The 223,032-nt window shown below is 63.3% G+C and carries 225 protein-coding genes, 1 tRNA gene and 1 pseudogene (2 of these 227 cut by a window edge); 106 read left to right on the top strand and 121 right to left on the bottom strand.

Features of this window, described 5'->3' with window-relative positions; all coding sequences use genetic code 11:
- A protein-coding gene (locus BCCGELA001_RS06375; protein ID WP_144441174.1) for a hypothetical protein crosses the window boundary here: on the bottom strand, positions 1–464 show its start. It extends 556 nt beyond the left edge of the window; the window shows 464 of its 1,020 coding nt (coding positions 1–464); its start codon is at positions 462–464; its stop codon lies beyond the left edge, outside the window.
- Positions 465–531: 67 nt separating this feature from the next.
- On the bottom strand, positions 532–924 hold the full coding sequence (locus BCCGELA001_RS39415; protein ID WP_063921092.1) for a transcriptional regulator: 393 nt from the start codon (positions 922–924) through the stop codon (positions 532–534).
- 252 nt (positions 925–1,176) lie between these two features.
- Between BCCGELA001_RS39415 and BCCGELA001_RS06365 the strand changes: the two genes are divergently transcribed.
- Positions 1,177–1,941, top strand: coding sequence for an IclR family transcriptional regulator (locus tag BCCGELA001_RS06365; protein WP_008544230.1), 765 nt, complete (start codon positions 1,177–1,179; stop codon positions 1,939–1,941).
- 175 nt (positions 1,942–2,116) lie between these two features.
- Complete coding sequence (locus BCCGELA001_RS06360) at positions 2,117–2,929, top strand: nickel-binding protein (protein WP_008544228.1); 813 nt, start codon at positions 2,117–2,119, stop codon at positions 2,927–2,929.
- Between the two features lie 116 nt (positions 2,930–3,045).
- On the opposite strand, the gene BCCGELA001_RS06355 is transcribed toward BCCGELA001_RS06360, so the two are convergent.
- The 3 genes from BCCGELA001_RS06355 to BCCGELA001_RS06345 all read right to left on the bottom strand — a co-directional run bounded on the left by BCCGELA001_RS06355 (position 3,046) and on the right by BCCGELA001_RS06345 (position 5,929).
- Positions 3,046–3,804 carry an SDR family NAD(P)-dependent oxidoreductase gene (locus tag BCCGELA001_RS06355; RefSeq protein WP_202815401.1) on the bottom strand — a complete coding sequence of 253 codons (759 nt, stop codon included), beginning with the start codon at positions 3,802–3,804 and terminating at the stop codon, positions 3,046–3,048.
- A complete protein-coding gene (locus BCCGELA001_RS06350; RefSeq protein ID WP_060737516.1) occupies positions 3,801–4,976 on the bottom strand; it encodes an ABC transporter substrate-binding protein in 1,176 nt (391 codons plus the stop codon). The genes BCCGELA001_RS06355 and BCCGELA001_RS06350 overlap by 4 nt, the downstream gene beginning before the upstream one ends.
- 149 nt (positions 4,977–5,125) lie before the next feature.
- A complete protein-coding gene (locus tag BCCGELA001_RS06345) occupies positions 5,126–5,929 on the bottom strand; it encodes an acetoacetate decarboxylase family protein (RefSeq protein WP_202815400.1) in 804 nt (267 codons plus the stop codon).
- A gap of 171 nt (positions 5,930–6,100) precedes the next feature.
- Here BCCGELA001_RS06345 and xseA point away from each other — a divergent pair, with 171 nt between their 5' ends.
- Complete coding sequence (gene xseA, locus BCCGELA001_RS06340; protein WP_060737514.1) at positions 6,101–7,723, top strand: exodeoxyribonuclease VII large subunit; 1,623 nt, start codon at positions 6,101–6,103, stop codon at positions 7,721–7,723.
- A gap of 247 nt (positions 7,724–7,970) precedes the next feature.
- Here xseA and BCCGELA001_RS38245 read toward each other — a convergent pair whose 3' ends face one another.
- Complete coding sequence (locus BCCGELA001_RS38245) at positions 7,971–8,120, bottom strand: hypothetical protein (RefSeq protein WP_008570117.1); 150 nt, start codon at positions 8,118–8,120, stop codon at positions 7,971–7,973.
- Between the two features lie 243 nt (positions 8,121–8,363).
- The gene (locus tag BCCGELA001_RS06335; RefSeq protein ID WP_060734861.1) at positions 8,364–9,152 is read right to left on the bottom strand and encodes a dienelactone hydrolase family protein; all 789 of its coding nucleotides are present in this window, start codon (positions 9,150–9,152) and stop codon (positions 8,364–8,366) included.
- A 172-nt stretch (positions 9,153–9,324) separates the two neighbouring features.
- On the opposite strand from BCCGELA001_RS06335, the gene BCCGELA001_RS06330 reads away from it, so the two are divergent.
- The gene (locus BCCGELA001_RS06330; protein ID WP_060734860.1) at positions 9,325–9,549 is read left to right on the top strand and encodes a DUF2093 domain-containing protein; all 225 of its coding nucleotides are present in this window, start codon (positions 9,325–9,327) and stop codon (positions 9,547–9,549) included.
- 646 nt (positions 9,550–10,195) lie between these two features.
- Positions 10,196–10,426 carry a hypothetical protein gene (locus BCCGELA001_RS35775; protein ID WP_162492947.1) on the top strand — a complete coding sequence of 77 codons (231 nt, stop codon included), beginning with the start codon at positions 10,196–10,198 and terminating at the stop codon, positions 10,424–10,426.
- 301 nt (positions 10,427–10,727) lie between these two features.
- On the opposite strand, the gene BCCGELA001_RS06325 is transcribed toward BCCGELA001_RS35775, so the two are convergent.
- The 7 genes from BCCGELA001_RS06325 to BCCGELA001_RS06295 all read right to left on the bottom strand — a co-directional run bounded on the left by BCCGELA001_RS06325 (position 10,728) and on the right by BCCGELA001_RS06295 (position 16,909).
- Positions 10,728–11,063, bottom strand: coding sequence for a GYD domain-containing protein (locus BCCGELA001_RS06325; protein ID WP_060734859.1), 336 nt, complete (start codon positions 11,061–11,063; stop codon positions 10,728–10,730).
- Positions 11,064–11,398: 335 nt separating this feature from the next.
- Positions 11,399–12,415 carry a tetraacyldisaccharide 4'-kinase gene (gene lpxK / locus BCCGELA001_RS06320; protein WP_008544201.1) on the bottom strand — a complete coding sequence of 339 codons (1,017 nt, stop codon included), beginning with the start codon at positions 12,413–12,415 and terminating at the stop codon, positions 11,399–11,401.
- Complete coding sequence (locus tag BCCGELA001_RS06315; RefSeq protein WP_060734858.1) at positions 12,408–13,742, bottom strand: 3-deoxy-D-manno-octulosonic acid transferase; 1,335 nt, start codon at positions 13,740–13,742, stop codon at positions 12,408–12,410. Before BCCGELA001_RS06315 ends, lpxK begins: the two co-directional genes overlap by 8 nt.
- Positions 13,705–14,418 (bottom strand): lysophospholipid acyltransferase family protein, encoded by a 714-nt coding sequence (locus BCCGELA001_RS06310; RefSeq protein ID WP_008544163.1) that lies wholly within the window; start codon positions 14,416–14,418, stop codon positions 13,705–13,707. The genes BCCGELA001_RS06315 and BCCGELA001_RS06310 overlap by 38 nt, the downstream gene beginning before the upstream one ends.
- Positions 14,415–14,657: a DUF4170 domain-containing protein gene (locus BCCGELA001_RS06305; RefSeq protein WP_008544162.1), complete on the bottom strand. Its 243-nt coding sequence runs from the start codon at positions 14,655–14,657 to the stop codon at positions 14,415–14,417. The genes BCCGELA001_RS06310 and BCCGELA001_RS06305 overlap by 4 nt, the downstream gene beginning before the upstream one ends.
- Positions 14,658–14,718: 61 nt before the next feature.
- The gene (locus BCCGELA001_RS06300) at positions 14,719–15,537 is read right to left on the bottom strand and encodes a 3'(2'),5'-bisphosphate nucleotidase CysQ (RefSeq protein ID WP_008544160.1); all 819 of its coding nucleotides are present in this window, start codon (positions 15,535–15,537) and stop codon (positions 14,719–14,721) included.
- Entirely contained in the window at positions 15,524–16,909 is a 1,386-nt protein-coding gene (locus tag BCCGELA001_RS06295; RefSeq protein ID WP_060734857.1) for a TldD/PmbA family protein, read from the bottom strand. Before BCCGELA001_RS06295 ends, BCCGELA001_RS06300 begins: the two co-directional genes overlap by 14 nt.
- 263 nt (positions 16,910–17,172) lie before the next feature.
- On the opposite strand from BCCGELA001_RS06295, the gene BCCGELA001_RS06290 reads away from it, so the two are divergent.
- On the top strand, positions 17,173–17,691 hold the full coding sequence (locus tag BCCGELA001_RS06290) for a DUF6101 family protein (RefSeq protein WP_060734856.1): 519 nt from the start codon (positions 17,173–17,175) through the stop codon (positions 17,689–17,691).
- Between the two features lie 80 nt (positions 17,692–17,771).
- On the opposite strand, the gene ubiA is transcribed toward BCCGELA001_RS06290, so the two are convergent.
- Both ubiA and BCCGELA001_RS06280 read right to left on the bottom strand, forming a co-directional pair.
- Complete coding sequence (ubiA, locus tag BCCGELA001_RS06285; RefSeq protein WP_060734855.1) at positions 17,772–18,701, bottom strand: 4-hydroxybenzoate octaprenyltransferase; 930 nt, start codon at positions 18,699–18,701, stop codon at positions 17,772–17,774.
- Positions 18,698–19,360, bottom strand: a complete 663-nt coding sequence (locus BCCGELA001_RS06280) for a hypothetical protein (protein WP_060734854.1) — start codon at positions 19,358–19,360, stop codon at positions 18,698–18,700. The genes ubiA and BCCGELA001_RS06280 overlap by 4 nt, the downstream gene beginning before the upstream one ends.
- A gap of 209 nt (positions 19,361–19,569) precedes the next feature.
- Between BCCGELA001_RS06280 and BCCGELA001_RS06275 the strand changes: the two genes are divergently transcribed.
- From BCCGELA001_RS06275 to BCCGELA001_RS06250, 6 genes are all read left to right on the top strand, one after another.
- A complete protein-coding gene (locus BCCGELA001_RS06275) occupies positions 19,570–20,322 on the top strand; it encodes a 16S rRNA (uracil(1498)-N(3))-methyltransferase (protein ID WP_008544141.1) in 753 nt (250 codons plus the stop codon).
- A 121-nt stretch (positions 20,323–20,443) separates the two neighbouring features.
- Positions 20,444–21,592 (top strand): ATP phosphoribosyltransferase regulatory subunit, encoded by a 1,149-nt coding sequence (locus BCCGELA001_RS06270; protein WP_060734853.1) that lies wholly within the window; start codon positions 20,444–20,446, stop codon positions 21,590–21,592.
- A gap of 3 nt (positions 21,593–21,595) precedes the next feature.
- Positions 21,596–22,573 (top strand): ATP phosphoribosyltransferase, encoded by a 978-nt coding sequence (gene hisG, locus BCCGELA001_RS06265; RefSeq protein ID WP_060734852.1) that lies wholly within the window; start codon positions 21,596–21,598, stop codon positions 22,571–22,573.
- Positions 22,574–22,658: 85 nt separating this feature from the next.
- Positions 22,659–23,705: a glycosyltransferase family 2 protein gene (locus BCCGELA001_RS06260; protein WP_008544129.1), complete on the top strand. Its 1,047-nt coding sequence runs from the start codon at positions 22,659–22,661 to the stop codon at positions 23,703–23,705.
- Positions 23,702–24,547, top strand: a complete 846-nt coding sequence (locus BCCGELA001_RS06255; protein ID WP_008544128.1) for a ChbG/HpnK family deacetylase — start codon at positions 23,702–23,704, stop codon at positions 24,545–24,547. Before BCCGELA001_RS06260 ends, BCCGELA001_RS06255 begins: the two co-directional genes overlap by 4 nt.
- A 126-nt stretch (positions 24,548–24,673) precedes the next feature.
- The gene (locus tag BCCGELA001_RS06250; RefSeq protein ID WP_008544127.1) at positions 24,674–25,492 is read left to right on the top strand and encodes a DUF2076 domain-containing protein; all 819 of its coding nucleotides are present in this window, start codon (positions 24,674–24,676) and stop codon (positions 25,490–25,492) included.
- A 630-nt stretch (positions 25,493–26,122) separates the two neighbouring features.
- On the opposite strand, the gene BCCGELA001_RS06245 is transcribed toward BCCGELA001_RS06250, so the two are convergent.
- Positions 26,123–26,935: a L,D-transpeptidase gene (locus tag BCCGELA001_RS06245; protein WP_008544126.1), complete on the bottom strand. Its 813-nt coding sequence runs from the start codon at positions 26,933–26,935 to the stop codon at positions 26,123–26,125.
- Between the two features lie 315 nt (positions 26,936–27,250).
- Here BCCGELA001_RS06245 and BCCGELA001_RS06240 point away from each other — a divergent pair, with 315 nt between their 5' ends.
- Positions 27,251–28,042 (top strand): protein phosphatase CheZ, encoded by a 792-nt coding sequence (locus BCCGELA001_RS06240; protein WP_060734851.1) that lies wholly within the window; start codon positions 27,251–27,253, stop codon positions 28,040–28,042.
- Between the two features lie 171 nt (positions 28,043–28,213).
- Here BCCGELA001_RS06240 and BCCGELA001_RS06235 read toward each other — a convergent pair whose 3' ends face one another.
- Positions 28,214–28,735 (bottom strand): hypothetical protein, encoded by a 522-nt coding sequence (locus BCCGELA001_RS06235; RefSeq protein ID WP_008544109.1) that lies wholly within the window; start codon positions 28,733–28,735, stop codon positions 28,214–28,216.
- A 315-nt stretch (positions 28,736–29,050) separates the two neighbouring features.
- Here BCCGELA001_RS06235 and BCCGELA001_RS06230 point away from each other — a divergent pair, with 315 nt between their 5' ends.
- The 3 genes from BCCGELA001_RS06230 to BCCGELA001_RS06220 all read left to right on the top strand — a co-directional run bounded on the left by BCCGELA001_RS06230 (position 29,051) and on the right by BCCGELA001_RS06220 (position 32,456).
- Positions 29,051–29,347: a co-chaperone GroES gene (locus BCCGELA001_RS06230; protein ID WP_008544107.1), complete on the top strand. Its 297-nt coding sequence runs from the start codon at positions 29,051–29,053 to the stop codon at positions 29,345–29,347.
- A 110-nt stretch (positions 29,348–29,457) separates the two neighbouring features.
- On the top strand, positions 29,458–31,089 hold the full coding sequence (groL, locus tag BCCGELA001_RS06225; protein ID WP_060734850.1) for a chaperonin GroEL: 1,632 nt from the start codon (positions 29,458–29,460) through the stop codon (positions 31,087–31,089).
- Between the two features lie 143 nt (positions 31,090–31,232).
- Positions 31,233–32,456: a hypothetical protein gene (locus BCCGELA001_RS06220; protein WP_060737513.1), complete on the top strand. Its 1,224-nt coding sequence runs from the start codon at positions 31,233–31,235 to the stop codon at positions 32,454–32,456.
- A gap of 149 nt (positions 32,457–32,605) precedes the next feature.
- On the opposite strand, the gene BCCGELA001_RS06215 is transcribed toward BCCGELA001_RS06220, so the two are convergent.
- Both BCCGELA001_RS06215 and BCCGELA001_RS06210 read right to left on the bottom strand, forming a co-directional pair.
- Complete coding sequence (locus BCCGELA001_RS06215; RefSeq protein WP_060734849.1) at positions 32,606–33,004, bottom strand: META domain-containing protein; 399 nt, start codon at positions 33,002–33,004, stop codon at positions 32,606–32,608.
- Positions 33,005–33,137: 133 nt separating this feature from the next.
- The gene (locus BCCGELA001_RS06210; protein WP_060734848.1) at positions 33,138–34,802 is read right to left on the bottom strand and encodes an L-lactate permease; all 1,665 of its coding nucleotides are present in this window, start codon (positions 34,800–34,802) and stop codon (positions 33,138–33,140) included.
- Between the two features lie 311 nt (positions 34,803–35,113).
- Between BCCGELA001_RS06210 and BCCGELA001_RS06205 the strand changes: the two genes are divergently transcribed.
- A complete protein-coding gene (locus BCCGELA001_RS06205) occupies positions 35,114–36,871 on the top strand; it encodes an ABC transporter ATP-binding protein/permease (RefSeq protein WP_060734847.1) in 1,758 nt (585 codons plus the stop codon).
- A gap of 253 nt (positions 36,872–37,124) precedes the next feature.
- On the opposite strand, the gene BCCGELA001_RS06200 is transcribed toward BCCGELA001_RS06205, so the two are convergent.
- The 5 genes from BCCGELA001_RS06200 to BCCGELA001_RS06180 form a co-directional block, all read right to left on the bottom strand.
- Positions 37,125–38,138, bottom strand: coding sequence for a TorF family putative porin (locus BCCGELA001_RS06200; protein WP_060737512.1), 1,014 nt, complete (start codon positions 38,136–38,138; stop codon positions 37,125–37,127).
- A 406-nt stretch (positions 38,139–38,544) separates the two neighbouring features.
- Positions 38,545–38,919 carry a hypothetical protein gene (locus tag BCCGELA001_RS06195; protein ID WP_060737511.1) on the bottom strand — a complete coding sequence of 125 codons (375 nt, stop codon included), beginning with the start codon at positions 38,917–38,919 and terminating at the stop codon, positions 38,545–38,547.
- 97 nt (positions 38,920–39,016) lie between these two features.
- Positions 39,017–40,339: a glycolate oxidase subunit GlcF gene (gene glcF / locus BCCGELA001_RS06190; RefSeq protein WP_060734846.1), complete on the bottom strand. Its 1,323-nt coding sequence runs from the start codon at positions 40,337–40,339 to the stop codon at positions 39,017–39,019.
- Positions 40,336–41,574, bottom strand: a complete 1,239-nt coding sequence (locus BCCGELA001_RS06185) for an FAD-binding protein (protein WP_060734845.1) — start codon at positions 41,572–41,574, stop codon at positions 40,336–40,338. Before BCCGELA001_RS06185 ends, glcF begins: the two co-directional genes overlap by 4 nt.
- A gap of 52 nt (positions 41,575–41,626) precedes the next feature.
- Positions 41,627–43,120, bottom strand: a complete 1,494-nt coding sequence (locus tag BCCGELA001_RS06180; protein WP_060734844.1) for an FAD-linked oxidase C-terminal domain-containing protein — start codon at positions 43,118–43,120, stop codon at positions 41,627–41,629.
- Between the two features lie 273 nt (positions 43,121–43,393).
- On the opposite strand from BCCGELA001_RS06180, the gene cycA reads away from it, so the two are divergent.
- The gene (gene cycA / locus BCCGELA001_RS06175) at positions 43,394–43,789 is read left to right on the top strand and encodes a cytochrome c-550 CycA (RefSeq protein WP_060734843.1); all 396 of its coding nucleotides are present in this window, start codon (positions 43,394–43,396) and stop codon (positions 43,787–43,789) included.
- 17 nt (positions 43,790–43,806) lie between these two features.
- Here cycA and BCCGELA001_RS06170 read toward each other — a convergent pair whose 3' ends face one another.
- On the bottom strand, positions 43,807–44,763 hold the full coding sequence (locus BCCGELA001_RS06170; RefSeq protein WP_060734842.1) for an alpha/beta fold hydrolase: 957 nt from the start codon (positions 44,761–44,763) through the stop codon (positions 43,807–43,809).
- 330 nt (positions 44,764–45,093) lie between these two features.
- On the opposite strand from BCCGELA001_RS06170, the gene BCCGELA001_RS06165 reads away from it, so the two are divergent.
- Positions 45,094–45,276: a hypothetical protein gene (locus BCCGELA001_RS06165; protein ID WP_008544046.1), complete on the top strand. Its 183-nt coding sequence runs from the start codon at positions 45,094–45,096 to the stop codon at positions 45,274–45,276.
- 12 nt (positions 45,277–45,288) lie between these two features.
- Here the strand turns inward: BCCGELA001_RS06165 and BCCGELA001_RS06160 are convergent, their stop codons facing one another.
- The 3 genes from BCCGELA001_RS06160 to ykgO all read right to left on the bottom strand — a co-directional run bounded on the left by BCCGELA001_RS06160 (position 45,289) and on the right by ykgO (position 46,549).
- Positions 45,289–45,549, bottom strand: a complete 261-nt coding sequence (locus tag BCCGELA001_RS06160) for a hypothetical protein (RefSeq protein WP_060737510.1) — start codon at positions 45,547–45,549, stop codon at positions 45,289–45,291.
- A gap of 127 nt (positions 45,550–45,676) precedes the next feature.
- Positions 45,677–46,318, bottom strand: coding sequence for a tetratricopeptide repeat protein (locus BCCGELA001_RS06155; protein WP_060734841.1), 642 nt, complete (start codon positions 46,316–46,318; stop codon positions 45,677–45,679).
- A 105-nt stretch (positions 46,319–46,423) separates the two neighbouring features.
- Complete coding sequence (ykgO, locus tag BCCGELA001_RS06150) at positions 46,424–46,549, bottom strand: type B 50S ribosomal protein L36 (protein ID WP_006611362.1); 126 nt, start codon at positions 46,547–46,549, stop codon at positions 46,424–46,426.
- 315 nt (positions 46,550–46,864) lie between these two features.
- Between ykgO and BCCGELA001_RS06145 the strand changes: the two genes are divergently transcribed.
- Positions 46,865–47,749: an amidohydrolase family protein gene (locus BCCGELA001_RS06145; protein WP_060734840.1), complete on the top strand. Its 885-nt coding sequence runs from the start codon at positions 46,865–46,867 to the stop codon at positions 47,747–47,749.
- Positions 47,750–47,823: 74 nt separating this feature from the next.
- On the opposite strand, the gene BCCGELA001_RS06140 is transcribed toward BCCGELA001_RS06145, so the two are convergent.
- Complete coding sequence (locus BCCGELA001_RS06140) at positions 47,824–48,558, bottom strand: SDR family NAD(P)-dependent oxidoreductase (protein ID WP_008544045.1); 735 nt, start codon at positions 48,556–48,558, stop codon at positions 47,824–47,826.
- Positions 48,559–48,642: 84 nt separating this feature from the next.
- Here BCCGELA001_RS06140 and BCCGELA001_RS06135 point away from each other — a divergent pair, with 84 nt between their 5' ends.
- A complete protein-coding gene (locus BCCGELA001_RS06135) occupies positions 48,643–49,089 on the top strand; it encodes a winged helix-turn-helix transcriptional regulator (RefSeq protein ID WP_236840821.1) in 447 nt (148 codons plus the stop codon).
- A gap of 131 nt (positions 49,090–49,220) precedes the next feature.
- Here BCCGELA001_RS06135 and BCCGELA001_RS06130 read toward each other — a convergent pair whose 3' ends face one another.
- Positions 49,221–49,886, bottom strand: coding sequence for a hypothetical protein (locus BCCGELA001_RS06130; protein WP_008544043.1), 666 nt, complete (start codon positions 49,884–49,886; stop codon positions 49,221–49,223).
- 112 nt (positions 49,887–49,998) lie between these two features.
- Positions 49,999–50,754, bottom strand: coding sequence for a DMT family transporter (locus BCCGELA001_RS06125; RefSeq protein WP_335339437.1), 756 nt, complete (start codon positions 50,752–50,754; stop codon positions 49,999–50,001).
- 95 nt (positions 50,755–50,849) lie between these two features.
- On the opposite strand from BCCGELA001_RS06125, the gene BCCGELA001_RS06120 reads away from it, so the two are divergent.
- From BCCGELA001_RS06120 to BCCGELA001_RS06105, 4 genes are all read left to right on the top strand, one after another.
- A complete protein-coding gene (locus BCCGELA001_RS06120; protein ID WP_144441166.1) occupies positions 50,850–51,449 on the top strand; it encodes an Lrp/AsnC family transcriptional regulator in 600 nt (199 codons plus the stop codon).
- 146 nt (positions 51,450–51,595) lie between these two features.
- Positions 51,596–52,327, top strand: coding sequence for a haloacid dehalogenase type II (locus tag BCCGELA001_RS06115; RefSeq protein ID WP_008544040.1), 732 nt, complete (start codon positions 51,596–51,598; stop codon positions 52,325–52,327).
- A 49-nt stretch (positions 52,328–52,376) separates the two neighbouring features.
- Positions 52,377–52,844 carry a YbaK/EbsC family protein gene (locus BCCGELA001_RS06110; RefSeq protein WP_008544039.1) on the top strand — a complete coding sequence of 156 codons (468 nt, stop codon included), beginning with the start codon at positions 52,377–52,379 and terminating at the stop codon, positions 52,842–52,844.
- A 55-nt stretch (positions 52,845–52,899) separates the two neighbouring features.
- Positions 52,900–53,733 (top strand): adenylate/guanylate cyclase domain-containing protein, encoded by an 834-nt coding sequence (locus BCCGELA001_RS06105; protein ID WP_008544038.1) that lies wholly within the window; start codon positions 52,900–52,902, stop codon positions 53,731–53,733.
- Positions 53,734–53,789: 56 nt separating this feature from the next.
- On the opposite strand, the gene BCCGELA001_RS06100 is transcribed toward BCCGELA001_RS06105, so the two are convergent.
- Positions 53,790–54,146, bottom strand: coding sequence for a hypothetical protein (locus BCCGELA001_RS06100; protein WP_008544037.1), 357 nt, complete (start codon positions 54,144–54,146; stop codon positions 53,790–53,792).
- A gap of 136 nt (positions 54,147–54,282) precedes the next feature.
- Positions 54,283–55,269, bottom strand: coding sequence for a tripartite tricarboxylate transporter substrate binding protein (locus BCCGELA001_RS06095; RefSeq protein ID WP_008544036.1), 987 nt, complete (start codon positions 55,267–55,269; stop codon positions 54,283–54,285).
- A gap of 149 nt (positions 55,270–55,418) precedes the next feature.
- Here BCCGELA001_RS06095 and BCCGELA001_RS06090 point away from each other — a divergent pair, with 149 nt between their 5' ends.
- Complete coding sequence (locus tag BCCGELA001_RS06090) at positions 55,419–55,676, top strand: hypothetical protein (RefSeq protein WP_060734837.1); 258 nt, start codon at positions 55,419–55,421, stop codon at positions 55,674–55,676.
- A gap of 69 nt (positions 55,677–55,745) precedes the next feature.
- Here the strand turns inward: BCCGELA001_RS06090 and BCCGELA001_RS06085 are convergent, their stop codons facing one another.
- Positions 55,746–56,681: a LysR family transcriptional regulator gene (locus BCCGELA001_RS06085; protein WP_060734836.1), complete on the bottom strand. Its 936-nt coding sequence runs from the start codon at positions 56,679–56,681 to the stop codon at positions 55,746–55,748.
- A 117-nt stretch (positions 56,682–56,798) separates the two neighbouring features.
- On the opposite strand from BCCGELA001_RS06085, the gene BCCGELA001_RS06080 reads away from it, so the two are divergent.
- From BCCGELA001_RS06080 to BCCGELA001_RS37850, 4 genes are all read left to right on the top strand, one after another.
- Positions 56,799–57,551 (top strand): SDR family NAD(P)-dependent oxidoreductase, encoded by a 753-nt coding sequence (locus tag BCCGELA001_RS06080; RefSeq protein WP_060737509.1) that lies wholly within the window; start codon positions 56,799–56,801, stop codon positions 57,549–57,551.
- 39 nt (positions 57,552–57,590) lie between these two features.
- A complete protein-coding gene (locus tag BCCGELA001_RS06075; protein WP_060734835.1) occupies positions 57,591–58,289 on the top strand; it encodes a pirin family protein in 699 nt (232 codons plus the stop codon).
- A 141-nt stretch (positions 58,290–58,430) separates the two neighbouring features.
- Entirely contained in the window at positions 58,431–59,030 is a 600-nt protein-coding gene (wrbA, locus tag BCCGELA001_RS06070) for an NAD(P)H:quinone oxidoreductase (protein WP_008544033.1), read from the top strand.
- Entirely contained in the window at positions 59,023–59,283 is a 261-nt protein-coding gene (locus tag BCCGELA001_RS37850; protein WP_158511607.1) for a hypothetical protein, read from the top strand. Before wrbA ends, BCCGELA001_RS37850 begins: the two co-directional genes overlap by 8 nt.
- Here BCCGELA001_RS37850 and BCCGELA001_RS06065 read toward each other — a convergent pair.
- Complete coding sequence (locus BCCGELA001_RS06065; protein WP_008544031.1) at positions 59,258–59,734, bottom strand: Lrp/AsnC family transcriptional regulator; 477 nt, start codon at positions 59,732–59,734, stop codon at positions 59,258–59,260. The two genes, BCCGELA001_RS37850 and BCCGELA001_RS06065, sit on opposite strands and share 26 nt — an antisense overlap.
- 120 nt (positions 59,735–59,854) lie before the next feature.
- Here BCCGELA001_RS06065 and BCCGELA001_RS06060 point away from each other — a divergent pair, with 120 nt between their 5' ends.
- Positions 59,855–60,394: an RBBP9/YdeN family alpha/beta hydrolase gene (locus BCCGELA001_RS06060; protein WP_060734834.1), complete on the top strand. Its 540-nt coding sequence runs from the start codon at positions 59,855–59,857 to the stop codon at positions 60,392–60,394.
- Positions 60,395–60,398: 4 nt separating this feature from the next.
- On the opposite strand, the gene BCCGELA001_RS38115 is transcribed toward BCCGELA001_RS06060, so the two are convergent.
- From BCCGELA001_RS38115 to BCCGELA001_RS38110, 3 genes are all read right to left on the bottom strand, one after another.
- A complete protein-coding gene (locus tag BCCGELA001_RS38115) occupies positions 60,399–61,541 on the bottom strand; it encodes a GNAT family N-acetyltransferase (RefSeq protein ID WP_060734833.1) in 1,143 nt (380 codons plus the stop codon).
- 121 nt (positions 61,542–61,662) lie between these two features.
- Positions 61,663–62,991: an O-antigen ligase family protein gene (locus tag BCCGELA001_RS06050; protein WP_060734832.1), complete on the bottom strand. Its 1,329-nt coding sequence runs from the start codon at positions 62,989–62,991 to the stop codon at positions 61,663–61,665.
- Between the two features lie 67 nt (positions 62,992–63,058).
- Positions 63,059–63,316 (bottom strand): hypothetical protein, encoded by a 258-nt coding sequence (locus BCCGELA001_RS38110; protein WP_008566312.1) that lies wholly within the window; start codon positions 63,314–63,316, stop codon positions 63,059–63,061.
- Between BCCGELA001_RS38110 and BCCGELA001_RS06040 the strand changes: the two genes are divergently transcribed.
- The gene (locus tag BCCGELA001_RS06040; RefSeq protein WP_060734831.1) at positions 63,309–64,295 is read left to right on the top strand and encodes a glycosyltransferase; all 987 of its coding nucleotides are present in this window, start codon (positions 63,309–63,311) and stop codon (positions 64,293–64,295) included. The two genes, BCCGELA001_RS38110 and BCCGELA001_RS06040, sit on opposite strands and share 8 nt — an antisense overlap.
- Before the next feature lie 15 nt (positions 64,296–64,310).
- Here BCCGELA001_RS06040 and BCCGELA001_RS06035 read toward each other — a convergent pair whose 3' ends face one another.
- Positions 64,311–65,339, bottom strand: coding sequence for a glycosyltransferase family 2 protein (locus BCCGELA001_RS06035; protein ID WP_060734830.1), 1,029 nt, complete (start codon positions 65,337–65,339; stop codon positions 64,311–64,313).
- A gap of 407 nt (positions 65,340–65,746) precedes the next feature.
- Between BCCGELA001_RS06035 and BCCGELA001_RS06030 the strand changes: the two genes are divergently transcribed.
- The 5 genes from BCCGELA001_RS06030 to BCCGELA001_RS06010 all read left to right on the top strand — a co-directional run bounded on the left by BCCGELA001_RS06030 (position 65,747) and on the right by BCCGELA001_RS06010 (position 71,570).
- The gene (locus BCCGELA001_RS06030) at positions 65,747–66,541 is read left to right on the top strand and encodes a class I SAM-dependent methyltransferase (RefSeq protein WP_008544024.1); all 795 of its coding nucleotides are present in this window, start codon (positions 65,747–65,749) and stop codon (positions 66,539–66,541) included.
- A 271-nt stretch (positions 66,542–66,812) separates the two neighbouring features.
- Positions 66,813–69,188, top strand: a complete 2,376-nt coding sequence (locus BCCGELA001_RS06025) for an exopolysaccharide transport family protein (RefSeq protein WP_060734829.1) — start codon at positions 66,813–66,815, stop codon at positions 69,186–69,188.
- Positions 69,181–69,984, top strand: coding sequence for a WecB/TagA/CpsF family glycosyltransferase (locus tag BCCGELA001_RS06020; protein WP_008544022.1), 804 nt, complete (start codon positions 69,181–69,183; stop codon positions 69,982–69,984). Before BCCGELA001_RS06025 ends, BCCGELA001_RS06020 begins: the two co-directional genes overlap by 8 nt.
- Before the next feature lie 19 nt (positions 69,985–70,003).
- A complete protein-coding gene (galE, locus tag BCCGELA001_RS06015; protein ID WP_060734828.1) occupies positions 70,004–70,996 on the top strand; it encodes a UDP-glucose 4-epimerase GalE in 993 nt (330 codons plus the stop codon).
- A gap of 229 nt (positions 70,997–71,225) precedes the next feature.
- Positions 71,226–71,570 (top strand): hypothetical protein, encoded by a 345-nt coding sequence (locus BCCGELA001_RS06010; protein ID WP_060734827.1) that lies wholly within the window; start codon positions 71,226–71,228, stop codon positions 71,568–71,570.
- Here the strand turns inward: BCCGELA001_RS06010 and BCCGELA001_RS06005 are convergent.
- Positions 71,541–75,656: a bifunctional diguanylate cyclase/phosphodiesterase gene (locus BCCGELA001_RS06005; RefSeq protein ID WP_060734826.1), complete on the bottom strand. Its 4,116-nt coding sequence runs from the start codon at positions 75,654–75,656 to the stop codon at positions 71,541–71,543. The two genes, BCCGELA001_RS06010 and BCCGELA001_RS06005, sit on opposite strands and share 30 nt — an antisense overlap.
- A gap of 405 nt (positions 75,657–76,061) precedes the next feature.
- On the opposite strand from BCCGELA001_RS06005, the gene BCCGELA001_RS06000 reads away from it, so the two are divergent.
- Positions 76,062–77,429, top strand: a complete 1,368-nt coding sequence (locus BCCGELA001_RS06000) for an LLM class flavin-dependent oxidoreductase (protein ID WP_060734825.1) — start codon at positions 76,062–76,064, stop codon at positions 77,427–77,429.
- Positions 77,430–77,484: 55 nt separating this feature from the next.
- Here the strand turns inward: BCCGELA001_RS06000 and BCCGELA001_RS05995 are convergent, their stop codons facing one another.
- Complete coding sequence (locus tag BCCGELA001_RS05995) at positions 77,485–77,940, bottom strand: Lrp/AsnC family transcriptional regulator (protein WP_008544017.1); 456 nt, start codon at positions 77,938–77,940, stop codon at positions 77,485–77,487.
- A 154-nt stretch (positions 77,941–78,094) separates the two neighbouring features.
- Here BCCGELA001_RS05995 and BCCGELA001_RS05990 point away from each other — a divergent pair, with 154 nt between their 5' ends.
- Positions 78,095–81,526 (top strand): indolepyruvate ferredoxin oxidoreductase family protein, encoded by a 3,432-nt coding sequence (locus BCCGELA001_RS05990; RefSeq protein ID WP_060734824.1) that lies wholly within the window; start codon positions 78,095–78,097, stop codon positions 81,524–81,526.
- A 12-nt stretch (positions 81,527–81,538) separates the two neighbouring features.
- Here BCCGELA001_RS05990 and BCCGELA001_RS05985 read toward each other — a convergent pair whose 3' ends face one another.
- Positions 81,539–82,450 carry a LysR family transcriptional regulator gene (locus tag BCCGELA001_RS05985; protein ID WP_060734823.1) on the bottom strand — a complete coding sequence of 304 codons (912 nt, stop codon included), beginning with the start codon at positions 82,448–82,450 and terminating at the stop codon, positions 81,539–81,541.
- Between the two features lie 143 nt (positions 82,451–82,593).
- On the opposite strand from BCCGELA001_RS05985, the gene BCCGELA001_RS05980 reads away from it, so the two are divergent.
- The 3 genes from BCCGELA001_RS05980 to BCCGELA001_RS05970 are packed head-to-tail and all read left to right on the top strand — an operon-like array spanning position 82,594 to position 85,860.
- Positions 82,594–83,745 carry an HlyD family secretion protein gene (locus BCCGELA001_RS05980; protein WP_060734822.1) on the top strand — a complete coding sequence of 384 codons (1,152 nt, stop codon included), beginning with the start codon at positions 82,594–82,596 and terminating at the stop codon, positions 83,743–83,745.
- A 16-nt stretch (positions 83,746–83,761) separates the two neighbouring features.
- Positions 83,762–85,372, top strand: a complete 1,611-nt coding sequence (locus tag BCCGELA001_RS05975; protein WP_060734821.1) for an MDR family MFS transporter — start codon at positions 83,762–83,764, stop codon at positions 85,370–85,372.
- A 26-nt stretch (positions 85,373–85,398) separates the two neighbouring features.
- The gene (locus BCCGELA001_RS05970) at positions 85,399–85,860 is read left to right on the top strand and encodes a carboxymuconolactone decarboxylase family protein (RefSeq protein WP_008544012.1); all 462 of its coding nucleotides are present in this window, start codon (positions 85,399–85,401) and stop codon (positions 85,858–85,860) included.
- 132 nt (positions 85,861–85,992) lie between these two features.
- On the opposite strand, the gene BCCGELA001_RS05965 is transcribed toward BCCGELA001_RS05970, so the two are convergent.
- The 6 genes from BCCGELA001_RS05965 to BCCGELA001_RS05940 all read right to left on the bottom strand — a co-directional run bounded on the left by BCCGELA001_RS05965 (position 85,993) and on the right by BCCGELA001_RS05940 (position 91,744).
- Positions 85,993–86,853, bottom strand: coding sequence for a D-amino-acid transaminase (locus BCCGELA001_RS05965; protein WP_008544011.1), 861 nt, complete (start codon positions 86,851–86,853; stop codon positions 85,993–85,995).
- Between the two features lie 179 nt (positions 86,854–87,032).
- Positions 87,033–87,764, bottom strand: coding sequence for an amino acid ABC transporter ATP-binding protein (locus BCCGELA001_RS05960; protein ID WP_060734820.1), 732 nt, complete (start codon positions 87,762–87,764; stop codon positions 87,033–87,035).
- A 12-nt stretch (positions 87,765–87,776) separates the two neighbouring features.
- Entirely contained in the window at positions 87,777–88,469 is a 693-nt protein-coding gene (locus BCCGELA001_RS05955; protein WP_008544008.1) for an amino acid ABC transporter permease, read from the bottom strand.
- Between the two features lies 1 nt (position 88,470).
- Complete coding sequence (locus BCCGELA001_RS05950) at positions 88,471–89,202, bottom strand: amino acid ABC transporter permease (protein WP_008544007.1); 732 nt, start codon at positions 89,200–89,202, stop codon at positions 88,471–88,473.
- A 145-nt stretch (positions 89,203–89,347) separates the two neighbouring features.
- The gene (locus tag BCCGELA001_RS05945; RefSeq protein ID WP_060737508.1) at positions 89,348–90,259 is read right to left on the bottom strand and encodes an amino acid ABC transporter substrate-binding protein; all 912 of its coding nucleotides are present in this window, start codon (positions 90,257–90,259) and stop codon (positions 89,348–89,350) included.
- An 87-nt stretch (positions 90,260–90,346) separates the two neighbouring features.
- On the bottom strand, positions 90,347–91,744 hold the full coding sequence (locus BCCGELA001_RS05940; protein ID WP_060734819.1) for a M20 family metallopeptidase: 1,398 nt from the start codon (positions 91,742–91,744) through the stop codon (positions 90,347–90,349).
- Positions 91,745–92,025: 281 nt separating this feature from the next.
- On the opposite strand from BCCGELA001_RS05940, the gene BCCGELA001_RS05935 reads away from it, so the two are divergent.
- Positions 92,026–93,414, top strand: coding sequence for an LLM class flavin-dependent oxidoreductase (locus BCCGELA001_RS05935; protein WP_008544002.1), 1,389 nt, complete (start codon positions 92,026–92,028; stop codon positions 93,412–93,414).
- A gap of 126 nt (positions 93,415–93,540) precedes the next feature.
- On the opposite strand, the gene BCCGELA001_RS05930 is transcribed toward BCCGELA001_RS05935, so the two are convergent.
- The 4 genes from BCCGELA001_RS05930 to BCCGELA001_RS05915 form a co-directional block, all read right to left on the bottom strand.
- Entirely contained in the window at positions 93,541–95,202 is a 1,662-nt protein-coding gene (locus BCCGELA001_RS05930; protein WP_060734818.1) for a thiamine pyrophosphate-binding protein, read from the bottom strand.
- A gap of 239 nt (positions 95,203–95,441) precedes the next feature.
- The gene (locus BCCGELA001_RS05925; RefSeq protein WP_008544000.1) at positions 95,442–95,945 is read right to left on the bottom strand and encodes a GFA family protein; all 504 of its coding nucleotides are present in this window, start codon (positions 95,943–95,945) and stop codon (positions 95,442–95,444) included.
- 173 nt (positions 95,946–96,118) lie between these two features.
- A complete protein-coding gene (locus tag BCCGELA001_RS05920) occupies positions 96,119–97,246 on the bottom strand; it encodes an alkene reductase (RefSeq protein WP_008543994.1) in 1,128 nt (375 codons plus the stop codon).
- Positions 97,247–97,361: 115 nt separating this feature from the next.
- On the bottom strand, positions 97,362–98,858 hold the full coding sequence (locus tag BCCGELA001_RS05915) for an aldehyde dehydrogenase family protein (protein WP_008543993.1): 1,497 nt from the start codon (positions 98,856–98,858) through the stop codon (positions 97,362–97,364).
- A 190-nt stretch (positions 98,859–99,048) separates the two neighbouring features.
- On the opposite strand from BCCGELA001_RS05915, the gene BCCGELA001_RS05910 reads away from it, so the two are divergent.
- Positions 99,049–99,894 (top strand): SDR family NAD(P)-dependent oxidoreductase, encoded by an 846-nt coding sequence (locus BCCGELA001_RS05910; RefSeq protein WP_008543991.1) that lies wholly within the window; start codon positions 99,049–99,051, stop codon positions 99,892–99,894.
- A gap of 41 nt (positions 99,895–99,935) precedes the next feature.
- Here BCCGELA001_RS05910 and BCCGELA001_RS05905 read toward each other — a convergent pair whose 3' ends face one another.
- The 3 genes from BCCGELA001_RS05905 to BCCGELA001_RS05895 form a co-directional block, all read right to left on the bottom strand.
- A complete protein-coding gene (locus tag BCCGELA001_RS05905; RefSeq protein ID WP_008543990.1) occupies positions 99,936–100,142 on the bottom strand; it encodes a hypothetical protein in 207 nt (68 codons plus the stop codon).
- A gap of 152 nt (positions 100,143–100,294) precedes the next feature.
- On the bottom strand, positions 100,295–100,570 hold the full coding sequence (locus tag BCCGELA001_RS05900; protein WP_008543988.1) for a YiaA/YiaB family inner membrane protein: 276 nt from the start codon (positions 100,568–100,570) through the stop codon (positions 100,295–100,297).
- A gap of 52 nt (positions 100,571–100,622) precedes the next feature.
- Positions 100,623–101,318 (bottom strand): PspA/IM30 family protein, encoded by a 696-nt coding sequence (locus tag BCCGELA001_RS05895; protein ID WP_060734817.1) that lies wholly within the window; start codon positions 101,316–101,318, stop codon positions 100,623–100,625.
- Between the two features lie 103 nt (positions 101,319–101,421).
- Between BCCGELA001_RS05895 and BCCGELA001_RS05890 the strand changes: the two genes are divergently transcribed.
- The 3 genes from BCCGELA001_RS05890 to BCCGELA001_RS05880 all read left to right on the top strand — a co-directional run bounded on the left by BCCGELA001_RS05890 (position 101,422) and on the right by BCCGELA001_RS05880 (position 104,986).
- Positions 101,422–102,030 (top strand): TetR/AcrR family transcriptional regulator, encoded by a 609-nt coding sequence (locus tag BCCGELA001_RS05890; RefSeq protein WP_083543496.1) that lies wholly within the window; start codon positions 101,422–101,424, stop codon positions 102,028–102,030.
- A gap of 113 nt (positions 102,031–102,143) precedes the next feature.
- Positions 102,144–103,598, top strand: a complete 1,455-nt coding sequence (gene hydA / locus BCCGELA001_RS05885) for a dihydropyrimidinase (protein ID WP_060734815.1) — start codon at positions 102,144–102,146, stop codon at positions 103,596–103,598.
- 116 nt (positions 103,599–103,714) lie between these two features.
- Complete coding sequence (locus BCCGELA001_RS05880) at positions 103,715–104,986, top strand: DUF892 family protein (RefSeq protein WP_008543974.1); 1,272 nt, start codon at positions 103,715–103,717, stop codon at positions 104,984–104,986.
- A 5-nt stretch (positions 104,987–104,991) separates the two neighbouring features.
- Here the strand turns inward: BCCGELA001_RS05880 and BCCGELA001_RS05875 are convergent, their stop codons facing one another.
- Complete coding sequence (locus BCCGELA001_RS05875) at positions 104,992–106,374, bottom strand: glycoside hydrolase family 3 N-terminal domain-containing protein (RefSeq protein ID WP_008543972.1); 1,383 nt, start codon at positions 106,372–106,374, stop codon at positions 104,992–104,994.
- A 188-nt stretch (positions 106,375–106,562) separates the two neighbouring features.
- Between BCCGELA001_RS05875 and BCCGELA001_RS05870 the strand changes: the two genes are divergently transcribed.
- From BCCGELA001_RS05870 to BCCGELA001_RS05860, 3 genes are read left to right on the top strand one after another with little or no spacing between them, the layout of a single operon-like run.
- Positions 106,563–108,071, top strand: a complete 1,509-nt coding sequence (locus tag BCCGELA001_RS05870; protein ID WP_060737507.1) for a DUF4153 domain-containing protein — start codon at positions 106,563–106,565, stop codon at positions 108,069–108,071.
- Positions 108,072–108,090: 19 nt separating this feature from the next.
- Positions 108,091–108,795 carry a response regulator transcription factor gene (locus BCCGELA001_RS05865; RefSeq protein WP_060734814.1) on the top strand — a complete coding sequence of 235 codons (705 nt, stop codon included), beginning with the start codon at positions 108,091–108,093 and terminating at the stop codon, positions 108,793–108,795.
- Complete coding sequence (locus BCCGELA001_RS05860; protein ID WP_060734813.1) at positions 108,792–110,378, top strand: ATP-binding protein; 1,587 nt, start codon at positions 108,792–108,794, stop codon at positions 110,376–110,378. The genes BCCGELA001_RS05865 and BCCGELA001_RS05860 overlap by 4 nt, the downstream gene beginning before the upstream one ends.
- Here BCCGELA001_RS05860 and BCCGELA001_RS38240 read toward each other — a convergent pair.
- Positions 110,375–110,515 carry a hypothetical protein gene (locus tag BCCGELA001_RS38240; RefSeq protein ID WP_008543962.1) on the bottom strand — a complete coding sequence of 47 codons (141 nt, stop codon included), beginning with the start codon at positions 110,513–110,515 and terminating at the stop codon, positions 110,375–110,377. The two genes, BCCGELA001_RS05860 and BCCGELA001_RS38240, sit on opposite strands and share 4 nt — an antisense overlap.
- A gap of 79 nt (positions 110,516–110,594) precedes the next feature.
- Here BCCGELA001_RS38240 and BCCGELA001_RS05855 point away from each other — a divergent pair, with 79 nt between their 5' ends.
- The 5 genes and pseudogenes from BCCGELA001_RS05855 to BCCGELA001_RS05835 all read left to right on the top strand — a co-directional run bounded on the left by BCCGELA001_RS05855 (position 110,595) and on the right by BCCGELA001_RS05835 (position 115,809).
- Entirely contained in the window at positions 110,595–111,167 is a 573-nt protein-coding gene (locus BCCGELA001_RS05855) for an alpha-ketoglutarate-dependent dioxygenase AlkB (RefSeq protein ID WP_008543961.1), read from the top strand.
- Positions 111,168–111,467: 300 nt separating this feature from the next.
- Positions 111,468–112,397, top strand: coding sequence for an alpha/beta hydrolase (locus tag BCCGELA001_RS05850; protein ID WP_060737506.1), 930 nt, complete (start codon positions 111,468–111,470; stop codon positions 112,395–112,397).
- Between the two features lie 152 nt (positions 112,398–112,549).
- A pseudogene (locus BCCGELA001_RS05845) lies at positions 112,550–113,772 on the top strand (ABC transporter substrate-binding protein).
- A 287-nt stretch (positions 113,773–114,059) separates the two neighbouring features.
- A complete protein-coding gene (locus BCCGELA001_RS05840; protein WP_060734812.1) occupies positions 114,060–114,686 on the top strand; it encodes a LysE family translocator in 627 nt (208 codons plus the stop codon).
- Positions 114,687–114,717: 31 nt separating this feature from the next.
- Positions 114,718–115,809 carry an enolase C-terminal domain-like protein gene (locus tag BCCGELA001_RS05835; RefSeq protein ID WP_060734811.1) on the top strand — a complete coding sequence of 364 codons (1,092 nt, stop codon included), beginning with the start codon at positions 114,718–114,720 and terminating at the stop codon, positions 115,807–115,809.
- A 146-nt stretch (positions 115,810–115,955) separates the two neighbouring features.
- Here the strand turns inward: BCCGELA001_RS05835 and BCCGELA001_RS05830 are convergent, their stop codons facing one another.
- The 3 genes from BCCGELA001_RS05830 to BCCGELA001_RS05820 form a co-directional block, all read right to left on the bottom strand.
- Positions 115,956–116,993 carry an ABC transporter substrate-binding protein gene (locus BCCGELA001_RS05830; protein ID WP_144441164.1) on the bottom strand — a complete coding sequence of 346 codons (1,038 nt, stop codon included), beginning with the start codon at positions 116,991–116,993 and terminating at the stop codon, positions 115,956–115,958.
- 466 nt (positions 116,994–117,459) lie between these two features.
- Positions 117,460–118,185, bottom strand: coding sequence for an outer membrane protein (locus tag BCCGELA001_RS05825; protein ID WP_008543891.1), 726 nt, complete (start codon positions 118,183–118,185; stop codon positions 117,460–117,462).
- Between the two features lie 500 nt (positions 118,186–118,685).
- Positions 118,686–119,348: a phytochelatin synthase family protein gene (locus BCCGELA001_RS05820; protein ID WP_060734810.1), complete on the bottom strand. Its 663-nt coding sequence runs from the start codon at positions 119,346–119,348 to the stop codon at positions 118,686–118,688.
- Between BCCGELA001_RS05820 and BCCGELA001_RS39245 the strand changes: the two genes are divergently transcribed.
- The 5 genes from BCCGELA001_RS39245 to BCCGELA001_RS05795 all read left to right on the top strand — a co-directional run bounded on the left by BCCGELA001_RS39245 (position 119,314) and on the right by BCCGELA001_RS05795 (position 121,852).
- Positions 119,314–119,448, top strand: coding sequence for a hypothetical protein (locus tag BCCGELA001_RS39245; protein WP_257721970.1), 135 nt, complete (start codon positions 119,314–119,316; stop codon positions 119,446–119,448). The genes BCCGELA001_RS05820 and BCCGELA001_RS39245 overlap by 35 nt on opposite strands.
- A 152-nt stretch (positions 119,449–119,600) precedes the next feature.
- Complete coding sequence (locus BCCGELA001_RS05815; RefSeq protein WP_008543887.1) at positions 119,601–119,816, top strand: dodecin family protein; 216 nt, start codon at positions 119,601–119,603, stop codon at positions 119,814–119,816.
- A 163-nt stretch (positions 119,817–119,979) separates the two neighbouring features.
- Positions 119,980–120,291: a hypothetical protein gene (locus tag BCCGELA001_RS05810; protein WP_008543886.1), complete on the top strand. Its 312-nt coding sequence runs from the start codon at positions 119,980–119,982 to the stop codon at positions 120,289–120,291.
- Positions 120,292–120,430: 139 nt separating this feature from the next.
- Positions 120,431–120,622: a hypothetical protein gene (locus tag BCCGELA001_RS38235; protein ID WP_060734809.1), complete on the top strand. Its 192-nt coding sequence runs from the start codon at positions 120,431–120,433 to the stop codon at positions 120,620–120,622.
- A gap of 930 nt (positions 120,623–121,552) precedes the next feature.
- Positions 121,553–121,852: a hypothetical protein gene (locus tag BCCGELA001_RS05795; RefSeq protein WP_008543880.1), complete on the top strand. Its 300-nt coding sequence runs from the start codon at positions 121,553–121,555 to the stop codon at positions 121,850–121,852.
- A 499-nt stretch (positions 121,853–122,351) separates the two neighbouring features.
- Here the strand turns inward: BCCGELA001_RS05795 and BCCGELA001_RS05790 are convergent, their stop codons facing one another.
- On the bottom strand, positions 122,352–122,540 hold the full coding sequence (locus BCCGELA001_RS05790; protein ID WP_008543878.1) for a hypothetical protein: 189 nt from the start codon (positions 122,538–122,540) through the stop codon (positions 122,352–122,354).
- 248 nt (positions 122,541–122,788) lie between these two features.
- Here BCCGELA001_RS05790 and BCCGELA001_RS05785 point away from each other — a divergent pair, with 248 nt between their 5' ends.
- Positions 122,789–123,259, top strand: coding sequence for an NUDIX hydrolase (locus BCCGELA001_RS05785; protein ID WP_008543876.1), 471 nt, complete (start codon positions 122,789–122,791; stop codon positions 123,257–123,259).
- A 62-nt stretch (positions 123,260–123,321) separates the two neighbouring features.
- Here BCCGELA001_RS05785 and BCCGELA001_RS05780 read toward each other — a convergent pair whose 3' ends face one another.
- The 3 genes from BCCGELA001_RS05780 to cpdR form a co-directional block, all read right to left on the bottom strand.
- Complete coding sequence (locus BCCGELA001_RS05780; protein WP_008543874.1) at positions 123,322–124,431, bottom strand: ABC transporter substrate-binding protein; 1,110 nt, start codon at positions 124,429–124,431, stop codon at positions 123,322–123,324.
- Between the two features lie 331 nt (positions 124,432–124,762).
- Positions 124,763–124,837 (bottom strand) — tRNA-Val (locus BCCGELA001_RS05775).
- A gap of 74 nt (positions 124,838–124,911) precedes the next feature.
- On the bottom strand, positions 124,912–125,271 hold the full coding sequence (gene cpdR, locus BCCGELA001_RS05770) for a cell cycle two-component system response regulator CpdR (RefSeq protein ID WP_007597092.1): 360 nt from the start codon (positions 125,269–125,271) through the stop codon (positions 124,912–124,914).
- 332 nt (positions 125,272–125,603) lie between these two features.
- Here cpdR and BCCGELA001_RS05765 point away from each other — a divergent pair, with 332 nt between their 5' ends.
- The 4 genes from BCCGELA001_RS05765 to BCCGELA001_RS05755 all read left to right on the top strand — a co-directional run bounded on the left by BCCGELA001_RS05765 (position 125,604) and on the right by BCCGELA001_RS05755 (position 128,825).
- Positions 125,604–126,494, top strand: a complete 891-nt coding sequence (locus BCCGELA001_RS05765; protein WP_008543866.1) for an N-formylglutamate amidohydrolase — start codon at positions 125,604–125,606, stop codon at positions 126,492–126,494.
- A 110-nt stretch (positions 126,495–126,604) separates the two neighbouring features.
- Positions 126,605–126,814: a hypothetical protein gene (locus BCCGELA001_RS36820; protein ID WP_144441163.1), complete on the top strand. Its 210-nt coding sequence runs from the start codon at positions 126,605–126,607 to the stop codon at positions 126,812–126,814.
- A gap of 226 nt (positions 126,815–127,040) precedes the next feature.
- Positions 127,041–127,823, top strand: a complete 783-nt coding sequence (gene hisN, locus BCCGELA001_RS05760; protein ID WP_060734807.1) for a histidinol-phosphatase — start codon at positions 127,041–127,043, stop codon at positions 127,821–127,823.
- A 21-nt stretch (positions 127,824–127,844) separates the two neighbouring features.
- Entirely contained in the window at positions 127,845–128,825 is a 981-nt protein-coding gene (locus tag BCCGELA001_RS05755; RefSeq protein WP_060734806.1) for a Bug family tripartite tricarboxylate transporter substrate binding protein, read from the top strand.
- Between the two features lie 18 nt (positions 128,826–128,843).
- Here the strand turns inward: BCCGELA001_RS05755 and BCCGELA001_RS05750 are convergent, their stop codons facing one another.
- Positions 128,844–130,040 carry an NADH-quinone oxidoreductase subunit D gene (locus BCCGELA001_RS05750; RefSeq protein WP_008543859.1) on the bottom strand — a complete coding sequence of 399 codons (1,197 nt, stop codon included), beginning with the start codon at positions 130,038–130,040 and terminating at the stop codon, positions 128,844–128,846.
- Between the two features lie 227 nt (positions 130,041–130,267).
- On the opposite strand from BCCGELA001_RS05750, the gene BCCGELA001_RS05745 reads away from it, so the two are divergent.
- Positions 130,268–131,278 carry a patatin-like phospholipase family protein gene (locus BCCGELA001_RS05745; RefSeq protein ID WP_008543858.1) on the top strand — a complete coding sequence of 337 codons (1,011 nt, stop codon included), beginning with the start codon at positions 130,268–130,270 and terminating at the stop codon, positions 131,276–131,278.
- On the opposite strand, the gene BCCGELA001_RS05740 is transcribed toward BCCGELA001_RS05745, so the two are convergent.
- From BCCGELA001_RS05740 to BCCGELA001_RS05725, 5 genes are all read right to left on the bottom strand, one after another.
- Positions 131,275–132,135, bottom strand: coding sequence for an SIR2 family NAD-dependent protein deacylase (locus BCCGELA001_RS05740; RefSeq protein ID WP_008543857.1), 861 nt, complete (start codon positions 132,133–132,135; stop codon positions 131,275–131,277). The two genes, BCCGELA001_RS05745 and BCCGELA001_RS05740, sit on opposite strands and share 4 nt — an antisense overlap.
- Positions 132,136–132,621 carry an NUDIX hydrolase gene (locus BCCGELA001_RS05735; protein ID WP_008543856.1) on the bottom strand — a complete coding sequence of 162 codons (486 nt, stop codon included), beginning with the start codon at positions 132,619–132,621 and terminating at the stop codon, positions 132,136–132,138.
- 67 nt (positions 132,622–132,688) lie between these two features.
- On the bottom strand, positions 132,689–133,474 hold the full coding sequence (locus BCCGELA001_RS05730) for a succinate dehydrogenase iron-sulfur subunit (RefSeq protein WP_008543855.1): 786 nt from the start codon (positions 133,472–133,474) through the stop codon (positions 132,689–132,691).
- Positions 133,475–133,485: 11 nt separating this feature from the next.
- Positions 133,486–133,650: a hypothetical protein gene (locus BCCGELA001_RS37845; protein ID WP_158511606.1), complete on the bottom strand. Its 165-nt coding sequence runs from the start codon at positions 133,648–133,650 to the stop codon at positions 133,486–133,488.
- The gene (locus tag BCCGELA001_RS05725; RefSeq protein WP_008543852.1) at positions 133,622–134,101 is read right to left on the bottom strand and encodes a DUF2243 domain-containing protein; all 480 of its coding nucleotides are present in this window, start codon (positions 134,099–134,101) and stop codon (positions 133,622–133,624) included. The genes BCCGELA001_RS37845 and BCCGELA001_RS05725 overlap by 29 nt, the downstream gene beginning before the upstream one ends.
- A 372-nt stretch (positions 134,102–134,473) precedes the next feature.
- Between BCCGELA001_RS05725 and BCCGELA001_RS05720 the strand changes: the two genes are divergently transcribed.
- Positions 134,474–134,695, top strand: coding sequence for a hypothetical protein (locus BCCGELA001_RS05720; RefSeq protein ID WP_008543850.1), 222 nt, complete (start codon positions 134,474–134,476; stop codon positions 134,693–134,695).
- 1 nt (position 134,696) lies between these two features.
- On the opposite strand, the gene BCCGELA001_RS36815 is transcribed toward BCCGELA001_RS05720, so the two are convergent.
- The 3 genes from BCCGELA001_RS36815 to BCCGELA001_RS05710 form a co-directional block, all read right to left on the bottom strand.
- Positions 134,697–135,074: a hypothetical protein gene (locus BCCGELA001_RS36815; RefSeq protein WP_063921135.1), complete on the bottom strand. Its 378-nt coding sequence runs from the start codon at positions 135,072–135,074 to the stop codon at positions 134,697–134,699.
- 29 nt (positions 135,075–135,103) lie between these two features.
- On the bottom strand, positions 135,104–135,277 hold the full coding sequence (locus tag BCCGELA001_RS38230) for a hypothetical protein (protein WP_193409764.1): 174 nt from the start codon (positions 135,275–135,277) through the stop codon (positions 135,104–135,106).
- Between the two features lie 151 nt (positions 135,278–135,428).
- Entirely contained in the window at positions 135,429–136,319 is an 891-nt protein-coding gene (locus BCCGELA001_RS05710; RefSeq protein WP_060734803.1) for a LysR substrate-binding domain-containing protein, read from the bottom strand.
- 146 nt (positions 136,320–136,465) lie between these two features.
- Here BCCGELA001_RS05710 and BCCGELA001_RS05705 point away from each other — a divergent pair, with 146 nt between their 5' ends.
- A complete protein-coding gene (locus BCCGELA001_RS05705; protein WP_008543835.1) occupies positions 136,466–137,218 on the top strand; it encodes a sulfite exporter TauE/SafE family protein in 753 nt (250 codons plus the stop codon).
- Positions 137,219–137,223: 5 nt separating this feature from the next.
- On the opposite strand, the gene BCCGELA001_RS05700 is transcribed toward BCCGELA001_RS05705, so the two are convergent.
- Positions 137,224–137,856 (bottom strand): LysE family translocator, encoded by a 633-nt coding sequence (locus tag BCCGELA001_RS05700; RefSeq protein ID WP_008543834.1) that lies wholly within the window; start codon positions 137,854–137,856, stop codon positions 137,224–137,226.
- A 212-nt stretch (positions 137,857–138,068) separates the two neighbouring features.
- On the opposite strand from BCCGELA001_RS05700, the gene BCCGELA001_RS05695 reads away from it, so the two are divergent.
- Positions 138,069–139,865 carry an adenylate/guanylate cyclase domain-containing protein gene (locus BCCGELA001_RS05695; RefSeq protein WP_060734802.1) on the top strand — a complete coding sequence of 599 codons (1,797 nt, stop codon included), beginning with the start codon at positions 138,069–138,071 and terminating at the stop codon, positions 139,863–139,865.
- Between the two features lie 183 nt (positions 139,866–140,048).
- Positions 140,049–142,820: a di-heme-cytochrome C peroxidase gene (locus BCCGELA001_RS05690; protein ID WP_060734801.1), complete on the top strand. Its 2,772-nt coding sequence runs from the start codon at positions 140,049–140,051 to the stop codon at positions 142,818–142,820.
- A 128-nt stretch (positions 142,821–142,948) separates the two neighbouring features.
- Here BCCGELA001_RS05690 and BCCGELA001_RS05685 read toward each other — a convergent pair whose 3' ends face one another.
- Positions 142,949–143,896, bottom strand: coding sequence for an alpha/beta hydrolase (locus BCCGELA001_RS05685; protein ID WP_008543819.1), 948 nt, complete (start codon positions 143,894–143,896; stop codon positions 142,949–142,951).
- Positions 143,897–144,114: 218 nt separating this feature from the next.
- On the opposite strand from BCCGELA001_RS05685, the gene BCCGELA001_RS05680 reads away from it, so the two are divergent.
- A complete protein-coding gene (locus BCCGELA001_RS05680) occupies positions 144,115–144,579 on the top strand; it encodes an Hsp20 family protein (RefSeq protein WP_008543818.1) in 465 nt (154 codons plus the stop codon).
- A 160-nt stretch (positions 144,580–144,739) separates the two neighbouring features.
- Complete coding sequence (locus BCCGELA001_RS05675) at positions 144,740–145,510, top strand: alpha/beta fold hydrolase (RefSeq protein ID WP_008543816.1); 771 nt, start codon at positions 144,740–144,742, stop codon at positions 145,508–145,510.
- Positions 145,511–145,584: 74 nt separating this feature from the next.
- Here the strand turns inward: BCCGELA001_RS05675 and BCCGELA001_RS05670 are convergent, their stop codons facing one another.
- A complete protein-coding gene (locus BCCGELA001_RS05670; RefSeq protein WP_060737504.1) occupies positions 145,585–146,352 on the bottom strand; it encodes a hypothetical protein in 768 nt (255 codons plus the stop codon).
- 492 nt (positions 146,353–146,844) lie between these two features.
- On the opposite strand from BCCGELA001_RS05670, the gene gltB reads away from it, so the two are divergent.
- Positions 146,845–151,590 (top strand): glutamate synthase large subunit, encoded by a 4,746-nt coding sequence (gltB, locus tag BCCGELA001_RS05665; RefSeq protein ID WP_060734800.1) that lies wholly within the window; start codon positions 146,845–146,847, stop codon positions 151,588–151,590.
- A gap of 153 nt (positions 151,591–151,743) precedes the next feature.
- Positions 151,744–153,195, top strand: coding sequence for a glutamate synthase subunit beta (locus BCCGELA001_RS05660; protein ID WP_008543791.1), 1,452 nt, complete (start codon positions 151,744–151,746; stop codon positions 153,193–153,195).
- Positions 153,196–153,394: 199 nt separating this feature from the next.
- On the opposite strand, the gene BCCGELA001_RS05655 is transcribed toward BCCGELA001_RS05660, so the two are convergent.
- Positions 153,395–155,149, bottom strand: a complete 1,755-nt coding sequence (locus BCCGELA001_RS05655) for an outer membrane beta-barrel protein (protein WP_060737503.1) — start codon at positions 155,147–155,149, stop codon at positions 153,395–153,397.
- Positions 155,150–155,338: 189 nt separating this feature from the next.
- Between BCCGELA001_RS05655 and BCCGELA001_RS05650 the strand changes: the two genes are divergently transcribed.
- Positions 155,339–156,346 carry a KpsF/GutQ family sugar-phosphate isomerase gene (locus tag BCCGELA001_RS05650; protein ID WP_060734799.1) on the top strand — a complete coding sequence of 336 codons (1,008 nt, stop codon included), beginning with the start codon at positions 155,339–155,341 and terminating at the stop codon, positions 156,344–156,346.
- Positions 156,347–156,456: 110 nt separating this feature from the next.
- Here BCCGELA001_RS05650 and BCCGELA001_RS05645 read toward each other — a convergent pair whose 3' ends face one another.
- A complete protein-coding gene (locus tag BCCGELA001_RS05645; RefSeq protein WP_008569398.1) occupies positions 156,457–157,008 on the bottom strand; it encodes a carboxymuconolactone decarboxylase family protein in 552 nt (183 codons plus the stop codon).
- Positions 157,009–157,080: 72 nt separating this feature from the next.
- Here BCCGELA001_RS05645 and BCCGELA001_RS05640 point away from each other — a divergent pair, with 72 nt between their 5' ends.
- The gene (locus tag BCCGELA001_RS05640; protein WP_060734798.1) at positions 157,081–157,407 is read left to right on the top strand and encodes a winged helix-turn-helix transcriptional regulator; all 327 of its coding nucleotides are present in this window, start codon (positions 157,081–157,083) and stop codon (positions 157,405–157,407) included.
- Between the two features lie 16 nt (positions 157,408–157,423).
- Here the strand turns inward: BCCGELA001_RS05640 and BCCGELA001_RS05635 are convergent, their stop codons facing one another.
- The 4 genes from BCCGELA001_RS05635 to hemH all read right to left on the bottom strand — a co-directional run bounded on the left by BCCGELA001_RS05635 (position 157,424) and on the right by hemH (position 161,169).
- Positions 157,424–157,867 (bottom strand): NfeD family protein, encoded by a 444-nt coding sequence (locus tag BCCGELA001_RS05635; RefSeq protein ID WP_060734797.1) that lies wholly within the window; start codon positions 157,865–157,867, stop codon positions 157,424–157,426.
- Between the two features lie 43 nt (positions 157,868–157,910).
- Positions 157,911–158,915: an SPFH domain-containing protein gene (locus BCCGELA001_RS05630; protein WP_060734796.1), complete on the bottom strand. Its 1,005-nt coding sequence runs from the start codon at positions 158,913–158,915 to the stop codon at positions 157,911–157,913.
- A 227-nt stretch (positions 158,916–159,142) separates the two neighbouring features.
- Complete coding sequence (locus tag BCCGELA001_RS05625) at positions 159,143–160,120, bottom strand: ABC transporter substrate-binding protein (protein ID WP_060734795.1); 978 nt, start codon at positions 160,118–160,120, stop codon at positions 159,143–159,145.
- A gap of 11 nt (positions 160,121–160,131) precedes the next feature.
- Positions 160,132–161,169, bottom strand: a complete 1,038-nt coding sequence (hemH, locus tag BCCGELA001_RS05620) for a ferrochelatase (protein ID WP_060734794.1) — start codon at positions 161,167–161,169, stop codon at positions 160,132–160,134.
- Between the two features lie 82 nt (positions 161,170–161,251).
- Between hemH and BCCGELA001_RS05615 the strand changes: the two genes are divergently transcribed.
- Entirely contained in the window at positions 161,252–161,650 is a 399-nt protein-coding gene (locus tag BCCGELA001_RS05615) for an MAPEG family protein (RefSeq protein ID WP_008543777.1), read from the top strand.
- Positions 161,651–161,655: 5 nt separating this feature from the next.
- On the opposite strand, the gene BCCGELA001_RS05610 is transcribed toward BCCGELA001_RS05615, so the two are convergent.
- The 4 genes from BCCGELA001_RS05610 to BCCGELA001_RS05595 all read right to left on the bottom strand — a co-directional run bounded on the left by BCCGELA001_RS05610 (position 161,656) and on the right by BCCGELA001_RS05595 (position 166,142).
- A complete protein-coding gene (locus BCCGELA001_RS05610) occupies positions 161,656–162,093 on the bottom strand; it encodes an acyl-CoA thioesterase (RefSeq protein WP_008543776.1) in 438 nt (145 codons plus the stop codon).
- 208 nt (positions 162,094–162,301) lie between these two features.
- Positions 162,302–163,426, bottom strand: coding sequence for a nickel/cobalt transporter (locus BCCGELA001_RS05605; RefSeq protein WP_193409763.1), 1,125 nt, complete (start codon positions 163,424–163,426; stop codon positions 162,302–162,304).
- A complete protein-coding gene (locus BCCGELA001_RS05600; protein ID WP_008543771.1) occupies positions 163,423–164,061 on the bottom strand; it encodes a DUF1007 family protein in 639 nt (212 codons plus the stop codon). The genes BCCGELA001_RS05605 and BCCGELA001_RS05600 overlap by 4 nt, the downstream gene beginning before the upstream one ends.
- On the bottom strand, positions 164,061–166,142 hold the full coding sequence (locus BCCGELA001_RS05595) for a M3 family metallopeptidase (RefSeq protein ID WP_060734792.1): 2,082 nt from the start codon (positions 166,140–166,142) through the stop codon (positions 164,061–164,063). Before BCCGELA001_RS05595 ends, BCCGELA001_RS05600 begins: the two co-directional genes overlap by 1 nt.
- Positions 166,143–166,279: 137 nt before the next feature.
- Between BCCGELA001_RS05595 and BCCGELA001_RS05590 the strand changes: the two genes are divergently transcribed.
- The 5 genes from BCCGELA001_RS05590 (at position 166,280) to BCCGELA001_RS05570 (ending at position 171,141) form a co-directional block, all read left to right on the top strand.
- Positions 166,280–166,534, top strand: a complete 255-nt coding sequence (locus BCCGELA001_RS05590) for a hypothetical protein (protein WP_008543757.1) — start codon at positions 166,280–166,282, stop codon at positions 166,532–166,534.
- Positions 166,535–167,219: 685 nt separating this feature from the next.
- Positions 167,220–168,362: a type III PLP-dependent enzyme gene (locus BCCGELA001_RS05585; protein WP_060734791.1), complete on the top strand. Its 1,143-nt coding sequence runs from the start codon at positions 167,220–167,222 to the stop codon at positions 168,360–168,362.
- A gap of 130 nt (positions 168,363–168,492) precedes the next feature.
- Complete coding sequence (locus BCCGELA001_RS05580) at positions 168,493–169,080, top strand: GNAT family N-acetyltransferase (protein ID WP_008566105.1); 588 nt, start codon at positions 168,493–168,495, stop codon at positions 169,078–169,080.
- A 145-nt stretch (positions 169,081–169,225) separates the two neighbouring features.
- On the top strand, positions 169,226–169,615 hold the full coding sequence (locus BCCGELA001_RS05575) for a RidA family protein (protein WP_060734790.1): 390 nt from the start codon (positions 169,226–169,228) through the stop codon (positions 169,613–169,615).
- A gap of 83 nt (positions 169,616–169,698) precedes the next feature.
- Positions 169,699–171,141 (top strand): homospermidine synthase, encoded by a 1,443-nt coding sequence (locus BCCGELA001_RS05570; protein ID WP_008543750.1) that lies wholly within the window; start codon positions 169,699–169,701, stop codon positions 171,139–171,141.
- 144 nt (positions 171,142–171,285) lie between these two features.
- Here BCCGELA001_RS05570 and BCCGELA001_RS38105 read toward each other — a convergent pair whose 3' ends face one another.
- The 11 genes from BCCGELA001_RS38105 to BCCGELA001_RS05515 form a co-directional block, all read right to left on the bottom strand.
- Positions 171,286–171,621 carry a hypothetical protein gene (locus tag BCCGELA001_RS38105; RefSeq protein ID WP_060737502.1) on the bottom strand — a complete coding sequence of 112 codons (336 nt, stop codon included), beginning with the start codon at positions 171,619–171,621 and terminating at the stop codon, positions 171,286–171,288.
- Positions 171,622–171,722: 101 nt separating this feature from the next.
- The gene (locus BCCGELA001_RS05560) at positions 171,723–172,439 is read right to left on the bottom strand and encodes an MgtC/SapB family protein (RefSeq protein WP_008543747.1); all 717 of its coding nucleotides are present in this window, start codon (positions 172,437–172,439) and stop codon (positions 171,723–171,725) included.
- A 30-nt stretch (positions 172,440–172,469) separates the two neighbouring features.
- Entirely contained in the window at positions 172,470–173,489 is a 1,020-nt protein-coding gene (locus tag BCCGELA001_RS05555; protein ID WP_008543746.1) for a WD40 repeat domain-containing protein, read from the bottom strand.
- On the bottom strand, positions 173,489–174,535 hold the full coding sequence (locus BCCGELA001_RS05550; protein WP_008543745.1) for a CobW family GTP-binding protein: 1,047 nt from the start codon (positions 174,533–174,535) through the stop codon (positions 173,489–173,491). Before BCCGELA001_RS05550 ends, BCCGELA001_RS05555 begins: the two co-directional genes overlap by 1 nt.
- A 52-nt stretch (positions 174,536–174,587) precedes the next feature.
- Positions 174,588–175,451, bottom strand: coding sequence for a metal ABC transporter solute-binding protein, Zn/Mn family (locus BCCGELA001_RS05545; protein ID WP_060737501.1), 864 nt, complete (start codon positions 175,449–175,451; stop codon positions 174,588–174,590).
- Between the two features lie 2 nt (positions 175,452–175,453).
- Positions 175,454–176,323 carry a metal ABC transporter permease gene (locus tag BCCGELA001_RS05540; protein WP_008543735.1) on the bottom strand — a complete coding sequence of 290 codons (870 nt, stop codon included), beginning with the start codon at positions 176,321–176,323 and terminating at the stop codon, positions 175,454–175,456.
- A 6-nt stretch (positions 176,324–176,329) separates the two neighbouring features.
- Positions 176,330–177,085 (bottom strand): metal ABC transporter ATP-binding protein, encoded by a 756-nt coding sequence (locus tag BCCGELA001_RS05535; RefSeq protein WP_008543734.1) that lies wholly within the window; start codon positions 177,083–177,085, stop codon positions 176,330–176,332.
- A gap of 2 nt (positions 177,086–177,087) precedes the next feature.
- Positions 177,088–177,318: a hypothetical protein gene (locus BCCGELA001_RS05530; protein ID WP_060734789.1), complete on the bottom strand. Its 231-nt coding sequence runs from the start codon at positions 177,316–177,318 to the stop codon at positions 177,088–177,090.
- Between the two features lie 45 nt (positions 177,319–177,363).
- Positions 177,364–177,864 (bottom strand): hypothetical protein, encoded by a 501-nt coding sequence (locus tag BCCGELA001_RS05525; RefSeq protein ID WP_060734788.1) that lies wholly within the window; start codon positions 177,862–177,864, stop codon positions 177,364–177,366.
- Positions 177,861–178,472 (bottom strand): permease, encoded by a 612-nt coding sequence (locus BCCGELA001_RS05520; RefSeq protein WP_008543723.1) that lies wholly within the window; start codon positions 178,470–178,472, stop codon positions 177,861–177,863. The genes BCCGELA001_RS05525 and BCCGELA001_RS05520 overlap by 4 nt, the downstream gene beginning before the upstream one ends.
- Before the next feature lie 260 nt (positions 178,473–178,732).
- Positions 178,733–179,329: a superoxide dismutase gene (locus tag BCCGELA001_RS05515; RefSeq protein WP_008543722.1), complete on the bottom strand. Its 597-nt coding sequence runs from the start codon at positions 179,327–179,329 to the stop codon at positions 178,733–178,735.
- A 245-nt stretch (positions 179,330–179,574) separates the two neighbouring features.
- On the opposite strand from BCCGELA001_RS05515, the gene BCCGELA001_RS05510 reads away from it, so the two are divergent.
- The 3 genes from BCCGELA001_RS05510 (at position 179,575) to BCCGELA001_RS05500 (ending at position 182,111) form a co-directional block, all read left to right on the top strand.
- A complete protein-coding gene (locus BCCGELA001_RS05510) occupies positions 179,575–180,102 on the top strand; it encodes a GNAT family N-acetyltransferase (protein WP_008543721.1) in 528 nt (175 codons plus the stop codon).
- Positions 180,103–180,183: 81 nt separating this feature from the next.
- Entirely contained in the window at positions 180,184–181,569 is a 1,386-nt protein-coding gene (locus BCCGELA001_RS05505; protein ID WP_060734787.1) for an MATE family efflux transporter, read from the top strand.
- A 107-nt stretch (positions 181,570–181,676) separates the two neighbouring features.
- A complete protein-coding gene (locus tag BCCGELA001_RS05500) occupies positions 181,677–182,111 on the top strand; it encodes a DUF2147 domain-containing protein (RefSeq protein WP_008543718.1) in 435 nt (144 codons plus the stop codon).
- A 130-nt stretch (positions 182,112–182,241) separates the two neighbouring features.
- Here BCCGELA001_RS05500 and BCCGELA001_RS05495 read toward each other — a convergent pair whose 3' ends face one another.
- From BCCGELA001_RS05495 to BCCGELA001_RS05455, 10 genes are all read right to left on the bottom strand, one after another.
- Entirely contained in the window at positions 182,242–183,387 is a 1,146-nt protein-coding gene (locus BCCGELA001_RS05495; protein ID WP_060734786.1) for a DUF3095 domain-containing protein, read from the bottom strand.
- Positions 183,388–183,589: 202 nt separating this feature from the next.
- Positions 183,590–183,805, bottom strand: coding sequence for a hypothetical protein (locus BCCGELA001_RS38705; protein ID WP_008543704.1), 216 nt, complete (start codon positions 183,803–183,805; stop codon positions 183,590–183,592).
- A 225-nt stretch (positions 183,806–184,030) separates the two neighbouring features.
- The gene (locus BCCGELA001_RS05485; protein ID WP_008543702.1) at positions 184,031–184,753 is read right to left on the bottom strand and encodes an SDR family NAD(P)-dependent oxidoreductase; all 723 of its coding nucleotides are present in this window, start codon (positions 184,751–184,753) and stop codon (positions 184,031–184,033) included.
- The gene (locus BCCGELA001_RS05480) at positions 184,746–186,128 is read right to left on the bottom strand and encodes a class I adenylate-forming enzyme family protein (protein WP_008543700.1); all 1,383 of its coding nucleotides are present in this window, start codon (positions 186,126–186,128) and stop codon (positions 184,746–184,748) included. The genes BCCGELA001_RS05485 and BCCGELA001_RS05480 overlap by 8 nt, the downstream gene beginning before the upstream one ends.
- Positions 186,115–186,360, bottom strand: coding sequence for an acyl carrier protein (locus BCCGELA001_RS05475; protein ID WP_008543699.1), 246 nt, complete (start codon positions 186,358–186,360; stop codon positions 186,115–186,117). The genes BCCGELA001_RS05480 and BCCGELA001_RS05475 overlap by 14 nt, the downstream gene beginning before the upstream one ends.
- 152 nt (positions 186,361–186,512) lie before the next feature.
- Positions 186,513–188,318, bottom strand: a complete 1,806-nt coding sequence (locus BCCGELA001_RS05470) for a long-chain-acyl-CoA synthetase (protein WP_008543698.1) — start codon at positions 188,316–188,318, stop codon at positions 186,513–186,515.
- 214 nt (positions 188,319–188,532) lie between these two features.
- On the bottom strand, positions 188,533–188,826 hold the full coding sequence (locus BCCGELA001_RS35760; RefSeq protein ID WP_008543697.1) for a DUF3551 domain-containing protein: 294 nt from the start codon (positions 188,824–188,826) through the stop codon (positions 188,533–188,535).
- 9 nt (positions 188,827–188,835) lie between these two features.
- Positions 188,836–189,117, bottom strand: a complete 282-nt coding sequence (locus tag BCCGELA001_RS05465; RefSeq protein ID WP_008543696.1) for a DUF3551 domain-containing protein — start codon at positions 189,115–189,117, stop codon at positions 188,836–188,838.
- 171 nt (positions 189,118–189,288) lie between these two features.
- A complete protein-coding gene (htpG, locus tag BCCGELA001_RS05460; RefSeq protein WP_060734785.1) occupies positions 189,289–191,166 on the bottom strand; it encodes a molecular chaperone HtpG in 1,878 nt (625 codons plus the stop codon).
- Positions 191,167–191,287: 121 nt separating this feature from the next.
- Entirely contained in the window at positions 191,288–191,716 is a 429-nt protein-coding gene (locus BCCGELA001_RS05455; RefSeq protein ID WP_008543686.1) for a hypothetical protein, read from the bottom strand.
- 530 nt (positions 191,717–192,246) lie between these two features.
- Between BCCGELA001_RS05455 and BCCGELA001_RS05450 the strand changes: the two genes are divergently transcribed.
- From BCCGELA001_RS05450 to BCCGELA001_RS05440, 3 genes are all read left to right on the top strand, one after another.
- Complete coding sequence (locus BCCGELA001_RS05450; protein ID WP_008543682.1) at positions 192,247–192,573, top strand: PadR family transcriptional regulator; 327 nt, start codon at positions 192,247–192,249, stop codon at positions 192,571–192,573.
- Positions 192,570–193,061: a permease prefix domain 2-containing transporter gene (locus BCCGELA001_RS05445; protein ID WP_008543680.1), complete on the top strand. Its 492-nt coding sequence runs from the start codon at positions 192,570–192,572 to the stop codon at positions 193,059–193,061. Before BCCGELA001_RS05450 ends, BCCGELA001_RS05445 begins: the two co-directional genes overlap by 4 nt.
- Before the next feature lie 541 nt (positions 193,062–193,602).
- Positions 193,603–193,905 (top strand): ATP-dependent DNA ligase, encoded by a 303-nt coding sequence (locus BCCGELA001_RS05440; protein ID WP_008543678.1) that lies wholly within the window; start codon positions 193,603–193,605, stop codon positions 193,903–193,905.
- On the opposite strand, the gene BCCGELA001_RS35755 is transcribed toward BCCGELA001_RS05440, so the two are convergent.
- Positions 193,874–194,098 carry a DUF3606 domain-containing protein gene (locus BCCGELA001_RS35755; RefSeq protein ID WP_083543495.1) on the bottom strand — a complete coding sequence of 75 codons (225 nt, stop codon included), beginning with the start codon at positions 194,096–194,098 and terminating at the stop codon, positions 193,874–193,876. The two genes, BCCGELA001_RS05440 and BCCGELA001_RS35755, sit on opposite strands and share 32 nt — an antisense overlap.
- A 99-nt stretch (positions 194,099–194,197) precedes the next feature.
- On the opposite strand from BCCGELA001_RS35755, the gene BCCGELA001_RS05435 reads away from it, so the two are divergent.
- Positions 194,198–194,992 (top strand): DUF4145 domain-containing protein, encoded by a 795-nt coding sequence (locus tag BCCGELA001_RS05435; RefSeq protein ID WP_008543676.1) that lies wholly within the window; start codon positions 194,198–194,200, stop codon positions 194,990–194,992.
- Between the two features lie 755 nt (positions 194,993–195,747).
- Here the strand turns inward: BCCGELA001_RS05435 and BCCGELA001_RS05430 are convergent.
- On the bottom strand, positions 195,748–196,626 hold the full coding sequence (locus tag BCCGELA001_RS05430; protein ID WP_008543671.1) for a hypothetical protein: 879 nt from the start codon (positions 196,624–196,626) through the stop codon (positions 195,748–195,750).
- 834 nt (positions 196,627–197,460) lie between these two features.
- On the opposite strand from BCCGELA001_RS05430, the gene BCCGELA001_RS37835 reads away from it, so the two are divergent.
- From BCCGELA001_RS37835 to BCCGELA001_RS05420, 3 genes are all read left to right on the top strand, one after another.
- Positions 197,461–197,625: a hypothetical protein gene (locus BCCGELA001_RS37835; RefSeq protein ID WP_158511604.1), complete on the top strand. Its 165-nt coding sequence runs from the start codon at positions 197,461–197,463 to the stop codon at positions 197,623–197,625.
- A gap of 581 nt (positions 197,626–198,206) precedes the next feature.
- Positions 198,207–198,524 carry a DUF6894 family protein gene (locus BCCGELA001_RS05425; protein ID WP_236840820.1) on the top strand — a complete coding sequence of 106 codons (318 nt, stop codon included), beginning with the start codon at positions 198,207–198,209 and terminating at the stop codon, positions 198,522–198,524.
- Positions 198,525–198,536: 12 nt separating this feature from the next.
- Entirely contained in the window at positions 198,537–198,812 is a 276-nt protein-coding gene (locus BCCGELA001_RS05420) for a DUF1488 family protein (protein ID WP_008543668.1), read from the top strand.
- A 127-nt stretch (positions 198,813–198,939) separates the two neighbouring features.
- Here BCCGELA001_RS05420 and BCCGELA001_RS36800 read toward each other — a convergent pair whose 3' ends face one another.
- The 4 genes from BCCGELA001_RS36800 to BCCGELA001_RS05400 all read right to left on the bottom strand — a co-directional run bounded on the left by BCCGELA001_RS36800 (position 198,940) and on the right by BCCGELA001_RS05400 (position 202,397).
- Positions 198,940–199,359 (bottom strand): hypothetical protein, encoded by a 420-nt coding sequence (locus BCCGELA001_RS36800; protein WP_144441155.1) that lies wholly within the window; start codon positions 199,357–199,359, stop codon positions 198,940–198,942.
- A gap of 154 nt (positions 199,360–199,513) precedes the next feature.
- Positions 199,514–199,840 (bottom strand): hypothetical protein, encoded by a 327-nt coding sequence (locus tag BCCGELA001_RS05415; protein WP_144441154.1) that lies wholly within the window; start codon positions 199,838–199,840, stop codon positions 199,514–199,516.
- Between the two features lie 1,499 nt (positions 199,841–201,339).
- Positions 201,340–201,627, bottom strand: coding sequence for a hypothetical protein (locus BCCGELA001_RS36795; RefSeq protein WP_144441153.1), 288 nt, complete (start codon positions 201,625–201,627; stop codon positions 201,340–201,342).
- Positions 201,628–202,079: 452 nt separating this feature from the next.
- Complete coding sequence (locus BCCGELA001_RS05400; RefSeq protein ID WP_008543659.1) at positions 202,080–202,397, bottom strand: DUF1648 domain-containing protein; 318 nt, start codon at positions 202,395–202,397, stop codon at positions 202,080–202,082.
- A 293-nt stretch (positions 202,398–202,690) separates the two neighbouring features.
- On the opposite strand from BCCGELA001_RS05400, the gene BCCGELA001_RS36790 reads away from it, so the two are divergent.
- Together BCCGELA001_RS36790 and BCCGELA001_RS05395 are read left to right on the top strand one after the other, a co-directional pair.
- Positions 202,691–203,110, top strand: a complete 420-nt coding sequence (locus BCCGELA001_RS36790; RefSeq protein ID WP_144441152.1) for a hypothetical protein — start codon at positions 202,691–202,693, stop codon at positions 203,108–203,110.
- A gap of 1,631 nt (positions 203,111–204,741) precedes the next feature.
- On the top strand, positions 204,742–205,707 hold the full coding sequence (locus tag BCCGELA001_RS05395; protein WP_008543658.1) for a TIGR03885 family FMN-dependent LLM class oxidoreductase: 966 nt from the start codon (positions 204,742–204,744) through the stop codon (positions 205,705–205,707).
- 53 nt (positions 205,708–205,760) lie between these two features.
- Here BCCGELA001_RS05395 and BCCGELA001_RS39410 read toward each other — a convergent pair whose 3' ends face one another.
- Complete coding sequence (locus BCCGELA001_RS39410; RefSeq protein WP_442855172.1) at positions 205,761–206,204, bottom strand: phosphatase PAP2 family protein; 444 nt, start codon at positions 206,202–206,204, stop codon at positions 205,761–205,763.
- Positions 206,205–206,863: 659 nt separating this feature from the next.
- On the opposite strand from BCCGELA001_RS39410, the gene BCCGELA001_RS05385 reads away from it, so the two are divergent.
- A complete protein-coding gene (locus BCCGELA001_RS05385) occupies positions 206,864–207,706 on the top strand; it encodes an N-formylglutamate amidohydrolase (RefSeq protein ID WP_158511603.1) in 843 nt (280 codons plus the stop codon).
- A gap of 16 nt (positions 207,707–207,722) precedes the next feature.
- Complete coding sequence (locus BCCGELA001_RS05380) at positions 207,723–208,913, top strand: carboxylate-amine ligase (RefSeq protein WP_008543654.1); 1,191 nt, start codon at positions 207,723–207,725, stop codon at positions 208,911–208,913.
- Positions 208,914–208,945: 32 nt separating this feature from the next.
- On the opposite strand, the gene BCCGELA001_RS05375 is transcribed toward BCCGELA001_RS05380, so the two are convergent.
- Both BCCGELA001_RS05375 and BCCGELA001_RS39405 read right to left on the bottom strand, forming a co-directional pair.
- The gene (locus tag BCCGELA001_RS05375) at positions 208,946–210,916 is read right to left on the bottom strand and encodes a hybrid sensor histidine kinase/response regulator (protein ID WP_144441151.1); all 1,971 of its coding nucleotides are present in this window, start codon (positions 210,914–210,916) and stop codon (positions 208,946–208,948) included.
- A 71-nt stretch (positions 210,917–210,987) separates the two neighbouring features.
- Entirely contained in the window at positions 210,988–211,227 is a 240-nt protein-coding gene (locus BCCGELA001_RS39405) for a DUF1488 family protein (protein WP_442855171.1), read from the bottom strand.
- A gap of 1,274 nt (positions 211,228–212,501) precedes the next feature.
- Here BCCGELA001_RS39405 and BCCGELA001_RS05365 point away from each other — a divergent pair.
- Positions 212,502–212,792 (top strand): hypothetical protein, encoded by a 291-nt coding sequence (locus BCCGELA001_RS05365; protein ID WP_008543650.1) that lies wholly within the window; start codon positions 212,502–212,504, stop codon positions 212,790–212,792.
- On the opposite strand, the gene BCCGELA001_RS05360 is transcribed toward BCCGELA001_RS05365, so the two are convergent.
- Entirely contained in the window at positions 212,763–213,020 is a 258-nt protein-coding gene (locus BCCGELA001_RS05360; RefSeq protein ID WP_008543649.1) for a DUF6894 family protein, read from the bottom strand. The genes BCCGELA001_RS05365 and BCCGELA001_RS05360 overlap by 30 nt on opposite strands.
- A gap of 878 nt (positions 213,021–213,898) precedes the next feature.
- Between BCCGELA001_RS05360 and BCCGELA001_RS35730 the strand changes: the two genes are divergently transcribed.
- The 6 genes from BCCGELA001_RS35730 to BCCGELA001_RS39360 all read left to right on the top strand — a co-directional run bounded on the left by BCCGELA001_RS35730 (position 213,899) and on the right by BCCGELA001_RS39360 (position 219,843).
- Complete coding sequence (locus tag BCCGELA001_RS35730; protein WP_008543647.1) at positions 213,899–214,108, top strand: cold-shock protein; 210 nt, start codon at positions 213,899–213,901, stop codon at positions 214,106–214,108.
- 848 nt (positions 214,109–214,956) lie between these two features.
- A complete protein-coding gene (locus BCCGELA001_RS05350; RefSeq protein WP_027558111.1) occupies positions 214,957–215,196 on the top strand; it encodes a hypothetical protein in 240 nt (79 codons plus the stop codon).
- A 315-nt stretch (positions 215,197–215,511) separates the two neighbouring features.
- Positions 215,512–215,739, top strand: coding sequence for a hypothetical protein (locus BCCGELA001_RS35720; protein ID WP_083543297.1), 228 nt, complete (start codon positions 215,512–215,514; stop codon positions 215,737–215,739).
- A gap of 1,051 nt (positions 215,740–216,790) precedes the next feature.
- Positions 216,791–217,780, top strand: coding sequence for a sensor histidine kinase (locus tag BCCGELA001_RS05335; RefSeq protein ID WP_008543635.1), 990 nt, complete (start codon positions 216,791–216,793; stop codon positions 217,778–217,780).
- Positions 217,781–217,795: 15 nt separating this feature from the next.
- Positions 217,796–218,161, top strand: coding sequence for a response regulator (locus BCCGELA001_RS05330; protein WP_008543634.1), 366 nt, complete (start codon positions 217,796–217,798; stop codon positions 218,159–218,161).
- Positions 218,162–219,705: 1,544 nt separating this feature from the next.
- Positions 219,706–219,843, top strand: coding sequence for a hypothetical protein (locus BCCGELA001_RS39360; protein ID WP_158511601.1), 138 nt, complete (start codon positions 219,706–219,708; stop codon positions 219,841–219,843).
- Positions 219,844–220,380: 537 nt separating this feature from the next.
- On the opposite strand, the gene BCCGELA001_RS36780 is transcribed toward BCCGELA001_RS39360, so the two are convergent.
- The 3 genes from BCCGELA001_RS36780 to BCCGELA001_RS35695 all read right to left on the bottom strand — a co-directional run bounded on the left by BCCGELA001_RS36780 (position 220,381) and on the right by BCCGELA001_RS35695 (position 221,126).
- The gene (locus BCCGELA001_RS36780; protein ID WP_144441150.1) at positions 220,381–220,599 is read right to left on the bottom strand and encodes a hypothetical protein; all 219 of its coding nucleotides are present in this window, start codon (positions 220,597–220,599) and stop codon (positions 220,381–220,383) included.
- A gap of 129 nt (positions 220,600–220,728) precedes the next feature.
- Positions 220,729–220,923: a hypothetical protein gene (locus BCCGELA001_RS38670; protein WP_083543492.1), complete on the bottom strand. Its 195-nt coding sequence runs from the start codon at positions 220,921–220,923 to the stop codon at positions 220,729–220,731.
- 14 nt (positions 220,924–220,937) lie between these two features.
- Positions 220,938–221,126, bottom strand: a complete 189-nt coding sequence (locus tag BCCGELA001_RS35695; RefSeq protein WP_008543631.1) for a hypothetical protein — start codon at positions 221,124–221,126, stop codon at positions 220,938–220,940.
- 401 nt (positions 221,127–221,527) lie between these two features.
- Here BCCGELA001_RS35695 and BCCGELA001_RS05325 point away from each other — a divergent pair, with 401 nt between their 5' ends.
- The 3 genes from BCCGELA001_RS05325 to BCCGELA001_RS05315 all read left to right on the top strand — a co-directional run.
- Complete coding sequence (locus BCCGELA001_RS05325; RefSeq protein ID WP_008543628.1) at positions 221,528–221,749, top strand: hypothetical protein; 222 nt, start codon at positions 221,528–221,530, stop codon at positions 221,747–221,749.
- Positions 221,750–221,754: 5 nt separating this feature from the next.
- Positions 221,755–222,213, top strand: a complete 459-nt coding sequence (locus BCCGELA001_RS38665) for a hypothetical protein (protein ID WP_060737497.1) — start codon at positions 221,755–221,757, stop codon at positions 222,211–222,213.
- 615 nt (positions 222,214–222,828) lie between these two features.
- Positions 222,829–223,032 carry the 5' portion of an MOSC domain-containing protein gene (locus BCCGELA001_RS05315; RefSeq protein WP_008543624.1) on the top strand. The gene runs 90 nt beyond the window's last position, so only the first 204 of its 294 coding nucleotides appear in the window; it begins with the start codon at positions 222,829–222,831; its stop codon lies off the right edge, out of view.

The raw sequence follows: 223,032 nt of genomic DNA, 5'->3' as shown, positions 1-223,032 counted from the left end.
AGCGCGGGATCGAAGTCCTCCGCAACAAGTATTATTCGCTGATCTTGATTGATCGCAGAGACGTCCGAGCCAACGTGTTCTTCAATGTCGGCCCGCGCATCGTCGTATGACTGCTTGTAGTTCGTTGCCAGAGTTTGAACAAATCGGTCAGACGGCCACTTAGATATCATTCCGGCGTAGCTTATGGCCTGGAGCAACTGAAGTTTATGCGTGCCGCGCTTAAGTTCGATGACGACAGTTGTTCCATCTTCGTCTGTTGCAAGAATATCAATCCTATCGGGTACGGCCTCAGACGGACGAACTTCTTGGCCAATCACCCAAAGATTTTCACCGATCTCTTCGCAGAAGCTGTCGGGGTCTGTGCAGATCATCGCCTGCAAGTCCCTTTCCCAGTGATCGGCGTCCACAAAAGTGGATTTCGTCAGTCGGACCAACTTTTTTCCGGCTCTATCGATACGAAGCACCGTATTTCTCCACGCCTACATTGACCCTCGCGCTATTATGGCAAGTTCTTGGAGGCCGCGGAAAGGGTCAACAGCGCACGGGAAACGCAGGGACCAAGATCATCCGGTCGCACGGGCAGCCCGCAAGCCACAGGGAGGTCGCCAAGCGATTTTCCGGCCCTAGCCAGACACCTGCCGAGACTTCCGGCGCATCAACTCCCTTCCTAAAGCGGCCCAGCGGATCAGGACACAACGCGGACACAGAGGGTAGTCCCCGCAGATTATGTCCGTCCCCTGGGATAGCAGCGGACCGCACAAGCATATCTTCGACGCTAGCGTAATGGCGGGATGAGATCAGACCTGCAGCGTCGCCACATGGCGCGAAGGCCCCGCGGCCGGCCGCCGTGGCGGTCACCGTGGTCTGCGACTTCTTGCTGACGAAGGCCTTGCCGACCGAGACATACCCCGCCTTGGCAAGCATCTCGATATGCGCGCCGGGATTGCCGTCAGTAGCGCCGATGTGCTTTTCAGGGGGGCGAATTCGAAGCCGGTGCCCTCCGGCAGCGCATGGAGCGCGGCTATGATCTTCAGCCGCAACGGCTAGGGGATGATGTCGTCCGGGCCGGCCAGGCGCTTGCTGGCATTCGACTTTTCGCCGCTCAAGCGATCGGCTACACGGAAATATGCATTTTCGCCGTGTGATCACGCGCTCCGATCCAACAAGGCCTAAGGGATGACTGACAAGCTGCAGCCGGGCGCGCCCGCCCTGGAAAAAGGGCTGGACCTTCTGGAGGCGCTGGCGGGCGCGGCGCGCGGGCTCAGCCAGAAGCAGCTCGCCGAGGCCGTCGGGCGCTCCGTCAGCGAGATCTTCCGGATGCTGGTGGCGCTGGAGCGGCGCGGTTATGTCGCGCGTGATCCCGCGACCGGCGAATACACGCTGACGCTGAAGCTGTTCCGGATCGCCTCGCAATTCCCGCCGACCGAGCGGCTGCTGAAGGCGGCGCTGCCGGTGATGGAGCAGCTCGCCTCCCGCGTACAATTGTCCTGCCACCTCACGGTGCTGCACGGCGAGCAGTTCATGGTGATCGCCCGGATCGAGCCGGAATGGTTGATGGGCTGGTCGGTCAAGGTCGGCGCGGTGTTTCCGCTCACCCAGCAATATGCGTCGGCGAAGGTTCTGGCGGCCTTCCAGCTCGAGGGCCGGCGCGAAGAGCTTGCGCAGGTCATCGCGAGCAACGATCGCATCAGCGTCAAGAAGGCGCTTGCCGCGCTCGACCGCATTTCCGCGGAGGGCGGAAACTTCTCCAACGACGACGGCTATACGCGCATCCTTGCCTATAGCTGCCCGATCATCGAGGCCTCCGGCCGCGCGGTGGCCGCGATGACCGTCCCGTTGGTGCGGCAGGATCAGATCCCCGCCAGCGAGGCCAGCACCATTGCGGCAGAGCTGCGGGGCGCGGCGAAGATCGTATCCGAGAAGATCGGCGGCATCGCCTAACAACGTGTACTCATAGACTCGGCTTGCATGCAAAGCGGAAGCTCCGACCTCGGGCGGGATCGGCGGCTCGTGACCCCGCGGCGGACATCAGGACGCGGGGATTGGCACTTTCGGGAACTCCAAGCTTGGTGCAGACTTCAGGCCATATTTCGAAGAATTGGATCGGGTGCTGCCAATGCCAATTTTCCTTGACCGACACGATCTCTCGGGGCTGACCGCTGCCGATATCGCCGAGGCGCATCGCAAAGATTTGGAAGTGCAAGATAGATACGGCGTTCGTTTTCTAACGTACTGGTTTGATGAATCGCGCGGTACGGGCTTCTGCCTCATTGACGCACCGGATATCCGAACGGCGATGAAGGTTCATGACGAAGCTCACGGCGACGTAGCGAAAGATGTCATCGAAGTGGACCTCTCGGCGGTCCAGGCGTTTCTGGGGAGAGTATCCGACCCGGCACCTAGCGGCGCGGCAGACGATGTAAAATTCGATTCGGCGCTGCGGGCTATCTTGTTCACCGACATCGTCGGCTCTACCAGCATGACGGAGCGTCTTGGCGATGCTCGTTCAGTGGAGATGGTTCGGGCTCATGACGCGCTGGTGCGCCGGGCCTTGAAGGACGAGGGCGGGCATGTGGTGAAGCACACCGGCGATGGTATCATGGCATCCTTTGCCGACGCCGCTGCTTCCGTGCAATGCGCCCGCGCCATCCAACGCGCATTTGAGGCCTTCAATCTGGCGAGCAAGGAGAAGCTTCAGGTGCGAATTGGCATCGATGTCGGCGAACCGATTGCTGACAGCAACGACCTTTTCGGTGCGACCGTTCAACTGGCCGCACGTTTGTGTCAGTTGGCCGAACCGAATGCTATTCTCGTGTCAAAGGCTGTACGGGATTGCATCCGGGATCGCGTGCAAGTGTCAAGTTTGGGTGCCCATCAGCTCAAGGGCTTTCAGCAGCCCATTGATGCATACGGAATCGAATGGCGTTAACTTTCGCGACTACCAGCGACGTCCGCTTCTGGACCCATCTGCGACCTCGGAAGCAATCTTGACGTTGACGCAAACCGGACATCAGCCGCCGGCCGCTCAATGAGTGCACGCTCTAGCTAGCCGGCGGTCATGCCCCCGTCGACGACCCAGGCCGCACCATTCACATGCGCGGCCTCGTCGGACGCGAGGAAGGCAACGATGTTCGCGACGTCCTGCGGCCGCCCATGGGCGGCCGGCGCACTTCGGCGCAATGCAATGTCGCTCTTGCGCGCCTGGCCTTCCAATTCCCGGATCATGCGCGACTCCACCGGGCCGGGGAGCACCGCGTTGACCCTGATCTTCGTCCCGGCGACATCGAGCGCTGCCGTCCGCGTCAGCCCGAGCACGGCGTGCTTGGAGGCGACGTAGCCGGCGAGTCCTGCACGCCCCCGGATCGCGGACGTCGACGCCGTGTTGACGATCGCACCGGTCCCACGCTGCATCATCCTTGCGATCACGTGCTTGAGGCCGAGGAACACCCCCTTCACGTTCACCTGCAGCAGTTGATCGAATGTCTCGTCCGGGTATTCGTGGAGAGGCGCGACGATGCCCTCGATGCCGGCATTGTTGGCGAAGATGCCGATCGGCCCCAGGCGAGCTTCGGTCGCCTCGACGAAGGCGACCGTATCCCGCGCGATCGAGACATCGGCGCGGATCGCGAGTGCCCTCGCCCCGGCCTGCTCGACCAGGCGCGCAGTGGCGTTGGCGGCCGCTTCGTCGCGGTCGACGATCGCGACCGCAGCGCTCATCCGCGCCAGTCTCAGCGCGATGGCGCGTCCGATGTCGCCGCCGCCGCCGGTGACGAGCGCGACCGGCGGCCGATTTTTGTCGATCACGACTTCAGGAATTCGCAGCCGCCATCCGCCAGGGGCCGCCAGGCTTCGGCCGGCGCGATGGTCTTGACCAGCTTGTAATAGTCCCAGGGCTGCTTCGATTCCTCGGGCTTTTTCACCTCGAACAGATACATGTTGTGCAGCTTGCGACCGTCGGCGCGCACGCTGCCCTTGCCGAACAGGGGATCGTCGGTCGGCAGCTTCTTCATCTGCTCGACCACGGCCTTGCCGTCGCTGGAGGCGCCGAGCGCATCGACGGCCTTGAGATAGTGCAGCGTCGTGGCGTAGGCGCCGGCATGCAGCGCGGTCGGATAGCGGCCGTTGTTGCGCGGCGCGAAGCGCTTGGTCCAGGCGCGCGTGTCCTCATTCAGATCCCAGTAGAAGGATTCGGTGAACTGCAGCCCCTGCGCGATCTTCAGGCCGAGCGAATGCACGTCGCTGAGATACAGCACCGTCGCAACCACGCGCTGTCCGCCTTGCGGGATGCCGAACTCGACCGCCTGCTTGATGGAATTGATGGTGTCGCCGCCGGCATTGATCAAGGCGATGATCTCCGCCTTCGACGACTGGGCCTGCAGCAGGAATGAGGAGAAGTCCTGCGTGTTGATCGGCGTGCGCACGCCGCCGAGAACCTTGCCGCCGGCTCTTTGCACGACAGTCTTGATGTCGCCTTCCATGGCATGGCCGAAGGCGTAGTCGGCGGTGAGCAGGAACCAGCTCTTGCCGCCGCTCTCGACCACGGCGCGCGCGACACCCGAGGAGAGCGCGTAGGTGTCGTAGGTCCAGTGCACGAGGTTCGGCGAGCAGGACTTGCCGGTGAGGTCGGACGAGGATGCGCCCGAGACCAGCAGCGTCTTGTTGTTCTGCTGCACGATGTTGCGGACCGCGAGCGCGACGGCTGAATTTGGCGCGTCGACGATCACGTCGACGCCCTGGCGGTCGATCCATTCGCGCGCGATGTTGGCGCCCACATCGGCCTTGTTCATGTGGTCGCCGCTGATGATCTCGATCGGCCGGGTCATCTTGGGCCCTGACGCCTGGAAATCCTCCACCGCCATTTTGGCCCCCAGCACCGAGCCTGGACCGGTGACATCGGCATAGAGGCTGGACATGTCCGTCAGCACGCCGATGCGGAGCGGCTTTGTCTCCTGCGCCCGTGCGCCGAGCCCCGTCATGCCCAGCGCCAATCCGCCGGCGCCGGCCAGCAGCCCGCGGCGGCTCACCCGATATCGTCCAGCCATGCTCAACCCTCCCTTGCCTTGTGCGTGTTTCGTCCCGGTATTTGCCGCCCGCAGGTACATCGCCTGCGGGCTGATCTTGTCGTTCAGGGCGTCAGTCGTTCGATGAGCCTGCGGTCCTCGACCTCGAATCCGCCGCCATAGACCTCCGACACCATGAAATGCGCGCCGAGAATTTCGGGCTCGAGCTCGGCGATCGGATCGTATTCGCTGGCGTGCAGCGTCATCGCCGCACGGCCCGGCATGGGCTTGGAGTATTTCAACGGCGTGCGGCGATAGGCGATGTCCGCATAGGCCACGCCGAGCCGTTCGGGATGCGGCAGACGGCGCACATGGATCTCGCCGGCCGGCAGCTCGTCGCCGTCGACGATGCGGACAACGGGTGCGGACGCATCCGGCGTGAAGGAGAAATCGGCCAGCGGAATTCCGCGGCGCCGGACCCAGCCGGTGATCGATCCGTCCGGATGCTCGTCGAAGGCGTAATGCGCGTCCTTCTTGGTGTAGCCGAAGACCTCGCGTCCGGCACAGATCCCCATGGGATCGCTGCAATACATGAAGATATGCGTCTCGGTGAACAGCCCCTTGTAGCGCACCGGCACCGAGATCATCAGATCGAACATCTCGCCCGCGTGCACGGCAAGGGAATGGCCCGGCGACCGCATGAAGCGGAAGGCGACGCGGTCGCTCGCGATCTCGAACGGCGTGTCGGCGAGGAGGCTCGCGACCTTGCCCGGCGCGACGCGCGTCATGATCTCGACGGTCCGCAAGGTGCAGCCCCACTCGACTGGATAGGCCGGCGAATAGGGCGGGTTGACCCCGCTGTTCGGCTTGAGCCGGTACGGCCCGAACATGCGTCCGCGTGGGTCGTCGGGATCGGTGACCACAGTCATCAGGAGCCGCTTCCTCGTTTTTATTTATGATTTTTAAATTTCATATATGAAAGCACGCACGAGTCAAGGGACGGCCCGTCGGACAGTTCCAAGGCCAACGGAATCGATTGGCGCTGCGGCGCGAAAATCCCTAACGTCGCCCTCGACCCCAAAATGCCGAATCGTTTGCCGATGCCGCCTGCGGAACAACTGCTCAACGCGCCCGAATTCACCGTTTCCGAGCTCTCGCTGTCCCTGAAACGGACCGTCGAGGACGCCTTCGGCCATGTCCGCGTCCGCGGCGAGATTTCCGGCTTTCGGGGGGCCCATTCCTCCGGCCATTGCTATTTCGCGCTCAAGGACGAGAGCGCCAAGATCGAGGCGGTGATCTGGAAGGGCGTGCACACCCGCATGCGCTTCAAGCCCCAGGAGGGGCTCGAGGTCATCGCCACCGGCAAGCTGACGACCTATCCGGGCTCCTCGAAATACCAGATCGTGATCGAGGCGCTGGAGCCGGCCGGCATCGGCGCGCTGATGGCGCTGATGGAGGAGCGCAAGAAGAAGCTCGCCGCCGAAGGCCTGTTCGACGAGGCGCGCAAGCAGCTGCTGCCCTGGCTGCCGGAGGTGATCGGCGTCGTGACCTCGCCGACCGGCGCGGTGATCCGCGACATCCTGCATCGGCTGGAGGACCGCTTTCCCCGCCGCGTGCTGGTGTGGCCGGTCAAGGTGCAGGGCGAAGGCTCGGCCGAGCAGGTCGCGGCCGCGATCCGCGGCTTCAACGCGCTGCCCGAGGGCGGCAGGATTCCGCGGCCCGACGTTCTCATCGTCGCGCGGGGCGGTGGCTCGCTGGAGGATCTCTGGTCGTTCAACGAGGAGATCGTGGTGCGCGCCGCAAGCGAGAGCATGATCCCGCTGATCTCCGCGGTGGGGCACGAGACCGACATCACGCTGATCGATTTCGTCGCCGACAAGCGCGCGCCGACGCCGACTGCGGCGGCGGAGATGGCGGTGCCGGTGCGCAGCGAATTGTTCGTCGAGGTCGCCGATCTCGGACGCCGCACCCGCGCCTATTGGCAACGCGCGCAGGAGAGCCGCCGCAGCGAGCTGCGCGCCGCCGCGCGCGCACTGCCGGCGGCGGGTGACCTGCTGGCGATCCCGCGGCAGCGGCTGGATTCGGCGGGAGCGTCCCTGCCCCGCTGCCTCAAGGCCAACACGCATGCGCATTTCCGCAGGTTCACCGCCGCCGGCGCCAAGCTGACGCTACGCGTGCTGCACGGCCAGATTTCGCAGGCCGATCACCGCCTCACCGTATGCGGCGAGCGGCTCGGTCTTTCCGCGCGCTCGCTGCTGCGGCGGCGGCGCGACCGCTTTGCCGGGCTCGAGGTCCGCCTGCGCGCCTCGAAGCTTTCGAATGCGCAGGCGCAGCGCAACGCGATCGCGCGCCAGCGCGAGCGCACGCATCGCCTGGCCGAGCGCGCCGGCCGCGCGCTGGTCACGCTGCTGCAGCGGCTCGATGCGCGCGTCGAGAACAGCGGCAAGCTGCTGTCCGCCTTGTCGTATCGCAGCGTGCTCGCGCGCGGCTTCGCGCTGGTGCGCGACGAGGCCGGCCATCCCGTGCATTCGGCCGACGCGATTGGTCCTGCCGCGCGTGTCGAGATCGAATTCGGCGATGGACGTGTCGGCGCGACTGCAGATGCCGATCGCCCAGCGCCGGCGGCAAAGCGCGCACCGGCGCAACCGAAGCCGGCTGCGGCGGACACGAAGCCCGCGCCGAAGCGCGTGGCGAAGCCAGTGGATCAGGGCAGCTTGTTCTGAGGCGCCGAGATTGACGCTGCGGCGAAGGTGTCATTCCCCGCGAAAGCGGGGAATCCAGTACGCCGCGGCTTCTCGGCGACCGACAGGCGTCTCGGCGTACTGGACGCCGATCAAGCCGAGCGATGACAGCGAGTGCGTGGAGGCGAGTCTAACCACAACCTCGTCATTGCGAGCGAAATCTTTCCGCGGAAGGACTCTGGATTGCTTCGTCGCAAGGGCTCCTCGCAATGACGTGTGGACAGCGGCCTTACCTACACGACAATCCCGCGTCGATCGTGGTCCAGAAGCCGCAATGTTCGACCGCGCGCTGGGGAGCGCCGGCGTGGGCTTCGAACAGGAAGATCGCGGCGGTGAAGACGACCAGGGCGGAGGCGAAAAGAACGATACGGCTGCGCATGTGACATGCGTTTAATCGACATCGTGGTCGAATGATGGCGTCACCGCGGGTTGAAACCTGAGCCGCGCGCGGTTCGTAGATTCCCGGTCGGCCATACTCCGTGCAGGGCGGTGGTCGATGCGGGGCTGTCCGCCTCAATTTGTTCCTCGGGCCGCCCCGCTCGCGCATTTGAAGCCCGCATGAGCGCAGCGATATGCGGGGTCTTTCTTCCCGGATGTCGCTGCGCTCATCCGGGCTACGAGATTACCGCGCCAGCCACTCCGCGACATCCTTCTGCGACTCCGCGCGCGCCTCGGCATCGGTGCCGCCGGCCGCGGCGTGCAGCGGCGTGTTGGCGCGGTCGAAATCGTGATCGGCGCCGGGATAGACCACGATGCGCGCGAGCGCGCTGCGGCCGCGTGCGCCGTCCACCATCTGGCGGCAGGCCGGCGGCGACGATACGTCGTCATCGCCGCCGATCAGCACCAGCGTCGGCACCCGCGTGCTCCAGCCGAGGCCGGCGGAGATGCGGCAATCGGGATAGAAAGCGACCGCCGCGCGGAAGTCCGGGCCGAGGTCCCGCGCGGCACTCTGCGGACGCACGGCCCAGAGCAGCGCGCTGGCACCGTTGGCCCAGCCGATCAGGCTGATGCGGTCGCGCGCCACCCAGCTCTGCTTCATCAGCCAGGCGCGTGAGGCCGCAATGTCGGTGACGCGTTCGCGCCGCGCCTTGACGTGCATCTCCTTGACGCGGCATTGCGGTCCGAGCTCGCGCGAGCCGTAACTGTCGGGCAGCAGCACCGCATTGCCGGCCTTGAGCAGGCGCTCGGCCCAGTCGCGATAGCGCGGCAGGATGCTATCCGAACGGCCGCTGAGCCCGCCGCAACCATGCAGCGCGATCACGGCCGGAAACGGCCCCTCACCCTCGGGCTTGTAAAGCTGTGCATGCAGGATGCCCGACGACAGCGGAATGTCGACCTGCTGCGGCACGGGCGCGGCGTGCGCGGCCGACATCAGCAGCATCAGGAACAGAGCGGTCAGCCGAAGGCGCATCGGTTGCGTCCAGATCCTTCGTCCAAGCTCTATCACGCGAAACGGCGCCAAATCATCACAAACCGGTGGGTTTACCGGGCGGACAAGCCACCCTATTTATGCTACATCCAGCCCGACACATCGTGCCCTCCGGGTTTTTCCAGGGAGCGGCCTTCCACGGAGACTTTCGACCGTGCTGAACAAGTTCGGCCCCTCGGGCCATGGCGAAGCGCAGGTGCAGTATCTCGACGGCGATTTCCGCGTGATCTCGCCGGGGACCTATGTGCGCTGCGCGATCACCGACACGCGCATTCCGCTCGACGAGCTGAAGTATTGGAGCGTCGACCTGCAGGAGGCCTACGCCACGCCGACTGCCGTGCTGCAGCGGCATTTTCCAGGCGCGCTGAAGCAGGCGTGATCCTTCGGCTCGCGTAGGGTGGGCAAAGCGAAGCGTGCCCACCTTCGCCGTCTCAGTTGCGAACAGACGGTGGGCACGGCGCGTTGCACCCCTGCCCACCCTACGAGACCGCGTTCGTGGCACCGTTCGGCTATTGCTCGGGACCATCGGTGCCCACGCAAGTCAGTTTCATCGAACTCTCCCGATCGTCCGTAAGCGATAGGCGTTTTGCGATGAATGTGGCCTGAATAGCGGGCCACTGACGGAGAGGCTGAGCGGCGTCGAGTTATCGCGATCGACCTGGCTGGTGCTCTCAAACTCCCGTGACTTCCTTCGCGACGATCCGCATTGCATCGCGCCGTACATGCACTCTGTGGTTAGTCTCTTCGCGTTGAGGTTGGATTCTTCATTACGAATCGGCGCCCTCAAGTTGTTTGACGAAGTCTTGGTGAAACAGAAGGCTGCTAGGCTGCGTGTTAGGTAATCGGTCCTGCTCTTTTCACCGCACAGACAATCAAGTCGCGGGCAATTCGGAATCGGCGCGATCTGTGAACGGGCTCACATCGAAGGGCCATCTGGCGGACTACGATCACCCCGGAAAATGCACGGCGGCACATCGGTAAATCGAAAGTCAACGATGGGGGTGCTCATGCCCACCATACTAGACATGCTCTATCGTGAATATTGCCGCGCCCGCCTCGCCGAAATGCGGAAGCAGCTTCTGATCTCGGCCCGACGCTCTGAAGCTCTCGAAGCGCATGATCATCTCGCGCATCTGGATGATGATGAGAGGGCGGACGCGCATCGCAATGCCAATGACGGCACAACGAACGAAGCGGGGGCGAGGACCGGCAACTCCCGCGCGCCAAACTGGCAACGGTTTGGGAGGCAACGATGAATACACCCGAATGTTATACTGTGATGGTGGCCTGCGTCTCGTGCCTGACCATTGTCGGATTGATCGCCGTTGGGGCGTGGTGAACGCAACCCATCGCTGAACCGCGATCGAAGGCCATCACCGAGTCGGCCGGCGACACGTTCAGCCTGGCCATGGCGCCCGCGCGGCACGCCCTCCACCGCATGGCGCGTCAAAGCACGCCGAAGGCCTCCGCCTCGCGTCGCCTGGCGACGGTGATTCTGTTGGCGTGAGCGTCGCCGCCGCGTCGTCCGACTGCGGCGGCTTCGCTTCGATCAGATCGTCAGCTTCCAGGCGGGCTATACGAAGAACGCAGCTTCGCCGCGTTCTGGCGCACCTGCTTGATCTCGTCCTGCGTGAACAACCTCGTCAGCTTCACGTTCTGAAGCGTGCCCGCCGTGACGGTCAGGCCGGAAATGGCCGGAGCCGCAGCGGGATCAGGCACATCGAAAATCACCAACACGCCAGGGCCATCGGCCGCAACGCTGTACATCGAGATCAGCTTTCCTCCGGCTGCCTCGATGAGTTTTCGAGCCGCCTCCTGGCGATTGGTCGTGGGGTTTTCCAAAATGGCGTTGAGAGCGCGTGGTGTGTATTGTCCGGTGAGGCAAAAATGCATGGCATGTTCTCCTCTGCGCTTTGACGATAATTCTCCCTGCCGTTGCGAACGGGTCGTTACGGCCGCTGGATCTAAAATGGTAAAGATACGTTGCCCGCCGTGGGCATAAACGCCGCCAATGATTGCCGGGAGTTCGGCACGTCCCGGTGACGGCTCTGCTGCAAGGCTACATCAACTTGCGAAGGTGCGGAAGATATTTCGTCAGCCGCGGTATGTGACCTCGGTTCACACGATGCATCGCGTTGCATGAACGATCTTTCCATCACCATGGATTCCACGGCGAGAGAGCGATAGGCAATCCGACCCATTGCGCAGTCGCTTTGCTCGCAAGGAGATCAGCGCTTGCCAAACCTTCGCTCACGCGCCGCGTAGAGATGATCACTGATCAGCTGCCTCAGCCTTGCAGGATCGTCGAACTCGAGCCGGACGGCGAACGGCACGATGCCGTCAGGCACGCCCGCTCTGCCGCGCAGGCGTGCAAGATCCTTTTCCGTGGTCACCAGCGTGAGCTGCGCGCGCTGCGCGTCCGTCGCGAGCGCTGCGATCTCCTCGTTCGAGAACATGTGGTGATCGGCGAAGGCACGCGTGTGCGCGACGTCGATGCCGCTGGCGCGCAACGCGCGGAAGAAGCGTTCGGGATCGCCGATGCCGGCGAAGGCAAAGACCCGCTTGCCGAGCAGCTGCGAGACCGAGTCCGCATCGGGCTTCAATCGCGCCCGCAGCTCCGGCTTGTCGCGCTTGGCGAGCTCCGCGGCGACCTCGTTGGCGGCACGTCCGTCACCGATCAGCACCAGCGCGTCGGTGCGCGCGAGCTGTGCGCTGAGCGGTGCGCGCAAGGGCCCGGCGGGAAACACATGGCCGTTGCCGAGACCGCGCTCGCTGTCGATCACGATCAGCGAGGCGTCCTTGAGGAGGCGCGGGTTCTGGAAGCCATCGTCCATCAGGATCACGGTCGCGCCCTGCGACTTCGCCAGCGCGACTCCGTCGAGACGATCGCGTGCGACCGCAACGGGGACATCGCGCGCCATCATCAGGGGCTCATCGCCGACGTCGGCCGCGTCGTGACGCGTCCGATCGACCATCAGCGGACCTTTCAGGCGCCCGCCATAGCCGCGGCTGAGCACCACCGGGGTCTCGCCGAGCTCGCGCAAGAGCCTGGTCAGCGCCAGCACGGTCGGCGTCTTGCCGGCACCGCCGACGTGATAGTTGCCGACGCAGAACACGGGGATGCCGGCATCGACGCCCTTGCGCAGCATGCGCCGTTCGGCGATGGCGCCGTAGAGCGCTCCGAGCGGCCATAGCGCGTAGGACGGGAGAGAACGTGGCCGGTACCAAAAGGCCGGCTCACGCATTGGCGGCTCCCATCTCGATGGTCAGCTGCAGCAGATAGGGCTCGAGCGCAGTCATGGTGCGGTCGAGCGCGCCACCGAGCTGCTCGACCACGCCTGCGCCCGCGCGCTGCATCTTGTCGCGCAGGGCGGGATCCGCCAGCAACTGGCCGAGCTGCTTGACCAAGGCCTCCTGCGTGTCGGCCTGGCGCGCCCCGCCGCTGTGATCGAGTGCCTCGTAGACGTCGGCGAAATTGAAGACGTGGGGGCCGTGGACGATGGCGGCACCGAGCTTGATCGCCTCGATCGGATTCTGCCCGCCATGATGGATCAGCGATCCGCCCATGAACACGATCGGCGACAGCCGATAGAACAGGCCGAGCTCGCCCATGGTGTCCGCGACATAGACGTCGGTCGTCGCGGTCGGCAGCTCCTCGCGCGAGCGTAGCGCCGGCTTCAGGCCGGACGCGGTGATCAGTCCTGCGATCGATGAGCCGCGGTCGGGATGGCGCGGCACGACCACGGTCAAGAGCTGCGGGAAGAAACCGGACAGGCTGCGATGCGCAGCGATCAGCATCTCGTCCTCGCCCGGATGGGTCGAGGCCGCGACGATGATGGGACGCCCGCGCGTCATCGCCATCAGCCGTTCGAGCCTGGCGGGATCGGCCGGCGGCGCCGGCACGTCGAGCTTGAGATTGCCCGTGGTGAGGACGTCGCGGCCGCCGAGCGCGGCAAACCGCTCGGCATCGGTCTTCGACTGCGCGAGACAAATGTCGAACCGCGACAGCAGTGCCGAGATGGTGCCGTGCATGCGCCGCCAGCGCGGGAAGGAACGCGGCGACATCCGTCCGTTGATCAGCACCATCGGCACCCGGCGCGCCGCGCCGGCAAGGATGAGGTTCGGCCACAGATCGGATTCGATGAACAGCGCCAGCGACGGCTTCCAATGGTCAAGGAAGCGCGCGACATAGCGCGGGGAATCATACGGCACGTATTGATGGATGACGTCGGGCGGAAAGCGCTTTGCCACGACGGCGGCCGAGGTGACGGTGCCTGACGTCAGCAGGATGCGCAGATTGAGATCGCGCAGCCGCTCGATCAGCGCGGCCGCAGCCAGCACTTCGCCGACACTGGCGCCGTGGATCCAGACCAGCGGACCGTGCGGCCGCACATCCTGGCTAAGGCCCCGTCGCTCGCCGACACGCGCGGGATCCTCCTTGCCCTGCTTCAGACGCCGCTTGATCAGCGCAGGGGCAAGCGGGACCAGGCCGCTCGCCAGGCGCCGGTACATCCGCAGCGTGATGGGCAGTGAGTTAGGCATCTTCCGGTCCCGGGCGGCCGAGCTGCGCATAGGCGCGGCGGGTCGCCTCGTTCAGCGTCTCCTCCAGCTCCAGCCGCAGCGCCTCCATGGTGGCGGCGTCGGCGTCCGCGGGAACGTGGATCTCCTTGATGCCGACCAATGCGCCCCGCCCGAATGGCAGATTGATGGTGGTGCGGTCCCAGTTCTTGAGCCGGATGAAGCGGCTGGTCGCCATCGCAAAAGGCATGATCGGCCGCCCCGATTCCCGTGCCAGCATGATGATGCCGAGCCCGGCCACGCGCGAGCGCTTGGGGACATCGGCGGTCAGCGCGACATTACAACCGTCCTGGAGCGTGCGCACCATTTCCTTGAAGGCGCCCACACCACCTTTGCGGTGGAAGGCGCCACCATGGTCGCCGGAACCTCTGATCGTGCCGATGCCGAGCCGCTCGGCGGCGATCGCGTTGAACTCGCCGTCGCGGTGACGGGAGATCAGCACCTTGGCCCGGTACCAGTCCTTGTTCTTGATGAAGGGCGTGAGGAAATGCTGGCCGTGCCAAAAGGCGAAGATCGCCGGGATCTGCGGCTCGACGAGGTCATAGACGCCGGGCGGATCGAACGTGAATCTGTTGGTCCGCCAGACAAAGCGCAGATATTCGGCCGCCAGGACCCCGACGGCACGCTGAACGAAGCTGCTTCGCAGCGTATTGCGAAGCAGTTTTTTCAACGCGCCGGTTCTTGATTGGGATCGAGCAGCCGGTGCAGATGGACGATGAAATAGCGCATCTGCGCGTTGTCGACCGTGCTCTGCGCCTTGGCCCGCCAAGCCGCGTGTGCCGTGGCATAATTGGGATAGAGGCCGACGATCTCGACGTCGTCGAGATTCTTGAAGGTATTGTGCTCGAGGTCGACGAGCTCGCCGCCGATGACGAGGTGAAGCAGTTGTTGCGGGGCACTATCTAGCATGGGTTCTGTTCCTAACGGGCTGCCCGGCAAAGCAGTGTTCGACAAGCACGACGAAGGCGCTTCAGGCCAAGGGGCGGTTTCGAAAATGCGCGACAATGCCCGCATGACGATCGCGCCCCGCTGCCACCAGCACCCCGTGCGCCACTTCCCGGCGGTTATAGAGGATGGGTTCTCCGGAGAGGTCGCTCATCCTACCATCCGCTTCCTGCACGATCAAATCCGCCGCCGCAAGATCCCAATCATGGCTGTTACCCCCCGCAAAAGCCGCATCCAGTGCGCCATGCGCGACCCGGCACAGACGCAGCGCCAGCGAGCCGATTCGTCGATGCAGCTTGATCTCGCCGAGAGAGGGCTTCAGGCGTTCGACCAGCGGCTTCGGGCCGGCGACGCGCGCGAAGTCGAGCTCGGATCCGGACGACGTCCGCACCGGCTTGTCGTTGAGCGTCGTGCCCTGGCCGCGAGCCGCGAAGAAGAACTCGTCACTGGACGGGGCGAACACCGCCGCCAGCACCGGCGAGGCATCCTGGACCAGCGCGACGCTGACACACCATTCGTCGTGGCCGCCGAGATAATTGCGCGTGCCGTCGATGGGGTCGACGATCCAGGTCAGCTGTCGCGACAGCCGCGCCGCATCGTCGGCGCTCTCCTCGGACAGCCAGCCATAGTCAGGCGTCGCATTGCGCAAGCGCGCTTCGAGGAGATCGTTGACCGCGATGTCGGCTTCCGAGACCGGCGAGGACGCGCCCTTGGTCCACTTCCTCAGCTCGGTGCGGAACATCGACTGCGCCAATGCGCCCGCGTCCCGCACCGTCGCCTTCAGCAGCGCAGCATCGCGCGTCAGGATGGTCGCGTCGAGGGATTGCGCGTCAGCGTCCGCCAAGCGTCAAGCCCTCGATGCGCACCGTCGGCGCATTGATGCCGTAGCGGAACTCGAGATTGTTCGCCGGCTGCATCGACTTGAAGATCTCGAACAGATGGCCGGCGATCGTGACTTCGCTGACGGGGTACGTGATCTCGCCGTTCTCGATCCAGAAGCCGGAGGCGCCGCGGCTGTAATCGCCGGTGACGCCGTTGACGCCGGAGCCGATCAAATCGGTGACGTAGAAGCCCTGCTTGATGTCGGAGATCAGCTCGGCCGGGCTCGGCGTGCCGGGCTCGAGATGCAGATTGTACGGCCCGGGCGAGGGCGACGAGGAGACGCCGCGATGGGCATGGCCCGTGGTGGTAAGACCGAGTTCGCGCGCGGTGGCGCAATCGAGCAGCCAGGTGGTCAGCACGCCCTCGTCGACCAGCGCGATCTTCTTCACCGCGACGCCTTCGGCATCGAAGGTCTGCGAGCGCAGGCCGCGCTTGCGCAGGGGATCGTCGACGATGCGGATGTTCTTGGCGAACAGCTGCTGGCCGAGCTTGTCCTTCAGGAAGCTGGTCTTGCGCGCGATCGAGGCGCCGTTGATGGCGCCGACGACGTGCCCGACCAGCGAGCCGGCAACGCGCGGATCGAACACGACGGGCACCTTGCAGGTCTCGACCTTGCGCGGATTGTGGCGCGCCACGGTGCGCTCGCCGGCGGAACGGCCGACGATTTCAGGCGACAAGAGATCGGCGCCGTGCGGCGCCGAAGTGAAGTCGTAGTCGCGCTCCATGCCGGTGCCTTCGCCCGCTATGGCGGTGGCGGAAATGCCCTGGCTGGAGCGCAGATAAGAGCCGTGGAAGCCAGTCGAGGTGACGAGCACCATGCCGCCGATGCCGGCGGAGGCGGAGGCGCCGCCGGATTTGGTGACGCCCTTGACGGCGAGCGCGGCAGCTTCGGCCGCAAGCGCGCGGCGCTCGAGCTCCGAGGTCGTGGGCACGTCGGGATCGAGCAGGTCGAGATCGGGGAAGTCGCGCGCGAGCAGCGCGGGATCGGCGAGGCCGACATATTTGTCGTCGGGCGCGACACGTGCCATCGCCACCGCGCGCTCGGCGAGCTTGGTGACGGCATCGCCGCTGACGTCGTTGGTCGAGACCACCGCCTGGCGCTGGCCGACCAGCACGCGCAGACCGACATCGTCGCCTTCGGAGCGCTCGGATTCCTCGACACGGCCGTCACGCACCTCGACGCCTTGCGAGACGCCGCGCACTGCGACCGCATCGGCCGCATCTGCGCCGGCGCGCTTGGCCGCCTCGACCAGCCGCTGCGCGAGATCAGAGAGCGCGGACTGATCGAACAGGTCGCGATGGGCTGTGGTCGTCGAGCTTGGTGAAGAGTTCACGAACGAAATCCTGTTGGGGCGGGGTTCGGGACCGGAACCCACAAATGTGCCCTGATGGCGCGGACTTCAAGCATTTTCAGCCCGTCAAAAGCTCAGATTCGCGACTTCGGCGCAACGTCTCGTCAATCATGCGTGCCAAGGTCTTGTCAATCATGAGCCGCAGTGACGGTGGGTTAACCAGCCTTTTTAAGCGGTTTCGGAAAGGGGCGCGCTAAGGTCCTCGCATCGACCGGGAACATAATCCCGGCGGGGAGAACTAAGCCGTGAGGCGTCAAACAGCAACATGCGGGGTCGCTCCCGCCGGGTCGAGCCGCTCCCTGCGGCTCGACCCTCTTTCCCTTCCGGTCCGCTTCGATGCGCACGACCCGCGCGCCGACGGACATGTCAGGCAGATCGAACTTCATCGCGAGCGCGTCGTGCTGCGCCGTGCCGTGCGCGGCATGCAGATGGCCATCAACGTGCGCGTCAGCGACTTCACTGGCGTCGCGCTCCGCGGCAATGACGAGGCGCAGGCCCTCGTCCTCGTGCATCGCGATCCCTCGCTCTCCGTTCCGCTGCTGGTCGGCGCCGATGGCGACGAACTCACGCAAGCCTGGGCGATCTGGAGCGAAATCTTCGCGCTGCCGCAGCTCGACGAAGGCGCCCGCAAGCCCGCACCGCGCCGCCGCCGCGCCAACGCGATCCGCGCCCGCCGCCCGAAGTTTCTGATGCGCCGGCGCATCGCGATGACGCGCGAGCTCACCGTCCATCAGGGTGAGCGCGAGATCATCGCAAGGAACTAAGCGGCAATTACAGGTGCCGTAGTCAATCATTGAGAAATGGTGGGCACGGCGCAAACGCGCCTTTGCCCACCCTACGAGAGCTACGCCCGCATCACTGCGTCGGCGAGCAATCCCGCAAACAGCAATAGGCCTGCATCCCTGTTCGACTTGAACAGGCGCAGGCACAGCTCGGGATCGTCGATCCGGAGCCGCACGATCTGCGATGCCAGATGCACGGCGAAGGCGGTCAGCCCGAGCCACGCCGGCCAGCGCGCATCGCCGGAGGCCAGCGCCACGCCGATAAGCATCACCGACAAGCCGTAGAACAGGATCAGCGCCTGGTGCGTGTGCGCACCGAACAGGCGCGCGGTGGATTTGATACCGATCAGCGCGTCGTCCTCGGTATCCTGATGCGCGTAGATCGTGTCATAGCCGATCACCCAGGAGATCGCGCCGGCATAGAGCACGAGCGCGGTGAGGTCGATGCGCCCGAAGGTGACGGCAAAGCCCATCAGGGCGCCCCAGGAGAAGGCCAGGCCGAGCACGATCTGCGGCCACCAGGTGATGCGCTTCATGAAAGGATAGATCGCGACGATCAACAGCGAGGCGATGCCGGTCAGGACTGCGAAGCGGTTGAACTGCAACAACACCACGAGGCCGATCAGCGCCTGCGCGATCATGAAGACCAGCGCCTGCTTGGTGGTCACCTGCCCTGACGGCAGCGGCCGCGAGCGGGTGCGCTCGACCTTGTCGTCGAGATCGCGGTCGGTGATGTCGTTCCAGGTGCAGCCGGCTCCGCGCATGACGAAGGCGCCGATGAAGAACAGTACGATGGTGAACGGCAGGCCGCGGACGTCATGCGCGATGCCGGCGGCGAGCGCCGCCGACCACCAGCACGGCATCAGTAACAGCCAGGAGCCGATCGGACGGTCGAAGCGGGACAGACGCAAATAGGGTCGCGCCCATGGGGGCGCGAGCGTATCGACCCAGTTGCCGGTGGAATCGGCAACGCGGGCGGATGTATCGCTCATCGGGTCAGGACGTTGCCGTTGAGCGTATCGAAGGTGCTGCCGCCCTTCTTGCCGGCGTTGGCCTCAGGCGCCGAGCCCGAACCCAGCACCTCGCTCAGTGAGGGGCCTGCCGGACCGCGCGGCTGGTTCTGCATCTGCTGCGCAACGTTGCAGACCTTGGTCGCCATGGCCTCGGTGTTCTTGTGGCCGGCCTTCATCTGATCACCGACCTGCGCCGGGATTCCGCATTTGGCGGCGTTGGTCTCGATGTACTTGATCATCTTCGTTTCAGCCTGGCTGAAATTGCGGATCAGCTTGCAGGCCTCGTCCGGCGGCGCATGACGGTCGCTCGCCGCCTTGATCAGCTTGCCGCGCTTTTCGGCCTCCTCGCGCAAGGGAATAAAGGCCTTCATGCAGTCCTCGCCGGGACCAGCTTGCGTTGGCGGAGCCGCGCTGAATGCGCCGGCGCCGCCGAGCGGGGCAGCGCCGTTCACGGGAAACGAGGATTGCGGCGCGGTGCCGACCGACGCGCTGGGCGCCGAGCCGTTCACAGGTGGAAACGGCGAACTGCTTGCAGCCTGATTGGGCAGCGGCGCCGGGAACGCGCTTTGCGCGTCAGCGCCAGCTACGCCCAGGGTGACCATGGCGGCAGTGATCGGAACCATCAAATGACGGATCATCAAGATAGTCTCTCCGGCAGGATCTTACGGGTTCGGCGTCTTCCCAATTGAAGCGCAACCAGCGTGTTCGCGTTTTTACGATTCCCGCCGACGCTTAACAACCCGTGGAATTGGGCAAGAGCGCGGCGCTGGGACGCACCATTCTGGCAATATTTACCCCTAAAACTACGGGTTTCGGTTAAGAACGGCGGCAAATCGGACCTTTGACGATGCCTGCCCACGATTTTCGCGCCCCCCGCCTGTTCGTCGACGCGCCCCTCGCCCAGGATGCCAGGGTTCCGCTCGACCGCGACCAGAGCAACTATCTCGGCAATGTGCTGCGGCTTGCCGCCGGGGCGGAGGTCCTGGCCTTCAACGGCCGTGACGGCGAGTGGCAGGCGGCCATCGAAGGCCGCAAGCGCCCGGACGGCCTCGTCATCCTCCAGCAGACCCGGCCCCAGGACCGGCTTGCCGACCTCGCCTACGTCTTCGCCCCGCTCAAGCATGCCCGTCTCGACTACATGGTGCAGAAGGCCATCGAGATGGGCGCGGCAAGGCTTCAGCCGGTCCTGACCCGGTTCACCCAGGCCTCCCGGGTCAACACCGAGCGGATGCGGGCCAATGTCGTCGAGGCCGCCGAGCAATGCGGCATTCTGAGCATCGCCACCGTGGCCGAGCCGGTGGCGCTGGAGCGCTTCCTCAGCCAGCGGCCGGCCGACCGCCTGCTGATCTTCTGCGACGAGGCGGCGGAGGTCGAAGACCCCATCCAGGGCCTCCAGAGCGCCCGCGAGACCGGCCAGGGTATTGACGTGCTGATCGGCCCCGAAGGCGGCTTCGCCGCGGAAGAGCGCGCGCTGCTGCTGCGGCAGCCGAAGATCCTGCGACTGGCGCTGGGGCCAAGGATCATGCGGGCCGACACAGCCGCGGTGGCGGCCTTGGCGCTGGTGCAGGCAGTCTTCGGCGATTGGGGCAAGTCCGCCTGATCCCGGCATTGCCCGCCTGTTAAGCGATTGATCCTTTGGAGGTCGAAACCGCCTATCGGCCATGCTAAGGGCTGCGCAACTTCCCTCCCTGCCCGGTTCCACCGGGACGATGGACCCCGTTATGACCGCGACTGCCACCTCAGATGCTGCCGGCTCCGCCTGGGCGGATACGCTGCTCTTGTCGTTCGCGCAGGCGGGCTATGTCAGGGCCGAGCCCGCGATCCTGCAGCCGGCCGAGCCGTTCCTGGACCTCTCCGGCGAAGACATCCGCAAGAGCCTGTACTTGACCACGGACCTCTCCGGCGAGGAGCTCTGCCTGCGCCCGGACCTGACCATTCCCGTGGCGCGCGATTACCTCGCCTCTCCCCAAGCCGGCCAACCGGCCGGCTTCAGCTATCTCGGCCCGGTGTTTCGTTACCGCAGCCGCCAAGCCAGCGAATTCCTCCAGGCCGGCATCGAATCCTTCGGCCGCCAGGACCGCGCCGCGGCGGACGCCGAGATGCTGGCGCTGGCGCTCGAGGCGACCGCGGCCTTCGGCGTGGGCGACGTCGAGATTCGCACCGGCGACGTCGCGCTGTTCAATGCCCTGCTCGACGCGCTGGATCTCTATCCGGTCTGGCGCCGTCGCCTGATCAAGGATTTCAAGCGCAAGATCAGCCTGGAGCAGGATCTGGAGCGGCTCACGGCTGCAACCACCGCGACCCGCAGCGAATATGAGGGCGTGCTCGCCGCGCTTGCCGGCTCCGACCGCAAGGCGGCGCTGGCCTTCGTCACCGATCTGATGTCGATCGCCGGCACCACCAATGTCGGCGGCCGCACCACGGCCGAGATCGCCGACCGCTTCCTCGAGCAATCGACCCTCAAGGGCGGCGCGCTGCCGCGCGAGGCCATCACCGTGCTCAAGCGCTTCCTCTCGATATCGGGCAATCCCGACGACGCCGTCGCGGAACTGCGCGCACTCACCGCGGACGCCAAGCTCGATCTCACGGCTGCGATCGACCAGTTCGAAAGCCGGGTCGGCTTCATGGCGGCGCGCGGCATCGACGTGAAGCTGGCGCGCTTTTCGACCGCATTCGGACGCGGGCTCGACTATTACACCGGCTTCGAATTCGAACTGCATCACAGGGGCAACGGCACCGAGCCGCTGGTCGCCGGCGGCCGCTATGACGGACTGATGACACAGCTCGGATCAGTCGAGCCGATCCCCGCGGTCGGGTTCTCGGTCTGGGTGGACGCGCTGACCAGGATCGGCCGCAAGGTGGGAGCTTAAGCTATGAGCGGGCCTTTCGTTCTGGCCGTTCCCTCCAAGGGCCGCCTTCAGGAAAACACCGAAGCGTTCTTTGCCCGCGCCGGGCTCAAGCTGTCGAAGGCCGGCGGCGCCCGCGACTATCGCGGCACGATCGCGGGCCTCGACAATGTCGAGGTCGCCTATCTCTCGGCGAGCGAGATCGCCTCGCAATTGTCGCGCGGCTTTGCGCATCTCGGCGTCACCGGCGAAGATCTGGTGCGCGAGACCATCGCCGATGCCGACAACCGCGTGTCCCTGATCGAAGGGCTCGGCTTCGGCTATGCCGACGTCGTCGTCGCGGTGCCGCAGGCCTGGATCGACGTCCGCACCATGGCCGACCTCGACGACGTCACCACCGGCTTCCGCGAGCAGCATCACATGCGGATGCGGGTCGCGACCAAGTTCATCAATCTCACCCGCGCTTTCTTCCAGAGCCACGGCATCACCGATTACCGCATCGTCGAAAGCGCCGGCGCGACCGAAGGGGCGCCCGCGGCCGGCAGCGCCGAGCTGATCGTCGACATCACCACGACCGGCGCCACGCTCGCCGCCAATGGCTTGCGGGTGCTCGACGACGGCGTGATCCTGCGCAGCCAGGCCAATCTGGTCGCGTCGAAAGATGCCGACTGGTCGCCGCAGGCGCGGGAGACCGCGCGCATCATTCTCGATCACATCGCGGCGCGGGCGCGGGCCAACAAATATCGCGAGGTCCGCACCCGCTTCCGGCAGTGCGACGCCGCCCTGCTCGGCGAGGCCCATAGCCGGTTCGGCGTCGAGGCCCCGTTTGGCGGACCGACCTCGTCAGGCATGTTAACGCTGCACTGCCCTCCAGGGCAGCTCTACGCGCTGGCGAGCTTCCTGCGCGAGCATGGCGCCGAGACCGTCTCGGTGGTTTCGCTCGACTACGTGTTCGACCGGGAGAACCCGCTGTTCGCCAAGCTCGAAGCGTTCCTGCGGCGGTGAACCCGGTTTCGTTCAGCGTAGCGACAGCAAACGGCAGCTACCATATGCTGTCGAGAAGACCTGAAGGCATCTGGAACCTTGATCGATGACGCTGGGCTCTGACGTATCCGGCATGACGACCACAGCGGCCGGCGCCGCCGCGAAGGGACTGTCGATTGTCGTCCCCGTCTACAACGAGGCGGCGGGCCTTGCCGCCCTGCACCAACGGATCTGCGAGCTCGCGAAAACCTTGCGCCAGAGCTATCGCCTGGCTTGCGAGGTCGTCTATGTCGATGACGGCAGCAAGGACGCGACGCTGTCGATCGCCCGCAGCCTTCCGGCCGACGCGATCGGCGTCCAGGTGGTCTCGCTCTCGCGCAATTTCGGCAAGGAGGCGGCGCTGATGGCCGGCCTCGACCATGCCCGGCTCGGCGCCGTCATGTTCATGGACGGCGACGGCCAGCATCCGCCGGCCCTGATCGAGCAGTTAGTGCGGCACTGGATCGATGACGGCTACGACGTCGTCTACACCGCCAAGGCGCATCGCGACAACGAGCCCTTCCTGCGCCGCGTCGCCGTGCACGGCTTCTACGCGCTGATCAATTGGGGCGCGCGGCAGAAGATTCCGGAGGACGCCGGCGACTTCCGCCTGCTCTCGCCGCGCGCGGTCGCCGCCCTGCGGCAATTGCCCGAGCGCAACCGCTTCTTCAAGGGCCTGGCCAGCTGGATCGGCTTCCGCCAGATTCGCGTCGACTACGAACCGGCGGCACGCGCCCATGGCGTCACCACCTTCAACGCCGCCAGCCTGCTCGGCCTGTCGATCGAGGGCCTGACTTCGTTCTCGGTGGCGCCGCTGCGCTTCGCCAGCCTGCTCGGCGTCATCCTCGCCGGAGGCGCCTTCCTGTTCGGCCTTTCGATCCTGTGGGAGGTGTTCACGACCGGTAAGCAGGTGCCCGGCTATCCTTCGCTCGTGATCGGCCTGATGACGATCGGCGGCGTGCAGCTCATCATGATCGGCATCGTCGGCGAATATATCGGCAAGATCCTCTCCGAGCTGAAGGCGCGCCCGATCTACTTCGTGGCCGAGCACAGCGAAAAGCACTTCGAGACCGACAAGGCGGACGACGCCTCGAAGAGGACGGCGGCCGAATGAATGCGGCCGCACGCCTGCGGCGAATCTGGCTCTGCGCCGACGATTACGGCATCAGCCCGGGCGTCAATCGCGCCATCCGCGACCTGATCGAACGCGGCCGCCTCAACGCCACCTCGGTGATGATGGTGGGACCTGCGATCGGGCGCGGCGAGATCGAGGCGCTGGACGCGGCAGCCAAGTCGAGCCCGCGCTGCGCGATCGGACTGCACGTGACGCTGTCGGCCCCGTTCCGGCCGCTGACCATGCACTTCCGTCCTCTGGACGGCGACATGTTCATGCCGTTTCCAAAACTGCTGCGCGCCGGCTTGACGCGGCGGCTCGACCGCGAATTCATCCGCAACGAGGTCAAGGCGCAGCTGACGGCCTTCATGGAAGCATTCGGACGCGCGCCCGACTTCGTCGACGGTCACCAGCATGTGCAGCTCTATCCGCAGGTGCGGGACGGCTTCATCGATGCCGTCAGCGACGGTGCGCCAAATGCCTGGGTGCGTCAGGGCGGCCGCGATCTGCCGCTCAGACAGCGGCTGGCCTCGCCGAAGGCCATGGTGCTCGACATCCTCAGCGCGCAATTCCGCCGCCGCGCCGCGGGTGCCGGGCTCAGCTTCAACCCCGGCTTTGCCGGCGCCTACGACTTCACCCGCGCCGCTGATTTCGGCGAGTTGATGCGGCAGTTTCTGGACGGCCTGCCGGATGGCGGTCTCGTGATGTGCCACCCCGGCTTCGTCGACGAGATCCTCGTCGGCCTCGACCCGATGACGGAGGTTCGCGAACGCGAGCACGCCTATCTCGCCGGCGATGCCTTCCCACGTCTATTGGCAGACAGCGGCGTCACGCTCGAGTGAAATCGGTCAAAGCAGCCTTGCGAGGCAGCTTGTCGCATACCGAAATTTAATCCGGCCGGCACTGTTGGGGCCACAATGGAACCCTACATCTCCTGCGCGCTTGGTTTTGCGCGAAGGAGAGAGATCATGACGCCGCAGGAACGCCAGCTCGTTGACGACCTTTTCGACCGGCTTTCAAAGCTGGAAAACGCACCGCGCGATCCGGACGCGACCGCCGCGATCTCCGAGGGGCTGCGCAAGGCGCCCGGCGCGGTCTACGCACTGGTGCAGACTACGCTGCTGCAGGACGAAGCGCTGAAGCGCGCCCATAACCGCATCCAGGAGCTGGAAGCGGGCCAGGCGCCCGAGCAGGCGCAGTCCGGCGGCTTTCTCGACACCATGCGTGACACGCTGTTCGGCGGCGGCCCGTCGCGCGGCTCGGTCCCGAACGTGCCGCCGCGCGATTCGCGGCCCCTGTGGAATACCGGCCAGGCGATGCAACAGGGCCAGCCGGGTTACGGCCAGCCGCCTTACGGACAGGCTTACGGCCAAGGTCCCGGCCAGGGCTATGGCGCGCCGCCGGCCGGCGGTGGTGGCGGCTCGTTCCTCGGCACGGCAGCGGCGGCGGCCGCTGGCGTAGTCGGCGGCTCGCTGCTGCTGTCCAGCATCCGCGGTATGATGGGCGGACCGCATCAGCAGGCTTTTGGCGACACCAATGCGCTCGGCGACCGCAGCGCTGGTGGAAGCCCCTGGGGCGGCAGCGACCAGTCCAGCGGATCGCTGGCGCGCGACGCCGGCCTCAACGACATCGGCTCCAAGGGCGATTCCCGCCAGGGCTTCTTCGACCAGGCGTCGAACGACGATCGGAACAACAACGATCAGCACTACGACGATAACGGTGACAACATGGACGTGGCCGACAGCGACTTTGGCGGCGACGACGATGGCGGCAGCGATTACGCGTGAGCAATCATCCCGTAGATGTGGAACGGCCGCCTTCTCGGCGGCCGTTTTCTTTTGCGCTCAGCTCAACTGCCTTTGCCACATGCAGGCGAAGCCGTTCGATATAGTATGACTAATGTGTGCGCTATTGGACTTCCCTGAGCTGACGTTGCCCGACGTGCCTGAGTTCACCATGAAAAGCGAAACGGCCTTCGGACACGCGCGGCCGTAGAGTCCCGGATTTCCAAATGCGGACATGGGTGTTCAACTCGAAGAACACATTGCTCATGCCACACACCCTGCCGTTCTTGGCTATAGTCGGGGGTTTAATGATGAGTTCACTTCAGCAGCGCATTGCAACCTTGACCGACGCGACGACACATCTCATCACCGAATTGTGCGAGCTGGAAGGATTGCACGAACGTGTCAGGAAGGCGGAGCTGTCGGCACGGCGGCTGAACCGCTCCGCTGGCGCACCGCATTCCCCTCCGTCAACTCGTCGGCGCTGCTCCGTTTCCCCGCGAATGGGGTCGACGCGGCACCGCCAGCGAGTTTAGACCCAGCTGAAGGCGTGCGCCGGAGGCACGCACGCCTTCGATGCCGCCCACCCGGCGCGAATGCCGAGTTGACGGCCCGCATCGAGCGTATGGCGCCTCACATCACCACGACCTTGGTGCCGACATTGACGCGGCCGTAGAGGTCGATGACGTCCTCGTTGCGCATGCGGATGCACCCGGAGGAGACGTTGGTGCCGATGGTCCAGGGCTCGTTGGAGCCGTGGATGCGGTAGAGCGTCGAGCCGAGATACATCGCGCGCGCCCCGAGCGGATTTTCAGGACCGCCTTCCATGTGGCGGGGCAGATCCGGTCGGCGCGCCAGCATTTCCGCCGGCGGCGTCCAGGCCGGCCATTCGCGCTTGGCCGTGATCGACTTCACGCCGGACCAGGTGAAGCCGGGACGCCCCACGCCGATGCCGTAGCGCATCGCCCGGCCATTGCCCTCGACGAGATAGAGGTACTTGTTCGGCGTATCGACCACGATCGTGCCGGGACTTTCCTTGCCGCTATAGTCAACGAGTTGCTTCTCGAACTTGGGATCGAACGGACGCTGCCGCGGATCGACCGCCTCCTGCTGCAGCGCGCCTTGTTGATATCCGCCTTGCATCTGCGGCTCGCTCATCGGCGGCAGACGGCGCTGGTCATAATAGGCCGGCTGCTGCTGATACACCGGTCGCTCCGGCGCATAGGCCGGACCGCGGCCCGGGCCGTCGCCGAAGAGGAACTCGATGAAGCCGCCGCCCAGGTTCGCGTTGGAGGCGACACGTACCGGCGCCGGCGGCACTTGCGGGGCATAGAGCACTGCAGGCGGATCGTTCGGCACCGTGTTGTCGAAGGCGCTGGCGCCGTTCGTGCCGGCCATGAAGGTGCAAGCGCTGCCGAGCAGCGCGACAGACATTTTCTTGAACATCGACGTACTCTGTACTGTTTCGTCTAGATCACATGCGTCGTGGAGAGCGCCTGGCTGATCGGCCGCCGCGACGTGGTCAATAAAAGGCAAAAGCCGTTTTGTTTGGTAAACAGGAACGCCGTTTGGATTCACCACGTCGTCAGGCGCGGGCCAATTCGGCGATCAGCGTTTATTTTCGATGAACGCGGCGCGGCCATGGTTAATCGCTTCTTTGCGCAGTGTCGCGCGGCGCAACCACAACAGTTCCGGCTGTGAACTTCGTGTTAAATCGCTTCTGCCTACAAAGACGCGTGAGTGAGGTGGGGGAGTGTCCTGATGGCTGTTCACCGCAAACGTTTTCGTGTCGAGGATATCGCTGGTGGCGAGATGCCCATTCTAGACGTAACTGAAGAGGCAGGGCCGATGCACAGCGAGATCATGGCCGAGCTGCGCGCGATCCGCGCCCAGATGGCGAAGGGCATCACGGCGGCCCCGCTGTCCGGCAGCGCAGCCATGGCGGCGATCGACGCCTCCACGGCACACGAGCTTGCCGAAGCCCGCACCATGCTCGAGACCTATCGTGCGCAGATCGAGCAGTGCGAGAAGTTGAAGGTCGAGCTCGACCTCATTCACGACGCCATCGATCGCACCAAGCGCGAGATCGCGACGCTGCACGGCAAGAGCTTCGACGGCGGCGAGATGGCCAAGGTCAATGGCGAACTCGGCGCAGTCGTCGGCGGCACCGAGCAGGCGACCCAGCAGATTCTCGAAGCCGCCGAGTCGATCGACCAGGCAGCCAGCGCGATGTCCAAGGTGCAATCGGCCGATCAGCAGAAGCGACTCGCCGACGACATCCAGGAACGCGTCATCTCGATCTTCGAAGCCTGCAACTTCCAGGACCTGACCGGTCAGCGCATCAGCAAGGTCATGGGCACGATGAAATTCATCGAGCAGCACATCAATGCGATGATGGAGATCTGGGGCGGCGTCGACGCGATCAAGGCCCATGTGCCCGCGCATGCGCATGTCGATAACCGCACCGAAGAAGAGAAGCTTCTCAACGGCCCGAAGCTCGCCGGCGATGTCGGCCATGCCTCGCAGGACGACATCGACGCGCTGTTCGATTGAGCGGACGCGAGATAGAGACGATGCAAAACGCCGGCCCTGGGGGCCGGCGTTTTTTGTTGTCTCCGTCGTTGCGAGGAGCGAAGCGACGCAGCAATCCAGTCTGCTTCCGAGGAGACAAGTCTGGATTGCTTCGCTGCGCTCGCAATGACGCGTGGTCAGGCCGGAACCCGATCACGCCCGCGGCGCGCAGCGGACGTAGACCATATTGCCGTAGCGGACGGCAGCGTCCTTGTCGATGAAGCGGGTGATCAGCACGCGACCGTCGAAGGATACGATTTCGCGGTCCTGATCGCCGGGGGTGGGACCGGCGGGACCGATATAATTCTTGCCGCTGGGCGAGCCCTTCAGCCGCAGCTCCTGCGGGGTCGCCTGGTCGGCCAGATGCATGATGACGCCGCCGGAGGAACCAGCGGTGATCACGTAGGGATTCCTGCACTGGGCCCTGGCCGCGGCTTCGGTGCGGGCGCGATCGGCCGGATTTTGGAACGAGGCGAGACCCCAGCGGCCGACGATCTCGTCGGCGCGGATCGTTGCGGGCATTTCGGGAGCGACGCCCGGTTCGGCCGCGGGCGGCGGTGGGGAGGACGTCAAGGACGGCAGGCTGAAGCCGCCACCGCAGGCGCCCAGCAGCAGCGCCAGACAGGAGGCGGCGGCAAGATTGGCCACCGTGCGCGCGTGAGCTGAACTGATCATGGCATTCCCCCCAACAAGACCACGGCCGCACCCCTCCCGCAGCCAAGCGCAAAATCGCTGCCGGAGCAATGACGTCCTTTGATACGCCGATGCCCCGAACGAGTTTCCAATGCCACCATCCTATATCCGCCTCAACAATCGCTTAACCACCTTTGCTTGACAGGATCGCGGCCAAGCCATATTTCCGGGCGCACTATTAGCACTCGGAAAGCCCGATTGCTAAGCGCGCCGTTCGGTCCTCGGGGAGAGGTTGGACGGAAGCGCCGCCCCACCCACTTCCACTACTTCCGAAGCGAGCCTCCAAAGGGAAACGTCATGGCTAAATCCAAATTTCGTCCGCTGCATGACCGTGTCGTGGTCAAACGTATCGACGCCGAGGAAAAGACCAAGGGCGGCATCATCATTCCCGACACCGCCAAGGAAAAGCCGTCCCAGGGCGAAATCGTCGCCGTCGGCCCCGGTGGCCGCGACGAGACCGGCAAGCTGATCCCGATCGACCTCAAGGTCGGCGACCGCGTGCTGTTCGGCAAGTGGTCGGGCACCGAGGTCAAGATCGACAATGAAGAGCTCCTGATCATGAAGGAGTCGGACATCATGGGCGTTCTGGCCTAAGGCCGTCCGCCTGAACAGCCGCTGAATGTCATGCCCGGATCGGACGATCCGGGCATCCATCGTTCCGAACCAGCGGCAAGACACATCACGAAACACGAGGGATTGCAGAAATGGCTGCCAAAGACGTCAAGTTTTCCGGAGACGCGCGCGATCGCATGCTGCGCGGCGTCGACATTCTCGCCAACGCCGTCAAGGTGACGCTCGGCCCCAAGGGCCGCAACGTCGTCATCGAGAAGAGCTTCGGCGCGCCCCGCATCACCAAGGACGGCGTCACCGTCGCCAAGGAGATCGAGCTCGAGGACAAGTTCGAGAACATGGGCGCCCAGATGGTGCGTGAGGTCGCCTCCAAGACCAACGACCTCGCCGGCGACGGCACCACCACCGCGACCGTGCTCGCCCAGGCCATCGTGCGCGAAGGCGCCAAGGCAGTTGCCGCCGGCATGAACCCGATGGATCTCAAGCGCGGCATCGACACAGCGGTTGCGGCCGTGATCAAGGACATCGAGAAGCGTGCCAAGCCGGTCGCGGCCTCCTCCGAGGTCGCCCAGGTCGGCACCATCTCGGCCAACGGCGACGCCGCCATCGGCAAGATGATCGCCCAGGCGATGCAGAAGGTCGGCAACGAGGGCGTCATCACCGTCGAAGAGAACAAGTCGCTCGACACCGAGGTCGACATCGTCGAGGGCATGAAGTTCGACCGCGGCTATCTGTCGCCCTACTTCGTCACCAATGCCGAGAAGATGACCGCCGAGCTCGAGGACGCCTACATCCTCCTGCACGAGAAGAAGCTCTCGGGCCTGCAGGCCATGCTGCCCGTGCTCGAAGCCGTGGTGCAGTCGGGCAAGCCGCTCGTCATCATCGCCGAGGACGTCGAGGGCGAGGCACTGGCCACGCTGGTCGTCAACCGCCTGCGCGGCGGCCTCAAGGTCGCGGCCGTCAAGGCGCCGGGCTTCGGGGACCGCCGCAAGGCCATGCTCGAGGACATCGCGATCCTGACCGGCGGCCAGCTCATCTCCGAGGAGCTCGGCATCAAGCTCGAGAACGTCACGGTGAAGATGCTCGGCCGCGCCAAGAAGGTGGTGATCGACAAGGAGAACACCACCATCGTCAACGGCGCCGGCAAGAAGCCCGACATCGAGGCGCGCGTCGGCCAGATCAAGGCGCAGATCGAGGAGACCACCTCGGACTACGACCGTGAGAAGCTCCAGGAGCGTCTCGCCAAGCTCGCCGGCGGCGTCGCGGTGATCCGCGTCGGCGGCGCGACCGAGATCGAGGTCAAGGAGAAGAAGGACCGCGTCGAGGACGCCCTCAACGCCACCCGCGCCGCGGTGCAGGAAGGCATCGTTCCCGGCGGCGGCGTCGCGCTGCTGCGCGCCAAGAAGGCGGTCGGCCGCCTGTCCAACGACAATGCCGACGTCCAGGCCGGCATCAACATCGTGCTGAAGGCGCTGGAAGCTCCGGTCCGCCAGATCTCCGAAAACGCCGGCATCGAAGGCTCGATCGTCGTCGGCAAGATTCTGGAGAACAAGTCCGAGACCTTCGGCTTCGACGCCCAGAACGAGGACTATGTCGACATGGTCGAGAAGGGCATCATCGATCCCGCGAAGGTGGTGCGCACCGCGCTCCAGGACGCCTCCTCCGTGGCCGGCCTGCTGGTCACCACCGAGGCCATGGTCGCCGAGATGCCGAAGAAGGACGCCCCGCCCGCCATGCCGGCCGGCGGCGGCATGGGCGGCTTCTAAGCCTCTTCTTCCATTGCAGCGTTATGAAGGCCGCCTCCGGGCGGCCTTCTTTTTTGCCGACCCTGCCCTTCCGCTTTCCGATTCAACCGGCAGCCAAAACCCACTACGGTGGCGCGCCGATTCTATTGATCGAGGGTTCGTCGATGCGCGCGCTTCTGGTTTGCCCAACAGTTGTCCCGGCATTTGTCCTGGCGGCTCTGCTTGCCACCTCGCCACATCCCGCATCCGCCCAGATGAAGCTGTCGCCCAAGGCCACGACGCCCGGCGGCACCGAGACGCGCTATTTCACCTCGATCGACGGGCTGATGGACGGCAATGCCGACGTGATCCTGAAGGAGACGCGCCAGGGCAAGACGCTCACCGCGGCCGTGCTCGACGTCTGCTATCCGGTCGCGAAGAATTCCGATCGCAAGGACCGCTTCGTCGTTAATTTGCAGGTCGCGGGCCAGAACCTGACCGGCACCACCCAGAGCATGAGCGAAAAGGCGCCCGTCAGCGTCAAGCTGCTGCGCAAGCAGAACGGCGACACGTTCGAGTTCCGCGGCCAGATCAGCATCGGCCAAATGGTGACCGAGGTCACCTCGCCCGACAATTCCGATCTCAGCGAGAGGGAATTTCAGGACAACCAGACCTCCGACGACGGCATCACGGCGCAGCCGAAGGATTTCACCGACGTCTCGCCCGAAGCGATCGCAGTCAAGGTCAAGCTGGATGCGGCGACCGATTTCCTGAAGAGCCTGAAGGGCCAGGACGTCGAGGTCGCCCTGACCAGCCTCACCGTCGGCTGCGATGCGCTGCGCGCCGGCGAGCAGACCATCAACATGTCGGTCGATCCCGAGCGGGCCGGCGCGCTGCTGGCGAAGTTCAAGGCGATGCCAGGCGTCACCGCCGCCGGCTGGACCGCTGGGCTGACCGAGATGGACCGCACCATCCGCTTCACTGCTGCCGATTGGCGCGAGGGCGACAAGATCAACCGCACCAAGCTGTCGACCACCGTTGCGAACGTCCTGAGCCGAACTCTCGCAGCAAAGCCGGTCTCGCAAAGCTTCAACCCCGCCACCGGCAAGCTCAAGCTGGTGTTCAAGCGGCCGAACCCGGATTTTCCGGCGCTGGAGCTGACCGACACGATCGAGGTCGCAGGCCTGGTCTCGCCCGACAAGCCCGGCACCACCGACAAGCTCATGCTCTGGATCGGCAGCCCCGTGACCACGACCGCCGACGAAAGCAGCGGCGCGAAGCTGAACCTCTCCGACGGCACCTCGATCGACGAGGAAGGCGAGCTGCCCGACGACAACGGCTCGATCGACGCGCTCGCCAAGGAGCTGAAGGGCCAGCGCTGGGACGCCGACAAGTCGGTGTGGAAGTAGGCCGATGACGATCGTGCCCCGGACGCAGCGCGATGCGCTGCAGAGCCGGCGCCCAGAGGCCACAAGCAGAATTGCAACTAAGAAACTGGGCCCCGGCTATACGGCGCATCGCTTACGCGACGCGCCTTGTCCGGGAAAAAGGAACGACGCTAATTCCCCGTCGTCCGAAAGCGCAGCGACTTCGGGCCGATCAGCGTGAGCATGTCGCCCTGACGCTTCCAGGTCTCGACACTGCTTAGTGCGGCCACGAGCTCGTCATCGGCCTGCGCCCGCGCAGGCGGGCAGTTGCGGTCCTGGATCTGGCGGGGCACGAAGATCACCGTATTGCCGGCGACCGAGAACTGACCCTTGCCGCCCTTGCACCAGAGCTCGAGCAAGACCTCGCCATTGTCGCCGATCTCGATGTTCGGAATCCGCTTGGAGCCTGCTTGCGGCAACGCTTCCAGCGTCATCTCGGTGCCGAAGGGGAACCCTTCCTGGGCATGCACGAGCGTGGACATCGCGAGCAATGCAATCGTCGCACACACCAATCGCAGACGCGAAACCATGAGACCTCTCGACCGAGCTGACTTGCCGCACCTTCTATAAGACAGCGGCGGCCTTGAGAAGATTCGTGCAGATGCAAAAATCCCCGCAAGGCGAACCTCGCGGGGATTTGCATCACAGCTTTGGCGTAGGCCGCTACTTCAGCACCAGCGCCGTGAACGGCCAGACATAGGCCTGCAACGTCACGAGCACACCGACGAGACAGGCCAGCACGATCGAATGCCAGAACACGAAGCGCAGGATCGTGCCCTCATGGCCGTACCAATTGGTGGCGGTGGAGGCGACCACGATCGACTGCGCGTCGATCATCTTGCCCATCACGCCGCCCGATGAGTTCGCCGCAGCCATCAAAATCGGCGACAGGCCGAGCTGTTCGGAGGTGATCTTCTGCAGGTTTCCGAACAGCACGTTGGAGGCGGTGTCCGATCCCGTCAGCGCCACACCGAGCCAGCCGAGCAGCGTGCCGAAGAAGGGATAGAGCACGCCGGTGGCGGCGAAGGCGAGGCCGAGCGTTGCGTCGACGCCGGACAGGCGCGTCAAGGTGCCGATCGCGAGCATCGCCGAGATCGTGATCAGCGAGATCGCGCACAGCCGGATGGTCCGGCCGTACTCGGTCAGGAGCCTCCCGGGACCGACGCCCATCAGGAAGCCGGAGATGATCGCCGCGATCAACATGCCCGTTCCGGTGAAGGACAGGTAGGTGAAGCCGAACACCGCGGCCTCCGGCGTCGGCTTGGCCGCCACCGGCGGCACCTTGTTGATCATCTGATGCAGTTCGGGCACCGGATAGTTCCAGACGAAGATCGAATTCGCCCAGGCCTTGAAGCCGCCGTTACCCCAGATCAGCATCACGATGCAGACGATGATCCACGGCAACAGCGCGTTGAACATCTCGCTCTGCGTGAGCGGCGTCTTGTCGAGCGGTCTTGCCGCCGCCATGGTGGCGGCGGATTCGTCGCGGCCGCGCAGCGCCGGCGACAGCCAGAGTTGCTTCGGCTGCCAGACCTTCAGGAACAGGATCAGCGCCCCCATCGAGATCAGCGACGCCCCGATGTCCACGATCCAGGGATTGATGTAGTTCGAAATCACGAATTGCGGGATCGCGAACGACAGGCCAGTGACGAGGATCGCCGGCCAGACGTCCTTCATGCCCCTCCAACCCGCGAACGCCCAAACCACCCAGAACGGCACAATCAGCGAGAACACCGGCAATTGCCGGCCGACCATGGCGCCGAGAATGTAGGGATCGAGCCCCGTGACCGAAGACAGGCCCTGGATCGGCGTGCCCAGCGCGCCATAGGCGACCGGTGCGGTGTTGGCGATCAGCGACAGGCCGGACGCTGCGAGCGGCGAGAAGCCGAGCCCGATCAGCACCGCGCCGGTGATCGCGACCGGCGTGCCGAAGCCCGAGGCGCCCTCGAAGAACGCGCCGAACGAGAACGCGATCAGCAGCAATTGCAGCCGCCGGTCCTCGGTGACGCCGCCGACGGCGCGCTTCAGCAGTTCGAAGCGTCCGGTACTCACGGTCACCTGGTAGAGAAAGATGACGTTGAGGACGATCCAGCCGATGGGGAAGAAGCCGGTGACGATGCCCAGCACCGAGGCGCGGATCGACATGTTGGCCGGCATGGTGAAGACGAAGATCGTGATCAGGTTCGCCACGATCACGGCGACGATGGCCGCGATGTGGGCCTGGACGCGGCCGCTCGCGATCAGGACCAGCAGCGTGACGACGGGCACCGCCGCCGCAATGGTCGACAGCACCGGGCTGTTCAGCGGATCATAGATCTGATTCCACATAGTCATTCTCCCCACGCATGTTGCAGCAGGCGGCCCGCGTGGAGAGCCGTTCCTGCTTGACGCCAAAAGCGTAAACCCCAAGCTGGACGCGAAGTCCTCGCGCTGCGGGCGGTTCCCGTCCGCTCACAAGCGCGAGAAATCCCGGAGCACCCCGCCCCGGGCCGTCGAAGCCCATGCTAAGGTCGCGGCCTGCGACAATCCAACGCAAATTGCAGACCTTGCGACTTTAGTCTAAGCGCGCCCGTTTCCGCCATTGCCTCAGCCATTTGGCTCTGGGCCGTTATGCACATGCCCTGAGGAGACCCAGCTCGGTGAAGAACATCAGCGCCACCCTCGCGATCGTCTGGCGAATCGCGATCCCCTATTTCCGGTCGGAGGACAAATGGGCGGGCCGCGGCCTGCTCGCCGCCGTCATTGCCTTGGAGCTGGCGCTGGTCGCGATCAATGTTCTCGTCAGTCAGTGGCAGAACCGGTTCTTCAGTGCGATCCAGGGATATGAACTGGACCGCTTCGTCAGAGAGATCTGGATCTTCCTCGTCCTTGCTTTCACCTTCGTCGCGCTGGCGGTCTACAAGCTCTACCTGAACCAGTGGCTCCAGATCCGTTGGCGGCGATGGCTCACGCAGCATTACCTCGCCGAATGGCTCAATGGTCCGACGCATTACCGCATGCAGCTCAAGGGCGACGCCGCCGACAACCCGGACCAGCGTATCACCGAGGACGTCAAGAGCTTCGTCGAACAGACATTGACCCTTGGGCTGGGGCTGCTGTCGTCGGTCGTCACGCTCGCCTCGTTTGTCGTCATCCTCTGGGGCCTGTCAGACAAGGCACCGCTGCACATCTACGGCACGGACATCGTCGTCCCCGGTTTTCTGGTCTGGTGTGCTCTGGTTTACGCGATCCTGGGTACGGCGCTGACGCACTGGATCGGCTCCCCGCTCATCAACCTCAATTTCGAGCAGCAGCGCTTCGAGGCCGACTTCCGCTTCAACCTGATCCGCGTGCGGGAAAATTCCGAGCAGATCGCCCTCTTGAAGGGTGAGAGCGCCGAGCGAGGAAATCTGCTGCAACGCTTCGGTTTCGTCATCGGCAATTGGTACGCGATCATGAGCAGGACCAAGCGTCTGACCGCCTTCACGGCAAGCTACGGCCAGGCTGCCGTGATCTTTCCCTATGTGGTGGTGGCTCCGGCTTACTTCGCCAAGAGAATCCAGCTGGGCGACATGATGCAGACCGGCTCGGCATTCAGCAGCGTACAGGATGCGCTCTCTTTCTTCGTCTCGGCCTATCGCTCGCTCGCGGAATGGCGCTCGGTGATCGCCCGCCTCGATGGCTTCGAGATGTCGGTCAGTTCGGTCGCAGAGACCGCGGCGCGCGAGCCAGCCGTCGCCATCGCACCATCAAGCAACGCGGCAATCGGGCTCGAGCAGCTGCTCGTAAAGCTGCCAAACGGCGAGCCGCTGGTGGCCGCCAATGCAATCGCGATCGAGCCGGGCGAACGGGTGCTGGTGACCGGGCCGTCAGGCTCGGGGAAATCGACGCTGTTCCGGGCCATCGCCGGAATCTGGCCGTTCGGCACCGGGACCATCGCCATCCCTGGAAACGCCAGGCTGATGATGCTGCCGCAGCGGCCATATTTTCCGATCGGCCCGCTCGGCGACGCCGTGATCTACCCGGCAGAGCATGGCGCGATCGGACCCGACAAGATCGCGGAGGCGTTGAACGCGGTTGGCATGCCGCGGCTGGCAAAGCGGCTCGACGAGAGCGGTCACTGGAATCGGATGCTTTCGCTCGGCGAGCAGCAGCGCCTCGGGCTCGCCCGCGCGCTGTTGCATGCGCCGGACTATCTGTTCCTGGACGAGGCGACCGCGTCGCTGGACGAACCCTCCGAGGCCCGTCTCTACCGCCTGCTGGCGGAGAAGCTGCCGCAGGCCACCATCGTCTCGATCGGCCACCGCTCGACGCTCGACGCCTTCCACACGCGCAAGATCGCGCTGGTGAAGGACGGCGCGATCCACGTCCTCGGCGGCGGCGCGCCGGCCGAGGAGGAGCCGAGTGCGGCAGGCTGAGGCGCGAAGGATGTCCTGCGCGCCCGATGGGCGTGTCCGAACCGCCGCTCCCACACGCTCGTCATGCCCGGGCTTGACCCGGGCATCCACGTCCTTCTGAAGTTCTCCGCGGGACGTGGATGGCCGGGTCAAGCCCGGCCATGACGATGTAGAAACATCGAGCCCTGCACGCGCCACGTTCGTTTCCACAACGTCAAAGCAAAAGGGCGGCAGGTTGCCCTGCCGCCCTCGTTAAGCCGTTTCGGGACGAAACTTACTTCAGATTGCTCATCGCCGTCAGATCGAACGAGAGCTTGGCGACGCCGGCCGCGCTGCACCAGTTGGAGCCGAAGCCGCCTGGATTGATGGCGGTGAAGCTGCCGTCGAACTTCGCGGTGAAGTCGCTGGTGAAGGCGTTGCAATCGCCCTTCTTCAGGTCGGTGTCGTAGTAGCGCAGATCGAGCGTGAACACCTTGTAGGTGAAGCCGACGCCGACGTTCCAGGTGTTGTAGCTCGGCTCCTTGATGCCGTTCGCGTACACTGGATCGCCTGCGATGCCGTAGAAGATGTCGGAGGTGCCGAGCCACTGGCGGCCAAACTCACCCGACACATACATGCCGACTCCGCTGGCGCCGAAGGTCGTGCTCGGCGCGATCCACTTGGCGGTGATCGAGGCGTAGTTGCCCCAGGCGCCGAGGTTCAGGAAGTTCGGCGAATAATACTCGTTGAAGCCGACCGTCCACTGGTCGTTGATGTTGATGTTCAGCTTGGCATAGGCTTCGAAGAAGCTCGCGTCCTTCTTGGCGAAGTTTCCGTTGATCGGCAGGCCGATGGCGCCCTGCGAGTAGTCGATGTCGCCGCCGCAATTGCCCTGCGCCAGGGTGCCCTGCGAACCGAAGCAGCTTCCGCCCGGATAGAGATAGCCCCAGACACCGAAGTCGAAGGCGAACATGCCGAAGGTCGGGCGGATACCGCCGTAGATGTCGACTTCCGCCGCGGCGCGGTTCGGGAACGAGATGCTCGAGGCGGATGTACCGATGTAGAGCTGGAGGTCCTTGTTGACGTTGTAGCGCGGCTCGAAATAGGCCGTAACCGACGGCTTATGGTTCGACTGGGTGATACCGCGGAAGATGTAATCGCTCATGATGCCCGCGCCGAAGGCGACATCCCAAGGATCAAAGGCCGGCGGCGGCGGGGCCTTCAATGCCTTCACGCGCAGATCTGCCGCGAAAGCCGAACCCGTCGTCACCATTGCCAGCGCCGTTGCCAACAAAGCCACTTTTTTCATTTCGATCCCCATCGTCAGTTCTAGACCCCAGTCGGATCCCGGTAGCCCCCCGGGTCACTCGACCTGATTGCAAATTTGATAACTGCGACAATCTGGATTGGGGGATATGAACCGTGAAGCAAAAAGCGCGGGCATCTGCTGACTTTTTAGGCGTTTTGACGATTTCACGAAAAGGTTGTCCGCCTGTGTGGCTTCTCGATCACATTGTTTGCATTCCAAAGTGCTTGGGAGCCCCGTGTATGTCCGGTGGTCGTCAGGGGGAGTGACACCCGGGCCACGAATCAGAACGGGGGGGGGGAAGCTGCGCCTGAATTCACCCTGCAAGATGCAAAAAGGCCGCAGCGCGCCCGCGCCGCGACCTTCCTGTTTGCAAGTCGACTTCAGAGGAGACGAAGGGGTCGGGGCTCTAACCCTGCCCCTCGGCCTGCGCCGGTTCCGCAGAAGACGAAGGCATCGCCCAGCTTGTCTCGGCGGCAGGCTCGGGAGCCGGAGCTTCCACCGGTGCTGATGGCTTCGGAGCCGGAGCTGCCTTCGCCTTCTTCGGTGCCGTTTTCTTCGCGGCCTTCTTGGGTGCAGCCTTCTTGGCTGGCTTAGCCGCAGCCTTCTTGGCAGATTTCTTCGGGGCTGCCTTCTTGGCAGATTTCTTCGTCGCCTTCTTCGCCGCTTTCTTTGCGGATTTCTTGGCAGACTTCTTCGCGGACTTCTTGGCCGCCTTCTTCGCCGCTACAGCCTTCTTGGCCTTTTTAGCCTTCTTGCTTTTCTTCTTCTTCGCTTTCGCCATCGTGGTCCTCCTGTTGCCGCCGAACAATGGTCGATCGGGCGCCTTCAGCGTCACCTCCGGACGAAAGACCAGCCTTGAAGGCTCAGCCTTTGAAAGCTCAGACCTGCGCGTTCAATGCCGGCCGCGAGCCGCCCGTAGCCCAATCGAGAAGCTCAATCGTGTGTACGACCGGAACTGACGTGCCACTGGCAATCTGCACCATGCAGCCGATATTGCCCGCGGCAATCATGTCCGGCTTGACGCTGGCGATGTTGGCGATCTTGCGATCGCGCAACCTGCCCGCAAGCTCGGGCTGGAGAATGTTGTAGGTCCCTGCCGAACCGCAACACAAATGGCTCTCGGGGACATCTTTCACCACGAATCCATTCTTGGAAAGCAATTCTTTCGGAAGCCCCGTGATTTTCTGCCCGTGCTGCAACGAACATGCGGAGTGATAGGCGACGACGATGTCGTCCTGTCGCGCAACCTGCTCCAATCCGAGACCGGCGACGTATTCGGTGATGTCTTTGGCGAGCGCGGACACTTTCGCCGCATCTTCCGCAAACGCAGAGTCCTCGCGCAGCAGGTAGCCGTAATCCTTGATCACGGTGCCGCAGCCGGACGCCGTCACCAGAATGGCGTCGAGCCCTTCGCCGGCCGCTTCCTTCCGCCACGCCGCGACATTGGCGCGCGCCCGCGCCAACGCATCATGGTCGTCGCCGAGATGATGGGTCAGCGCGCCGCAGCACTGCTCGTCCCTGACCAGGACAACCTCGATGCCGTGGCGGGTGAGAAGGCTGATGGCGGCCTGGTTGATGCGCGGCGCCAGCACTTGCTGGGCGCAGCCCTGCAGCAGCGCAACCCGGCCGCGCCTCTTGCCGAGCGCCGCGAACACGCTGCCGGCAGCGGGGCCCGGAGCAGGCAGCCGGTCCGGCGCCAGCGCCAGCATCGCCTTGAGGCGCTGGATCAGTCCGGGCGTGGCGGAGGGGCGCGGCGTCGGCAGGAAGACGGCGAGCGGGCGGGCCAGCCGCGCCAGCACCATGCTCGCACGAAAACGCCGGGGATCCGGCAGGACGAAGGCCAGCACCTTGCGCAGCAGCCGCTCGGCGAGCGGCCTCTGATAGCGCTCCTCGATCCGGACCCGGGCCTGGTCGACCAAGTGCATGTAATGCACCCCTGACGGGCATGTCGTCATGCAGGCCAGGCACGACAGGCAGCGGTCGACATGCTTGACCACCTCGGCCGTCGGCGCCTGGTCCTTCTCCAGCATCTCCTTGATCAGGTAGATGCGGCCGCGCGGGCTATCGAGCTCGTCGCCGAGCAGCACATAGGTCGGACAGGTCGCCGTGCAGAAGCCGCAATGGACGCAAGCGCGCAGGATCTTGTCCGCTTCGGCGATGTCGGGGTCGGCGAGCTGCGCCAGTGAGAATTCGGTCTTCATGCCACGGCGTCCCGTCTCAAGCGCCCCCGGTTGAGAATGGTCTTCGGATCGAAACTGGCGCGTACCCGCTCGCTGAGCGCGGCAATGCCTGATACCTGCGGATGGAAAACGTCGACATTGCGCCTGACATCCTCGGCCGCGCGGATCAGCGTGGCGTGCCCGCCGAACGCATTCGCACGCGCACGCACCGCCGGGGCATGCGCATCCGGCTGCGGCGGCAGCGCCGCCCAGATCAGCCCGCCGCCCCAATCGTAGATCACGTCGCCCCCGGTCTCGCGCGCCAACTGGGTCCCGAGCGCCGCGCCTGACGCCGGCGGACAGACGATCCGCCACACCGGCCAGGCACCGAGCGCGCCGCTGGCCGCGAACGGCAACACGTCGCGGATCGTGGCCCACAGCGTAGCGGAGGCCGCATCCTCGATCAGCGTCGCAGTTCCAAACGGCGCCAGCAATTGGCGCAGCGAGCCGGCGCGGTGCACGGCGGACGCCGTGATGCCCTCGAGCCGCAGCACGGTCAGCGCCTCGTCCTGGCCCACGATGTCGCCGAGCCCATCGGTCTTGGCGCGGAACGCGGATTTCGGCAGATGCGCAGCACCGGAGACGTCGAAGGGCGAACCGAGCGCCGCCGTCATCGCCTTGTTGGCGACGGCCTCATCTAACCCGCGCAGCAGCAGCGTCCGCTCCGCCTCGGGCTTGGGCATCACCTTCAGCGTGACCTCGGTCATGACCGACAGCGTGCCCCAGGACCCCGCCAGCAGCTTGCAGAGGTCGTAGCCGGTGACATTCTTCACCACCTTGCCGCCGGTCTTGAAGCTGTCACCGAAACCGGAGACGGCGTGCGCCCCGAGCAAATGGTCCCGCGCCCCGCCGGCCCTGATCCGCCGCGGACCGGCCAGCCCGGCGGCGATCATGCCGCCGATGGTTCCGAGCGCGGGCGTGCCGAGCAATGGCGCCGTATCCATCGGCTCGAAGGCGAATTGCTGGTTCTTGGCATCGATCAGCGCCAGCACGTCAGCGAGCGGCGCGCCGGCCTGCAGCGTGACGATCAGCTCGTTGGGCTCGTAGGCGGTGACGGCGTTGAGCGCGGAGAGGTCGAGCACGGCATTGGTCGCCATCGCATGTCCAATGCCGCGCTTGGAGCCATGACCGATGATCTCGAGCGGCTGCTCATTGGCAATCGCCGCGCGCACCACTTCTTCGACGTCTTTGGCGTCTCTGACTTTTAGCGTATCCACGGGAAAAGCCGGTAGCGAAGTTTACCAGGGAAGGCAATCGTTCGTCGCGAATCTAGAACCGCGGAATGTCCGGGAACGCTAGCTTGCCTGCGTGGACGTGCATGCGGCCAAGCTCGGCGCAGCGGTGCAGAGTCGGGAATACCTTTCCGGGGTTGAGCAGGCCCTGCGCGTCGAAGGCGCATTTGAGCCGCTGCTGCTGGTTGAGGTCGATCTCGGTGAACATGTCGGGCATGAGATCGCGTTTCTCGATGCCGACGCCGTGCTCGCCGGTCAGCACGCCGCCGAACTCGACGCAGGCGCGCAGGATGTCGGCGCCGAAGGCTTCGGCGCGCTCGATCTCGCCGGGCTTGTTGGCATCGTAAAGGATCAGCGGGTGCAGATTGCCGTCGCCGGCGTGGAACACGTTGGCGCAGCCGAGCTGGTATTTTTCCGAGAGCTCGCGGATGCGGGCGAGCGCTTTCGGCAGCGCGCCGCGGGGAATGGTGCCGTCCATGCAGAGATAGTCGGGCGAGATGCGGCCCACGGCGGGGAACGCGGCTTTCCGGCCGGCCCAGAACAGATTGCGCTCGGCTTCCGAATTGGAGATCTGCAGCGTCACCGAGCCGCAGCTTCTTGCGATGCCTTCGACCCGCGTGATCAGCTCGTCGACCTCGATCTTGGGGCCGTCCAGCTCGATGATCAGCAGCGCCTCGACGTCGAGCGGATACCCGGCATGGACAAAGGCTTCGGCGGCGTGGATCGCCGGCTTGTCCATCATCTCCATGCCGCCGGGGATAATGCCAGCGCCGATGATGCGGGCCACGCATTCGCCGGCCGCTTCGACCTCTGCGAAGCCGACCATCAGCGCGCGCGCCGTCTCCGGTTTCTGCAGAATGCGCACCGTGATCTCGGTGATGACGCCGAGCAGGCCTTCCGAGCCGGTGATGACGCCCATGAGGTCGTAGCCGGAGTTCTCCGCCGACTTGCCGCCGATGCGCAGGATCTCGCCGCTCATCAGCACGATCTCGCAGCCCAGCACATTGTTGGTGGTCATGCCGTATTTCAGGCAGTGCACGCCCCCGGAATTCTCCGCGACATTGCCGCCGATCGAGCAGGCGATCTGCGAGGATGGGTCGGGCGCGTAGTAGAAGCCGGCATGCGCGACCGCCTGGCTGATCGCGAGGTTGGTGACGCCGGGCTCGGTGACGACGACCCGGTTGTCGAAATCGATCTCGCGGATGCGCTTGAACTTGCCGAGGCCGAGCAGCACGCCGTCTTCGAGCGGCAGCGCGCCGCCTGACAGCGATGTGCCGGAGCCGCGCGGTACCACCTTGATGTTCTGCTCTGCACAATATTTCAGGACCAGCGAGACCTGCTCGGTGGTATCGGGCAGCACGACCACCATCGGCGGCTGCCGATAGGCCGTGAGCCCGTCGGATTCGTAAGCCCGCATCTCGGCCGCGCTGTCGATCACACCTTCGCCGGGCACGATTGCACGCAGCGCCGCCACGATCTCCGCGCGGCGCGCGAGCACGCCCTGGTCGCTCGCAGGCATCATGATGGCCATTTCAAGTCCTTCATCGCAGATCGTTCCGGCTCACGCCGTACGATCGATTTGTCGCGCCAAATCAACCACGTCCGGGGGTGTTTGGGTAGGCCATCCGAAAGTCGGACCGGCAATCGTCGGCGAGTTCGCTCTGGGACAAGTAGGAAATCGTGAAACCTGTCATGGTTTGGTGGCTTGTCCAAGCCGGGCGGGCCTGCCAAAAGCGGCAGGCTCGCCGATTGCCGCTCAGGCAAGAGACTGACCAGACCCCAGGGAAGAGACGAAGAGCAACCGATGACAAAACTGACTTTTGGCGCACTGATGATCCTCACCGTGACTGCCACCGCACCTGCCGCGATGGCGCAGGATGTCGCGGCCGGCAAGACGTCGTTCAACAAATGCCTGGCCTGCCACGCGATCGGCGAAGGCGCCAAGAACAAGGTCGGCCCCGAGCTCAACGGTCTCAACGGCCGCAAATCGGGCACCGCCGAGGGCTACAATTATACGGATGCGAACAAGAATTCCGGCATCACCTGGGACGAGGCCACGTTCAAGGAATACATCAAGGATCCCAAGGCGAAGATCCCCGGCACCAAGATGGCGTTCGCCGGCATCAAGAACGAGACCGAGATCAACAATCTCTGGGCCTTCATCGCCCAATACGACAAGGACGGGAAGACCAAGCAGTAAGTCCGCAAAGGCGGCCGCTAATCCGCGGCCGCCTGCGTTGGAATGATCTTGCCGATCATCGCCTCGATCTCCGCCTTTACGAGATCCGGCTCGGCATTCTGCACCATGTGACCGAGACCGGGCAGCACGATCAGCTTCGCATTCGGCACGGTCGCGGCAAACGGGCGCGCGTGGATGTCGGTCTTCACGGTCTTGTCGGGCTCGCCGGCGATGATAGTCACCGGCACCGATATTTCGCCATAGCGCGCGACCTGCGCGGCCACCGCTTCCTTCAGCGTCACCAGATCATAGGCATTGGCGACAAACTCGCGCGGCCGCAGCAGCAGCGGCGTCGCGGAATCCCTGACGAAGCCGTCCGGCATGGTCTGCGGCAGGAAGACGTTGCGCGCGCCTGACTCGGCGAGGACGTAACCGAGCGGCAACGTGATCGTGTAGGCGAGCAGCGGCCCGATCGCGGGCGTTGCGATGATCTCGTTGTAGCGGCCGACACCGCCGCGCCAGGGATGCGTGACGGGCGCGAGCATCACGAGGCCGGCAACGCGGTGCGGGTGATCGAGCGCGATCCGCGCGCCGAGCGCGCCGCTCCAGGAATGCACCACGAAGATCGCCTGATCGATCCCGAGCTTTTGAAGCGCCTCGTCGATCATCCTTGCCTGGATCTGCGGCGTCGAATCCTGCCGCCGCGCGCGCGTGCTCCAGCCATGGCCGGGGCGATCGATCAAGATCACGCGATGATCCCTGGCGAGGAGATCGCCGAGCGGCCGGCGCATCACTTCGAGATTGGAGCTCGCGCCGTGCAGCATCACGATCGGCAGGCCGGCCGCGCGCGGACCGATATCGACCACGTGGAGCACGGCACCGTCGACCTCGATCATCCGGCCCTGCGGTGGAAAGGCGCGTTGCACGGCGACGATTCCGGCCTGCGTGGCCAGCGCCAGCAGGACCAGCGCCGTCACGACTGACATCACGATCATCGAGAGAATCCGGGCGATCCTGGGCACAGGGCAGTTACGGGTTTTGGCACATTGCAGTTTCGCCTGACCGGCCCCAGGGCTTCCACCGAAATAGAGGGGCTGTGGATATGTGCATAATCAACGAGCGCGAAAATACAATGAAATCAACGATGTTCCGTGGTGACACACAAGCCTCTAGCCAGCTTCATGCAGTCGTCATCGCGGCTTCCATATAATCGCCATGGTCGGTTCCGCCATCTAGGCGCGGGTGGGCGCCGATCCTCCTCGCAACCTCAGGGGATGCGGGAAAGACCGGCAGGATTTTGTCCTGATTTGAACCGGAGGATTTCGATGAGCTTCAGATCCAACGACACTGCGATCGACGAGATCGTCGCGAGCTGTAACGGCGACTTGCGCGGTGCCGTGCGGGCGCTGCTCCTGATCAACGAGCATCTCGAGGCAGAGCTTGCAAGGGCTTACGCCGCCGCCGCCGATCGCGGCCTTACTGAGCGCGGCAGCAGCGCTCTGCACTAAGATGCCGGCGGTCTAGTTCGACCCGTCCTCGTCCTTTTCCTCCTCGGGCGTGGGCGCGGGGCAGACGCGGATCGTCGAACGGGCAAGCTTGGCATCGGCCCTGGATTTGTAGGGGCCGGAACCGAAATAGATATCGCCGATGATCACGGGATTGCTGGTCACGATGTTGCATCTGCCGGTGGCGCGGTTGCCGACCACCCAGAACAACCCGTCGGCAAAGCTCGCCGTTCCCGACGCAATCAGCAAGCTACCCGCAACAATCAAGCGCTTCATGGCTGTGCTCTCCCTGTCATGCAGGTAGGTCCGCTGCGGCGGCAGCAATAGCCCGCAAAGCGCCGCGCTTCCGATCGTGGTTAATCCTCGACGGCCATGATCACTCGGGAAATGATCAACTTGTCCGCTAGATGTCGCGGCCTTCGACCTTCTCGGTCAGCGATTTGACCTGGTCGGGAATCTTCTCGAGGTGCGGATTGACGGCGAGCGCCTTGCGGTAGGCATCCAGCGCGCGCTTCTCGTCGCCGACCTCCTGCATGATCATGCCGAGCCCTGCCAGCGCGCCGAAATGACGGGGCTCGCGGATCAGCACCTGCTGGATGTCGGCGAGCGAGCGGCCGTAATCGTTCTGCATGTAATAGAGCGTCGCGCGCCGGTTCCAGGCCTCGATATAATCGGGCCTGAGCTTGATGACCGAATCCAGCAGCTTGATCGCGATTTCGATCTTCTGCGCCTCGGCCGCGGTCTTGGCGCGTGACATCAACAGCGCCGCCGTGTCGCTCGGGGTCTGCAGCCAGACCGCCCAGATCCGCGCCTCGACATGCTTGGCGCTGGCCTCGTCGGGCGCGGCCTTCAGTGCGCCGAACAGAAAATCAAGATTCTTGCTGCGGTCGACCTTGGGCAGCTTGGCCGGCGCCTCCGGCAGCTTCTTCTGCTTGCCGGGCGGGGGCGGTGGTTCGATCTGCTGCGCCAGCGCCGGCGTAAGGCCGGTCGCTCCCAGGACGAGGGCCAGGCACAGCGTGCGGGCGAAAGGGAATCTCACTGCCATGGTGAAAGTCTAAACGCGCAAAGCCGTCCTTGCAAAGCAAGGACGGCGTCAAACTCGTGTGAGCGTAGTGTTGCGGAGCGCGCGAAAGCGCCGCGCAGGGCGAGATCAGCCCTGACGCGCCTTGAAGCGGCGCTGCACCTTGTTGATCACATAGACCCGGCCCTTGCGGCGGACCAGGCGGTTGGCGCGATGGCGACCGCGCAGCGATTTCAGCGAGTTACGGACCTTCATGGCAGAATCCTGAACGTTCGAAAGGCCGTGTTCGGCACTACCGTTTCGGCACGCGCGAATGTGGCAAAATGAGATTTTTCCCGCCGGCGGACCGACCGCCCGGGACGGGGCGGGGCGGTTCTTAAGGCATGGTAGGAGGTCATGTCAATGTTAACTGCCGCCTTCCGAACGGCAAGCCGCGAAAACAACCCCATGCACAGTAGAAGCGGCCGAATCGGATCTATTTTATCGCCATGCTTTCAAGGCCTTTCGACAACGCCTTGCCAAATTCGTTATATCATATAATCAATTCGGCAACCCGTCGGGAGGACCCCCATGCCGAAGCTGAAGCTGCCTAATATCGACGACGTCGTCGCCATCGACATCCACACCCATGCCGAGGAGCCCTGCGGCACCCATCCCGATGACGGCTATGACGACTTCCAGGCGCAGATGGCGGAGTATTTCAAATCGCCCCACAAGCATCCGCCGACCGTGCCGGAGACCGCTGCCTATTACCGCTCCAAGAACATCGCCGCGGTGATCTTCCCTGTCGATGCCGAGCGCGAGACCGGTTTCCGCCGCTACAAGAACGAGGAGATGCTGGAGATCGCCTCCGAGCATCTCGACGTCCTCATCCCCTTCGTCTCGATCGACCCGCACAAGGGCAAGCTCGGCGCGCGCGAGGCACGCAGGCTGATCGAGGAATACGGCGTGCGCGGCTTCAAATTCCACCCGACCATGCAGGGCTTTTACGCCAACGACCGCATGGCCTATCCGCTCTATGAAGAGATCAACAATGGCGGCGCGATTGCGCTGTTCCACACCGGCCAGACCGGCGTCGGCTCCGGCATGCCCGGCGGCATGGGCATGCGGCTGAAATATTCCAACCCGATGTACATGGACGACGTCGCGGCCGATTTCCCCGACCTTAAGATCATCCTCGCGCACCCCTCCTTCCCCTGGCAGGAGGAGGCGCTGTCGGTCGCGACGCACAAGCCGAACGTCTATATCGATCTCTCCGGCTGGTCGCCGAAATACTTCCCGCCGATCCTGGTGCGCTACATCAACTCGATTCTCCAGGACAAGATGCTGTTCGGCTCGGACTGGCCGGTGATCACGCCTGACCGCTGGCTGTCGGATTTCGCCAAGATCGACATCCGCGACGAGATCCGGCCGAAGGTGCTCAAGGCGAACGCGCGCAAGCTGTTGGGAATCTAGGCGCTCACTGATACCCCGAGCATCGAGGGCTCCGATCGAGCGATCGAAGCCCTCGGGCTCAGGTGCGCGCGGCCTCAGACCTGTGCAAGGCCGCCGTCGACGAAGACCTCGCCGCCCGTCATGTAGCTGCTGTCCGAAGACGCCAGGAATGCGGCGACCGCCCCGGTCTCGCTGGGGTCGGCGACACGCCCGATGGGCGTCGTGCTCCCAAGCGCGTCGAAGGCTTCCTCGCCGACGATCTCCAGCGCCAGCTCCGTCTTGGTCGGCCCCGGCGACAGCACATTGACGCGGATGCCCGTGCCGCGCAGGTCCAGCGCCCAGCTGCGCGCCAGATTGCGGATCGCGGCCTTGGTCGCGCTGTAGATGCTGAACTGGGGTGTCCCCATCACGCCCGTGCTCGAACCGGTGAGAATGATCGACGACCCCTTGCGCATCAATGGCAGGGCCTTCTGCACGGTGAACACCAGCCCTTTCACATTGACGTCGAAGATATGATCATAGTGCTCGGGCGTGATCTCGCCGAGCGGCGCAAACAGCCCGGTGCCGGCGTTGGCGAAGAGAACGTCGACACTGCCGCGTTCGGCTTTCACCGTCGCATATAGCCGGTCCAGGTCGGACAGATCGGTGACCGATCCCCGGATCGCGCGCGCCGAAGACCCCAGCTGCGCGAGCGCAGCGTCGAGCGGCTCCTGCCGCCGTCCGAAGATGTAGACGAACGCGCCTTCGTCGACGAACCGCTTGGCCGCTCCCAATCCGATGCCGGTTCCACCGCCCGTCACCACCGCCGTCTTGCCTTGTAGTCTGCTCATGTTGTGCTCCTTCAATGAGGTTGCACTGAGCTGGCGGCCTACCCACCTATCGACAAGTATGCACCTTTTGGTAAGTGCCCAAAAATGTCCTCAGATCTTCCAGACCCAGACTTGCCGGCGGCGCAGGCTCAAGCAGACGTCCAGCGCTGCACGCCCAATCTCCCCGGCTTCACATGCGGCCTGGATGCGACCCTGCGGGTGGTCTCCGGCAAGTGGAAGCCGCTGATCCTCTACTTCCTCGCCCAGGACGGCCCGACCCGCTACGGCGAGCTCCGGCGCGCCATACGCGACGTCAGCGACAAGGTGCTGATCCAGCAGCTGAAGGAACTCGAGGCCGACGGCCTGGTGAAGCGGACCGACTACAAGGAGGTGCCGCCGCGGGTGGACTACAGCCTCACGCCTCTCGGCCATAGCCTGGCGATGGCCCTTGTGCCGCTCTGCACATGGGGTACGGAGCACATGGCGGAAGTCAGTCGGGTCTTCGCGGAGAGGGCCACCTGGACACGGCCCGGACGTCAGCCAACCCTTTAGCTTGAGCTGATAAGCAAGCCATACCTAAACCGACTTGAATATCCAGCGACCCTGCAGCCGCAGCGCGCCCATCTGGATCAAGAGCGTGGTGGCGATGGCCGCGAGGAACGCAGGGAGGATGCCGACGGTCGTCAACAGCAGACCAAGAATGAAGAAGAACGTAGCGAATCCGTAGAGAGCCAGGACCATGCCGCGCAACACCTGCGCGCCATGACGGCACCCCGGATGCGATGAGCGAAAATCGCCAAAATGGTTCCGAACACGGGAAAGCTCGCCAACACACCGGCCGTTTTCGCACCGACGAAAGTGGCAATCCCGGTCAAAGTCAGGACAATAGTCGTTGCGATCAGCATCCGCGCAGGTAGATCCCACCAATGTGCGGGGACGACGCTGCGAATTGCCGTGTGATGTGGAATGAGGCGCGCGGCTGCGGTGAGCGTGCCCAAAGCGATCAGAAAAAAGCTCCAGTTCGCCAGCGGCAGGAGCTGAACAAGGAAGCCGGTGACTGCATATGTGGCGGTTCCGACCAGCAAAGCTATCACCCAGCCCTTTCGAGCGAAAAGTGCGTAGCCGAGGCTGAAGCAGGCCTGAGCGGCAGTGCCGACCAACGACCCGTTGGTAGCCGCCGTGGCGAAGTCCGCGCCGTACTGGAGGGCAAGGAACGCGGCGACCGGACCTGACGTCAGCGGCAGACCGACGAGCCACCCACCGATGGCGTCACCCCAACGACGCCCGGCCAAGGAGGCGACAAGGATGAGCAGCGGCGGCAGGATCAGCTTCAAGACGATGAGGCTCATTCGTGCGGCACTGCTTCCTCGGCTTTGCGCCGGGTGGCCACCGCCAAGGCAAGACCGACGAGGATGAGGACGACGCCAGCGCCGAAATGCAGCCCGAGCGCGTCACCGAACATCACAGCCGCCGCCGCAATGCCGACACGGGCTGAAGATACTGAACGCTCGCCGCGAGCGGAGCTGAAACTGTCTTCAGGATGTACAGCCAGAGGAACAGCCCTGCGACACTGACCGCCACCCCGAGGTAGGCGGCTGCAGCAACGACCCCACCCGTGAGATGGACATCGCTGTGCGACAGCTCCCAAGCGCACCATGGCATCAGCGCAAGGAACCCAAAGAGCGTGCTCCAGGCCGCGACGGCCGCGGTATCATACTCGCGCGTAAGTTCGACGCTCCAGACGTAGTAGAACGCGATCGCGACGGCCGAGAGCAGCATCCAGAAGGCGCCAACCACACCAGACGAAACCACCGAGCCCGTCACCTGATCTTGTCCGAGCGCAACCAGACCGATGCCGGCGAACGCAGTCAGTAGACCAAGCTGCTGGCGGCCGGTGACGCGCTGTCCCAGTCGAAGAGCCGCGAACACGACGACAAAGATGGGAATGGTTGCCGAAATGATCGTCCCGACGGACGCGGTCGTTCCCTCGATGCCGAAAGCCTGTGCGACCTGGCCGACGCCGATTCCCAAAACGCCGAGGGCAGCCGCGCGAGGAAGCGCCTTCAAAGCGAGCGTCGGCTTGCCGATCGTGCATACGAAGAGCAACAGCACCGCGATGGCAAACCGCATTGCGGTCAACGTCAGCGGAGGCACCGACTGAAGACCATATTTGGTAACCGGGATCGAAAGCCCCCACATCACGGCGAGCAGCAGCATCCAGGCGACACCTCGCGCGGAAACGCCGCTTGGCGTCATCGGCGCCGATCTTTCGAGTCGAAATGCCTGAGAATTCATGACGCAAAGCTAGCCCATTGGTCGACGATGCAGATTTCTTTTTTTCAGTGATTTTGGTGCCTAATGGCCCTAACAATACTCGGATGAAGAAATCGAGCTCCCCAAAAAAGGTACAAGGCTTTCAAAAACGAAAGCCGGACGCAGCGCACTATTTCGTGCTCGACGAGATCGACAGACGAATTCTGCGGGCTTTGCAGCAGAATGGACTGATCGCAAACCAGGTTTTGGCAGATGAAATCGGCCTGTCGCCTCCGGCCTGCTTGAAACGCGTGCGCCGCCTGAGGAGCGCGGGGATCATCGAACGCACAGTATCTCTGCTATCTGCTGAGGCATTGGGTTATCCATTGCTTACCGTTGTCCGCCTGAAGCTCGACGGACCAACCGAAGCGATGATGCACACGTTCGAAGCGCGAATGATGGCTTCTCCGCGTGTGTCGCAATGCATGCTGATCGCTGGCGATACCGATTACATCCTCCTGGTCCGCAGCCGCGATGTTGCGCACTATCAAGAGTTTGCACGGCGCATGTTGAAGGTGGCCCCCGGTGTTCGGGCCTACACCAGCGAGATTGTTCTGGCTGTGACCAAGTCTACAACAGAGCTGCCTGTTGATTCCTGATCAACGATCAATAAGCTGCGGCCGATTGAACCCCGCCGATCACGCTTTGGATCGGCAGATTTTCGATACGGGTTTGGTAAGCTGACGATTAGGGCCATTCCCCCAAGCGAGGTCGTCGTGACCGCAACGGCATGGAAGGATAGCCAATGAGCATCAAAGCCGTCGTCTTCGATGCCTACGGGACGCTCTACGACATCCAGTCGGTCGCCGAAATCACCGAGGATGCGTTCCCGGGTTATGGCGAGCTCATCACGCAGGTCTGGCGCATCAAGCAGCTCGAATACACCTGGCTGCGCTCGCTGATGCGGCGCTACCAGGATCTTGCCGCCGTCACCCGCGACTCGCTCGCCTATACGCTGCGCATGCTGGGGCTCGCTTACGAGAACGACGCATTCGAGCGCGTCATCGGGAAATATCTGCAGCTCGATCTCTATCCGGACGCGACCGCAGCGCTTGCCGCCTTGAAACCGCGCCAGCTGGCCATCCTCTCCAATGGCAGTCCGGACATGCTCAATGCGCTCGTGCGCAACTCCGGCCTCGACACCCTGCTCGATGCCACCATCAGCGTGGACGCGAAGAAGATCTTCAAGCCGAGTCCTGAGGCTTATGAGCTGATCGGCGAGGTGCTCGGCACCCAGCCGAGCGAGGTTCTGTTCGTCTCCTCCAATCCGTGGGACGCCGCGGGGGCGAAGTCGTTCGGGCTGACTGTGGCGTGGATCGAACGGGTGACGCCCGAAGCCATGGCGCTGGCTTGCGTCGAGAACGAAGTCGTGGCACCGCTGACGATGTTCAGGGCGATCCGCACCCAGATGGACGAGCTCGGCTTCGCGCCGGATCATCGCATCCGCGCGCTTTCAGAGCTGCCAGGCATCGCTTGAGGGATTGCATCACGTCGCCTGCCCACGAGTCTGGAATGAGCTGTTTGGAATGAGCCTTCAATCCGTCCGCGATTTCTTCGCCGAAAAAGCCCCCGACATATCAGTCATCGAATCCCCGATCAGCTCCGCCACCGTGACGCTGGCCGCCGAAGCCTATGGCGTCGAGCCCGGCCGGATCGCCAAGACCCTGTCCTTGCGCATCGGCGAGCGCGTGATCCTGATCGTCGCGAGCGGCACGTCGCGCATGGACAACAAGAAGGTGAAGGCGCAGTTCGGCGGCAAGCCGAAGATGCTGGGGCTGGAGGAGGTCGCCGAGATCACCGGCCACGAAGTCGGCGGCGTCTGCCCGTTCGGGCTGAAGGTGCCGCTGCCGATCTATTGCGACGTCTCGCTGAAAGCTTTCGACGTGGTGGTGCCGGCCGCAGGCTCGACCCACAGCGCGGTGCGCATCACGCCTGATCGGATGGCCGAGCTGACCGCGGCCGAATGGGTCGATGTCTGCGAGATCAGACCATAAGGCGGCTGCAGGATGCCTGATGCATTTGCCGGTCCGGGAGGCTAATGTAGGAACCATGCCCGACGAGAAGGTAAAACGACGGCTGACAACGGTGCTGTGCGCCGATGTGTACGGCTATTCTCGCCTCATGGAAGCAGACGAGGCGGGAACGCTGGAGACGCTCCGCCGCTACCGCACTGCCATTGCGGGGTTGGTCGAGCGTCACGACGGCCGCATCGTGAATACCTGGGGCGATGCCGTGATCGCCGAGTTCGCCAGCGTCGTCGAGGCCGTGCAATGCGCGGTCGAGATTCAGCAAGAGATCTCAAATCAGGATTCAGACCCCTCTCGCGTGAACCCGATGCGATTTCGCATCGGCATCAACCTCGGAGATGTGATGGTTGATGGCTCCGACATCTATGGCGACGGAGTCAATATTGCGTCGCGGCTGCAAGAACTCGCTGACCCCGGCGGCGTCGTCATCTCGAGCTCGGTCTACGATCAGGTGCACAACAAACTGTCCGTCGGCTTCGACTGTCTCGGCCAGCGGCCCATGAAGAACATTGCTCCCTTGACCAGCTATCGGGTGACCTTGGGCGACCAAGCCGCCGGCCGAGGGAGCTTCGCGGTCAACGAAAGCCCAGCTCGCCGGAAGGAAGCCGGTGCTATGCGGATGGACGACGGGCACGGTCCATCCTCATGGACGAGTGTCGTCTCGGATTGGCTGGCGAAACTGCCACGCCCGGTTGCAGCGGCCCTCACGGTGTCGGGCTTTTTGATTCTAATCAATCTGTTCACTGGCGCGCATAAAATCTGGTTCCATTGGCCAGTCGCAGCCATTCTCTTCGGTGTTGTCTTGCGGATGGCGCTTGGCCATCGACCTGAGTCGGACAGCAAGGGGGAGCGCTGAACGAAGCGGTACAACCGCATCTGGCGCTTACGCTGCGTACCTTGCGCCAGGCAGCGCTAATCGTCGTCCTCATCATAATAGGGCCGCGGCTGCGCGTACGGAGGCGGAGGCGCATTGTTATAACGCGGTGGCGGCGCGATGCGGTTGCGCGGCACCGGCTGCTGCGGCTGCACCTGATTGTTGGACTGGAACACCGCACGGCACCCGCTCGACAACTGCGGAGTGTTCTGCTGCAAGCAAGCCACGATGCGGTTCCTGTCCGGAATCTGGTCGCTGCACAGCCGCCACACATCGGGTGTGCACGCCATCTGCTGTTCCATTGTGCCGCGATATTCCTGGGCCAACGCTGCGCCCTGCGCGGCGATGCCACCGACCGCAAGCGCCAGACCCAGCGCAATCCGCTCTGCTCGCATGTCCCGGTCCCTTCTCGATTCCCTTGAATTCTCATCAATCAATGAGGCGGGACCCGGTTCTGGACCAACAACAAAATGTGAAAGCGGACTTGGAACCTGTTCACCCGGCGATTCGCCGGGCCAATGCGATGCCGCCCTACTCCACCTTGCCGATCTTCTTCACGGCCGCGATCAGCCGCGCGCTGTCGGCCGCGACGAACTCGGAGAATGCGGGGGCGTCCTGATAGGCGACGAGACTGCCGGAGGTCTCGAAGGCCTTCAGCACATCGGGACTTCTCATCGCTTCGGCCATCGCTTCGCGCAGCCGAGCCGCGATCGGTGCCGGAAGCGAACTCTGCGCGAACAGACCGGCCCAGATGTAAAACTCGACGTCCTTGTAGCCGATCTCCTGGAAGGTCGGCAGGTCGGGGAAGCTCGGGATGCGCTTCGCGCCGCAATTGCCGAGCACCCGCAGCTTGCCGTCGTCGACCTGTGGCTTCAGCGTGCCGGGTGCGGCGGCGATTGCCTGCACGGTCCCGCTGAGGATCGCCGTCAGCGCGGGACCTGCACCGCGAAATGGCACGTGGAGCAGCTTGATGCCGGCGCTGTTTGCGAACATCTCCATCGCCACGTGCAACGTGCCGTAGGGCCCCGATGAGCCGTAAGTGATCTGGCCCGGGCGCGCCTTGGCATCCTCGACGAAGTCCTGTGCCGTCTTCCATGGCGCCGAGGCCGGCACCGCGAGCAGCGTCGGATCGGCGAGCACGCGCGCGATCGGCATGAACTGCGCGACTTCGTAGGCAACGGGACGATCGAACAACCGATCGGCCTCGGGGAGCACCGCGAGCGAGGACAGCGTCATCAGCAGCGTGTAGCCATCTGGCTCAGCGCGCGCCGCGGCGGCATTGCCGACCGAGCCGCCGCCTCCGCCCGCCCTGTTGTCGACGATCACGGGCTTGCCGAGGATCCGCTCCAGCGCCTGTGCCACTGGGCGCGCAGCAAGATCGGCCTGCCCGCCGGCGGGAAAGGGCACGATCATGGTGATGTTGCGCGCCGGATAGGTTTGGGCGAAGGCCTCCTCGGGGAACGCAGCGCGCAACAGCGGCAGTGCGGCAGCGGCGCGCAACAGTTCGCGTCGGTCCATGATGGGAGCCTCCCCCGATGTTCTTTGTTTCGCTCTCAGCCTAACGCGCCAACCGGCAAGAACAAGATGTTTACGAAGCGTTAGCCATGTTCGGCCTCGCCAGGAACGCATATCTGGACCCGCTGTTGCCCTCTCAGGGAGAGTGAGTAATGCGGAATCTGGCAACCATCGACGTCGCGCTGGACGAGATGCTGGTGAATCTCGCGGCGATCGTCTTGCGGCTTTCAAAACCCGAATTGAACCGCACGCCGGAAGCGCGGCGCGCCTTGGCGCAATCTGTCCATCAATACGGGGTTTGCGCGAAGCGATCGAACGACCCGCGCGTTCACGAATTGAAGGCGCAGCTGGACGAGACGATCAAACCGAGCTTGCGTATCGTCTCGATCAACGGCGTGAAGGTGTCGTAGTCGGGCTGCAATGAGAGTTCGCGTAGGTGGACAAAGGCGCGCTCTTCGCGCGTCGTGCCCACCAAGGGTCTATCTAGTCTTCGCACCATTCTTCGTCCGGCGCTTGCAGGTGCCCGGCAGCTTCGCTGCGAGGAAATCCGCGAGCGCCTCGACACGAGCGGGGCGCGGGCCGCCGGGCGGCGTCACCAGATGCACGGCGCCTTCAGGCTGCTTCCAATCCTTCAGGATCACTTCGACCGCGCCGGACGAGATCGCCTCGCCGACGATGAATTCGGGCAGCTCGGCGATGCCCAGGCCTGCGATCAGCGCCGGCATCACCGCCTCGCCATTGTTGACGCGAAGCGGGCCGCCCGGGCGCACGCTGGCCTGCTCGCCCGCCGAATTGGTGTAGTGCCAGACATTGGGCGTCGAGAGATAGGCGTAGCTGAAGCATTTGTGCTCGGCCAGATGCATCGGATGCGTCGGCCGCCCGTGCTGCTTCAGATAGGACGGCGCGGCCACGGTGTAGCGCGGCATGGTGAAGAGCTGCCGCGCGATCAGTGACGAGTCCGGCAGCCGGGCGATCCGCACCGCCATGTCGAACCCCTCGCCGATCAGATCGACGGTCGCGTCGCTCAGATGCAGATCGACCGAGACTTCCGGATAGGCCTGGAGGAATTCCGGGAGCAGCGGCGCCACCGCCTTGATGCCGAACGTCATGGGCACGGCGAGCCGGACCAGCCCGCGCGGCGCAACCGATTGCGCCAGCGCCTCGTTCTCCGCGGCCTCGCCATCGACTAAAAGGCGCGTCGCGCGCTCGGCGAGCTTGTGCCCGGCGTCGGTCAAGGCGAGCCGACGCGAGGTGCGATTGAACAGCCGGGCCCCGAGCCGCTCCTCCAGCCGCGTGACCGCCTTGGAAACGGTCGCCTTGGACATCGCGAGTTCGCCTGCGGCCCCCGCAAAGGACCGCAACTCCACGACTTTTGCGAAAATCGCGAGCGCTTCGAAATCCGGGAGTTTTGCCATGGCGGGCGATCCAATCGGGATAAATTAGGAAACAATGTGTTTCAACAGTTTCTATTTCTATACCACAGACGGAGGCTTATCCAAGGGTCAATCGCAATTCCAGCAATGGAGATTCCAATGACCAAGAAGCTCTCAGGCAAGGTTGCCCTCGTCACCGGCGGCTCGCGCGGCATCGGCGCGGCTTCCGCCCGCGCGCTCGCCGATGAAGGCGCAGACGTCGCCATCAGCTACGTCGCCTCGCCCGACAAGGCCGAAGCGGTCGTTGCCGAGTTGAAGGCCAAGGGCGTCAAGGCGCGCGCCTTCAGGGCCGACCAGGCCTCGGCGAAAGACGTCACGCAGCTCGTGAACGACGTCGCAAAGGAGTTCGGCCGTCTCGACATCCTCGTCAACAATGCCGGCGTCGCTGCTGGCGGTGCGATCGACGATGCCAAGGCCGACGCAGAAGCGTTCGACCGTCAGGATGCCATCAACGTGCATGGCGTGATTGCGGCGATTCGCGCCGCCTCGCAATTGATGGGTGAAGGTGGCCGCATCGTCACCGTCGGCTCGATGCTGGCTGACCGCGCCTCATTCCCGGGCCTTGCCGACTACGTTGCCACCAAGGCCGCCGTGGTCGGCTACACCAAGGGCGCTGCGCGCGACCTCGGCCCGCGCGGCATTACCGTGAACGTGGTGCAGCCCGGCTCGATCGACACCGACATGAATCCGAAGGACGGCGGCGAGTTCGCCGAGACCCAGCGCAAGCAGCACGCGCTGCAGCGCTTCGGCCGTCCCGAGGAAGTCGCGGCGGGCGTCGTTTTCCTCGCTAGCCCCGAGGCCTCCTTCGTCACCGGCACCGTGCTCAATGTCGACGGCGGGTTTGGCGCCTGATTCAGGCGCCAAACCCGCTCAAGTCAAGGAATTACGCAGATGATCGAACTCAGACCTTTCGCAAAGCTCGGCGGCGCCGACCACGGCTGGCTCAAGGCCAAGCATCATTTCTCCTTCGCAAGCCATTATGATCCGAACAACATGGGTCATGGCGCCTTGCGGGTGTGGAACGACGATGAGATCGCGCCGAACACCGGTTTTCCCGCCCATCCCCATGCCAACATGGAAATCATCACGTATGTGCGCGAGGGCGCGATCACACATCAGGACAGCCTCGGCAACGAGGGACGTACCGAAGCGGGCGACGTGCAGGTGATGAGCGCCGGCAGTGGCATCCGCCACTCCGAGTACAATCTCGAACCGACCCAGACGCGGATCTTCCAGATCTGGATCGAGCCGACGGCGCGCGGCGGTCAGCCGACCTGGGGTTCGAAGCCGTTCCCGAAGGCAGACCGGTCCGGCAAGCTCGTCACCATCGCGAGCGGAATTGAAGGCGACATTGATGCGCTGCCGATCCGCGCCGACGCGCGGGTGCTCGCCACCACGCTGAAGGCGGGCGAGAGCGCGGAATACGCGCCGCAGAAGTCGCGTCATCTCTATCTCGTGCCCGCGGCGGGCGTGGTCGAGATCAATGGCGTGCGCGTCAACGCCCGCGATGGCGCCGCGATCCGCAACGAGGACCGGCTGACGATCACCGCACTGGAAGATTCCGAGATCGTGCTCGTCGACGCGGCGTAGGCGCCGCTCCTTCCGTCATGGCCGGGCTTGTCCCGGCCATCCACGCCCATCCGCACGGAAGCAAGAACGTGGATGCCCGGGACAAGCCCGGGCATGACGACCTCAACATCTAGTCAAACTCATCGTCCAACGGAGACCACCATGACCAAAGTTCTCGTCCTGTATTATTCCGCCTACGGCCACATCGAAGCCATGGCCAATGCCGTCGCCGAAGGCGCGCGTGAGGCCGGTGCCACCGTCGACATCAAGCGCGTCCCGGAGCTGGTGCCGGCCGAGGTCGCGAAAGCCTCGCATTACAAGGTCGATCAGGCCGCTCCGATCGCCGAGATCGGGGATCTCGCCAATTACGACGCGATCATCGTCGGCACCGGCACCCGCTTCGGCCGCATGGCCTCGCAGATGGCGAACTTCCTCGACCAGGCCGGCGGGCTCTGGGCCAAGGGCGCGCTGCACGGCAAGGTCGGTGGCGCCTTCACGTCGACCGCGACCCAGCATGGCGGCCAGGAGACCACGCTGTTTTCGATCATCACGAACCTGTTGCATTTCGGCATGGTGGTGGTCGGCATGAACTACGGCTTCGCCGGGCAGATGAAGCTCGACGAGGTCACCGGCGGCGCGCCCTACGGCGCCACCACGATCACCGGCGGCGACGGCAGCCGCCAGCCCAGCGCCAACGAGCTCGCCGGCGCGCGCTATCAGGGCCGTCAGATCGCGGAGACCGCCAGGAAGCTGCATGGCTGATGCGACAGGGGCGGCATTCTCCTTCGAGAATGCCGCCCCATCTGCGTGGAAGACGTTTTTCACCAAAACCGATACGAATGGCTTTCGAACTGCTGTTGATCGCGCAGATGCTCCGCCGGCCCGCACAGGCGCTTGCGCGGCGCTGGTATTGTCGCAGCCTCGTTCGCGCCTCGCGTGGCCGCTTTCGCTGCGCCGGTTGCACGGGATCGTGATGGCGGGCACCGCCCTCACGTTCGTTCGGCCTTTTTCCTGACGAGATCCTTGCCGATCGGCCGCGCCGGCTCGCTTCGCAGCACCAGCGAGGTCGTGACGGCGCCAAAGCCGGCGATCCGGTCCACGATCGTCTCGAGATCCTCCGGCGCCGGGACGAGCACCTTGAGCACGAAGCAGTCGTCGCCCGTCACGCGATGGACCTCGATGATGTGGGGAATTTCGCTGAACCGCTTGAGACAGGTCTTGATGTGCTCATGCGTGGTGCGCAGGCGTACAAGCGCCATCAGGCCGAGCCCCAGCGCGCGCGGATTGATGCGGGCGCCGTAGCCTTCGATGATCCCGGCTTCCTCGAGCCGCTTGACGCGCTCGGAGACCGCCGGCTGGGACAGTCCGACGGAGCGGCCGAGCTCGGACAGCGGCACGCGTGCATTGGCTTGCAACGCCTCGAGGATCTTCAGATCCTTGGCGTCGATGCTTCCGAAGCGATCCAACAAAATTCTCCGTTCCACCTTGAGATCAACGGCGGATGGTCGATTCCACCGATGACTTGCCATGTGATGCAGCACCGCGCTGCGTCACACTGCCTCCATCGCAGATATCACGGGACGACCATGCACGACACCATCACCCTGCCCGGCCTCGGCGACTCCGGAGACACCCATTGGCAGACGATCTGGGAGCGCAATGATGCGCGCTTCCTGCGGTTTCAGCCCGCGAGCTGGGATCAGCCCGACCTCGACGATTGGGAGCAGTCGCTTGAGCGCGCGGTCAGGCGCTGCACGACGCCGCCCGTGCTGGTCGCACACAGCCTTGCCTGCCTGTTGGTGGCGCATTGGGCCGCTCGCTTCCAATCCCGCATCGCCGGCGCGTTTCTGGTCGCGGTGCCCGATCCCGATGGCGCCAGCTTCCCGATGGAGGCGGCCGCGTTCAAGACGGTGCCGGAATGCGCGCTGCCCTTCCCTTCGCTCGTCATCGCCAGCACGGACGACCCCTATGGCGAGATCAGTGCGACACGGCAGCGAGCCAGTGCCTGGCGATCCGGTCTCATTGTGCTCGGCGCACTCGGTCACATCAATGCGTCGAGCAGGCTCGGCGACTGGCCGCAAGGGCGCGCGCTGCTGGAGGCCTTCAGGGCGGGCCTGTCGCGATGACGGATCAGCGCATCCGGCGCAGTACGGGCGCGGCGATGGCAGCGAGCCCGGGATATCGTCGCAGGCCCTGCGCCGCATGGTCGCGCCATGCGTATGGCAGACCGCGCCAGGACAGTGCGACGCTGACGTCGGTCAGCGGGACCCTCGTAGCGCCGAAGCGGCGCTTATAATCCTGGTTGCCGATGCTGAGATCGAAACGACGCACGCCCTGCGCATGCAGCGCTGCCATGGTGCGCTCGATCACGAGCAGCCCGGGAGAGCAGCTCGACCATGAATCGCCTCCGTGGCTGATCCGCAGCAGGTAATAAGTCGCGCCTTGCCTGATGCCGAACGACGTGCCGATGACGCCCTCGTCGCAGACCAGCGCCGTAACGACGGCATAGCCACCCGCGACGCCCTGCCGGGCAACCTCGCGATAGAACCGTGCATGGGTCTTGTCGTTGAGGACGAACGGCGAGCCTAGCTTTTGCATGCGCGCCTGCTGCTGCACATCCATCACGTCCAGCAGCTCGTGTGCGCGCGCGACATCCGTGGCGAGCTCAAACCGCGCGCCGGCATGGCGGGTGAAGACGCGCCAGCAGCGCGGCATCTGCATGCGCTTGATCGAAGTTTGGTAAGCTTCATAATCGTCGCCGAGCAGCACGAGATTGCCGTTGAGCGAGGACGATCCGGTCCGGCCGAGCGACACCAGCGGATTTGGCTTGCCGCCGATCTGGGCGGGCATCTTCCTCAGGCGCAGCAGATCGAAGCCATCGGGCAAGGCGCGCAGTGCGCGGATCAACGCCTTGCCGATCGCGCGCATCGCCGCCGCATCCAGAGCGGCGTCGAGCGACAGGATCGGCGCATTGTTGTCGGAAACCCCGAGATCGGCGAATTCAACGACGCGGATACCGCGCCTCACATGGCTGATCATCAGCACCAGCGCGATGTCCCTGCCGGTCGCGGCATCGGAGATGACGGCGATCAGCGGTGCGAGGTCGTCGAATGCCGCGTACCAGGCACCGAGCCAATAATCATGCTGGAACGCGGTGCGATGACCTGCAGTCAGCCGCAAAGCAGCCTGCCGCCAGTCACGCAGGAAATCGACCGCGATTCCCGGCGAGCTCGACACCCGACCTTCTGATTGCTCGACGCTGAGGAATGTCATCCGCGTGACATACGGTTACTGAGTGCTCCGAGATAGATTATGTTTCGTCGCAGACCACAAGCAGCGTCGCTGCTTATCGTTAAGCCGATGCCACCAAGGCCGCTCCTGCTGCGACAAGCTGTCAGCGCGCCGGTTCCGCCGCGACGCACTGGAACCTCGCCAGAAAATGCAGGCCGGCCACTGCGAGCCCGAACATGAACCAGATTGGATTTTGCCGATCGAGCAGGAACGTCTCGGTTGCACCGTAGTACAAGCCGAACAGCCATATCGTCAGGAACAGCTTTGCCAGCGCGCCGCTGCGGTTGTGCGCCTGGGCCGACTGGAAATTGCCGAGCGGCGCGAGCGCGAAGATGAGGATCACCAGCAGCAGCCCTGGCAAACCGATGGTGACCGCAAGGTCGAGATAGCTGTTATGGCTGTGGGCCGCGGTCGTCGCCCATTCGGCGCCTTGCGCGGTCTGCCGCGCAGACACGTCGTCCCAGAAGGCCGCGTAACCATGGCCGATGATCGGCTTTTCCGCGACGGCTGCGAGGGCGAACTCCCAGATCGCGGAGCGGCCGGTGAAGGTGGGATCGAGCGGAAGCATCCGCGTGATGCCGCCGAGCGCAGGGCTCATGACGCTGCCGACGGTCAGCAGGTTCATCAGAATCAGCGGCACGAAGCAGATGATCCGCTTCAGCCATAGGCTCCGCGTGACGTAAACCAGCGAGGCCAAGAGATAGATTGCAAGGCACAGCACCGACGACGTCTTGCCGCCGGTGAAGATCAGGAAGATGCCGGCAAGCGCGGCGATCGCCGGCCCCATCACGAACGAGCCGACCGCGGACAGGTAGATGCCAACATAGACCAGGATGGTCATCACCGGCGAGGCGACGTTCTTGTGGCCGAAGCTGCCGCGCCAGTCGCCGGCGAGCTGCGGCTCGGTGATGTCGAACACCGTGTGGATCGAATATTGCGGGGCGAGAACAACGCCGAGATAGCACACCACCAGCAGCGCGAGCGCGGCGCCGCCGAGGCACAGATTGAAGCTTCGCTGCGTCGGCGGCAACAGCGGCAGCAGCACGGCTAGCGACGTCACGCTCGCCGCGAGCACGAAACGCTGGAACGACACGCCGCGGCTCTCGGAGAAGGCGATGTTGATCAGCAGCCAGCCGACGAGGCAGAGATGCAGCGGGGTGACCAGGGTTTTCAGCGCCGGCGCATCCGTCGCGGCGACGCACAGCACCGCGACGACAGCCAGGAGGCCGTATACGATGTAGGTCAGCGCCATTCGTCCGCCCACGACGGTCACGAAATGCTCGCTGCGCAGGTCGGGAAACGGCTCGAGCGTCACCAGGATCAACAGCAGGGCCGCGACCGCGACGAGGCAGCGCGCCGCGCGCATGGCGTTCACCCCTGCAAGTCCATCATGCAGGACGTGGCCGAATGATCGGGTTTCGACGTCAGTCATGTCAGGGGCGCTGCGATCCAGGCTGCAATCCGTGGCGACAGCTGGTGAGGCCGGCCGAGCTCAGGTTCTAGCTCACCGCCGTTAACCATCCGTCAACCAGCTTGCCGAAAACGACCGTAGATGCGTTGCGGGCAGAGTTGCCGAGCTCGTCGGATTTGCAGCAGCTCGATGTCGCCTGCTTAACGTTACTCCACAAATCCGCCGCCACGCGGGCGTTAGCGGCGGCGAACTTGCCGACAATGCGGCTATCATCCGCCGCAGCCGAGATTTCGGCAGACGTGCCCCTGGTTAACAGACCATTAAATACGAGCTGCCGCTTGATCACCGCCGACGAGGTTCTCGAATTACCGGTCGCCTCACGCGTAGCGCCGGCGACGCGCCTGCCGCTGCCGGTGACCCCGGCCCCGTCGGTCTCCGTCGTCATTCCCGCCAAGAACGCTGCGGCCTATATCGGTGAAACAATCGCGAGCGCACTTGCGCAGGACCATGTCGGCGAGGTGATCGTCGTGGACGACGGCTCGACCGACGACACAATTGCGATCGTTCACGCCATGCGCGATCCGCGGCTGCGCATGATGAACAACTATTCTGCCGGCGTGTCTGCGGCCCGCAATCTCGGCGCGCGCCATGCGAGCGGCGATTGGCTGCTCTTCCTCGACGCCGACGATCGCCTGCGTCCCGGCGCCGTGGCGGCGCTGCTGGCGGCGGCGCGCGGCGCGCCCCGCGCGGTTCTCGTCTATGGCGACTACAACACGATCGACAGCGAGGGACGGCAGATCGGCCGGCGCGACCTGCTGAAGGGACGCAGCAAGCCATCCGGCGACGTGCTGACGCGGCTTGCGGCCGGCAATTTCATTGTCAATGGCGGCATCGTGATCACCCGCGCGGAAGCCTTCCGCGCCGTCGGCGGCTTCGACGTCTCGCTCAGATATTGCGAGGATTGGCACTGCTGGTGCCGACTTGCCGCGATCGGCGAGTTCGAATTTACCCCAAAGCTCCTGCTCGACTATCGCGTGCATACCGCCAACACGATGAACGCGGCAGTGCGCACGCCGCAGGACTTCTTCCCCGCGGTCGCCCGCGTCTTCGACGACGGGCTGATCCTGGCAAGACTGCCCGAGGGCATGGCGGACCCGCTGCGTCAGGCCGCCGAGATCCATCTCGTCACCTATTCAGCAATGCAGGCCGTGCGCTTCGGCAGATATCGCCAAGCCTTCACCTATCTCGCGATGGTTGGCCGGCGGTCGCTCAAATCGCTTCCGCGCGCGGCGCTTCGGGTCTTCCTCACCCGTTTTGGTATCTAGGACGCCATCACGGCATCAGGACACGATCTTCGAGGCCTCATAGGGCTTCGGCTCGATGCCGAATGCCGCGAGCACCGAGCCGAGCGCGACCATCACCGGATGCATTGCGACGACGGCCTTGGAGGAGGTCAGCAGGCTGGCGGCGCGAACCAGCGACAGCGGCAGCCGTCCGAGCATCTGCGCGAACACCAGCGCACGCGCTGTCGCGCTCTGCGCGGCCTTTGACTGCACGCGATAATTGATTGCGCCGATCCGCAAGCCTCGCTTCGCTATCCAGCCGAGGCTCGTTCGGCTCTGCGGCACGGTCTCGGTGATGACGGCCTCAGCCGTCCAGTGGAATTTCAGGCCGGCATCGCGGCACCGCACGAAGAAGTCGCAATCGCCGCCGCCGAGGAAATTGAACCGCAGGTCGAAGGCGGGACGATCGAACCGCTCGAATACCGCGCGCGTGATCAGGCAATTGCCGCAGCCATAGATCAGCGGCACCGCGCCGCTGTACTCATAGGCGGGGCAGAAGGCAGGATGACGCGACAGCCACGGCTGGTTGTCGTCTTCGAAGACGGGCAGCACCGGCCCGCCGACCACGTCGGCGCCGGTCGCCTCCGCGGTGCGAACCATCAGTTCGAGCCAGTCGGGTGAGGCGATCTCGTCGTCGTCGATCATCAGGAAGCGGGTCGCGGCCGGAAACAGCGCCTGGGCCGTCTCGAACGCGGCGTTGATCGCTTGGCAATTGCCCTGTCGCTTCTCGACGAGGCAGATGCCCTGAAGCCTGCTATCGCCGAGATATTCCGCGGCGACAGGCGCGCTCTCGCGGCGCGCCGCATCGTTCTCGACCATGACGACGGCGAAGGAACGGGGCGTGCGCTGGCTCACCAGCGAGTCCAGGGTCAGCCGTAGATGCTGCGGACGACGGAAGCAGGGAATGCAGACGACGATGCCGACCGAAAGATCGATGACGCGGGAGCTCGCCACGATCTCCCGATTGGGATCGGAGACGACGTCCGAGATGCGCGTCGCGGACAGCTCTGTCGGGATCAATGTCATGGCGTCCTAGATGTCCGAGATGTGTTGAAAAAGCCCTGCTTCGATCGCGCGGATCGGCCACGTCCCGCGACGGCACAACGTCGCGGGACAGCGGCGTCCCAAAATGAACAGCCGCCGCGCGGCGCATCCCGCCACGACGCCGGCGACTTGCAGCCATCTCGGCACGATAGCATGCACTTAACCGCGTTCGCGTGCTTCTGACGCAAAACCTTGCACGCGTGGTAGTGCAATTCGCGGTCCAGTGTGCCGACAACGGCTCAACATGAACAATGCTGTAGTTAACGCCTATGGGCATTAACCCGACTGTAAGCACTGCAAGCAGTGAGACGGCGCGGCATCAGATTTGCTCTTCGGGGGAGCGAGTTTTTTCCTGTAAATTTGAATAGAACAAGCGCGGTCAGAAAATCATGAACAAGCCAGCGACGATCGATTTCGCGACAACCACCGCCATCAAGGCCTCCGTGGCGGCCCCACTCGCACTGCACGATCTGGTCCCCGGCGAAGCCCGCGACAGCCTGCTCGCCGTCCATGACGTGCTGCGCCGCGAACTACCGCAAGGCCGGCTCGCCATCTATGAAGCCGGCGGCGGCTCGTGCAGCGTCCTGCCACCGGAATTGCCGGGCCGCAGCCACGTCACCGTCGTCGACATCGATGAGGACCAGGTCCGCAACAACACCTATGCGGACAAGGCAGTTCTCGGTGACGTCCAGACTTACCGTTTCGAGCCCGAGACCTTCGATCTCGTGATCTGCTACAACGTGATCGAGCACCTCCCCGACGTCGAGGCGGCGCTCCTGAATTTCCGCCATGCGCTCAAGCACGGCGGAATGATCCTGATCGGCGCGCCCAATCCGCGCTCGCTGTCGGGGGTCGTCACCAAATATTCGCCGCACTGGTTTCACGTCTGGTTCTATCGTCACATCCGCGGCATCAAGGATGCGGGCCTGCCCGGCGAGCCGCCCTTCCCGACGTTCTTCCATCCGCTGGTGACATTGCCGAGGCTCGAAGCATTCGCGGCCACCAACGGGCTGGAGATGATCTATCGGCGCGAGGTCGAGAGCCCGCGCTATCCCGAGATGCGCGGGCGCAAGCCGATGTTTGCGGCCTTGGTCGATGCCGGCGCCGCGGTGATGAACGCGGTGCTTCCGCGCGGCACCGACGTCCGCCGCGGCGACTATCACGTCATCCTGCGAAAGAGCTGAAAGCCATGCACGCGCGGTCGATCGAGCGGCGAGCGACGCTTCGCGGGCACGCTGCGCGCGGTAACGACCCGTTAATCTCTGGACGATCACGGCGACGCTCCGAAAGGCGGCATGCGCTTAAACGCTTTGTTTGCCATTTCGGTGAATAGTCCCTCAATGAGTATGGTTAATTTTCCCTGTTGCGTTGATTGGGCACCTATATCCCGGGTGCGTGGCGTAAAGCGAAGAGTAACCCCTCAGCCCGCGGCACTTGGAATGAAAGCTGGGGATCATGCTTGACTATAACCAGCCGATCGATCGAACCGGACCGGAGGCCTCGCAACGGAAGCCTCAAGCCGGGTTCAACGCGCTGGAGCTCGCCAATCTGCTGTGGCGGCGGAAGGTTGCGATTGCGGCGGCCGCCCTGCTCGGCGCGACGCTTGCGGTCACCGTCGGCAAGAGCCTGACGCCCCGTTACACCGCCACCGCCCAGCTCTATGTCGATCCGCGCGAGCTTCAACTGGTCGATCGCGAGCTCACACCCCGCGCGCAGGATGTCTCCGGCATGTCCATGGTGGTGGAGAGCCAGGCGCGCCTGATCACTTCCAACAGCGTGCTGCTCCAGGTCATCCAGCAGGCCGGTCTCGACAAGGATCCGGAATTCGGCGGCGGCGGCGGTACCAGCCTGATGTCGTCGCTGCTCAGCCTGGTCGGCTTGCAACCCCGCGCGCCTTCCGCCGCTGAGAAGAAGGAAGTGGAGCTCGCGGCGCTCGACGCGTTGAACAAGCACATCACGGTCCGCAAGACCGAGAAGAGCTTCATCGTCGACATCGAGGTCTGGTCGACGGATCCGGCCAAGGCCGCGATGCTCGCCAACACACTGACCAACGCCTACCTCGCGGAATCCCGCAACTCGCAGGCTTCGGCAGCACGCCGCGCCACCAACGATCTGTCTGGCCGCCTGAAGGAGTTGCGCGAACGGCTACGCAATGCCGAGACCGCGCTCGCCACCTACAAGGCACAGAACAATTTCGTCGGCACCCAGGACACGCTAATCAGCGACCAGCAGCTCTCCGCCAGCAACCAGCGACTGGCCGCCGCTCGCGCCGCGACCATGGATGCGCAGGCGCGGCTCGACCAGATCGAGGCGAGCCGGCGCACGGCCGCCGATGCAGGCGCGATCCCCGAGGCGCTGCAATCGCCGACGATCGCGAATTTGCGCGCGCAATATGCCGATGCCCGCAAGAAATATGCTGAGCAGGCCGGCGAGCTCGGCCCGCGCCACCCGGCGCTGCGCCAGACCGAGAAGCAGGTCGAAGACCTCAAGCGCACCATCAGCGAGGAGATCGACCGCTTCGCCCAAGCCGCCAAGAACGATCTGACGCGCGCCCGCGACTTCGAGGCCTCGCTCAACCGTGCGCTGGAAGCGCAGAAGCGGCAGAGCGTCCAGCTCAGCCAGGCCTCCGTGCGCTTGCGCGAGCTCGAGCGTGAGGCCGATGCCAGCCGCGACGTCTATCAGTCCTTCCTCAAGCGCTCGCGCGAGACCGAGGAGCAGGAGAGCCTGAACACCTCAGCAGCCCGAATCATCGGCGAAGCGACGGTGCCGCAGCGACGATCGTTCCCGCCGGCGATGAGCCTGTTCGCCATGATCGGCTTCATCTTCGGCGCAGTCGCCGCCTCGAGCTGGTTCGTCGCGGCCGAGCTGCTGTTCGCTGGTACGATCGCGCCGGCGCCGACGCCAGCACGTCCACAGCGCACACCGGCATCGGAAGCAGCGCGAGCTCCGCAGCGCGGGAGCGCCCCGGAAACGTCGCCGCCGCCTCAAAAGTCCCCGCGCGCTCCGGAAGTCGCGCAAGCTCCGCCGGAACTGGCTGCGCCTCCGCTGCAGCCTGCGATGGTCGAAACACCTCTGATCGAGAAGCCGCTGATCGCCCGTTTCCAGGAGGCCGACGTCATCCACACGCTGGGCGCCATTCTCGCCATGGGCGGCGGCGTCGATCTCACCCGGCTGGGCTGGCCAACGCTACGCCCTGGCTTCCCCCTGACCACACTGCTCAATGCCTGGCGCGACATGCGCGCTGCGGTGGCCCGATGGACCGCCGGCAAGGCAATGCCCGTCATCGCGCTCGTCGGTCCCGGCGAAACCACCGGACGCAGCGTGACCGCACTCAACTTTGCGCTGGCGGCCTCGCGCGACGGCGCCCGCGTGCTGATGATCGACGCCGACCATCTTGCACGCTCGCTTTCGAACAAGGTCAGCCGCGGCGGAAAGAGCGAACCGAGCCGGCTCGGCTGGCTTTCGATCGGCAGCAAGGATGCGCGCGAGGTCAAGACGGTAAACGGCATCTCTGTGCTGCCGGCCGCCGACGGCGACGCCGGCAAGGCTACCGAAGCCATCCGCAAGGCCATTGCTCAGGCGCGTGCCGCGGGAGGCTATGATCTCGTGGTTCTCGACGGTCCCCCGGTGCCGCTCGCAGCCGGCGGCCGCAAGCTGCTCGACGACGCCGACGCGGTGGTGGCGGTGCTGCCGACCAGCCTCGACATCAACGACGGTCTGGAAGAGATCCTGGCCACGCTCGGCCGTGCCGAGCGCAAGCTCGTCGGCGTCGTGCTCGACGAGCTCACTCCCGCAGCTCAGACGCGACAGCGAGGCAGACAATATGCTTGAGCGCCGCGTCAACATCGACGGACGGGCGGCAACTGCCGACGTGCCGCGAACCACCGTCGGCGGCCTGCGTATGGCCGCGATCGATCTGGAAGAAACCGCCGATTTCATGATCGAGGCGACCGATCCCGACAATCGGATCGGTCGTCCCCTGTTCCTGACATCGGCCAATGGCGAGGTGCTGGCCCGCTGCTCGACCGAGCCGCAGACCGAGCGCCTGTTCCGTGCCGCGGATTTGATCAACGCCGACGGCCAGCCGCTGGTCGCCGCCTCGAAGCTGCAATCCTGGTTTCCGCTGCCGGAACGCGTTGCGACGACGGACCTGTTCCACGTGGTCGCGCGCAAGGCGGAAGCGCTGGGCCGCACCTTCTACATGTTCGGCGCCAGCGAGGCCGAGAACACCGCCGCGGTCGAGAACGTCCAGAAAATGTATCCGAACCTCAAGATCATCGGGCACAGCCACGGCTATCTTCGCGGCGAAGCGCTGCGCGCGAAGGTCGACGAGATCAACGCGCTGGCCCCGGACTATCTGTGGGTCGCGCTCGGCGTGCCCAACGAGCAGGCATTCGTGGAGGAGTTCACGCCGCATCTCACGAATGTTGGCGTTATCAAGACATCTGGCGGCCTCTTCAACTTCTTGTCAGGCAGCCGTTCCCGCGCGCCGCAATGGATGCAGAAGTTTGGACTCGAATGGGCCTGGCGGACCTGGCTCGAGCCACGCCGCCTGCTCTGGCGCTATTTGACCACCAACCCCCGCGCGCTCTATCTTCTCTTCAGCCGCAACCGACCCCTCCGCTAAAAGAAGAGCTGAAGACGACATGACCGACCGACCGACCGTCCTCGTCACTGGGGGCGCGGGCTATATTGGCTCGCATGCCTGCCGCGCATTGGCCGCCGCCGGCTACCAGCCCGTCGTTTATGACAATCTCTCGACAGGTCATCGCAGTTTCGTCGCCGGCCCCCTGGTGACCGGCGATCTGCTCGACGGCACGACGCTGGCGCGCGCCTTTTCCGATCACAAGATCACGGCGGTGATGCATTTCGCGGCGGCGAGCCTCGTCGGGGAGTCCATGACCGACCCGCAGAAATATTACATCAACAACGTGCAAGGCACGCTGTCGCTGTTGCAGGCGATGCGCAGTGCGAACTGTCAGCGCATCGTGTTCTCCTCGACCGGCGCCGTCTATGGCAACGCCGATTCCAAGGAACTGCCGGAAGACTTTCCCTGCGCGCCGATCAATCCGTACGGCGCATCGAAGTTGATGATCGAGCGCATGCTCGCCGACTATCGCTCGGCCTACGGCTTCGGCGCGTTCTGCCTGCGCTATTTCAACGCCAGCGGCGCCGATCCGGCCGGCGGCATCGGCGAGTTGCGCGACAACGAAACCCATCTCATTCCGCGCGCGATGATGGCGCTCCAAGGGCATGTCGAGTTCGCGGTGTTCGGCGAGGACTACGACACGCCCGACGGGACCGCGATCCGCGATTATATCCACGTCACCGACCTCGCGGCGGCACATGTGGCTGCATTGAAGCTTCTGGAACAGGGGCATGCCGGCGGCAGCTTTAATCTCGGCACCGGCTCCGGCTTTTCGGTGCGCGAGATCCTCAACGCCATCAGGCAGGAGACTGGACGCGAGGTGCCGCATACCGTCAAGCCGCGTCGCGCCGGCGATCCCACCTATCTGGTCGCCGATCCCTCGGCCGCGAAAAAGGTGCTGAACTTCGTGCCGCGTCACTCCGATCTGCCGACGGTGATCCGCACCGCATGGGCCTGGCACCAGAAGGCGCATCCGTTCAGGCCGCGTTAGCCAGTCGGCGCGCCCGCAGCTTGCCTGCCGTGCCTTCACACGGCTAGAATGCATATTCGCTGCCGCCGTCAGCGCGTCGCTGACGGCCGCATTATTCGCATGCCCGACGATGATGTCGGCTTGCATGGCTCGGCCCATTGCCCGAGCTAATTTTTTTCCGAGCGAAGGCCACGATCGAATCCAAGCCGTAGGCCCATCATCGGTCCTGGATTCGAGGAGTATCGACCGCATGCATCAGGCTGCACGCCTGGAGTTCGAGCGCGTGATGGACGAATTCGCCCGCTGGCATGGCGTGCCCGCGGAGGAGCGCTCGCCCGCACCTGCCTGGTGGTGGGGTCCTGCAATGGCGGTGTTCGACGACAATGAGCCGATGGGGCAGGCATGGCGCGCTGAGCTCGGCTTGAGCGAGGGCTCGAGCTTCGCCGAAGGCGCGCGTATCATTCTCGCGCTGTTCATCGAGCAGACGTCGCTGACAGGCCCCCAGGACTTTCCGAGCAAATCTGATTGCGATGGACACGACGTCCGCGAGCTGCACCCGCTGCCGTCAGACGATAGCGCGTTTCAGCCGCATTGATGCAGCTTCGGTCGCGGCAAGGTCCTTCTCCGGCTGGAGTGGCGGCGCAACAATCGGGGCCATCGGCAGCAGCAGCTCCGCCATCTGCCGGGCCGGCAATGGTTTGGAGATCAGATAGCCCTGCATCTCGTCGCAGCCATGGGTGCGCAGGAACGCCTCCTGCTCGACGTTCTCGACGCCTTCGGCGACGACGGTCATGCCGAGCGCCTTGCCCATGCTGATGATCGCCTGCGCGATCGCCTGGTCTTCCGAATCCTGCGGCAGGTCGCGCACGAAGGAGCGGTCGATCTTGATGGTGTCGATCGGGAAGTGCTTCATCAGCGACATCGACGAATAGCCGGTGCCGAAATCGTCGATGGCAAGACGAATGCCGCGGCTCTGGATGGCATCGAGCACCTTGAGCGCGCGACCGACATTGCGCATCATCATGCTCTCGGTGACTTCGAGCTGGAGCAGCACGGGCGACATGCCGGAGGCCGCCAACGCCTCGTCGACGTCCTGCAACAGATGCTCGTCGGCGAACTGCCGCGGCGACAGGTTGACCGCCATCGACAGCGGCAAGAGGCCGCGGCGCTGCCAGGCCATGGCCTGGGCGCAGGCCTCGTTCAGCACCCAGCGGCCGATCGGCACGATCAGTCCGGTTTCCTCCGCCAGCGGGATGAACTGCGCCGGCGAGACGTTGCCGAGGTCGGGATGTGTCCAGCGCAGCAGCGCTTCGACGCCGGTGATCTGGCCGGTCTCCATGTCGACCTTGGGCTGATAGTTCAGCGAGAACTGCTCGCGCTCCAGCGCCCGGCGCAGCGCGCTCTCCAGCGACAGGCGCTCGATCGACTGCGTCTTCACTTCCTTGGAGAAGAAGCGATAGCCGTTCTTGCCGTCCTCCTTGGCCAGATACATCGCCATGTCGGCGTTCTTGGTCAGCGTCTGCGCGTCGGAGCCGTTGGCCGGATACATCGCGATGCCGATCGAGGCCGTGGTGTGGCACTCGTGCCCGGCCAGCTCCATGGGCTCTGCAAGCGCGGAGAGCAGCCCGGTGGCGATGTGCTGGACGTCGTCGATCTCGCCGCACTGGTCGAGGATCACCACGAACTCGTCGCCGCCGAGCCGCGCCACCACGTCCCTTGCCCGCAACGCACCACGCAGGCGGTTGGCGACTTCGAGCAGGAGCAGGTCGCCCGCCTCGTGGCCCAGCGAATCGTTGATGACCTTGAAGCGGTCGAGATCGATGAACAGCACCGCAAAACGGTGGTCGTGGCGCTGCGCCGTGTCGATCGCCTCGCGCAGCAGGCCGTTGAAGGTCTCGCGGTTCGGCAGGTCCGTCAGGCTGTCATGCGAAGCGAGGTATTCGATCCGCTCGTCGGCCTTGTTTTTCTCGTCGGCGCGATCGAAATTCTCCATCGCGAAGGCGACGTTGGCGGCGAGGCGCTGCAACAGCTCGACGAACTCGGTCGTAAAGGTCTCGCTTTCGGTCGACATGTAGATCATGACGCCGACGGCGAGGTCGTGAACGACGAGCGGGATCGCCGCACCCGAGCGCGCGCCGTCGCCGCGAACGATGGCATGGAAGGCGCTCACGCGCGGGTCGTTGAGATAGTCGTTGCTGATGCAGGGCTGCCGGGTCCGGAACGCGGTGCCCGCCATCCCCCGTCCTTCGGGGCGTTCGGGGTCGACTGAGAGGCGGACGTTACGCGTGGTGTCGGACGATGGTCCAGCGCTGGCGACGATCTTGAGCTGATCGCTGTCGGCGCTGGCGAGTGCGATGGTTGTCGAGGTGAACTTGGCGCCGTTCGATGCGGCAAGACAGACGAGGTCGAACAATTCGGCGCGCGACTTCGCCCGCATGATCGCCTCGTTGGTCGCGCTCAGCGCCGCGAACATGCGCGTCAGCCGCTCCTTCTGCGCCTCGGTGCGGGCCTTTTCCTCGGCCCGCTCGAAATTGTCGAGCGCAAACGAGACGTTTTCCGCAAGGCGCTCCAGCAGCTCGACCAGGTCAGGCGTGAATGTATCCTCCTCCGGCGCGAGGAAAAGTAGAATGCCGATCGGGTCCTGGCCGGCTCGCAGAAGCGGGAAGCTGGCAGCAGCACGGGTCCCGTCCTCAACGGCCTTGGCGTGCCAGTGTGCCGAGCGCGGATCGTGCATGTAGTCGTTGATGACACAGGGCTGGCGCGTCCGTACCGAAGTTCCGATGATGCCCTGGCCCTCGGGATGGTCCGGAGAAATCGCACAGCTGCGCCCGACCATCCGCTCCTGGAGCCGCCCCTTCACAGCGACGACCCGGACCAGCTCACATGGCTCGTCGATGAGTCCGATCGTCGCCGACGCGAACATGCCGCCCAGCACCGCCGCCTGACATGCGACCTCGAACAGCTCCTCGCGGGTCTCCGCACGCATGATGGCTTCGTTGGTGGCGCTCAATGCCGCGAACATGCCGCTCAGCCGGTCGCGCTGCTTGTCGGCCTTCGCCTTCTCCTCGGCGCGATCGAGATTTGCGACCGCGAACGACACGTTACGCGCAAGGCGTTCCAGCAGTTCGAGCAACTCGGGCGTGAACGTGCCGATCTCGAGGGAGTTGAACAGGAACACACCTTCGGTGCGGTCGCCGACGAGCAGCGGCAGCGCGGCGGAGGACTTGACGCCGGTGCGGCGCGCACTGTCGTACCACGGCTGGAGCCGGTCGTCGGCCAGCAGGTCATTGGTCAGGCAGGGCTGCCCGGTGCGGAAACACGTGCCGGTCAGACCTCGTCCCTCCGGCACCTTATCCGTCGTGGCGAGTTTGAGTTTGCGCACTTCATCTGCGTTCGGCCCGGCGGAGGCGACGACCCGCAATAGCTCGGAGGCAGGCTCGGCGAGCGCGATCGTCGCCGAGCCGAACTTACCACCCTGTACCGACGCCTCGCATACGAGATCGAACAGCTCGGCACGCGATGTCGCCCGGATGATGGCCTCGTTGGTGGCGCTCAGCGCCGCATACATGCGCGCGAGCCGTTCCTCCTCGCGCGCGATCTGCGCCTTCTCCTGGTCGCGGTCGAAGTTCTGGAGCGCGAATGAAACGTTCTCCGCCATGCGCAGCAGAAGCGCGACGACTTCCTGGTCCTTGGCCCAGGACCTGCTGATGAAGAACAGGATGACGCCGACACTCTCGCCACATTTGACCAGCGGAGCCGCGACGCAGGCCGCAACGCCCGCGTTGACATTGGCCTGCTCCCACGGCGTTCCCTTGGTGCGGCTGACGAGGTCGTCCTCGACATAGGGCTTTTGACTGCGGAAGACATTGCCGGAGATGCCGCGGCCATAGGGATTGTCGGCATCGACGGAATATTTGGTCTGTGCGACGAGCTCGAGATTCTGGCCAGTGCCCGCGGCGGGCTTCAGCCAGTGGAACTCCCGCTCCTTCAACAGAACGACCGTCGCCAGCGACTTGCCCCCATGCACCGAGGCGTCGCACACGAGCTGGTACAGCTCCTGCTCGGTTTTGGCGCGCAGAATGGCTTCGTTGGTGGCACTGATGGCGCCGAACATGCGGTTCAGTCGCCGCGTCGCCCGCTCGCTGGTCTGCCGCGCGATCTCGCGCGCGAAGTTGTCCAGCGCATAGGAAATGTTGGCCGACATCCGCTCGAACAGCGACACCATCTGCACGTTCAGAGAGCCGGCCTCGCGACGGGTCACGAAGAGAACGCCGACACTCTTGCCGTTGCAGAGCAGCGGCAGCGCCGCAGCCGCGCCGATTTGCGCCGCAGCCGCCCCCGCGCGCCATGCGAGCGATCTCGGGTCGTTCAGATAATCGTTGCTGATGCACAGCTTCTGATCGCGGAACGCCTCGCCACCGACACCCGAGCCTTCCGGCGTGCCGGCTTCCGTCGTGATCACGATGGAGCGCAACCGCGCAACGTCGTCGCCGCAGCCGGCCGCAAAGCCCAGCCGTCGGCCATCCGGCTCCACCAGGAACACGGCGACCGCCAAAAAGTCCCCGCTCGAAAACCCGGCGTCGCAGACCATCTGGTACAGCTCGTCCGGCGATTTCGCGTAGAGGATCGCTTCATTGATGGCGCTCAACGCCGCAAAGGTGCGCGCGAGTGTCGTCGGCACGATCTCAGCTCCCGGGCATTTCTGCCTATTTCTCCCGGGTGCCTTTATGAAGCGCGATCGCCTAAGTGGTCGTTATTGCGCGCTGCAAACCGTCGATCAAAGTGAACGAGCTGCGAACGAGGGCTACGAAACTATCGAAAATACCGCCGCGCGGGACGAATCCTCGACCGAACGCGCGCTTTCTTTACGAATTTGCAGCCCTGTATTGGTTTGCGGGAGATTGATATCGCAGCGGCACTTTGAGACGATGCCGGCCAACAAGCAGCCCGCTCAAGGGCACCAGGCCGAGGGAACGCGATGCCGATCGTCAGCGCCGATCGCCTCACGCGCATCTGCTCCACTGCGTGATCGCCTTTCCTACCTATGTCGACCGCGTCAAGGCCGGACACATCGGAGAACAGCAGCATGGATCGGCAAATGATACTGGTCGGCTTCCTCCAGGCGCAGAACTGCACGAATTTGCCGAGTTCGTGGCGGCATCCGGACTCGCGCAACGATTCGATGTCAGCGGACTATTATCAGGAGATCGCCAGAATTCTCGAAGCCGGCAAGTTCCACATGGCCTTCTTCGACGACCGCCTGGCGATGCCGGATCGCTACGGCAACGACCACGCCCACACCGTCGAGTATGGCATCCGCTGCGTGAAGATGGACCCGCTGATCGTGCTGACCACGATGGGCATGGTCACCGAGAAGCTAGGCCTGGGCGCGACCTGCTCGACCACCTATTACGAGCCCTTCGACGTCGCCCGCCGCTTCGCAACGCTCGACCTGATGTCGGGCGGACGTGCGGGGTGGAACGTGGTCACGTCGCTGAACGACGGCGAGGCGCTCAACATGGGGCGCGACTCCCACCCCGAGCACGATTCCCGCTACGACCGCGCCGACGAGTTCATGGAGGTCGTGCTCGGCCATTGGGACACCTGGGAGGACGGCGCGCTGATCATGGACAAGCAAAGCGGCCGCTTTGCCGATCCCGCCAAGGTCAAGCGGCTCGACCACAAGGGGCCTGCCTTCAAGTCACGCGGGCCGTTCACCGTGCCGCGTTCGGATCAGGGTCATCCCGTGATCATCCAAGCCGGCGCGTCAGGCCGCGGCCAACGCTTCGCGGGCCGATGGGGTGAGGTGATCTTCACCGCCGCGCGCAACCTCGCCGCCGCGAAGGAAGGTTATGCGTCCGTGCGCAACGAAGCCGCCAAGGCCGGCCGCGATCCCGACCAGATGTTCCTCTGTAACCTGACCACACCTGTATGCGCGGCAACCAAGGCTGAAGCCGAGGACAGGATGGCGCTGATCAACACGCTGCCACTCGAGATCGACGCACTGTCCCTGCTCGCCGAAGCGCTCAACTACGATTTCGCCTCCAAAGATCTCGACGAGCCGCTAACCACGGAAGAGTTGAAGAGCATGCAGGGCATTTTGGGCATCCGCGACGGCGTTGTGAAGAACTCGGGCAAGAGCAATCCGAGCGCGCGCGACTTCGTCACCTTCTCCGGCCGCGGTCAGGTCCAGGACGCGATAGTGGGCGGTCCCAGGGAGATTGCCGACAAGCTGGAAGAAATGTTCGTCGAGCGCGGCTGCGACGGTTTTGTCATCGCCGCGACCTATGTGCCGGGCTCCTATGCTGACTTCGTGCAGCACGTCGTGCCCGAGCTGCAGCGGCGCGGGCTATTCCAGACGGACTATCGCGGTAAGACGCTGCGGGAAAATCTCGGACTGAAGCGGCCGGCTGCAGGAAGCTGGAAGACGCAGCGGCGCGATGCCGCGGAATAGGTCTCTCGGGGTGACGAAGTAACCCGCATCGCACTCGACAGTGCCGTAGGGTTAGTCAAAACGGCAGCGCCACGCCCGTCTTGATCTCCTTCAGCACCACGTTGCTGCGAACGTAGCGGATGCCGGGGATGCGGAACATGAACTCGTCCAGGAATCTGTTGTAGGCGGCCATGTCCTGCACGACCACGCGCAGGTGATAGTCAGCATCGCCCGTGGTCGCAAAGCACTCCAGCACCTCGCGACGCCCCGTGACGCGTGACACGAACTCGTCGACGAACTTGGCATCATGCCGCTCCAGCGAGACGTGGAGGATGGCGGACATCGTAAAACCCGCCCGCTCACGATCGATCAGCGCGGCGTAGCCACGGATGACGCCGCTGTCCTCGAGCGCACGCACCCGGCGCCAGCAGGCCGAGGTGGACATGCCGACCTCGTCGGCGACCTGCTGATTGGTGGCGCGGCCATCCTTCTGCAGATGGGCGAGTATTCGCATGTCCTGTTCTTCGATCATGGAAACCTCTCAACTCGGAAAGATCTACCAAATTTGATCGTACTGCGCAAAAATCTACCGGATTCGTGATCTACGCGGGATGAATAGGTAAGACCTACCAGCCGCCCGGGCCTAACCTCCTCTGATCCGGCAGGGAATGCCGCGGGAGGTCCGCATGGACGCCATTCCATCCCTCGACGCCTATGAGCTCTCCGACCGCTACGACCGCGAGGAAGGCCGTGTCTTCCTGACGGGCACACAGGCGATCATCCGCATCGCACTCGATCAGGCCAGGCGCGATCGGGCGCGCGGCCTCAACACCGCAGGCTTCATCTCCGGCTATCGCGGCTCGCCGCTCGGCGGCGTCGATCTCGAACTTTGGCGCATCGAGCAGCGGCTCAAGCGGGACCGCATCGCATTCCTCCCCGCCGTGAACGAAGACCTTGCGGCGACCGCCGTGCTCGGCTCGCAGCAGGTGGAGACGCAAGCCGACCGCCAAGTCGATGGCGTGTTCGGCCTCTGGTACGGCAAAGGCCCCGGCGTCGATCGCTCTGGCGACGCACTCAAGCATGGCAATGCCTACGGCTCATCGCCGCATGGCGGCGTGCTTGTTGTGGCCGGCGACGACCATGGCTGCGTCTCGTCCTCGATGCCGCACCAATCCGACGTCGCCTTCATGAGCTGGTTCATGCCGACGCTGCATCCCGCAAGCGTCGGCGAGTATCTCGAATTCGGCGAATACGGCTACGCGCTGAGCCGCTTCTCCGGCATGTGGGTCGGCTTCAAGGCCATCTCGGAGATCGTGGAGTCGGGCGCATCCGTCGCGCTGCGCCCGCCTCGCGACTTCCGCACGCCCGACTTCACGCCGCCGCCCGGCGGTCTGCACTATCGCTGGCCCGACCTGCCGGGACCGCAGATCGAGGAGCGTCTCGAAGCGAAGAAGCACGCTGTCTACGCCTTTGCAAAAGCCAATCCGATCGATCGGCACATCTACGACATTCCGAACGCCACCTACGGCATCGTCACGACGGGCAAGGCGCATCTCGACCTGATGGAAGCGCTGCGGCTGATGGGCCTCGATGAGGCGGCCTGCCGCAGCATCGGCATCGACATCTACAAGGTCGGCATGGTCTGGCCGCTGGCGCTGCATGACGCGATGGAGTTCGTCAAGGGCAAGCGCGAGATCCTCGTGGTCGAGGAGAAGCGCGGCATCATCGAGAGCCAGTTCAAGGAATATTTCTACGACTATCCCGGCAGCAAGCCCGAGCGCATGGTCGGCAAGCACGACGAGCAGGGGGCACGGCTGATCTCCTGGATCGGCGAACTGTCGCCGCGGGCACTCGCGGGCGTGCTTGCGCGCCGGCTCGATCCGATGTTCCCGGGCCTCAATCTCGCCGCACGCGCTGCGAGCTTGATGCCGGAGGCGGCACGCACGATCCACGTCGCCGGCGCGACGCGCACGCCCTATTTCTGTTCGGGATGCCCGCACAATATTTCGACTAAGGTGCCGGAAGGATCAAAGGCGCTGGCCGGCATCGGCTGCCATTTCATGGCCAGTTGGATGGACCGCGAGACCTCCTCGCTGATCCAGATGGGCGGCGAGGGCGTGAATTGGGCGGCGTCATCGAAATTCACCGGCCACAAGCACGTCTTTCAGAATCTCGGCGAAGGCACCTATTATCATTCCGGCTCGATGGCGATCCGGCAGGCGATCGCCGCCAAGGCCAACATCACCTACAAGATCCTGTTCAACGACGCCGTCGCAATGACCGGCGGCCAGCCGGTCGACGGGCCCGTCAGCGTGCATGCGATCGCGCACAGCGTCCGCGCCGAGGGCGTTAAGCGCATCGCGCTGGTCTCGGACGATCCCACGCAGTTCTCGCCGGCGGACCTGCCGGCCGGCGTCACCATTCACCCGCGCGAGGAGATGGACGCCGTGCAGCGCGACCTGCGCGACGTGCCCGGCGTCTCGGTGCTGATCTACCAGCAGACTTGCGCCACCGAGAAGCGGCGCCGGCGCAAGCGCGGGCAGATGGCCGACCCCAAGCGGTTCGCCTATATCAACGATCTCGTCTGCGAGGGCTGCGGCGATTGTTCGGTCGAGTCCAACTGCCTCAGTGTCGAACCGAAGGAAACTCCGTTCGGCCGCAAGCGCCAGATCAACCTCTCGGCCTGCAACAAAGACTTCTCCTGCCTCAATGGCTTCTGTCCGAGCTTCGTCACCGTGGAGGGTGCCACACGCCGGAAGAAGGCTGCGAGCGGGATCGACGCGATCGGCCGCGCCGCGACGCTTCCCCTGCCCGCCTCCGCGTCTCTCGACCGCCCCTACGATCTGTTGGTGACCGGCGTCGGCGGCACCGGCGTGATCACGGTCGGTGCACTGATCGGCATGGCCGCGCATCTCGAACGACGCGGCGTGTCGGTGCTGGATTTTACCGGCTTCGCACAAAAATTCGGACCGGTGCTGAGCTACATCCGGCTTGCCGCCTCTCCCGAAGCGCTGCACCAGGTTCGCATCGACCAAGGCGCGGCCGATGCACTGATCGGCTGCGACCTCGTCGTCAGCTCCTCGCCGAAGGCCTCCGGCACCTATCGCCGCGGCACGCGCGCCGCGATCAATACCGCGGAGATGCCGACCGGCGACGTCGTCCGCTTCCGGGACGCCGACCTCGCCTCTCCTGCCCGCCTGCACGCGATCGGCCGCGTGATCGGCGACGGCAATCTCGATACGATCAACGCGAATGCGCTGGCCGAACGGCTGCTCGGCGATGCCGTCTATGCCAACATCATCATGCTGGGCTTCGCCTGGCAGCGCGGGCTGGTCCCGGTCTCGCTGCAAGCGCTACTGCGCGCGATCGAGCTCAACGGCGTCATGGTCGAGCGCAACAAGCAGGCGTTCGCCTGGGGCCGGATCGCCGCTGCCGATCAGGATTTTCAGCCGAGAACGAGCGATGCGCGCGCGGTCGAGACCCTCGATCAGCTCATTGAACGCCGCGTCGATTTCCTCTCGGCCTATCAGAACGAAGCTTACTCGGCGCGTTACCGAGCGATGGTCGCAAGAGTCCGCACCGCAGAGTCTGCTCTGGGCAGCGAGGCCTTGACCGATGCGGTCGCCCACGCGCTGTTCAAGCTGATGGCCTACAAGGACGAGTACGAGGTGGCGCGGCTGCACATGCAGAGCGGCTTCCTCGACGAGCTGAAAGGCGCGTTCGAGGACGGCTTCAGCATCCGCTATCACCTTGCCCCGCCCTTCCTGCCGTCGAGGCGCGACGCACGTGGACGTCCGCGCAAGCGTGCCTTCGGACAGTGGATCCAGGGGCCGCTGACCCTGCTGGCGCGGATGAAGGGCCTGCGCGGAACATGGCTCGATCCGTTCGGCTACACCTCCGAGCGCCGCGCCGAGCGGGAGCTGATCGGCTGGTATGAGAGCCTGATCGACCGGATGCTCGACGAGCTCGATGCTGCGCGCCTGGCAGATCTCATCGTCTTGGCCAAGACCCCCATGAACATCCGTGGCTATGGACCGGTGAAAGAGGCTGCCATCGCGTCGGTGAAGGCGGAAGTCGAATCCCTATTGGCGCGGCCGATAAGAGCGCGAGCGGCGTGACTGCCGCACCGCTCACGCATAGGGATTGATCAGCTTCTGCTGCTCGGCGCTGTGATGCACGAGCATGTCGATGAAGGTCCTGACCTTCGCCGACAGATGATGGCGGTGGGGATAGACCGCGTTCATCGACATCTCGACCGGGCGATATTCCGGTAGGAGCCGGACGAGGTGACCGGCGTCGAGATCGCCCTGGACGAGGAACCCGGCCATCATGCAGACGGCAGCGCCCTCCAGTGCCACCTGCCGCAGCGCCTCCCCGCTATTGGTGACGAAGCGGCCCGAGACGCGCACCGAGGCCGGAGCCCCCTTGCGGTCGAAGAAGCGCCATTCGTCGCCGAAGGGAAAGTTCAGGTGCCGAGCGCAATTATGCGCGGTGAGCTCGTCGAGCTTCTGAACACGACCGTGCCGCTCGAGATAATCGTGCGAGCAGCACAGCACGTGTCGCCAGGTGGCGAGACTGCGGACGATCAGGCTTGAATCCGGCGGTGCAGTCATGCGCAAGGCAACGTCATAGCCTTCTTCGATGAGATCGACTTCGGCCTCGCCCATGCGTAGGTCGATCTTGAGATCCGGATAGGTCGACAGCAACTGCGCCACCACCGGCGCGGCGAACGGCACCATATGGGTGGCGACGTGGATGCGCAGGGTACCGCGGGGCAGCGATTGCAATTCGCTTGCGATGTCGTCGGCCTGTTCGAGATCGCCGAGGATCTGCGTGGCGCGGTCGTAATAGGCCCTGCCGATCTCGGTGAGGCTGACCTTGCGCGTGGTGCGGTTGAGCAGCCGCACGCCGAGCCGGTCCTCCAGCGCCTGGACGTGGTTGCTCACCATTGTGGTCGACATGTTCAGCTTTCGGGCGGCTGCCGAAAAGCCGCCGGTTTCAACGACCCGGGCGAAGGCGGTGAGGCTGGTAAAGCGGTCCAAGGCGTAACGCTCCGATTATCCACTCTGACTGGATAATTCTTCCATAAATTAGGGAATTATCACAACCGCCTGGACAACGCATCTTACGATCATCCACGGGCACTTTTTAGAACGCGGCGTCCGGGAATTTTTTCGAGGATGCCATGTCGAACGCCTCTTATGTCGCTGAAACCAATGAACAAACAAGCCTTCGCCCGTCCCGCCAAGCGATCAAGCGCGCAGCCATCGGTCTGGCACTGGCGCTCGGCGTCGCAGTCACCGGCCACTACGGCTATGACTATTGGACCACCGGCCGCTATCTCGAAGCCACCGACGACGCCTATGTGAAGGCCGATTCCACGATCGTCGCGCCAAAGGTCTCCGGCTATATCGCGAAGGTGCTGGTCGGCGACAACGAAAAGGTCAGGGCGGGCCAACCGCTGGCCAAAATCGACGATCGTGACTTCAAGGCAGCACTGGACCAGGCCCGCGCCGATGTCGCCGCCGGCGAAGCCTCGGTCCGCAACATCGATGCGCAGCTCGAACTGCAACAGCCGATCATCGCGCAGAGCACCGCAGACGTGGCCGCGGCGGACGCCAACCTGAAATTCGCGCAGGAGGAACGCGCCCGCTACGACGACCTCATGAAGTCGGGCTCGGGCACGATCCAGCGCGCGCAGCAGACCGACGCGGCGCTGCGCGCCAGCACCGCGCAATTGCAGCACGCGAAATCGGGTCTCCTGGCGGCGCAGCGCAAGGTCGACGTGCTCACCACCCAGCGCGCCCAGGCGACGGCCCAGCTCGACCGCGCCCGCGCGGTGGCGCAGCAGGCGGCGCTGAACCTGTCCTACACCGAGATCACCGCGCCGGTCGACGGCACGGTCGGCGCACGCAGCTTGCGCGTCGGCCAGTATGTGCAGGCCGGCACCCAGCTGATGGCCGTGGTGCCGCTGGATGCAGTCTACGTCGTCGCGAACTTCAAAGAGACCCAGCTCACGCATATGCGCCCCGGCCAGCCGGTCGAGCTGCGCATCGACAGCTTCCGCAGCCAGCCCCTGCGCGGCCATATCGACAGCCTGTCGCCGGCGAGCGGGCTCGAATTCGCCCTGCTGCCGCCGGACAACGCCACCGGAAATTTCACCAAGATCGTGCAGCGCGTGCCGGTGAAGATCGTGCTCGACAATCATGAGCTCATCGGTCTGTTGCGGCCCGGCATGTCGGCGGTGCCGACCGTCGACACCAAACAGACCGTGCTGGCCGAACGCGAGACGACCAGGCGCCTCGCCAACAATACGTCCCGCCCGCACGGCGGCTGAAGTTGACGAGGCTTCCATGAGCACGCTCCAACCCACCCAAAACGCCGCAGCCGGCCTCCCCGCACCTGCTGCGTCCGCCACACCGGCGGTTTCCGCGAGGACATGGATCGCTGTGATCGGCGCGACGCTCGGCGCCTTCATGGCGGTGCTGAACATCCAGATCGTCAACGCCTCGCTCGCCGACATCCAGGGCGCGATCGGCGCCGGCATCGACGACGGCGGCTGGATCTCGACCTCCTATCTGGTCGCCGAGATCGTGGTGATCCCGCTGTCCGGGTGGCTCGCGCAGGTGTTCTCGATCCGGATCTATCTCCTCACCAACGCGATCCTGTTCCTGGCCCTGTCGGCGGCCTGCGCGCTGGCGCAGGATCTGACGCAAATGATCGTGCTGCGCGCGGTGCAGGGTTTCACCGGCGGCGTGCTGATCCCCATGGCTTTCACCTTGATCATCACGCTGCTGCCGCGTGCCAAGCAGCCGGTAGGCCTTGCGCTGTTCGCGCTGTCGGCGACGTTCGCGCCCGCGATCGGGCCGACCATCGGCGGCTATCTCACCGAGAATTTCGGCTGGCAGTACATCTTCTACGTCAACCTCGTGCCGGGCGCGATCATGGTCGGCATGCTCTGGTACGCGCTCGACGCAAAGCCGATGAAGCTGTCGCTGCTGCGCGAGGGCGACTGGGCCGGCATCATCACCATGGCGATCGGCCTGTCCGCGCTCCAGACCGTGCTGGAGGAAGGCAACAAGGACGACTGGTTCGGCTCGCCATTCATCGTGAAACTGTCGGTGATCGCGGGCATTGCGCTGGCCGCGTTCCTCATCATCGAGCTTACGGTGAAGAAGCCGCTGTTAAACCTGCGTCTGCTCGCTCGCCGCAATTTCGGCTTCGGCATGCTCGCGAACTTCCTGCTCGGCATCGCACTTTACGGCTCGGTGTTCATCCTGCCGCAATATCTGGCGCGCATCCAAGGCTACAATGCCGAACAGATCGGCATGGTGCTGGCATGGACCGGGCTGCCCCAGCTCGTCTTGATCCCGCTCGTGCCGCGCCTGATGCAGAAATTCGATGCACGGCTCGTGATCGGCGTCGGCTTCGTGCTGTTCGCGACCTCGAACTTCATGAACATCTATATGACCAGCAATTACGCCGCCGAGCAGCTGCTCTGGCCCAACGTGGTCCGCGCGATCGGCCAGGCGCTGGTCATGGCGCCGCTGTCGGCGGTGGCGACGGCCGGCATCGAGCCGGAGAATGCAGGCTCGGCGTCCGGCCTGTTCAACATGATGCGCAATCTCGGCGGCGCCGTCGGCATCGCACTGCTCCAGACCGTGCTGACCAAGCGCGAGCAGTATCACTCCAACGTGCTGATGCAGTCGGTCTCGGTGTTCGAGCAGGCGACGCGCACGCGGCTGGAGCAACTCACCCAGTACTTCGTCAACCACGGCGTTCTCGACCATGCGGACGCCGCGCGCCGCGCCTATGTCGCGATCGGCCGTATCGTGCAGAAGCAGGCCTATATCCTCGCCTTCAGCGACACCTTCTATCTGCTCGGCATGGCGCTGATCGTCGCCCTGATCGCGATCCTCTTCCTGAAGAAGTCCGGCCAGATGTCCGCCGGCGGAGCCCACTGACCTCGAGCCGATAAAGGAGAACGACCATGAAGCCCCGCATGAACTACTACCAGGCTGCGCCCGACACGATCAAAGCGCTGATGGCGCTGGAGGCGCAGATCCAGTCGACGGGCCTCGAGAAATCACTGATCGAGCTCGTCAAGATCAGGGCCTCGCAGATCAACGGCTGCGCCTATTGCATCAACATGCACAGCGAGGACGCCCGCAAGCGCGGCGAGACCGAGCAGCGCATCTACCTGCTCGACGCCTGGCGCGAATCCCCGCTCTATTCCGACCGCGAGCGCGCCGCGCTGGCCTGGACGGAATCGGTGACGCTGATTTCGCAGACGCGCGCCCCTGACGACGTCTACCAGCAGGTCCGCGCGCAGTTCTCCGAGGAGGAGACCGTGAACCTGACCATGTTGATCGCGGCCATCAACGCCTGGAACAGGATCGCGATCGCATTCCGGGCGGTGCATCCGGTGAAGGTGAGGGCGTCGGTGGCGTAAAGGCGCGCGCCTTTAGCGGCGGTCGTAGGGTGGGCAAAGGCGCCCTTGCGCCGTGCCCACCATCTCTACACGAATTCAACGAAACGTGGGCACGCTTCGCTTTGCCCACCCTACGGCAGCTACGTGTTTGCCTTAAACCGCCGTCGCCTTGGCGAACTCCACATAGATCTCGCGCAGACGCGTCGCCATTGGGCCTGGCTTGCCGTCGCCGATCTTCTTGCCGTCGATCGCGACCACCGGCTGCACGAACAATGACGCCGACGTCGCAAAAGCCTCCTTCGCTGCGAGCACCTCGGCGACCGTGAACGAGCGCTCCTCGACCCGGAGCTGGCGCTCTTCGGCGAGCGCCACCACGGCCTTGCGGGTGCAGCCCGGCAGGATCGCGTTGGAGTTCTTGCGGGTGACGATGACGTCGTCCTTGGTAAGGATGAACGCCGAGGACGAGCCGCCTTCGGTGACATAGCCGTCTTCCAGCATCCAGGCTTCGCCGGCGCCGGCTTCGGCGGCGGCCTGCTTCGCCAGCACCTGCGCCAGCAGCGCCACGCTCTTGATGTCGCGGCGTTCCCAGCGGATGTCGGGGACGGTGATCACGTTGATGCCGGTCTTGGCCGCGGCGGCGTTGATGATGTCCTTCTCCGAGGTGAACATCACCAGGCTCGATTTGACGTCTCCCTTGGGGAACGCGAAGTCGCGGCCCGTGTCGGCGCCGCGCGTGACCTGGAGGTAGACCAGGCCGTTCTCGACCTTGTTGCGCGCGATTAGCTCCTTCTGCAGCTCGGTGATGCGCTCGACGGTCTCGGGCAGCCTCAAGCTGATCTCGCCGACCGAGCGCTCCAGTCGCGCCAGATGCGACGCATTGTCCACCAGCTTGCCGTCGAGCACGGCGGAAACCTCGTAGATGCCGTCGGCGAACAGGAAGCCGCGGTCGAGGATCGAGACTTTCGCGTCCGACAGCGGGACGAAGGAGCCATTGACGTAGGCGATCGAGTCCAAGGCAGGTCTCCTGAGAAAAGGGGGATTTGGGCTGCTATACGAAATTTGCGGGCGCCGATAAACCCCACGGTGGTCATCCGGGGCGGCGCGAAGCGACGAGCCCGGAATCCATAACCCCGACTCGTGGTTATGGATTCCGGGCCTGCGCCTTCGGCGCATCCCGGAATGACGGCAGTTGTTCAGTGCGACAGGATCTTCGACAAGAACTTCTGCGCGCGGTCGCTGCGCGGCTTGCCGAAGAAGTCGTCCTTCGCGGCATCCTCGACGATCTCGCCGCGGTCCATGAAGATGACGCGGTTGGCGACCTTGCGGGCAAAGCCCATCTCGTGCGTGACGACCATCATGGTCATGCCTTCGCGGGCGAGATCGACCATGACGTCCAGCACTTCGCTGACCATCTCAGGATCGAGCGCCGAGGTCGGCTCGTCGAACAGCATCACGATCGGGTCCATCGCGAGCGCGCGCGCGATGGCGACGCGCTGCTGCTGGCCGCCGGAGAGCTGCGCCGGGAATTTCTGCGCCTGCTCCTTCAGCCCGACGCGCTCCAGAAGCTGCATGCCCTTCGTCACCGCCTTGTCGTGCGACCGGCCCAGCACCTTCTCCTGCGAGAGGCAGAGATTGTCGATGATCTTGAGGTGCGGAAACAGCTCGAAATGCTGAAACACCATGCCGACGCGCGAGCGCAGCTTCGGCAGATTGGTCTTGGGATCGTTGACCTTGGTGCCGTCGACCAGGATGTCGCCGCTCTGGAACGGCTCCAGCGCGTTGACACATTTGATCAGCGTCGACTTGCCCGAGCCCGAGGGGCCGCAGACCACGACCACCTCACCCTTGGTGACGTTGGTGGTGCAATCCGTCAGCACCTGGAAGCTCGGCGTGTACCATTTGTTGACGTGGCTGATTTCGATCATGAGCGGCTAGCCCTAGCGGATGATGGCGACGCGCGCCTGCAGACGGCGGACGCCGTAGGACGCGATACAGGAAATGGTGAAGTAGACGACGGCTGCGAACAGGTACATTTCAACGAGGCGCCCGTCGCGCTGCGCCACCTTGCTCGCCGCTCCCAGAAAGTCGGTGATGGAGAGCACGTAGACCAGCGAGGTGTCCTGGAACAGCACGATGGTCTGCGTGATCAGGACCGGCAGCATGTTGCGGAAGGCTTGCGGCAGCACGACGTAGCGCATCGTCTGGGCATAGGTCAGCCCCAGCGCGCTCGCCGCAGCCGGCTGTCCGCGCGAGATCGACTGGATGCCGGCACGCATGATCTCGGAGAAATACGCCGCCTCGAACATGATGAAGGTGACCAGCGAGGATGCGAAGGCGCCGACGCTGATGGGGCGCGAGGCGCCGGTCACCCACTGCCCGATATAGGGCACCAGGAAGTAGAACCAGAAGATCACCAGCACCAGCGGCAGCGAGCGCATGAAGTCGACATAGATGCCGGCGATCCGGCCAAGGATCTTGAAGCCGGACAGCCGCATCAGGGCGAGCGCCGTGCCGAAGATGAGACCGCCGAGCGCCGCGAGCGCGGTCAGCGTCAGCGTGAAGGTCATGCCCTCGTAGAACAGATAGGGCAGCGCGCGGCGGATGACGTCGAAATCGAGATTGCCGAACATCTTATTTCCCCGTGATGTAGCCGGGGATCGCGACCCAGCGCTCGAGGAAGCGCATCGCGGTCACGACGACGGCGTTGACGAGGAGGTAGAGGATGGTCGCGGCGGTGAAGGCCTCGAATACCTGGAAGGAGAATTCCTGCATCGAACGCGCTTGCCCGGTCAGCTCAAGCAGACCGATGGTGATGGCGACCGCGGTATTTTTGATGGTGTTGAGGAATTCGGAGGTCAGCGGCGGCAGGATGATGCGGAAGGCCATCGGCAGCAGCACGTAGCGATAGCCCTGCGCAGTGGTCAGGCCCAGCGCCGTTGCGGCCATCTTCTGCCCGCGCGGCAGCGACGAGATGCCGGCCTGCAGTTGCACGGCGACGCGCGCGGACATGAAGAAACCAACGCCGATCGCCGCCGTCCAGAACGGCGCGTTCGGCAGCTGTTTCAGCCAAGTGCCGGCGCCCTTCGGCAGCAGTTCCGGCAGCACGAAGAACCACAGGAAAAGCTGCACAAGCAGCGGCATGTTGCGGAAGAATTCGACATAGGCAAAGCCGAACCAGTTCGCACCCTTGGACGGCAGCGTGCGCATCACGCCGACCAGCGAGCCGGTAATCAGCGCGATGACCCAGGCCAGCGCCGCGGTCTTGAGGGTCAGTGCCAGTCCCGACAGCAGCATGTCGAGATAGGTACCGGTCCCCATCGGATTCGGCTGGAAGAAGATTCCCCAGTTCCAGTTATAGTTCACGTGTCCCCCGCGCGAACGCGCCCCTCATTGGGCGACTTGAGAGAAGTCTTGTTGAGAGAAAGTCCTGGGTGCCTATGCAAATGTCCGGCCACTCCTGTGTCAAGAGTGGCCGGACATGATTCCGATCGAAAGATCGAGGTCTGTCTTACTTATAGTCGTCCGGATTCGGCGAGTCCGACGGCTTGGCGAACTCGTTCTTCAGCTCGGCCGAGATCGGCGTGTTGAGGTTCAGGCCCTTCGGCGGAATCTTCTGGGTGAACCATTTGTCGTAGATCTTCTGGGCTTCGCCCGACGTATAGAGCGCCGCGGTCGCCGCATCGACCACCTTCTTGAAGGCGGGGTCATCCTTGCGCAGCATGATGCCGTAGGGCTCGGGCTTGGAGAACGCGTCCTTGGAGACGGCGTAATCGTCCGGCGCCTTCGAGCCGGCGACGAGGCTGGCCAGCAGAATGTCGTCCATGACGAAGGCCACCGCGCGATCGGTCTCGACCATCAGGAAGGCTTCGGCGTGGTCCTTGGCCGGAATGATGTTGGCGCCGAGGCCCTTGGCGACATTGGCTTCGGTGAGCTGCTTGATGTTGGTGGTGCCGGCGGTCGAGACCACCGTCTTGCCCTTGAGGTCGTCGATCGACTTGAGGCCGCTCGACTTCTTGAAGACGTAACGGCTGGCGGTCAGGAAGTGGGTGTTGGTGAACGAAACCTGCTTTTGGCGCTCGGCATTGTTGGTGGTCGAGCCGCATTCGAGGTCGATGGTGCCGTTCGCCATCAACGGAATGCGCGTCGCCGAGGTCACTGGATTAAGCTTGACCTCGAGCTTGTCGAGCTTGAGCTCCTTCTTCACGGCGTCGACGATCTTGTAGCAGATGTCCATCGCGAACCCGACGGGCTTCTGGTTGTCGTCGAGGTAGGAGAACGGAATCGAGGAGTCGCGGAAGCCGAGCGTGATCGCGCCGGTGTCCTTGATGTTCTTCAGCGTGCCGGTCAGCTCCTGGGCCCCGGCCTGGCTGACGACGAAGGTCGCGGCAAGCGCGAGCCCGATGTGACGGAAATGTTTCACTTTTCTCTTCCCCTTTCGGATGATGCGGCCCGGATGCAAGCACAAATCGGGCCGGATTAGAATGTGACTTTCGGCTGGATCGAAGGCTCAGGTTAACGGGCCTGTTAGCGGTTCTTGCAACTCGCCGAGATCCCAGAACAGCCCCGCCATCACCGTCAAGGCCTCTTCAGTCAATGGCAGCAGGATGTGCTCATTGGGCGCATGCTGGGAGCAGCCGGGATAGGAGTGTGGCACCCAGATCGTCGGCAGGCCCAGGATCTCGGAGAACACCTCGTTGGGCAGCGAGCCGCCGAAATTCGGCAGGACGGCCGGCGCCTTGCCGGTGGTCTGCTGCACCGAATCCGCCGCCCATTTGATCCAGGGGCTGTCGAAGTCCGTGCGCGATGCAGCAAAACTCTGGGCCGCCCGCACCTCGACCATCGGAAACCCTTTTGCGGCCAGATGCGCGCGGACGGCTTCGATCAGGCCCTCGATCTTGGTCCCGACCACGAAACGCAGTTGCAGCACGGCATTGGCATGGCCGGGAATGGCGTTCGCCGGCTTCTCGATATTGCCTGAGGATATCGCCAGCACTTCCAGCGTGTTCCAGGCGTAGAGCCGTTCGGCGGCCGAAAGACCCTCCTCGCCCCAGTTCTCTGCGAGGGCAGGCTCGTCGGCGGTCGGCACCACCTCGACGTCGGCGAGATAGGAGCGGATCTGGTTGGTCAGCCGCGGCGGCTTCAGGACGTCGAGCTGAAGACGGCCATGGCCGTCGACCAGCGTCGAGATGGCGTTGACCAGGATGGTCGCGGGGTTGGCGAGCACGCCGCCCCAATTGCCGGAATGGTGTCCGCCGTCGCGCAAATTCACGTCGAGGTGGATGCGGATGCCGCCGCGGCATCCCAGGAAGAGCGTCGGCCGGTCGGCAGACAGGCGCGGCCCATCTGAGGCCATGAACAGGTCGGCCTTGAGCGTGTCGCGATTGAGATCGCAGACCTTGCCGAGATCTGGCGAGCCGATCTCCTCGCCCATCTCGACGATGAACTTGGCGTTGAAGCCGAGCTTGCCGCCGCGGGCCTCGCGCACAGCGCGTAGCGCCGCCATGTTGATGCTGTGCTGGCCCTTGTTGTCGGCGGTACCGCGGCCATAGAGGCGAGTGCCCGCAACCGTCGTGCGCCAGGGATCGCGGCCATCGCGCCACTCGCCCTCCATGCCGTCGACGACGTCGCCGTGGCCGTAGATCAGCACCGTCGGCGCGGATGCACTCTCGTGATGCTCGGCAAACAGAAACGGCGCCTTGCCGCTCGGGGATTCCACGATGCGGCTGGAAAAATCCAACGCGGCGAATGCCGGCTGCATCTCCTGTTCCAGATAGGCGCGCAACTCGGTGCCCCGCGACGGATTCTGGCTTTCGGTCCGGTACGCGACGCGGCGGTCGAGCTCGGAAAGAAACGCACCGGAGGTGAAATCCTCACGGGCACGGGCGATGGCGTCGGCTCTGGTCATGGCTTGCATTTCGAGGTTCTGAGGCGAAGGACATTACCCGAGGCGGGCAGGTGTTCGAAAGTGGCGGGGACTTCGATAGATCTTGGAGTTCTCTTGGGATTTCGTTCTTGCTTCCTCGATATTGGCTTGCCAAGTGCGACAGCGCCGACGGATTTGGCCTTGCCAAGGCCAAGACATCCAAGTCTAGGATATGCAAGAACGTCGCCAAGTTGGGGCGCACGTCTACCATTCGAAGAGCGCTCAGTACAGAGTGCCAACAGTACAGACTGCCAAGGGACATCATGGCCAAAGAGATCAGGCTCAACGCCTTTGCGATGAATTGCGTCGCACACCAGTCACCGGGCCTGTGGACCCACCCGCGCGACCGCACCGCCGACTATAACCGGCTGCCCTACTGGACCGATCTCGCAAGGACACTGGAGCGGGGCCGTTTCGACGGGCTGTTCCTCGCCGACGTGCTCGGGGTCTATGACGTCTATGGCAACAGCCCTGACGCAGCCTTGCGCAATGCGGCACAGACGCCATCGAATGAGCCGCTGCTGCTGCTCTCGGCAATGGCGGCGGTCACTCAAAATCTGGGCTTCGGCGTCACCAGCAATCTGTCCTTCGAGCCGCCCTACCCGTTCGCACGGCGGATGTCGACGCTCGACCACCTCACCGAGGGCCGGATCGGCTGGAACGTCGTCACCGGCTATCTCGACAGCGCCGCGCGCGGCGCCGGCAAGGACAGGCAGACCGGACATGACGACCGCTACGACATCGCCGACGAATATATGGAGGTGGTCTATAAGCTCTGGGAAGGCAGCTGGGAGGACGACGCCGTGCTGCGCGACCGGGCCCGCGGCATCTTCACGGATCCCGCGAAAGTTCATCGCGTCAATCATGAGGGCGCAAACTTTCGCATCAACAACACGATTCACCTCAGCGAGCCGTCGCCGCAACGCACGCCGGTGCTGTACCAGGCCGGCACCTCGCCGCGCGGCCGGCAGTTCGCGGCCAAGCACGCCGAATGCGTGTTCATGTCTGGCCCGTCGGCCAAGGTGATCGCGCCGCGCGTCTCCGCGATCCGCCAGGAAGCCGCCGCGCTCGGCCGCAACCCGGCCGAGATCCTGATGTTCTCGATGATGACGATCATCCTCGGACGGACGGAAGCCGAAGCGAAAGAGAAGTATGCCGACTACCGCCGCCACATCAGCCCGGAAGGCGCGCTGGCGCTGATGTCGGGTTGGACTGGTGTCGACTTCTCCGGCTACGACCTCGACCAGCAGGTGCGTCACGTCCAGAACGATGCCGGCCGCAGTGCCATGGACAACGTCACCCGCGCCGATCCCGACCGCGTCTGGACCGTACGCGACGTCATCGAGCATGTCGGCATCGGCGGCGCCGGCCCGGTCGTGGTCGGCACGCCGGAGATGGTCGCGGACAAGATCGAGCAATGGTTCGAGGCAACCGACGTCGACGGGCTCAACGTCGCGTTCGCGATCTCACCCGGCGATTTCGAGGACATCGCCGACATGCTGGTGCCGGAGCTGACGCGGCGCGGACGGTATAAGCCGGAATACAAGAACGGCACGTTGCGGGAAAAACTGTTCGGGGCGGGCCGCGCAAGGCTGGGAGCGCCGCATCCCGCTGCGGGGTATCGCGTGGGGCAGAGGGGGTCTGGCTCCTAGGTACGCTGTCATTCCCCGCGCAGGCGGGGAATCCAGTACGCTGCGGCATCTCCGTAGACAACAGCCGCCTCTGGAATACTGGATCGCCCGGTCGAAGCCGGGCGATGACACCGAATGTGTGGAGATTCACACCTTCCCGTCCACCATCACCTCGATCAGCTTGGTGCCCGGCCGGCTGAACGCCGACGCCAGCGTCGCCTTCAGCTCACGGGGATCGCTGACCGTGATCGCCTCGCAGCCCAGCGCCTTGGCGACGCCGGCGAAATCCACGGGGGGATCGACGAAATCCATGCCGACGTAATTGTCGTCGCCATGGAACGCGAGCAGGCGCTGCTTGATGATGCGGTAACCGCCATTGTTGGCGATGACGACGTTGAGCGGCAGCTTGTGATGCGCCGCCGTCCACAGCGACTGGATCGAATACATCGCGCTGCCGTCGCCGGAGAAGCACACCACGGGCCGATCCGGATTGGCGATGCTGGCGCCGACCGAGGCCGGCAGGCCCCAGCCGATGCCGCCGGAGGCGAGGCCGTGATAGCCATAGCGATCGCGGTGCGGCCGCAGCGCGGTGATCTGACGGCTGGAGGTGAGGCCTTCGTCGACCAGGATGGCATGGTCGGGCATGGCCTCGATCATCTGCAGCACCAGGAAGTCCGGATCGATCGGGGCACGGCCGGCGCTCTTGCCGATCTGCTCGACCAGGGCGGCGCGGCGCGCAGTCCAGTTCGCCGGTGCGAGCTCGGCGAGGCGCTGCTTGGCGCGGCTCGCGAGCGTCGTCCCACCCATCTCCTTCAGCACCGGAATCAGCGCGCGCAACGTTTCCTTCAGATCCGCCTTCAGCGCGATCTCGGCGCCATAGTTCTTGGCGATCTCCCAATCGACGAGGCCGATCTGCACGATGCCGAGGCCATCCGGCAGCGCATCGACCTCGCTATAGACAGACATCCGCAAAGGATCGCCGCCGAGCGCGATCAAGAGATCGTGGGGCGCGAGCGTATCGCGTGCGACCTTCTGCACGCGCGCGAGCGTGCCGACGAAGCTCGGACTTTCGGAGAGGAAATGCGCGCCATAGGGCGTGGAGGACTGGTAAGCGGCAGCGCCGAGAAGTTCGGCGAGCTCGGCGGCCTCCTTGAGCGCATCGCTCTTGACCACCTCGTCCATGGTGACGATCACGGGGCGCTCGGCCTTCAGCAGCCGCGCAGCAAATCCCTCGAGCGCCTCATCCGACGGCTTGGTGCGCGCATCGATGCGGGTGGAGCGGCCGAGATCAATGCCAGCTTCGGAATTGAGGATATCGCCGGGAAGTGAGATGAACACAGGCCCGGTCGGAGGCGTCATCGCCACCTTGGCGGCGCGGCGCACGATGCGCGGAAGATCTTCCAGCCGCGTCACCTCGACCGCCCATTTCACCAGCGGCTCGGCCATGCGCACCAGCGGACCGTACAGCACGGGCTCCATCAGGCCGTGGCCCTGCTCCTGCTGGCCGGCCGTGAGGATCATCGGCGTGCCCGTGAACTGGGCGTTGTAGAGCGAGCCCATCGCGTTGCCGAGGCCCGGCGCGACATGAACATTGCACGCGACGAGCTTGCCGGAGGCGCGGCTGTAACCGTCGGCGATCGCCACCACCAGGCTCTCCTGCATCGCCATCACATAGGTGAGATCGGGGTGGTCCTTCAGCGCATGCATGATCGGCAGCTCGGTGGTGCCGGGGTTGCCGAACAGATGCGTGATGCCCTCGTCCTTGAGCAGCGCGAGAAAAGCGGAGCGGCCGGTGATCTTGTTCTTCATGTTTCCTCCAGAAGCGGACGTCGCCGCAAGGACGGTGCATGATGGCCGAAATCGGAGGAGGCACGCAAGGAAACGCATTCATGGCTGCGTTGCGTATGGAGGTCTCTGTCCCGAACGTGGCGTGGAACGTTGCGACGCAGAGCCGGGACCCAGATTTAGGAGGTTGCCGCAACATGGGCCCCGGCTCAGCGGCGCGTCACTTCGTGCCGCACCGCGTCCGGGGGTGCGCGCAGCCCGCGCTACATCTCCTCCCGCCCCAGCTCGAACGGATCTTCGCCGCCTGCCCGCTTTTTCTTTTTCGAGCGTTGCCAGACCACACCTGGAAATCCCTTCAGCGGCACCAGCGGCTCGCCGGTATAGGTCCATTCCTGCAGCTCTTCGATCGCGATGTGATAGAGCGGCTGGCGGCCGGTGCGCTCGCTGAACAGCGCGCGGGGGATGTTGACCATGTGCGGGCCACGCGGGCGTTCATAGGTGATCGGCGTGCCGCAATGCGAGCAGAAGCTGCGGGTGGTTTTCGTGATCTTGTCCTCGTAGCTTGCGAGCGCGGTCTTGCCAGCGGTGATGCGGAAGCGCTTCTTCCAGCTTCCGACATAGGTCGCGTACGCCGCGCCATGGGCGCGGCGGCTGGCGGCGGAATGATCGTGCCAGGCCCAGCGCGCGGGAATGTCGATCTCGAAGCGGATCTTGCCGCAGAGGCATTGCCCAGTGGCTATACCTGCGGCGGCTGCGGCTTTGGCCATTGTGCCTCCCGTCGTCATTGCGAGCGCAGCGAAGCAATCCAGGCTGCCTCTGCGGAAAGATTCTGGATTGCTTCGCTGCGCTCGCAATGACGGAGTTTGTGGTGATAGTCGGAGCACCACAATAGCTCCGTAGCCCGGATGGAGCGAAGCGCAATCCGGGCTACGAAGAAAGGCTACGCCGGCGTCAGCTCGTCATACACCGGATAGTCCGTGTACCCCTTTGCCTCGCCGCTGTAGAACGTCGCACGGTTGTACGGCGTGATCGGGTAATCGTGCTGCAGCCGGCGCGGCAGATCGGGATTGGAGATGAAGATGCGGCCGAAGGCGATGATGTCGGCGTGTCCTTCGGCGATCGCCGCATTCGCAGTCTCGCCGGTGAAGCCGCCTGCGGTCATCAGCACGCCGCTGTAGAGCGGGCGGAACAGCACCATCGCAGAGGGCACGTTCTCCCAGTGGACATCAGCGCGGCCGGCGCCGCTGGAGCGCGGCTCGATGAAGTGGAGATAGGCAAGGCCAAGCTTGTCGAGCGCCTTTACGACATGGGTATAGAGCGGCATCGGATCGGGCTCGCCGGAATCATTGGCGATGCCGTGGGGCGACAGCCGGACTGCGACGCGGTTGGCGCCCCAGACATCGACCGCGGCCTGCGTCACCTCGAGCAGAAGCCGCGCGCGGTTCTCGATCGAGCCGCCATATTGATCGGTGCGCTGGTTGCTGCGCGATTGCAGGAATTGCTCGAGCAGATAACCATTGGCGCCGTGGATCTCGACGCCGTCGAAGCCGGCAGCGAGCGCGTTCCTGGCACCCTGGCGAAACGCCTCGACGATGTCCTTGACTTCCCCAGTCTCCAGCGCCCGCGGCGTCTCGTAATCGGCGATCTTGCCGTCGGCGGTCATCGCCTTCATGCCCTCGGCCCTGATCGGAATCGCCGAGGCCGACACCGGGAGCGCGCCGCCATGGAATGAGGAATGGGAGACCCGGCCGACATGCCAGAGCTGGAGAAAGATGATGCCGCCTTTGGCGTGCACGGCATCAACCACCTTACGCCAACCGGCGATCTGCGCCTCCGAATAGATGCCGGGGGTCGCCGGATTGCCGCGACCATGCGAGAGGACCGGCGAGGCTTCGGCGACGACGAGGCCGCCCGGCGTTGCGCGCTGGCCGTAATATTCGGCGTTGAGCGGTCGCGGCGCGAAAGTATCGCGCTCAGCGCGCATGCGCGTCAGCGGCGCCATCGCGACGCGGTGTGCGAGCTTGTACGGACCGACCTGCAACGGTTTGAACAGCGCCTCGAATTTCATGTGGTCCCCGGATGTCTATGAAAGGATGTGGATCATATAGCGAGGGGCGGTCACCGGAAAAGGCGCCGCCCCCAAGTAGATATTCCCTCTCGCGGAAGGAGGGAGAGAACAGATCTTACGCCGTCTTGATCCAGACGGCCTTCACGTTGAGATATTCCTCGACATGCTGCTTGCCGGACTCGCGGCCATAGCCGCTCATCTTGTAGCCGCCGAACGGCACGGCCGGGTCCATCGCCTGGTAGCAATTCACCCACACCGAACCGGCCCGCAGGCTCTTCGCCACCGCATGGGCCTTGCTGACGTCGCGCGTCCACAGGCCGGAGGCGAGGCCGAACGTGGTAGCGTTGGCGCGCTTGACCAACTCGTCCATGTCCTTGAACGCGATTGCGGAGATGACGGGCCCGAAGATCTCCTCCTGCGCGATGCGCATGTTGTCCTGCACGCCCGCGAACACCGTCGGCGAGACGAAGAAGCCCTTCGACAGCGCGCCTTCGGTGACGCGGCCGCCGCCGACGAGCGCCTTCGCGCCTTCCTTCTGGCCGATATCGAGATAGCCGGTGACGCGCTTGAGCTGCTCCTCGGAGACGAGCGGGCCAATCTGCACATTGGGATCGAGGCCGTTGCCGACCTGCAGCTTCTTGCCGAATTCGGCGACGCGGCCAGTGAACTCCTCGTAGATCGACTGCTCGACGAACAGGCGCGTCCCCGCGCTGCAGATCTGGCCGGAATTGGCGAACACCGCCATCGCGGCACCGGGCACTGCGGCATCGAGATCGGCATCCGCGAAGACGATGTCCGGCGACTTGCCGCCGAGCTCGAGCGAGACGCGCTTGAGGTTGCCGGCCGACGCACGGATGATCGACTGGCCGGTGATGTGCGAGCCCGTGAAGGCGACCTTGTCGACGTCATGGTGCGAAGCGAGCGCGGCGCCCGCGGTCTCGCCATAGCCCGGCACGACGTTGACGACACCGGGCGGAATGCCGGCCTCCAGTGCAAGCTCGGCAATGCGCAGCGAGGTCAGCGGCGCTTCTTCCGCGGGCTTGAGCACCACGGTGCAGCCGGTCGCGATCGCCGGGCCGATCTTCCAGAGCGTCGCAGTGAGCGGGCCATTCCAGGGAATGATGGCGCCGACGACACCGACGGGCTCCTTCAGTGTGTAGGAGAAGATTTCACCGGGCAGCGAGTTCTCGATGGTCTCGCCATGGATCGCGGTGGTCTGGCCGGCGTAGTAACGCAGCATGCCGACAGCGCGGAGGCGATAGGCGCGGGTGCGGCTGAGCGGCGCGCCCATGTCGAGCGTGTCGAGCTGCGACAATTCGTCGAAATTCTTCTCGACGAGGTCGGCAAGCTTCAGGAGCAGGTTCTGCCGCTCGAACGGCTTGACCTTGCTCCAGGGTCCTTCAAAGGCGCGGCGGGCGGCAGCGACCGCACGATCGATGTCTTCCTTGTCGCCTTCGGCGACGGTCGCGAGCAGTTCGCCGGTGGCAGGGTTATGGGTCTCGAAGCGCTTGCCGGAAGCGGCGTCAACCCACTTCCCGTCGATCAGCATCTGCTTGTAGGACCCGTTGGCGAACGGATGGCGCGTGATCGGAATAGCCTGCGATACAGCCATGGCTGCACTCCCTGTCAGCTGATTGATTGGTTCGATCTGGGCGGGATCGTTCGTCAGACAAACTACAGCGGGACCGGAAACGCGTAAAGGCGGCGTGGAACGAAGACCTCCCATGCCAACTTGTGCAGGGTCGCGCGAGGCACGTGCTATAACGCACCGGAGCGCAACACAGCTTCGCCGGAGAATTCGCATGTCACATCCCGCCATCGCCAAGGACAACGTTGCGGTGATCACGGGCGGCGCGTCCGGCATCGGATTTGCCGCCGCCGCGGCGTTTGCGCGCACCGGCATGAAGGTTTGCATCGCGGATGTCGATCAGGGACGCCTGGCAGAGGCTGCAACAAAACTGTCATCCGCCGCAGGTGCCTCGAATGTGATGACGTCTGCGGTCGATGTCGGCAAGGCCGATGGCGTGATGGAACTGGAACGCGCCGTGCGCGCGCGGTTTGGCGGGACCGATATCCTGATGAACAATGCCGGCATTCAGCCCGGCAGCACATTGTTCGCCGAACCCGACAATTGGCAGCGCATCATCGATGTCAACATGTGGGGCATCATCAACGGCTCGCGCATCTTCGCACCGAACATGATCGCGCGCGGCAAGCCGGGCCTCATCATCAACACCGGATCGAAGCAAGGCATCACCACCCCGCCCGGCGATCCCGCCTACAACGTGTCCAAGGCCGGCGTGAAGGCGTTCACCGAAGCGCTCCAGCACGAGCTGCGCAACACGAAGGACTGCCGCATCACCGCGCATCTACTCATTCCCGGCTTCGTCTTCACCGGCCTCACCGCCAAGGGCCGCACCGAGAAGCCGGCCGGGGCGTGGACGCCGGAGCAGACGGTCGACTTCATGCTGACGCGGCTGGAGGCCGGCGACTTCTACATCCTCTGCCCGGACAATGACGTGCCGCGCGCGCTGGACGAGAAGCGCATGCTGTGGGCGGCCGGCGACATCATCGAGAATCGCCCGCCGCTGTCGCGCTGGCATCCGGATCATGCGGATGCGTTCGCGAGGTTTGTGAGGGAAGACTGACTGCCAGACCCTGAAGGTGAGGCGCGCCTTGCGCGTCTCGACTACAGCGTCTCTTGCTTGTGCCCACAGTTCTTGCACGCGAACTTGACGCGGGTCTGGCCTTTCTCCGCCTGCACCCGGTTCGGCGCGCCGCACTTGCCGCAGACCGCTTCGATGCGGGTGGCGCCCTGCTTGACCACGATGGTCTTCTTTTCCATCGATTCGCGGATCAGGCGCTCGGCCTCCTCACGCAGGGATTGTTTCGACAAAGCTCGTCTCCGCCTCTGGAAAGCGCGAGAGCCATATCGCACCTGGGTGTGAAGCACAATGCGTGACGGATATCTTGGTCCACAAACGTCTTTACGAGATGTGCGCGGATGCAGGCGCGGCGGAGCATGTTGCCCCGCCGCTCCGATTCAGTTCAGGCCGCCTTGGAGACCTCCATCAGCAAGCGCTCGGCCTTGGCATCCTCGATGCGGTTCACGAGGCGGCTGCTCTCGTGATTGTCACGCACGGTCTTGGTCAGCGTGATGCAGGTCTGGATCAGCATGACGATACCCATGGTGAGATAGCCCTTCATCCAGAGATCGATCGGCAGGAAGAAGACGCCGATGGCGACGAGGAAGGCGGAGGCTGCGAAGGATGCGTAAGTGAAGCTCACCCAGGCGCTGCTGTGGGGCTGGCCGTTCTGGTTCATGATGGTCTCCTAATGGTTCAATTGACGATTGGGTTCGAAACGGGTGTTGAGATCAGGCTGCCGGCATGCGCTTGGACCTCAAGCGCGCCAGCACGTCGTCTGCGGTCGTCTTGAGCCGAGGCCCGAAGCCCTGTTCGGCGAGTCGTTCGGCAGTCGCGAGCGGACCGCTGGCCGCGTCGAGCTCGACCAGAGCCTCGTCGGCGGCCTGAGCCTCCATCTGCCGCTCGCGCAGGCGCCTCAGCGTGCCTTCCGCCTCCGGCAATGTGGATTCATAGGGGCGTGCCGCCTCGATGCCGCTGCGGCGAAGCGAGCGAACCGCTTCCGAGGCGCGGGCGATACGGCGGCCGCGGTCGAGTTCGGTGATGCGGGCCTGCGCGTTGGCGACATGGCGCTTCAGCCGGGCGATCTCGGTCGCGAACAGCGCGCGCGCCGTCATCGCCGCATCACGATCGGCCTCGAGCGCCGCGATCGCTTCGGCGGCGTCCTTGGCGAGGTCCTCGCGGCCGCCGTCCAGCGCGGCAACGGCACGGATCTCGAGATCGGCGATGCGCGCATTGGTCGTTTCGAGCTTGCGGCCCTCCTGCTGGTCCTGCGCGATCGCCAGCGCCAGCGTGCGCTTGCTGCGCTCGACGGCCGCGGCCGCATCGCGCATCTGCTGGTCGAGGATGAGAAGGGCGGTCCGGTCTTCCAATTCCTCCCCCGCTGCGGCCACGCTGCCACGGAAGAGGGTCACGACGGTCTTGAACATCTGTAGCTCCCTGTTTATGAGCGTTGCTCACAGATGATTTGTAGCAAGAAACTTGAACATAGTTCAAGAAATATTTGAGCATCGCTCAAGAATTGGGTTAATGATAAGTAAGACACTGGAACGACGAGAGAAATTACGGTTCGACCTCATCCAGGCGGCCGAGCGGATGATTGCGGAGCGGGGGTTGGCGGGCCTGAAGACCCGCGATCTCGCCCGTGAGATTGGCTGCGCCAACGGGGCTGTCTACAATCTCGTTGCTGATGTCAACGAACTCATCCTGCGCGTCGGCTCGCGCACGCTGCATCGCCTCGACGAAGCACTGAGCGCAGCGGAAAGCGCGGGTGATCCTTCACGCCCGGAGACACTGGTCCGCACCGCCATTGCCTATTGCGATTTCGCCGCCGCAAATCTCGAGCTCTGGCGCGCGCTGTTCGAGCACCGCATGGCGGCTAACAAGGTCCTCCCCGACTGGTCCGTCAACGACCAGCTGCAGCTGTTCCGCCACATCTATCATCCGCTGGCGCAGCTGTTTCCCGAGCGCGGCCGGGAGGAGCTCGGCATCACCGCGCGTAGCCTGTTCTCAGCCGTGCACGGCATGGTCGCACTGGGGCTGGAGCAGAAGTTGGTCGCCGTTCCCCTGCCGGCGCTGCGCAAGGAGATCGCGGGCCTCGTGCGCGCGATGATCGATGGGCTGGTCGCGCGCGGGGCCTAAGGGCCGCCGCGGCGAAACCGTTGGCAGAGGCTGACTAAAATTTTTGCCTGTAGTATCGCGACAGTCGCGCTTAGCCTCGCGGCGAAACATCCCTCGCACTCCCGGAGTCTGTCATGCCCCTCCTCGTCCGCGGCGGCACCGTCGTCAATCACGATCACTCGCGCCGCGCGGACGTGCTGATCGAGGGCGAGACCATCGTCGCGATCGGGGCCTCGCTCGATGCACCGACCGGCACCGACGTGATCGACGCCGGCGGCGCCTACGTCATCCCTGGCGGCATCGACCCGCATACCCATCTCGAAATGCCGTTCATGGGCACCGTGACGGCAGACGATTTCGAATCGGGAACCAAGGCGGCGCTCGCCGGCGGCACAACCATGGTGGTGGATTTCTGCCTGCCGGATTCTGGCCAGTCGATGCTCGCGGCCTATCAGGACTGGCGGCACAAATCGGAGAAGGCGGCCGCCGACTACGGCTTCCACATGGCGGTGACGTCGTGGTCGAAGCAGATCCACGACGAGATGGAGACCGTGGTCAAAACCTACGGCATCAACACCTTCAAGCACTTCATGGCCTACAAGGGCGCGCTGATGGTGAACGACGACGAGCTCTACAACTCGTTCGCGCGCTGCGCCCATCTCGGTGCCATGCCGGTGGTCCATGCGGAAAACGGCGACGTCGTCGCCTTGATGCAGGAGGCGCTGATCGCGCGCGGCGTCACCGGCCCGGAAGGCCACGCCTACTCGCGGCCGCCGGAGGTCGAGGGCGAAGCCACCAACCGCGTCATCATGATCGCGGACATGACGGGTACGCCGGTCTACATCGTGCACACCAGCTGCCGCGAAGCCCATGAGGCGATCGCGCGGGCCCGCGCGGCCGGAAAGCGCGTCTATGGCGAGCCGCTGATCCAGCATCTGTTGCTCGATGCCGGCGAGTACCAGCACAAAGACTGGGACCATTCCGCGCAGCGCGTGATGTCGCCGCCGTTCCGCGACAAGTCGCACCAGGACAGCCTGTGGGCCGGCCTGCAAGCCGGCTCGCTCCAGGTGGTCGCGACCGACCATTGCGCCTTCACCACCGCGCAGAAGCGGTTCGGCATCGGCGATTTCAGGAAGATCCCGAACGGCACCGGCGGCCTCGAGGACCGGCTAGCGCTACTATGGACCGCGGGCGTCGCCACGGGGCGCCTGACCAAGGAGGAGTTCGTCGCGGTGACCTCGGCGAACATCGCCCGCATCCTCAACATCTTTCCCCGCAAGGGCGCGATCGCGGTCGGTTCGGATGCCGATATCGTGGTGTGGGACCCCAAGGCAACCAGGACCATCAGCGCCAAGCGGCAGATGAGCCGGATCGATTACAACGTGTTCGAAGGATTTTCCTGCACGGGTGGGCCAGTCGTGACGCTGTCCCGTGGACGCATCGCCTGGAAAGACGGCGATCTGCGCGCCGAGGCCGGCGACGGCCGCTACATCGAGCGCCCCGCCTTCTCGCCCGTGCATCTGGCCAACTCGACCTGGAAAGAGCTGTCCGCCCCGCGCGCCGTCGAACGCGGCGCGGTGACACCGTAGGGCCATCGCGTCCTTGGCAGACGTCCAACTGCTACTTTGAATCTTGGAGAGACTTAGGAACGAACCTCTGAAGGCCTCGTTGTCGCGCATATTCCCTCCAGCACGCGAGTCCCTCCATGTATCACCACGTCAAGAAGTTGATGTTCACCGTGCGCGTCGACGAGCCCGATCCGCGTTTCGGCAATATGCTCCTCGAGCAGTTCGGCGGCGCCAACGGGGAACTCGCGGCCGCGATGCAATATTCGATTCAGGGGCTGAACTGCGAGGATCCCGACCGCAAGGATCTCTTGATGGATATCGGCACCGAAGAGCTCAGCCATCTCGAGGTGGTCGGTTGCCTGGCGCGGATGCATCTTGCGCCTTCGAAGAACGACCGTCAGGCGGCGGAAGCCGATCCGCTGATTGCGATTGCCGGCGGTGGCGGCGTCAATCTGTTCAACTCGCAAGGCAATCCCTGGACTGCCGACTATCTCAAGATCACCGGCGAGCTCGACGTCGACCTCCGCAGCAACATCGCGGCCGAGGCGCGTGCGAAGATCGTCTATGAGCGCCTGATCAATTTTTGCGACGACGCCGGCTCCAAGGACGCGCTGCAATTTCTGATGACGCGCGAGATCACGCATATGAAGGCGTTTGCGCGCGCGCTCGAAAGCTTGTCCAAGCCCGCCTTCAGCATCGGGCGGATCGCCCCGACGCCGGGCCTCGTGAACCAATATTTCAACGACTCCACCGGCAGCGGCGACCACGGTGAAATCGATACCCGCGGCCCCTGGAACGAAGGCGAAGACTGGGTCTTCACGGAATCGCCTGCGCTTCAATCTTCTGAGCCCGGCGCTGCCCCGTCGATCGTCACGGAGAGCTCGCCGCCCGTCGACGAGGCCGGCCTGACCGATCTTCTGCTTCACGAACTGCGTGACATCCTCCACGCCGAGAAGCAGTTGACCAAGGCGCTTCCCAAGATGGCCCAGGCCGCGCGCTTCGATCAATTGCGGGAGCTGTTCGAGCAGCATCTGGCCGAGACCGAGAACCAGGTCGAGCGCATCAACGAATGCTTCGAGCTGCTTGGCGAGAGCGCCCGAGCCAAGCCTTGCAAAGGTATGATGGGCCTGATCGAGGAAGGCCAGGAGGTCATGAAGGAAGGCGAGGAGAAGGAGGACGCGGCGGCCGACCTCGCGCTGATCTCAGCGGCCCAACGCGTCGAGCATTACGAGATGTCGGGCTACACCACGGCACGCAACCTGGCGCAACAGCTCCGGCACAGCGCGATCGTCGCCCTGCTCTCCAAATCCCTGGCGGAGGAAGAGAATGCCGATCTCCTGCTCAATCAGGTGGCGCGCTCGCTGATGTCGGTCGCGAAGATGCCTGCTGCCCTGGAGCAGGCCGAATAGAGCACTCAGCGTTCAACCGCCCTCGCCATCGCGCGCGGGGCGGTGCGGGTTGTCTCGCGCGTGCTCTTGGTGAGTGAAACGGCCCGCGCCTGCTCGACTGCGAAGCCGCGTTCGAGCCGCGTCTGGCTCGCGCGCAGCATCGCCGCGTCGAGCTTGCCCCGTCGCGATCCGTCCAGAGCACAGGCGAAGACGCGATAGAACTGCACGCCGTCATAGGCGACCAGCAGCAGATCAACCCCGCCATTGATCGCCTCCACCACGGCTTTGCAGACGTCGTTCTGGTAGATCGCGCCCATGACGAGATCGTCGGTCATCACCACGCCCTGATAGTTCCATTTGTCGCGGATGATCCCTTGGACGACGCGCTTCGAATGCGAGGCTGCGCGATCGGGGTCGACGGCGGTGAGCGTGACATGACCAACCATGAGGGCGCTGCGCGAATGCGACAGCACCTCGCGGAACGGCAGCCAATCCGTCGCCTCCAGTTCCGCCACCGGCGTATCGAGATTGGCGCTGAAATGATGGGTATCGTCGCGCACGCGGCCGATGCCCGGAAAATGCTTCAGCGTGGCACCGACGCCCGTGTCCTCCAGCCCGCGCACATAGGCACTCGCAATCGTGCTGACGACTGCGGGATCGGCCGCGATCGCGCGCTGTCCGATCAGGGTGTGGAAATCGAGCCGATTGCGCCGCGGCGGTGGCTTGAGGTCGAGCACCGGCGCGAGGTTGAGATTGACGCCGAGCCCTGCGAGCTCACGCCCGTGAATGCGACCGAAGTCTTCGGCCTTGGCCTGCTGATCGTCGGGCGCGAGCCCGGCGAGCGTCGCCAGCGCCGGCACCTTGGTCAGCGGCGGCGCGAGATGGCCGACGATACCGCCCTCCTGGTCGGCAGCGACGACCAGCGGCGACAAACCGGCCGCGCGTCGCTTGTCCTGAAGCGCCGCGATCTCCGCACGCAGCGCCTCGACCGTCCGTCCCCTTATGTTGTGCCGGGTAACGTAAACGCCGCCGATCAATCCCTGCTCGGCGAGGCGCGCGATTTCCGAAAACGAGGAATAGCCGACCATGAAGTGAGGTCCGAGCTGCCGGGCCTCGGCGGCGCTGGCAGTGAGGACCTCGTGCTTACGCAGCTCGAACCTGACATGCGCCGCCGCCATCAGCAGCGGCGGCAAGCAGCAGAGAATGACGAGCAGCTTGCCGGCTGTGCTGCGCCAGCGCCCTGTTCGCAGCAAGGTGATGACGACGACAATGCTTGCGACGACAAGGGCGGCGTTTCCGGCGCCACGCAGCACGAGCAGATAGGGATCGTTCTTGTTTGCTGCCGCGAATGCAGCAAGCGGTGCGACGATCCAGAGCAAGATGAGAGCGATACGATTGAGAAATTGCATGATGCGTCACACGCGGTTAGAGCGAATGCTTCGCACCTATCAAAGCGGTCCGCGCTACGCGAGCGCCAAAAGCGCGCCTGCACGAAAACTGCAAAAGACTCCTGAATCCGTGCAGGCGTTGATCCCGCCTTCTGCACAAGCACCGTTCAGAATTCGTCATGCCATCCTTCACGGAGAATCTTCTGGACATGACCAGCCTGGCTTCGACCTCGACGACGGACATCCAACCGATCAGGCCTTCGGCGCTGTCGGCCAAGCTCGCCATGGCGCTGCTGCTCGCCGCGCTCGCCGACTGGCTCTTCTACGGCCAGCGGATCGGGCTGTCGCTGGCGATCTTTGCAACGGCCATCGCCTGCGCCTCGCTGCTCGCCAATCTTGCCACGCTCAATCTTCGACGCGCGGCGATCGGAGGTGCGATCGTCGCATTCGGCCTGGTGCCGGCCGTGGAACAGCTCAACACACTCTCGTTCCTGATCCTCATCGCGGCGCTGCTCATCGCCCTGCTGCTCGCGACCAATCCGGAGACAGCCGGGCTTCCAGACCGCGCCCGCGCACTCCGTGACCTCGTTCTGCTCGGCTTCTTGCGGTTCTTCCCCGAAGCGCTCCAGGCCTTGAATTGGTCGGCTTTCACCCGTGGCATCGCGCTCTGGCTGCTGCCGATGGTCCTGAGCGCGGTGTTCATCGCGCTATTCGCGGCGGCCAATCCGGTGATCGAGCAATGGGTCTCCCTGCTCAATCCGAAGCTCATCTTGGAGTATGTAAGTGTCCGGCGCGTGCTGTTCTGGAGCTTGATGCTGGCGCTGGTCTGGCCTTTTATCCATGTGCGGTGGCGGAGCAAGAAGGCTGCCATTGCCAGCGCAACCGATGCCGCTGGATCGGAGCCTCGGGCGCCGCTCGTCCCGGTCGAGCTCCTGGGCCCCTCCATCGTCCTGCGCTCGCTGATCCTGTTCAACCTGCTGTTCGCGGCGCAATCGATTCTCGACGGCATCTATCTCTGGGGCCATGCGGCGCTGCCCGACAATTTGACCTATGCCGCTTATGCCCATCGCGGCGCCTATCCGCTGATCGCGACCGCGCTGCTCGCCGCCGCTTTCGTGCTGGTGGCGATGCGCCCGGGCGGGCCGGCCGAGAAGTCGAAGGTGATCCGGCCGCTGGTCTATCTCTGGGTGGGACAGAACGTGCTTCTGGTCGCCTCGTCCATCCGCCGGCTCGATCTCTATGTCGACATCTACATGCTGACCTATTGGCGGATCGCGGCCTTCATCTGGATGGGGCTGGTGGCGCTCGGCCTGATCCTGATCGTCGCGCGCATCGCGCTCGACAGGTCCAACCAATGGCTGGTCGGTGCGAATTTGATCGCATTGACGATCGTGCTCTATGGCTGCTCGCTTGTGAACTTCGACGCCTTCATCGCCGACTACAATGTCGCCCACAGCCGGGAAGTGTCGGGGAAAGGCGCGCAGATCGACATCGACTATCTCATGACGCTCGGACCGCAGGCGGTACCCGCCATCGACAAGGCGTTCGCGCTGCGGCCCGCCGCCAGGGAGGGCTGCCTTGTGTCACGCCGCGACCGCCTTGTAGAACAGCAGCGTCAGGACCTGGCCTGGCGAAGCTGGAGCTTTCGTGACTGGCGGCTTCAGCGCAGGCTGGACGCCCAGGCGAAAGCTCAGGCCGGCAGCCAGCCGGCGGGCTGACGAGGACACGGAGAGTTTCTTGGCGCATCGCATTCTCATCGTCGACGACGAGGGCCATATCCGCGAGGTCATCCGCGTCGCCCTCAGGAAGGCCGGCATGGACGTGATCGAGGCGCGCGACGGCAAGGAGGCGCTCGCCCGCTTTGCCGCCGACAAGCCCGATCTGATCGTGCTCGACATCGGCATGCCCGAGTTCGACGGCCTCGACGTCTGCCGCGAGATCCGCAAGACGTCCGACATGCCGATCCTGTTCCTGTCGGCACGCGACGAGGAGATCGACCGCGTCCTCGGCCTCGAGATCGGAGGCGACGACTACGTGACCAAGCCGTTCAGCCCGCGCGAGCTGGTGGCGCGGGTCAACGTCATCCTGCGCCGCCTCAACCCGCGCAATGGCGAGGCCAAAGTGGGCCCGGGCGCGCTCATGCAAGGTGGCCTCCTGATCGATCCCGAGCAGCATGTCGCGACCTTTGCCGGCACGCCGCTCAAGCTGACCGCGATCGAGTTCGGCATCCTGCGCGCCTTCCTGACCCGGCCAACCTCGGTGTTCAATCGCGAGCAGTTGATGCGGGCAGCCTACCAGCTCAACATCCAGGTCTCCGACCGCACCATAGACAGCCATATCCGCAACATCCGCGCCAAGCTCGCGGCGCAAAATTGCGAGAACGTGATCGAGACCATCCACGGTGTCGGCTTCAAGCTCGGCCGCTGCGAGAAAGAGGCATGAGCACGGCTCCCGACAAATGGCGGCCGTCGCTTGGGCTCGTGATCTTCACGGTGTTGACCACTGTCGGCGTGCTGCCGCTGGTGGGCCTGTTCTTCTTCCGCCTCTACGACAACCAGCTGATCCGTCAGACCCAGGCCGAGCTGATCGCGCAGAGTCGCGTGCTCGCGACGATCTATGCGCAGGAGGTCACGGCGAGACTCGGTGGCGGCCTGACGCTCGGCGCCGAGGTGCCACCAGGCGTGCTGCCCGATCCCGGCGACCAGGTCACGCCGATCCGCCCCGCGCTCGATCTCACCGCCAACGACCTGCTGCGGCGGCGGCCGGATGCACAGGCAGCGGTCCGGCCGGCCGAGCCGGCCTATGTCGAGATCGGCGCCAAGCTGACGCCGATCATCCGCGAGACCCAGAAGGTGACGCTCGCGGGCTTCCGCATCCTCGATCCGCAAGGCGTGGTGATCGCGGGGCGGCAGGAGGTCGGACAGTCGCTCGCCCATATCGAGGAGGTCGCGGACGCCCTCCACGGGCAATACCGCGCCACCTTGCGCAACCGCGTACCGGACAAGCCGCCGCCGCCGATCTATTCCTTCAGCCGCGGCCTCGGCGTGCATGTGTTCTCGGCGATGCCCGTCATCGTCAACAACCGCCTCGCCGGAGTGATCTACACCACGCGCACGCCGAGCAACATCTTCGACCATCTCTACCAGGAGCGCGGCAAGTTCGTGCTGGCGGGGCTAGCCGTAATTCTTGGTACCATCGCAATCGGCCTCGTCTTTTCCCGCACCATCACGCTGCCGATGCGCGAGCTGATCGACCGCGCCGCTCAAATCGGCCGCGGCGACCGCGAGGCGTTCCGGCCGCTGCGGCACTACGGCACGCGCGAGTTCGCCCAGCTTTCGCACAGCTTCCTTGGGATGGCCGAACAGCTCGCGCGGCGCTCGGACTATATCGCGACGTTCTCGGCCCACCTCACTCACGAGCTGAAGTCGCCGCTGACCTCGATCAAGGGCGCGGCCGAGCTGCTGCAGGATTCGGTCCAGGGCAAATCGGGCAGCCTGACGCCAGCCGAGCAGACAACCTTCATCACCAACATCCTGTCAGACACCCAGCGGCTGGAGGCGATGGCGCAGCGGCTGCGCGAGCTCGCGCGCGCCGAGAGCCTGCCGCAGAACGAGCGCACGGAGCTTGCTCACGTCATCGCCGATCTCAGGAGCCGGTTCCCGGAAAACACCATCGAGGCGAATGGCAGCCTCGACCGAGCGATCGGCATGTCTCCGGAGAAGGCCCTGATCGTATTGTCGCATCTCGCAGACAACGCAATGCGCCACAAGGCGAAGTCAATCCGGCTGCACGCCGTGGACCAAGGCACGACCTTGCAGCTGACGGTGAGCAATGACGGCGAGCCGATCTCGGCGCCCAACCGCGACAGGATCTTCGACGCCTTCTTCACCACCCGCCGCGACCAGGGCGGTACCGGAATGGGGCTGGCGATCGCACGCGCGGTGATGGCGAGCCATGGCGGCTCGATCAGGCTCGAGCCCACAGACCAGGGCACGGCCTTCGAACTCCAATTCCCAGTCGCCTAGATCGCGAACACCCAGGCGGCGACGATGGTGGCGATGGTAACGAGACCAGCGATGGTCCAGCCGGCGGCATATTCCAGCTCAGGATGACCGGTCGCCCGCATGATCTCTGCCGGATCGGCGGTATGCTTCTCTGCCATGACAGCCTCGCACATTACTCTCCGCGTCATATGTAAGTCGCATCAGCCGCCAATAGGTTCCATCACGGACGTGCGAGGAATGACGCAGCAGCTTGGCTTGTTCGCAGATCCGTTGGCCGGGCCCGCCGGGCTTCGCCATACGGACAATTTTATCGATGCCGCTCTCGAGCAGGCCTTGATCAGCCGCATCGCGGCATTGCCGCTTCAACGGTTTCAGTTCGGCGCCTTCGAGGGCAATCGCCGGGTGGCGTCGTTCGGCTATCGCTACGACTATTCGCTGCAGCGCCTGGGCGAAGCAGAGCCGATCCCCGACTGGGTGCTGCCGATCGCACGGCAGGTGGAGGCTTGGGCGGGGCTGCCGGAGGCCAGCGTCCGCCAGGTGCTCTGCACCGAATATGAGGCCGGCGTCGGCATCGGCTGGCACCGCGACAAGCCGCATTTCGACAAGGTGCTTGGCCTCTCGCTGGGCGCGCCCTGCAAGTTCCGCTTCCGCCGCCGCAGCGGCGAGCGATGGGAGCGCCACACGCTGGAAGCCCTGCCGCGCTCGCTCTACATGATGGACGGCGAGGCGCGGTCGCAATGGGAGCACAGCATTCCGCCGGTGGAAGCTCGCCGCTATTCCATCACCTTCCGGACGATGAAGCGGGTATGATGGACGTCTCCAAAACCAAACTGCGAAAACAACCCCATGCACAGTAGAAAGCTGTTTCCGGCCCGAGCCTCGGCAATGCCGGGCAACGGCTTGACGGATCGAGACAAAACGGCGGCGCTGCGCAATTCTCCGGAGCTCTGCGAATTTGCGTTCCAAATGCGGCGACAGGCCAGGCCGGATGTCCGTTCCGTGCCGTCCACTGGTGCCGCGAATTCGCCTCAAGGCCGGCTGACTAATGTGGCGAATTGAAAAGACAGGCCATATCGGCGGGCCAATATGGGCCGCAAGGCCGGCATCACCATGAAGAATTATCTGACGTTTTTCCTGCTTCTGACCATGACCACGGCGTCCGCGCACGGACCTTTGCCGGCCCGGCTCTTACGTCCGTCCAACCTCGTGCAAATCGGCCTCACCGACAGCGACACCACGGCCGGCGGCACCGCGCGCCTGTGCGAGCAGGTCAGCTTCTCGCGCGGGCTGCGCTATGGCGAGAGCGAGGCGAATGTGCTCGACATCGCGACCAGCGAAATCAAGGCGGATACGCCGCGGCCGGTGTTGCTGTTCGTGACCGGCGACACTTTTACCGGCGACCGCGCGGCGCCGGAGCTGGCGCGACAGATCGAGGACCAGGCGATGTGCTTCGCCGCCCGCAACCAGATGATCGGCGTGCGCGTCAATTATCGCCTGGCGCCTGCGGCGACCTGGCCGATGGGAGCTACTGACGTCGCGGCGGCGCTGTCCTGGATCCACGGCAATATCGACCTGTTCAACGGCGACGCCCGCGAGATCGTCGCGGTCGGCTATGGCGCCGGCGCCTTCCATGTCGCCACCCTGCTGGCGCATCCCGAGTTTCAGGCCGACCGCGCCGACGTCGCGGCCGTGGTGCTGGTGTCCGGCATCTACCGCGCAGGCAAGGACGCCAGCGACAGCGAGAAGGCCTATCTCGGCACCGATGCCAGCCAGTACAACACGCGCTCGGTCTTCCCCGGCATCCTCAATGTCGACGTGCCGATCGTGCTGGCCTGGGCCGCGGACGATTCCCCGGGCATCGTGGCGCAAGGAGAGACCCTGAAGAAGACGCTCTGCGGAGCCGGCCATTGTCCGCGCAGCGCGCTGCTGCGCAGCCGCGACGGCATCGCCAACGCCTTCGGCCTCGACGGCTCCGGCGACAGCCTCGCCGAGCCGACGCTGCTGCTGGTGCGTCAGCTCGAGGCGCGGGGACTGCCGTAGCGGCGCGTCAGCACGCCTGCCATTTCATGCCGCCTGCGCTGCATTGAAGCCGGCCGCAGAAGCCACACGATTGCCAAACGCCTGATCTAGATCAACTTGCCTTGCTGCGAATTGAGCCGACCTCGTTGGGGGCCAACGACAAGGTGTCGAGCATGCGCGTCACCGGCAGAGTGCTATTCGTTTTGATCGCTGCACTGACCTCGCTCGGGGCGATGTCACTGCAACGCGCGGACCAACCCGCAACCGACAAGGAAATCCGCATCGGCAATGTCATGCCGTATTCGGGGCCGCTCTCGGAGTTCGGGGCCATCGGCCAAGCCGAGGCCGCCTATTTCGACATGATCAATGCGCGCGGCGGCATCAACGGCCGCAAGATCCGCTTCATCACGCGCGACGACAATTCCGATCCGGCGACGGCGCTGGAGTTGACGCGCAACCTGGTCGAGGCCGATAAGGTGGATCTGATGTTCGGCTCGTTCGGCACGCCCGGCAATCTCGCGACGCGCTGGTATCTGAACGAGAAGAAGATCCCGCAGCTGTTCGTTGCCTCCGGCGACGAGGAGCTGAGCCAGCCAGGCGCGTTTCCCTGGACCATGGGCTGGCAGCCCTCATTGCGGTCGGAAGGACGCATCTATGCCAACTACATCCAGGCCTATTATCCCCGGAAGAAGATCGTCGTGCTCTGGCAGAACGACCAGTTCGGCCGCATGCTCTACAAGGGCATCCAGGAAGGACTTGGCGACCTCAACCGTCACGTCCTCGTCGACATCGCCTTCGACATTGCCGATCAGCATCTCGACGGGCACATCTCGATCCTGAAGCGCTCGGGCGCCGACATCTTCGTCTTTCTCGGCGTGCCCTCGACGGCCTCCAAGGTGATCAAGCTGGCGGCGTCCATGAATTGGCATCCGGTCTTCATCGTCAACGACGCCTCCGCCTCGATTGCCAATGCGATGGCGCCCGCGGGCCTGGAGAACTCGGCCGGCGTGATCTCGGCGGCGTTCCTGAAGGACCCGAGCGATCCCGCATGGAAGGACGATTCCGCCATGAAGGACGGTTCGCCTTCATGGACAAGTATCATCAGGTCGAGAGCACCAACAACAGCGCGGCCGTCTATGGCTACGCCGCAGCCGAGGCGCTGACCCAGGTGCTGAAGCAATGCGGCGACGATATCTCGCGCGAAAATATCATGCGGCAGGCGGCCTCGCTGAGGAATCATCACCCCACCCTTGCGCTGCCCGACATCAGGATGAACACCTCGCCCCACAACTATCTGCCGATCAGGCAGATGCGGCTGGTGCAATTCGACGGCCGGTCCTGGCAGCCTTTCGGAGAGGTGATCGAGACCGCGTTCACGGAAGGCGTGGCAAGGTGACATTCAAAAACAAAGGCGACCGTCATGCCCGGGCTTGTCCCGGGCATCCACGTTCTTCGTTCTACGTGGCAAGACGTGGATGGCCGGGACAAGCCCGGCCATGACGATGCGGACGCTTCGGTGCTCCACGCGCCGGACCCGAAATGAAGATCGAGCCCCGGTGCGGCCTCGTGATGATGCAGCTTCGCTCCGCCGCCCGAACCAGAAGCCCACGCCATATTGAGGACTTGCATTGAGAGACCGGGTCTGGCTGGTTCTAGCTCCTGACAATCAGATCGGAGGCCACCATGATCCAATTCGACACGTTGCTGACCTATGTCGCGGTGGTTCTCGGCCTCTTTCTCATTCCGGGTCCCGCCGTCATCCTGGTGCTCGGGCGCTCGTCTGTGGGCGGGCATCGCGTCGGAATTGCCACCGGCCTTGGCATCGCGACGGGGGATCTGCTTCACACCGCGATGGCTACGCTCGGATTGTCGGCAGTGCTGATGACCTCGGCTCTCGCCTTCAGCCTGGTGAAGTACGCCGGCGCTGCCTACCTCATATATCTTGGCATCCGCGCGCTCATGGAAAGAGGAGAGGATATCAAGTTGACGCAGTCGCGTTTGGTCGACACATCGCTCGCCTTCCGGCAGGCCGTGCTGGCTGAACTGCTCAACCCGAAGACGGCGCTCTTCTTCCTGGCCTTCCTCCCGCAATTCGTACATTCCGAGCACGGCTCCGTCGTTGCCCAGCTTGCAATACTTGGCCTCATCTTCGTCATCATGAGCGCGATCTACACCGCATTGATCGCGCTCGTTGCCGGCCAAGTCGCTGGCTGGCTCACCCGTCATCGCGGCATCGGCCGGTGGCAGGGCCGCGTCATCGGGGCGATCTACCTGGGTCTTGGCGTTCGCATGGCCTTGCAGCAAAAGTAGCCTGATCGTTCCATCCCGCCGGGAGAGCCCCATGACCGAGACCATCCGCATCAAGCGCTTCCAGGCGCGGCCCGTGATCGTGCCGATGAACCTGCCGCTCCAAACCTCGACCGGATCGGTCGCCAAGGCGCCGCTGGTGCTGATCGACTGCGAGACCGACCAGGGCGTGCGCGGGCATGCCTATCTGTTCTCGATCACCCCGTCGGCCTTGAAGCCGCTGACGGCGATGGTCACGGAAATGTCGGATCTCCTCGCCGGCGACGAGCTGCTGCCGTTCGAGATCGAACGCAAGCTGGCGCAGCGCTTCACGCTGCTGGGCCTCGCCGGCCTGCAACGGCTGGCGCAATCCGGCATCGACATGGCGGCATGGGACGCGCTGGCGCGCAGCAAGGGCCTGCCGCTGGCGCGCCTGCTCGGCGGCGCGCCGAAGCCGGTGCGCGCCTACAATTCGAAAGGGCTCGGCATCATGTCGGCGGGCGCCGCGGTGGAGGAAGCGCACAAGCTGCTGGCTGAGGGTTTCGGAGCGGCCAAGATCCGCGTCGGCCGGCCCGATGCGCGGGAGGATCTCGCCGTCGTTCGCGCCGTGCGCAAGGCGGTCGGCGATCAGGTCACGCTGATGTGCGACTACAATCAGGCGCTGACGGTCACCGAAGCCATCCGCCGCGGCGAGATGCTCGACGACGAAGGCCTCACCTGGATCGAGGAGCCGATCCGCCACGACGACTATGTGGGCTGCGCCCGCATCGCGGACGCGCTGCATACGCCGGTTCAGATCGGCGAGAATTTCGACAGCGCGTTCTCGATGCAGGCGGCGCTCTCGACTGAAGCCTGCGACTACGTCATGCCTGACGTCCAGCGCATCGGCGGCGTCACCGGCTGGCTCCGCGCCGCCGCGCTCGCCCACGGCGCCGGCATCGAGATGTCGACGCACCTGTTCTCGGAAGTGAGCGCGCATCTGCTCTGCGTGACCCCGACCGCGCATTGGCTGGAATATGTCGACTGGGCCGACGCGGTGCTTTCGACGCGCCTGAAGATCAAGGACGGCTTCGCGCTGCCGAGCGAGGAGCCCGGCAACGGGATCGAATGGGACGAGGCGGCGGTGACCAAATATCTCGTTGGGTGACGTCCTGCCGCTACATCCCGGGAGTCGTCCTGGCGAAAGCCGGTCTTGCGACGAAGCAATCCAGACCGTCGCAGCGAAGACTTCGGATTGCTTGCTGCGCTCGCAATGACGCCGAAGGTCAGAAACAGGGGTCGCCAAGGGGCATCCTATTCAATCACCTCATCGGCGCGCGCTAATAGCGTTGCCGGAACATCCATCTGTATGGTCTTGGCAGTCGCTAAATTGATGACAAAGTCGTATTTGATTGGCAGCTCGACCGGCAGATTTCCCGGTTGCTCGCCTTTTAGTATCTTGTCGACGGAAGTTGCTGCGCGTCGAAACAGGTCAACCAAATCGGGACCATAGGACATCAGCGCCCCTGCTTTCACATAGACGTCGGCAGGTGCCATCACGGGCAAGCCATACGCCATCGCCACTTGCGCGATCTGTCTACGCTCATTGAAGAACATCGGATCGAAAACCGTGATCACGCCAGTTTTCTTGTCTCTAGGGATGAGATAAAGAGCTCGCTCGAAGTCGCGAGGACCTAGCACCTCAATCGGCTGCACCGTTAAATCCAGTGGGTTTGCCGCTGCTACCACCTGATCGAAAAAGCGTTGAGCAGTCGAGCGGTTATCTGGATTGATAAGCAATGCCACCCGGGAGAGATTGGGAAACGTCTCCTTGAATAGTTGAAGTCGCTTTGGGCTAACATCCACTACTGCATAGCCCGTGATGTTGCCGCCTGGTCGCGAAAAGCTATTGACCAGCCCGCCACCTACGGGGTCAGCAACAATAATGAAGACGATGGGAGTTGTTTTGGTTGCCGCTTTCGCCGCGTATGCTGCGGCCGACGCTGAGGTGATGATGACGTCGAGGTTAAGCTGCGCCAACTCCCCGGCCATCGCTTTGAAACGCTCAGGCTGCTCTGCCGGAAAGCGATGCTCGTATATTACGTTCTTTCCCTCCACGTACCCTAGCTTGGCAAGTCCGTCTACCAGCGGCTTCAGAAAGACCGCCTCTTCCTCTGCATTGCCCGCGTGCCAGAGCACGCCAATCCGAGCAATCCTGCGACTTCTTTGAGCTTGAGCCGCGAATGGCCAAGTCGTCACGCCGCCAACTAGGATCAGGAACTCGCGTCGCTTCATTAGATTGCCCACAATCCAATGGCTTTCCAGTTCGTTGGAGACAAACGTATAGCACACTTCGCATCAATAATCCTCGATTGGTGTAGCCCCGCTTTGGGTCACATGCTGAAGTGAACAGAGGTCACAGCCCTATTCCGCTCTCCAGGTGCGAGCAGGCGATCGTTGGACGGTCAGGCGAGGCCGCTGCGGGCCAGTACCGACCTACTCAATGATTTCGTCAGCGCCAATGAGTACCGATGTTGGGATCTGTAAGCCGAGCGCATTATCAACTTCTCGATTTATCAGCTTGAAACGTGTCGGCTGCTCGACCGGCAGATCGCTCGGCTTAGGGTGCGAGCCTACAATTCGAAAGGGCTCGGCATCATTGCGAGAAGCTTTTGCGACGAAGCAATCCAGACTGCTACCGCGGAGACTCTGAATTTACTTTGCTGCGCTCGCGAGGACGGAGGACGGGGCACCACCAAACAACAAAGCCCCGGGCGACGCCGGGGCTTTGAGCTGTTCACGTATTCAGGTTTGGCGATCAGTATCTTGCCACCACCGGTCCGCCGAAGCGATAGCTCACACCTGCACGCACGGTGTGAAACACCGGATCATGTTCGTAAGAGAAGCCGGGGAATGCAACGACAGAGGTGTTCCGGAAATTGCCGAAATCGGTGTAGCGATATTCAACACGGGCCGACCAGTTGGGCGTGAAGCCGTATTCCCAGCCTGCGCCGACGGTCCAGCCAGTGCGGGTGGTGGAGACGGTCTCAAACAGAGCGTTCGCGAGCACGTAGGTGTGGTCCATATCGGCCCAGGCCGCACCGCCGGTCACGTAGAGCAGCGAATTGTTGAAAGCGACACCAAGGCGACCGCGGATAGAGGCCTGAGCATCGATCCGGAAATCAGTGCCATTGAGGTTGCCAAGGCGATAACCCCCGTTGACGTCGGCGCCCTCTATGTCGCCTTCGAGACCGAAGACGAATTGGCCGAACTGCCAATTGTAGCCAACGTGACCACCGCCGACGACGCCATTGGCGTTGAAGCCCTGGACGAGGCCCGTGGGGACGCCCGCTGGGTCGAACTCACGGGTACCGTTGTCACCCCAGGCGTAACCGACCTGCGCACCGATGTAGAAGCCGGTCCAGTTGTAAACGGCGGCTACCGGTGCGGGAGCCTTGGTGTAAGGCCGGGCGGCCATATCGGCGGCTGACGCGCCGGCGGTGCCGAGGACGAGAGCGGCAGCGGCGATGACGAATCTTTTCATTATCTTCCCCAATTTTTAAGGCACGGAATCACGAATGATTTGGTGATGCAATTTTAACCCGGCAGTCGCGCGCACCGCGTTACCTGAACGCAACAGCGACTACCGAATCTTCCCGCCGCAACTCTACGCTCGATCGTGGAACTCGGCTCGGCTTGGTTCCATCGCTCAGAAGTTCGTCACAAATCAAAGATTTGTAACGCCTTAGCGATGAGTTCGGACAACAGAGTAGCGGGAACTGGCGACATGCGACGCGCGGTCGCACACACTTCGATTGCCATCACGTAGCTAAGCGGCGTTTCCCGGCCCTTCCAAACTTGGGTGACGTCCGATGGATTTCTGAGCAGACGCTGGCATCAATTCAGTTGCCTGTATGACGGGTTCGTTGGGCCTCCACCTGCTGAAGTGAAGAGAGGTCACGGCCCTCGCTCTCAACCTGAAAGCAGACGGTCATTGGATGGTCAGGCGAGGCCGCGGCGGGCCAACAGGCGACATGCGGGCTACTACTCTATGACCAGCAGTCCCCGCTTTTTATCGCCGTCGAACGTATTTGCAGCGTCGAACAGCCGCTTCCGCTCGACGAGCCATGGCTGAAAATCAACATTGACATCGAGCACGAAAACGAGGTCCTCGGCTTCGAAATAGCCCCCGATTGGGGAATGGTGCCCGCTACCAGCGCCAAAAATTTGAGCGCGATCGAAATTCACGATGTAGCGTCGCCCCGGATCGTTGGAGCGGCGGAGATGCTCCAGGAACTGCTTCTCGCTGAGATCGCGCAAGACGGTAACGTTCCGCTTGGTCTGCGACTGGGCGACTTTGGCCAGCTCGTCGAGCGTGAGGCCCATGATGCATACCCCTGTCCAGCAGCTCCACGTGCCGGCCAACACCTCGCCCTCCGTCCTTGCCGCCTCGCCAAGCGACCGGTACGCATTCGCAACAGCGGCAGGTCCGCAGCGAGAACCATTTGACTGCCAATCAACGTGTCTTTGAAATGTGGCTGCCACGGGCAGATGCCACGCACGCTCTATAAGCTCAGGGGTACGTATTACCGATGAAGCGATGGCTTCTGATGGAACGTGCGATCGACTGACCACCAGGGCCCCGGCACACACCAGACCCACGGCGATAACGATGCTGCTGATGCTGACGCGGTGCCATCGCTTCATGGGTCAGAACCTTGGCGGCAATCACGACATCGGCCTGCAGAACTATATTGAGAAATCACCGGCGGGAAGGAGATTCCATATGCGCGACCGTACGGGCTGAAAATACGCTCGCATCTCTCGACGGGGCGCCCGAGTTCTTCCTTGAACAGAAAATGCGACAGCCAAACGAACCCTTTTCCCCGGCACCCGCGACACGTATCGGCGTCAAGATTCAGATGCTAGATTTCCCGGCCTACCGAATAGGAGGACGACATGCCCGAGAGCGTCTACAAGGTCATCGAACTGATCGGTACCAGTAAGGACTCGTGGGAGAAGGCGGCCGCCAATGCGGTCGAGCAAGCCGCTAAATCTCTCCGAGATCTTCGCATCGCAGAGGTCGTCAAGCTCGATATGCAACTGGACGAGAAGGGAAAGGTCGAGGCCTATCGCGCCAAGCTCAACGTCTCGTTCAAGTTCGAGGGCACCTGAGCCTCAGCACCTCGCCCCCTTGCGGGCGAGGATGGCTCCTTGGCAAAGGCGCGCTGCACGGTCCGCCCAACAGGACGCTGTGGCCTATCCCGGAAGTTGGCACTGGTCCAACCGGGACCGATATGCTCTGATGCGAGGGGCGCGTATGACACGTGGTGGCCCCATGTACATGGTCATTCGCAAGTACACGAATGTTCGTTCGGTCGCGGACGCCGCCCGTCGCGCCAAGAGCGGCGTCGGTGAGATCCTGAGGCAATCGCAGGGATTTCGATCTTACCATGTGCTGGATGCGGGCGGCGGTGTCGGTATCGCCGTGATGATATTTGATGACCGCGAAACCGCCAACGCGGCGAACGCCAAGATACTGGCGTTTATTGAGGCGAGCCTGCATGACCTCGACCTTGGCGTCCCCGAAGTGACCAGCGGCGAACTTTTGGTGGACATGGAGTCCAATGGATCTTCGGGCATGAGGTAGCCCCACGCGCCGCCAGTTGCGCGGCGGATGCGGCCCTTGCTCACGTCATCGACCTGATGTTGGCAACGATCGGACCCTGGACCTATGCGTGCCGCCCGTCAGGAGTATTCAACTGCGGGTTCTCAGGAGCAGCAATGCCATGAAGCAACACACCTTCGAAGCACTCTCCATCACAGCGATCTGCTGGACACAGCTCGTGGCAATGGGCACCGCGATGCCGCCAAGAGATCCCGATGAAGAGGATGAGGAAGAAGATGACGAGGACGAAGATGAAGAAGAGGAAGATGACTCTGACGAACCAGCGGTCGTGCGCGAGCCAGACGAAGACTAGATCGGCGCGTGTTCGGCAGTCGGCGCTATAATGTGCCCCATCGGCTGCCCTGGTCGGCAGGACTGAGCGCGGTCGGTTGTGGTGCACCTTCGCGAGTTCGTCTGCTTGGGGGCCAGAAGCGGCCGTGGCGCACCATGCCGCGATTGGTCCGCTAAGGGCCAGAAGCGGACTCATGCGCTGCAGCGATTGCGACCCTATTCGATCACCTCATCAGCGCGGGCAACCAGTCGATGTTTCTCTCAGCCCGTCGATATTCAATGATGAAGTTCTCGCCTTCAACTCAACCCAGTTCGCGCAGCCTCCGCAAGAACTCCTCGAGCGGACGCTGGACTGATTCCCAGGTGGGGGCGCTTAGATAGCCGATGCGAAAGACCTTCTTCTGTTGCGCAAGGCCGGTCGCCGGCAAGGCCACCGTGATCCCAACACCAGGATGAACTCCCGCCGCCTCATGGAGCCCCACTAGGAACCACATCATCTGACAAGACGGCGAGCAAGAATAGGCGAACATCCGGCTCTAGATCCTGCTAGCGAATGTCCGCATGGGTCGATTCTGTTGAAAAGTCCTCGCCGCCGGCGAGCTCGATTTTTTAAGAGCCGTTCGTGCGTTTTGCGCCGTCAGACACAGTGGAGGCATACTGACGTTAAGCCTTCTTACCTGCGACTTCGTCAAGCGGCGAACCTCAACAAACGCCTACGCCATCCCGGCAAATAGTGAGGCCGAGCGGCAGATCTGACTTCAGCTCACCTGCCTCAAGCTGCAAGGATGCGAGTCCAGCCGCCAAGGAAGGGGCAGAATTGTTGTCGCTTGTGGAGCCTGAACCAAGCTCATGTGATGAAGGACTAACTATCATCGAGATCGCGATGAGGTTCGCTCCTCAAACCTAGCTCGATACATGCCTCTTACATTTTACACCACGATGGAGGTAGCCAATGCCGATCGTTCAATTCACTCGCTTCAAGACCGACAAGGCCGAGGAAATGACCGGGATTGTACGGCAAGCGAAGAAAATCTTCGAGAAACACGGTGCCGAGTTTCTTCGGCTGTCTCGTTTCCACACTGGCCCTTGGGCAGGCGAGTTGCTGGTCTCAACGCGCTACGCCAATTGGGAAGTTTACGGCAGAGTGCAGGAAGCCGTGGCAAAGGACCCGGAGTTTGCGCAGATCCAGGCTGACGGAATGAAGATCGCCGAACTAACGGGCCGCAATATCGCGGTTAGCATCGACCTGTAGTTACGCGTCCAGCAAACCACGTTTTGCGCCGAGGCCGCCGGCCATATCCCGGCGGCCTTTTTCTTTCGATGGATTGCATTCCTAGTTGCTACTACCGCACATGTAACCGAGGCGCAAAGACACTGCGTCCGGATTGGACTCTCGAACGTCGGGAGATCAGCGATTTGCAAATGGAGGCCGACGCAAGGAGGCGCGGCCGAACGGAGCGGAGGTTAAGAAGGTATTAGCCGAGCTGACGTCTGGTTAGGGTCAAAATGCGAAGAACTCAGGTTGAGCAAATCTGGGCCGCTCTGCCGCCATGAGCGGACCTCCGTCAGACACCAGCGCAACTTCGCCTTGGGCGAGAAGCATGCTCGCCAGTTCACTTCCTTCAGATGTCCGGGATGCGGATCGATACTTTGGCCAGCAAAAGGCCCCAACTCCAGGGGTGTGAGTTGGGGCCCGTTGAGCTGTCTTGGGGGAAGCGAGAGAAACTAGACAATCGACTAATTGATCAAGCCTAGCAGTCGTCCCCTCGGCCGTAGCCCTTGCCATTGCTGCCACGGTAGACAGCGCCTCCGCCGGAATGCGCAATCGCATCCGACGTGAGGGAGGTAGACAGCAGCACGGCGAGAGTTGGCGGTGTCACGGCAGCAAATTTTCCGCAGGTCTTCAAAAATTCGCGACGATCATCGTCCGATGTCGACATGGCAACCTCCGGGACTGGATTGCGATGACTCCATCAGACGCCTGAAATGAATTGGACAAATTAACCTATGTGGGTTGAGCCGATCACAAGATATTGCTGGGGCGTCTCGAGGAATGGTCATAAGCACCTTGCGGTGATTAGTCTCCACAATGCTTGAGTCAGAGAGAATGCCGCTCAACCGATCAGACACTATTTCCGCTCGGCCATGAAAAACCGATATCGATGAGTACACGCCCCAACGGTGCCCCATGACTACATGGCGCCCTCGTGCCCATATCAGGGTCGTCGCCATTGGCCTGCACTGGCGGGACGGCCGGCTGCTCGCGGCCGAAGTGCGCGACGATGCCGGCCGGATCAAGGGCGTGCGGCCGCTCGGCGGCGAGATCGAGTTCGGCGAGAGCTGGCGGGCTGCCCTGGTGCGTGAGTTCAACGAAGAGCTCGGCATCGAGGTTATCCTCAAGGGCCAGCCCTTGATGCTGGAGAATATCTTCGTGCACGAGGGGGCGACCGGCCACGAGGTGATGTTCATCTCCGAGGTCGAGTTTCCCGATGCCGCATTCTCCGATCAGGAGCGCATCGACTTCAGGGAAGACAGTGGCGACCCCATCGTCGCCCGCTGGTTCGACCTCGCCGATCTCGACGTGGACGGTGCTCCGAGCCTGTTTCCGACCGGGCTGAAGGACTTGTTGCTGGGAGCGGCAAAGGGCGGCACCGCTTAGGCGGCGCGCCTGCTTTGCCGGACGCGACGCGTCACGCCGAGAAGCCGCCCACTGCCCGGCTGCTACTTCATCAGCCTGAAGCGGCCGCCTTCCACCTTGATCAGAAACGCCGAGCGCTCATCGTAGCCATTGTGATCGGTTGGACTCATCGTGGACAGGCCGTTGTTCAGATACACGTCCTTGCCGCGCTCGAGTTGGTCGCGAAGGGCGGCACGAAATTCTGCCGTGCCCGGCTTCGCGGTCTTCATTGCATTCGGTATCGCCGTCTTGAGAAGCGCCATCGAGTCCCACAGATGGGCGGCGAAGATGTTCGGCTTCTGCCCATTCGCCTTCTCATAGGCGGACAAGAATTCGTCTCGGACCTTGCGGAAGGGATCGTCCGCCGGCAGATCGTCCGCGATCGTGAACGCCTCGCCGGTGAAGACCGCTCCTTCGACGCTGGCTCCGCCGAGCTTGATGAATTCCTCGGTGGCGACACCGTGGGTCTGGTAGACCTTGCCGGAATAGCCGCGCTCGCGAAGCGCCTGCTGCGGCAGGACGGCCGGGGTGCCCGCCGAGGCAATGAAGACGGCGTCCGGATTCGTCGCGATCACCTTGAGAGCCTGGCCGGTCACGCTGGTGTCGGCGCGGGCATAGACTTCGTGCGTCGTCACGGTCAGGCCGAAAGTCGGAGCAAGCCTGCTCACTTCCTTGTAATAGCCCTCCCCATAACCATCGGAAACGCCGATATAGCCGAGCGTCTTCGCGCCCGATTTGGCGATGTGCTTGAGGATCGCGAGAGCCATCAAATCGTCGTTGGGAACGACCTTGAAAGCCCATTTGCGCCGTTCGTCCATCGGCTGCACGATGGCCGTCGCGGCGGCCAGCGAAATGATCGGCGTCTTGGCTTCCCAGGCGACATCCAGCATCGGCATCGTCACCGGCGTTAGGGAGGAACCGATGAGGACGTCCACGCCGTCCTGAATGACGAGCCGCCGCGCGTTTTGAACGCCCTTGGTTGAATCCGATTCATCGTCGAGGGCGATATAGACGATCTTCTCGCCGCCGATCTCCTTCGGGAGTGCAGCCACCGTCCGCATCTGCGGCTGCCCGAGCGCCGACCCCGGGCCCGTACCGGACACCACGATGCCCACCTTGATGTCGGCATTGGCGCCGGAGGTAGCGAGAACCATGGCCGCGCAAACGCACAAGGCTGCAAGGCAGCGCCTGATCATGATGTCCTCCCGTGTATTATAGTTCGCGGACGCAATCTCGCGCGGGTCGCGGGGAATGTCTGTCCCTACGGCTTGGGACAAATCCGATCTGGACGGAGAAGTGGCGGTTCAGACCTGCGTTCGGGATGCGAACGCTTCATTCCATCTGGCGAGGAGCTGCTGTCCAAGGAAATCGTGTCGCGCAGGGAATCGGACCTGTGGCGGCAGTCCGTCTTCGCTCTTCGAGCTACGCCGGACACGCTTCGCCCGAGAGATCTTGGCTGTGCCACGCGAAGCCGAAGGCGAAGCGTGGTGGGCACGACAGGGATCGAACCTGTGACCCCTACCATGTCAAGGTAGTGCTCTCCCGCTGAGCTACGTGCCCTAGAGGTCGTCTAGATCGGGTGGGGTCCCTATAACGGCTCAGGGGAGCCGGCGCAAGGACGGAACGGGGCCGATTCAGGCCGCCAGCATCTTGTTCACTTCGCTGACCAATTCGCGCAGGTGCACGGGCTTGGAGAGCACCTTGGCGTTCTTGGGGGCGTCCGAATCCGAGTTCAGGGCGACCGCGGCGAAGCCGGTAATGAACATGATCTTGATGTCGGGGTCGAGTTCCGAGGCCCGGCGCGCGAGCTCGATGCCGTCCATCTCCGGCATCACGATGTCGGTCAGCAGCATCTCGAACGGCTCTTCCCGCAGCCGCTGATAGGCGGCCATGCCGTTGTCATGGGACGAGACCTGAAAACCGGCGTTTTCCAGCGCCTTGACCAGGAAACGGCGCATGTCGTTGTCGTCTTCGGCGAGCAGGATCTTTGGCATGGCAGGAAACGTCGAATCCCCAGAGGATATCAGCGGTAGTCACTAAGCCCGACAGAGGGTAAATTTGGGGTGAAAATCTTTACCCTGAGACGGCTGCCGCTGCCGGTCCGTTGTGAACCGGAATGCGGCTCGAATCAATCGAGCCGCGCGTGCGTATCCCCGCCTCACTGCCCGCACGGTTAAGACGTGTTCCAACGCGCCATCACATCTTTTCGCTTGGCAGAATGGTTGCGATTCCGGACAATGACGACACATAAGAGCCGCTCGATCGGCCGAATCAAGCGACCTGGCCCCCTGCCAGGTCCCGGCGCGAAGGGACGAAGCCTGAGAAGATGACCCGGTTTGACGGCGAGACGTCGCCAGCCTTCGAGATCGTCGAGCCCGCGCAATGGCGTGCGCCGGTCATCTTCAACTCGCCCCATTCCGGCTCGACCTATCCGGACGAATTTCTGGCGGCCTCGCGGATCGACCTGCCGACGCTGCGGCGCTCCGAAGATTCCTTCATGGACGAGCTGATCGGCCATTTGAGCGATCGCGGCTTTCCGACCGTGCGGGTCAACTTTCCCCGCTCCTATGTCGACGTCAATCGCGAGCCCTACGAGCTCGATCCGCGCATGTTCACCGGCCGCCTGCCGAGCTTCGCCAACACCCGCTCGATGCGGGTCGCCGGCGGCCTCGGCACCATTCCGCGCGTGGTCGGCGACGGCCAGGAGATCTATCGCGATCGTATTTTGGTCGACGATGCGCTTTCGCGAATCGAGACGCTGTACAAGCCCTATCACCGCGCGCTGCGCCGGCTGATCAACAAGGTGCACCAGACGTTCGGCACCGTGGTGCTGGTCGACTGCCACTCGATGCCGTCGGTCGGCGTCAGCAGGGACGAGCCGCGTCGGCCCGATATCGTGATCGGCGACCGTTACGGCACCAGCTGCACGCCGCTGCTCTCCGACCGCGTCGAGGAGACAATGACGGGGCTCGGCTATTCGATCGGGCGCAACAAGCCCTATGCCGGCGGTTTCATCACCGAGCACTACGGCAATCCGGCGAGCGGCCTGCACGCGGTGCAGCTCGAATTGAACCGCGCGATCTATATGGATGAGCGGCGGCGCGAGCGCGGCCCGCGCTTTGCGCAGGTGGCGTCCGACTTCGGCATCCTGGCCGACGTATTGGCGACCACGATCCCGTTCGGCGATCTCGGCCCGTTCCAGGCCGCGGCGGAATAGGCGCGGCTTTTACTTCGGACGCTTATGTTGCCTGCGGCTGACGCGAATGCGTTTTCGCTTCGAGGGCTCACGCGCACCGAATGAAAACGACAGCTCAAAGAGAGAAATGAATGCCCAAGAAAAAAGGGCCGCTTCTGATGAAGAAGCGGCCCAAGTCTAGGGAGGAAACGCCCAAGGAGGGCAGCGGTAACGCCAAGCGCTACCGCACCGCAACAATATGCGACCGCGACGCACAAAGTGCAAGGGCTTTTGAGCCGTTTCCCATGCAATATGCACATGGCTCAGTTGCTTCCACGGAAACCCAGATTCAGTTTCTTTGATAAGGAAATTCAATGGGTTGATAGATGTTTGCATACGAACGAGGCATGGTCGGAACTAAGTTTTCAACGCTGTGATCGATATTTGGCCAGCAGATGACTGAGATGAGGCAGCCATCTGCGGCATTCAAAATACCAGGGATCAAGACAAGACAACGCTGCAAGATCTTGCCGAATTGAGCTACGCAGGAGCGAGCTTCACCTGCCTTTCGCTTTCGAGGATTTCGCCGTGACGGTGATCGACTTCTCCGCCTTCATCGGACGGCTCGCCACCGCCTCCGGCGAAACCATCCTGCCGTTCTTCCGCACCTCGTTGTCGATCGACGACAAGAGCAAGACCAAGGATTTCGACCCCGTGACGGAGGCCGACCGTGCCGCGGAAGCGGTGATGCGGCGGCTGATCAAGGCCAACTTCCCCCAGCACGGCATCGTCGGCGAGGAGTTCGGCAATGAGCGGGACGATGCCGACTATGTCTGGGTGCTCGACCCCATTGACGGCACCAAGTCCTTCATCGGCGGATTTCCGATCTGGGGCACGCTGATCGCGCTGCTGCACAAGGGCGCGCCGGTGTTCGGCATGATGCACCAGCCCTTCATCGGCGAGCGCTTCTCCGGCGACAACGGCTCGGCCAACTATAAAGGCCCGTCCGGCGAGCGCCGGCTCCAGGTGCGCCGCTGCGCCTCGCTCTCGCAAGCGACGACCTACACCACCAGCCCCTTGCTGATGAACGAGAGTGACCGCGCCATCTTCGGCCGCATCGAGCAGGGCGCGAGGCTGTCGCGCTATGGCGGCGACTGCTATTCCTATTGCATGCTGGCGGCCGGCCATGTCGACCTCGTGGTCGAGACCGAGCTGAAGCCCTACGACATCGCGGCGCTGATCCCGATCGTGACCGGCGCCGGCGGCGTGGTCACCACGTGGGAAGGCAAGCCGGCCCAGGGCGGCGGCCGCATCATCGCGGCGGGCGATCCCAGGGTCCACGAAGAAGCGCTCAAGCTCTTGAACCAATAACAGCGCGAGCGGAGGGCTTGCATGACCGTCTCACGCAGGCTGCTCGCCCAATTGTTCCTGGGATTGTTGGTGCTTCTGCTGCCGACGCTCGCATCGGCGCAGAATTTCCCGGCCAAGCCGATCAAGCTGATCGTGCCCTTCCCGGCCGGCGGGCCCAACGACATCATCGCCCGCGTGATCGGCCAGCGTATGTCCGAGCTGTCGGGGCAGCCGGTGGTGATCGACAATCGTGGCGGCCAGGGCGGCGTGCTCGGCACTGATGCCGTCTCCAAGGCCGCGCCCGACGGCTACACCATCGCGATCTCCTCAGCCGGGGCGCTCGCGATCAGCCCGAGCATGGAGAAGGTGGCCTACGACACGCTCAACGACCTGACGCCGGTGACGCTGGTCGCGACCGTGCCGGAAATGCTGGTCGTTGCCACCAATGTGCCGGTCAAGGACATCGGCGAACTGATCGCGCTCGCCAAGGCGCAGCCGGGCAAGCTCAACTTCGCCTCCTCCGGGCCCGGCAGCCTGCCGCATCTCGCCGGCGAATTGTTCAAGCTGACGGCCAAGATCGACATCGTGCACGTGCCCTATCGCGGCGCCGCGCCGGCCGTGAACGATCTGTTGGGCCAGCAGGTCCAGATGACCTTCCTCGATCTCCCCGTGCTGCTGCCGCAAGTCAAGGCCGGCGCCCTGCGCCCCATCGCGGTCGGCTCGGCCGAGCGCGCGCCGACCGCGCCCGACGTGCCGACCTCGGCGGAAGCGGGATTTCCCGCGTTACGCATCGAGAACTGGTACGGCATGGTTGCGCCGAAGGGCACGCCCAAGGAGATCGTCGCCGCGCTGCATGGCCTCGCAACGAAGGCAATGGCCGATCCCGCAGTAAAGGAGAAGCTCGCCGCGCAAGGCGCCACGCTGATCGGAGACGAGCCGGATCACTTCCGCAGCTTCATCGCGGATGAGACGAAGAAATGGGCCAAGGTGATCAAGGACGCCGGGATCGAGACGGGGAAGTAAAATCGCATCCATGTGCCATCAGCGGTCGACCTCGCCGAACACGATGTCGAGCGAGCCCAGGATCGCGGAGACATCGGCAAGCAAATGTCCCCTGCAGAGGAAATCCATGGCTTGCAGATGGGCAAAGCCGGGAGACCTGATCTTGCATTTGTAGGCCTTGTTGGTTCCGTCCGAGACCAGGAAAACGCCGAACTCGCCCTTGGGAGCCTCGACAGCGACATAGATCTCGCCGGCAGGAACATGAAACCCCTCGGTGTAGAGCTTGAAATGGTGGATCAAGGCCTCCATCGAGCGCTTCATCTCGCCACGCCGGGGCGGCGCGACCTTATTGTCCTGTACCATAACCGGACCTCCTCCGTCCGGAGAGTTCAGCTTCTCGATGCACTGTTTCATGATGCGGACCGACTGTCTCATCTCTTCCATGCGAATGAGATAGCGGTCGTAGCAATCGCCGTTCCGGCCGATCGGGATGTCGAAATCCATCTCGGCATAGCAATCGTAGGGCTGCGCCTTCCGCAAATCCCAGGCCGCCCCCGAGCCGCGCACCATCACGCCGGAAAAGCCCCATGCCCAAGCTTGGTCGAGCGTCACTCTGCCGATATCCACGTTGCGCGCCTTGAAGATCCGATTGAGCGACAGCAACCGGTCCAGATCGTCGACGACGCGCAGGAACGGATCGCACCAGGCCTCGATATCGTCGATCAGCTTAGGCGGAAGGTCCTGATGCACGCCGCCGGGCCGGAAATAGTTGGCGTGCATCCGGCTGCCGGAGGCACGCTCGTAGAACACCATGAGCTTCTCGCGCTCCTCGAATCCCCATAGCGGCGGGGTCAGGGCACCGACGTCCATGGCTTGGGTCGTGACGTTCAGAAGGTGAGACAGGATCCGGCTGATCTCGTGATAGAGCACCCGGATCAGCTGTCCGCGCCGCGGCACCTCGATGCCGATCAGTCTTTCAATCGCGAGGCAGAATGCATGCTCCTGGGTCAGGGGTGCGACGTAATCGAGCCGATCGAAATAGGGAATGGCCTGGAGGTAGGTCTTGGCCTCGATCAGCTTCTCGGTGCCTCGATGCAGCAATCCGATGTGGGGATCGACGCGCGCGACGACTTCGCCGTCGAGCTCGAGCACGAGCCGCAGCACGCCATGGGCGGCCGGATGCTGAGGTCCGAAATTGATGGTGAAGTTTCTGAGACTGGGAGACTGTTCCGGCATCCGGTTTCCGATCGAGACATCGCAGCGATGACCCTAGCCGCGATCCGCGGCGAGCGGCTTCACACAGGTTAACCGCACGATTGAAAGCTGAGATGCGGGTGTTGCGCGCCCGTTTGGAACACAGCCTCATCGACCGCGTTCGATGTCAGAACCGGAGATGCAAATGCGCGCCGCTAGAGAGATATCGGTGATGCGCCTGACGTTCAGACTGACCATTGGGACCCGGGTTGACTGACCGCAACGCTGAGCTGAGCGAGGCCCAAACAACGGAGCGCCAGCTCACCGCCGTCGTCTTCTCCGGCGGACTCGGGCTCGGGGCGTATCATGGCGGCGCGTTCGAAGCCTTGACTGCTGTCGCCCGGCGGATCGACTGGGTAGCGGGTTCCTCGGCAGGCGCGATCACGGCGGCGCTGATCGCAGGAAGTCCGAGCGGTGATCGGCTGCCGAATCTGCGCCGCTACTGGCATGCGGGCGGCCCGTCCGCCGGGACAAGCGACAGCCGCCATCTTTTCGCGTGGTTGAACTCGATCAGCACGCGCCTGCTTGGCCATGCCGGATTCTTCCATCCGCGTCTGCCGCTTCCGTCACCGCACTTCGGCGGCCTGTACGATCTCGGCCCGACGCGCGAACGCCTGCGTCAGTTGATCGACTTCGAGCGCCTGAACGACGGTGATCCCCGCATCACGATCTGCGCCACCGATGTCGAAAGCGGCGATGCAGTGTTGTTCGATTCCGCGTCCCAGCGCATCGAGATGGATCACATTCTGGCCAGTTGCGGGTTCCTCCCTGAGTTCGCGCCGGTGCAGGTCGCCGGCCGCTGGCTCGGCGATGGCGGATTCTCCCTGAACGCGCCATTCGAACCGATCCTGGAATCTCCGAGCCCGCTCCGCCTCTACGTCATCGACCTGTTCGCCCGCGACGGCAAAGTCCCTGATGGCATCGAAGCTGCAGCCGAGCGCAAGAGCGACCTGACCTTCGGCAACCAGACCTACCAGCGCCTTGGCCACGCCCTGGAAGCCCGCCAGCTACGCGCCGAGCTTCAAGGCCTTGCTCGCGACGACTTCGTCTATCTGCTCAGCTACCGGCCGGGCCGCGAGGAAGCCGGCCCGGAAAAATCCTTCGATCTATCGGAAACTGCGATGGCGCAGCGCTGGCGGGCCGGTCTTCTGGACATGCAGCATGCCGCAAGTCTTGCGCCGCTCCAAAATGAGATGCTTAGCGTGCGGCGATCGCTCTAGGAGCTTCGTTCGATATTCCGGCCGACGTCGAGGAGAAATCGGGTCAGCCCCTCGTCGGCGGCCATTCCCTCAGGCGGCGCAATGGTGGTGATGCCCCAATTCGCCAAGACGGCTTCCTGCACTGGATTGCGCTGGGCGACGAACACGAAGGATCGGGGCCTGTCCTGACGGTGTCCGGAGTCGTCCCAGATCTGCCAGATACGGTGTAGCAGCAGCCGAATGTTCGGATCGGACATGCTGTAGCCGACGAAGAGCAGCGTGCTTCCCAAGGCATCGGCGCGAAAACGGATATCGAGCGGAGAATTGAATGCGAGCCGGTTGAGGAAGTCGGTCTCGGTCAGAACGAGCGAGGCATCATCGTCGAAGTCGCCGTGGAATTTGATGATGTGCGTGACGCCGACGCCGGCGCTTGCGATCTCCTTCGCGTTGCTGATCTTCGCAAAGGGCCTCTTCAGGACATCGAATGCCGTCTCGAGATTGCGATCGTAGTTCGTGGTGTAAATGATCGGAAAATCGAGCTCGACGATGATCCGGTGAAGCTGCGAGGCGGCGATCCTCTGCGGATCGACACGCCAATTGCGATCGAGCCAGCTGCGGAGCGGGCCGATGCCTCCGCGCTTCAGCCGGTAGTACTCCGCGAGCATCTGATAGCCGCCGTGCATTCCGTCGACAACGTCGCGCTCGAGACCGAGATCGTCCAAGAGATGCTCGATCAGGGATTGCCAGGAGGGCAATCCGACAGCCATCGAAACGCCAGCGCCGACGAACAGGACCGCGCGGCGTCGCTTGATCGCCTCGGCCAGGATATCGTGAGGCGGCCGCTGCTCGTATGCGAGCTCTGCCGGTCGTTGGTCCATCTAGTTCGAACGGTTGCGCGGGACGCGGGTTCCTGGATCGGAAGTCCGCTTGCCGCCCTGCAGCGAGGGTCCACTCTTCTCCGTCTTCGCCGCGAAGCGGGCAATCAGCCGCCGCAACTCGGCTTTGTGCACCAGACGCCCCGCCGTTTCCGGGGAGACCCAGATCGCTTTCCGCTCCCCTTTCTCAGGCCACCAGCGCTCCTGACCGTGGACCTTCATGGGGAAGACAGCGACATCCATGATCTGCTTGCGGTCACCCTTCCGCTTGCGGTGCTTGAAGCTGCCCATCGCGCGCGTCGCAATGATGCCGATAAGGCCCGCCTCCTCGTAAGCCTCCAGCGCGGCCGTCAGGTGCGGCTCCTTGTTGCGCATCGGCGATCCCTTGGGGACACTCCATCTGCGCTTGCGCCTGGTCGTGATCAGCAGCACGCGCAGATCGGAATTGTCCAGACGAAACGGCAATGCGGCGAACTGCTTCTTTCCCATCAAGCTCCTCCCGTTCGGGGATTGATAAGTGAACGCCGCGGGCATGGTTCCTACGCTCGGAGTGACGTCAGAACTTCCGCTCGACCATCTTGAGGCGCAAGGCGGCGATGGCTTCGCCGGGATTGAGACCCTTTGGACATGCCTTGGCGCAATTGAGGATGGTGTGGCAGCGGTAGATCCTGAAGGGGTCCTCGAGCATGTCGAGGCGCTCGCCTGTCGCCTCGTCCCGGCTGTCGTTGATCCAGCGCGCGGCCTGAATCAGGGCAGCGGGTCCGAGGAAGCGCTCGGAATTCCACCAGTAGCTCGGGCACGAGGTCGAGCAGCAGGCGCAGAGAATGCACTCGTACAGTCCATCAAGCTTTGCCCGATCCTCATGGCTTTGCCGCCATTCCTTCGGCGGCGTGGGCGAGGTGGTCTGCAGCCACGGCTCGACCAGGGCGAGTTGCGCATAGAAATTGGTGAGGTCGGGCACCAGATCCTTCACGACAGGCTGATGCGGCAAGGGCAGCACGCGGAGCGGCTCACCTTCCGAAATATCGTCACTCATGGATTTGGTGCAGGCCAGGGTGTTCTGGCCGGCGATGTTCATCGAGCAGGAGCCGCACACGCCCTCGCGGCAGGATCGCCTGAACGTCAATGTCGAATCGACGTTGTTCTTGATCCAGATCAGGCCGTCCAGCACCATCGGTCCGCAATCCGTCGAGTCGACAAAATAGGTGTCGAGCCGGGGATTGCGCCCATCGTCGGGATTCCAGCGATAGACGTGAAACTCGCGCAAGCTTTCGCTGCGCGGCTTTGGCCAAACGGTCCCTCGCTCGAGGCGGGAGTTTTTCGGAAGCCTGAACTCAACCATCATCACCTCCGTCAGACTGGCACCGAGCAACGCAGCTGCAGGAGATCATCCAGCGAAAGACCGAACAGGAGAACCCGCAACGCCGGCGCTATCGCAAGCGCCAGCAGCACCAGAAAGATCACGTGGACCAGAACCGTCGGCGTACTCTTAACGAGCCTGTAAGCTGCCTTCCGCATGGTCGTTCTCCTGCGCGCCAGCGCGTGCCATGGCGGCGCCCACGACGATCATCGCAGCTCCCCACAACAGGAAGCCGATATCCCAGAAGATGCGCTGAGTATCCGGCACCGTCTCGTTGACCCGGTGCAGCCCGAGGATCTCGTGATCGATGACCCCCTCGACCAGGTTGAAGATTCCCCATCCGAGCAGGATCGTTCCGACACACCGCCGACGAGACCAGCGCAGTCCGCTCCCGCGCGCCTGCTGCCAAAGCTTGTAAAGGCCGGCGAGCACGAGGACGTAGGCGGCGCTGTGGAAAATGCCGTCCCAAGTCGTGTTGAGCCTGATGTTGTCGATGGAGTTGAGCGGGTACCAGCCGCTTAACATATGATGCCATTGCAACAGCTGGTGAAACACGATGCCGTCGAAGAACGCGCCGAGGCCAAGCCCGAGAAGAATGCCCGCGGACATCGGGAAGGATTCAGTTCTGAATTCTTTCATGGATGGGCTCGTACACGTACAGGCACTTTTGCCGCGAGAACAAGCCATCTCTCCCGTAGCCGTTCCTACGTCGATCGGCCTCTGCCGCGAAGCCTGCACATCGAAGCAGTTGCACACTAACATGCGTTAAGCGGCCAACACCTTGGTTGATACAAGGACCTGATCGATGTCGATCTTCTTGAGGAAGTAGGAACGTTCGACACGACGGTGCGTCTGACGACCGCACGTTAGGATGCGAATATGCTGAGAAGATCGTTTCTGCTCGCTTCGGGCGGACCGGGATTATCGACCTACGTTGCAGACGCCAGAGCCATGAGAGAAATGGCGTAAGAGGGAGGCGCCATGGCCTACGCCTTGTTCAAGGATGGAGAGAAGGTGAGCCGGACGTTTTCGACGGCGGAGGAAGCGCTGGAGAAGGCAGACCGGGCCGGGCTGGTCGAGCACGGTGACGGCCGGCCCGTGCTCGAGAACGAATTGAAGATCAAGCCTTGCCCTGCCGATCCCGAACCGCACGACGACGCGGACCTCGACTGGGCCCCGGACGGGCCGGCGTCCGGGCAATGATCTAGCAGCCCTTGCAAATGCTCTTGATCTTGCGATCGGCCTCTGAGTTCGCCGAGCTCTCCGAGCGGATCTGGTCATCGCCCTGCAGCGAGGGACCGGGCGTGACCGTCCCATCGATCCGACCGATATTGGTGCCACCCGCGGGATTGCCGGGCCGCCCGACGGTCGTCGATCCCCGCGGACCGGCGCCACCGCCGGATTGAGCCGTTCCGGCCGCGTTGGTTCCGGGAGTGGTCGCGGTACCGGACGTGGCGCCGCCGCTGCCCGCTCCCGCTCCACCGCCCGAACCTCCTCCACCGCCGCCGCCGCCCTGCCCTGATGCTGGGCCGACGGAAGCGCCCGCCAGCACGGCGGCCAATACGAGGGCCGTGACACGCATCGAATTTCCTGCGTTGTTCTTGGCGGACATCATCGATCCTGCTGATAACCTTGATTGGTGGTGTTTTGCTTGATGTTGCCGTGACGACCCTGGGTGTCGAAATTCTCACGGCCGGGCACTTTCTCCTCCGCTTCAATCGCTGGGTCGGAACCGGGGCCTTTATGGCTGCGCTGTTCTTCAGGTACGGGAGGCATCTTGGACATGGTTTGCTCCTGGTACGTCTCGTCGTGAGAGGAATGAGATACGGCCGCGACCGTTCCCGGGCCAATCGCCGCAGCGGTGCATGCACGCGAACGCCGCACGGGATCGCGAGGGCACCTGCTCTTCGCAACGCAACCCTTCTCGAGCTGCGGCTTACGCCGCCGCGGCCCGAAGATGCTCCACCAGCATCTTGGCCGGCTTCGGCAGCGCCTTGAAGCTGCGCGCGCAGATCACGAGCCTCCGGTTGGCGAAGGCATCGCGCAGGCGGACCGTGGCGAGCGGCATGGTCCTGGCACAGCGGCGGGCGGCGGCTTCAGGCACGAGCGCCACGCCGACATCGGCGGCGACCATCTGGCAGATCGCGTCGAAGTCGCGCAGCCGTGCGCGGAAATGCGGACGCATGCCGAGACGCGCCGCATGTTTGGCGATGTGCATCTGGAGAGCGGTGGCGCTGGTCAGGCCGACGAAGTCACACGCTCCCGCCTCCTGAAAGTCGATCTGGCGGCGGCCGGCGAAGGGATTACGTTTCGACGTCACCAGCGTCAGGCGGTCCTCGCTGAAGACGAAACGCTCGATATGCTCGGGCAATGCGTGCTCGGCGGCGAAACCGAGATCCGCGGCACCTGCCGTGATCGCCGCAGCGATGTCGGTGCTCTCGCGCTCTTCGATATCGATCGCGACGTCGCGATGCTCGCGCAGGAAGCCGGCGAGCGCTTTCGGCAGATGCTCCGACAGGCCCGACGTGTTGGCGAGGAAATGCACGCTGGCGCGGACGCCAGAGGCAAAGCCGGCGAGATCGCCGCGCATGGCGTCGACCTGGTGAATGACCAGCCGCGCATGGTCGAGCAGGCTCTCGCCGGCCGCGGTCAACTCCACGCCGCGGCGCCCGCGCTTGAGCAATGCAACGCCGAGCGCGTCCTCGAGACCCTTGATGCGCGCGCTGGCGGAGGCCAGCGCCAGGTGCGAGCGCTCCGCACCGCGGGTGATGCTGCGCTGGTCGGCAACCGCGATGAAGAGCTGAAGGTCGACGAGGTCGAAGCGCATGGGGTCCTGCTCTTGTTGTTGGAGCATGATCTCGTCGGGAAAGCTGCGCACTCTTCCGGATCACGCCTTCAGCCTTCGGCTACAACGAAGGCACTCTCCGTAACCTCCAGATTGTGCCGGCGCGCGGCTTCGGTCAATGTGCAGGGATGATCGACCCGCTGCTCATCCTCATCGCCGCCGTCTTCCTGCTTGCCGGATTCGTCAAGGGCGTGGTCGGGCTCGGCCTGCCGACGGTATCCATGGGCCTGCTCGCGGTGAGCATGACCCCCAGCCGGGCCATCGCCATCGTTATCGTGCCCGCCATCATCACCAACATCTGGCAGACCTTCGTCGGCCCCCATTTGCGCGACATCCTGAGGCGGCTGTGGCCGCTGATGATCGGCACCGTGATCGGCTGCTGGCTCAATGCCGGCGCGCTGACCGGCCCGCATGCGCGCTACGGCACGATCGTGCTCGGTGCCCTGCTCGTCATCTACGCCGTGATCGGCCTGAACAAATTCCAGTTCCAAGTCTCGCCCAAGAACGAGAAATGGGTCGGTGGCCTCGTCGGTATCGTCACCGGCGCGATCTCGGCCTCGACGGGGGTGCAGGTGATCCCCTCGATGCCGTTCATGCAGGCGATCGGCATGGAAAAGGACGAGCTGGTGCAGGCGCTGGGCGTGTTCTTCACGACGGCAACGCTGGCGCTCGCCTTCAACCTGACCGCAGTCGGACTGCTCACGCCTGCCAATGCCATCCCGGGCGCCGTGGGCCTCGCCATGGCCTTTGCCGGCATGTTCATCGGCCAATCGGTGCGGGCGCGGATGCCGGCGGAAGCGTTTCGTCGCTGGTTCCTGATCGCGATGATCTTGCTCGGTCTGTATCTGGCCGGCAGCGCGCTGGCGAAGGAGCTCACCTGAGAGAGTTACCGCGTCTCCAGCATGGCGACGCGGATGCCGAGATAGATGAAGAGCCCGCCGAGGGCACGGTTGACCCAGGCGATCGCACCCTCGGATCGCCGCAGGCGATGGGCGGCCCTGGCCGCAAACGCCGCCAGCACCAGGCACCACAGCGTTCCCGTAAAGATGAAGATCAGGCCGAGCGTCAGGAAGGCGAGCGGCTTGTGCGCGGAGTCGGCTGCGACGAATTGCGGCAGGAAGGCCAGGAAGAACAGCGCGACCTTGGGATTGAGCGCATTGGTGAAGACGCCCTGAAGGAACACCCGCCGCAGCGAGCTCCGCACCGGCTCGTCGATGGCCGTGGCCAGCGCCGGACGTGACCACAGCATCTGAAGTCCCGTCACGACGAGATAGGCCGCGCCGACCAGCTTCAGGATCGAAAACGCCGTCGATGAGGCCATCAGCAGCGCCGAAAGGCCGATCGCCGCGGCCGCGACGTGGAAAAAGCAGCCGCAACTGATACCCAGCGCCGCGGCGGCGCCGCCCCGCCAGCCCATCTGCATGCTGCGGCCGATCACGTAAACCGAGTCCGGGCCCGGCGTGATGTTGAGCAGCACACCTGACAGGATGAAGAGCCAGATTTCGTGAATGCCCAGCATGCGAAGTCTCCCGATCGGCCTTCAGGCCGGCATATTCGGTTCGCCTGTCCCCGTCCACTGCCGCAATTGCGTGGGATTTACCTCGAATTTGCAATGCGGATCACACTTTCGCGCGGCGCTATCTGCTTTATAAAGGCACGGTTCTTGAAATGCGGGATTCAGGGCGACTGCCACGCCGTGGCCGGTCCGCCATCCGTTGGAGCGCTTAGGATATGGAAAGACGTCTGGCCGCCATTGTCTGCGCCGATGTCGCCGGCTATTCGCGCATGATGGGCAGCGACGAGGCCGGCACCCATGCCGCCTTCAAGGCGCATCGCGCCGCGATCCACCCCATCATCCTCAATCACGGCGGCCGCGTCGTGAAGAACACCGGCGACGGCTTCCTGCTGGAGTTCGCCTCGATCGTCGGCGCCACCGAAGCTGCGATTGCGATGCAGACGCTGATGGCGGAGCGCAACCGGCATCTGCCGGCCGACCGCGCCATGCAATTCCGGCTCGGCATCCACATGGGCGACGTCATCGCAGACGAGGACGAAGTCTTCGGTGACGATGTCAACATTGCCGTCCGCCTGGAATCGGTGGCGAGCCCCGGCGGCTTTGCCATCTCGGCCAAGGCTCATCGCGAGGCCAGCAAGCATCTCACCGTGCCGCTGACCGATGCCGGCAATCACCGCTTCAAGAACATCAAGGATACGGTCGGGGTCTGGACCTGGACGCCCGAGGGCGCCCCGGCGCTCGCCCCCGGAACGAGGGAGGCGTCCGCGCTCTCGCAGCAGTACCGCACCGCGATCGTCGGCGTGCTGCCCTTCGCCAATCTCAGCGATGCCCAGGACGAATATTTTTCCGATGGTTTGACCGAGGATTTGATCCACGCGCTATCGCTGCAATCCTTCTACCGCGTGCTGAGCCGCAACTCGACCTTCGCGTTCAAGGGCAAGAACACCAGCACCCGGCTGATCGCGCGCGAGATCGACGCCAGCTATCTGATCCAGGGTTCGGTGCGGCGCGCCGGCGCCAAGATCCGCGTCACCGCCGAGCTGATCGCGCCGGAGACCGGTGAACAGCTCTGGACCGGCCGCTACGACCGCGACATCGGCGACCTGTTCGCGATGCAGGACGAGATCACGACGAATTTGTCCGCCGCCATCGCCACCGAGATCGTCCGGGCCGAGGCTTCGGCGCCGGCACGACTCTCGACCGACGTCAGCGCCTGGGACCGCTTCCTCAAGGGACTGTCGCATTACTACCGGCAGACCAAGGAGGATTTGGCCACCGCCGTCGAGCTGTTCCGCGAGGCCATCCGGCTCGATCCCAAACTGTCGATCGCGCATGCCTATCTCGGCACGATCCAGATCCAGAGCATCCAGTTCGGCTGGGTCAAGGGCACGCGGGAGATGTGGGCGGAGGCGATGAACCTCGCCGAGACCAGCGTCCGGCTCGACCCGCGCTCCTCCTTCGCGTTCTCGATCCTGTCCTGGGTTCACGGTATGGAAGGGCATTACGAGGCCGCGATGGACGCCGCCAAGCGCGCGGTCGCGCTCAATCCTTACGACAACGGCGCGCGCGGCGTGCTCGGCATCTGCCATTTCATCATCGGCGAGCACCGCGAGGCGATCGAACTGTTCTCGATGGCATCGCAGCGCGACAATAGCGATCCACGCTACCAATGGGCTGCGCTGAACGCCTTCAGTCACTACCTGTTGCGCCAATATGACGCGACCCTGTCATGGGCCCGCGAACAGCTCTACATCAACCCGAACCACATGCAGGCGCTGGCGATCCGCGCAGCGGCCTTGGCCCAGATGGGACGGAACGACGAGGCCAGCGAGGCCGTCGGCGTGCTGATGGCAAACTATCCAACCCTGAACGTCGACAGGCATTTGCGCAATTTCCACTGGAAACGGCCCGAGGACATCGCCCATTACCGCGAGGGGCTGCTGAAAGCCGGCGTCCCCCTGGGCAAGCTGAGCCTAGTGCAGAGCGACGTCAAACGCGCCGCCGAGTCCTGAACGACAGGCCACCGCTCCGTTGCGCTCCTGCCGCGTTTACGCTGCTCTTCTTGACTCGACAGTGAAATGCGCCACACTTCGTCACACGCCCAAGTAGTATATCGTGCTGTCGGTTTGTTAGGACTTTCCGCGCTCTAACAGCGCGCTTCATTTTCACGATTCGCTGCTTTCAGGATTTGGGCCATGCATCATCCCGCTTCGAAGCCGCCCCTCGATCCCTCGATCCCGGTCTCGCCGAACAATCCCTGCCCGTTCCTGCGCGGCCTCGTCGGCGAAGGCTTCGTCGACGGCGGAACCGTCCCGCTCAACGCGCTGTCGCAGACCATCGCGAATGCGACCGGCGAGACGGGGCTGAAGAAGGTCTCGGCCCGCATCCAGGTCCGCGGCGTTGCGATGATCGCCAACGGCATCAAGCATATCCTCAAGAGCATCTGGTCGGGCGCGCAACTCGACGCGCTGCGCGGCGGCCCGCTCGACAAGCGCGGCGCCGGCTCGCGCATCCTCGGCGTCGACGGCAAGGTCAATGAAGACGAGATCGCGCGGCTCGCAAGCTTCGGCCGGCCCTACATCGACCCGAACACCGGCAGCAGCGAGCCCGGCCTCAACGCCGCGGAAATCAAGACCTTCATGCGCGACAACATCAAGCGCGCCGGCAGCGCCGCGCGCTGGTACTACGCGCTGCTGATGAAGTTCGAATGGCCGATCCTCCTGAAGATCATCGGCAAGGGCAAGCCGGGGGAGGAGCGCTATCTCAGCGTGGCCGACGTGCGCACGCTGTTCGAACAGCGCCAATTCCCCGACCGCATCAACCAGCGGATCGTGTCGCAGCCGCTGCTGTCGTCCTGCCAGCTCCGCTTTCGCTGGGCGGTCGCGCTCTCGGCGCTCGTGATCGGGCTTGGCCTCGTCGCCCTGGTGGCGGTCGCCGAATTCCCCAACCAGGTCCGCGCCATGCTGCCGCAGAAGGGCGTGCTCGTGAACCTGCTGCCGCCGCCCTTGCCGACGGTCCCCGAAACGAAGGCGGCTTACTGGCTCGAGCAGAACTGGTCGCTGAAGGACCGGCACTGGTTCCACCATGCCAGCCAGGGTACCGCGACCTTCCCGGTACCCTATGAGTGGTTCGTGGCATTGGAGCAGCCGCGGCTTCATCTGTTCTCGAAGCCCGGCATGATCAAGGACAGCGCCTATCTCGAGCGCTTCGGCTTCATCCCCAGCCCGCAGACGATCCAGACCGACACCGCGACGCTGCGCCGCTTCGGCTACGCCAATGTCTACGAGACCACGCAGGTGTCGGACTGGTCGACGCGATGGACCCCGGCCGAGAACGTCGACGGCCTGCCGGTCGGGTTTGCGCGCATGACCGGCGTGGTCGATCCCGCGACGGGCCGCCGCGAGGACGACATGATCGGGCTGACCTGCGCGGCCTGTCATACCGGCCAGATCCACTATCAGGGCGTCGACGTCCGCTTCGACGGCGGCGCGGCGATGACCGACCTGAAGAAGCTCGAGCTCGCGACCGGGCTGTCGATCGCCTACACGCTCTACGTCCCGTTCCGCTTTCAGCGCTTTGCCGATCGCGTGCTCGGCTCCGATGCCAGCGAGGCGGACCGCGCCGTCCTCAAGCAGAAGCTCAGCGCGATCGGCAGCTTCCTGATCGACTGGGCCAAGATCTACGAGAAGACGATCGAGGGCAAGACGACCTGGGACGGCAAGCAGCAGCAGGACACCGAGGAAGGGTTCGGCCGCCTCGATGCCCTCAACCGCATCGGCAACCAGGTCTTTTCGCAGGACCTCGCGATGAGCGGCATCAAGGGATTCGAGAAGAACTTGCACGCCCAGGACGCGCCGGTCAGCTATCCCGCGATCTGGACCGTGCCGTGGCTCAAGTTCGCCCAGTATGACGCCTCGATCGAGCAGCCGCTGATCCGCAACGCCGGCGAAGCGCTCGGCGTCACGGCCCTGCTCAACCTGTCCGACGCCTATCCCGAGGACAGGCTGTGGCGCTCCTCGGTGAACTTCCGGACGCTGGGCTGGATCGAAGACATGCTGCGAGGCCCCGATCCATTCAAGACAGCCGATCCTTCCGGTCCGAAGTTCGGCGGCCTGCGTGCGCCGAAATGGCCCTCGCAGATCCTCGGCGACGCCTGGAGGCTGAAGCCGGATCGGGTCGAGCGCGGCCGCGCCGTCTACACCGAGATGTGTTCCGGTTGCCATTTGCCGGCGATCGACACGCCGGCTTTCTGGTCGTCGAAGCGTTGGGAGCCGAGCGGCGACAGCAAGGTGCTGAATGCGGTGACGATCCCGCTCGACGAGATCAAGACCGATCCCGAGCAGTCGCTCGTTCTCAGCAAGAGGACCGTCGATGTCCCCGGCTTCCTGAAAGTGAACACGGCCGACCTGCAAAAATGGTGGCAATGCGAGATCCCGACCGCGAGCAAATCCCCCAACGAGATGGTCTATGCGCTCGGCCTCATGACGGTGGTCGATCTCGTCGCCCGCAAATGGATGGACGACGAGAAGATCCCGGAGGCCGAACGGGCGGAGATCTGGAATCTTACGCGCAAGAACTGCCTCAACCCGGCGCCTGATCCGCGCTATCGCGCGCGGCCACTGAACGGCATCTGGGCCACCGCGCCATACCTGCACAACGGCTCGGTGCCTTCGCTGTACTGGCTGCTGAAGCCGGCGAGCGAGCGTCCGCAGAAATTCTGCATGGGCCGCCGCGACTATGATCCTGACACCGTCGGGTTCGCAGTCACCGCCAATGAGCGCTGCAAGACGGGTGAGACGGAGTTCTCTGCGACCGGGCCTGACGGCAAGCCGATCCAGGGCAACAGCGTGCTCGGCCACTCCTTCGAACTCAAGCAGGGCGAGCCGAAACGCCCAGGCGTGATCGGCCGTACGTTCAAGGACGACGCCGAGCGCTACGATCTGATCGAGTATCTCAAGACGTTGTAACGCGACCGAGTTCGCCGTCGTCATGGCCGGGCTTGTCCCGGCCATCCACGATCTTATCGCAGCACCAAGACGTGGATGCCCAGGACACGCCCGGGCATGACGGGCGCGGGGCCGACATCGTAGCGATCTCACTTGAACAGCGGCGTGCCCGGCACGAAGGCGTCGAAGGCGGCCCAGAACTGGGAGCGGTAACGGTCCTGCTCCTGGAGGATTTCGTGCTTCGAACCGGCGATGACGAGGTGCGAGCCGGCGCGTAGATGATAGGCGAACTCCTCGATCGCCGCGGTCGAGACCACAGTGTCATTGGAGGCCGCCAGCATCAGGATCGGCTGGCGGATCTGGGAGGGGTAGCTCATGCCCTTGAAGGTGTGCATCGCGCTGAAGGCCGCGTCGGCCCAGGCCACCGTCGGTGACGCCAGCCCCAACGTCGGATCCTCCTCCAGGATCGCGGCATTGCGCGCATAGCGCACGGGGTCGCTGGTCAGGGGATTGTTGATGAAGGGATCGAGCCCGGTGATGCGGCTGCTGCCGCCAGGGACATAGCGACCCCCCTGCCCGAACAGGCGCATCGCCTTCAAAAGCGCGCGGGCCGGAAACGACGTGGTGCGACCGGGCAGGTCGATCATCGGCGCGGACAGCACCATGCGGTCGAACCAACGCTTGCCGGCATGCGCGATGCGCAGCAGCACGGTGCCGCCCATGGAATGGGCGAGCGCGAAGAAGGGCGGCGGGCAATCCGGCAGCACCACCTGCTGCACGAAGGTCTCGACGTCGATCTCGAAGTCTGTGAAGTCGCGCACATAGCCCTTGCGCGGGTCACGCAGGCGGCGCGAGGAATGGCCCTGCCCGCGCCAGTCGATCATCGCCACCGCAAAGCCGCGATCGCGCAGGTCGCGCACGGTCTCGAAATATTTCTCGATCTGCTCGCTGCGCCCGGTGAAGACGCAGACCGTGCCTTTGCGGCCCGCCGGCGGTGCCCAGCGCGCAAAGCGCAGCTCGGCGCCATCGGGGGTCTTGATGGTGCCGCTGACGACGTTTTCCGGAACGGGGTTGGCGGGAATCGAGACCAGCGTCATTTGGGCGTGCTTGGGCGCGAAGTGCTGCAAATCAAGGGGCGGGAGCGCCGAAAAGGCGCTTGTTGCCGCCCTCTTGAACGCCGTCTCGATCCACCCATATCATTTTCGTGCAGGCCGCTACCAGTGTTTCGGAACCGGAACATGAGGCTGCACACAGACGAAAGCCCGGCCCGATTGGCGGGCGGGTACCCAACAGTCGCTCAATGGAGGACTTGACCATGCGTAGCTACGATCTCACCCCGTTCTATCGTTCCACCGTCGGCTTCGACCGTCTCTTCAACCTGCTCGACCAGGCCGGTTCGGACGGCAGCCCCGGCTATCCCCCCTACAACATCGAGCGCACCGGCGAGAACGCCTACCGCATCACCGTTGCGGTCTCGGGCTTTGCCAAGGACGAGCTCTCCATCGTCGCGAAGGAAAACACGCTGACGATCAAGGGCGAGAAAGTCGCCAACGAGAACTCGAAGTCCGAAGTGCTCTATCGCGGCATCGCCGCACGTGCCTTCGAGCGCGCCTTCCAGCTTGCCGATTTCGTGCAGGTGAAGGACGCCTCGCTCGAGAACGGCCTGCTTCACGTCGATCTCGTCCGCGAGATTCCCGAAGCCAAGAAGCCGCGCCAGATCGCTATCAACGCCGGCGCCCCGAAGGCGCAGGTGATCGAGAGCTCGGCGCAAGCCGCCTGAGCCAAGCGACTGCCAGGTTGCGAAAACGCCCCGGTGCCCCGGGGCGTTTTTATGTCGTTTGGCTCGCTATCGCGCCGCATCACAGACTGGTGAGCAGCGTAACGCCACGGCTCTTCGCTCCGTCCCTTGGACATCGACCAAAACAATACGGAGAACGATCGTGACCTTCTGGCGCAGCCTTTTCGTCGCCGCGAGCCTGCTCGCAGCCCCCTTCAGCGTTGCCCACGCACAGACACCGCAGACGGTGAAAGCGACCAATGTCGTGCTGGTGCATGGCGCCTGGGCCGATGGCTCGAGCTGGTCGGAGGTGATCCCGATCCTGCAGGCGGCGGGCCTGCACGTGACGTCCGTGCAGAATCCGCTGTCGTCGCTCGCGGATTCTGTCGAGGCAACCAAGCGCGTACTGGCTGAGCAGGATGGACCGACGGTGCTCGTCGCGCATTCCTGGGGCGGCACCGTGATCAGTCAGGTCGGCACCGATCCCAAGGTCACCGGGCTCGTCTATGTCGCCGCACGCGCGCCCGATGCGAATGAGGATTTCGTCGCGCTGTCCAAGCAGTTTCCGGCCGGACCCGCCCGCGCCGGCATCGTCGAGCACGACGGCTACACCAAGCTCTCGGAAGAGGCCTTCCTGAAGTACTTCGCCAACGGCGTGAAGGCGGAGCAGGCCAAAGCGCTTTATGCGGTGCAATGGCCGACCGCAGCCTCCATCTTCGCCGGCCGCACCACGGAAGCCGCCTGGCACAGCAAGCCGAGCTGGTACGCGGTGTCGAAGAACGACTACACCATCAATCCCGATTTCGAGCGCTTCCTCGCCAAGCGCATGAACGCCACCACGGTCGAGCTCGACGCCGGCCACCTGTCGCTGGTGTCGCATCCGAAGGAGATCGCGAAGCTGATCCTGGACGCAGCGGGGCAGCCGCGGAGCTGACGGTGACGGCATGAATGCAAAAGGCGCCTGATTGCTCAGGCGCCTCTTGTTTCCAGCGGCTTGCGTTCAGCCTGCTAATCCAGCCCCTGTGCAGCCGGCATCTCCTGCGTCGGCAGGATCGTCGCCGCGGGCTTGGCCTGACCGACGGTGGGTGCAGCGGCTTCAGCAGGTTTGGCCTGCATGGCGGCCGCGGTTTGCTGCGTGGGCTGGGCCTGCTGCGGCGCCTGGGCCTGCTGTGCCGTTGGCTCAACCGGCTTCGCCGCGACCACCGGTGTCTCGGCGCGCCGCGGGGCGGCCTTGGGCAGCGGCACGGCGCGGCTTGCCACATGCGGGATCGCAGCCGGCGGGCGCGGCGGGCCGCTGCGGACCACGGTCGGCGGCGGCAGTGCGCTTTGCGGGCTGTAAGGCGCGACCGCGGGCTCGTCATAGGCGGGGGCCATGCCATAGGCGTCAGTGGCGGGCATGAAACGCAGGATACGTCCGTCGCGGGCGTCGATCACCAGCCTGCCGTTGTCGCCGCGGCGGTCGATCACCGCGATGGTGTAGACGCTTCCGCGCAGCCGCGGGATGCCGAGCGGCAGGAACCCGTTGTCGCGCAGCGCGGCATAGACCTCGGTGGACGGCAGCAGCTCCGGCGCCGGCCCGCGCTCTTCATAGCCGTAGCCGTAACCGTAACGCGGCGGCGGGGGTGGCGCGGCCTCCGGCGGGGCATACGGCCCGTCGAAATCCGACACCGCCATCACAGCCCCTCCCGCAATACCGCTCGTGGGAACTTGCGCCTGAGCGGCCGTTGCAGCCAGCGCCAGCGTGGCCGCAGCCACACATCCTGTGAAAAACTTCATGGTCGACACGCTCCTGTCAGGCCCTCCAACGGCCGCCATCTTTCGCTTCTCGCGACGTGGCGCACCTTCCGAAGGGCTGATCCGAAGCTTCATTTGGGATTCCGGCGTCCAAAGGGCCGCATCAGGGCGCGTTTGCTCCAAAATCGGGGCTGCGCAACTTTTGGAAAGCGATTGATTGACTTATGGGGAATCGGGACTTCCGCGCGCTTGTGTGCTAGACAAAAATTTGGCAAGGTGATGGTTAGGACAGGAAGACTGTCTCAATTTTGCTTGCGGTTCCGGCATAGGGATTGCAGCGGAAACTGGTGCTCTTGAGCCCCAGGAAGGTGCCAGGCAAAGCCGTTCTCGGGGACGAAGAACGCCTAGGCCTGAATTTAAGAAAATGCGGCTCGCGAGCGGACGAGCGGTGACCCAGAGGCGGGTGCCGCGGAACGCCCAAGGTGCGCCGAAGATAGCGGTGAGGCAGCTTGCCGCACGGAGAGGACAGGAACAATGAACGGGTCGCAATTCGAGCGCGCAAAAATCGTGGCAGAAGAGCTGTCGGCGACGGTCGCCTCGAAAACGACCGATCCGATCGCTTACCCGATCCAAGAGCACAATTCGCGCCCCAAAGCCGAAGGCCTCTATGATCCTGCGCTCGAGAAGGATTCCTGCGGCGTCGGCTTCATTGCCAACATCAAGGGCAAGAAGTCGCACGAGATCGTCTCGGACGCGCTGAACATTCTGTGCAATCTCGAGCATCGTGGCGCGGTCGGCGCCGACCCGCGCGCCGGTGACGGTGCCGGCATTCTGGTGCAGATCCCGCACGCCTTCTTCAGCCGCAAGGCCGCGGAGCTCGGCTTCAAGCTGCCGGCGCCCGGCGAATACGCCATCGGCGCGCTGTTCATGCCGCGCGACACCGCCTGGCGCAACGTCATCAAGAGCATCATCGCCGACCAGATCAAGGAAGAGGGCCTGACCCTGCTCGGCTGGCGCGACGTGCCGACCGACAATTCCTCGCTCGGCGTCACCGTGAAGCCGACCGAGCCCGCCTGCATGCAGGTTTTCATCGGCCGCAACGGCACCGCAAAGACAGAGGACGATTTCGAGCGCCGGCTCTACATCCTGCGCAAGTCGATCTCGCAGGCGATCTACCAGCGCCGCGACCGCGGCCTTGCCGGCTATTACCCCTGCTCGCTGTCGTGCCGCACCGTGATCTACAAGGGCATGTTCCTCGCCGACCAGCTCGGCAAGTACTATCCCGACCTGCACGAGACCGATTTCGAGAGCGCGCTCGCCCTCGTGCACCAGCGCTTCTCGACCAACACCTTCCCGGCCTGGTCGCTGGCGCATCCCTACCGCATGATCGCGCATAACGGCGAGATCAACACGCTGCGCGGCAACGTCAACTGGATGGCGGCGCGGCAGGCCTCGGTCAGCTCCGAGCTCTACGGCAAGGACATCAACCGGCTCTGGCCGATCTCCTACGAAGGCCAGTCCGACACCGCCTGCTTCGACAACGCGCTCGAATTCCTGGTGCAGGGCGGCTACTCGCTGCCGCATGCCGTGATGATGATGATCCCGGAGGCGTGGGCCGGCAATCCGCTGATGGATGAGAAGCGCCGCGCCTTCTACGAATATCATGCCGCGCTGATGGAGCCGTGGGACGGCCCCGCAGCGATTGCCTTCACCGACGGCCGCCAGATCGGCGCCACGCTGGACCGCAACGGCCTGCGGCCGGCGCGCTATCTCGTCACCAAGGACGACCGCATCGTGATGGCGTCCGAGATGGGCGTGCTGACGATCCCCGAGGACCAGATCATCACCAAGTGGCGCTTGCAGCCCGGCAAGATGCTGCTGGTCGACCTCGAGCAGGGCCGCCTGATCCCGGACGACGAGATCAAGGCCGAGCTCGCCAAGAGCCATCCCTATAAGGAGTGGCTGGAGCGGACCCAGATCGTGCTGGAAGAGCTGCCGAAGGTGCCGACAACAGGCGTGCGCTCGAACCTGTCGCTGCTCGATCGCCAGCAGGCGTTCGGCTACAGCCAGGAAGACGTCTCGATCCTGATGACGCCGATGGCGTCCACCGGCGAGGAAGCCGCGGGCTCGATGGGCAACGACACGCCGATCTCGGCGCTGTCGGACAAGGCCAAGCCGCTGTTCACCTACTTCAAGCAGAACTTCGCGCAGGTCACCAACCCGCCGATCGATCCGATCCGCGAGGAGCTGGTGATGAGCCTCGTCTCCATCATCGGGCCGCGGCCGAACCTGTTCGATCTCCAGGGCATGGCGACGACCAAGCGTCTCGAAGTGCGCCAGCCGATCCTGACCGACGCGGACCTGGAAAAGATCCGCTCGATCTCCGACGTGGCCGAGTCGCATTTCAAGTCGCGCACGCTGGACACCACCTTCCACGCCGGGCTCGGCGCGGCCGGCATGGACCAGGTGCTGGACGAGCTCTGCGCGCGTGCCGAAAGCGCGGTGCGCGAAGGCGTCAATATCATCATCCTGTCTGACCGCATGGTCGGCACCGACCGCGTGCCGATCCCGGCACTGCTCGCCTGCGCCGCCGTGCATCATCATCTGATCCGCGTCGGGCTGCGCACCTCGGTCGGCCTCGTCGTTGAATCCGGCGAGCCGCGCGAAGTGCATCACTTCGCCTGCCTTGCCGGCTACGGCGCCGAAGCGATCAATCCCTATCTCGCGTTCGAGACCATCATCGCGATGAAGGACCGCCTGCCCGGCTCGCTCGACGACTACGAGATCGTCAAGCGCTACATCAAGTCGATCGGCAAGGGCCTGCTCAAGGTGATGTCCAAGATGGGCATCTCGACCTACCAGTCCTATTGCGGCGCGCAGATCTTCGACGCGGTCGGCCTCAAGGCCGACTTTGTCGCAAAGTTCTTCGCCGGCACGCATACCCGCGTCGAGGGCGTCGGGCTTTCCGAGATCGCGGAGGAAGCCGTGCGCCGTCATGCCGACGCGTTCGGCGAGGCGCAGGTCTACAAGACCGCGCTCGATGTCGGCGGCGAATATGCCTATCGCAGCCGCGGCGAGGACCATGCCTGGACCGCCGAGTCAGTGTCGCTGCTGCAGCACGCCGCGCGCGGCAATTCGCAGGAGCGCTATCGCGCCTTCGCCAAGATCCTCAACGAGCAGTCGGAGCGTCTGCTGACGCTGCGCGGCCTGTTCAGGATCAAGAACGCGGAGGAGGAGAAGCGCAAGCCTGTGCCGCTCGACCAGGTCGAGCCGGCCAAGGACATCGTCAAGCGCTTCGCCACGGGCGCGATGAGCTTCGGCTCGATCTCGCGCGAGGCGCACACCACGCTCGCGATCGCCATGAACCGGATCGGCGGCAAGTCCAACACTGGCGAAGGCGGCGAGGAAGCCGACCGCTTCAAGCCGATGCCGAACGGCGATTCCATGCGCTCGGCGATCAAGCAGGTCGCCTCCGGCCGCTTCGGCGTCACCACGGAGTATCTCGTCAACTCCGACATGATGCAGATCAAGATGGCTCAGGGCGCCAAGCCCGGCGAAGGCGGCCAGCTGCCCGGCCACAAGGTCGACGCCACCATCGCCAAGGTCCGGCATTCGACGCCGGGCGTCGGCCTGATCTCGCCGCCGCCGCACCACGACATCTACTCGATCGAGGATCTCGCGCAGCTCATCTACGACCTCAAGAACGTCAACCCGACGGGTGACGTCTCGGTCAAGCTGGTCTCCGAGATCGGCGTCGGCACGGTCGCCGCGGGCGTCGCCAAGGCGCGCGCCGACCACGTCACCATCGCTGGCTTCGAGGGCGGCACCGGCGCATCACCGCTGACCTCAATCAAGCATGCCGGCTCGCCGTGGGAGATCGGCCTCGCCGAAACCCACCAGACCTTGGTGCGCGAGCGACTGCGCAGCCGCATCGTGGTCCAGGTCGACGGCGGCTTCCGTACCGGGCGTGACGTCGTGATCGGCGCGCTGCTCGGCGCCGACGAGTTCGGCTTCGCCACGGCGCCGTTGATCGCGGCCGGCTGCATCATGATGCGCAAGTGCCATCTCAACACCTGCCCGGTCGGCGTTGCGACTCAGGACCCCGTCCTGCGCAAGCGCTTCACCGGTCAGCCCGAGCACGTCATCAACTACTTCTTCTTCGTCGCCGAAGAAGTCCGGGAGATCATGGCCTCGCTCGGCTTCCGTACCTTCAACGAGATGGTCGGCCAGGTTCAGCTGCTCGACCAGACCAAGCTGGTTGCGCATTGGAAGGCCAAGGGCCTCGATTTCTCCAAGCTGTTCGTCAAGCAAAAGGAGGAGAAGGGCCAGAAGATCTATCACTCCGAGCGCCAGAACCATCATCTGGAGGCGGTGCTCGACCGCACGCTGATCGAGAAGGCGCAGCCCGCGCTCGACCGCGGCGCGCCTGTCAAGATCGAGGCCACGATCAACAGCACCAACCGCTCAGCAGGCGCGATGCTGTCGGGCGCGGTCGCCAAGATTTACGGCCATGCCGGCCTGCCGCATGACACGATCCATGTCAGCCTCAAGGGCACCGCCGGCCAGGCCTTCGGCGCCTGGCTCGCCCATGGCGTCACCTTCGAGCTCGAAGGTGAAGGCAACGACTATGTCGGCAAGGGCCTCTCGGGCGGCAAGATCATCGTCAAGCCGCCGAGGAACGCCGGCATCGTGCCGGAAGAGAGCATCATCGTCGGCAACACCGTGATGTACGGCGCGATCGAGGGCGAGTGCTATTTCCGCGGCATCGCCGGCGAACGCTTTGCCGTGCGCAATTCGGGCGCGGTCGCCGTGGTCGAGGGCGCGGGCGACCATTGCTGCGAGTACATGACTGGCGGCATCGTGGTCGTGCTCGGCAAGACCGGGCGCAACTTCGCAGCCGGCATGTCCGGTGGCATCGCCTATGTGCTGGACGAGACCGGCGACTTCGACAGGCTCTGCAATCTGTCGATGGTCGAACTCGAGCCGGTGCTGTCCGAAGAGCTGATCAACGCCGGCACCTACAACCACTCAGGTGACCTCGAGGCGCACGGCCGGGTCGACGTCTTCAAGAACCTGCTCGATTCCGACGTCGAGCGGTTGCACGTCCTGATCTCGCGCCATGCGAAAGCGACCGGCTCCAAGCGCGCCGCCGACATCCTGGCCAATTGGAAGGAATGGCTGCCCAAATTCCGCAAGGTGATGCCGGTCGAGTACCGGCGCGCACTTCGCGAGATGGCCGCCAACGCGGACGCCGAGCCGAAAATCGCGATCGGGGCTTAAAGAAGCCTCATGGTGAGGAGGCGCGTAGCGCCGTCTCGAACCATGAGACTACCATCCGGCCTCTATCCTTCGAGACGCGGCGCGAAGAGCGCGCCGCTCCTCAGGATGAGGAGTGAGAGAACAAACGACCAAGCGGCAGGGACTTCGGGTTTAATGGGCAAGATCACGGGTTTTCTCGAAATCGAACGGCACGACCGCAAGTACACCCCGGTCGCCGAGCGCGTGAAGCATTACAGCGAGTTCGTCGTTCCCCTCTCCGAGAAAGAGGTGCGCGACCAAGCCGCGCGCTGCATGAATTGCGGCATCCCCTATTGCCACGGCACAGGCTCGGTCGCGCCCGGCACGCCCGGTTGCCCCGTCAACAACCAGATCCCCGACTGGAACGACCTCGTCTATCAGGGCAATTGGGAAGAAGCTTCGCGCAATTTGCACTCGACCAACAATTTCCCGGAGTTCACGGGACGCATCTGCCCGGCGCCGTGCGAAGCGTCCTGCACGCTCAACATCGACGACAACCCCGTCACCATCAAGACCATCGAATGCGCGATCGTCGATCGCGCCTGGGACAATGGCTGGCTGAAGCCTGAGATCGCAGCCGAGAAGACCGGCAAGAAGGTCGCGGTGGTCGGCTCGGGGCCGGCCGGCATGGCCTGCGCGCAGCAGCTCGCGCGCGCCGGTCACGACGTGCACCTGTTCGAGAAGTACGCCAAGGCCGGCGGCCTGCTGCGCTACGGCATTCCCGACTTCAAGATGGAGAAGGGCGTCATCGACCGCCGCGTCAAGCAGATGGAGGCCGAAGGCGTCACCTTCCACTACAACAGCCATGTCGGCGCCGACGGCAATGTCGATCCGCGCGAGATGCTCAACGAGTACGACGCGGTGGCGCTGACCGGCGGCGCGGAAGCCCCGCGCGACCTGCCGATCCCCGGCCGTGAGCTCGCCGGCATCCACTACGCCATGGACTTCCTGCCGCAGCAGAACCGTCGCGTCTCGGAGGAGCCGCTCGGCGGCGTCCAGGAGATTCTGGCCGGCGGCAAGCATGTCGTCGTGATCGGCGGCGGCGACACCGGATCCGACTGCATCGGCACCTCGCTGCGCCAGGGCGCGTTGTCGGTCACCCAGCTCGAGATCATGCCCGCCCCGCCCGAGCGCGAGAACAAGGGCCTGACCTGGCCGAACTGGCCGCTGAAGATGCGCACCTCGTCCAGCCAGGCCGAAGGCGCCGTCCGCGAATTCGCGGTGCTGACCCAGAAATTCACCGGCGAGAACGGCCAGGTGAAGAAGCTGCATTGCGTCCGCGTCGACGACAAGTTCAAGCCGATCGCCGGCACCGAGTTCGAGCTCGATGCCGAGCTCGTCCTGCTCGCGATGGGCTTCGTCCATCCCGTGCACGAGGGCCTGCTCAAGCTGCTCTCGGTCGAGCTCGACCCGCGCGGTAACGTCAAGGCCAACACGCTGGACTACCAGACATCGCGCCCCAACGTGTTCACCGCCGGCGACATGCGCCGCGGGCAATCGCTCGTAGTGTGGGCGATCCGTGAGGGCCGGCTGTGCGCGCGTTCGATCGACACGTTCTTGATGGGGAAGACGGACCTGCCGCGCTGAGGCGCGGCGCGAGCTACCAGATTAGCAAACGGTGTCATCGCCCGGCTTGACCGGGCGATCCAGTACTCCGAGACGGCAGTGGTTCACTCGATGGGCCGCGGCGTACTGAATGCCCCGGTCAAGCCGGGGCATGACAGCTGAGTGAGTGGCATGAGCGCCGCTAACTAGGCCACATACGTTGCAATGCGCACGTGCGCACTCAATTCTGCAGCCTCACCCCCAGCAGTACCACGGTGCCCTGCGAGCTCGCCGCGGCGATGTTCGAATCCAGGATGTCGTGGCGGAGCGTGCCCTTGACCCAGATGTTGCGGTTGAGCTTGTAGATCAAATTGCCTTCAAGCGAATACGTTTTGTCGTTGCGGTTCTGGTTCTGATAGTCGTACGTGCCGTAGGTGAATTTGCCGACCGCGGTGAGCCAGCGGCGGAAGTCGTGGTCGACTTCCGCCGAATAGGTGCGCACCAACACGCCGGACGATCCGGGGACGGTGGTCTCGTTGATCTGCGTGTCGGTGAAAAGTTTCACGGTGGTGAGGCCGCTCGCATTCCAGATCAGCGACCCCGTGGTGAGGAAGCCCGCGAGCTGGCTGAGACGCGGGTCGGTGTAGTTGCGCGCGGAATAGCCGACCGAGATCTCGCCGGTGAGGATGCGTGAGAACTCGAAGGACGAGCCGACCTTGGCATAGCCGCCGTTCGAGTCGCGGAAGAAGCCGTTGCGATCGGCGGCCTGGTCGTGGACGCGGGTGTCGCCCTGGATTTCGACGAAGGGCTTGAGGCCCGGCTTCAGATCGTAGGAGAACCGCCCGACGCCGCCATATTGATTGAAGTCGCGGTCGGTGTTGGGAAAGGTCGAGCCGTCGGTGAGCCTTGAATCGGTGTAGGCAGTGCGATCGACGGTGGCGCCGGCCGAGACCTGGAAGCGATTGAAGGTCTGGTCGAAGCCGATGGTCGTGCCGTAGGTTGCATAGACCGGGTATTTCTGCAGGCCGGCCTGCACGTTCGGGCTGCCGGGATTGTCGGTGGCGAGCCGCAGGCGCATCTGCGAGAGCAGCTTGAAATCGCGGGTGACGTCGACGCGACCATCGACATGGCCGGTGAAATCGGGACGATTGGCCTCGACCGGCGACGGCGAGGCGAAGCCGTTGATCGTCGCCGGCATGTCGTTGGTGTAGCCCGAGAACGAGCCGCGCAGATCGGCGACCAGCGCATGGCGCTCCCAATCGGACACCACGAGCAGATCGGGCGCGATCACGTAAGCCGGCGAGCCCACCGGCTTGTTCAGGCGCGTCGGGTTGGTGTCGTAGCCGGCGGAGAGCTCGAGCCCGCCCTTGATCAGGAAGCTGCCGGCGTAGTCGCCGACAGCGCCGAACGGATCCTCATCCAGCTTGAGACGGCGGCGCAGCGGCTGGCCGGGCACGTTGCCCGCCATCGCCGGCGGCACCGGCACCTTGTGCGCGGTCTCAGAGGGGGGCGGTGCGATGCGCGGCGGCGTTAGCGTGCGCTCCGGCGTCGCCGGCGGCGCCTTCGAGCCGGGGCCGACCGGGCGCTTCGGCTTGGGCTGCCCGGGATAGAGTTTTGGCTGCTGTCGCTTGCGGTTGAGCGAATCGTAGCCTGAGCCGCTCGCGCCATTGGCGGCGGGCAGGCCGTAGGTCGGCACCGGCCCGGTTGCGGTTTGGCCTGGACGCGAAGTCGCGGGGGCCTGCTGGCGCCGGCGTAGATCATTGGGATCGGGCAGCGCCGGCAACGCATCCGACGGCGCCTGCGGCACGCCGGCGGTGCGGCGCGTCGGCAGCGTCTCGGGCGAGGCGAAGCCGCCGCGGCTGGGATTGAAGAGTTCTGGCGTGAGGCTCTGGGCGCCCGCCGGTGCGCTGTCGAGGGCCGTCAGCGCAAGGCACGGCAAAGCGGCGCGCAGGAAATGCGCGCGTATGCTCCGGCCGGTGCCTGGAGACGACCCCACGTGGAAGAACTCCAACAAAATCAAACACTTTTCTGATGATCTCCCGTCGCTGAGGGGAACCATCGTTAATGGAGTTAAAACAATTATGGTTAATGACCCGTTGAGGGCTTTGGCGGCCACGTCGCCTCCACGGCCGCGGCGTGCTAAGCAGGCGCCAACGGGCGAACGCCCCTCCCCCTGGACCTGCTCATGCCGAGTTCGAAACCGCTGATGACCGCATCATCCGGCTCCATTCCTGACAGCGTCGAATCCGCACTCCGCACGCTGGAGACGGAGAGCGGCGGCATCAATGCGCTCGCCGCGGCCCTGCGCGGCCCGCTGGGTGCGACGTTTGCGAAAGCCGTCGACCTGATCCGCAACGCCAAGGGCCGCGTCATCGTCACCGGGCTCGGCAAGTCCGGCCATATGGGCCGCAAGATCGCGGCGACGCTGGCTTCGACCGGCACCCCCGCTTTCTTCGTGCACGCGGCCGAGGCCGGCCACGGCGATCTCGGCATGATCACGCCCGACGACGTCATCATGGCGCTGTCCTGGTCCGGCGAGCAGCCGGAGATGAAGAACCTCGTGAACTATTCGGCGCGCTTTGCGATTCCCATGATCGCGGTGACGTCGAGCGCAGCCTCCTCGCTGGGTCAGGCCGCCGACATCGTGATCGAGTTGCCGAAGGCGCGCGAGGCCTGCCCGCACAATCTGGCACCGACCACCTCGACGCTGATGCAGGCCGCGATCGGCGACGCCATCGCGATCGCGCTGCTGGAGGGGCGCGGCTTCACCGCGCTGGAGTTCGCGCATTTCCACCCCGGCGGCAAGCTGGGCGCGATGCTGAAATTCGTCCGCGACTACATGCGCACCGGCGCGGAGATCCCGATCAAGCCCGAAGGCACCAAGATGTCGGACGCCATCGTCGAGATGTCCGCCAAGGGGCTCGGCTGCGTCTGCATCGTCAACGATGCGGGCGAGGCCGTCGGCATCATCACCGACGGCGACCTCCGCCGCCACATGCGGCCCGACCTTCTGACGGTGACGGTCGACGAGATCATGACCCGGCAACCGAAGACGGTGCCACCCTCGATGCTCGCGACCGAGATGATCGAGGTGCTGAACACGCGCAAGATCACCACGCTGGTCGTGACCGATGCGGGCAAGGTGGTCGGGATCGTGCACCTGCATGATCTGTTGCGGGCGGGCGTGGCGTAGGGGGCTCGCCACTCGTCATTGCGAGCGAAGCGAAGCAATCCAGAATCCCTCCGCGGAAAGACTCTGGATTGCTTCGTCGCAAGAGCTCCTCGCAATGACGGTGGAGGGACCTATCCCGGAAACCGCGCCGCCTTTTCCTCCAGCGGCAGCTTCAAGCCGTTCGCCAGATACGACACTGTGCGATAGAAGCCGCACAGGAGCATAATCTCCAGGATCTGCGCCTCGTCGTAATGCACCGAAAGTGCCGCAAATCCCTCGTCGTCGAGCGTCGCGTGGTGATGCAGCGCGTCTACAGCCGCGATCAGCGTCTGCTCTGCCGGTGACCAGCAGGCCGACGCCGCATCGCCCAGCACCGTCGCCCGCACCTCCTCCTCGGTGAGCTTTGCCGCACCGGCAAAGATCGCGACATGGACGCCCCATTCATACTCGCATCTGTTCAGCGCGCAGGTGCGGTCGATGACGATCTCGCGCTGGCGCAGCGAGAGCGGGCCGGGATCAAGGAGCCCGCCGGCGCGAAACTTGTCCCAGGCGCGGGCGTGGCCCGCCAGCACCCGAAACAGCACCAGCGGCGGCGCGCCGCGCATGATGCGATCGAACTGCTGCTGGATCTTTGGGGGAAAAGGCGGATCGAGCGGCGCGATGCGGGGCGCGAAGTGGGACATGGGCCGTCTCCGTTGCTACAATTACCGTATCACTATGCTACAATATTTGTAGCAACACGCAAGGGGGCATCGATGGCGAAACAGGCCGACCCAAAAACACGCAGTATCCGCGGCTCGCGTACCGGACGGCCGATCATGGCGCTGCTCGACCTGCTCGGCCGGCGCTGGAGCCTGCGGATCCTGTGGGAATTGCGCGACGGGTCCCTCACCTCGCGCGCACTCCGCACGGCATGCGACGAGGCCTCGCCGACGGTGCTGCAAGCGCGGCTGACTGAGCTGCGCGAGGCGGGGTTCGTGGAGCTGGGCGAGGCCGGAGGCTACGGGCTGACGCCGTTGGGCCGGGAACTGTGCGAGACGTTCATGCCGCTGCGCAAATTTGCGGAGCGGTGGAAGAGGTAGGACTCTTACAGGGGAGTTATGCCGCGGCCACCGTCAGATTCGCGCCGTCGACCCGCACCACCTTGACCCGGGTCCCCGCCGGCGTATCCGGACCGGCGACGCGCCAGACCGTGTCGCCGATGCGGACGGTGCCTGAGCCATCGATGATCGGCTTCTCCAGCGTGAACTCACGGCCGAGCAGGGCTTCGCTGCGCTTGTTCAGGAACGGGCTGGCGCTGGCGTCCGGCTTCGGCCGGGCGAGGCGGCGCCACACCGGCACCGCAGCGGCGGCGAAGACCGCGAACATCACGAGCTGGATCTGCCAGGATATTGCAACGGTGAACGAGATCAGTCCGACCAGCAGCGCGGCGAGCCCGAGCCAGAACAGGAAGATACCCGGGGCCAGCACCTCCAGCGCCATCAGGACGAAGCCAAAGATCAGCCAGTTCCAATTGCCCAGCGATACGAACATGTCGGTCATGACACGACCTCTCTATATGGCGCATGCCCTCCGCGCAAACGCCTTACCCCTGCCGTGGCGGCACCGCCGGCGGCGTGCCGCCGGTCGGCGGCACCGAGCCGGGACGACGCCCGGCAGCGGCCGCGGAGGCCGCGCTCTCGCCGAAGGTCGCCTTGGCGATCTCGCCGATGCCGGCGAGCGAGCCGAGCATGCTGGTGGCTTCCATCGGCAGCATGATGATCTTCTGGTTCGGCGCCTCCGCGAACTGGCCGAATGCCTTGATATATTTGTCGGCGATGAAATAGTTCAACGCCGCGACGTCGCCTTTGGAAATCGCGTCGCTCACCATCTGCGTGGCCTTTGCCTCGGCCTCCGCCGAACGTTCGCGCGCCTCGGCGTCGCGGAACGCCGCTTCCTTCCGGCCTTCGGCCTGCAGGATCTGGCCCTGCTTGGCGCCCTCGGCGCGCAGGATCTCGGACTGGCGCTGGCCTTCGGCGGCGAGAATGTCGGCACGCTTGACGCGCTCGGCCTTCATCTGCCGGCCCATGGCCTCGACGAGATCGGCCGGCGGCACGATGTCCTTGATCTCGATGCGGTTGACCTTGACGCCCCAGGGCGAGACCGCGGCGTCGACGACGCGGAGCAGGCGCTCGTTGATCTCGTCGCGATGCGACAGCACCTGGTCGAGATCCATCGAGCCCATCACCGAACGGATGTTGGTCATGGTCAGGACGGTGATGGCCTGGTTGAGATTGGCGACCTCGTAGCTCGCCTTCGCGGCATCGAACACCTGATAGAAGGCGACGCCGTCCACAGTCACCGTGGCGTTGTCCTTGGTGATGACCTCCTGCTCGGGAATGTCGATCACCTGCTCCATCATGTTGATCTTGCGCCCGACGCGGTCGAAATAGGGCACGATCAGGTTGAGCCCGGGGCTCAGCGTCTGCGTGTATTTGCCGAACCGTTCGATGGTCCAGTCATAGCCCTGCGGCACCGTCTTCACGCCGGCCACCAGCGTGACGATGACGAGCAAAACCAGAACAATCGCGAAAATGTCGAAACCGCTCATATATCCTCCAAGGCAGGAAAAGACCTTTCCCGCGCTGTCATTGGTCGGGATCGCAACCCTACCGGTTCAGCGGTCGCAAGTAACGTCGGTACGGCTGCGATTCTGCACAAGACGGCTGGAGAGGGCATGCTCGCGATATGTATTTGCCGACGGCTCTTGAAAGCGCATTAGCGCAGACCTAGCGGCAAATCTTAACAGAGATGACCGTGCCACCGCCGAGGATCGCTTCATTCAATGACATTGTCCGCGAGTGCGAGCAGACCGGCGGGAAGCGAGATGCTAAGCGCCCTGGCCGTCTTCAAATTGATCGTCAGCTCGAACGTGGTCGGGTTCTGAACCGGCAGATCGGCCGGCTGCGCACCTCTTAGGATGCGGTCGATATAGGAGGCGGCGCGGCGCAGCTGCTCGGCGCTGTCGGTGCTGTAGGACATCAGCCCGCCCTCCTCGACGAAGGTGCGACTCCAGAACACCGCGGGCAGACGAGCCTCGCCGATGGCCGCCAGCAACTGCGTGCGATTGGCCATGGTGAAGAAGTCAGGCAGGACCAGGAGGCCGCCTTCCTTGAGCAAGGCCAGCGCCGCGATCGAGGCGGCGTCATTCACCGGCGCCGGCTCGACCGTCACCTGAAGCGTCTTTGCTGCCTCCTCGACCGTGCGCAGCATCAAGGGTGCGAACGGCGCGGTGGCGGGATTGTAGACCACGAAGACGCGGCGGACGGGCGGCGTGACCTGCGTCAGCATCTCCAGCCATTTGCCGGCGAGCGGGCCGTCGTAATCGGTGAAACCGGTGGCGTTGCCGCCGGGATGCGCGAGGTTTCTGACAAAACCCTGGCTGACGGGATCGGTGACGACGGCGAACACGATCGGGATCGCCGTGGTGCGCTGGCGCAGCTCCTCCACCGAGGGCGTGCCGACCGCAAGCAGGATGTCGGGCTTGAGCGCGACCAGCTCGTCCGCAAGGCGTGCGATCCGCGCCCGGTCGCCGCCGCCGCTGCGCCAGTCGATCTTGAGGTTGTCGCGCTCCTTCCAGCCCAGGCCGGCGAGCGCCTCGACCAGGATGGTGCTACGGGCCTGCCCGATCGCATCCTCGGCCGCGGTGACCGAGAGCACGCCGAGCCGGCGCGTTGCAGCCGGCTGCTGCGCCTGCACCGAGGCCGGCAATGCCGCGATCATCCCAAGAAGCGCCAGACAGTGACGGCGATCCATGGGGCGAACCATCAGATCCAGCCCTGGAGCTCGCGCAGCACGAGCGTGCGAATCACGTCCATGCCTGGCTCGCTGTCGTTGAGGCAGGGGATCGCGGAAAACTCTTCGCCGCCATTGTGCTTGAATATCTCGGCGTTCTCCTGCGCGATCTCCTCCAGCGTCTCCAGGCAGTCGGCCGAGAAGCCCGGCGTCACCACCGCGATCCGCCGCACGCCCTCTTTCGCCAGCCGCTCCATGGTCTTGTCGGTATACGGCTGGAGCCACTCGTCATTGCCGAAGCGGGACTGGAAGGTCAGGAGAAGCTTGGTCTCGTCCATGCCGAGCCGTCTCCGCAGCGCCTCGGTCGTGGCGACGCAATGGCTCTGATACGGATCGCCCTTGTCGACATAGGATTTCGGCATGCCGTGGAAGGAGGCGACGATCAGCTCCGGCTCGAACGAGAGCGTCGCGAGATGCGCCTCAATCGAGGTCGCGAGCGCCTCAATATAAGCGGCATCCACGTAATAAGGCGGCGTCACCCGCAGCGTCGGCTGGTTGCGCAGGCGGGTCAGTACGCGGAACACCTCGTCGCAGACGGTCGCGGAGGTCGAGGCGGAATATTGCGGATACAGCGGGACGGCGAGAATGCGCTCGCAGCCTTTCGCGATCAGCGCGTCGATGCCAGCCTTGATCGAGGGATTGCCGTAGCGCATCGCCCAGTCCACGACGACGTGGCTGCGGTCCGACAGCGCGGCCCCGAGCTCGTCGGCCTGCGAGCGCGTGATGGTCTTCAGCGGCGACTCGTTCTTCTCGGTGTTCCAGATCTTCTGGTAGTCCAGCGCCTTGGTGCGGGGACGGCTGCGCAGGATGATCCCGTTCAGGACGGCCTTCCAGATCAGCCCCTGGTCCTCGATGACGCGGGCGTCACTGAGGAACTCCTTCAGATACACCCGCACGCCCGGCGCATCGGCCGTGTCGGGCGTGCCGAGGTTGACCAGGAGCACGCCGACGCGCGGCAGGGCGGCCCGAGTGGCCGGTTTCGCAGTCTCAACGGGGACGACGTTGTTCATGGCTGGTTGGGTCGCGCGTTGGTCCAAACTTGTCAAGATGAGGGCGGTTTCGCTAGGGTCGCACCCAGGCCGGGGAAGGACGATGACACTCGCGGAATGGTGCGTCTTCGGAGCGCTGCTGCTCTATCTGTCAACGATCGCCGCGATCAAATGGATCAGGTTTCGCACGTTCGACAATTCCCGGCCGCGCGACCCTGCCTTCTTCGAGGACGCCCTCGCGCAGCGCGCACTCGGCGCGCATCAGAACGGCATCGAGACGTTTCCGTTCTTCGCCTTCGCGGTGCTGCTCGCCGAGTACCGGGATTCGCCGCAGCGGCTGATCGACGAGCTCGCCGCCCTGTTCCTGATTGTCCGCATCGCCTATGTGCTGACCTATCTCGGCAACCGCTCGACGCTGCGCTCGATCCTCTGGAGCATCGGCTTTGCGATCAATCTCGGGATCTTCTTCATGCCAGCCTTGAAACAGTTTCTGCCGGTGTGAGCGGCTCACGCCGCCAGATGCCGCTCCCGCGTCGCGATCAGTGACCGCATCGATGCCGGGATCGTGACCGGACGATGGGTCTTCTGGTCCGTGTAGACCCACACGATCTCGCCGGTCACCAACGCGTCGGCGCCGCCTTTCATGTAGATGGCAAGCTCGAAGACGAGGCTCGAATTGCCGATCCGCGCCACGCGCGCGCCGACCTCGAGCTCCCAGTCGAAGCGGACCGGCGCCTTGTACTCGATCAGCGATTTGACGACGTGGAAATCGATGCCGCTCGCCTGGGCATCCGCATATTGGTCGAAGCCCAGCGTGCGGAAATATTCGGTGATGGTGGTGTCGAAATAGGTCAGATAATGCGCATTGAAGACGACGCCCTGGCCGTCGATCTCGGAATAGCGCACCCGAAACGGATGGAAGAACCAGAAATTTTCACGCGACATGGAATCCCCCAAACCCAAATGTTTCCGCTCGTCATTGCGAGGAGCCCTTGCGACGAAGCAATCCAGACTGCCGCTGCAGAGACAATCTGGATTGCTTCGCGGAGCCTGTCATCGGGCCGCGCATTCGCGCGGACCCGGTGGCTCGCAATGACGAAACAAGATGCACGACCGTCATACCTCGCTGAGCGCCGCGAACTGCGGAGACTACTCAAAAACACGTCGTCCGTTCGGCGGCGATGTAGCCGAACAAGAGACCGACGCCGAACAGCAACACGAGACCGGCGGCGCCGAACTCGATGCCGCGCATGAACAGCGCGCCGCCGCCGTCGCGTCCGGCGCTGAGGCGGGCGGCGAGGCCCTTGGCGGAGACGGCGACGACCGCGATGGCCGCGACCGTGATCGCGGTGCCCAGTCCCATCAGCAAGGTCGCGGCGATGCCGGCCCAGAACAGGCCCTGCGCCAGCGCGAACACCAGCACCAGGATCGCGCCCGAGCACGGGCGGATGCCGACGGTCAGGATCGCAGCGAAGCCGCGCCGCCAGCCTCCGGGACCGGCGAGCTCGCTGGGAGTCGGACCGTGGGAGTGGCCGCAATGCTCGTCATGGACATGATCATGCCCATGGTGATGGTGAACGTGGCCGTGGCCATGGTGATGATCATGGCCGTGATCGTGGTGATGATGATCATGCGCATCACGATGATGGTGATGATCGTGATCATGATCGTGCGGCACGCCCGCAATGGCCGGCACCGGCTGGGCGGCCTGGAGCGCGCGGATGAAGGCGCCGCCCTTGACCCAGACCAGGCGCAGGCCGAACAGCGCGATCAGGCCATAGCTCGCGATCTCGATCACGCCTTCGGCCTTGCACATGGTCTTGGCCGTCGCGTTCAGCACCCAGGCCGAGATGCCGACGATCAGGATCGCGACCAGCGACTGCATCAGCGCCGAGGCAAAGGACAGCGCGATGCCGCGCCGCGCTGTCTCGCGGTTCGCGACCAGATAGGACGCGATCACCGCCTTGCCGTGGCCGGGCCCGGCGGCATGGAAGACGCCATAGGCAAACGAGATGAAGAGCAGCGTCCACACCGCCGAGCCGTCGGACTTGGCGGCCCGGATCGTCGCCGACATCTGGCGGTAAAACTCCGACTGCTTTGCGAGGAGCCAGCCGACAATTCCGCCCGCCTCGGGCTGGGCCGGCTGCGAGGCGCGCGGCGCGCCGAACGGATTCTGCGCGAGGAGATCATGAAGCGCGGCATCGGCCACACCCACAACCAGCAGCACCGCGGCGCAGACGAGCAGCCCGCGTGCGAGCGGGGAGAGTTGCGGCTTCAAGGGCAATCCACCGTGATCTTGTTGGCGAACATCATGCCGAAGTTCGAGTTCTCGCCGTTCAGGAAGGTCTGCTCGTTGAGCTTCTGGGCGCTCGCTGTGCCGTCGCTCGGCCGTTCCAGCTTCATCTGGCAGCCCGCGGGCGCACCGACCAGCTTGACCGGATTGTCCTTGGCCATCTGGAAGTCGATGAAGAAGGAGCGGTCGAACACTTCGAGCACCAGCTGCTTGGACTTGACCGGGTTCTTCAGCGGCAGCGTGAAGTGCAGGGTCAGCACCGTATCCTTGTAGTCGAGGAAATAGTCGACCGGTTCCTGAAATCGTTCCTTCCTGCCGTCGGCTCGCGCGAAGGTGAAGTAGGCATACTCCTTCAGCGACTCGACGTTGGTCTGCGCCAGCGGCCCGAGCTCCTCGCGCGTATAGGCGCCCTTGGTCTTGCTTTCGAGCCCCTGCAGCGCATAGGTCGAGAACATGTCGTCGAAGGTCCAGGCGTGGCGCACGCCGGTGATCGAACCATCCGCGGCGTAGAGCAACTCGCTGGTCGCGGTGATCCAGACATGCGGATGCGCGCTCGCCGCACCGGCGGCGAGCGACAGGCCGGCGGCGAGCAACAGGCCGAGAAGTGCGCGCATGCCCATCAGGCGGCCTTTGCCGTGTCGAGCAGGCCGCGGCGGCGCAGCAGCGCGTCCGGTTCGGGCGGGCGGCCCCGGAATGCCTCGTAGGCGGCCTCCGGGTCGACCGATCCGCCGGACGAGTAGATGTCGTCGTGCAGCCGCTTGGCCACGGCAGGATCGAAGATGTCGCCGGCCTCCTCGAAGGCGCCGAAGGCATCGGCGTCCATCACCTCGGACCACATGTAGCTGTAATAGCCCGCGGCATAATGGTCGCCGGTGAAGATGTGGCCGAACTGCGTCGGACGGTGACGCAGCGCGATCTCCTCGGGCATGCCGATCTTCTCCAGTTCGCGTCTCTCGAAGGCGCGCACGTCGTCTGCGGCCGACGCCGGCTGGGTGTGGAATTCGAGATCGACGAGCGCCGAGGAGACGAACTCGACCGTGGCAAAGCCCTGGTTGAACTTCCGCGCCGCGAGGAAGCGCTGCAGGAGATCGTCCGGCAGCGGCTCACCGGTCTGGTAGTGGCGGGCGAACTTTTGCAGCACCTCGGGCCGTTCCTGCCAGTGCTCGTAGAGCTGGGACGGCAGCTCGACGAAGTCGGTGAACACGGAGGTGCCCGACAGCGAGGGATAGGTCACGTTGGAGAGCATGCCGTGCAGGCCGTGGCCGAACTCGTGGAACAGGGTGCGGGCGTCGTCGGGCGACAGCAGCGAGGGCTCGCCGTCCGCGCCCTTGGTGAAATTGCAGATGTTGAGAATTAACGGCGCAACGTCGCCGTCGAGCTTCTGCTGGTCCCGCAGCGAGGTCATCCAGGCGCCGGATCGCTTCGAGGGCCGGGCGAAGTAGTCGCCGTAGAACAGCGCCTTGTGCTTGCCGTCCGGACCCTTCATCTCCCAGACCCGCACGTCCGGGTGCCAGACGGGAACGTCCTTGCGCTCCTCGAAGGTGACGCCGAACAGGCGCGTGGCGCAGTCGAAGGCGGCGGCGATCATGTTGTCGAGCGCAAGGTAGGGCTTGATCGCGGCGTCGTCGAAATTGGCGCGCTGCAGGCGCAGCTTTTCGGCATAGAAGCGCCAGTCCCACGGAGCAAGCTTGAAATTGCCGCCCTCCTCCGTGATCAGCGCCTGCATGTCGTCGCGGTCGGCGAGCGCGCGGGCGCGCGCCGGCTTCCAGACCCGCTCCAACAGGCTCCGCACCGCTTCCGGCGTCTTGGCCATGGAGTCTTCGAGCCGGTAGGCCGCGAAGGTCGGATAGCCCAGGAGCTTGGCGCTCTCCTCACGCAGCTTCAGGATCTCGACGATGGTAGCGTTGTTGTCGTTGGCGTTGCCGTTGTCGCCGCGCGCGATGAAAGCCTTGTAGACCTTCTCGCGCAGGTCGCGCCGCGCCGAGCTCTTCAGGAACGGCTCCACCGAGGAGCGCGACAGCGTGACGATGGCCTTGCCTGCCATGCCGCGCTCTTCTGCCGCAGCCTTGGCGCCGGCAATGAAGCTCTCCGGCAGGCCCTGGCGGTCGGCCTCGCCGAGCTCCAGGAACCATTCCTGCTCGTCGCCGAGCAGGTGATGGCTGAAGCCGGTGCCGAGCTGGGCGAGCCTCTCGTTGATCTCCGCCATCCGCGTCTTGGCCTCGTCGGAGAGGCCGGCACCGGAACGGTGGAAGCGGGTGTAGGTGCGCTCCAGGAGGCGCAGCTGCTCGGGCGTGAGACCGAGCGAGGCGCGGTTCTCGTGCAGGTGGGCGATGCGGCCAAACAGCACGGCGTTCATCATGATCGGATTCCAGTGCCGCGCCATCCGCAAGGAGACCTCCTTGTCGATCTCCAGGATGGCCGGGTTGGAATGCGCCGAGACGAGGTCGTAGAAGACCGCCGCGACCTTGCTGAGCAGCTTGCCTGAGCGCTCCAGCGCCGTGATGGTGTTGGCGAAGTCGGGCGCGGCCGGATCATTGGTGATCGCCGCGATCTCCGCGGAGTGATCGGCGAAGGCCTGCTCGAAGGCCGGCAGGAAGTGCTCCGGCTTGATCTCGTCGAAGGGCGGGGCCGCGAACGGCGTCACCCAGGCCTTCAGCAGCGGGTTGGTCTCGGAGTCCGTGGTTTGGCGGGGTTCTGACATCGCAAGTCCCGGTTTTTGAGCTGATTTGTTGCGGCCAGCTATAGCACGCGATGGGGCTTTTTTGGGCCGGTTTGCCCTTGCTCCCGGCCGCCTTTTCGAGGAGATTGCGGCCCTCGAAGTCAGGACCCCTGAGCCCCATGAACGCGCCTTCCTCATCTTCCCGCCAGATCGCCTGGCCGAGCGTCATCACCGTCATCAGCGCCGCCATCCTGATCGGCGCGGAGGTGTTCGGCGCGGCCTTTGCCGGCGGCTGGGCGCTGGCGATCCTGTTCGGACTCGGCGATCAGGGCGCGCACATCCTCCAGGCCGTGCTGTTCGCACTCGGCGTGCTCGTGATGACCGCGTTCATTCGCGCAGCTCAGCGCATCGAGCCTTTCACCAAGCGCGGCTGACGCATCTCGCGCGCGAGAGACGGGCGCGCTCCTCAAAAACTTAACGCACGTTCATCTTCCGCATCGCTCGCGCAACACTGCGCAAGCAGATGTTAGGCAATTCTGTTCTCAGCCTAAAAAAATTCTTGCGAAGCAGAGTCAAAACGCTTATGTGCGGACTTGCCCAATTTCGCACGTGCCTGTGGTCGTGTGTCAGTCGGTAGGTATCCGGACAAGAGGCCGGACAGCCGCCAAGGGGTGAAGAAGCCGAGGGGCTCTTCGGAAGTGCGGAAGTCGAAGACCAAAGGTCGCGAGACTGAGGTCGGAAGACGAAGCAAACCCGGAGTGTCCAGCATCTCTCTCAAAGAGATGCCTTGTCGAAGGTGACTTCGCTCTTTGCAACCGTGACTGGCAGCCGGAGGCGAACCGGCGCACCCCGCTCTCAACGGGGGACGCGACTTAAAGCAACGACGGATCGGGCTTTTTTGGTCTCTACCGGCAGTCCAACGCCGGCGCGGGCTACTGAAAAGGCTTGTCCTTCATTGCCAGGTGTGCGGGCGGGAAAACTCCCAACCAATCCACGGCAGCACAATTCGGTCTAGGGTCTTAGCCCTGTCGCGTCTCCATCGTGCGGCAGCGGCGTAGCACCCTCGTCCGAGAACCACTTTGAACGAGCTCCGTCGCTGGGGCCGCTTTGGAGAGTGCTATGACCGAACGTATCCAGGAATTCCTGCGCAACCGCCGCAAGGATGGCCTCGACACCGAGCCGTGCCTCGTCGTCGACCTCGAGGTCGTGCGCGACAATTACCAGAGCTTCGCCAAGGCGCTGCCCGACAGCCGCGTGTTCTATGCCGTCAAGGCGAACCCGGCGCCGGAAGTGCTGGCGCTGCTCGCCTCCATGGGCTCCTGCTTCGACACCGCGACGGTCGCCGAGATCGAGATGGCGCTGGCCGCCGGTGCGACGCCCGACCGCATCTCCTTCGGCAACACGATCAAGAAGGAGCGCGACATCGCGCGCGCCTTCGCGCTCGGCATTCGGCTGTTCGCGGTCGACTGCGCCGCCGAGGTCGAGAAGGTCGCCCGTGCCGCACCCGGCGCGAAGGTGTTCTGCCGCATCCTCTATGACTGCGCTGGCGCCGAATGGCCGCTGTCGCGCAAGTTCGGCTGCGATCCGGAGATGGCGGTCGAGGTGCTCGACCTCGCCAAGCGTCTTCGGCTGGAGCCGTGCGGCATCTCGTTTCATGTCGGCTCGCAGCAGCGCAAGGTGAAGGCATGGGACCGCGCGCTGGCGATGGCCTCGCAGGTGTTCCGCGACTGCGCCGAGCGCGGCATCAACCTGTCCATGGTCAACATGGGCGGCGGCTTCCCGACCAAGTACCTGAAGGACGTGCCGCCGGTCGTCACCTACGGCCGTTCGATCTTCCGCGCGCTGCGCAAGCACTTCGGCAACCAGATTCCGGAGACCATCATCGAGCCGGGCCGCGGCATGGTGGGCAACGCCGGCATCATCGAATCCGAGGTCGTGCTCATCTCGAAGAAGAGCGACGAGGACGAGGTGCGCTGGGTGTACCTGGACATCGGCAAGTTCGGCGGTCTCGCCGAGACGATGGACGAGTCGATCCGCTACGCCATCCGCACCCGTCACGACGGCGCGGACATGACGCCGTGCGTGCTCGCAGGCCCGACCTGCGACAGCGCCGACGTGCTGTACGAGAAGAACCCGTATCCGCTCCCGGTGACGCTCGAGATCGGCGACAAGGTGCTGATCGAAGGCACCGGGGCCTATACGTCGACCTACTCGTCGGTGGCGTTCAACGGCATTCCGCCGCTGCGGACGTATCACATCTGATTTGCCTCTCGGTTTGAGGCCTGACGAACCCGGGAGCCGGCTTGCCGGCTCCTCCCTCACATCTCGATTTCTGACGACGTCTTGGACAGGCGCGCCGATCGCGCGTCCTTCAAGCGGGGACTGACGCGCCATGACTGCTCCTCGGAAGCCACAGCTCGCCCTCACCTCGAAAGCCGCTCCGTTCGTGATCCGTGCGGAACGTGCTGCCGATGTCGCGATGCGTGAAGCGCTGCTCGATGCCTGCTTTGGCGAGAATCGCCATGGCCGCACCTGCCAGCGCCTGCGCGATGGACGTGCACCCGCCGCGGGCCTTGCCCTGTCGGCTGTGCGCGAGGGCAAGCTCGTGGGAACCGTGCGGCTGTGGCACGTCAGCGCCGGAGGCAGGCCCGCTCTGGTCCTCGGACCGTTGGCGGTCGACCCTGCCTGCCGCGAGCTCGGGATCGGCGCCGCGCTGATGCATCAAGCGCTGGCCGCCGCCCGGGCGCGCGGGCAGGACGCCGTGATCCTGCTCGGCGATGCCCCTTATTACGCCCGCTTCGGCTTCTCCGGCGAGAAGACCGGCGCGCTGTCGCTGCCCGGCCCGTTCGAGCGCGACCGCCTGCTGGCGATCGAGTTCGCGGACGGCGCGCTCGACGGCGCCGAAGGGATGATCGTCCCGACCGGCGCGCCCCTGCCCAAACGGAGGGCGGTTCGCGCCCTCCACGCGCACGCGGCCTGAGGGATCGCCATGATGGCGACGACCGAAGCCGCGTTCCGCGGCAGCGCTCAGCCGCGTCTCCGCTAAGCCGTTCCTTTGGGGTTGCGCGGGCCCCGGAAACGCCGTTTAACGCCGCGAAACACCCCTTCAGTCGAGGCCCACGACCATGTCCCGTCGCCTGATCTCCACCGGCTCTCCGCTCGAGAAGACCGTCGGCTACAGCCGCGCCGTGATCGACGGCGAGTTCGCCTTCGTCGCGGGAACCACGGGCTATGACTACACGACGATGACGATGCCGGCCGATGTCACGAGCCAGTCACGCAACTGCTTCAAGACCATCGCAGCCGCCCTGAAGGAGGGCGGATTCGAGATGGCCGACATCGTCCGTGCGACCTATTACGTCACCGACGCCAGCTACATCGACGCCCACTTCGCCGTCTGCGGCGAGGTTCTCGGTGACATCAGGCCGGCTGCGACGTTGCTGGTCGTCACCGCTCTCGCCAAGCCCGAGATGAAGGTCGAGATCGAAGTCACCGCCAAGCGCCGCAGCCTCTAAAAGGCGCCGCAGCATCTGAGAAGCGCCGCATCGCCTGATCCACCCACCCCTTGCCTGCCAGCACGTTCCGGAGAAACCATCCCATGAGCCCTCCCTCGCAGATCTACGCGAAGATCACTGGTCCCATCGTCATGGTCGGCTTCGGCTCCATCGGCAAAGGCACGCTGCCGCTGATCGAGCGGCATCTCGATTACGACAAGTCGCGCGTGACAGTGATCGATCCCAAGGACGAGGGCCGCAAGGCGCATTGCGAGAAGCACAATGTGCGCTTCATCCAGAAGGCCGTGACCCGAGACAATTACCGCGAATTGCTGACCCCGCTGCTGACCGAAGGCGGCGGCCAAGGCTTTTGCGTCAATCTATCGGTCGACACCGGCTCCACCGACATCATGGAGCTCTGCAACGAGCTCGGCGCGCTCTACATCGACACCGTCAACGAGCCCTGGCTCGGCTTCTATTTCGACGCCTCGAAAGGCCCGGAAGCGCGCTCCAATTACGCGCTGCGCGAAGTGACGCTGGCCGCCAAGCGCGCGCGACCCAAGGGCTCGACCACGGCCGTCTCCTGCTGTGGCGCGAATCCCGGCATGGTCTCCTTCTTCGTGAAGCAGGCGCTGCTCAACGTCGCTGCCGACCTGAAGCTCAATGCCCCCAAGCCGAAGACCAAGGCGGAATGGGCGGATCTGATGCGGCAGGCCGGCGTCAAGGGCATCCACATCGCCGAGCGCGACACCCAGCGCTCGAAGAAGCCGAAAGAGCCCGACGTGTTCGTCAACACCTGGTCGGTGGAAGGCTTCCTGTCGGAGGGCGTGCAGCCGTCCGAGCTCGGCTGGGGCACCCATGAGAAATGGATGCCCGAGAATGCGAGGACCCACGAAGCCGGCTGCGGCGCCGCCATCTATCTGATGCAGCCCGGCGCCAACACGCGCGTGCGCACCTGGTGCCCAACCCGCGGGGCGCAATACGGCTTCCTGGTCACCCACAACGAGTCGATCTCGATCGCCGACTACTTCACGGTGCGTGACGCATCGGGCACGGCGATCTACCGGCCGACCTGCCACTACGCCTATCATCCGGCCGACGATGCCGTGCTGTCGCTGCACGAGATGTTCGGCCGTGCTGCGAAGATGCAGGAGAGGCACCACATCCTCGACGAGAACGAGATCGTCGACGGCATCGACGAGCTCGGCGTGCTGCTGTTCGGCCATGACAACAACGCCTATTGGTACGGCTCGCAGCTCTCTATCGAAGAAACCCGCGAGCTCGCGCCCTATCAGAACGCCACCGGCCTGCAGGTGACCTCTGCCGTGCTCGGCGGCATGGTGTGGGCGCTGGAAAACCCGAACGAAGGCATCGTCGAAGCCGACGAGATGGATTTCGATCGTCTGCTGGAGATCCAGCTGCCGTATCTCGGCCCGGTGAAGGGCTTTTATACCGACTGGACGCCGCTGACGGATCGTCCGGGACTGTTCCCGGAGGATATCGATACGAGCGATCCCTGGCAGTTCCGGAATATTCTGGTGCGGTGAAAGGGCGCGTCCCGCACCCACCGCTGTCATGCCCCGCGAAGGCGGGGCATCCAGTACGCCGCGGCCTCTTCGTATCCACGCGCTTTCGCGGAATACTGGATCCCCCGCCTTCGGCGGGGATGACACCGAATGCGGAGCGATCGCCTACTTCTCCTTGATCGGCGGCCCGACCTTCTCCGCCGGCGCCGGCGGCAAAGCTGGCTTGGCCGCGCCCGCCGCGCCCTGAGTCTGCGGATCCGGCCGCGCGGGCTCGGGGGCCGGCGTGGTCGGGCGATCGCCGCCCGGCTTGGATTCCGCGGGCTTGTTCTGATCGTCGGACGGCGTGCCCTGCAGCGGCGGCGTTGCCTGCGCCAGCTGCAGCCGGCTTTCGGCACGGATCTGGGCGAGCGACAACACCGACACCACGACGCCAGCTGCGAACAGCGAAGTGGCGATTGTCAGGTCGAATTTCAGTCTACGCTTGGTCTCTTGGCCGGGCATGTCGATCACCGCCTTTGTCCGCGGGATCAACGAAACTGGGGCGCGCGGGTTCCGGCATCGAAGGAGCGGGAACCCGGCCTCTGCGCGCCAAAACGCCGCGCTCACTCCGTTGTGCTGACTTCCCAGGTGGCATGCCGCACGCCCGGCAAATGCTGCAAATCGGTCGCCACCACGTTCAACTCGTTCGGATCAACGGCGCTCGCGACGAGCTTCGCAACGATCTCCAGCATGTCCTCGCCGATCTCGACGAGCTCGATATCGGCGACCGGATAGTTCGCGGCCTCGAGCTTCTCGACGAGGCGGTCGCGCATGTCGGGCAAGGCGTCGGCGGCCACCGCGAGCTTGAAATAGTAGGTGGCCTCCAGCGCCTTCTCGTTCAGGGGGATGCGGTTGATGGCATTGACCAGCGGGCGCAGCATGGTGTTGCCGGCAATGACGAAGACGGTGAGCGCCGCGGCCTGCGCGACCATGTCGGCCCCGGCGCAGGAGCCGACCGCGGCCGAGGCCCATAGCGTCGCCGCGGTGTTGAGGCCACGGACGTCCATGCCCTGCTTCATGATGACGCCGGCGCCGAGAAAGCCAATGCCGGAGACCACATAGGAGATCACCCGCACCGCCCCCTCGGCACCGTCCAGATGCATCGCGAGATCAACGAAGGCTGCCGCTCCCACCGCGACCAGCACGTTGGTGCGCAAGCCCGCGGTGCGCTGGCGGTACTGCCGCTCGGCGCCGATCAGCGTGCCCAGCACGAAGGCCGTGAGCAAGCTGACCAGGGTGTCGCCAAAATCGGCAAGCTGAAAGGTCGTGAGAAATCGCATGGTCCCCTATACGGTGGGAACCATGACAGATTAAAGCTCCAGCAGGCCGCCGTCCCCACTTTCGTCCGCAAAGGCCAGCAGGGTGCCCTTCGCATTCCAGGCGAGTGCGGCCACCGGCGGGGTGCCGTTGCGGCGGACCAGAATCTCGGCGCCGTCTTCCAACCGCACCATCAGCACGGTGCCGTCGCTGTAACCTGCGGCCAGGATGTCGTTCTTCGGATGGCAGGCAACCACGGATACGCGCGCCTGAAGCGGGGCAAGCATCGCAGGCTCCTTGCCCATCGGGCCGTCCTTGCTGGCGAACGGCCAGATGATGACGGTGTCGGCGCCCGAGGTCGCGAGCCCCTTGCCGCCTGCGCTCCAGGACATCGAGCGGACGCGGCCGGGATAGCCGGTCATGCGCATGTGCCTGTTGTCGGCGAGCCGCCAGCCGTGCAGCGCCGCCTCGTGCATCGTGGTGACCAGGAATTTGTTGTCCGGGCTGAAGGTGACACCGAGATGCGAGCCGGCCCAAGGCAGAAATTCGGCCGAGCCCTCCATGTTCGGAAACCACAGCGTCGCGCCGTTGTAATGCGCGATCGCGAGCCGCAGACCCTTTGGCGCGAAGGCGAGCCCGCCGACGGTCGAGGGCACCTCGAGCGATTTCTCCTCGCTCCTGCCGCTCTTGACGGTCGCGGTCTTGCCGGCCGACCAGGCGAAGGCGCCGTCCGAATGCAGCGCCACCGCGTCGATCCAGCGCCGCTTCGGGTCGGTCGCGAGCAACGTCACCTCGCCCTTGGCGTCGAGCGAGACGACCTTGCCGTCGTCGCCGCCCATGACGATGCGCTTGCCGTCGGAGGCGGTCGAGAGAATGCCGCCGCTGTGCACGGCCACCTTGGTGGTCTCTCCCTGGCTATCGACGAGTGCGACGTTCTCCTCGCCGCCGACGAAGGCGGCGCGGGGACCGAGAAAATGCACCGACGTCACGGCCATGCCGAGTGCCACGGGCTTGACGCGGTCGGTAACGGAGACGATCGAGGCGGAGTCGGGGGCCGGCGTAAACTCTTTCATCACGAAACGATGCAGCTCTCGAAACCCTTGCGGATCGCCTCTTCGGGCAATTCGCGGCCGATGAAGACGAGGCGGCTCTCGCGCGGCTCACCCTCCTTCCACTTCCGCTGGTGGTTGCCCTCCAGCATCATGTGGACGCCCTGGAAGACGTAGCGGTCGTCATCGTCGTGGAAAGCGAGGATGCCCTTGGAGCGCAGGATCTTGCCGCCCTCGACCTGCACCAGATTCTGGAGCCAGGGCATGAACACATTGGGATCGAGCGGCTTGTCGGTCTTCAGCGACAACGATTGCATATCCTCGTCGTGATAGTGCTTCAGGCCATGACCGTGATGATGGTGGTCGTGGTCGTGGCCATGATGGTGATGATCATGGTCATGGTCATGATCGTCGGCCTCCAGGAAATCCGGCTCGATGTCGAGGATGCGGTCGAGGTCGAACGCGCCGCGATCGAGCACGTCGGCCAGTGCCACCGAGCAGCGCTCGGTGCGGTGCAGCTTCGCATAGGGATTGATGCCGCGGATGCGGGCCTCGACCTCGGCGAGCTCGCCCTTGTTGACGAGGTCGGTCTTGTTCAGGACGATGACGTCGGCGAAGGCGATCTGGTTCTTGGCCTCGGGCGCATCCTTGAGCCGGTCGGACAGCCATTTGGCGTCGGCGACCGTGACCACGGCGTCGAGCCGGGCGTTCTTCTGCACGTCCTCGTCGACGAAGAAGGTCTGGGCGACTGGCGCGGGATCGGCGAGGCCGGTGGTCTCGACGATGATGGCGTCGAACTTGCCCTTGCGCTTCATCAGGCCGTCCATGATGCGGACGAGGTCGCCGCGCACGGTGCAGCAGATGCAGCCGTTGTTCATCTCGAACACTTCTTCATCGGCGCCGATGATGAGATCGTTATCGATGCCGATCTCGCCGAATTCGTTGACGATGACAGCGTATTTCTTGCCGTGATTCTCCGACAGGATGCGGTTCAAGAGCGTGGTCTTGCCGGCGCCGAGATAGCCGGTCAGCACGGTCACGGGAATCTTCTGGGAAGTCGCTTCAGACATAAGAACTCCGACATCAGGCTTGTTCGCGCGACGCGAGGCGGGTGGCCCTGCCCTATTGGTCAAGCGCGCTGGTCAGGGCCTTTATATTGTGCCTGACCATGTCAATGTAAGTGGGTGCAGGCCCCTTTTCGCCGGTCAAACCGTCCGAAATCAGGGTCCCGCCGACCTTGGCGCCGGTCTCGGCCGCGATTCGCCGGATCAGCCGGTCGTCGCTGATATTCTCCAGGAACACGGCCGGGATTTTCTGCACCTTGATCTGGCCGATGATGGCGGCGATGTCGCGCGCGCTGGGTTCGGTCTCCGTAGAGACGCCCAGGGGGGCGATGAACTGGATACCGTATTCGGCGGAAAAATAGCCGAAGGCGTCGTGGGTGGAGATCACCTTGCGCCGCTCGGTTGGGATTTTCGCCACGGCATCGCGGACCTCGCGATCGAGCGAGTCGAGCTTTTCCAGATAGGCCTTGGCCTGGGCGCGGAAAACATCCGCATCGTCCGGAGCGGCCGCGGCGAGCGCATTGGCGATGTCGGTGACGTAGACCTTGGTGTTCGGGATGGACTGCCAGGCGTGGGGATCTGCGGCCGCGCCTAATTTCAGCGGCGTGATGCCGGCGCTCGCAGTCACGACCTTCGCCTTGCTGCCCGCGGACTGCACGAGGCGCGGCAGCCAGCCTTCGAGGCCGAGCCCGTTGACGATGACGAGCTTGGCAGCCGCGACGCGCTTCGCATCGGCGGGGGCCGGCGTGTAGACGTGGACGTCGCTGTCGGCGCCGACCAGCGTGGTCAGATTGACCCTGTCACCACCGACATTGCGGACGAAATCGGCCAGGATCGAGAAGCTCGCAACGACGTTGAGCCGCTCGGCGGCATGCAGCGGCGAGGCGATCACCAACAGCGCACAAAGCAGGATGAGCCGCATCGTCATGCTTCCAGATGCCGGCCGGGAAACAATTGCCGGACAATACCGCCGATGCGGCCGAACAACACGGAGGCCATGTAGATCACCGTCGCCACGAGAATGATCGCCGGGCCCGAGGGCACACGGGTCTGGAACGACAGCACGAGACCGGCATAGCCCGAGATCGCGGCGGCGACGACCGCGATGCAGATCATGGCGGTGAGATCGCGCGACCAGAACCGGGCAATGCCAGCCGGCAGGATCATGAGACCCACCGCAAGCAGCGTGCCGAGCGCCTGGAAGCCGTTGACGAGGTTGATGACGACGAGCGCGAGGAAGGCGAGATGCGCTGGCCCGCCGGCGCGGCTGACGGTGCGGAGGAACAGGGGATCGACGCTCTCGATCACCAGCGGACGGTAGATCACCGCGAGCACCAGCAGCGTCACCGTGGCGTTGAAGGCCACGACAAGCAGCGTCTGGTCGTCCATCGCGAGGATGTTGCCGAACAGCACATGCAACAGGTCGATATTGGTGCCCTTGATCGAGACAATGGTGACGCCGAGCGCCAGCGAGGCCAGGTAGAAGGTGGCCAGCGAAGCGTCTTCCTTCAGCCCCGTCGAACGCGCCACCACGCCGGCGAGGATCGCGACCGCGAAGCCGGCGATCAGGCCGCCGGCCGTCATCGCGAACAGATTAAGGCCGGAGAGCAGAAAGCCGACCGCAGCGCCCGGCAGGATCGCGTGCGCCATGGCGTCACCGACGAGGCTCATCCGCCGCAGCATCAGGAACACGCCGATCGGCGCGCCCGCCAGCGCGAGCGCGATCACGGCAGCGAGCGCCCGCCGCATGAACTCGAATTCGGTGAAGGGACCGATCAGCGCGTCATAGATCATTTGAGGTCACGCTGCCTGCGAACGCCCGTCGTCGGCCGCGCAGGCCGCCGCGCTGTCGTCGAAGGCCTCGCACATCCGCATCGCCACCAGCAGATTCTCCGGCGTCAGCACCTCGTCCGTTGGTCCCCACGCCACGGGACCGCGCGCCAGCACCAGCGTCTCGCTGAAATGGGTGCGCACCATCTCCATGTCGTGCAGGGCGGCCAGCACGGTGCGGCCCTCGGCGTGCCAATTCTTCACCAGCGCGAGCAGGTCGGTCGTGGTCTTGCTGTCGATGGCGTTGAAGGGCTCGTCGAGCACGATCAGGCTGGCGTCCTGGAGCAGCACCCGCGCGAACAGCACGCGTTGCATCTGGCCGCCGGAGAGCGTGCCGATCGGGCGGTTCTCGAAGCCGTTGAGGCCGACCGCGGCGATCGCGCGCAAAATCTTCTCGCGCGCGGCCTTGCCTATGCCGCCGAACAGGCCGGTCCCGCGCCACAACCCGGTGCCGACGAAATCGAACACCGAGATCGGGAAGCTGCGGTCGATCTCCGCGCTCTGCGGCAGATAGGCGATGTCCCTGCTGTCGAGCCCGCCGAGATGGATGCTGCCGTCGAGCGGCTTGAGGATGCCGACGATGCCGCGCAGCAGCGTCGACTTGCCTGCGCCGTTCGGACCGATCACGGCGACCAGCGCGCCGGATGCGACCTCGCCGTTGAGGTGGTGCACGGCCGGATGCCGGTCATAGCCGAGCGTGACGTTGTGGAAGTGCAGCGCCGCCATGGTCACCTCATCGCCAGGAAGACCATGGCCCAGAGCACGGCGCAGACGGCGAGCGCGGCCGCAAGGCGCCCCGCCATGGTCATGCGCAGGATCGACCAGGGTGCCGCTTGGGCCGGATGCGGTGACGCCGCATCATGGACATGGGCATGGGTGTGGTCGTGCCCGTGCGCGTGGCCGTGGGAATGACCATGAACGTGGTCGTGATGATGGGCGTGGGACGCGGCGGGAACCATTTCGAGACGTTATATTATAACATTTCGTCTGTCCACGCCTTGGGCTCAGGGCTTTCCGATCAGCATAGCGATCGCGGCCGCCACGAACGGAAATGGCACCGACACGGCGCAGCGGAACCAGACGAACCGGGCCGGCATGAACGGGATCTCCCACAAGATGACCCGCTGGAAGGCGAACAGGGCCCAAGCGACGACATACGCAACCACCTGGGGCACTCCGCCGCCGGCCTTCAGCGCCACCGTGCCGATGGAGAAGCCGATGACGGGGCCGCCGGGGGTGGCGGCACCGGCGACAACGGCAGAGGCGACTCCGAGCCAGCCGCTGTCTGGGCCAAGCCAGCCGGTGATCACCTCCTGCGGGATGATGGCGGCGATGTAGCCGGAGCCGATCACCCCGAGCGCGATCCGCGGCACGATGTTGACGAAGTCCATTGCGCCTTCGCGCAGCGAGGCCACGAACACGGCAGACCCGCGCCGGAAGGCGATCAGACCGACCCCGAGCACCGAGCCCCACAACAGCATGTCGATGAGAAGCGCTGCGCTCACAACTCATCGTCCTTGGCGGCGGGCTTCGGGTACATCCTGACATAGACGAAGCGGCCGAGCGCGCCGGCGAGCACCGGCAGCGGCAGCGAGATCAGGATCCGCCACAGCGTGAAATCGGTGCCCATGATCGGGATTTCCCAGGCCACCGCCCGGCCGTAGCCGATCAGGGTCCAACTCACGACCATGGCGATGGTGGCGCCGAAATCGGCACCGACCGCGAGCAGCGCGCTCGCCACCGGATAGGCAGTGAAGGGACCGCCCGGCAAGATCGCGCCGAAGGCAGTGCCGATCAGCAGGCCCATCAGGCCCGATTTCGGCCCGAGCGAGCGCGAGACCTTCTCGTGCGGCAGGATCTCCGAGATGAGAGCGCCGAGCAGGCAACCGGCCAGCACGCGCGGCAGGATGCCTGAGAACAGCGAGAGGTCGTGGGTGAGAATGTCGAGAACACCGTCGGTGCCGTCACGCCGCCAGACCAGACCGGCGCTCACCGCCACCAGGACCGCGATGATGATGGTGGACCAGCCGACCGGCTTGCGCACGCGCCCCGGCCGCGGCTCGGCGTCGACGTCGTCGGCAGGCGCCGGGTCTTTCGGGGAAGGTTCTGACACCGGGCTCGGATCGGATCGCGGGGATGCCCGTCCTGATTAAGGGCGGCGTTCCCCCGATGCAAACGATACGATGACAGAGCCGTGCGCGCATCGTGCAGGGCAATTCCGCACAGCAAAAAGGCGGCCGCTGATGCGACCGCCTCGATCCTGTCATTCCGGGGCGCACGAAGTGCGAACTCTGGTGCGCCGTTGCGCACCTGAGAATCTCGAGATCCCGGGTTCGATGCTTCGCATCGCCCCGGGATCACTGAGTGTTTGGCTTACGCCTTGTCGAACAGGGACTCGACGTATTCCCAGTTCACGAGGTTCTCAACGAACGCCTTGAGATAGTCCGGACGGCGGTTGCGATAGTCGATGTAGTAGGAGTGCTCCCAGACGTCGACGCCGAGGATCGGAGTGGCGCCGTGCACCAGCGGATTCTCGCCGTTCGGGGTCTTGGAGATTTCGAGCTTGCCATTCTTGACCTGGAGCCAGGCCCAGCCGGAGCCGAACTGGCCGACACCGGCCGCCTGGAAGTCGGTCTTGAACTTCTCGAAGCCGCCGAGGTCCTCGTTGATCTTCTTCTCGAGCTTGCCCGGCAGCTTCGTGCCGCCGCCATTGGGCTTCATCCAGCTCCAAAAGTGGATGTGGTTGTAGTGCTGGCCGGCATTGTTGAACACCGCGGGGTTCTTGCCGAACGAGCCCTTGACGATCTCTTCAAGGGACTTGCCTTCCCATTCGGTCCCCTTGAGCGCGTTGTTGCCGTTGGTGACGTAGGCCTGATGATGCTTGTCGTGGTGATATTCCAGCGTCTCCTTCGACATATACTGGCCGAGGGCGTCATAGGCGTAAGGGAGTGGGGGCAGCGTAAAGGTCATGGGTTCTTGTCCGCAACTGGTGGGGAACGAGTTCTAACGGTCACCCCTTATAGAAGGTTCCGCGGCCGTTAAATACCGTCAATTTGCGAAAACGCGTGATGCGACCGCTTGGCACGATTGCAAATAATCCGGCGGAGGCCGCGGACGATCGCCCGGGCCGGCTGCACGTCGCAAAATATCATTGCCTTTGAAGCGGTTATGACAGAACGAATGCACCGCGAACCGAAGATGCGAGAGACCGAGCAATGAGCATCGAAATCGACATCCTGAACGGCGACGCCTCGTGGCCGATTGCAAAACCCCTGCTCAACGCGGTCTGGAGCCAGGACGCCGCGGAGAAGCCGGCCTGGTCTCACGTCAAATGGGCCAATGCCGATCTGCGCGTGCTGATCGAGACGCCCGAGGACGGCCTCGTGTGCCATGTCGGCATCTATTTCCGCACCGTCACCTGGAATGGGCAGAAGGTCCATATCGGCGGCATCGGCGGGGTCTGCACGCGCGAGGACCGGCGCGGCCGCGGCTATGCGACCCTGGCGATCGACGCGGCGGTGCATACCATTCGCGCCAACGAGGCCGCCCGCTTCGCGCTGCTGTTCTGCGAACCACACAATTTTTCGTTCTACGAGACCCGGAGCTGGCTGCCCTTCAAGGGCGAGGTCTATTGCGAGCAGCCGGAAGGGCGGATCCGCTTCACTTACATGGCGCCCTACGTCTTCAACATCGTCCGCGCGCCGACGCTGGGCACCATCGACCTATGCGGCCTGCCCTGGTGAGCCCTGCGTGAGCGAGGGCTGCGCCGGCCGCCCTGCGTCCTATAATATGTCGATCATCATCTAACATTCCGCCCGGTGAACATGACGATCGACGCCCCCCTAGACGCCGTCCCGCCGCGTGCCCCGGTCGCCTCCCCCATTGCGAGCCTGCTGACCGCGCCGATCCTGCCGACGCTGCTGCGGCTCGCGATTCCCAACATGATCGCGATGGTCGGCAGCACGCTGGTATCGATCGCCGAGACCTCCTATATCGGCCGGCTGGGGACCATCCCGCTCGCCGCGATCGCGCTGGTGTTTCCGTTCGCGATGCTGACACAGATGATGAGCGCGGGCGCGATGGGCGGCGGGGTCTCGTCAGCGATCAGCCGCGCGCTCGGCGCAGGCGATCGCGACCGCGCCGCGACGCTGGCACTGCATGCTGCCATCATCGGCCTCTGCGGCGGGCTGTTCTTCACGGTGATGATGCTGGTCTTCGGCCGCTCCTTCTTCGCTCTGCTCGGCGGCCGCGACCGCGTGCTCGAGGAGGCCAGCGGCTATTCGCAGGTGCTGTTCTCCGGTGCGGTCGCGATCTGGCTCGTCAACACGCTGGCCTCGGTGATCCGTGGCACCGGCGACATGCGCCTGCCGTCGATGACGCTGATCGGCGCGAGCGTGCTCCAGGTCGTGCTCGGCGGCACGCTGGGGCTCGGCCTGTTCGGCATGCCGCAATTCGGCATGCCGGGTGTCGCAAGCGGCCAGCTCATCGCGTTCAGCTGCGCCGCGATCTTCTTCCTCTGGTATCTCCTATCCGGCCGCAGCCGGTTGCAGCTCGATGTCCGTGCCTTCCATTTCGAACGCGCGATGTTCCTGGACATTCTCAAGGTCGGCGCATTGGCCTGCCTGTCGCCACTCCAGACCGTGCTCACCATTCTGATCTTCACGAAGATCCTCGCGACCTTCGGCACCGAGATGCTGGCCGGCTACGGCATCGGCTCGCGGCTCGAATTTCTGCTGATCCCGATCACCTTCGCCTTCGGCATCGCCTCGGTGCCGATGGTCGGCGTCGCGATCGGCGCAGGCCATCTGAAGCGCGCGCGGCGCGTGGCCTGGACTGCGGCGGCAGCCTCGGGATTGACCGTCGGCCTGATCGGCCTCGTCGTCGCGCTGGACCCGTCGCTATGGGTCGCGCTGTTCACGCGCGATCCCGGCGTCACCGCGGCCGCCCACAGCTATTTCCACTGGGCCGGTCCGGCCTTCGTGTTCTTCGGCATCGGCGTGTCGCTCTATTTCTCCTCGCAAGGCGCGGCGCGCGTCGGCGGACCCGTGCTTGCTTCGACGGCGCGCCTGCTGATCGTCGCTGTCGGCGGGATCGGTCTCATGATGGCGCAGGCGCCGGCCTGGACCTTGTTCGCGCTGGTCGGCGGCGCCATGGTCGTGTTCGGTCTTTTGACGGCCGGCTCGGTCGCGTTCGCGCGCTGGGGCAAATGAGCGCAGGCAGATAAGCAAGCAAGTAAACGCAGGAATGTGATTCCCACCAGCGTTGCACTATCCTCCCGGGCTGATATGGAGGCGCCGTCTTTTTTCGGGGGTTCTCCATGTTCAGCAGATTCGCGATTCCCGTCGTCATCCTGGCTGCGCTGCTCGGCGTAACCAGCGCGCAGGCGCAAAGCGCCGACGGGACCTGGCTCACCCAGGCCGGCGATGCGCGCGTCAAGATCAACAAATGCGGCGACGGAATCTGTGGCCACATCGTCTGGCTGCGCGAGCCCTATGACACCGCGACCGGTCAGCCAGCCACCGACAGCAAGAATCCCAATCCTGCGCTCGCCAGGCGTCCGATGATCGGCCTGCCATTGTTCAACGGCATGCAGCCGTCAGCTCCGAACAAATGGTCAGGCCAGATCTACAACGCCGATGACGGCAGCAGCTATGCGAGCAGCATCACGGTGACGTCGGCGGATTCGTTGCGCGTCGAAGGCTGCGTCGGCGCGCTCTGCGGCGGCGAAACCTGGACGCGCGCAGGACGGTGACAGTCTTCGTGTCCTGGACGCGCTGCGGCACGCAGTGACGCGGCGCAGAGCCGGGACCCACACTGCCATGGGACCCCGCTCTGCAGCGCGCCGTTTCACGCTGCGCTGCGTCCGGGGCACGAGAGCCCTTTCACGCCATCATCGCCTTCAGCGCCGTCGCGGCCGAGGCGTAGCCGCCTCGCGCGCCGTCGATGAAGTGCACGTGATCGCTGCGCAGCGCCGATGGCGTGAAGCACGTCATCATCGCCGCGTCCTGCCGATGGAGGCCATAGCGCACGACGCCGTCGCGCGCGGCCGCCGCGAGCCTATCGCCCAGCGCGCGTTCGAGCTCCGGCGTACAATCGAGGATCATGCGCAATCCGTCGTCATACTTCCTGAAGTCCGAGTTCTCGACCACCTGTCGCTTGTAGACTTCAGGCACGAAGCCCCCGACCTTGAGGTCGAAACGCATGATCAGATAGACGAACAGCGTATAGGCCAGCACACTGGCACGGCGCGCAAGCAGTGAGCCGCCGCGCCGGGTGCGGGCCTCATAATCCAGCCCTTGCGGCGGCCATTTCAGCGGCGGCCCCTGCGGCGGCACCGGGCGGCCGCCATCCGGGCTGCGCTCGACGAGATGGATGATGTCCTCGATCACTTTGCGGAAGGCCGGCGGATCGTCGCCACGTGCCGGCATCACCAGCACCGACAGGATCAAGCCACGTGAGGCCGGCATCACCTCGAAACGGCAGGACAGGCCGGAGAGGTCGGGCTGCGTGCCGCCGGGGGCTTCAGTCAGCGCGAACTCGCCGCGCTTCATGGCGGCATCGGCCCAGGCGAGGCCGCCGCCGGAGAACATCGCATAGGACAAATTGGCCGACGGACCGAAGCGCGCGACGCGCACGTCGAGGCCCTGCGCGCGGATGGCGCTGACCGGCACCAGAGCGACGCGCATCTTCAGATCGAGATCCTCCCGCACCCAGGTCGCGGTCGCCGCCAGCGCCTCCCGGGCAAACTCGACATCGTCAGGCGCAACCGCAAAGCTCGCGCCGTCGCCACCGAACACGAAGGGGAATTCGCGCCCCTGCAAGGCGTTCGTCACCGCCGCGATCACGGCGGCGCCGGCCATGTTGACTGCCTTGTACCGCTGCGCCGCGATGGCCTTGGTCGAATCGACGATGTCGGCAACGCCGATGCTCCAATCGTCCGGGAGCGGCGAATACAGCACAGGGTCCATCAGGCTGGTGAAGCCGCGGAAGACCGGAATGCCGCCGTAGAAGGATTCGCTCGATGTCATCGGGTGATGCCGGATGGTTGAGATGGCACTTTGCAAGACAGATACGTGGCAGGATGGACCCGGGTTCGCCGGCTTCCGCGATGCCCCGATCATTGGCCGAGAAAAAGCCGGACAACAAGCCCGCATGCCCGTGCAATGCCGCACAAGCCGCCGGAATTGTCACATGAACGAATTGACTGGGAGAAGCCCGGAGCCCAAGCGCCTAATGCAGCTTCTCGTCCTGGCGCTTGCGCACCGCTGAGGCCGGGACATCATGACATCCGACCAACCGCACGAACTGCTGCGGATACATCTCATGGCCGTGAGCACCGGAATTCTGATGCGACATCGGCTGACAATGGACATCGTCCGGCCTCGCGCGCGATTGCTCTGCTGACGTCCGGCCCAGGTTCGAAGCGGTCATGTTTGGCATGGCCATGGACTGCTCCCTGTCGATTAGGGCAGACCGATTGACGTAACCCAATCGATTGCGGGGCATCTTACGACCAAATCCGGCTGAATGTCATTGCGCCGGATCAACCAATTGTCGCGACCGGGGTTCCGCAAAAGCGTTTTCGAGCGAAGTGGACACCGGTTCGCGTGAAGAAAACGCGTCAAAACAAGAATCTAGAGCTTCGGTTCTGATTCAATCAGCACCGAAGCTCTAAGCCGTATTCCCCGCGTCGATCGTAAACACGGTGCCGGTGACGTTGCGGCCTCCCTCGCCGAGCAGATATTCCACCATGCGTGCGACGTCATCGGTTTCCGGCAGACGGCGCAGCGCGCTGCGGCTGGCGATGCGCTTGCGTCCCTCGTCGGAGAGATTGTGCGTCAGTTCGGTGTCGATGAAGCCCGGCGCGATCGCGTTCACGGTGATCCCGAGCTTGCCGACCTCGCGCGCGAGCGAGCGGGTGAAGCCGGTGGCTGCGGCCTTGGTCGCACCGTAGACGGAGAGGCCATTATAGCCGGTGGTGGCGATGATCGAGGAGATGTTGATGATGCGGCCTGCGCCGTCCGCCATCATCTGTCGCGCGACATATTTGGTGAGGATGATCGGCGAGAGCACGTTGAGCTGCACCAGCGCCTCGATCTCGGAATTGTGCATGGTGGCGAGCAGGCCCTCGGTGCCGAGGCCGGCATTGTTGACGAGGCCGTAGATCGGGCCGAACTCGTCGCGGACCAGCTTTGCGAAGGCCGGGATCGCGTCGATCACCGCAAGGTCGCAGGCGCGGAAATGCAGGCGTCCTTCGGAGACGGCGACCGCCGCCTTGAGCTCCTCGCTCTCGCGTCGCGCGGCCGCAATCACGTTGAAGCCGGCAGCGACGAGGCGCCTTGCGATCGCAAGGCCAATGCCGCGGCTGCCGCCGGTGACGAGAACATTATGCATCGGTGCGCGCCAGTTTGCCGGCCGGGGTGACGTCGAGAGCCTCGACGAAGCGGATCACGGCCGGCACCTTGTGCGAGGCGAGCTGCGCGCGGCACTGATCCAGGATCTGGTCACGGATCTCCTTCGCACGCGCCGGGTCGCAGCCGTCGGCGAGAATGACGTCGGCGACGACAATGCCGCCGGTGATCGGGCTGCGGCGGGATTTGGCCCGCGACATCCGCACATCGGGATGGCGATTGATCACCGCCTCGATCTCTTCGGGGTGAACCTTCAGCCCGCCGATATTGATGATGCCGCCGCGGCGGCCGACGAAATAATAGCGATCACCGCGCAGCTCGACAATATCGCCGCTGTCGACGAAGCCATCGTCGTCAGTGAGTGCGGCGGCGTTGCGGCCGATGTAAGCGTGGGCCGTGCGCGTCGAGCGGATGCGCAGCGAGCCGTCGACGACTTTCATCTCGACACCATTGCGGCTGCCGAGATAACTGGCCGGAAAACCCTCCAACCCGTCATTGACGGCGAAGCCCACGCCGGCCTCGGTCGAGGCATAGGCATGACCGACCGAGGCATCGGGGAATGCGGCTTTCAGGCCGTCGAGGACCGCCTGGTCGGCGATCTCGCCGGAGAGACGGACGTAGCTAGGGGTGAACTGGGCGGCCGAGCCGCTCATCAGGAGCTTGCGCCAGTGCGAGGGCGTGCCGGAGATGTGCGAGACGCCGCGCGCATTCAGCCTTGCGACGTGATCGGCCAGCGCCTCATGCGGGTCCGACAGCACCATGGAGCCGCCGGAGAGAATGGCGCGGAGGAAGATTTGCAGGCCGCCATAGCGGCGGATGTCGTAGAACGTCGCCCACACCGGCGCAGGTCCGCGCGCGGGGCCTTCGGCGACAATCGCGCCGGTGAGCGCTTCCAGCGTATGGCCGGCGATTTTTGGTACGCCCGACGTGCCCGACGTTAGCATCAGCCATTCGGTGGCCCGCTCGGTCCTGACCGGTACGGCCGCTTCGAGCGGCAATTTCGCGGTGACCACCAGCGGCACGCCGATCCCGGTCCAGCGATCGGCCCCGTCAGTGACGACGGCATCGATCGCGGCATCCGCGATCAACGCGTCGAGATGCGCAGGATTGAGATCGGGCGGACACAGCAGGATGCGACGGGCGATGCCGTCGAGCTCGATCATGGCAAGGCCTGACCGGAGCTGGTCGGACAGCTTGAGCAGCACGGCGCGGCCCGCGAGTTCGTGCAGACGCCCACCCAGAACCGTGTGCGACAGGACGTCCGTCAGCGACACCACATGGTGCGCATCCGAGAGCGTGCGGCCCTTCAGCTCAGCGCCGAGATGGTCGCGAAGCGCAAAGATCTCACGCGGGGACATTTTCGTAGGCCCGCACGAAATCGCCTACGGTGGCGGGGAACGCTGCGTCCTCGGAAATGGTGAAGGGGTCGACGCCGGTCTCGTCCTCGAGACGCGCGACCAGGATCGCGAAGGCGAGCGAGTCGAAGCCGGTCTCATGCAGAGACAGATCGTCCGAGAGCGCGGGAAGCGTGACGTGCTGCTCCTTGGCGATCTGCTGGATCGCGTCAATGACCTTAGACCTTACCGACATGGCTGGCTCGCTTGTTGTTATCGCTTGTTGTTATCGCTTGTTGCGGCGGCTCTTGCTGACCGCCTCCCATGGCGGCCTGTTTACCCGACAGAAGTAAATGGCTTCTTGGACAATTCAGATAAAATTGGACCTGTCTGCTGATTTCGCGAGGCTTACAGCCTGATCGTGCCGTCATTGATACGGGCATAGGCCTCGCTGTCGAGCGCGACATACGCCCCGGATTTCGGATCGAGCATGAACAGCGGCTCCGTTATTGCGGCCGGATCGAAGCCCTCGCGTGCGAGCCCTCCCTTCTTCTGCTTGAAGGTCTCGGTCGCATCGATCTCGTGGGAGATGCGGATGAAAACGGGACGCGCATAGGCCGGCAGACGCTGCGCGAGATGGGCGGGCAGCGCGGCGATGTCGAAGCCTTCGTTGACGACGATGGCGCTCATGCCGGCGCGGCCGTCGGTGCCGGCGATGCTGACGCCGTAGGTGGTGGCGTCGACCACGCCGGTGAAGTCGCGCACGGCGTCATTCACCTCCGAGGTCGCGACGTTCTCGCCCTTCCAGCGGAAGGTATCGCCGATGCGATCGACAAAATGGAAAAAGCCCTTGTCGTCGAGCCGCATCAGGTCGCCGGTGCGAAACCATGCATCACCCCGGGCGAAGACATCGCGCAAAATCTTCTTCTCGGTCTCGCCTGCGTCGGTATAGCCCTCGAAACGCCCGCCGCCCTCATCGGCGGTGCCGATGCGGCCGATCGCTTCGCCGGCCTCGCCGCGGGCGCAGGCGATGCAAAAGCCCTCTTCGTTGCGTAGCGGCACGCCGCTGTCGGGGGCGAGCTTGACCAGGCTTGCCGGAAAACGATGCGCCAGCAGCGGCGGAATGCGGCCGATCGCACCGGGCTGGCCCTCCACGTTGAACAGCGAAAAATTGCCTTCGGTGGCCGCGTAGAATTCGAGGATGCGGGGAATGGCAAAGCGCGCCTGAAAATCCTCCCAGATGTCGCCGCGCAGACCGTTGCCGCAGACGAGCCGCAGGCGATGCCGGTTCTCATATTCCGACGGCGGCGCCTTGAGCAGATAGCGGCAGAGCTCGCCGATATACTGGAACAGGGTGCAGTCGTGCCGGTCGATGTCGGACCAGAAATGCGACGCCGAAAACTTTTCCGCAATCACCACCGAGCCGCCGGCGGCAAGCATGCTGCATGGCGCGACGATGCCGCCGACCGAGTGGAACAGCGGCAGACAGTCGTAAAGCCGGTCCTGAGGCGTCGCGCCGGTGAGACCGGCGAACCAGAAGCCCCAGTTGAGGATGCGGCGGTGACTGATGCTGGCGGCTTTCGGCAAGCCGGTGGTACCCGATGTGTAGATCAGCAGGGCGCGGTCGCTGATCGTGACATCGCCGCGCTCGTCCGGCGAAAGAGAGGCATCGTCGAGCGCCGCCAGCGCAACGTCAATGGCGCGTTCGCTGCGGGCATCGCCATGGCTCCAGACCTTTGCCTGCGTCTTCAAATGCGGCGCTGCGCCGTCGAGCATCTCCGCCAGTTCACAGGCGACGATGATGTGCGACGGCTTCGCGACGTCGATGCAATGCGCGAGCGATGGCCCCACCAGCTTGGTGTTGAGCAGCGCGACAACGCCCCCGACCCGGCTGATGCCGAGCCAGGCTGCGACATAGTCGATGCCGTTCGGCATGATCAGGGCAACGGTGTCTCCCTTGGCCACGCCGACCGAGCGCGCCCAGCGCGCATAGCGATTGATCCGCTTCGACAAGCCTTCGTAGTCAAGCATGGCAGCGTCGGTGACGAGCGCCGCGCGGTCGGGCTGGCGTCGCGCCCAATCCTCGACGACGTCGGCAAACAGGCGGCCCGGCAGCGTCTCGATCCGCGCAGTGAGCTCGATCGCCTTCAGCCAGATCTTCGACGCCGACGGCGCGCGCGCGGCTTTCGCTTGCTCGATGACACCGGTGGTCATGCCGTTATTCTCTTGGGGCCGTGGCTGCTGGTCCCAAGCTTAGCCCGCACCGCCCTGCCCAGGTGTTAAGGGGCAGGGTAAAAGCCGCTTAGCGCGCGATTAACGCTAGTCATTCCTTACCAAGCCGCCGGCGTCGCAAGACGGCCGGCACAAAGCGGGCGGAACTTGTCGGGATCAGCAGTGACGTCAAGTGGAAGCGCCGATCCGTCCGGTGCTAGCCGGTTCGCCTGTGACGCAAACGCTGCGGCGGCGCGTTGACGGGGTAGTACGGATTGAGATCACAGATCGCGGCGCGCCCCCACGCGGTGGCGCGGCACTGCGGGATGGATGTGAAGGAGCAATCGTACCACTCCCCGCCACCGCCATTCGCGCCGGAATAAACGTGCATGCAGACGGGGTAACGGGGATCGAAAGTCTGCGCATGCGAGGGCGCAATCACGAGCGAGGCGCCGACGGCGAGGAGCAGGCCGAGGGAAGCTCGCGGCGAGAGGATCCGAGGAAAGCGCATCGCGGACCGCTAGTACTGTTGCTTCTGCCGCTTGCGCGGACGCGGCGGGGGCTGGTCGAAGGCGTAATAGGGGTTCAGGTCGCAGCTCGCAGAGCGGCCCGACGCCGTGGCCCGGCACTGCGGGATCGAGGTAAACGAACAATCATAATAGTCGCCGCCGCCACCGCCGAAGCCGCCGGGCGTGTAGACATGCATGCACACGGGGTAACGCGGATCGTAGGTCTGGGCGCTGGCGTCGGCCGCGACGAACAACGTGACAATCGCGGTGAGGGTCAGGATCGGCAAGCGCATGGAGAAATCCTCGCATCGGTCACGGCGCCGGCACGGATGCCGACTGCCTCCTATGGCATAACACCACGCTGGAGGCGACTGTTCCTAGGTACAGATGACGGCAAGGTGAGTGCGGCGATCTCGCAACGCACTCACCGTCGCCATGGCCGAGCTTGACGACCGAACCAGCGGCTACGCGCCGAGCCCTTGCAACACGAGCCGGTTCAGCCTCGCGGCGAACGCCGCCGGGTCTTCCGGCAATTCCCCGTCCAGGATCTGCGCCTGTTCGAGCAGGAGCAGGCTAAGATCGTCGACGGCCTTGGAGCCGGCCGGCGCCTTGGTGATCGCACCCACCATCGGATGGCGCAGATTGATCTCGAGGATCGGCTTGGTCTTCATGCCGCGGTTCTGCTGCGCCAGGATGCGCTCCAGCTCGCGGCTCGGCCCCTGGCTGTCGGCGACCAGGCAGGAGGCGGAGCTGGTCAGGCGCGTCGAGGCCTTGACGTCGCTGACGCGCTCGCCGAGCGCGGCCTTGATCACCGCGATGGTGGCGGCTTCATCGGCCTCCGGCTCGTCCTTCTTCGCCTCGTCCTTGTCGTCGAGGCGCGGGATCAAATCGAGGTTGAGATCGCCTTGGCTCAGTGACTTCAGCGGCTTGCCGTCGAACTCCGAGGGCATCGAGGTCCAGAAGGCATCGACGGGATCGGACAGCAGCAGCACCTCGATGCCGCGCGCGGTCGCGGCTTCCAGCCGCGGATTGGATTTCAACCGCTCGATGCTGTCCCCGACGAGATAGTAGATCTCGGTCTGGTTCGGCTTGAAATCGGCGATCACCTGCTTGAGCGACCGCTTCTCGCCCGACGTCGTGGTGAAGCGCGACAGCGCCAGCAGCTTTTCGCGACGCTCGAAATCCTCGTAGATGCCCTCCTTCAGCACCGCGCCGAAGGCATCCCAGATCTTGACGAAATTGTCGGGATCCTTCTCGGCGAGGCTTTCGAGCTCGGACACGACGCGGGTCGCCACCGCCTTGCGGATCTGCGCCAGCTGCGGATTGTTCTGCAGCATCTCGCGGGAGATGTTGAGGGGAAGATCCTCGCTGTCGACCACGCCGCGGATGAAGCGCAGATAGCCCGGCAAGAGATCTGCATCGTCGGTGATGAAGACGCGGCGGACGTAGAGCTTGACCCGTCCCTTGCGGTTCGGCTCGAACAGGTCGAACGGCTTGGCAGACGGCGCGAACAGCAGCACGGCGTAGGAATAGCGGCCCTCGGCGCGATAATGCAGCGTCATGGCGGGATCGTCGAAGGCCGTCGCGATCTGCTGATAGGCTTTCTTGTAGTCCTCCGCCGTCAGCTCGCTCTTCGAGCGCTGCCACAGCGCGCTGGCCGAATTGATCTGGCGCGGCTCGCCCTCTTCCGGCACGAGCTCGATGGGAAACAGGATGTTGTCGGAATAGGCCCCGACGATGCGCTCGATCTCGTAGGTTTCGAGATATTTCTTGGCGTCGTCCTTCAGATGCAGGACGATCTCGGTGCCGCGCGTCACGCGCGCAGCGTCCTCGTCGCCGGCGCGGGCGATCTCGAAGCCGGAGCCGCCTTGGGAGCTCCAGGTCCAGACGTCGCTCTCGCCGGCGCGACGGCTGATCACGACGATCTTCTCGGCGACCATGAAGGCGGAATAGAAGCCGACGCCGAACTGGCCGATCAGGCCGAGGCCGTCCTTTGCTTCCTTCAGCTTCGATACGAAGGCCTTGGTGCCGGAGCGGGCAATGGTGCCGAGATGGTCGATCAGCTCCTGCCGCTCCATGCCGATGCCGTTGTCGGCGATCGTGAGCGTCTTGGCCGTCTTGTTCGGGATGATGCGGATCTTGAGCGCCTCGCCCTCGCCGAGCAGGTCCGGACGGGCGATCGCCTCATAGCGCAGCTTGTCGCAGGCGTCCGAGGCATTGGAGACGAGTTCGCGCAGGAAAATATCGGTCTCCGAATAAACGGAGTGCACCATGAGGTGCAAAAGCTCGGAAACCTCGGCCTGGAATGGCTGCGTATGCACAGCCGTGTCTGACGTCGTCATGCGTTTACCCGGTCAAAACGAAGGGGAAGAAACCCGGGATATAACGCGAAGGGACAGGGGATCAAGTGGACGCGAACGATCGCCCTCGGGGGAGGGCGATCTATCCGGCGTCCTGTGCGGATCAGGTGACGCAGCGGCCGGGCTGGAGCAGTTTCGCGACCTCGGTCAGGGAGCTGACCATCGGCTCGCAGGCGATCGTCGGCTTGCTGCGGTTCTTCTTCTGCGTCTGGTTCTGGAGCAGCACGGGCTGCTTGGCATTGCCGGTCTCGATCACCGCGGGGACCCGCAGCAGCACCGACGTGTCTGCGAGGTCGTTCAGCCGCATTGACACGGTCCGGGTGGGAACGGGCGCTTGCTTGATCTCGGCAAGGCGGTCGGACTTGCCGGTGCGATTGATATTATGGCTCGGGGTCAGGTTCGAGCTGTGGCTGGGTATATCGGCGACGGCCTGCCAGCGGTTGGCCAGATCGTGGCCGGAGGCCAATTGCACCGCGCCGAGCGTCGCAGCAATCGCGACGGCGCCTAAAAATACCTTTTGAATCTGTGACATGGCTGTCGATCCCTCGCCCCATGGCGATCGGGGGAACAACGCGGCCGTAGGACGGGGGGTTCTCGGTGATTACGATCACTTAACCGTGTGCGAAAAATGCCCAGCCTCAGCAAAATATTTCGGAGGAGATGGAACGACTTTCGGGGCCGGGAGTCGTCTCAGCAGCCGGCTATTCCCCCCTGCCCCATAAGCCGGCGACGTAGGGCGCGACTGTGGTGATGCCAGTCGCGCCTTACTTTTTTCTACATATAACCAATAACTTAGTGGCGTATCGCGCAACCGTCCCTAACCACGTCCCTAACAGACGCGGGTAATCCAACGCATTTCCCGCCACTGCTCGATTCGCCGCTCCTTCGTGACTGATGCAGTTAGGAGGAAGGCTCCCCTACACTCACGGTGCCCGATTTGTAGTGGATATCTTCCAAAGTTCGGAAGATTGACGGCGCTTGTTTCTTCTATATACTAGAAGATACCGGTGGAGGTAGCCGGACAACAAGCAAAATAAGCAAACAGGCCAGAGAAAGCGAAACATGAGCGATACTCTCAAGCAGACGGAGCAGGTCGTAATGCTCGCAATTTTGCGTAAGCAGCCCGACGCGTATGGGGTCTCCATCTACGAGGAACTGGAAAAGCGTCTGAACAAAGCAGTTCCGATGGCGACGATCTATGCGACTCTCGAAACCCTCGAAAAGAAGGGCTTTGTCAAAAGCAAGCAAGGCCAGGCGACCGCTGAACGCGGTGGCCGGGCAAAGATGTTCTTTGAAATAACCGGCAAGGGGCAAATGGCCTTAAATGCATCGCTCTCCGCGTTGGACCGGTTGCGCGAAGGGACCAAACTGGCAGGAGCCATGGCGTGACTGACAAGAACGGGGACGACGACAAAAATATCGATCTCCCAAATTTGCGCAGCAAGTTCGTGAATCTGGGATTCGTGACAGCCTACGAACTTAAAGTGTCAAAGGTGGCCCTCGAGACTCTCTTTGTTCAAAGAGAAATAGAATCAGCACGGAAGGAGTACGTGAAGCTTCGCGCCACCATAAAAGAAGCCGAAGAAAAGTTGGAAAAAGCCGCAGAGCAAATCGCGGCTGAGCGTTCGTCGTCTCCGCCAAGGTTGGCCAAATTCATGGTCGCACTCCTCGCACCTGAAAGCTCTGCTCAAGCACAGCTTGGTGATTATGAGGAGATGTTTGCAAAGAATGTAGCCCGTATCGGAGTTAAGAAAGCCAGACAATACTATTGGCTACAGGTCTCCGCTTCTCTTCGCCCTTTGGCTTGGGCTTGGATCAAGAGGATGAGTTTTGTGACTCTCGTGGTCGACTACGTGCGTTCGAAATTGGGCCTCTAGGTCGATCCGCAGTGGACTGTGCACAATCCTCCGGCCCGACACTCGCCGCCATCCACAGTGCTACGCGACCGAGAACACCAACGTTGTCTTGAGCGCCAAGCCAGGCTCGCGTGCCCGCTTCACAATTTGCGCGCACAACTTCTTGGCTTCCTCTTCGATGAACGGCCAGCCTTCCCGCTGGAAAATCAAAAATGCGCCCTATGTGAGTCGCCATGCGATGGCGATCCAGTTCCAGCGTACGCCCCGCTTCCGGCTTCATTGAGCCCTGCGTTCCAACCGTAGCGAAGGCGGCACCGGTGGGGCCGGATTGGGTCTACGAAATCAAACACGATGGCTACCGGCTCATGGTGTGAAAGCACGAGGGCCGCGTGCGCGTCTAGACCCGCCGCGGCGCCGATTGGACGGACCGCTACCCGCGCAATTGTCCAAGCCGCCCGCGCAATCAAGGCAACGTCCTTCCTGCTAGACGGCGAAGGCATCGTGTACGACGGGAAGGGCATGCCCAACTTCGAGTCTTCACTCCCGCGACTACGACCGCGAAGTGTCGCTAGTTGCCTTTGACCTTCTCGAATACGAAGGGACGGAGGTCCGCCGGCAACCGCTGTTTGGGCGGAAATTCTTGCTCGCCGATCTACTGCACAAGGTGATGGACGGAATAGAATTCAACGACCACCTAGAGGAAACCGGCCCGCTGATCTTCAAGCATGCTTGCAAGCTTGGACACGAAGGCATCGTGGCGAAGCGAAAAGACCTGCCCTATGTATCGGGCAGGTCTGGCCGTTGGCTCAAAATCAAAGATCCGGATAGCCCCGCTATGAAGCGGATCGCCGAAGAGACTTTCTAGCCCTCTTGCGCTTAAGCGTCTTCTCGACTCGCTTGCGGCTACTGCCAACCTTCTTCACCGCCTTCTTTACCGACTTCTTAGAGCGACCCGACTTCTTTGCTTCGTATCGCACTTCATAGTCTTGACCACCCGCGACGCGCGCCCGATCTTGCTTGCGCCCGCGCGCCGTTTTCTTTTTGGCCTTCTTCGCCATTCCACAGTCCTCCGTTGCCCCGCGATCAACGCGCAAGATTCTTGCGAGTTCCGTTTGCACAACGTAGGCTTGCGCCGCCACTCACACGGAGCAATTTCGATGCCGCCCAAGGAGGTAACGCCGCAACTAGGGCTTGACTCTTTTTCGTGCCCACACTGCAACGCCCTAGCTCAACAGCATTGGTTTGATGTCCTCGTCAAACAGCTACAGCGAGACAAAAAGCCCGTAGTCTACGAATCTGAAACGGTTGCCGCCTTAGATTATAAAAAGGCGTTCGGGGATGAAGACGACCAGAAGCAATGGCTCAAATTCCGAGCGCGTTTCGAAAAGAACGACGTAACCCATGAAATCATCCGCTATGGCACCAACACCGATTGGCAAATGGTGAACGTCAATTTGAGCCTTTGCCATAGCTGCGGAGGTTGGGCTTTCTGGATCAAGGGCAAAGTGGCTTGGCCGGCCTTCGCAGTGAAGATTGAACCGCACCCCGACCTGCCCGGTGACATAAAAGAAGACTTCGTGGAGGCATCTACAATAGCCGAAGCCTCGCCCCGAGGTTCGGCAGCATTATCGCGCCTCATTGTCCAAAAGCTAATGTCCCATTTTGGCGGCCAAGGGAAAGACATCAACTCCAACATAGCGCACCTAGTCAAAAACGGTCTTGAGCCCGAAATCCAAATGGCCTTGGACATCGTGAGAGTCACTGGCAATAACGCAGTTCACCCCGGCGAGCTTGCCTTAAAAGAAGACGTTGGGACCGCATTGGCGCTTCTGCAACTTATCAACCTTGTCGTTGAAAGACGCATTGCCACTCAAAAGCGCATTCAAGAGATGTTCAGAAACCTGCCGCCGGGTGCCTTAGAGGCAATCAAGAAACGGGACGGCGTAACCTGAATCCGCGCGCACCCCTAACCTTCCGCAGCACATCGCACGCGATCAGTGCCCACAGCAAAGCCAGGGTGAGCGGGTCTAATAGGCGAATCCACCGGGGCCGCCTGCGAGGCCGCCGGTAGATCACGCCCGAAACTTCCCGGCCCAAAACGTCAGGATTTGGCGAGCGCCGTTTAAGAAGGTCCCGATGTACGAGATGCTATGCGCGCCCGGTCCCTTCATGTACGGGAAGCGCGTGGAGCACGCGCCGGCCGACAATGTGTCGTCCATCCACGTTGCTTGATGGTCGTGCGCCTTGTTGGCGGGGCGCCCTAGCTTCTTCAGCGAGCGCGTGGAGCCGCGCGAGCCGTTCGGGCCATGGTCTCCATGCAAGCCGCATTCGATGCCCACAAAGTCCCGGCTCTTGCAGGTGACATAGGAGTCGTCTTCCCCAGGGAAGCGGATCCACTTCAGGATGCCGGCACGGCGTAAGTCCCATTCCGCACGTTGAAGTCGCGGTTGCCGTCTTCGATGGCCGCCAAGACCCGATGTTGAAGAAGCGAGTAATAGCGCGCGTTTTCCGGCTCACGCTCAAGCTTGGCGATGTTCGACCACGTGTCCAAGTGCCGGTTGTGCTTGGAGCGAACCACAATTGTTTTTCGTTCTTGAGCTTGTGATGGCTGAATAAAGCGTCTGCGTCATCGTCGCGGTTGATGACGCCGGTAAAAGTACTGCGGTTGCTGTGGGGGCATCCGAGAGCCAGATACACGGCGGAGGAGTTAGATACCTTCCGTAATCTCGTGGGTTGCTACACGACAAATCGTCGCGATGCGCCATACCTGCAGCGATTTCCAGACGTGCTCAGCCTCTGACAGTAAGTTTCCTTCGAGGCCGAGCAACCGGCCTTGCTGCAAAAGCTCCTCAAGAGACTTCGGATTCCACCAGCGCATCTCGTCTTTGCGCATTTGAAAGCTTTTCAACATATCGCCAGCGCCTGCGCGGTCCAACTCCTCGGAGAGGAAGTTGAAAAAGGACGCCTCTTCTAGTTCGATGCCGGTAATGCGGGGAACCAGATCCGTTGTGCGACGCCGACGACGCCGGCGCAGATATACCTCCGGGTCGCCTCCGAGAATTTCTGCCAAGCGCGTCGCTCGAGTTGGATCCGTCGTTCCCTCGTTCCTCATGTTCAACGCTTGCCTTGTCGTGCATCCAAATTCCTTCGCGATTTGCCTAGTTAGCTTCGCGCTACGTACGCGCGCTTCCTTCTCTGCTCGTTCCCTTGCCGCAGCCTTCGCACGCGCCATCTTCCGTCGCTTCTCATCCTCGAGAACCTTTTGATGAAGTTGGGCCTCTTCCTCAATCCGATGCTGCCATACGCGCGATTGCACCTCGGTCAACAGGCGACGAAGCTTCTCTTCTTCCCAAGCGCAAATGTCCTCGGTGATTTCCCAATGTTTGCGAAAGGCGCCGACCAAGAACTCAACTGCATCCTCGCGTTGCTCCATGTCCTTTAGATTGCGTTCTGCAATTTGCACGATCACCAACTCGTCTGTGGCGTCCGAGACCTTCTCCGCATCGGCGATTTCCCGCGCGATACGCTCCCCTTCGGAAGTCCAAGCAATCCTGTATGTTGCATCACCGTACTGACGAAATACCATTTTTTGCCCCTATCACCTTCACGGCGAAGAAGTGCCACGGCCCAATTTCGAGTTCTAGTAACGATTGGATTTACGCCCCATTCGCGGACTGAACCGATGCGATGTATCGAGGGCTCTTAGCAGATAAATTATTCACGAGGGCTGAAAGCTTCTTTCCCCTTCCCATAACATCCTCAAATGGAGTGGCTACACAAACGCACCACGCGGTGACTGGTAGAAAATAGAAATTATTCTGTAAGGCTGTAAGCTTCTTTGCTGCCATATTCCTACAACATCATCCACCATCAGAAGAAGAATATGAGTAGTATATCTTCCGACAGCGAATGCTCTTAGAGACAATTGAAAACGAGCATCTTACAGGTCTTACACAGCCGCTGTTGAGTTGAAGGAACGCAGATCAAGCGGCTACACAAACGCACTTTTGCATCACAGCGCTCGAGCCGGTTCGAGGAGATCTCGATTCTTGTAAACTAGTTTGAGAGAACCGTAGGTTCTTCCCAGCGTTTACCGAATACGGGCAGAACGGAGGCGCCGAAATCGGCCAGCGCCGAATTAATTTGAGATCCTTTAGGGTATCGGCGTCATGAACCAGATTGCGTCCGGCCCTCGGCTGTAGGCACTTCCGTTGTTGGGTGTGGAGCGGAAGTTGCGAAGATCGCGACTATCGGCAGTTCTTGACCCGGAGCGGACCTTGAGTCTTCTTTTGCCCCGTCTTGAAGGGAGAGGACGGCGGCATGCGGCCATCAACGGTTGCGCTTGAATTTGCGAGCAATCTAAGTTTCAATAAAGCGCTATTCGATCGTTTATTTTCGCCGGAAGTTCCGGAATCGTTTCATGGAAGTACTTTTGCTGGTCGTCGGCAGTTGGCTGCTGCTGAATGTCCTCTACGTCTTGATTGTTGTGCCGCCCCGCAAGGCCAAGCCATCATCCTCTTTGGGCCGAACGATCGACGCATTTCGTCACTTCGTCAGGCGTGGGCGCCGTCCGCCATCATCCTGAAGGGACTGAACGGACCGGGTTTAAGGCGACACATGGACTTTGATCTAGATCAAACAGCCTCTCGACCCACGTAGTTGCCTACGTTGAGCTGCACCGGAAGAGTAGGAATGTTCAGTAATCGCCCTACGTGGATGATGCATCTATTGGCTTGGGCAATAGCTGCAATCGGTCTCCTCGCGATCCTTACGATGGCGCTAGGGCCCTCTTGAGGGGAGTGGACGTTTCCCGCTTAACACTGGTGAATGCGGCCACGGCGTTTCGCGCTCGCCTCCGCCTCATGAATGCCGATGGCGTCGAGCACGCTAAGCTGATCCAAGCAGAAAACCGGCAACTCCGGTTGAAGGCCCAGCTCCTCCGCGCCCAAGTTCAGGCGAATGTGGCGGAGTGTCAAAGGGTGGGTCGCGAACTGCTATCGTCGCTCGCCGAAGTGCGTGTGGTCAGGACGGCGCGACCTCGAACATCGTCAGATGCGCCGTTAGCTGTCCCAGACCCGCTGGCCACATGGCAAATACGGGAGGACCGTACGGCCACGGAAAGTGCGCGTCTGAGCAAAACGGCTCACCTTGAGTAAGTGCAGGCAGTTGCTCAGCGCCGGCTCCTCAGAGATAGGAACGCTCCGCCTCAGGCAGTTGTTGGCCGATATGCGCTTCTACTTTGACTATCAAGACTCTGCAGGCATCATCATTGACGACCAGGGCGAAGAGCTTCCGAACTTCGAGGCTGCCCGGGACGCCTCGATGAGATATTTGGCCGAGGCCATACGTGACCACAGTCCTTCAAGCTTAACCGAGAAGCTGTCTGTGCTCGTACGAACGGAAGAGGTCCCGATCATGACCGTGTCGGCCACAGTTGAAGTGGCGGGGGCAACTCCGACCGGGAGAAGCAGAAGCCTCTCTTGAGGGAGATAACCGATGCCCCTTGCTCCCGATCCCTCCGGCGGCTTTCAGGAAGCCGAGATGGAAGCCGTTCTGTTCGCGATGTTCAACGGCGACGACCGTATCGGCTGCAGGGTCGAATGGTCGGCCTTGTGCGACCGTGCCCTCGTCGACGGCACCGACCCGAAGGACATCTCCGGCACGTTTATTAGGCATCGGGCGACCATCGAGCGAATAGCGAGTGACCAGTTCGATGCAGGCAAAGAGATGCCGGTTGTCGAGTCTGAGCAGCTTACGCCGGGAGTGCCCTAAAGGGAGTGAACGAACATGGCGGGTCCGGTTTTGGCCCTCAGCAGACCTATGCTGCACGACGTGGCATGGGCAGCTTTTGACCGGAAGCCGACGCGGTCCCCGCGATAGCTCCGCTTTCCCAGCCTCCTTAGATCTTGCCGAGTTGGCGGTCAGTCCAACTACCCTCGAAAAGGAGTTGGCTACCTATCTTTCTGAAGCGGCCTGCTATGAACCCCATGCGTCCAACAGCGCGCTGATCAAGCCAGCCGCCGCATGAATCCCCTTCAGCGTAGATTTCGACAAGTTGTCCGTCTGAAGGACCTCGGATTGATTGGAGCACCCGACCGCGAGCAACACGAAAGGGATACATTCCCGGAATTCGATGAATGTTCACCTCGACAATCTCGACTTTGGCGATGACCTCGCTACTTTCTACGGCCGGCGGGATAGCGTCCAGCAGGATGCGATGTTCAAATTGACGGCCGCGGCAAGCCACGGCCGGAAAGGTAGTGACTAGCACCGCAATAACCGTGGCCGCGAGACCTGCCCAACGGATCATAGCGGTCACCTCCACCTCTCTCTGTTGGCCGAGCTATCATAGTGAGCTAAACGTGACGCGAAAACTTCGATGCCGTCTATTGGCCCGTAGCTGACCTTCACGGCGATGCCGCCTGAGCCCGCTTCTGACCCGTTGCAGACATCGGGAACACTGCCGATAACGTTCATGCAGTTTTCTTTGACCATTCTGAGAGCCAGGAGCACGCCACGGCCGCGACTGCTCCAATAAGACCCATTCCGTAATCAAAAGACAGCGGGTGCTCTGCGAAATAGTTGTTTAGAGCCAAGAGGTACGTTGCGAGGTATCCAATCACACCCGTTGCAAACCACCGTCCAACAGACATGACTCCGCTGCGTTCAAGCGCTAGATCGGCCACCGCCGCAATAAGAGCGGGGCCCAAGCCGAATATGAACGCAAAGGGCAAAAACAAGAGGAACCCAACACCAAAGATCGCACTCATGCCCTTCAATCCATCAGACATGATCAACATGACGACGTATCCCAAGATAGGACCGACTATCAAAAAAATGGAAAAGCGCTTCATACGTGAGTCAGTACTGCAACAGGCGTTCGCAGTCTATGTCATGACGAAATCCCGCAGCGGGCTTTCCACTTCGATGGACAGGAGACAATGAACATTGACAATCAAACATGACGAGATCGACGTTCTCCTCGAAGCTAAGGCGCACTCGTTCCAGCAACCGACCGCACTTCCGCTCATGGCCCATCGCTGCCCAGCGAAATGCTCGGTGGGGCGTCGGCTCTCGGGTGTAGAGCGGAAGCTGATTGCAGCGGTCCGGACCGCCGAGTTTGACCCGAACGGGCATCCGGTGAACTGAGCCGTCCCCTACCTCGGGTTAGGGCTTGGTCTTAATTCGGTGCTCGCCGAGCGTTCCGGTTACCGTTATCGGCTCGGCTGGCCCGAGCCGTCTCCGTGTAAGCCGGACAGCGTCTATGTAGGGATTTGACGCACGATGCCGCTCCAGATCAGAGCAAAGCGCATCCACTGCCGCCCTATCAAAATCGATCTCGGGTGGGTCTAGCTGCAAGTCGGTCTCGACCACCAGAACCGTCTTCGTGCCATTCGCATCAATGACGTATTCGACATCAACGGACAGCGCGTTTCGGTCGGTTATCATATGAACCTCATGAATAAGGGCAGTCTCCTCATATCAGAACGCACTTGCGAAGTCGCCTATTGGCCCCTTTGCGAAGTCTAGGCAGCGTCCCGTGTGGTCGGCTCTTAGGGGTAGACCGGAAGCAGTTGGCCGGCGCTCCGAAGGGCGCTCATGACCCATAGCCGACCTGTGTGGACCCTTATCCTAATTCGTTTTTCGCCGTTTCCATGTAGCGATCAGATACGCGGAAAGACCCAAAATCACGGCCCACAGCATGATCCGAATTGGCTTCGATTCGCCGCTATCGACGAGGCCGTATAGCGTCAGGAGGAAGTAAACGATTGCGCATCCTAGAAGGGTCCATTTCAACGCGCCTCTCGACATTGCAGAACCCTATCACCCCCCCCCCCCGGCCGCCCAATTGACGATCTCCTTCATACCATAGCGAGGTCTGGTTGTGGCCCTCAACTAAGCGACCGCGGCATGGTCAACGATGGCGCCAATTGATCCGAAGCGGAAAACCTATTTCGCTCTCGGCGTTGGGATGACCACTAGGTCGCGGATGATGCCCTTCCAACCGCACTTCGGGCAAATGATTGCTGCCCTCTCATCGTCATGAGGGTCTGCGCCTTGCTGATAGTCAAAGCCCGGGTTTCCGCATTCAGGACAAGCTCCGACACCGACGCGCTGGACGATCTTTTCCCATGCCATTGGTTCACCAGAAAGGGCCCCTGTTTATGCCCATTCATATCAGGATTCGCTCGTTGGCCCATCGCTGCCTAGTGGAATGCTCAGGGGGCGTCGGCTGTCGGGTGTAGAGCGGAAACTGATTGCAGCGGCCTGGACCGCCGATTTTGACCCACTGCAGACATCAGGGCCGCACGTTGCCACCTGCTGCATCGTCTTTTCCCTCGGACCACTTCATTTGATCCTTCAGCTTGGAAAAGCATTCCTCGCATACCCACTCATAGCGGGCACCAAGTCTATAATCAGTACCAGTGGTGTAACCTTCACGCAGGCTGTCTGGAGTTTTGTCAGAGAACTTGGCCCAGCAAGCGGCACAGTGGTCATGATCCCAGTCAGGACTTGGACGCTCCCAGGTTGACCTCCAGAAGGTCAGCCCCTTCAATGCATCGAGATAATCTAGATTTTGAGTCATGACTTTCTAACGCCGCCTCACTTGCAGCAGCTTCATATCAAACCGGGCTCGCATTGTCGCCTTTTGGCCCATCGCTGCCCAGCGGACTGCTCGGTGGGCGTCGGCTCTCGGGTGTAGAGCGGAAACTGATTGCAGCGGTCTGGACCGCCGATTTTGACCCAAGGCGGCCCTCAGCATCTAGCCAGGAGGCGGGTGCAGTTTATGCCATTTTGCGCGAGCGGTTTCCTCTGATCCGCCGCGCCGTACTTCATCTTCTCTGAAATCTTTCCAATCCCGGTAGGTGCAATATAGCCCGCACAGCCAAAGGAATACCAGAAGCAGAACAAGCGGAAGAATGACGCTTCTCGCGACCTCGGTTGGGTCGAAAATCTTAAGCAAGAAAATCAGGGCGAGACATACAGCTCCAGCAACCGCAAAGCTTCGCGCCCGAAATCGCCAAACTCGCGAGCTTCTCAAAGCGGTGCTCTCGCCTTCATCAAAACGAACAGGTGAGAACCGGCAGCGATCAGCGAGAAAATGACTATTCCCAATTCAACACCATGCACATGCTGCGGCGCATACGTTGAAGCCAACCAGATGAAGAGCCGGACGGCCGCCATGAAGGCAATCATCCCCCACATTGCGAGCCATTTTGGAGCGTACCAAGTCGGTTCGCCGTTGGGACCCCACTGCATGGCAACACGCTCGCTTGCGATACGCGGGCCAAAGTAAAGGTTCGACCCGGCGACCAAAGCGATAGCGAGGCCAAAGACGTAGTCTGCTGGCACCATGCTTTCCGCCTTCCCAGATCCAGCCGAGACTACCCGGAGATGGGGGAATAATCCATTCTTGTTTAGATCAAACTTCTCGCGTTTGCTTCTTTATGGTTGCTGTTGCATGGACTGGACGTTACGACCGCTATTGGCCCGAATGCGAAGTTAGGGCGCGGCCTTCAATTGTCGGCTCATCAAGCTACACCGGAAGCAACGGACTGTTCCTCCAAGCGGCGCTCGTGACCCGAAGCCGACATTCGTCCCATGCAGCTTGGCGAAGTGTTAGGTAAAGACACTGTAGCGTTCGCCTCGTGACCTTTAGCCTTAGTCGTCCTGTGCCAAAATCGATTAGAAGTTTTGTTATTGTCTTGTCCGTGGTTGCGGCAGTTCCGGCCGGACTGATCGCGGTGCTTTGGATATGGTTTTCTTACGAGACGGCTAAAGTTGATCGGTTCTACCTCGACAATCGCTTGTTTGGTGCAATGCGCGAGAGCGAGAAGCAAAGCACGAACGACTCCGCTTCCGCACGTGACGCATTGTTGAAGATGATACCTCTAGGCACGGGTAAAGACACAGTCATCGCATTTCTTCGCAACGAAGGGCTGGGTTGTCGAGCTAAACCCGAGCCAATCACGAACACCGAACTACAAAGGCGCTTACTTGGAGGTCAGGCACCCATCGACAACCTGACAAAGAAGGAATGCGTTCGATTGTCAGGCAATGACCCCTAACGTCATGGGCTATAAGCAATGGATCGTAAGCTTGGAATTTGACGCCGAGAGGCTTCTGAGTGATGCACGCGTCGCTATCTGGAACATATTTTTGTAGTAGCCAATCGATCCTGCTCCGATCTTTTCCCACTTCCGCTTGTATGGCCCATAACGGACAACGATCAGCCACGTGCAGATAGTCGGCTTTCGGGATCAGAGCGGACATTCAAGCGGGCGTTAAGAGGCTTAACGTAAGCGGCTCGCAAAGCGCCTCTGTCGAACTGTCACTGAACAGGTGAGCACGCACAACAGGTTTGAGAGCTCTCACACTGGAGGGAGAGGAACTAGCTTCGAACCTTCTCCGCTAACCATCAGCAGATTCGGATGATTCTTCAGTCCACAGAAGGGCTTAGCTAATCCACTGGAGGACGCAACCGGAGTTGATCCGATGTACCGACCAGGCCCTCCGGCTCTAGCCCGGCTCCCTTGCGCGCCCAGGTGGAATCCGCTGTGAGCTTGATAGGGGCGCATTCGGCGACCTCACCTAAAGTCGGAGTTGGGCCGACAGCAGCCATTCCAATATTGAGGCGATGATTAAGACCCCATGGGGGGCAGATGTACCCCCCGCGTCTAAAAGCCCCTGTCTCTGACCGGGGGCCCCTTACTTTCAACATAGGAACGGCTGCGCAGGCCGCATGTTGGCTGGCCAAGGGAGATTTGAACCATGCGGAAAGTCTATTCCAACCTAAGCGGACCCCAGCATGACGTGGCTATGTACCTCGCTTTTGCTGGTTCATCGATTGGAGTAATGCTGGTACTTAGCGCGTTGCAACACTGATGTGGATCATCCGCGCCGGTCCTCTTCGTGGCCGCCGATTGAAGCTCGCTGATGCTCAAAGAACCTCGGACGGCGGATAGTTTTGCGCCGTCTTCAGCACTCCATAGAGCGGACGTCAGTTCGTGGTCGCCTGCCACCGCATATACTTAGTTAGCGGCAGAAACCACAGCCTGCACGAGAGCGAGCTGGCGACTCAGGCGCGCAGGAAAAAGGCTGCTCTGCAGTGGCACGATCAGCTGAACACCCTGCTCGTCCGCACATTGGGCATGGAAAAATATCCATTTTGGATTGGCTGAGCAACATCGACGCTTCTCGGCTTAGATCAGCCTGATCGAACGCGGCTCGTGCTTTGCTGGTCAGTCGGCCGCTTTGCGGCCGGTCCTCTTGTTAAGCGGACTTGTAGCCGGTCGGATCAACCGTTCAGGCAGCACGGGCCCGGTCCCTGGAAGGGGTTCAGCTCGCACGTCGGCGCCCCACTGAGCTTCTTGATGCGGCGTGGTACGGTCCCTTACTTGTGGTCCTTGAGGAAGCCCATCCTGACTCACAGGGTCATAGGCCCCACGTCGATTGTCGATGTTGTCCACGCCCGATTTGCTCATGCCTCATCAACGTCGGCTCCGCTGCTTGGTTGCAATTCAGTGCAAGTCCTCAATCGGCTTAGGAACGGCCGCCGGGCAAAGGCGATTGGAAGGCGTATGAAGTATATCGCGATGGTCGTGAGTGTCCTGTTCGGCAGCTTCTCGTTCGCCTTGGCTCAGAGCAACGCGAACAAGCGCAGACCGAGTCGCCGCTAAGGCAACGGATTGCACTGAGAATGGCACGAATTGGATATCACGCCTCCCACGAGCAATTTACGCCCGCTGATTTGTTGAGGTGGACGAAGCGGGCTGCCGAGGCGGGATTCGACTGCGCCATGTCGTCGGACCACTTCCATCCGTGGAGCGAGCGACAAGGCCAATCAGGGTTCGCGTGGTCGTGGCTTGGGGCAGCGTTGGAAGGGACTGCTCTCCCATTCGGGATCATATCGGCGCCTGGCTATCGGTACCACCCTGCCGTGATTGCGCAGGGAGCGGCGACGCTGGCGCAGATGTACCCTGCTCGACTGTGGCTCGCCCTTGGAAGCGGCGAGGCCATCAACGAATCTATCACTGGCCTTCCTTGGCCCGAGAAGCAGGAGCGCAACGCACGCCTGCTCGAAAGTGTAGAGATCATCAGAGCGCTTTTTGCGGGAGAGACTGTTACGCATCGTGGTCGCGTCACGATCGTGGAGGCCAAGCTCTATTCGCGGCCAGAGGAGCCGGTCATACTGGTTGGCGCGGCGGTAAGTGAGAAGACGGCAGAGTGGGTTGGCAGCTGGGCCGACGGTCTCATCACTGTCCACGCGAAGCCCGAGCAACTTCGAAAGATCCTTGAGGCTTTCGATCGCGGAGGAGGGGCCGGCAAGCCCGTCATTCTGCAAGCCGCCTTGTCGTGGGCGCCGACGGAGGAGGAAGCTGAAGCCGAGGCTCTCCACCAATGGGCTCCCAACGCTGCAGGGGGCGAGGTGAACTGGGATCTCCGCAGACCTCAGGACTTCGACATCGCGGGACGCTTTGTAAGGGGTGAGGACATCCGTCAAAGCGTCTTAGTTTCGGCGGATCTGGGGCAGCATCGAGCCTGGCTGGCCGAGTACGCAGGGATGGGCTTTGCCGAGATCCATTTGCATCAGGTGGGGCGGAGGCAACTCAGCTTCATCGACGCATTTGCAGAGCACGTTCTCCCTGCCCTCAAAGGCGGCTGAGCAAGGCGGCATGCTGACGACCTTTTAGAGAAGGCAGCAAGCTGCCCCGCTCCTCAATCGGATAATTGTCGGACTGACCTCTCAATTGCAGCACCCAGCGCCCATCCTGCCAGAACGTCGGTAGGCCAGTGTGCCAACACCGCAACCCTTGTCGCCGCGAGCGCCGCACCCGCCGCGTAGATGTACGTAGCCTTGTTCGGGTATGCCCACGCCAGAGCGCCGGCAATGGCGCCAAGATGCACGCTGTGGCCTGACGGAAAGGAATCGTAAGGCTGTCCGGAAGTACCGACGCCTCTTCGGTTTGGACCCACCACACAGCGGTCGGGTCTCTGTCGGTCGACAAACGTCTTGATGGCCTTGGGGATAGCGATGGCTGCCGCCAATGTTAGAGCCACATGATCCGCGGCTGTTCGACCGCGACGACTGCTCCTACGGGAAGCGAGCCAGACCGCTGCAGCAACCGAACCGAGGACATGACTGTCGCCCGCCCACGTCATTGTACGGAGCGACTTTTGAAGGATGGTATTGGTCTTTTCCGCTGCCTGCCTTGCAACAATAAGGTCCGCCCCGGCGGGCGAAATAGAGATCTTGCTTGTCATATTCACGATAAACCGATGGCTGGGGGGCCAAGCATCTTAAGGCCTGACATTCCGGTTCGACGTATCATTCGATATAGCTAGCCGAAAAAACACTGCGCCCGCAGTTAACTTATGTTTCTGCGATTTCCACCCGGCTGGCGCTACAACTTCGGCTATACAAACGGAGCGTCAACGTTGATCAAGCGCAGACGACGATTCAAGCAATCGGATTCCCTCGAAAGCCGGCTGGCCCAGTTCGCTACGACTTTGCGAGAGCAGGCCGACCGGAAGCCTCCAGGCGAAGAACGCAACTCGTTGCTGAAACGCGCCTATAATGCAGATCGAGCAATCGACCTAGAACGACAGCTACGCCAACACAGTTAGCGGCACTAGAGCGTTTCGTGGGGACGAATAGCACCGGGCATCTCGGAAACGAGCACGCTGCTCAGGAGGGCCGTCCGCCAGGCCTCGGCGGCAGAACGGAGACTGAAACGTCTCTGAGTCTTAGCCGTGCACTTTGAAACGACCTGGCCAGCCTGTTGAACCAAAGGCACATTGAAACGCAAACGGAGAATGCTTTGACCGTCCCCCTTTACAGAACACAAGAGGGTCGCAGTCCTCTTCTTCTTATCTCTGTCCATGAAGGCAGGCATATTCCAGAGAAACTCCATGACGAAAGTGGTCAACCTTTAGGAATCAGCGACTCCTCGGACCTGGACCGACACATCGCACTAGATCTCGGAGCTGGCGAACTCACCACCGAGTTGGCGGACCTCACCAATGCCCACGTGTTCAGGGTGACCCACTCGCGGTTGGTGGCGGACCTGAACCGCTATGACGATGAAGTGGAATGTATCGCGCCGGTCGCAGACGGAACAGAAATCCCACTCAACAGGCTCCTTACGAAACAAGAGCGCGCCTTACGTCTGGATGAGTTCTACTTCCCCGTCCTAAAGGCATTGAATGCGTTCGTAGCGAAGGTAGCGCAGAGGCTGGGCTTTGAGCCCTTCGTAATTTCCATGCACAGCTATGCACGAGTACAAAAGAACACTTCGGAGCCGAAGAGGGAGGACGTCTGCGTATTCGGCTATCCGGAGTTTGGAACATCTCCCAAACTGGAGAACTTCGTTCACCACCTGCGGGCCAACAATCCGCATTTTGTAATCGGAAACAATCGGCCATTCTCAGCACGAACGCCGGGTTTGCAGACCTCTGACGACGACTATCGCTTGGCATGTCCTGTTACTTTTCAAAACGTCATCCAACGAAACAATGTCTTCAACCACTTCTGCCTCGAGGTCTGTCAGGATCTTTTAAAGACACCGACCGCTCAGCAGCACATGGCGAAACAGGTCTCGAACGCGCTCGCTGCTACTATCGGGCTAGGAACAAGGCCTGCCCGGCAAACCGCGCTAACCTGAGGATAGCTACAAGCAAATGAAGTTCGATGAGAATGTCCTTGAGAGGCTGCGCGTAAACCTCAATAACGAGAACGGCCGCCTCGTGATCCGATCCGGATTAGGCGGTGATAATGTAGCGGAATATTCTTTCGGGATAGAGGAGGAATACTTCCTAGCGGACGCGTCTACCCTGGAGGTTGCGACGCAGACTCCGAATGAATTGTTCGAAGCCGGCAGTTTTTCAACTGGTGGGCAAGCCATGCGGGAGATGCTGCAGGCGCAGATTGAAGTGGCAACTAACGTCCATGTTGATGCCAACGACGCGCGCGAGGAATTGAAATTTCTGCGCCAAGAGCTTGCCAGAGTTGCTGGCCGCTACGGCTTGGCCATCATGGCCTCCGGTACGCACCCCACCGCCGCCTGGCCGCATTCTAAGCCGACGCCGAAGCCGCGATACGAGAATATGATGAAGGATCTCGGTACAATCGGGCATCGTAACATGCTTTGCGGCATGCACATCCACGTACAGCTGAGGGACGTTGAAAAGCGGTTTGCAGTTATGCGCGCGATGATACCGCATCTGCCGCTCTTCATAGCGCTTGCTGCATCATCACCGTTTTGGAGTTCGCGCGACACCGGGTTGCGCGGCTATCGCTTGGCGGCCTATGACGAGTTACCGCGGACCGGCCTACCAGAGCTATTTGAAGGCAAAGCTGATTACGATGCTTACGTCATAGCGCTCGTGAACTCAGGTGTGATGCCGGACGAGACACACATTTGGTGGGCGATGCGGCCCTCGTTGCGGCATCCAACCCTTGAACTACGTGCTCCCGATGTTTGCACGAGATTGGAAGATGCGATTGTACTCGCCTGCCTCTACCGATCTTTAATCAGATATCTCTGTGAGAGGCCGGGGTTGGCGGAAGACGTCACTGTCGTGGACCGAGCCATCGCCGTGGAGAACAAATGGCGCGCTCAACGGTATGGGACCGAGTGCGTCTTCGCGACAAAGGACGGCGGCGTAAGCATCCAGGAGATGCTTAGCAACGTCATTGCACGTGTGTCTGGGGATGCAGCGGCGCTCGGCTGCCTTGCCGAAGTAGAACGCTGCCGCGACATCCTGGCTCGAGGAAGCTCTGCAGATGCGCAGCTAAGAGCCTACCAGCGAAGCGGGCGCGACTTGAAGACGGTTACCCGCTGGATCGCTGAGGAGACGGTCGCAGGATAGAATGAGCGGCGGCGAAAGGCCGCCGAGTGCCGCTATTCAGAATTTTTACGATCCAGCATTTCCCGCACGCGCAGGGCTAGTTTAGCCAGCGATATGGGCTTCTCCAACAAGTCTACTCCCTCTTCCAGCCGGCCTTGGTGGACCACTGCGTTACGGGAGTAGCCGGTCATGTAAAGGATCCTTAGCCCAGGCCGGATCTGCTGGGCGCGCCTACCGAGCTCGCGTCCATTGATCCCTGGCATCACCACGTCGGTAAGAAGAAGATCAATCCTCGGCGCGTCCTGAAGCAATGTGGTCAGTGCAGCCTGTGCGCTGGGAGCTGAAATGACGCGGTAATTGAGATCCCTCAATGCGTCCGACACATAGACGCGTAGGTCTGCGTCGTCCTCTACAACCAGAATGGTCTCCAGCTTTTCGCCTTCTGGCACGACATCTTCGGATTCAGTTTCGATCGGGATGCTGCTCCCATAGTAGCGAGGAAAGTACATTCGGATGCTGGTACCCTGTCCGACTTCGCTGTAGATTTTGACATGGCCACCTGATTGCTTAACGAAGCCATAAACTTGGCTGAGGCCAAGCCCCGTCCCTTGTCCAGGCTCTTTGGTCGTGAAGAACGGCTCGAACGCGTGCTCTAGAACCTCCCTCGACATGCCGCTGCCAGTGTCTGTCACGCACAATATTACGTATTGGCCAGGAGATAGCTCTGGATTAATCCGGCAATAATCCTCGTCTGCCGAAACGTTGACTGCCTCGACGGTCAGCTTGCCGCCACTCGGCATGGCATCCCGAGCGTTGATGCTAAGGTTGATGATTGCCGATTCTAAGTGGTTGGTGTCGGCTTCAATCTGCCAGAGGCCGGCGCTCCCGACGGTCTGAACCTCTATACCTTCTCCCAGGGTGCGTTGGAGGAAGTCCTGCAACCCGCTTAGAAAGGTGTTGAGGTTGATGGGCTTGGGATCGAGTGCCTGCCGTCTGGAGAAAGCCAATAGCCGGCTGGTCAGTGCAGCAGCTCTTTGAGCGCCTCTCTTGGCGTTTGTCAGTGCGCGCTGGATGTTTACGCTGCCAGGGAGATGGCGACTGTGCCGTTCAGCCGTTTCGATGTTACCGAGCACAATCATGAGAAGGTTGTTAAAGTCGTGTGCGATGCCGCCGCTCAATTGCCCGACTGCCTCGAGCTTTTGAGAGGCGGCGAGTTGCTCCTGCACGCTCCGAAGCTCATCTTGCGCTTTTTTCCGTTCGGTCAGGTCACGGGTGACCTTCGCAAAGCCAATCAGGTTGCCATCCTCATCGGAGATGCGGTCTATGACTACGGAGGCCCAGAAGCGAGTACCATCTTTGCGCATCCGCCAGCCTTCAGCCTCAAAGCGACCCGTCTCAGCAGCTTGCGCGAGCGCGCGAGTCGGCACCCCGAGTTCGAGATCCTCCGGTGTGTAAAATCGACTGAAATGCTGACCGATAATCTCGGTGGGCGTATAGCCCTTGATCCGCTGCGCGCCCGGATTCCACGTGCTCACATTGCCTGATGGATCAAGCTGGAAGATTGCATAGTCGACCACCGCCTCCACCAGGCGACGATAGCGGCGCTCGCTCTCAAGCAGATCGATCTGCGCCCGCTGGCGTTCGGTGATGTCCCGGGTGACCTTTGCGAAGCCGATCAACTCGCCCGTCTCATCACGGATGGTGTCGATCACGACAAGCGCCCAGAACCTGGTGCCGTCCTTGCGAACTCGCCATCCTTCGGAATGGAAACGACCAGTTTCGCGTGCAGCAGCTAAGGCCGTCTCCGGGAGGCCTTGATCCCTGTCCTCAGGCGTATAGAACGTTGAAAATGGCTTCCCGATGATTTCGTCAGCAGAGTAACCCTTGAGCCTCTCCGCGCCGGCATTCCACGTGCGAACGCGGCCTTCCGTGTCCAGCATGAAGATCGCGTAATCGACAATAGCATTGACGAGCAGCTCAAAGCGGCGTGCATCTCCGATGCGATCGGACGAGGTCGGGCTCATAGTTTCCTGGGACGGCACAAGGGCAGACATACACAACACCTAGGTCACTGAATAGTTTCGTACCTAAATACCTAACTAGGAGGCTCGGTCGAAGTCGCATTTTGGTCTCGGCCGCCCGCCAGGTGCTCGGTCCGAACCACTGGCATAGTGCTGCCTGCATCGTATTGATTGCTTGCGATCTGTTCGATTGCAGCCCGATGCTTCCTGAACGTGCGGACCAGATCGCCCGGATCGACACCATCGGCAACGGCACGATCACGCAACGCGGTACATTCAACTCTGCAGACGATGCGGTCACCGCCATTGAACATTGCAAACAGAAAAGCTTCAGGTACTGCGGCCTCGAACCGACCCGATGGATCACGGGAAAGGGGCATGGGAACTCCGTCTACAGCCAGCCCCAGCATTCAACTACGTCTCTCCACAACTGATCCTATGGCGCTCAGCTGTCCCAACTCGTGAGATTCGCCGCATCTTTCAGTTTCAGCCACGGTATGAAGGGCATGCCGCTGGCGCAACAGCGCCTCGCGCCTCCTGCGCCGCCCTGAGAAAGGCGGCCAACTCGGCTAGCCGAACAGGGGCCTGCTCGTTCTCGCCGCGCGGGCCTGCGGTAAGGGCGACCCCAGGCCTGGATCAACGACCCAGGGCTGGGGCCGCTCGGGCTATGGGGATAGCCTGATGCGCCTAAAGCGCATGTGAATCAAATGTTGGACGAACGAGCGAGTTCCTAATTCGTCCCTGTTTGTGCCAGACTGTGCCACGAAGCGCACGAGCAGGGAGCGGTAATGACCAGCAGCGACTTAGGCGAGGCCCAGACGTCCCTCGTGCTCGCCACCAACGCAATGCCTCGGAGCGGGGAGAGACTGAGATAAATTAAATTGAATTGTTAGCTTCGCGGCTCCCCGTTGAACCTGTCGACCGCGTCGTCGATCGTCGCTTTGTTCCCGCAGAGCCGAGTGCCGTGAGGCTGACAGTCGCAGCGCGGTTCTGAATTGTCTCGTACTACTCTGGAGCCGGCCTTGAAGTCACAAGCCGAAGTCGTGATCCAGCGCTTTCGGTCATTCACATCCGAACAGCCTGACGATGGTCAGCCAAGGGCCAATAGCCGACTTGCACTCGCCTTCACTCCTCTCAGGATCGCGGGCGGCTAGGGTGGAGCAATCGACGTAGTTATCGTAGGGAGCGGTCCCGTTGCTGGGCCTGCAAACGGAGCGGCCTCTTCTAAAAGCCGCTTGCTTTCGGCAATTGCTCGCGCCGCTCGCCCCAATAGTTCGTCCGTCATGCTCGAACAGTGCGGCCAGACCCATCCCCGCCTCGTCCTTGCATCGACTAACAGGTGCTGGCCGGCTGACGGCCCTCTGTTGCCCAACTAGCGGACGACGCATTTAACTGCAATACGAGACTTTCCTTCTCTCATGGTCTGGAGCGCTGAATGAACGCATCTCCCTCTTCCCAGCCCCGCCGCCATAGGTCGTGCCGAGCTGAGTAGGGCGGAAAGGGATTGTCATCGATATGAGCGCAGCTCCGTCTAGCCTCTCGGCCAAGTTCATATGCGACCTGCGGCGATATGCGACCCGGTTTTGGCATGCAAACACTTCTCAAGGTGGTCAATTGCCTGATCAAGCGCATCACGTACATCACGCAAGAGTTGGCACGCTTGTGTGGTTTCGCCTCGCTCGTGCGAGTTGGCTGCCAGCACGAGAAGGGTCTGAAGCCCCCCGAGGTCAATATTGTTCTGGGTCATACCCCCAGCATGGCTTTGATCTTATTCCTTGTCGAGACGTTCATTACCGTGTTCCCTCAGGGCTCTTTCTCCGCCCCAAAAAACCGGCATCTGCCTGCCGTCTTAGTGGCGGCTTTCGGCTTTGCTCTCTGATGAGGCGGCGACAACCTCAACGATTGCCGATACAGTCATGATGGGTGTTTCCTTGGTCCTTACGTTGACGGACAGCTTATCGGTCAAACCTGAGGGGCTATGGTCGCGTATCCCCTCTGCCAAATATCGCATCGCGGCGTCACGAGCAGCAGCGATCCCGGGAAGCTCTTCGCCGTCGTCGTCGACGATGATGCCGGCGTGATCCTGATAGTCGAAATAGAAGCGCATTCAGATCAACGTTGCTTTGCTCCAGCCGTTCCTGGATAGTCCCGACCGGCCAGGAGCGGCGTAGCTTGGGACAATTACTCAAAATTTGCGGCTAACGTCCACTCCCCATGGACACGGAAGACGCCGGGCGAACGATTTCAGCTCTGGGTCAAAAGCGTCAGTCTAGCACTCCGCTACAAACTTCCGGGCCGACATGTAGCGCCACCGCCCCTACAGTAGCGATGGGCCATCAGGCGACATTGGCACCTATTCAATCACCTCGTCTGCGCCGCAGCGTTGGAGGAATTTCGATACCGAGCGTCTTGGCCGTCCGGAGATTGATGACCAGCCTCGTTGGCTGCTCAACGGGGAGGTCGGCTGGCTTGTGGCCCTTCAGTCTTGTCCACGTATGCGGTGCTACGCCAATAAAAATCGAGGAAGCTCGGCCCGTAAGACATTAGACCTCTGGCCTCCACACTCTCTGATGCCGTAAGACGCAGGCAGGCGGTTGCTGCGGGACCTACGAGCAATGCTCAATGGTCGTTGAATATCACATCTGACAGGACGAGGAGGGCTTCCGCGCGCTCTTTGGCCATCGCAGCGAATGCGCCGTCGAACTCCGCTCGGACCTCGAGCCTCCAGGCGAAGCGTCGGCTCCTATTCGTGCCGCGAGACTTTCGAGGAAGAACGAGTAACTGCGTGACGCGGCGTTGGCTTTCTTCTTGAAGTCTCTCAACCCTTGATGTATTGTCTGCGCATCGATACTGGCCGAACACTGTTCCGCTTTCGCCTCAGATCCTGACGGCGCGCACGTTTCAGACATTCCCCACATCGACTACCCGGATGACTGGCCGCAACTCTGCGTGCTGGCTCCTGCGCGCATACGGAAGGAAAACCTGATGAACACAGGTACAGTGAAGTGGTTTAACACCCAAAAGGGCTTCGGATTTATCCAGCCCTCAAACGGCAGCAACGATGTCTTTGTTCACATCGGTGCGGTCGAACGCGCCGGCATGGGAACTCTGACCGAAGGCCAGACGATCTCTTACGACGTCGTTGCAGACCGTCGTACTGGCAAGTCCGCCGCCGAAAATCTTCGTGCTGCCTAGTTAAGAGCACGACAGACCTGTCGCTCTGGCCACGGATGTACTGGCAGGGCTTGTGGTCCTGTTGCCCCGCTCCCGATCCATGGGGAGCGGGTTTTTGATTCGGCCCGGTGAGGAGATTCAAGAGGTGGATGCGTCTGCGGGTCCGCTTCGACGGTTGGCTTCGTCGCCGAGCTACTATGGATGCAGACCTGAAGAGTCCAAACGAGCGGGGTCTCAGTTTCGAGCTCAAATTGGGCAGTGGCTTGTTTTGTCTTTCAGGCGCATAAATTGGCATGCCCGATTCTCATCACCGATCCTGTCGGTGCGGCGCCGTCTACAGCCGGACCGAAGCAATGGCCCCCAGTCGTCAGATCGCCAGCTTCGAATGCTCGGTTTGCGGCGCGACCATGGAATCGTGGAACACTGCCTGGGTCCCAACCTTCAGGTTGATTGCCGGCCCCATTCGGCATTCCCCTCTGAAGGATGACTTCACCTCGTAATTGAACCAGCAGCCTGTGCCGGGATTGCCGATAGTGGCAAAGTCATTCGGCAGCTCGTTTACGATGGTTGAAGTAGCCGCGGACGATTGGTTAGCAGACGAGCCCCAGCAGTTGTGGATTGCGTTTGCCAAGCCAAGTCAGGCGCTAACCTTGGTCCTCGCGACTGTCCCCGAAGGCTGGACAGCTGAACTCGTGGTTCAACCTCTGATGCGAGAGCACAAAGACTGTTCGAAGAGCTAAACCTTAAGCCGGGCCATGTTTACAGATTGCCCGAATAAGACGGTTCAACCCTGTGCCGACCACATCGGCGTATCATTAGAGGTTGGCCCACCCGGAACGTGGTATGGTTGGCACGAAGCAGGAGATTCAATGAGTATCGTAAAACGTCATCTGGCTGAGCAAGAAGAACGCATGGTCCTGATCGAGGAAATCTGCATCGATACAGGCGCGCTTGTCTTGGATACCGCCACGGACGAAGTCTACTTCTCTGCAGATGAAGCAGCTTACAAGAACGCCTACGTCACCGTGTTTCAAGCCTGGGCAAAGGGCACGATCAAAGGCACAGCCGAACAGATTTTCGAGGCCACCAAATCGATTCTAGAAGACTAGAGAGAGACAGTCGCCAGAGTCGTAACCGTCGAGGTAACAACATGTCATATGCCTATAAGCTAAATGAAGAGGTTCGCCACCAGCCTCAAGGTCCGCAAGGACGCGCTGCAACTGAACCGCAGATGGTCTACACGATCGTACAGCACATGCCGATCGAGTCCGATGGACGAGTTAGATATCGTATCAAGTGCAAGTCCGGGAACGTCGAGCGCGTCGTTACGGAAGATCAGCTTTCGTATTTCCAATAAGATTTCGTGGCGTTTCGCAAGCGTCCATCGCACTTCCACAGTTTCAGGAGGCAACTCAGGAGGAAAAATGTCAGACCGACGCGAGCTCTATCGAAGCCCAAATGGTGACGCCTGGTTCATCGCACGCGAGCCTGCAAACGGTTACGCTTTCATCATTCATCAGCCCAATGCGCCCTCTGGTGGTCGGCTATCTCACATCGAGTTGGGCGAGTTCTTGCGCGATGGGAAGGGACCCGAACAGCAAGCATTGTTACGACTGATCGGAACGCTGGTCGAGAAACCGCCATTTGCGTAGAATCCTTACATCCATCGATCATAGCGGCGTTGCGTGGCTTCGTTTGCCGGCAAGCGGAAAATATTAAGGTCGATACCCAGAATGCTAAGCCTACGCGAAAGCTGAGTGACCGAGTTCACTTCGCGTAGCCCTGTGATCGGAGCCAAGCGATCCGACGCTCTCCATTCATCCAGTCGTCAATCTCGGCTTTGCTTGTAAAACCCGTTATCTCTCGGACTTCTGCACCTGGGTACTCGGCGACGATTGTCCAATTGCCTTCAGATTTGCGAAGTGGTCTGAAGCTCACTTTTATTTTTGCCATCCACAAACTATGCAGGAAAGTGGGCAAAAAGGAAACCTCGCCGAACGGTTCCTAGCACTTGCCGACTGCACCAACGCCGATCTCCCGGCCCATTCGGGTCTCGATATCAAAGAGTATGCCCACTGAGTTGCTATACTCCAGATACGGACCTTAGATACCGCCGATACGCAGCTTTACCCTTCTTCTAGCGCGCGCAAGATGCGTTCCCGATGTGCAATGTGCAGCATCTGGGTGGCAAAGAGGTTGTTTAGAAGCCTTTGCGCTTCGCTCGTGTCCGCCCCTCTGCACGCGAGATGTGCGATGCGCTGCTCCTGTTCCGCTATGTGCCGCTCACCTTGCGCGATGTGTCGCTGGGCTTGCTGTAAATGTCGGACTTCCATTTCTCGGTCCACGCACAACTCCGGCTTAGTTGCAGCAGGCACGCCCGCCTTTCTGCTTGTCCCAAAGCGGACGATCTTCCGCAGGCCCGAGAGCCATCGTCCTCCTGGTCCAGGGTCGTCTCCTTGGCGTCTACCGTACCACATTGCGTTGATGGCAGTGCAGGAGCCACCGTGCTCGCTGCGGCAAGATTGGGGTCCGGTTCTCTTTTCCAATGAACTGCGGGTACGGAGTCTCAATTCGTGAGGCTTAGGGCAAGAAAAGGAGCCAAGGAAACCTATAAGCATTAGGTACCAACAACCGGGCCAATTTCGTTTGTGGACGATCACGCCCCGTAATAGCCTAGCGGAACCCCGAAAGGTGAGCGGCAAAATGAATCTCGAAGACCTGTACCGGCTTCTGCGCAGCGAGCACGTCCAGGCGCAGGGGATCGTTGACACCCTGGAGGAGCCCCTGCTCGTGCTTGACTCGGCCGGTTGCGTCCTTACGGCCAATCGCGGGTTCTACGAAACCTTCAGGGTAGGACGCGACGACACGGTTGGACGGAGCCTGTTTGCGCTTGGTGGCCGTCAATGGGACATTCCCGAACTCAGGCACCTCGTGAGCGAGATTATTCCCCGATCGACCGCTGTTGTCGGCTACGAAGTGACAGCCGAGTTCCCGACAATCGGCAAGCGCACAATGCTCGTCAGCGCGCGTCGTCTGGTTCACCCCGACAATAATAGCTCCAGCCTTCTCATCCTGTTCGAGGATGTGACTGACAGGAGGCAACGAGAAGTCCAAAAAGACGTTCTCCTCGCTGAAACCCGCCATCGGATGAAAAACCTCCTCGGGATCGTTCGCTCTCTTGCCAATCAGACCGATGTGGAAGGTCGCTCGGCCAAGGAGTACCGCGAAGCCTTCTTGGGGCGGTTCCAAGCTGTGGCCGAAGCCGAGGTTCTCGCCTTGGCCAGCAGCGCCGAAACCGATTTGGGCGCTCTGGTTCAGCAATCGTTGCAAGGCGCAGGTCCGGAGCGATACCGCGTGACCGCAGGGCCAGCAGTGCGTCTTAAATCACGACAGATTATGCCGATGAGCCTCATTCTGCATGAACTCGTCACCAATGCCTGGAAATATGGAGCGTTCTCGAAGGCCGAGGGACTCGTGCACCTGAGCTGGCGCATTTCGGAGGAGCAGGGTAAAGCCGTCCTTCATATCGATTGGCGAGAGGAAAACGGTCCGCCCGTCACGCCGCCCACCCGTTCCGGCTTTGGCTCTAGGCTGATCGATCTCAGTGGCGTGCAGGGCTTAGGTGGCGCGGTGGAACTGAAGTATGAGCCGACCGGTTTAAGGGTTCACATCACCGCGCCTGTGGAGGCTTGAACCTCAGGACACCTTGTGCAAGACGCTCCCCGGATCCTAGTTGTCGAAGACGAGTACCTCATCGCGTTGGAACTCCACGATGTTCTAACGTTCGCCGGCTATCGGGTGCTCGGCCCTGCCCGAGATATTGATGCTGCTCTGGCGATGCTAAACGCGGAACGGCCTGACGCTGCCATTCTCGATGTGAACCTTGCTGGGCAATGGGTCACTCCAGTGGCGGAGGTCCTCCAAGCGGCGTCCGTACCTTTCATTCTGGCAAGCGGTTACATCGCAGCCGATCTCCAAGCCGCGCCTGTACTGCGCGATGCAGTCAACGTTGGAAAATCCTGGAGACCGGAGTTTCTCCTGAAAGTCCTCAGCGCAGAGCTAACCCGAACGTGAGGACGCCCTCTGGCGGACAACGATGAGCTCCAAGGTCAATCCAGAGAATGGTTGGTCAGGTTGGCGGCTGTAAGCCCGACGACTGCAGCCACTCGCTTACGTGTGAACCCGTTTCGCATTGCCGAGCCCTGCGTAGCAATTGGTCTCGCCTGAAGCCAGGGGGAAGGGATTGAGCTTCTTTTCGCAGCCGCTCGGACTCTCGGGCAAGTCGTTCTTCGAGGGACAGGATTTGCTTAAACCGACGACGACGCTGCATAGCACACCTCGGAGCTTACGGGTCCTAACCGTTGGGTTTGAGATTACCGAACTTAAAAAACGCGGAGACAGTCTGTCGTTCTCAAAAGTTAATGCCCCGCACTCTGTTCGCCAGATTTCAATTTAGCCAATGAGGTCGCAATGGGCGCAGAACCGGCTGACTCTATGTCGCCGACGGGTCAGAAGCAGCCCTCAGCGACACCGCTGCGAAGCCCAGCTATGGGCCATGTGTGGACGGCTCAGGGTTGGCAAGGAGAAGCTTCACGTCGCAGGATTGGTCGGAGCAGCCATGTGTTCGGCCTGTTTGCGCGGTACCCATGACCGATGGCCATAATGCCCTCCGCGGATCAGGTCCCGGTCAAAAGCACGCATTCGAGACGCGATGGACCAAGTGGGTTGTCCTGATTGCCGGATCGACCGGCACTGCACTGCACTACGTGCTGTTCGCCTTCCCAACCGTTACGTCACACCGGCCGGTTTCCTTGAATGAAGACTCGCTGGCAGAGGTGCCCTGCAGGGTCCATCTCGCCGCCATGGAGCAGAGCTACCGCACCCTTGCCGAAAGCGAAGCTGCCTTGCGCCGAAGTGGTGGGATTGTGGGTAGCTTAGACACTCGGAAGCGGCCGGGAGAGTAGGCGGCTTCAGTCGGCGGCCGGCCAGGAACGACTCGCGGACCAAGACGATTTAGATTTCGGTCTGTGGCGCGATGGATCAACCCAGCTTCGCGACATCCACCCGGGACGGCCCATCGTTCGAACGCGCGTTTGGCGATGGGCCGGTTCTCGCAAGGCGTGGCCTCTTTTTCCTAGGAACACATCGCAAGCGACCGTTTTGGTTCTGTGCTCCGGTCCAGTGGCCCCCTCTGCTTGTCGGAGCGTTTCAAACGGCCCCAGCCGCCGCCAGTAGCTGGGGCCGTTTTCTTTGCGGGCCGCTGGGAACGATAATTCTGCGGATGAATCGTGGGTGCAGCCTCCTATCCTTGAGGAGATTGCAATGCGATATGTTGCGTATGCGGTAGATTTAGACGGCGTCGCTCGTGCGGTTTATGAAATCGATTGCCAGACCGACAAAGACGCCCAGGCTAGAGCCGAGAAATTCTTAGAGGCCCATCCGTCCGTTGAGGTTTGGGAAGGTACCCGAAGAGTTGCCCGGCTGGTCCGTGAGAGTTCAGATGATAAATAAGGCCCGATCACAGCCTGCTAGGTTGCGTTAATTGGCAAGCAGACTCTTGCTGTCCGGTCCGGCTTCAGCCGCACATAGGTCCCGCTTTCGTGCAGCTCGAGCCAGCCTTGCTGGACGGCGTACTTGATGCCGGTGGCGAACTCATTGCCGCTCCCCTTCAGGGTGGAGAGAAACGGCGCGTTGATCTTCCCAATGTAGATGCGGCCGTCCTGGGCCGGCTGGATGCTGGCGTCGAGCTGGACTAGCTGGCGCGCTACAGGCTTCGGAGTCGGCGTAGGAGCGGGGTTCGGCGTGCTTCATGCTGCGGCCGGGTCTTCCTTCATACCACGGGCCACGATCCATAGCCCGCTGCGGTGCCTGGGCCTCGTTCCAAGGTGCACGCATCCAGGTTTCGATTTCCTCTGGCGTGCTCAGGATCACCGGCATCGCCTTCGGATGAACCGCGCTCACCTTGGCGCAGAGAGGTAGCGAATAGCAAGCGTTGTTGAGACTGATCGGAGAAGTGCTCCCTGCGATTGCTTTCATGCCGTTGTGACTGACCTTACCCCGGCTCGCAATCAATGCAGTTCGGCAGGCAAATTCCATGTGAGGCTCGAAAAGCAGCCGAGCTAAAAGCGTACTCTTAGGTACGGAAGAACACGAACCAGACAATGGCCATACCGGCCACCGCGACACCTACGCTGATGACGAGCAGTACGAGGATGGAGGGCCCGCGTTCAGCTTGACGCGCTTCCGTGGGTGTTTCGATAATAATGCCATGCTTTTTCCTCACCATGATGCACCTATATTTGGGGCGCTAAGTCTGCGCGGTCAAATACCGGGACAACCTCAATGTCTTCCGGCATGGCGCCCGATGGCGTGTCTTCCACAGCATGGCGCAATGCTTCGGTACTTGCATCCAATCCATCAGCAGTTTCGTTCGCGCCGCTTCCCGCATCGTGACGACGTGGGTGGACCTGATGGCCCGCATCGGCTTCTGTGTTCGGTATCTTTTTGGACATATTGCTTCCGATTTGGATGCCAAGCTGTCCTAACAGGGGATGGTTCCTCCTGGCTGGGCGTCGGTCTCTACCCGCCCGTTGAAATCCAAGTCGGCTGCCGGGAAGAAGTCCAAGCGCGATTGTGCGGCGTCATAAATGTAGCGCCGATGAATTCGGTCTGCCTACTGGCGGCACTTCCCCGTCTAGCCACTGCTGCTCCTCGGCGAGCGCGCGCCACGCCGCCTCCATGCGCTGATAGCGGCGCGCCGCGGGGGCTGTTGGGGCCTGCTCCGCGAGCTGGGCGCAGTTCTCGGCGCACTCGAGGTATTCGCGGGTACGATAAATGAAACTGCTCCCTACTAATGGGTGTTGCTCTCCTGCCATTTCTCCAAGTCGATATCCGGCCGGTCCGGAGGGATTTGATCCTTCTCAGGATTGCCCTTCCACGGCTCGTTCGTCTGCTTATGATTGGGTGCGTCAGTTTGCTGCCGCGGGTCATCCAGCGGCGTCTCGCGCGGATCTTCGTCTAGTGGGCGCTTCTTTTCCATGGTGGGTAACGACAGCGACAGGCGATCCGTTCCTAGGGCGCATAAGCTCGAGATGAATGTAGACGTTCTGACAGAGAACCTGCCGGACTAAGCGCTGCCTGATCCTCAGAATGCGCCGTCGAGTCGTCTGTTCGATGGCGCCATTCCGCGCAACGCGCTTGCCTGCGCTCCGACCTTCTGCAACTTCCTGAAGCAAACTAAGGCAGAAGCGAAGGATGGCCCGGCGTAGCGTCCCACAATGTCAACGAGGCACCTCGTAGCACGGAAGGGCATTGATCCAATCGGCGATTAAACCGCCCTGCCAAATGGAGCGCGCAATGAAAAGCCCGCGGACTTTCACGAACTTAGGAACGAGGTCTCAGCCTCCACATTCCTTCCGAGGTGCAATCGGGAGTCTTAGCATGGCAATGCAGATCGTGATGGATCACACCGGCGACAGCCGGCACTTCTTCGACAACTCCAGTGCAAATGCCTTAGTAGAGGCGGAGCGCCTTTTTCTGGAATTCACCCAGAAGGGATATACCGCAGCTGTGCGGAGGGGACCGGGTGAGGTAACCAGGATCACGACGTTTGATCCGACCGCCGAAGAGACATTGTTCTTCCCCCGGCTGGTCGGTGGATGACGATCATGAAGAGAAGGTCTCGTCGTGCCGGCTTGTGGACCCTTCGAAGCTCGGCCGTCGGGAAGCTCTATCAAGCAGCCAAGGATGAGAAAACGGTTCACGCTCGCGCGCTGCGCCTTCTGCGTTCCTGGCTCTCGCCTCAGCAAAGGGGTGACTTCGATAGGAAGGGGTACTTCGACGTCGTGGGATGCGATACTGGAAAGCGGTACCGCATCCATCGGGGGTCGTCCGCTAATGTCCATGAGATAGATGAATACGGGTGGCTCGGAACGGGGCGTTGTTTCGTCCCGTTAGGTGGCTTGGCCCAAGGCGACGTTATGCTTGCCCAGAAAATTGCTCTCGAAACGGACGAGAGCCGCGCTTTGTGCGTCGCCAACAGCTTCCCCGGGCCGGTCGGCTGGCGTCTGCTCGGTCGTCGTCCATTAGAGGGAAGAGCCTCGTGCGTGCGGGTTCATCCCACTTAGAGCCCATGCGGACCTCGCATTTTAGCGGCTCTTGCACCCAGGTGCATCTGGGCATGAGCTATATAGGTAGATCCTCTCGCAAGGCGCGCTACCAAGCTGATCGAACCTTGGACGCCGACTCATGTCGAAAAGGAGTCGCTTAAGAACGCACGCCCAAACCAGACCGTGGCTCGCGGGCCAAGGTGCACATGGGAACGTTGGCTGCCAGCGTGGACCGCTCAGAGGATATTGCGTCCCGCCTTGCAGAAAGGGCCGTCGAAATAAATGATGAGCATCCGATCGTCACTAACGCTACGAACATTATCCCGAAAACCAAGCTACGCATCTGAACCTCCTTCACTCATTCCACCATCGGATTGCATTGTTTCAACATTGCTTCGTCTGACCGCCAAATGGCTCCGTGCACCCGACCGTGAAGCGCGGGATGCTAGTAGCCTTCCAGAGTTCCTTAAAGCGGGAGCAGAGTCCGATCGCCTATATGCCGTCGCACATCTTCACGCGCGTCGGCTACTGGAAGGAATCGACCGAAGCCAATAGCCGCTCTGCCAAGGCTGCCAAGGAGGGCAAAGACCCCAGCGAAGCTGCATGCCGACGGGTATAGGTCGCAGCGGGCGCATGGGTGAGAATATCACAACGACCGGCCTGGACCTGAAGCGGATGCCGCTCGGCACCTTCAACGCGTTGGGCCCCTCTGCTATCGTCGAGCTGACCGGTCTCCGGACACCCTGTGTTCTCATTGACCGCTTCCGGGCTGGCCTGAAGCGACAGATGCTCTCGTCGGCGGAAACGGGCCCTCCATTCAAATCCGGCGTATTGGGC

Origin of the sequence: Bradyrhizobium sp. CCGE-LA001 (genome assembly GCF_000296215.2) — a bacterium.
Taxonomy (GTDB): Bacteria; Pseudomonadota; Alphaproteobacteria; order Rhizobiales; family Xanthobacteraceae; genus Bradyrhizobium.
Note: the sequence above shows the minus strand (reverse complement) of the source record. Positions and strands in the feature narration are given on the sequence as shown.

Coding starts and splice junctions, on each gene's coding strand:
- BCCGELA001_RS39415 (WP_063921092.1), bottom strand. CDS start 924: ATGCTTGCCAAGGCGGGGTATGTCTCGGTCGGCAAGGCCTTCGTCAGC.
- BCCGELA001_RS06365 (WP_008544230.1), top strand. CDS start 1,177: ATGACTGACAAGCTGCAGCCGGGCGCGCCCGCCCTGGAAAAAGGGCTG.
- BCCGELA001_RS06360 (WP_008544228.1), top strand. CDS start 2,117: ATGCCAATTTTCCTTGACCGACACGATCTCTCGGGGCTGACCGCTGCC.
- BCCGELA001_RS06350 (WP_060737516.1), bottom strand. CDS start 4,976: ATGACGGGGCTCGGCGCACGGGCGCAGGAGACAAAGCCGCTCCGCATC.
- BCCGELA001_RS06345 (WP_202815400.1), bottom strand. CDS start 5,929: ATGACTGTGGTCACCGATCCCGACGACCCACGCGGACGCATGTTCGGG.
- xseA (WP_060737514.1), top strand. CDS start 6,101: ATGCCGCCTGCGGAACAACTGCTCAACGCGCCCGAATTCACCGTTTCC.
- BCCGELA001_RS38245 (WP_008570117.1), bottom strand. CDS start 8,120: ATGCGCAGCCGTATCGTTCTTTTCGCCTCCGCCCTGGTCGTCTTCACC.
- BCCGELA001_RS06335 (WP_060734861.1), bottom strand. CDS start 9,152: ATGCGCCTTCGGCTGACCGCTCTGTTCCTGATGCTGCTGATGTCGGCC.
- BCCGELA001_RS35775 (WP_162492947.1), top strand. CDS start 10,196: ATGCTCTATCGTGAATATTGCCGCGCCCGCCTCGCCGAAATGCGGAAG.
- BCCGELA001_RS06325 (WP_060734859.1), bottom strand. CDS start 11,063: ATGCATTTTTGCCTCACCGGACAATACACACCACGCGCTCTCAACGCC.
- lpxK (WP_008544201.1), bottom strand. CDS start 12,415: ATGCGTGAGCCGGCCTTTTGGTACCGGCCACGTTCTCTCCCGTCCTAC.
- BCCGELA001_RS06315 (WP_060734858.1), bottom strand. CDS start 13,742: ATGCGCAGCTCGGCCGCCCGGGACCGGAAGATGCCTAACTCACTGCCC.
- BCCGELA001_RS06305 (WP_008544162.1), bottom strand. CDS start 14,657: ATGCTAGATAGTGCCCCGCAACAACTGCTTCACCTCGTCATCGGCGGC.
- ubiA (WP_060734855.1), bottom strand. CDS start 18,701: ATGAGCGATACATCCGCCCGCGTTGCCGATTCCACCGGCAACTGGGTC.
- BCCGELA001_RS06280 (WP_060734854.1), bottom strand. CDS start 19,360: ATGATCCGTCATTTGATGGTTCCGATCACTGCCGCCATGGTCACCCTG.
- BCCGELA001_RS06275 (WP_008544141.1), top strand. CDS start 19,570: ATGCCTGCCCACGATTTTCGCGCCCCCCGCCTGTTCGTCGACGCGCCC.
- BCCGELA001_RS06270 (WP_060734853.1), top strand. CDS start 20,444: ATGACCGCGACTGCCACCTCAGATGCTGCCGGCTCCGCCTGGGCGGAT.
- hisG (WP_060734852.1), top strand. CDS start 21,596: ATGAGCGGGCCTTTCGTTCTGGCCGTTCCCTCCAAGGGCCGCCTTCAG.
- BCCGELA001_RS06260 (WP_008544129.1), top strand. CDS start 22,659: ATGACGCTGGGCTCTGACGTATCCGGCATGACGACCACAGCGGCCGGC.
- BCCGELA001_RS06255 (WP_008544128.1), top strand. CDS start 23,702: ATGAATGCGGCCGCACGCCTGCGGCGAATCTGGCTCTGCGCCGACGAT.
- BCCGELA001_RS06250 (WP_008544127.1), top strand. CDS start 24,674: ATGACGCCGCAGGAACGCCAGCTCGTTGACGACCTTTTCGACCGGCTT.
- BCCGELA001_RS06245 (WP_008544126.1), bottom strand. CDS start 26,935: ATGTTCAAGAAAATGTCTGTCGCGCTGCTCGGCAGCGCTTGCACCTTC.
- BCCGELA001_RS06240 (WP_060734851.1), top strand. CDS start 27,251: ATGGCTGTTCACCGCAAACGTTTTCGTGTCGAGGATATCGCTGGTGGC.
- BCCGELA001_RS06235 (WP_008544109.1), bottom strand. CDS start 28,735: ATGATCAGTTCAGCTCACGCGCGCACGGTGGCCAATCTTGCCGCCGCC.
- BCCGELA001_RS06230 (WP_008544107.1), top strand. CDS start 29,051: ATGGCTAAATCCAAATTTCGTCCGCTGCATGACCGTGTCGTGGTCAAA.
- groL (WP_060734850.1), top strand. CDS start 29,458: ATGGCTGCCAAAGACGTCAAGTTTTCCGGAGACGCGCGCGATCGCATG.
- BCCGELA001_RS06220 (WP_060737513.1), top strand. CDS start 31,233: ATGCGCGCGCTTCTGGTTTGCCCAACAGTTGTCCCGGCATTTGTCCTG.
- BCCGELA001_RS06215 (WP_060734849.1), bottom strand. CDS start 33,004: ATGGTTTCGCGTCTGCGATTGGTGTGTGCGACGATTGCATTGCTCGCG.
- BCCGELA001_RS06210 (WP_060734848.1), bottom strand. CDS start 34,802: ATGTGGAATCAGATCTATGATCCGCTGAACAGCCCGGTGCTGTCGACC.
- BCCGELA001_RS06200 (WP_060737512.1), bottom strand. CDS start 38,138: ATGAAAAAAGTGGCTTTGTTGGCAACGGCGCTGGCAATGGTGACGACG.
- BCCGELA001_RS06195 (WP_060737511.1), bottom strand. CDS start 38,919: ATGGCGAAAGCGAAGAAGAAGAAAAGCAAGAAGGCTAAAAAGGCCAAG.
- glcF (WP_060734846.1), bottom strand. CDS start 40,339: ATGAAGACCGAATTCTCACTGGCGCAGCTCGCCGACCCCGACATCGCC.
- BCCGELA001_RS06180 (WP_060734844.1), bottom strand. CDS start 43,120: ATGGCCATCATGATGCCTGCGAGCGACCAGGGCGTGCTCGCGCGCCGC.
- cycA (WP_060734843.1), top strand. CDS start 43,394: ATGACAAAACTGACTTTTGGCGCACTGATGATCCTCACCGTGACTGCC.
- BCCGELA001_RS06170 (WP_060734842.1), bottom strand. CDS start 44,763: ATGATCGTGATGTCAGTCGTGACGGCGCTGGTCCTGCTGGCGCTGGCC.
- BCCGELA001_RS06165 (WP_008544046.1), top strand. CDS start 45,094: ATGAGCTTCAGATCCAACGACACTGCGATCGACGAGATCGTCGCGAGC.
- BCCGELA001_RS06160 (WP_060737510.1), bottom strand. CDS start 45,549: ATGAAGCGCTTGATTGTTGCGGGTAGCTTGCTGATTGCGTCGGGAACG.
- BCCGELA001_RS06155 (WP_060734841.1), bottom strand. CDS start 46,318: ATGGCAGTGAGATTCCCTTTCGCCCGCACGCTGTGCCTGGCCCTCGTC.
- ykgO (WP_006611362.1), bottom strand. CDS start 46,549: ATGAAGGTCCGTAACTCGCTGAAATCGCTGCGCGGTCGCCATCGCGCC.
- BCCGELA001_RS06145 (WP_060734840.1), top strand. CDS start 46,865: ATGCCGAAGCTGAAGCTGCCTAATATCGACGACGTCGTCGCCATCGAC.
- BCCGELA001_RS06140 (WP_008544045.1), bottom strand. CDS start 48,558: ATGAGCAGACTACAAGGCAAGACGGCGGTGGTGACGGGCGGTGGAACC.
- BCCGELA001_RS06135 (WP_236840821.1), top strand. CDS start 48,643: ATGTCCTCAGATCTTCCAGACCCAGACTTGCCGGCGGCGCAGGCTCAA.
- BCCGELA001_RS06130 (WP_008544043.1), bottom strand. CDS start 49,886: ATGAGCCTCATCGTCTTGAAGCTGATCCTGCCGCCGCTGCTCATCCTT.
- BCCGELA001_RS06125 (WP_335339437.1), bottom strand. CDS start 50,754: ATGCTGCTGCTCGCCGTGATGTGGGGGCTTTCGATCCCGGTTACCAAA.
- BCCGELA001_RS06115 (WP_008544040.1), top strand. CDS start 51,596: ATGAGCATCAAAGCCGTCGTCTTCGATGCCTACGGGACGCTCTACGAC.
- BCCGELA001_RS06110 (WP_008544039.1), top strand. CDS start 52,377: ATGAGCCTTCAATCCGTCCGCGATTTCTTCGCCGAAAAAGCCCCCGAC.
- BCCGELA001_RS06105 (WP_008544038.1), top strand. CDS start 52,900: ATGCCCGACGAGAAGGTAAAACGACGGCTGACAACGGTGCTGTGCGCC.
- BCCGELA001_RS06100 (WP_008544037.1), bottom strand. CDS start 54,146: ATGCGAGCAGAGCGGATTGCGCTGGGTCTGGCGCTTGCGGTCGGTGGC.
- BCCGELA001_RS06095 (WP_008544036.1), bottom strand. CDS start 55,269: ATGGACCGACGCGAACTGTTGCGCGCCGCTGCCGCACTGCCGCTGTTG.
- BCCGELA001_RS06090 (WP_060734837.1), top strand. CDS start 55,419: ATGCGGAATCTGGCAACCATCGACGTCGCGCTGGACGAGATGCTGGTG.
- BCCGELA001_RS06085 (WP_060734836.1), bottom strand. CDS start 56,681: ATGGCAAAACTCCCGGATTTCGAAGCGCTCGCGATTTTCGCAAAAGTC.
- BCCGELA001_RS06080 (WP_060737509.1), top strand. CDS start 56,799: ATGACCAAGAAGCTCTCAGGCAAGGTTGCCCTCGTCACCGGCGGCTCG.
- BCCGELA001_RS06075 (WP_060734835.1), top strand. CDS start 57,591: ATGATCGAACTCAGACCTTTCGCAAAGCTCGGCGGCGCCGACCACGGC.
- wrbA (WP_008544033.1), top strand. CDS start 58,431: ATGACCAAAGTTCTCGTCCTGTATTATTCCGCCTACGGCCACATCGAA.
- BCCGELA001_RS37850 (WP_158511607.1), top strand. CDS start 59,023: ATGGCTGATGCGACAGGGGCGGCATTCTCCTTCGAGAATGCCGCCCCA.
- BCCGELA001_RS06060 (WP_060734834.1), top strand. CDS start 59,855: ATGCACGACACCATCACCCTGCCCGGCCTCGGCGACTCCGGAGACACC.
- BCCGELA001_RS38115 (WP_060734833.1), bottom strand. CDS start 61,541: ATGACATTCCTCAGCGTCGAGCAATCAGAAGGTCGGGTGTCGAGCTCG.
- BCCGELA001_RS06050 (WP_060734832.1), bottom strand. CDS start 62,991: ATGACTGACGTCGAAACCCGATCATTCGGCCACGTCCTGCATGATGGA.
- BCCGELA001_RS06035 (WP_060734830.1), bottom strand. CDS start 65,339: ATGACATTGATCCCGACAGAGCTGTCCGCGACGCGCATCTCGGACGTC.
- BCCGELA001_RS06030 (WP_008544024.1), top strand. CDS start 65,747: ATGAACAAGCCAGCGACGATCGATTTCGCGACAACCACCGCCATCAAG.
- BCCGELA001_RS06025 (WP_060734829.1), top strand. CDS start 66,813: ATGCTTGACTATAACCAGCCGATCGATCGAACCGGACCGGAGGCCTCG.
- BCCGELA001_RS06020 (WP_008544022.1), top strand. CDS start 69,181: ATGCTTGAGCGCCGCGTCAACATCGACGGACGGGCGGCAACTGCCGAC.
- galE (WP_060734828.1), top strand. CDS start 70,004: ATGACCGACCGACCGACCGTCCTCGTCACTGGGGGCGCGGGCTATATT.
- BCCGELA001_RS06010 (WP_060734827.1), top strand. CDS start 71,226: ATGCATCAGGCTGCACGCCTGGAGTTCGAGCGCGTGATGGACGAATTC.
- BCCGELA001_RS06000 (WP_060734825.1), top strand. CDS start 76,062: ATGGATCGGCAAATGATACTGGTCGGCTTCCTCCAGGCGCAGAACTGC.
- BCCGELA001_RS05995 (WP_008544017.1), bottom strand. CDS start 77,940: ATGATCGAAGAACAGGACATGCGAATACTCGCCCATCTGCAGAAGGAT.
- BCCGELA001_RS05990 (WP_060734824.1), top strand. CDS start 78,095: ATGGACGCCATTCCATCCCTCGACGCCTATGAGCTCTCCGACCGCTAC.
- BCCGELA001_RS05980 (WP_060734822.1), top strand. CDS start 82,594: ATGTCGAACGCCTCTTATGTCGCTGAAACCAATGAACAAACAAGCCTT.
- BCCGELA001_RS05975 (WP_060734821.1), top strand. CDS start 83,762: ATGAGCACGCTCCAACCCACCCAAAACGCCGCAGCCGGCCTCCCCGCA.
- BCCGELA001_RS05970 (WP_008544012.1), top strand. CDS start 85,399: ATGAAGCCCCGCATGAACTACTACCAGGCTGCGCCCGACACGATCAAA.
- BCCGELA001_RS05960 (WP_060734820.1), bottom strand. CDS start 87,764: ATGATCGAAATCAGCCACGTCAACAAATGGTACACGCCGAGCTTCCAG.
- BCCGELA001_RS05955 (WP_008544008.1), bottom strand. CDS start 88,469: ATGTTCGGCAATCTCGATTTCGACGTCATCCGCCGCGCGCTGCCCTAT.
- BCCGELA001_RS05940 (WP_060734819.1), bottom strand. CDS start 91,744: ATGACCAGAGCCGACGCCATCGCCCGTGCCCGTGAGGATTTCACCTCC.
- BCCGELA001_RS05935 (WP_008544002.1), top strand. CDS start 92,026: ATGGCCAAAGAGATCAGGCTCAACGCCTTTGCGATGAATTGCGTCGCA.
- BCCGELA001_RS05930 (WP_060734818.1), bottom strand. CDS start 95,202: ATGAAGAACAAGATCACCGGCCGCTCCGCTTTTCTCGCGCTGCTCAAG.
- BCCGELA001_RS05925 (WP_008544000.1), bottom strand. CDS start 95,945: ATGGCCAAAGCCGCAGCCGCCGCAGGTATAGCCACTGGGCAATGCCTC.
- BCCGELA001_RS05920 (WP_008543994.1), bottom strand. CDS start 97,246: ATGAAATTCGAGGCGCTGTTCAAACCGTTGCAGGTCGGTCCGTACAAG.
- BCCGELA001_RS05915 (WP_008543993.1), bottom strand. CDS start 98,858: ATGGCTGTATCGCAGGCTATTCCGATCACGCGCCATCCGTTCGCCAAC.
- BCCGELA001_RS05910 (WP_008543991.1), top strand. CDS start 99,049: ATGTCACATCCCGCCATCGCCAAGGACAACGTTGCGGTGATCACGGGC.
- BCCGELA001_RS05900 (WP_008543988.1), bottom strand. CDS start 100,570: ATGAACCAGAACGGCCAGCCCCACAGCAGCGCCTGGGTGAGCTTCACT.
- BCCGELA001_RS05895 (WP_060734817.1), bottom strand. CDS start 101,318: ATGTTCAAGACCGTCGTGACCCTCTTCCGTGGCAGCGTGGCCGCAGCG.
- hydA (WP_060734815.1), top strand. CDS start 102,144: ATGCCCCTCCTCGTCCGCGGCGGCACCGTCGTCAATCACGATCACTCG.
- BCCGELA001_RS05880 (WP_008543974.1), top strand. CDS start 103,715: ATGTATCACCACGTCAAGAAGTTGATGTTCACCGTGCGCGTCGACGAG.
- BCCGELA001_RS05875 (WP_008543972.1), bottom strand. CDS start 106,374: ATGCAATTTCTCAATCGTATCGCTCTCATCTTGCTCTGGATCGTCGCA.
- BCCGELA001_RS05870 (WP_060737507.1), top strand. CDS start 106,563: ATGACCAGCCTGGCTTCGACCTCGACGACGGACATCCAACCGATCAGG.
- BCCGELA001_RS05860 (WP_060734813.1), top strand. CDS start 108,792: ATGAGCACGGCTCCCGACAAATGGCGGCCGTCGCTTGGGCTCGTGATC.
- BCCGELA001_RS38240 (WP_008543962.1), bottom strand. CDS start 110,515: ATGGCAGAGAAGCATACCGCCGATCCGGCAGAGATCATGCGGGCGACC.
- BCCGELA001_RS05855 (WP_008543961.1), top strand. CDS start 110,595: ATGACGCAGCAGCTTGGCTTGTTCGCAGATCCGTTGGCCGGGCCCGCC.
- BCCGELA001_RS05850 (WP_060737506.1), top strand. CDS start 111,468: ATGAAGAATTATCTGACGTTTTTCCTGCTTCTGACCATGACCACGGCG.
- BCCGELA001_RS05840 (WP_060734812.1), top strand. CDS start 114,060: ATGATCCAATTCGACACGTTGCTGACCTATGTCGCGGTGGTTCTCGGC.
- BCCGELA001_RS05835 (WP_060734811.1), top strand. CDS start 114,718: ATGACCGAGACCATCCGCATCAAGCGCTTCCAGGCGCGGCCCGTGATC.
- BCCGELA001_RS05825 (WP_008543891.1), bottom strand. CDS start 118,185: ATGAAAAGATTCGTCATCGCCGCTGCCGCTCTCGTCCTCGGCACCGCC.
- BCCGELA001_RS39245 (WP_257721970.1), top strand. CDS start 119,314: ATGCTGCTGATGCTGACGCGGTGCCATCGCTTCATGGGTCAGAACCTT.
- BCCGELA001_RS05820 (WP_060734810.1), bottom strand. CDS start 119,348: ATGAAGCGATGGCACCGCGTCAGCATCAGCAGCATCGTTATCGCCGTG.
- BCCGELA001_RS05815 (WP_008543887.1), top strand. CDS start 119,601: ATGCCCGAGAGCGTCTACAAGGTCATCGAACTGATCGGTACCAGTAAG.
- BCCGELA001_RS05810 (WP_008543886.1), top strand. CDS start 119,980: ATGTACATGGTCATTCGCAAGTACACGAATGTTCGTTCGGTCGCGGAC.
- BCCGELA001_RS38235 (WP_060734809.1), top strand. CDS start 120,431: ATGAAGCAACACACCTTCGAAGCACTCTCCATCACAGCGATCTGCTGG.
- BCCGELA001_RS05795 (WP_008543880.1), top strand. CDS start 121,553: ATGCCGATCGTTCAATTCACTCGCTTCAAGACCGACAAGGCCGAGGAA.
- BCCGELA001_RS05790 (WP_008543878.1), bottom strand. CDS start 122,540: ATGTCGACATCGGACGATGATCGTCGCGAATTTTTGAAGACCTGCGGA.
- BCCGELA001_RS05785 (WP_008543876.1), top strand. CDS start 122,789: ATGACTACATGGCGCCCTCGTGCCCATATCAGGGTCGTCGCCATTGGC.
- BCCGELA001_RS05780 (WP_008543874.1), bottom strand. CDS start 124,431: ATGGTTCTCGCTACCTCCGGCGCCAATGCCGACATCAAGGTGGGCATC.
- cpdR (WP_007597092.1), bottom strand. CDS start 125,271: ATGCCAAAGATCCTGCTCGCCGAAGACGACAACGACATGCGCCGTTTC.
- BCCGELA001_RS05765 (WP_008543866.1), top strand. CDS start 125,604: ATGACCCGGTTTGACGGCGAGACGTCGCCAGCCTTCGAGATCGTCGAG.
- BCCGELA001_RS36820 (WP_144441163.1), top strand. CDS start 126,605: ATGCCCAAGAAAAAAGGGCCGCTTCTGATGAAGAAGCGGCCCAAGTCT.
- BCCGELA001_RS05755 (WP_060734806.1), top strand. CDS start 127,845: ATGACCGTCTCACGCAGGCTGCTCGCCCAATTGTTCCTGGGATTGTTG.
- BCCGELA001_RS05750 (WP_008543859.1), bottom strand. CDS start 130,040: ATGCCGGAACAGTCTCCCAGTCTCAGAAACTTCACCATCAATTTCGGA.
- BCCGELA001_RS05740 (WP_008543857.1), bottom strand. CDS start 132,135: ATGGACCAACGACCGGCAGAGCTCGCATACGAGCAGCGGCCGCCTCAC.
- BCCGELA001_RS05735 (WP_008543856.1), bottom strand. CDS start 132,621: ATGGGAAAGAAGCAGTTCGCCGCATTGCCGTTTCGTCTGGACAATTCC.
- BCCGELA001_RS05730 (WP_008543855.1), bottom strand. CDS start 133,474: ATGGTTGAGTTCAGGCTTCCGAAAAACTCCCGCCTCGAGCGAGGGACC.
- BCCGELA001_RS37845 (WP_158511606.1), bottom strand. CDS start 133,650: ATGCGGAAGGCAGCTTACAGGCTCGTTAAGAGTACGCCGACGGTTCTG.
- BCCGELA001_RS05725 (WP_008543852.1), bottom strand. CDS start 134,101: ATGTCCGCGGGCATTCTTCTCGGGCTTGGCCTCGGCGCGTTCTTCGAC.
- BCCGELA001_RS05720 (WP_008543850.1), top strand. CDS start 134,474: ATGGCCTACGCCTTGTTCAAGGATGGAGAGAAGGTGAGCCGGACGTTT.
- BCCGELA001_RS36815 (WP_063921135.1), bottom strand. CDS start 135,074: ATGCGTGTCACGGCCCTCGTATTGGCCGCCGTGCTGGCGGGCGCTTCC.
- BCCGELA001_RS38230 (WP_193409764.1), bottom strand. CDS start 135,277: ATGTCCAAGATGCCTCCCGTACCTGAAGAACAGCGCAGCCATAAAGGC.
- BCCGELA001_RS05710 (WP_060734803.1), bottom strand. CDS start 136,319: ATGCGCTTCGACCTCGTCGACCTTCAGCTCTTCATCGCGGTTGCCGAC.
- BCCGELA001_RS05705 (WP_008543835.1), top strand. CDS start 136,466: ATGATCGACCCGCTGCTCATCCTCATCGCCGCCGTCTTCCTGCTTGCC.
- BCCGELA001_RS05700 (WP_008543834.1), bottom strand. CDS start 137,856: ATGCTGGGCATTCACGAAATCTGGCTCTTCATCCTGTCAGGTGTGCTG.
- BCCGELA001_RS05695 (WP_060734802.1), top strand. CDS start 138,069: ATGGAAAGACGTCTGGCCGCCATTGTCTGCGCCGATGTCGCCGGCTAT.
- BCCGELA001_RS05690 (WP_060734801.1), top strand. CDS start 140,049: ATGCATCATCCCGCTTCGAAGCCGCCCCTCGATCCCTCGATCCCGGTC.
- BCCGELA001_RS05685 (WP_008543819.1), bottom strand. CDS start 143,896: ATGACGCTGGTCTCGATTCCCGCCAACCCCGTTCCGGAAAACGTCGTC.
- BCCGELA001_RS05680 (WP_008543818.1), top strand. CDS start 144,115: ATGCGTAGCTACGATCTCACCCCGTTCTATCGTTCCACCGTCGGCTTC.
- BCCGELA001_RS05670 (WP_060737504.1), bottom strand. CDS start 146,352: ATGAAGTTTTTCACAGGATGTGTGGCTGCGGCCACGCTGGCGCTGGCT.
- gltB (WP_060734800.1), top strand. CDS start 146,845: ATGAACGGGTCGCAATTCGAGCGCGCAAAAATCGTGGCAGAAGAGCTG.
- BCCGELA001_RS05660 (WP_008543791.1), top strand. CDS start 151,744: ATGGGCAAGATCACGGGTTTTCTCGAAATCGAACGGCACGACCGCAAG.
- BCCGELA001_RS05650 (WP_060734799.1), top strand. CDS start 155,339: ATGCCGAGTTCGAAACCGCTGATGACCGCATCATCCGGCTCCATTCCT.
- BCCGELA001_RS05645 (WP_008569398.1), bottom strand. CDS start 157,008: ATGTCCCACTTCGCGCCCCGCATCGCGCCGCTCGATCCGCCTTTTCCC.
- BCCGELA001_RS05640 (WP_060734798.1), top strand. CDS start 157,081: ATGGCGAAACAGGCCGACCCAAAAACACGCAGTATCCGCGGCTCGCGT.
- BCCGELA001_RS05635 (WP_060734797.1), bottom strand. CDS start 157,867: ATGACCGACATGTTCGTATCGCTGGGCAATTGGAACTGGCTGATCTTT.
- BCCGELA001_RS05630 (WP_060734796.1), bottom strand. CDS start 158,915: ATGAGCGGTTTCGACATTTTCGCGATTGTTCTGGTTTTGCTCGTCATC.
- BCCGELA001_RS05625 (WP_060734795.1), bottom strand. CDS start 160,120: ATGGATCGCCGTCACTGTCTGGCGCTTCTTGGGATGATCGCGGCATTG.
- hemH (WP_060734794.1), bottom strand. CDS start 161,169: ATGAACAACGTCGTCCCCGTTGAGACTGCGAAACCGGCCACTCGGGCC.
- BCCGELA001_RS05615 (WP_008543777.1), top strand. CDS start 161,252: ATGACACTCGCGGAATGGTGCGTCTTCGGAGCGCTGCTGCTCTATCTG.
- BCCGELA001_RS05610 (WP_008543776.1), bottom strand. CDS start 162,093: ATGTCGCGTGAAAATTTCTGGTTCTTCCATCCGTTTCGGGTGCGCTAT.
- BCCGELA001_RS05600 (WP_008543771.1), bottom strand. CDS start 164,061: ATGGGCATGCGCGCACTTCTCGGCCTGTTGCTCGCCGCCGGCCTGTCG.
- BCCGELA001_RS05595 (WP_060734792.1), bottom strand. CDS start 166,142: ATGTCAGAACCCCGCCAAACCACGGACTCCGAGACCAACCCGCTGCTG.
- BCCGELA001_RS05590 (WP_008543757.1), top strand. CDS start 166,280: ATGAACGCGCCTTCCTCATCTTCCCGCCAGATCGCCTGGCCGAGCGTC.
- BCCGELA001_RS05585 (WP_060734791.1), top strand. CDS start 167,220: ATGACCGAACGTATCCAGGAATTCCTGCGCAACCGCCGCAAGGATGGC.
- BCCGELA001_RS05580 (WP_008566105.1), top strand. CDS start 168,493: ATGACTGCTCCTCGGAAGCCACAGCTCGCCCTCACCTCGAAAGCCGCT.
- BCCGELA001_RS05575 (WP_060734790.1), top strand. CDS start 169,226: ATGTCCCGTCGCCTGATCTCCACCGGCTCTCCGCTCGAGAAGACCGTC.
- BCCGELA001_RS05570 (WP_008543750.1), top strand. CDS start 169,699: ATGAGCCCTCCCTCGCAGATCTACGCGAAGATCACTGGTCCCATCGTC.
- BCCGELA001_RS38105 (WP_060737502.1), bottom strand. CDS start 171,621: ATGCCCGGCCAAGAGACCAAGCGTAGACTGAAATTCGACCTGACAATC.
- BCCGELA001_RS05560 (WP_008543747.1), bottom strand. CDS start 172,439: ATGCGATTTCTCACGACCTTTCAGCTTGCCGATTTTGGCGACACCCTG.
- BCCGELA001_RS05555 (WP_008543746.1), bottom strand. CDS start 173,489: ATGAAAGAGTTTACGCCGGCCCCCGACTCCGCCTCGATCGTCTCCGTT.
- BCCGELA001_RS05550 (WP_008543745.1), bottom strand. CDS start 174,535: ATGTCTGAAGCGACTTCCCAGAAGATTCCCGTGACCGTGCTGACCGGC.
- BCCGELA001_RS05545 (WP_060737501.1), bottom strand. CDS start 175,451: ATGCGGCTCATCCTGCTTTGTGCGCTGTTGGTGATCGCCTCGCCGCTG.
- BCCGELA001_RS05540 (WP_008543735.1), bottom strand. CDS start 176,323: ATGATCTATGACGCGCTGATCGGTCCCTTCACCGAATTCGAGTTCATG.
- BCCGELA001_RS05535 (WP_008543734.1), bottom strand. CDS start 177,085: ATGGCGGCGCTGCACTTCCACAACGTCACGCTCGGCTATGACCGGCAT.
- BCCGELA001_RS05530 (WP_060734789.1), bottom strand. CDS start 177,318: ATGGTTCCCGCCGCGTCCCACGCCCATCATCACGACCACGTTCATGGT.
- BCCGELA001_RS05515 (WP_008543722.1), bottom strand. CDS start 179,329: ATGACCTTTACGCTGCCCCCACTCCCTTACGCCTATGACGCCCTCGGC.
- BCCGELA001_RS05510 (WP_008543721.1), top strand. CDS start 179,575: ATGAGCATCGAAATCGACATCCTGAACGGCGACGCCTCGTGGCCGATT.
- BCCGELA001_RS05505 (WP_060734787.1), top strand. CDS start 180,184: ATGACGATCGACGCCCCCCTAGACGCCGTCCCGCCGCGTGCCCCGGTC.
- BCCGELA001_RS05500 (WP_008543718.1), top strand. CDS start 181,677: ATGTTCAGCAGATTCGCGATTCCCGTCGTCATCCTGGCTGCGCTGCTC.
- BCCGELA001_RS05495 (WP_060734786.1), bottom strand. CDS start 183,387: ATGACATCGAGCGAATCCTTCTACGGCGGCATTCCGGTCTTCCGCGGC.
- BCCGELA001_RS38705 (WP_008543704.1), bottom strand. CDS start 183,805: ATGGCCATGCCAAACATGACCGCTTCGAACCTGGGCCGGACGTCAGCA.
- BCCGELA001_RS05485 (WP_008543702.1), bottom strand. CDS start 184,753: ATGCATAATGTTCTCGTCACCGGCGGCAGCCGCGGCATTGGCCTTGCG.
- BCCGELA001_RS05480 (WP_008543700.1), bottom strand. CDS start 186,128: ATGTCCCCGCGTGAGATCTTTGCGCTTCGCGACCATCTCGGCGCTGAG.
- BCCGELA001_RS05475 (WP_008543699.1), bottom strand. CDS start 186,360: ATGTCGGTAAGGTCTAAGGTCATTGACGCGATCCAGCAGATCGCCAAG.
- BCCGELA001_RS05470 (WP_008543698.1), bottom strand. CDS start 188,318: ATGACCACCGGTGTCATCGAGCAAGCGAAAGCCGCGCGCGCGCCGTCG.
- BCCGELA001_RS35760 (WP_008543697.1), bottom strand. CDS start 188,826: ATGCGCTTTCCTCGGATCCTCTCGCCGCGAGCTTCCCTCGGCCTGCTC.
- BCCGELA001_RS05465 (WP_008543696.1), bottom strand. CDS start 189,117: ATGCGCTTGCCGATCCTGACCCTCACCGCGATTGTCACGTTGTTCGTC.
- htpG (WP_060734785.1), bottom strand. CDS start 191,166: ATGACGACGTCAGACACGGCTGTGCATACGCAGCCATTCCAGGCCGAG.
- BCCGELA001_RS05455 (WP_008543686.1), bottom strand. CDS start 191,716: ATGTCACAGATTCAAAAGGTATTTTTAGGCGCCGTCGCGATTGCTGCG.
- BCCGELA001_RS05450 (WP_008543682.1), top strand. CDS start 192,247: ATGAGCGATACTCTCAAGCAGACGGAGCAGGTCGTAATGCTCGCAATT.
- BCCGELA001_RS35755 (WP_083543495.1), bottom strand. CDS start 194,098: ATGGCGAAGAAGGCCAAAAAGAAAACGGCGCGCGGGCGCAAGCAAGAT.
- BCCGELA001_RS05435 (WP_008543676.1), top strand. CDS start 194,198: ATGCCGCCCAAGGAGGTAACGCCGCAACTAGGGCTTGACTCTTTTTCG.
- BCCGELA001_RS05430 (WP_008543671.1), bottom strand. CDS start 196,626: ATGGTATTTCGTCAGTACGGTGATGCAACATACAGGATTGCTTGGACT.
- BCCGELA001_RS37835 (WP_158511604.1), top strand. CDS start 197,461: ATGGAAGTACTTTTGCTGGTCGTCGGCAGTTGGCTGCTGCTGAATGTC.
- BCCGELA001_RS05420 (WP_008543668.1), top strand. CDS start 198,537: ATGCCCCTTGCTCCCGATCCCTCCGGCGGCTTTCAGGAAGCCGAGATG.
- BCCGELA001_RS05415 (WP_144441154.1), bottom strand. CDS start 199,840: ATGTTGATCATGTCTGATGGATTGAAGGGCATGAGTGCGATCTTTGGT.
- BCCGELA001_RS36795 (WP_144441153.1), bottom strand. CDS start 201,627: ATGACTCAAAATCTAGATTATCTCGATGCATTGAAGGGGCTGACCTTC.
- BCCGELA001_RS05400 (WP_008543659.1), bottom strand. CDS start 202,397: ATGGTGCCAGCAGACTACGTCTTTGGCCTCGCTATCGCTTTGGTCGCC.
- BCCGELA001_RS05395 (WP_008543658.1), top strand. CDS start 204,742: ATGGCACGAATTGGATATCACGCCTCCCACGAGCAATTTACGCCCGCT.
- BCCGELA001_RS39410 (WP_442855172.1), bottom strand. CDS start 206,204: ATGACGTGGGCGGGCGACAGTCATGTCCTCGGTTCGGTTGCTGCAGCG.
- BCCGELA001_RS05380 (WP_008543654.1), top strand. CDS start 207,723: ATGAAGTTCGATGAGAATGTCCTTGAGAGGCTGCGCGTAAACCTCAAT.
- BCCGELA001_RS05375 (WP_144441151.1), bottom strand. CDS start 210,916: ATGAGCCCGACCTCGTCCGATCGCATCGGAGATGCACGCCGCTTTGAG.
- BCCGELA001_RS39405 (WP_442855171.1), bottom strand. CDS start 211,227: ATGTTCAATGGCGGTGACCGCATCGTCTGCAGAGTTGAATGTACCGCG.
- BCCGELA001_RS05365 (WP_008543650.1), top strand. CDS start 212,502: ATGCAAACACTTCTCAAGGTGGTCAATTGCCTGATCAAGCGCATCACG.
- BCCGELA001_RS05360 (WP_008543649.1), bottom strand. CDS start 213,020: ATGCGCTTCTATTTCGACTATCAGGATCACGCCGGCATCATCGTCGAC.
- BCCGELA001_RS35730 (WP_008543647.1), top strand. CDS start 213,899: ATGAACACAGGTACAGTGAAGTGGTTTAACACCCAAAAGGGCTTCGGA.
- BCCGELA001_RS05350 (WP_027558111.1), top strand. CDS start 214,957: ATGAGTATCGTAAAACGTCATCTGGCTGAGCAAGAAGAACGCATGGTC.
- BCCGELA001_RS35720 (WP_083543297.1), top strand. CDS start 215,512: ATGTCAGACCGACGCGAGCTCTATCGAAGCCCAAATGGTGACGCCTGG.
- BCCGELA001_RS05335 (WP_008543635.1), top strand. CDS start 216,791: ATGAATCTCGAAGACCTGTACCGGCTTCTGCGCAGCGAGCACGTCCAG.
- BCCGELA001_RS36780 (WP_144441150.1), bottom strand. CDS start 220,599: ATGTCCAAAAAGATACCGAACACAGAAGCCGATGCGGGCCATCAGGTC.
- BCCGELA001_RS35695 (WP_008543631.1), bottom strand. CDS start 221,126: ATGGAAAAGAAGCGCCCACTAGACGAAGATCCGCGCGAGACGCCGCTG.
- BCCGELA001_RS05325 (WP_008543628.1), top strand. CDS start 221,528: ATGGCAATGCAGATCGTGATGGATCACACCGGCGACAGCCGGCACTTC.
- BCCGELA001_RS38665 (WP_060737497.1), top strand. CDS start 221,755: ATGAAGAGAAGGTCTCGTCGTGCCGGCTTGTGGACCCTTCGAAGCTCG.